178 protein-coding genes and 4 pseudogenes (1 of these 182 running past the window's edge) are annotated in these 228,129 nt (G+C 40.8%); 153 read left to right on the top strand and 29 right to left on the bottom strand.

Translation table 11 applies throughout. The annotated features are described in order from the left end of the window. A pseudogene (locus T357_RS21650) lies at nt 1–744 on the top strand (IS200/IS605 family accessory protein TnpB-related protein); the annotation flags it as partial. 237 nt (nt 745–981) lie between these two features. Here T357_RS21650 and mnmA read toward each other — a convergent pair. Then, entirely contained in the window at nt 982–2,040 is a 1,059-nt protein-coding gene (mnmA, locus tag T357_RS0101380) for a tRNA 2-thiouridine(34) synthase MnmA (RefSeq protein WP_031547877.1), read from the bottom strand. 352 nt (nt 2,041–2,392) lie between these two features. Here mnmA and T357_RS0101375 point away from each other — a divergent pair, with 352 nt between their 5' ends. The 10 genes from T357_RS0101375 (at nt 2,393) to T357_RS0101330 (ending at nt 15,420) form a co-directional block, all read left to right on the top strand. Beyond that, the gene (locus tag T357_RS0101375; protein ID WP_044915745.1) at nt 2,393–3,370 is read left to right on the top strand and encodes a sugar ABC transporter substrate-binding protein; all 978 of its coding nucleotides are present in this window, start codon (nt 2,393–2,395) and stop codon (nt 3,368–3,370) included. Continuing rightward, nucleotides 3,348–4,676 carry a sensor histidine kinase gene (locus tag T357_RS21645; protein WP_049962198.1) on the top strand — a complete coding sequence of 443 codons (1,329 nt, stop codon included), beginning with the start codon at nt 3,348–3,350 and terminating at the stop codon, nt 4,674–4,676. The genes T357_RS0101375 and T357_RS21645 overlap by 23 nt, the downstream gene beginning before the upstream one ends. Nucleotides 4,677–4,680: 4 nt before the next feature. Then, nucleotides 4,681–5,367: a response regulator transcription factor gene (locus tag T357_RS0101365; protein WP_031547871.1), complete on the top strand. Its 687-nt coding sequence runs from the start codon at nt 4,681–4,683 to the stop codon at nt 5,365–5,367. Between the two features lie 3 nt (nt 5,368–5,370). Beyond that, a complete protein-coding gene (locus T357_RS0101360; RefSeq protein ID WP_049962197.1) occupies nt 5,371–6,705 on the top strand; it encodes an ABC transporter substrate-binding protein in 1,335 nt (444 codons plus the stop codon). A 210-nt stretch (nt 6,706–6,915) separates the two neighbouring features. Further along, entirely contained in the window at nt 6,916–7,878 is a 963-nt protein-coding gene (locus T357_RS0101355) for an ABC transporter permease (RefSeq protein ID WP_031547868.1), read from the top strand. 188 nt (nt 7,879–8,066) lie between these two features. After that, nucleotides 8,067–9,149, top strand: coding sequence for a substrate-binding domain-containing protein (locus tag T357_RS0101350; RefSeq protein WP_049962196.1), 1,083 nt, complete (start codon nt 8,067–8,069; stop codon nt 9,147–9,149). Nucleotides 9,150–9,259: 110 nt separating this feature from the next. After that, nucleotides 9,260–10,735, top strand: coding sequence for a sugar ABC transporter ATP-binding protein (locus T357_RS0101345; protein ID WP_031547864.1), 1,476 nt, complete (start codon nt 9,260–9,262; stop codon nt 10,733–10,735). Nucleotides 10,736–10,924: 189 nt separating this feature from the next. Further along, entirely contained in the window at nt 10,925–11,731 is an 807-nt protein-coding gene (locus T357_RS0101340; protein WP_031547861.1) for a Cof-type HAD-IIB family hydrolase, read from the top strand. A gap of 354 nt (nt 11,732–12,085) precedes the next feature. Next, nucleotides 12,086–14,134 (top strand): clostripain-related cysteine peptidase, encoded by a 2,049-nt coding sequence (locus T357_RS0101335; RefSeq protein WP_031547859.1) that lies wholly within the window; start codon nt 12,086–12,088, stop codon nt 14,132–14,134. 128 nt (nt 14,135–14,262) lie between these two features. Beyond that, the gene (locus T357_RS0101330) at nt 14,263–15,420 is read left to right on the top strand and encodes a hypothetical protein (protein ID WP_031547857.1); all 1,158 of its coding nucleotides are present in this window, start codon (nt 14,263–14,265) and stop codon (nt 15,418–15,420) included. Nucleotides 15,421–15,573: 153 nt separating this feature from the next. Here the strand turns inward: T357_RS0101330 and T357_RS0101325 are convergent, their stop codons facing one another. Continuing rightward, a complete protein-coding gene (locus T357_RS0101325; RefSeq protein WP_049962195.1) occupies nt 15,574–16,872 on the bottom strand; it encodes a hypothetical protein in 1,299 nt (432 codons plus the stop codon). A gap of 425 nt (nt 16,873–17,297) precedes the next feature. On the opposite strand from T357_RS0101325, the gene T357_RS0101320 reads away from it, so the two are divergent. The 17 genes from T357_RS0101320 to T357_RS0101240 all read left to right on the top strand — a co-directional run bounded on the left by T357_RS0101320 (nt 17,298) and on the right by T357_RS0101240 (nt 49,675). Beyond that, nucleotides 17,298–29,666 (top strand): Cna B-type domain-containing protein, encoded by a 12,369-nt coding sequence (locus tag T357_RS0101320; protein WP_197027285.1) that lies wholly within the window; start codon nt 17,298–17,300, stop codon nt 29,664–29,666. Between the two features lie 210 nt (nt 29,667–29,876). Continuing rightward, complete coding sequence (locus tag T357_RS0101315) at nt 29,877–30,461, top strand: biotin transporter BioY (protein WP_031547852.1); 585 nt, start codon at nt 29,877–29,879, stop codon at nt 30,459–30,461. 27 nt (nt 30,462–30,488) lie between these two features. After that, nucleotides 30,489–32,795, top strand: a complete 2,307-nt coding sequence (cobA, locus tag T357_RS19835) for a uroporphyrinogen-III C-methyltransferase (protein WP_049962194.1) — start codon at nt 30,489–30,491, stop codon at nt 32,793–32,795. Nucleotides 32,796–32,911: 116 nt separating this feature from the next. Continuing rightward, complete coding sequence (gene nirJ2 / locus T357_RS0101305; RefSeq protein WP_031547849.1) at nt 32,912–33,922, top strand: putative heme d1 biosynthesis radical SAM protein NirJ2; 1,011 nt, start codon at nt 32,912–32,914, stop codon at nt 33,920–33,922. Beyond that, on the top strand, nt 33,915–35,096 hold the full coding sequence (locus T357_RS0101300; protein WP_031547847.1) for a radical SAM/SPASM domain-containing protein: 1,182 nt from the start codon (nt 33,915–33,917) through the stop codon (nt 35,094–35,096). The genes nirJ2 and T357_RS0101300 overlap by 8 nt, the downstream gene beginning before the upstream one ends. 117 nt (nt 35,097–35,213) lie before the next feature. Continuing rightward, nucleotides 35,214–36,284: a siroheme decarboxylase subunit alpha gene (ahbA, locus tag T357_RS0101295; RefSeq protein ID WP_031547845.1), complete on the top strand. Its 1,071-nt coding sequence runs from the start codon at nt 35,214–35,216 to the stop codon at nt 36,282–36,284. Nucleotides 36,285–36,318: 34 nt separating this feature from the next. Further along, complete coding sequence (locus T357_RS0101290) at nt 36,319–36,918, top strand: precorrin-2 dehydrogenase/sirohydrochlorin ferrochelatase family protein (RefSeq protein ID WP_081827994.1); 600 nt, start codon at nt 36,319–36,321, stop codon at nt 36,916–36,918. A gap of 244 nt (nt 36,919–37,162) precedes the next feature. Next, a complete protein-coding gene (locus tag T357_RS0101285) occupies nt 37,163–38,422 on the top strand; it encodes an ammonia-forming cytochrome c nitrite reductase subunit c552 (protein WP_049962193.1) in 1,260 nt (419 codons plus the stop codon). Nucleotides 38,423–38,625: 203 nt separating this feature from the next. Next, nucleotides 38,626–39,954, top strand: coding sequence for a cytochrome c biogenesis ResB family protein (locus T357_RS0101280; protein ID WP_031547839.1), 1,329 nt, complete (start codon nt 38,626–38,628; stop codon nt 39,952–39,954). Continuing rightward, complete coding sequence (gene ccsB / locus T357_RS0101275) at nt 39,944–40,774, top strand: c-type cytochrome biogenesis protein CcsB (RefSeq protein WP_031547836.1); 831 nt, start codon at nt 39,944–39,946, stop codon at nt 40,772–40,774. The genes T357_RS0101280 and ccsB overlap by 11 nt, the downstream gene beginning before the upstream one ends. 218 nt (nt 40,775–40,992) lie before the next feature. After that, a complete protein-coding gene (fumC, locus tag T357_RS0101270) occupies nt 40,993–42,357 on the top strand; it encodes a class II fumarate hydratase (protein ID WP_031547834.1) in 1,365 nt (454 codons plus the stop codon). Between the two features lie 73 nt (nt 42,358–42,430). After that, on the top strand, nt 42,431–43,603 hold the full coding sequence (locus tag T357_RS0101265) for an NAD(P)-dependent malic enzyme (protein WP_031547832.1): 1,173 nt from the start codon (nt 42,431–42,433) through the stop codon (nt 43,601–43,603). Nucleotides 43,604–43,721: 118 nt separating this feature from the next. Further along, nucleotides 43,722–44,591, top strand: a complete 870-nt coding sequence (locus tag T357_RS0101260; protein WP_031547830.1) for a phosphotransferase family protein — start codon at nt 43,722–43,724, stop codon at nt 44,589–44,591. Nucleotides 44,592–44,733: 142 nt separating this feature from the next. Then, nucleotides 44,734–45,888 carry a BMP family lipoprotein gene (locus T357_RS0101255; protein WP_031547828.1) on the top strand — a complete coding sequence of 385 codons (1,155 nt, stop codon included), beginning with the start codon at nt 44,734–44,736 and terminating at the stop codon, nt 45,886–45,888. Nucleotides 45,889–46,044: 156 nt separating this feature from the next. Continuing rightward, nucleotides 46,045–47,592 (top strand): ABC transporter ATP-binding protein, encoded by a 1,548-nt coding sequence (locus tag T357_RS0101250; RefSeq protein ID WP_031547826.1) that lies wholly within the window; start codon nt 46,045–46,047, stop codon nt 47,590–47,592. Then, complete coding sequence (locus tag T357_RS0101245) at nt 47,589–48,716, top strand: ABC transporter permease (RefSeq protein WP_031547824.1); 1,128 nt, start codon at nt 47,589–47,591, stop codon at nt 48,714–48,716. Before T357_RS0101250 ends, T357_RS0101245 begins: the two co-directional genes overlap by 4 nt. After that, nucleotides 48,713–49,675: an ABC transporter permease gene (locus T357_RS0101240; RefSeq protein WP_031547822.1), complete on the top strand. Its 963-nt coding sequence runs from the start codon at nt 48,713–48,715 to the stop codon at nt 49,673–49,675. Before T357_RS0101245 ends, T357_RS0101240 begins: the two co-directional genes overlap by 4 nt. Nucleotides 49,676–49,940: 265 nt before the next feature. On the opposite strand, the gene T357_RS0101235 is transcribed toward T357_RS0101240, so the two are convergent. Further along, on the bottom strand, nt 49,941–50,489 hold the full coding sequence (locus T357_RS0101235; protein ID WP_031547820.1) for a histidine phosphatase family protein: 549 nt from the start codon (nt 50,487–50,489) through the stop codon (nt 49,941–49,943). 252 nt (nt 50,490–50,741) lie between these two features. Between T357_RS0101235 and T357_RS19830 the strand changes: the two genes are divergently transcribed. From T357_RS19830 to T357_RS0101220, 3 genes are read left to right on the top strand one after another with little or no spacing between them, the layout of a single operon-like run. Next, nucleotides 50,742–51,581, top strand: coding sequence for an SH3 domain-containing protein (locus T357_RS19830; RefSeq protein ID WP_049962192.1), 840 nt, complete (start codon nt 50,742–50,744; stop codon nt 51,579–51,581). Between the two features lie 41 nt (nt 51,582–51,622). Further along, nucleotides 51,623–52,921: an STAS domain-containing protein gene (locus T357_RS19825; protein WP_049962191.1), complete on the top strand. Its 1,299-nt coding sequence runs from the start codon at nt 51,623–51,625 to the stop codon at nt 52,919–52,921. 35 nt (nt 52,922–52,956) lie between these two features. Next, the gene (locus T357_RS0101220; RefSeq protein WP_031547813.1) at nt 52,957–54,198 is read left to right on the top strand and encodes a metallophosphoesterase family protein; all 1,242 of its coding nucleotides are present in this window, start codon (nt 52,957–52,959) and stop codon (nt 54,196–54,198) included. Between the two features lie 35 nt (nt 54,199–54,233). Here the strand turns inward: T357_RS0101220 and treR are convergent, their stop codons facing one another. Beyond that, a complete protein-coding gene (gene treR / locus T357_RS0101215; protein ID WP_031547811.1) occupies nt 54,234–54,959 on the bottom strand; it encodes a trehalose operon repressor in 726 nt (241 codons plus the stop codon). A 267-nt stretch (nt 54,960–55,226) separates the two neighbouring features. Here treR and treP point away from each other — a divergent pair. The 9 genes and pseudogenes from treP to T357_RS0101170 all read left to right on the top strand — a co-directional run. Continuing rightward, a pseudogene (gene treP / locus T357_RS0101210) lies at nt 55,227–56,627 on the top strand (PTS system trehalose-specific EIIBC component); the annotation flags it as partial. Between the two features lie 218 nt (nt 56,628–56,845). Further along, a complete protein-coding gene (gene treC, locus T357_RS0101205) occupies nt 56,846–58,480 on the top strand; it encodes an alpha,alpha-phosphotrehalase (protein WP_031547807.1) in 1,635 nt (544 codons plus the stop codon). 217 nt (nt 58,481–58,697) lie between these two features. Beyond that, entirely contained in the window at nt 58,698–59,198 is a 501-nt protein-coding gene (locus T357_RS0101200) for a hypothetical protein (RefSeq protein ID WP_031547805.1), read from the top strand. 1 nt (nt 59,199) lies between these two features. Continuing rightward, a complete protein-coding gene (locus tag T357_RS0101195; protein ID WP_031547803.1) occupies nt 59,200–60,375 on the top strand; it encodes a DUF6765 family protein in 1,176 nt (391 codons plus the stop codon). Between the two features lie 46 nt (nt 60,376–60,421). After that, a complete protein-coding gene (locus tag T357_RS0101190; RefSeq protein ID WP_081827991.1) occupies nt 60,422–60,958 on the top strand; it encodes a DUF308 domain-containing protein in 537 nt (178 codons plus the stop codon). A gap of 146 nt (nt 60,959–61,104) precedes the next feature. Then, a complete protein-coding gene (locus tag T357_RS0101185; RefSeq protein ID WP_031547799.1) occupies nt 61,105–62,118 on the top strand; it encodes a Gfo/Idh/MocA family protein in 1,014 nt (337 codons plus the stop codon). Beyond that, nucleotides 62,115–62,735, top strand: a complete 621-nt coding sequence (locus T357_RS0101180; protein ID WP_031547797.1) for an HAD-IA family hydrolase — start codon at nt 62,115–62,117, stop codon at nt 62,733–62,735. The genes T357_RS0101185 and T357_RS0101180 overlap by 4 nt, the downstream gene beginning before the upstream one ends. 4 nt (nt 62,736–62,739) lie before the next feature. Beyond that, nucleotides 62,740–63,894: an MFS transporter gene (locus T357_RS0101175; RefSeq protein WP_031547795.1), complete on the top strand. Its 1,155-nt coding sequence runs from the start codon at nt 62,740–62,742 to the stop codon at nt 63,892–63,894. Between the two features lie 433 nt (nt 63,895–64,327). Beyond that, nucleotides 64,328–64,882, top strand: a complete 555-nt coding sequence (locus T357_RS0101170; RefSeq protein WP_031547788.1) for a hypothetical protein — start codon at nt 64,328–64,330, stop codon at nt 64,880–64,882. Between the two features lie 53 nt (nt 64,883–64,935). Here T357_RS0101170 and T357_RS0101165 read toward each other — a convergent pair whose 3' ends face one another. Beyond that, complete coding sequence (locus T357_RS0101165; protein WP_155991179.1) at nt 64,936–65,781, bottom strand: hypothetical protein; 846 nt, start codon at nt 65,779–65,781, stop codon at nt 64,936–64,938. Between the two features lie 373 nt (nt 65,782–66,154). On the opposite strand from T357_RS0101165, the gene T357_RS0101160 reads away from it, so the two are divergent. Beyond that, nucleotides 66,155–67,357 carry a GGDEF domain-containing protein gene (locus T357_RS0101160; protein WP_031547781.1) on the top strand — a complete coding sequence of 401 codons (1,203 nt, stop codon included), beginning with the start codon at nt 66,155–66,157 and terminating at the stop codon, nt 67,355–67,357. A gap of 258 nt (nt 67,358–67,615) precedes the next feature. On the opposite strand, the gene T357_RS0101155 is transcribed toward T357_RS0101160, so the two are convergent. Continuing rightward, nucleotides 67,616–67,831, bottom strand: a complete 216-nt coding sequence (locus T357_RS0101155; RefSeq protein WP_031547778.1) for a hypothetical protein — start codon at nt 67,829–67,831, stop codon at nt 67,616–67,618. 896 nt (nt 67,832–68,727) lie between these two features. On the opposite strand from T357_RS0101155, the gene grpE reads away from it, so the two are divergent. From grpE to T357_RS0101120, 7 genes are all read left to right on the top strand, one after another. Further along, the gene (gene grpE / locus T357_RS0101150; RefSeq protein ID WP_031547776.1) at nt 68,728–69,291 is read left to right on the top strand and encodes a nucleotide exchange factor GrpE; all 564 of its coding nucleotides are present in this window, start codon (nt 68,728–68,730) and stop codon (nt 69,289–69,291) included. Nucleotides 69,292–69,311: 20 nt separating this feature from the next. Then, nucleotides 69,312–70,967 (top strand): Hsp70 family protein, encoded by a 1,656-nt coding sequence (locus T357_RS0101145; RefSeq protein WP_031547771.1) that lies wholly within the window; start codon nt 69,312–69,314, stop codon nt 70,965–70,967. 12 nt (nt 70,968–70,979) lie between these two features. Then, nucleotides 70,980–71,405 carry a hypothetical protein gene (locus tag T357_RS0101140; protein ID WP_031547769.1) on the top strand — a complete coding sequence of 142 codons (426 nt, stop codon included), beginning with the start codon at nt 70,980–70,982 and terminating at the stop codon, nt 71,403–71,405. Between the two features lie 8 nt (nt 71,406–71,413). Beyond that, the gene (locus tag T357_RS0101135; RefSeq protein WP_031547767.1) at nt 71,414–73,453 is read left to right on the top strand and encodes an SH3 domain-containing protein; all 2,040 of its coding nucleotides are present in this window, start codon (nt 71,414–71,416) and stop codon (nt 73,451–73,453) included. 74 nt (nt 73,454–73,527) lie between these two features. Continuing rightward, the gene (locus tag T357_RS0101130; protein WP_031547765.1) at nt 73,528–75,477 is read left to right on the top strand and encodes a hypothetical protein; all 1,950 of its coding nucleotides are present in this window, start codon (nt 73,528–73,530) and stop codon (nt 75,475–75,477) included. A 218-nt stretch (nt 75,478–75,695) separates the two neighbouring features. Further along, the gene (locus T357_RS0101125; protein WP_155991175.1) at nt 75,696–76,763 is read left to right on the top strand and encodes a hypothetical protein; all 1,068 of its coding nucleotides are present in this window, start codon (nt 75,696–75,698) and stop codon (nt 76,761–76,763) included. A gap of 44 nt (nt 76,764–76,807) precedes the next feature. Further along, a complete protein-coding gene (locus tag T357_RS0101120; RefSeq protein WP_031547761.1) occupies nt 76,808–80,992 on the top strand; it encodes a protein kinase domain-containing protein in 4,185 nt (1,394 codons plus the stop codon). 124 nt (nt 80,993–81,116) lie between these two features. Here the strand turns inward: T357_RS0101120 and T357_RS0101115 are convergent, their stop codons facing one another. Further along, on the bottom strand, nt 81,117–82,577 hold the full coding sequence (locus T357_RS0101115) for a hypothetical protein (protein ID WP_031547755.1): 1,461 nt from the start codon (nt 82,575–82,577) through the stop codon (nt 81,117–81,119). A 275-nt stretch (nt 82,578–82,852) separates the two neighbouring features. Here T357_RS0101115 and T357_RS0101110 point away from each other — a divergent pair, with 275 nt between their 5' ends. From T357_RS0101110 to T357_RS0101080, 7 genes are all read left to right on the top strand, one after another. Continuing rightward, the gene (locus T357_RS0101110; protein ID WP_031547753.1) at nt 82,853–83,092 is read left to right on the top strand and encodes a hypothetical protein; all 240 of its coding nucleotides are present in this window, start codon (nt 82,853–82,855) and stop codon (nt 83,090–83,092) included. Between the two features lie 163 nt (nt 83,093–83,255). Further along, nucleotides 83,256–84,269 carry a hypothetical protein gene (locus T357_RS0101105; RefSeq protein ID WP_031547751.1) on the top strand — a complete coding sequence of 338 codons (1,014 nt, stop codon included), beginning with the start codon at nt 83,256–83,258 and terminating at the stop codon, nt 84,267–84,269. Between the two features lie 343 nt (nt 84,270–84,612). Then, nucleotides 84,613–85,206, top strand: a complete 594-nt coding sequence (locus T357_RS21640) for a hypothetical protein (RefSeq protein ID WP_049962190.1) — start codon at nt 84,613–84,615, stop codon at nt 85,204–85,206. A gap of 20 nt (nt 85,207–85,226) precedes the next feature. Then, a complete protein-coding gene (locus T357_RS19815; RefSeq protein ID WP_049962189.1) occupies nt 85,227–85,913 on the top strand; it encodes a hypothetical protein in 687 nt (228 codons plus the stop codon). A 311-nt stretch (nt 85,914–86,224) separates the two neighbouring features. Continuing rightward, entirely contained in the window at nt 86,225–87,196 is a 972-nt protein-coding gene (locus T357_RS0101090; protein ID WP_031547745.1) for a tetratricopeptide repeat protein, read from the top strand. A gap of 19 nt (nt 87,197–87,215) precedes the next feature. Then, a complete protein-coding gene (locus T357_RS19810) occupies nt 87,216–87,911 on the top strand; it encodes a hypothetical protein (RefSeq protein WP_049962188.1) in 696 nt (231 codons plus the stop codon). Between the two features lie 112 nt (nt 87,912–88,023). After that, nucleotides 88,024–89,271 carry an HAD family hydrolase gene (locus T357_RS0101080; RefSeq protein WP_049962187.1) on the top strand — a complete coding sequence of 416 codons (1,248 nt, stop codon included), beginning with the start codon at nt 88,024–88,026 and terminating at the stop codon, nt 89,269–89,271. Between the two features lie 97 nt (nt 89,272–89,368). Here T357_RS0101080 and T357_RS21635 read toward each other — a convergent pair whose 3' ends face one another. After that, a complete protein-coding gene (locus T357_RS21635) occupies nt 89,369–90,076 on the bottom strand; it encodes a hypothetical protein (protein WP_031547738.1) in 708 nt (235 codons plus the stop codon). A gap of 256 nt (nt 90,077–90,332) precedes the next feature. Here T357_RS21635 and T357_RS0101065 point away from each other — a divergent pair, with 256 nt between their 5' ends. Genes T357_RS0101065 through nagA form a run of 3 tightly spaced genes read left to right on the top strand, consistent with a single transcriptional unit; the run spans nt 90,333 to nt 94,744 of the window. Continuing rightward, nucleotides 90,333–92,231 (top strand): leucine-rich repeat domain-containing protein, encoded by a 1,899-nt coding sequence (locus T357_RS0101065; RefSeq protein WP_081827990.1) that lies wholly within the window; start codon nt 90,333–90,335, stop codon nt 92,229–92,231. A 45-nt stretch (nt 92,232–92,276) separates the two neighbouring features. Then, a complete protein-coding gene (locus T357_RS0101060; RefSeq protein WP_049962186.1) occupies nt 92,277–93,587 on the top strand; it encodes a CapA family protein in 1,311 nt (436 codons plus the stop codon). Next, nucleotides 93,584–94,744, top strand: coding sequence for an N-acetylglucosamine-6-phosphate deacetylase (gene nagA, locus T357_RS0101055; protein WP_031547731.1), 1,161 nt, complete (start codon nt 93,584–93,586; stop codon nt 94,742–94,744). The genes T357_RS0101060 and nagA overlap by 4 nt, the downstream gene beginning before the upstream one ends. Nucleotides 94,745–94,776: 32 nt before the next feature. Here nagA and T357_RS0101050 read toward each other — a convergent pair whose 3' ends face one another. The 6 genes from T357_RS0101050 to T357_RS0101025 all read right to left on the bottom strand — a co-directional run bounded on the left by T357_RS0101050 (nt 94,777) and on the right by T357_RS0101025 (nt 102,012). Next, nucleotides 94,777–95,472 (bottom strand): response regulator, encoded by a 696-nt coding sequence (locus T357_RS0101050; RefSeq protein WP_031547728.1) that lies wholly within the window; start codon nt 95,470–95,472, stop codon nt 94,777–94,779. Between the two features lie 104 nt (nt 95,473–95,576). Then, the gene (locus T357_RS0101045; RefSeq protein WP_049962185.1) at nt 95,577–97,589 is read right to left on the bottom strand and encodes an ATP-binding protein; all 2,013 of its coding nucleotides are present in this window, start codon (nt 97,587–97,589) and stop codon (nt 95,577–95,579) included. 77 nt (nt 97,590–97,666) lie between these two features. Beyond that, nucleotides 97,667–98,314 carry a potassium channel family protein gene (locus T357_RS0101040; RefSeq protein WP_031547724.1) on the bottom strand — a complete coding sequence of 216 codons (648 nt, stop codon included), beginning with the start codon at nt 98,312–98,314 and terminating at the stop codon, nt 97,667–97,669. A gap of 159 nt (nt 98,315–98,473) precedes the next feature. Then, nucleotides 98,474–99,847 carry a TrkH family potassium uptake protein gene (locus T357_RS0101035; protein WP_442944856.1) on the bottom strand — a complete coding sequence of 458 codons (1,374 nt, stop codon included), beginning with the start codon at nt 99,845–99,847 and terminating at the stop codon, nt 98,474–98,476. A gap of 277 nt (nt 99,848–100,124) precedes the next feature. Further along, nucleotides 100,125–100,988 (bottom strand): TrmH family RNA methyltransferase, encoded by an 864-nt coding sequence (locus tag T357_RS0101030; protein ID WP_044915736.1) that lies wholly within the window; start codon nt 100,986–100,988, stop codon nt 100,125–100,127. A 118-nt stretch (nt 100,989–101,106) separates the two neighbouring features. Continuing rightward, on the bottom strand, nt 101,107–102,012 hold the full coding sequence (locus tag T357_RS0101025; protein WP_031547718.1) for a LysR family transcriptional regulator: 906 nt from the start codon (nt 102,010–102,012) through the stop codon (nt 101,107–101,109). A 264-nt stretch (nt 102,013–102,276) separates the two neighbouring features. Between T357_RS0101025 and T357_RS0101020 the strand changes: the two genes are divergently transcribed. Together T357_RS0101020 and T357_RS0101015 are read left to right on the top strand one after the other, a co-directional pair. Beyond that, complete coding sequence (locus T357_RS0101020; protein WP_031547716.1) at nt 102,277–103,566, top strand: SLC13 family permease; 1,290 nt, start codon at nt 102,277–102,279, stop codon at nt 103,564–103,566. A 36-nt stretch (nt 103,567–103,602) separates the two neighbouring features. Further along, on the top strand, nt 103,603–104,526 hold the full coding sequence (locus tag T357_RS0101015) for an alpha/beta hydrolase (protein ID WP_044915734.1): 924 nt from the start codon (nt 103,603–103,605) through the stop codon (nt 104,524–104,526). A gap of 70 nt (nt 104,527–104,596) precedes the next feature. Here T357_RS0101015 and T357_RS22290 read toward each other — a convergent pair whose 3' ends face one another. Then, nucleotides 104,597–104,794, bottom strand: a complete 198-nt coding sequence (locus T357_RS22290; RefSeq protein ID WP_197027284.1) for a diguanylate cyclase domain-containing protein — start codon at nt 104,792–104,794, stop codon at nt 104,597–104,599. A gap of 290 nt (nt 104,795–105,084) precedes the next feature. Here T357_RS22290 and T357_RS0101010 point away from each other — a divergent pair, with 290 nt between their 5' ends. The 12 genes from T357_RS0101010 to T357_RS0100950 all read left to right on the top strand — a co-directional run bounded on the left by T357_RS0101010 (nt 105,085) and on the right by T357_RS0100950 (nt 119,525). Next, nucleotides 105,085–105,378, top strand: coding sequence for a diguanylate cyclase domain-containing protein (locus T357_RS0101010; protein WP_031547712.1), 294 nt, complete (start codon nt 105,085–105,087; stop codon nt 105,376–105,378). A 2-nt stretch (nt 105,379–105,380) separates the two neighbouring features. Next, nucleotides 105,381–106,145 carry a hypothetical protein gene (locus T357_RS19805; protein WP_049962184.1) on the top strand — a complete coding sequence of 255 codons (765 nt, stop codon included), beginning with the start codon at nt 105,381–105,383 and terminating at the stop codon, nt 106,143–106,145. A 277-nt stretch (nt 106,146–106,422) separates the two neighbouring features. Continuing rightward, nucleotides 106,423–107,751, top strand: coding sequence for a sugar ABC transporter substrate-binding protein (locus tag T357_RS0101000; RefSeq protein WP_031547708.1), 1,329 nt, complete (start codon nt 106,423–106,425; stop codon nt 107,749–107,751). A gap of 91 nt (nt 107,752–107,842) precedes the next feature. Continuing rightward, the gene (locus T357_RS0100995) at nt 107,843–108,715 is read left to right on the top strand and encodes a carbohydrate ABC transporter permease (RefSeq protein WP_044915808.1); all 873 of its coding nucleotides are present in this window, start codon (nt 107,843–107,845) and stop codon (nt 108,713–108,715) included. 10 nt (nt 108,716–108,725) lie between these two features. Beyond that, nucleotides 108,726–109,571, top strand: a complete 846-nt coding sequence (locus tag T357_RS0100990) for a carbohydrate ABC transporter permease (RefSeq protein WP_031547704.1) — start codon at nt 108,726–108,728, stop codon at nt 109,569–109,571. Between the two features lie 190 nt (nt 109,572–109,761). Further along, the gene (locus T357_RS0100985; RefSeq protein ID WP_031547702.1) at nt 109,762–110,748 is read left to right on the top strand and encodes a LacI family DNA-binding transcriptional regulator; all 987 of its coding nucleotides are present in this window, start codon (nt 109,762–109,764) and stop codon (nt 110,746–110,748) included. A 15-nt stretch (nt 110,749–110,763) separates the two neighbouring features. Next, nucleotides 110,764–112,179, top strand: a complete 1,416-nt coding sequence (locus T357_RS0100980; protein ID WP_031547700.1) for a glycoside hydrolase family 32 protein — start codon at nt 110,764–110,766, stop codon at nt 112,177–112,179. Between the two features lie 196 nt (nt 112,180–112,375). Beyond that, nucleotides 112,376–113,881: a bifunctional metallophosphatase/5'-nucleotidase gene (locus T357_RS0100975; protein WP_031547698.1), complete on the top strand. Its 1,506-nt coding sequence runs from the start codon at nt 112,376–112,378 to the stop codon at nt 113,879–113,881. An 81-nt stretch (nt 113,882–113,962) separates the two neighbouring features. Next, nucleotides 113,963–115,471: a bifunctional metallophosphatase/5'-nucleotidase gene (locus tag T357_RS0100970; RefSeq protein WP_044915731.1), complete on the top strand. Its 1,509-nt coding sequence runs from the start codon at nt 113,963–113,965 to the stop codon at nt 115,469–115,471. A gap of 429 nt (nt 115,472–115,900) precedes the next feature. Continuing rightward, nucleotides 115,901–116,446, top strand: coding sequence for a DUF4298 domain-containing protein (locus T357_RS21630; RefSeq protein ID WP_242840039.1), 546 nt, complete (start codon nt 115,901–115,903; stop codon nt 116,444–116,446). A gap of 216 nt (nt 116,447–116,662) precedes the next feature. Next, nucleotides 116,663–117,850 (top strand): FprA family A-type flavoprotein, encoded by a 1,188-nt coding sequence (locus T357_RS0100955; RefSeq protein ID WP_031547692.1) that lies wholly within the window; start codon nt 116,663–116,665, stop codon nt 117,848–117,850. Between the two features lie 94 nt (nt 117,851–117,944). Beyond that, nucleotides 117,945–119,525, top strand: a complete 1,581-nt coding sequence (locus T357_RS0100950) for a glucose-6-phosphate isomerase (RefSeq protein WP_031547690.1) — start codon at nt 117,945–117,947, stop codon at nt 119,523–119,525. A gap of 207 nt (nt 119,526–119,732) precedes the next feature. On the opposite strand, the gene sdaAA is transcribed toward T357_RS0100950, so the two are convergent. The 3 genes from sdaAA to T357_RS0100935 form a co-directional block, all read right to left on the bottom strand. After that, nucleotides 119,733–120,611, bottom strand: coding sequence for an L-serine ammonia-lyase, iron-sulfur-dependent, subunit alpha (gene sdaAA, locus T357_RS0100945; RefSeq protein ID WP_031547688.1), 879 nt, complete (start codon nt 120,609–120,611; stop codon nt 119,733–119,735). 136 nt (nt 120,612–120,747) lie between these two features. Continuing rightward, nucleotides 120,748–121,416: an L-serine ammonia-lyase, iron-sulfur-dependent subunit beta gene (sdaAB, locus tag T357_RS0100940; RefSeq protein ID WP_031547685.1), complete on the bottom strand. Its 669-nt coding sequence runs from the start codon at nt 121,414–121,416 to the stop codon at nt 120,748–120,750. 305 nt (nt 121,417–121,721) lie between these two features. Continuing rightward, nucleotides 121,722–122,963: a dicarboxylate/amino acid:cation symporter gene (locus T357_RS0100935; protein ID WP_031547683.1), complete on the bottom strand. Its 1,242-nt coding sequence runs from the start codon at nt 122,961–122,963 to the stop codon at nt 121,722–121,724. 336 nt (nt 122,964–123,299) lie between these two features. Here T357_RS0100935 and fliD point away from each other — a divergent pair, with 336 nt between their 5' ends. Then, nucleotides 123,300–124,340, top strand: coding sequence for a flagellar filament capping protein FliD (gene fliD / locus T357_RS0100930; RefSeq protein WP_031547681.1), 1,041 nt, complete (start codon nt 123,300–123,302; stop codon nt 124,338–124,340). Nucleotides 124,341–124,438: 98 nt separating this feature from the next. On the opposite strand, the gene T357_RS0100925 is transcribed toward fliD, so the two are convergent. Continuing rightward, nucleotides 124,439–125,146: a hypothetical protein gene (locus T357_RS0100925; protein ID WP_031547680.1), complete on the bottom strand. Its 708-nt coding sequence runs from the start codon at nt 125,144–125,146 to the stop codon at nt 124,439–124,441. Nucleotides 125,147–125,297: 151 nt separating this feature from the next. On the opposite strand from T357_RS0100925, the gene T357_RS0100920 reads away from it, so the two are divergent. The 6 genes from T357_RS0100920 to T357_RS18885 all read left to right on the top strand — a co-directional run bounded on the left by T357_RS0100920 (nt 125,298) and on the right by T357_RS18885 (nt 134,445). Further along, nucleotides 125,298–127,421 carry an ATP-dependent helicase gene (locus tag T357_RS0100920; RefSeq protein WP_242840038.1) on the top strand — a complete coding sequence of 708 codons (2,124 nt, stop codon included), beginning with the start codon at nt 125,298–125,300 and terminating at the stop codon, nt 127,419–127,421. 109 nt (nt 127,422–127,530) lie between these two features. Next, entirely contained in the window at nt 127,531–128,943 is a 1,413-nt protein-coding gene (locus T357_RS0100915) for an alanine/glycine:cation symporter family protein (RefSeq protein WP_031547676.1), read from the top strand. A gap of 124 nt (nt 128,944–129,067) precedes the next feature. Beyond that, the gene (locus T357_RS0100910) at nt 129,068–129,988 is read left to right on the top strand and encodes a hypothetical protein (protein ID WP_031547675.1); all 921 of its coding nucleotides are present in this window, start codon (nt 129,068–129,070) and stop codon (nt 129,986–129,988) included. A gap of 15 nt (nt 129,989–130,003) precedes the next feature. Beyond that, on the top strand, nt 130,004–130,411 hold the full coding sequence (locus T357_RS19800; protein WP_049962183.1) for a NusG domain II-containing protein: 408 nt from the start codon (nt 130,004–130,006) through the stop codon (nt 130,409–130,411). Between the two features lie 338 nt (nt 130,412–130,749). Continuing rightward, nucleotides 130,750–133,335 (top strand): FAD-dependent oxidoreductase, encoded by a 2,586-nt coding sequence (locus T357_RS0100900; RefSeq protein ID WP_049962182.1) that lies wholly within the window; start codon nt 130,750–130,752, stop codon nt 133,333–133,335. Between the two features lie 408 nt (nt 133,336–133,743). Next, entirely contained in the window at nt 133,744–134,445 is a 702-nt protein-coding gene (locus T357_RS18885) for a zinc ribbon domain-containing protein (protein ID WP_049962181.1), read from the top strand. A gap of 206 nt (nt 134,446–134,651) precedes the next feature. Here the strand turns inward: T357_RS18885 and T357_RS0100890 are convergent, their stop codons facing one another. Then, the gene (locus tag T357_RS0100890) at nt 134,652–135,719 is read right to left on the bottom strand and encodes an anthrax toxin lethal factor-related metalloendopeptidase (protein ID WP_031547668.1); all 1,068 of its coding nucleotides are present in this window, start codon (nt 135,717–135,719) and stop codon (nt 134,652–134,654) included. Between the two features lie 216 nt (nt 135,720–135,935). Beyond that, nucleotides 135,936–136,715: an HD domain-containing protein gene (locus T357_RS0100885; protein WP_031547667.1), complete on the bottom strand. Its 780-nt coding sequence runs from the start codon at nt 136,713–136,715 to the stop codon at nt 135,936–135,938. 279 nt (nt 136,716–136,994) lie between these two features. Here T357_RS0100885 and T357_RS0100880 point away from each other — a divergent pair, with 279 nt between their 5' ends. The 5 genes from T357_RS0100880 (at nt 136,995) to T357_RS0100860 (ending at nt 142,875) form a co-directional block, all read left to right on the top strand. Further along, complete coding sequence (locus T357_RS0100880) at nt 136,995–137,576, top strand: flavodoxin family protein (RefSeq protein ID WP_031547665.1); 582 nt, start codon at nt 136,995–136,997, stop codon at nt 137,574–137,576. Between the two features lie 112 nt (nt 137,577–137,688). Then, the gene (locus tag T357_RS0100875; RefSeq protein WP_031547663.1) at nt 137,689–139,038 is read left to right on the top strand and encodes an MATE family efflux transporter; all 1,350 of its coding nucleotides are present in this window, start codon (nt 137,689–137,691) and stop codon (nt 139,036–139,038) included. Nucleotides 139,039–139,184: 146 nt separating this feature from the next. Then, nucleotides 139,185–139,973 carry an SDR family NAD(P)-dependent oxidoreductase gene (locus T357_RS0100870; protein WP_031547662.1) on the top strand — a complete coding sequence of 263 codons (789 nt, stop codon included), beginning with the start codon at nt 139,185–139,187 and terminating at the stop codon, nt 139,971–139,973. A gap of 324 nt (nt 139,974–140,297) precedes the next feature. Next, complete coding sequence (locus T357_RS19795) at nt 140,298–140,951, top strand: Na+/H+ antiporter NhaC family protein (RefSeq protein ID WP_031547660.1); 654 nt, start codon at nt 140,298–140,300, stop codon at nt 140,949–140,951. Nucleotides 140,952–141,300: 349 nt separating this feature from the next. Beyond that, on the top strand, nt 141,301–142,875 hold the full coding sequence (locus T357_RS0100860) for an ATP-binding protein (protein WP_031547658.1): 1,575 nt from the start codon (nt 141,301–141,303) through the stop codon (nt 142,873–142,875). Nucleotides 142,876–142,997: 122 nt separating this feature from the next. Here the strand turns inward: T357_RS0100860 and T357_RS0100855 are convergent, their stop codons facing one another. Beyond that, entirely contained in the window at nt 142,998–144,080 is a 1,083-nt protein-coding gene (locus T357_RS0100855) for a prephenate dehydratase (RefSeq protein WP_031547655.1), read from the bottom strand. A gap of 250 nt (nt 144,081–144,330) precedes the next feature. Between T357_RS0100855 and T357_RS0100850 the strand changes: the two genes are divergently transcribed. From T357_RS0100850 to T357_RS0100840, 3 genes are all read left to right on the top strand, one after another. Further along, nucleotides 144,331–145,287 (top strand): FKBP-type peptidyl-prolyl cis-trans isomerase, encoded by a 957-nt coding sequence (locus T357_RS0100850; protein ID WP_031547653.1) that lies wholly within the window; start codon nt 144,331–144,333, stop codon nt 145,285–145,287. A gap of 234 nt (nt 145,288–145,521) precedes the next feature. Continuing rightward, nucleotides 145,522–145,893, top strand: coding sequence for a hypothetical protein (locus T357_RS0100845; protein ID WP_049962180.1), 372 nt, complete (start codon nt 145,522–145,524; stop codon nt 145,891–145,893). 91 nt (nt 145,894–145,984) lie between these two features. Further along, the gene (locus tag T357_RS0100840) at nt 145,985–147,331 is read left to right on the top strand and encodes an anti-sigma-I factor RsgI family protein (protein ID WP_031547649.1); all 1,347 of its coding nucleotides are present in this window, start codon (nt 145,985–145,987) and stop codon (nt 147,329–147,331) included. 142 nt (nt 147,332–147,473) lie between these two features. On the opposite strand, the gene T357_RS0100835 is transcribed toward T357_RS0100840, so the two are convergent. After that, nucleotides 147,474–148,601, bottom strand: a complete 1,128-nt coding sequence (locus T357_RS0100835) for a GGDEF domain-containing protein (protein WP_031547647.1) — start codon at nt 148,599–148,601, stop codon at nt 147,474–147,476. 219 nt (nt 148,602–148,820) lie between these two features. Next, nucleotides 148,821–149,564: a MurR/RpiR family transcriptional regulator gene (locus T357_RS0100830; RefSeq protein WP_031547645.1), complete on the bottom strand. Its 744-nt coding sequence runs from the start codon at nt 149,562–149,564 to the stop codon at nt 148,821–148,823. Between the two features lie 150 nt (nt 149,565–149,714). On the opposite strand from T357_RS0100830, the gene T357_RS0100825 reads away from it, so the two are divergent. The 22 genes from T357_RS0100825 to T357_RS0100710 all read left to right on the top strand — a co-directional run bounded on the left by T357_RS0100825 (nt 149,715) and on the right by T357_RS0100710 (nt 177,259). Next, nucleotides 149,715–151,730: a flavocytochrome c gene (locus T357_RS0100825; protein ID WP_044915725.1), complete on the top strand. Its 2,016-nt coding sequence runs from the start codon at nt 149,715–149,717 to the stop codon at nt 151,728–151,730. A gap of 270 nt (nt 151,731–152,000) precedes the next feature. Beyond that, nucleotides 152,001–154,229 (top strand): EAL domain-containing protein, encoded by a 2,229-nt coding sequence (locus T357_RS0100820; RefSeq protein ID WP_044915722.1) that lies wholly within the window; start codon nt 152,001–152,003, stop codon nt 154,227–154,229. A 141-nt stretch (nt 154,230–154,370) separates the two neighbouring features. Further along, nucleotides 154,371–154,619: a hypothetical protein gene (locus T357_RS0100815; RefSeq protein WP_031547639.1), complete on the top strand. Its 249-nt coding sequence runs from the start codon at nt 154,371–154,373 to the stop codon at nt 154,617–154,619. Between the two features lie 61 nt (nt 154,620–154,680). Next, the gene (locus tag T357_RS0100810; protein ID WP_031547637.1) at nt 154,681–155,457 is read left to right on the top strand and encodes a prolipoprotein diacylglyceryl transferase; all 777 of its coding nucleotides are present in this window, start codon (nt 154,681–154,683) and stop codon (nt 155,455–155,457) included. 72 nt (nt 155,458–155,529) lie between these two features. Next, complete coding sequence (locus T357_RS19790) at nt 155,530–156,066, top strand: zinc ribbon domain-containing protein (protein ID WP_049962179.1); 537 nt, start codon at nt 155,530–155,532, stop codon at nt 156,064–156,066. Between the two features lie 115 nt (nt 156,067–156,181). After that, complete coding sequence (locus T357_RS0100795; protein WP_031547635.1) at nt 156,182–156,439, top strand: TIGR03905 family TSCPD domain-containing protein; 258 nt, start codon at nt 156,182–156,184, stop codon at nt 156,437–156,439. A 388-nt stretch (nt 156,440–156,827) separates the two neighbouring features. Further along, nucleotides 156,828–157,148, top strand: coding sequence for a zinc finger Ran-binding domain-containing protein (locus T357_RS0100790; RefSeq protein WP_155991172.1), 321 nt, complete (start codon nt 156,828–156,830; stop codon nt 157,146–157,148). 12 nt (nt 157,149–157,160) lie between these two features. Beyond that, nucleotides 157,161–157,907, top strand: a complete 747-nt coding sequence (locus tag T357_RS18870; RefSeq protein ID WP_044915719.1) for a coiled-coil domain-containing protein — start codon at nt 157,161–157,163, stop codon at nt 157,905–157,907. A gap of 54 nt (nt 157,908–157,961) precedes the next feature. After that, nucleotides 157,962–158,519, top strand: coding sequence for a hypothetical protein (locus T357_RS0100780; RefSeq protein WP_031547631.1), 558 nt, complete (start codon nt 157,962–157,964; stop codon nt 158,517–158,519). A 39-nt stretch (nt 158,520–158,558) separates the two neighbouring features. Then, the gene (locus T357_RS0100775; RefSeq protein ID WP_031547630.1) at nt 158,559–159,245 is read left to right on the top strand and encodes a vWA domain-containing protein; all 687 of its coding nucleotides are present in this window, start codon (nt 158,559–158,561) and stop codon (nt 159,243–159,245) included. A 23-nt stretch (nt 159,246–159,268) separates the two neighbouring features. Further along, nucleotides 159,269–160,246 (top strand): hypothetical protein, encoded by a 978-nt coding sequence (locus T357_RS0100770; RefSeq protein ID WP_031547628.1) that lies wholly within the window; start codon nt 159,269–159,271, stop codon nt 160,244–160,246. A gap of 1 nt (nt 160,247) precedes the next feature. Then, entirely contained in the window at nt 160,248–161,213 is a 966-nt protein-coding gene (locus T357_RS0100765) for a protein kinase domain-containing protein (protein WP_031547626.1), read from the top strand. 529 nt (nt 161,214–161,742) lie between these two features. Then, nucleotides 161,743–162,819: a hypothetical protein gene (locus tag T357_RS0100760; RefSeq protein ID WP_031547624.1), complete on the top strand. Its 1,077-nt coding sequence runs from the start codon at nt 161,743–161,745 to the stop codon at nt 162,817–162,819. 43 nt (nt 162,820–162,862) lie between these two features. Next, a complete protein-coding gene (locus T357_RS0100755) occupies nt 162,863–163,141 on the top strand; it encodes a DUF4176 domain-containing protein (RefSeq protein ID WP_031547622.1) in 279 nt (92 codons plus the stop codon). Between the two features lie 73 nt (nt 163,142–163,214). Further along, the gene (locus T357_RS19785; protein ID WP_049962178.1) at nt 163,215–165,197 is read left to right on the top strand and encodes a serine/threonine-protein kinase; all 1,983 of its coding nucleotides are present in this window, start codon (nt 163,215–163,217) and stop codon (nt 165,195–165,197) included. 305 nt (nt 165,198–165,502) lie between these two features. Further along, nucleotides 165,503–166,981, top strand: a complete 1,479-nt coding sequence (locus tag T357_RS19780; protein WP_031547618.1) for a leucine-rich repeat domain-containing protein — start codon at nt 165,503–165,505, stop codon at nt 166,979–166,981. Then, on the top strand, nt 166,981–169,125 hold the full coding sequence (locus T357_RS0100735) for a vWA domain-containing protein (RefSeq protein WP_031547616.1): 2,145 nt from the start codon (nt 166,981–166,983) through the stop codon (nt 169,123–169,125). The genes T357_RS19780 and T357_RS0100735 overlap by 1 nt, the downstream gene beginning before the upstream one ends. After that, a complete protein-coding gene (locus T357_RS0100730; RefSeq protein WP_031547614.1) occupies nt 169,122–169,697 on the top strand; it encodes an Asp23/Gls24 family envelope stress response protein in 576 nt (191 codons plus the stop codon). Before T357_RS0100735 ends, T357_RS0100730 begins: the two co-directional genes overlap by 4 nt. Next, nucleotides 169,694–171,277, top strand: a complete 1,584-nt coding sequence (locus T357_RS0100725) for a leucine-rich repeat domain-containing protein (RefSeq protein ID WP_031547612.1) — start codon at nt 169,694–169,696, stop codon at nt 171,275–171,277. The genes T357_RS0100730 and T357_RS0100725 overlap by 4 nt, the downstream gene beginning before the upstream one ends. A 416-nt stretch (nt 171,278–171,693) precedes the next feature. Then, complete coding sequence (locus T357_RS0100720; protein ID WP_031547610.1) at nt 171,694–173,157, top strand: zinc ribbon domain-containing protein; 1,464 nt, start codon at nt 171,694–171,696, stop codon at nt 173,155–173,157. A 299-nt stretch (nt 173,158–173,456) separates the two neighbouring features. After that, a complete protein-coding gene (locus T357_RS19775) occupies nt 173,457–175,706 on the top strand; it encodes a VWA domain-containing protein (RefSeq protein WP_049962177.1) in 2,250 nt (749 codons plus the stop codon). A 17-nt stretch (nt 175,707–175,723) separates the two neighbouring features. Continuing rightward, a complete protein-coding gene (locus tag T357_RS0100710) occupies nt 175,724–177,259 on the top strand; it encodes a glycoside hydrolase family 3 protein (RefSeq protein WP_049962176.1) in 1,536 nt (511 codons plus the stop codon). Between the two features lie 130 nt (nt 177,260–177,389). Here the strand turns inward: T357_RS0100710 and T357_RS0100705 are convergent, their stop codons facing one another. After that, nucleotides 177,390–177,962 carry a zinc ribbon domain-containing protein gene (locus T357_RS0100705; protein WP_031547604.1) on the bottom strand — a complete coding sequence of 191 codons (573 nt, stop codon included), beginning with the start codon at nt 177,960–177,962 and terminating at the stop codon, nt 177,390–177,392. Nucleotides 177,963–178,298: 336 nt separating this feature from the next. Between T357_RS0100705 and T357_RS0100700 the strand changes: the two genes are divergently transcribed. From T357_RS0100700 to T357_RS22285, 15 genes and pseudogenes are all read left to right on the top strand, one after another. Then, a complete protein-coding gene (locus tag T357_RS0100700; protein WP_155991169.1) occupies nt 178,299–178,517 on the top strand; it encodes a hypothetical protein in 219 nt (72 codons plus the stop codon). A 512-nt stretch (nt 178,518–179,029) separates the two neighbouring features. Continuing rightward, nucleotides 179,030–180,154, top strand: a complete 1,125-nt coding sequence (locus T357_RS0100695; protein ID WP_031547600.1) for a hypothetical protein — start codon at nt 179,030–179,032, stop codon at nt 180,152–180,154. A gap of 16 nt (nt 180,155–180,170) precedes the next feature. Further along, nucleotides 180,171–180,998: a hypothetical protein gene (locus T357_RS0100690; RefSeq protein WP_031547598.1), complete on the top strand. Its 828-nt coding sequence runs from the start codon at nt 180,171–180,173 to the stop codon at nt 180,996–180,998. 26 nt (nt 180,999–181,024) lie between these two features. Next, nucleotides 181,025–181,564 (top strand): hypothetical protein, encoded by a 540-nt coding sequence (locus tag T357_RS0100685; RefSeq protein ID WP_031547596.1) that lies wholly within the window; start codon nt 181,025–181,027, stop codon nt 181,562–181,564. A gap of 141 nt (nt 181,565–181,705) precedes the next feature. Further along, nucleotides 181,706–183,247 (top strand): tetratricopeptide repeat protein, encoded by a 1,542-nt coding sequence (locus T357_RS0100680; RefSeq protein ID WP_031547594.1) that lies wholly within the window; start codon nt 181,706–181,708, stop codon nt 183,245–183,247. 460 nt (nt 183,248–183,707) lie between these two features. Continuing rightward, nucleotides 183,708–184,232 carry a PH domain-containing protein gene (locus tag T357_RS0100670; protein WP_031547590.1) on the top strand — a complete coding sequence of 175 codons (525 nt, stop codon included), beginning with the start codon at nt 183,708–183,710 and terminating at the stop codon, nt 184,230–184,232. Between the two features lie 104 nt (nt 184,233–184,336). Next, the gene (locus T357_RS19770; protein WP_049962175.1) at nt 184,337–185,680 is read left to right on the top strand and encodes a DUF4358 domain-containing protein; all 1,344 of its coding nucleotides are present in this window, start codon (nt 184,337–184,339) and stop codon (nt 185,678–185,680) included. A 263-nt stretch (nt 185,681–185,943) separates the two neighbouring features. Further along, nucleotides 185,944–186,219, top strand: coding sequence for a helix-turn-helix domain-containing protein (locus T357_RS0100655; RefSeq protein WP_031547588.1), 276 nt, complete (start codon nt 185,944–185,946; stop codon nt 186,217–186,219). An 8-nt stretch (nt 186,220–186,227) separates the two neighbouring features. Next, nucleotides 186,228–186,623: a HipA domain-containing protein gene (locus tag T357_RS0100650; protein ID WP_031547586.1), complete on the top strand. Its 396-nt coding sequence runs from the start codon at nt 186,228–186,230 to the stop codon at nt 186,621–186,623. Between the two features lie 150 nt (nt 186,624–186,773). After that, the gene (locus T357_RS0100645; RefSeq protein WP_031547584.1) at nt 186,774–188,426 is read left to right on the top strand and encodes an AAA family ATPase; all 1,653 of its coding nucleotides are present in this window, start codon (nt 186,774–186,776) and stop codon (nt 188,424–188,426) included. A gap of 249 nt (nt 188,427–188,675) precedes the next feature. Then, a complete protein-coding gene (locus T357_RS19765; RefSeq protein WP_049962174.1) occupies nt 188,676–190,187 on the top strand; it encodes a tetratricopeptide repeat protein in 1,512 nt (503 codons plus the stop codon). Between the two features lie 16 nt (nt 190,188–190,203). After that, nucleotides 190,204–191,274 (top strand): tetratricopeptide repeat protein, encoded by a 1,071-nt coding sequence (locus tag T357_RS0100635; RefSeq protein WP_031547580.1) that lies wholly within the window; start codon nt 190,204–190,206, stop codon nt 191,272–191,274. Nucleotides 191,275–191,738: 464 nt separating this feature from the next. Then, nucleotides 191,739–193,397: a tetratricopeptide repeat protein gene (locus T357_RS19760; RefSeq protein ID WP_031547578.1), complete on the top strand. Its 1,659-nt coding sequence runs from the start codon at nt 191,739–191,741 to the stop codon at nt 193,395–193,397. Nucleotides 193,398–193,682: 285 nt separating this feature from the next. Further along, nucleotides 193,683–195,170 carry a tetratricopeptide repeat protein gene (locus T357_RS19755; protein WP_049962173.1) on the top strand — a complete coding sequence of 496 codons (1,488 nt, stop codon included), beginning with the start codon at nt 193,683–193,685 and terminating at the stop codon, nt 195,168–195,170. A 304-nt stretch (nt 195,171–195,474) separates the two neighbouring features. Continuing rightward, nucleotides 195,475–195,537 (top strand): annotated as a pseudogene (locus tag T357_RS22285) (zinc-ribbon domain-containing protein); the annotation flags it as partial. Between the two features lie 103 nt (nt 195,538–195,640). On the opposite strand, the gene T357_RS21625 reads toward T357_RS22285, so the two are convergent. Next, nucleotides 195,641–196,078 (bottom strand): hypothetical protein, encoded by a 438-nt coding sequence (locus T357_RS21625; protein ID WP_242840036.1) that lies wholly within the window; start codon nt 196,076–196,078, stop codon nt 195,641–195,643. 92 nt (nt 196,079–196,170) lie between these two features. Between T357_RS21625 and T357_RS0100620 the strand changes: the two genes are divergently transcribed. From T357_RS0100620 to T357_RS22100, 12 genes and pseudogenes are all read left to right on the top strand, one after another. Beyond that, nucleotides 196,171–198,090, top strand: coding sequence for a VWA domain-containing protein (locus T357_RS0100620; protein ID WP_242840035.1), 1,920 nt, complete (start codon nt 196,171–196,173; stop codon nt 198,088–198,090). A 210-nt stretch (nt 198,091–198,300) separates the two neighbouring features. Then, entirely contained in the window at nt 198,301–199,788 is a 1,488-nt protein-coding gene (locus T357_RS0100615; RefSeq protein ID WP_031547573.1) for a tetratricopeptide repeat protein, read from the top strand. A gap of 69 nt (nt 199,789–199,857) precedes the next feature. Next, entirely contained in the window at nt 199,858–201,009 is a 1,152-nt protein-coding gene (locus T357_RS0100610; RefSeq protein WP_081827979.1) for a tetratricopeptide repeat protein, read from the top strand. A 196-nt stretch (nt 201,010–201,205) separates the two neighbouring features. Next, nucleotides 201,206–201,454, top strand: coding sequence for a type II toxin-antitoxin system Phd/YefM family antitoxin (locus T357_RS0100605; protein ID WP_031547570.1), 249 nt, complete (start codon nt 201,206–201,208; stop codon nt 201,452–201,454). After that, complete coding sequence (locus tag T357_RS0100600; protein ID WP_031547569.1) at nt 201,438–201,845, top strand: type II toxin-antitoxin system VapC family toxin; 408 nt, start codon at nt 201,438–201,440, stop codon at nt 201,843–201,845. Before T357_RS0100605 ends, T357_RS0100600 begins: the two co-directional genes overlap by 17 nt. Before the next feature lie 132 nt (nt 201,846–201,977). After that, nucleotides 201,978–202,616 carry a hypothetical protein gene (locus tag T357_RS21065; protein WP_155991166.1) on the top strand — a complete coding sequence of 213 codons (639 nt, stop codon included), beginning with the start codon at nt 201,978–201,980 and terminating at the stop codon, nt 202,614–202,616. 129 nt (nt 202,617–202,745) lie between these two features. Then, complete coding sequence (locus tag T357_RS0100590) at nt 202,746–203,903, top strand: tetratricopeptide repeat protein (RefSeq protein WP_031547567.1); 1,158 nt, start codon at nt 202,746–202,748, stop codon at nt 203,901–203,903. 72 nt (nt 203,904–203,975) lie between these two features. After that, nucleotides 203,976–205,067, top strand: coding sequence for a tetratricopeptide repeat protein (locus tag T357_RS0100585; protein WP_081827978.1), 1,092 nt, complete (start codon nt 203,976–203,978; stop codon nt 205,065–205,067). Between the two features lie 237 nt (nt 205,068–205,304). After that, entirely contained in the window at nt 205,305–205,604 is a 300-nt protein-coding gene (locus T357_RS0100580) for a WXG100 family type VII secretion target (protein ID WP_031547564.1), read from the top strand. Nucleotides 205,605–205,665: 61 nt separating this feature from the next. Next, a complete protein-coding gene (locus T357_RS18845) occupies nt 205,666–205,980 on the top strand; it encodes a WXG100 family type VII secretion target (RefSeq protein WP_044915712.1) in 315 nt (104 codons plus the stop codon). A 236-nt stretch (nt 205,981–206,216) separates the two neighbouring features. Then, a complete protein-coding gene (locus T357_RS0100570; RefSeq protein WP_031547562.1) occupies nt 206,217–207,182 on the top strand; it encodes a tetratricopeptide repeat protein in 966 nt (321 codons plus the stop codon). A 99-nt stretch (nt 207,183–207,281) separates the two neighbouring features. Next, nucleotides 207,282–207,389, top strand: a pseudogene (locus T357_RS22100) (YggS family pyridoxal phosphate-dependent enzyme); the annotation flags it as partial. Between the two features lie 273 nt (nt 207,390–207,662). Here the strand turns inward: T357_RS22100 and T357_RS0100560 are convergent. Continuing rightward, the gene (locus T357_RS0100560; RefSeq protein WP_049962172.1) at nt 207,663–208,592 is read right to left on the bottom strand and encodes a hypothetical protein; all 930 of its coding nucleotides are present in this window, start codon (nt 208,590–208,592) and stop codon (nt 207,663–207,665) included. 573 nt (nt 208,593–209,165) lie between these two features. On the opposite strand from T357_RS0100560, the gene T357_RS0100555 reads away from it, so the two are divergent. From T357_RS0100555 to T357_RS0100500, 10 genes are all read left to right on the top strand, one after another. Then, nucleotides 209,166–209,465 (top strand): WXG100 family type VII secretion target, encoded by a 300-nt coding sequence (locus tag T357_RS0100555; RefSeq protein WP_031547556.1) that lies wholly within the window; start codon nt 209,166–209,168, stop codon nt 209,463–209,465. 59 nt (nt 209,466–209,524) lie between these two features. Beyond that, nucleotides 209,525–209,839 carry a WXG100 family type VII secretion target gene (locus T357_RS0100550; protein WP_031547554.1) on the top strand — a complete coding sequence of 105 codons (315 nt, stop codon included), beginning with the start codon at nt 209,525–209,527 and terminating at the stop codon, nt 209,837–209,839. A 202-nt stretch (nt 209,840–210,041) separates the two neighbouring features. Then, nucleotides 210,042–211,499: a hypothetical protein gene (locus T357_RS0100545; RefSeq protein ID WP_031547552.1), complete on the top strand. Its 1,458-nt coding sequence runs from the start codon at nt 210,042–210,044 to the stop codon at nt 211,497–211,499. Between the two features lie 362 nt (nt 211,500–211,861). After that, nucleotides 211,862–213,409, top strand: coding sequence for a tetratricopeptide repeat protein (locus T357_RS19750; protein WP_049962171.1), 1,548 nt, complete (start codon nt 211,862–211,864; stop codon nt 213,407–213,409). A gap of 162 nt (nt 213,410–213,571) precedes the next feature. Beyond that, a complete protein-coding gene (locus T357_RS0100525) occupies nt 213,572–214,903 on the top strand; it encodes a hypothetical protein (protein ID WP_031547548.1) in 1,332 nt (443 codons plus the stop codon). A gap of 208 nt (nt 214,904–215,111) precedes the next feature. After that, entirely contained in the window at nt 215,112–215,411 is a 300-nt protein-coding gene (locus T357_RS0100520) for a WXG100 family type VII secretion target (RefSeq protein WP_031547546.1), read from the top strand. Nucleotides 215,412–215,544: 133 nt separating this feature from the next. Further along, entirely contained in the window at nt 215,545–215,859 is a 315-nt protein-coding gene (locus tag T357_RS18840; RefSeq protein ID WP_044915709.1) for a WXG100 family type VII secretion target, read from the top strand. 115 nt (nt 215,860–215,974) lie between these two features. Further along, nucleotides 215,975–217,447, top strand: a complete 1,473-nt coding sequence (locus tag T357_RS19745; RefSeq protein ID WP_049962170.1) for a tetratricopeptide repeat protein — start codon at nt 215,975–215,977, stop codon at nt 217,445–217,447. 142 nt (nt 217,448–217,589) lie between these two features. Further along, nucleotides 217,590–218,564: a tetratricopeptide repeat protein gene (locus T357_RS0100505; protein ID WP_031547542.1), complete on the top strand. Its 975-nt coding sequence runs from the start codon at nt 217,590–217,592 to the stop codon at nt 218,562–218,564. 98 nt (nt 218,565–218,662) lie between these two features. Next, complete coding sequence (locus tag T357_RS0100500; protein WP_155991163.1) at nt 218,663–220,000, top strand: hypothetical protein; 1,338 nt, start codon at nt 218,663–218,665, stop codon at nt 219,998–220,000. Nucleotides 220,001–220,057: 57 nt separating this feature from the next. Here T357_RS0100500 and T357_RS0100495 read toward each other — a convergent pair whose 3' ends face one another. Next, entirely contained in the window at nt 220,058–221,257 is a 1,200-nt protein-coding gene (locus T357_RS0100495) for a HipA domain-containing protein (protein WP_031547538.1), read from the bottom strand. Nucleotides 221,258–221,260: 3 nt separating this feature from the next. Beyond that, nucleotides 221,261–221,665: a helix-turn-helix domain-containing protein gene (locus T357_RS0100490; protein WP_031547536.1), complete on the bottom strand. Its 405-nt coding sequence runs from the start codon at nt 221,663–221,665 to the stop codon at nt 221,261–221,263. 374 nt (nt 221,666–222,039) lie between these two features. Between T357_RS0100490 and T357_RS0100485 the strand changes: the two genes are divergently transcribed. The 7 genes from T357_RS0100485 to T357_RS0100455 form a co-directional block, all read left to right on the top strand. Next, the gene (locus T357_RS0100485; protein WP_031547533.1) at nt 222,040–222,339 is read left to right on the top strand and encodes a WXG100 family type VII secretion target; all 300 of its coding nucleotides are present in this window, start codon (nt 222,040–222,042) and stop codon (nt 222,337–222,339) included. A 204-nt stretch (nt 222,340–222,543) separates the two neighbouring features. Then, the gene (locus T357_RS0100480) at nt 222,544–222,858 is read left to right on the top strand and encodes a WXG100 family type VII secretion target (protein ID WP_031547531.1); all 315 of its coding nucleotides are present in this window, start codon (nt 222,544–222,546) and stop codon (nt 222,856–222,858) included. Between the two features lie 187 nt (nt 222,859–223,045). Beyond that, nucleotides 223,046–224,296 (top strand): hypothetical protein, encoded by a 1,251-nt coding sequence (locus tag T357_RS0100475; protein ID WP_031547529.1) that lies wholly within the window; start codon nt 223,046–223,048, stop codon nt 224,294–224,296. Nucleotides 224,297–224,591: 295 nt separating this feature from the next. Beyond that, nucleotides 224,592–225,332 carry a hypothetical protein gene (locus T357_RS0100470; protein ID WP_031547527.1) on the top strand — a complete coding sequence of 247 codons (741 nt, stop codon included), beginning with the start codon at nt 224,592–224,594 and terminating at the stop codon, nt 225,330–225,332. Beyond that, nucleotides 225,329–226,204 carry a hypothetical protein gene (locus T357_RS0100465; protein WP_031547525.1) on the top strand — a complete coding sequence of 292 codons (876 nt, stop codon included), beginning with the start codon at nt 225,329–225,331 and terminating at the stop codon, nt 226,202–226,204. Before T357_RS0100470 ends, T357_RS0100465 begins: the two co-directional genes overlap by 4 nt. Continuing rightward, entirely contained in the window at nt 226,192–226,629 is a 438-nt protein-coding gene (locus T357_RS0100460) for a hypothetical protein (protein WP_031547523.1), read from the top strand. The genes T357_RS0100465 and T357_RS0100460 overlap by 13 nt, the downstream gene beginning before the upstream one ends. A gap of 196 nt (nt 226,630–226,825) precedes the next feature. Beyond that, nucleotides 226,826–228,129, top strand: partial view of an RHS repeat-associated core domain-containing protein gene (locus tag T357_RS0100455; RefSeq protein WP_031547521.1) — the start only. It continues 3,547 nt past the right edge of the window; only the first 1,304 of its 4,851 coding nucleotides appear in the window; the start codon lies at nt 226,826–226,828; the stop codon falls past the right edge of the window.

Genomic DNA, 228,129 nt, shown 5'->3' with positions numbered 1-228,129 from the left:
GCTTCAAATATATGGACACAGCGTATCCTTGCTGTTGATCTTGGGATGAACCACGCTGCAACCGCGTCTGTAATGCAGTCAGATGGCACGGTCCTTGGAAGGGAATCATTATCTCTTTCAAGAGAATACGACTGTCTTTGGACTGCTGTTAACAGGCTTAAAGGGATGCAACAGCGTGGTAATCGCAAGTGTCCGCACCAGTGGGCTGTCATCAAGGGCATCAACAAAGATATCTCTGTTAAAACAGCTCAATGGATTGTGGATAAAGCTGTTCTGTACGGATGCGATACTATCGTGTTTGAGCATCTTGATCTCGGGCGTAAAGGTTCCGGTTCCAAAAAACAGAAGATTGCTCTCTGGAAATCGCGTTATGTGCAGGCAGTCGTGGCAAATAAAGCGCATCGCAATCTTATAAGGATCAGCCACATCAATGCCTGTGGAACTTCCAGACTGGCATTCGATGGCTCCGGATATGTAGAGCGACGTAACAGGATGACTACCGATCCCATGCTTAAGAGCTACTCCATGTGTAAATTCAGTTCGGGCAAGTATTATAACTGTGACCTTAACGCAACATATAATATCGGATCAAGATACTTTGTCCGTGAGATCTTAAAATCCCTGACCGTGAGCGAAGGGTTGGCACTGCAGGCAAAAGTCCCTGCGGCTGCCAAGAGAAGCCAATGCACCTTATCTACGTTAATTAGTCTTAATGCGGAATTATGCAACCTGAGTGTCGCGTGATCTCTGAGTTTAGACTGTATAGTAGAAAGGAATTCTGTCTCCCTAAAGGAGACAATATAAAAGATTCTCGGGAAAACCCAGAAACTCTTTTGTGTTAAATTTGGAAGCACGCGACTTTAGTCGTGTGAGGCTTCACTAGAAACCTGAAGAAGTAGTCATTACCTTTTGCGGATGCGAACAGGAAGACAGGGTTGTCAGTAAAGGTTTGAAATGATAATGGATGATGATTTGTTTTTGTCAGCAGATTACTCCTCCGCCTATCACGCAGCTATTTTCATCATAGAACACCGCGGCCTGTCCCGGAGCGGCAGCCCTCACGGGAGAGTCAAAATGTACCTTTATATGGTTATCATCCATCCGCTCAATGTACGCTCCCTGACCGGGATGATGATAGCGGACTTTAACATTACAATGAAGCTTCCCGGTAAGCTCAGGAATACTCATAAGGTTAATGTCTCCGCATATTATCTCATCACTGAAAAGCGAATCTTCACTTCCGATAACAACCTCGTTCCTGTCGGCTCTTATAGCCTTTACATAAGCGGGATATCCAAGCGCGATACCAAGTCCCTTTCTCTGGCCGACGGTATAGTGGATGATGCCTTTATGAACTCCAAGTACATTTCCTTCTTCATCAACGAAATTTCCGGCTCCCGGCATTGGAGCATCCGAGTACTCTGCTATATAGTCAGTGTAATTAGTACCCTCACTGACAAAACAGATTTCCTGGGAATCCGGTTTTTTCGCAACCGGAAGACCGGCCTCCTGGGCGATATTCCTGACCTCATCCTTAGTGAGCTTTCCGAGTGGCATCAGCGTCGCCCGGATCTGATCCTGGGTAAGTGAGTACAGCATATATGTCTGATCCTTTTTTGCATGCAGCGCCTGCTTAAAAGTGAACCTTCCGTTTTCAAGCTTCACCACCTCGGCATAATGTCCGGTGGCTATATAATCCGCCTCCATTACCTTTGCCACATAAAGCATCTTGTCCCATTTTACGTATCTGTTGCATCTGGTGCATGGATTCGGGGTTCTGCCTGAGATGTAGTCATTGACAAAAGGTTTTGTAACGTTTTTCTCAAATTCCGCAATGCAGTTGAAAGGATAATATTTAATTCCAAGCTTCCAAGCTACCCTTCTTGCATCATCAATCTCGCAGCATCTGCTTTCTTTTCCATCCTTTGACTGCCAAGTACGGAGGGTCACTCCTATAACCTCATGTCCTTCCTGCTTCAGCAGATATGCCGCAACTGCACTGTCCACTCCTCCGGACATGCCTACAATAACCTTAGCCATATACAATCCTTTCTGACTCCGGATCAGAATCATTTCCTCCGGAACGACGAATGTTGTGTAGCACATTATCCCATGGGTTTTGGCCAATGTAAAATGTTTTTACGAAAACAACAGGGTATCCGCCGGGGACGGTTCTCGCGGTTGAGAACCGTCCCCGGTGTATTTCTTTTGAAATCATTGGGTGATTCATTGTGTTAAAAGATTGACGGAGCAGAGGATTCAAGTTACTATTACCCCAATTGAATGTAACAGTTCAGTCGGTGGGCCAGGGGGGACGGGGTTGGTGGTCCATTTTCCTAAAATGGACCACCAACCCCGTCCCCCTGGTTCACCGACTGAATAAGGTGGGGATATGAAAAAAACAAAATATAGACAATTGTATTATACAATTTTGACGGTAGTGTACCTTGTGCTTTTTTCAGTCGGTATTCTGATAATGCTCAGGTCCATAGACATTTCCAAGAATCAGAAGGAAGGCTCCAGACTGATCGGTGCAAGCTATATGAGCATGAGCAATGAATTCTTCAGGATAATCCATGAGCAGGTAAGAGTAAGGGTTGAGGCAGAGGGTGACAGAGTGATCCTGCGGGATCCGGGAATGGATGTTCAGCGGCAGAAGGAGCAGATAAGGGAAATGATGAAAATGGGCATCGATGCTCTGATCCTGACGCCGGTTGACCCTGACGGACTGGTGGATGTCCTTATAGAAGCCAGGGCAAAAGGCATCAATGTGATCGTAGTAGATTCAAATGTAAGTACTGAAAATCTGGTTAACTGTACTATTGTTTCCGACAACTATAATGCCGGATGCCTGGATGGGGAATACATGCTGAAAACACAAAAAGAAGGAAAGATTGTGGTTATGGCCCACAACAGTGCAGTTTCGGGAAGACAGCGTGTAGCCGGATTCCTAAACACCGTTTCTAAAAATCCTGCATACACCCTGGAGTGTCAGATTGACTGCAATGGCCAATATGAAAAGGCTCTTTCCGAGATGAGGGATTATCTCGATAAGGAACGCGAATTCGATACGGTATTCTGCTTAAATGATCCCGCTGCGGAAGGTGTTGTAGCTGCTCTGAAGGAGAAGGGACTTGCGGGAGATGTTAATGTATACGGAGTTGATGCTTCTCCGGATGCGAAGGCTTTGATAGCAGCAGGAATGATGAAGGCTTCCGTTGTTCAGTTTCCCACCAAAATAGGCGAAACTGCGGCAGAGGTTTTATATGATCTGATCGCCGGAAACAAAATAGAAACAAAAATTACAGTACCTGTAGACATTGTGACACAGGATAACATTAATCAATATGAAAAAGACAGATGGCAATAATGCAAAAATAATAAAAGATTACCGACTGCCGGATTTGCTGATAAATCTTATGATGCATCTGAATTTCTGGATGCTGCTTTTTATTATGTTTATCATGTCCCATGCATTGTGGGGGTATATACATGAAGGCTCGGCGCTGTCATTCCTCATGAACTCAAAGCTCATTCCGGACCGCCCCTTTGAACCGATTCTTTCGGCCGGACTGCTCTATGCTTCTTTACTTTTGCTGCTTACTACCGAAACAGATCAGGGGATACAGTTTTTATTTAAACTTTTGACGGAGACATTTATAGTTATCATACTCTCCAGGATTATGAGCTTTAGCTACATGGGAATGTTTCTCATGATCATCGCAAATCTCATAAGAAGACCTACCGGCAAATGGAACCGTAACATAACCTTTGTACTTGTTGGCATATGTTATTTTCTGCTGGAAAGTCAGATTTTGTCTATCTGGATTCCGGTGACCTCTCTTTCGGATTATCTGAGCTATTACAGAAGTGATTATGCGAAGATTATTCAGGGAATGATCAATGTGGGAAAGCTTCTAAATGTATTCCTGTTCATGTGCTATATGTTTTTCATGGTCAGAATCCAGATGAGTGAAAATGAACGTATTTTGTCCCTGAACGAGCAGTTAAGGGAGGCAAATGTCAAGCTCGAAGAGTATTCAGTAAAGTCAGCCCTGATGGCACAGACCAGTGAGAGAAACCGCCTGGCAAGAGAGATTCACGATACCATAGGGCATTCTCTGACAGGAATCGTAACAGGAATAGAAGCCTGTATCATGCTGTTTGATACCAATGGGGAACTGGTAAAGGAGCAGCTCAAAGCTATTTCGGAAGTGGCTCACAGAGGTATGGAGGATGCACGAAGATCCGTAAGAGCCCTGAAGCCGGATGGTCTGGAAAATATGTCCCTTGACCTTGCGATCGAGCAGATGATAGATGAAATGCGTCGATCCACGGGAATTCATTTTCACTATGACTGCTCTGTGAAGCTAAGAGATAATTTCGGAGATGATGAAGCGGAGGCGATATACCGAACGGTTCAGGAGGGCATCACCAATTCTGTAAGGCACGGAAAGCCTCAGGATATCTGGGTTACGATCAGCAAAGCAGATGGAAAGCTAAACATTATCATCAGGGATAACGGCGCAGGTTGTCCTGACTTTGAAAAGGGTTTTGGTCTCAGCCATATGGAGGAGCGTCTGGAGATGCTTGGCGGAAAAATAATATGCGATGGAAACAACGGATTTTTGCTTCAGGCGGAGATACCGATTCGCTGGGGAACGGAGGTAGATTAGACCGATGATCAAAATATTGATTGCCGATGATCAGGAGCTGATGCGTCAGAGCCTTAAAATGATACTTAGTGGTGTAGAAGACTTTGAGGTTACGGATGCTGTATCCAACGGCACGGATGTTATCAGAAGTGTGAGAGAAAACAAGCCGGATGTGATCCTTATGGATGTGCGGATGCCCAAAATGGACGGAGTGGTGTGCACCAAGATAATCAAGGAAAATACACCCGATATCAAGATAATCATACTTACCACCTTCGATGATGATGAGTATGTTTTCAATGCCATAAAAAACGGTGCCAGCGGGTATCTGCTGAAGGGAGTTTCCTTTGAGAAGCTCATAGAAGCGATCCGAAAAGTATACAGCGGGACAGCCATAATAAATGACGACATAACCAATAAGGTGCTTAAGCTCTTTTCGGAAATGGCAAAATCAAAGGATTCTGTTGAAGTGCCGGAACAGAGCCTGGAGGAGATAAAGGATAGTGAATGGGCAATCATCGAAGGAATAGTTGAAGGTCTTTCCAATAAGGAAATCGCCACAAAGCTCAATTTCTCCGAAGGAACCATAAGAAATAATCTGAGTAATATATTAAACAAACTTGGTCTCAAGAACAGGACGCAGCTCGCGATCTGGGCGGTACAGTCCGATGCGATCAGTCGGATGAACAGCAAAAATAAAGAACGGAACTAAAAGATGAGTATGTGGGATAACAGAAAAACCAAATATTGGCTTTCCCTTTTTCTTCTGATCTTTGTTATTTTGCTGAGGACTGACTGGTGGAGAACACTTCCTTTTCATCATAAAAATGTTTTGACGGTGGGCGTATTTTCTGACAGCTATTGGAATCAGCAAAACGGAAATCAGCACAAGTTTATCGACAGTATGATCAGAAAATATGAGGAGCGGAATCCCAATATCAGGGTTGTTTATGAGAAGGGAATCCTGAAAGAAGATTATTCCGAGTGGCTGGCAGAACAGATCATACAGGGAACAGCACCGGATGTTTTCATAGTACTTCCGGATGATTCCAATATGCTCTCCGATATAGGAGCCTTGAAAAATCTGGACAGTATAATAGAAAGAGATGCGGCCTTTGATCCCGGGAAATATTATGAGGCAGCATATGCAGGAGGAGAATCAGATGGCATAAGGTATTCACTTCCTGTTGAGTGTGCTCCCGACCTTATGTTTGTAAATCGCACAATACTGGAGAATGAGGGTATAGATCTTCCGGATGCAAGCTGGACCTGGGACGATTTCTACGATATCTGCAAAAAAGTCACAAAAGACACTGACGGCAACGGAACCATCGATCAGGCAGGTGTAGTTGATTATTCGTGGGAGGAAGCCTTTGCCTCCAATAATGTGACACTCTTTGACAAAGAACGAATGGAGAGTAATTTTACGGATGAGAAAGTATATAATGCGCTTATGTTCCTTGATCAGCTGGATGTTCTGAATCGAGGTACCGGAAGCGCGGATATTTCTTTTGAACGTGGCAATGTTGCCTTTCAGCCAATGAACTTTTCAAGCTACAGAACATATTTGAGCAATCCGGTTCATGCAAGCCGTTATGCGGATTTTGACTGGGATTATCTCACCATGCCGGCGGGACCGGATGGTGACAATGCGTCTCTTCTTGAGCTCATCTCAGTTGCCATGTATTCGGGAACGCCTATGGAAGACGAAGCCTGGGAATTTATGAAAATGCTTACCTGTGATGAAGAAGTCCAGGCTGAGATATTTAAATTTTCGGAAGGGATATCTGTTTGCAGGGATGTGACAGAGGCTGAACTCATAAAAGAAAATGAGATAAGACTGGGAGGTATTGCTTCCCCCAACATCGAAGCCCTGGAATATACTATGCAGAAGGCTTTTTTCACTCAGCGTTTCTCCGGCTTTAATGAAGCTGTAAGTGCAGTTGATGCTGCTGTTAATGAAATCCTGAAAAGTGATGCCAATATCCGTATGGAGCAGGTGATTCAGGCAAGAAACATTAACAATTTCCTGAAAACCATCAATAACTGAAAATGACAAATGGTAAAGGTCCACCGACTGAACTGTTATGACGAATGTAATTTTTCAAGTGACATTTGTCATCATAATAAGTGATATTTGTTTTTGTATTGTAATGACGTTTGGTACTTATACCGGCGTCATTTTTTTTATATCCTAAAACCGTCAAATATACAGAACGTGACAGAGAAAAAGATTTACTGTACTAAGGAGAGAAATGATATGAGCTTCGCAAAAAAAGAGAATTCATCAAAAAAATGGATTTCTGAGATGGGGACGTTGTGGGCACTTATTGTATTGTGTATTGTTGGAGCACTTGTAAGTCCGAGCTTTTTAAAGGGAGCAAACATTATAAATGTCATGAGACAGATTTCCATAAACGGAATCATTGCTCTCGGAATGACTTTTGTATGTCTGACAGGAGGCGTTGATCTTTCGGTAGGATCTCAGGTTGCGGTATACGGAATCATGATCGCGCAGATGCTTAAGAACAATGTGAATCCTTTGATCGCAATACCGGTTACACTGGTAGTTGCCATACTGATCGGATTTCTGAACGGTCTCGGTATCTCAAAAGGAAAGCTTGCTCCGTTCATCATGACACTTGGATCCATGACAGCGCTGAGAGGATTGGCAAAATACATTTCCAACGGTTCACCTCAGAACTGGAGAGCCACAGGAATCGACATCAAGTTTATCGGACAGGGATATGTCGGATTCATTCCCGTACCTGTTATCATCTTCCTGGTGATGTTCCTCATAGGATTATACATCCTTCGATACACCTGGTTTGGAAGAAGCGTATATGCTATCGGTGATAACCGCGAGGCAGCACGACTTAACGGTATAAATGTTGAGAAGACACAGCTTATATGTTTTATCATCACAGCTTTTGTAAGCTTCATGTCAGCACTTGTTCTGACTTCCAAGCTTTCCTCCTGCGACCCTACAGCAGGTGAAGGCTACGAGCTGGATGCCCTTTCAATGTGTTACATCGGCGGAATATCCACCATGGGTGGTGTCGGTAAGATTACCGGAACACTTATAGGTGCATGTCTCCTCACAGTTTTGTCAAACATCATGAACCTGGTTGGTATCAATTCCTACATGCAGAATATCGTACAGGGTCTCATAGTAATCTTTGCCGTATTGATCGGTGGAATTTCAGCAAGAAAGAAGAAGTAAACAGAGAAAAAAGTATTTCAGGACTATTTGTGCCGCTGACAGAACGACAGCGGTATGGAGATTAACAGGATTTTGCTTTCGGGATGAGGATGGGACATTTCAGAACCGGACCCGATGTGAAATAAACCCGACGAATCAATTCGTCAAAAATTTTAATGTATCTTTTTTAAAGGATTAAGGAGGAAATAATGAAAAAGAGAGTATTGTCAGCATTATTAACTGGAGTTATGGTAGCATCTTTATGTGCTTGTGGATCATCTCAGTCACCGGCACCGGCTGAGTCTAAGGCTGAGACAACTGCGGCAAAGGAAGCTGCGGCTGAAACAAAGAAAGAGGAAGCTAAGGAAGCTGCAACAGAAGCAGCATCAACAGAACAGGCTGCAACAGGTGAACCAAGCGGAGACGAAGAGTTTACAATCGGTTATGCACAGAGAGCTACCGATGCTGCATATACAATCGCAATCAAGGAAAGAAACCAGGCCTATGCAAAGGATCATTATCCTAACCTTAAGTGGGTTGAGACAGATGCACAGGGCGATGTTGCAACACAGGCTGCCAACATTGAGGATCTTATTTCCAGAGGTGTTGATCTCATCATGGTATCCCCTCTTACATCAGACGGTTTGACAGATGCTGTTAAAGAGGCAATGGATGCAGGTATCCCGGTTGTAACAATGGACCGTGAAGTAGATACACCTGTTACCGTAAAGGTTGTAGCCGACAACAAGGAAATGGGCGTTATGGCTGCAGACAAGCTTGCTGAGATGATGGGCGGCAAGGGCAATATCATCGAAGTATGCGGAACTACAGGTTCATCAGCTGCTATCGATCGTCAGGCAGGCTTTGAAGAGACATTAGCATCAAAGTATCCTGATATGAAGATCGTAGATTCACAGGATTGTGATTTCAATTCCGCTAAGGCTGCATCATATATGGAAGACATGCTTCAGAAGTATGGTGAAGGCGAAATCCAGGCAATTTACTGCCACAACGATCCGATGGCAGAAGCTGTTGCTGAGACTGTAGTTGCTGCAGGACGTGATGGTGAAGGCATCCTTATCACAGGTATGGACGGTGAAGAGGCTGCATTCCAGATGGTAGAGAACGGACAGATGGCATTCACAATCATCTATCCTACAATGTCTCCGGAAGCTATGATCGCTGCATATAATGTTCTTACAAACCAGCCACAGGATGAAGTTGTAAACTGCATACCTACACTTGTAGGAAAAGACAACGTTGCTGAGCACCTCGGAACAGGTCTTCAGTAATTAAAGCAGCAGCACATTGCACACTGATGTGTGTCAATGTGCTGTCGATTACAGGCAGGTGCCAGATACTATTGATACCTGGCTCATAAAATGTGAAGGAAGAGAACGCCATGTTAAAAATGAATCATATTTCAAAATCTTTCCCGGGTGTCAAGGCACTGGATGATCTCTCAATCGAACTCTGTGACGGAGATATATTAGGGTTAGTTGGAGAAAATGGTGCCGGAAAATCCACGCTGATGAAGATACTGTCAGGAGCCTATACTCTTGATGAGGGAGAGATTATCATTGACGGTGAAAAGATAGAGCATCCGACTCCTGCTCTTATGATCGAAAAGGGAGTGGCTGTTATATATCAGGAACTCATGCTCCTGCCTCATTTTACCGTGGCGGAAAATATCTATCAGAACAGATATCCCACAGATAAATTCGGAAAAATAGACTTTGCGAAGATGAAGACAGATGCCAAGGAGGTTCTTGACCGTGTGAATCTTCCCGTTGATCCGGGCGAGCAGGTAGGAAACTTAAGCGTAGCTAAGAGGCAGATGGTTGAGATCGCGAAAGCTTTGTCCAAGAATGCCAAGATAATAGTTCTTGACGAGCCTACTGCGGTTCTTGCGGATGAGGAACTGAAAACACTTTTTGAACTGGTAAAGTCACTTTCAAAGCAGGGAATATCATTTGTCTACATCTCTCACCGCTTAAAGGAAATCTTCGAACTCTGCAATAAGATAACCATCATGAAGGATGGTAAGCTTGTTGAGAACGGTATAACGAAGGATTACGATACCGATAAGCTTGTTGAAAAGATGGTTGGTCGTGAGATGGGCGATATCTATCCTCCAAGAAATGTGAAAATCGGAGATGTGGTCCTTAAGGTTGAAGGTCTCAGCAGGAAGGGTGTGTTGGATAATGTTTCCCTGGAACTTCATAAGGGAGAGGTTCTCGGTCTTGCGGGACTTGCCGGTGCAGGCAGAACTGAGACCCTGAGAGCGATTATCGGTGCGGACAAGATTGATGGGGGCAAGATCACACTTTTCGGTAAGGAATGTAAATTTGACAACATTAAACAGGCACTGGAGGCAGGATTCGGTATCGTTCCTGAGGAAAGAAAAGTTGAAGGACTTCAGCTTAATAACAGCCTTGTATTTAATATATCTCTTCCGGCATTGCCGCTATACAGCAATAAGTTCGGAAAGATCATCAGAAAGCTGGAAAGAGCTGCCGCTGATAAGTATATAGAGCTTTTCAATATCAGAACCCCGGGAAGAGATGCCAATGTAAAAAATCTCTCCGGCGGAAACCAGCAAAAGGTGGTTCTCGGTAAGTGGATCGCTGCAGACTGCAAGATACTTCTTGTAGATGAGCCTACGAGAGGCGTTGATGTAGGATCCAAGCGTGAAATCTATACCATTCTTAATTCACTTTTGGAGCAGGGACTGTCCATCATCATGGTCAGCTCAGAACTTCCTGAGCTTATAGGAACCTGCGACAGGATCTGCGTTATGAATGAGGGGAGGATCACAGGTGAGCTGCAAAAGGATGAGTTCTCTGAAGAGACAATAATGAGATACGCTACTATGTAGTAATACACAGGGCTATGGGAGCGATGGTATAATTGTTCCCGTAGCTCTGTTTTTATGGAGTCCATTAGATCGAAACCTGCAGGTAAGAGATAAACGACGAAACCGGGTTTTTATAGAGCCGGTTAGATCTGTATCTGTGTGCCGGATGTAAAGGACTAAAACAGCATTAACATGAGATGGGGAGAATATATGGGAAGTACAAAATACAGAGTTATTTTTACAGACATTGACGGAACGCTTTTGAATTCTGATCACAGAATATCAGAGAAGACTGTTACGGCACTTAAAACCTGGACAGATTCCGGAAGGGAGCTGGTTCTGGCTTCCTCAAGAGGCATATCCGGAATAGAACCCATCATCCGAAGATATGATCTCAGTTGTTCGGTAATTGCTCTCGGAGGCTCCGTTATCAGGGACGAAGATGGAAGAGTACTATATGAAGCGGGCATGATCATTGAAACCGTAAAAGAAATATTGAAGCGGGTACGACTTGAAAACCTACCCGCAGCCTGGAGCGCATATTCTGTTGAAAAATGGATTGCAAACAGTAAAGACGATCCCGGAATCCTTAATGAGGCGTCAATAGTTGAAGCATCGCCTACAGGTTATGACCTTTCGTTGTTTAGTGATGACGAAAAAATAGGAAAGGTGCTGCTGTTTTGCAAGCCCGGTACCATAGATATGGTCGAAGAAAGTCTGAAAGGTAGTTTCCCTGAACTTTCCATTGCAAAGTCATCTGACATCCTGCTGGAAATAAATCCGAAGGGAATAACCAAGGCAAGTGCAGTGCATGAGTACTGCAGGATAAAGGGAATTGCACTGGAAAACACAATTGCTTTCGGAGATAACTATAACGATCTTCATATGCTGGAAACAGTCGGAAGACCGGTCATCATGGGAAATGCCCCCGCAGATCTGCGTAGCAGATTTGACATGATTACTTTGGATAATGACCATGATGGGATTGCGACGGCATTGGAAAAAATAATGTGTTGAAGAAACCATGGGGTACGGTATAGAGGTAGCCCCGGCCTGTCAGATATAACAGAGGTTTAAAATTGAAAAATATTGAATTAATGGATAAAGCCGGTTTTTGAGTTAGAGAACCGGCTTTGTTATATCGGATTGGATGTGAAGCGTGATGCTATAATAAATTTCACAAACGCAAAACAAAATCCACCAAAATTATAATGCTGAAAAAATATTTGTTTTAGTTTAAAGTAATGTAAAGGTTTCAGAACGTGATCGTGAAAATATGTACGAAAATACATTTCGTTAAACACCTTTTGGCCGGCGCCAAAAACCGTAGGTATATTAAACACCGGATTTTAAAGAGTAGGAGCTTTCATTATGATCAGGAAAATCGGGAAAGCGGGACTTGTATTGTTTGCCGCTTCCATGCTTATATTTTCAGGCTGTAACAAGTCCGCAGAATCCGTTTACTCTTCCGCAGAAACCGGTCAGACGGAAGATATGTCAAGAGGTCTTAAGGGAAAGAAGAGCTCTGAAGAAAGCTCCGGTGATAAGAAGCTGAAATTGTCAGATCGGGAGATAGAGGTATATGACGGGCACCTGGATACAGTTGTTCTCATCTACATGGTGGGCTCAAATCTGGAATCACAGAATCATTTGGCAACAAAGGATATCCATGAGATCCAGGCAGCCATCAAGGATGCGGGTGCAGTGGATTCGGGTGTGAAAATCCTGGTGGAGACAGGGGGATGTAAACAGTGGAGCGATGACTTTGACATAGCTTCCGACAAAATCCAGCGTTTCGAAATAGGTGCTGATGATCTGATTCCGAAGGACGAACTGGAACTCGCCAATATGTCAAAGCCGGAGACATTGGCCGACTTTATGTACTGGGGTGTCAATGCTTATCCCGCAGATCGTTATGACATCATTTTGTGGAATCATGGCGGCGGATCGATGCTTGGTTTCGGAGCAGATGAACAGTTTTCAGGTTACATGATGAGACTTCAGCAGATGCAGAAAGCCTTTGAAGCGGTAGGCCGGCATTTTGATTTTGTCGGTTTTGATGCCTGCCTCATGGGGACTGTGGAAACCGCATATATGCTGTCTCCTTATGCAGATTATCTTATAGCATCAGAGGAAATGGAGCCGGGAAACGGATGGTATTACACGGACTGGGTCAAAATGCTGCTTAAGGATCCCGGGCTTTCTCCGGAGAAGTTTGGCAAACAGATAGTTGATGATTTTGCATCTTCCAATGAAGAAAGCGGAGACAACTACACACTTTCCCTGCTGGATCTGAGCAAATTCGGAAAGGTGTACGATGAACTTATAGATTTTTCAAAAAATTCGGAAACAGCAGTGGAAAACCGGGAGTACAGCCGGATAGCAAAAGCAAGAAGTGATGCCAGAGGCTTCGGCGACGGTAATTATGAGCAGGTGGATATCATTGATTTTTTGGAGAAGACTGAGCTTTCGGGTAAGGAGGAACTGAAGAAAGCAGTTTCTGATGCGGTTATCTATCAGAAGTCCAATATAAAGGGCGCAAATGGATTGGCCATGTACTTTCCGGATAAAAACCTTGAGAAGTTCGATCAGATGATCACGGTTTTCGATGCATTGAATTATGATCCGGCGTACAAAGAAAGTCTTTCCAGCTTCTGTACTATCATGGCACAGGCAGATGATGAAACAAAAGAAGGAAACGGCTATACCAAAAAGGATTGGTACCGTAATGATATTGCAAGGCTCTATGAAGAGGAGACAGATACCAAAATACCGGAATTAATTCCCTACAGGGAAGTTGACGGAAACTATGTGATAGATATTACCCATGAACAGTTGGATACCATGACGTTTTGCGGACTTGAGGTGTGGCTGGATACCGGCGAAGGTTATATGGAAATGGGAATTGACATATGGAAAGAAAACACAGGCGACGGCAACATTATCGCAAGCTATGACAATTCCTGGGTAACACTTAATGATGTTTTCGTTCCGTATTATATGCAGGATTTGGGAATGAGGACAGACGGAAGTGCTTATGACTATGGATATATTCCTGCCATTCTCAATGATGATGACTACATTTGGATCCGCGTGGAATTTGTTCAGCCGGAAGAGGGAGATGGTTGGGCAACGGTTCAGGGATACTGGATAGTGGAAGAAATGGACGAAGAAGGAGGGGACGGAATACGAAATCTCAAACAGCTTAAAGCAGGAGATACGCTGGATTACGTATCATTCTTTCACAGTTACGATGGTGAAAAAACCCCATGTATGATGGGAGAAAGGGTCACTGTTCCTGAGGAAGGGTTAACTGTCGGGTATATGCTCATGGAGGACCCTTCAACCATTATTCACTTTATTTTGGAAGATGTTTATAAGAACACCTACTATACAGACTGGATACGTGTAGATCCTTGAGAAATATATTGTATCTAATTCAGGTGTTGTTTAGGCAGAAAGGTAATGGAAGACATTTGAGCCTGTCCCTAAAATGCCGCCTGAAAAAAAATAAAATCATTTCAATGTAATGAAAAAAGGAGGAAGTAATGAAAAAGAGATTTAAGAAAGGTTTTATCGGTGCACTGGGTGTGATCGCAGCTTTCAGCATTGCTGCCTGCGGTGCTAATGAGGTGCCTGTGGCAGGAGCTACTGATGAGTTTGTCACCGAAGTGGCAGAAACCACGGAAGAAGCCGGTACTGAGGCGGCAGAAACTGAAGAGTCTAAGTCCAATGAAAAAGAAGACACCAGGAGTCAGGAGGATGATGAACAGGAAGACTTCAATATAGATTTTGACTCTGTGTCGGATACTAAATCCGGAGAAAAAATGGATGAGAACTCTGAAGATCCCATAGTACGTGCTGCATTGGACAGAGAAGAGCGGAGTTATTCCGTTGATGATTTGGCCGGTAACTGGAAGTATGAAAAAGAAGACAGCATATATCTTGCATTGTATGATACGGGAAAATATGAGATTTATGACATCAAGAGCGGTGATGTGACTTCCGATGGCTCATTTAAGGTTGACGGAAACACTCTGGAGTTGACCGAAGACGGTGGTGATCCACAAAAGATCACTATATCAAGTAATGTTCGTCTTGTAGACGATGAAGGAGATCTTCTGACTCCATATATCCCGGAAAGTGAGAAATCAACTGACGCATCAGGTGATAATAAGATAACCAGAGCCTACGGAAGATATGATGATGATCTTACATTCTCTTATAATGATGAGGATGGAAGATGGATGATGAAATCTGCTTCAAGAGGCTGCAATATAAAATATCCCGCAGATTTTTATGCAGATGCCATTGATGATTTCTTATACGTATATGACGGAGATGAGGGATATGTAACTGCCAGAGATCTGACTGCGGCATATTATGATTATTATGGAGATGATGAAGATTTTGTAAATGATTATTCCTACTTAAGTCTCCTTGATGATTTTGAGTACTTCTATGGAGAGGTGACCAATGTAGACAATACTACTACAAAGCTTAACCCCACAGACAAGCATTTTTCCGAATGTTATGCAAATCTTATGAATGATTACTACGATATTCAGTGTGCGTCCACCATCTTCCGCTCGACATTCAAGGACGGAACCGAAAGTCTCATTTTGATCAATAAGTTCTACAGATTCGGCGATAAGGATGAGAAGGAAAGAATCAAGCCGGTAACAGCCGGAGGCTACAGAAAATAACATTTATAGAAATAACATTAAATCTTATGACATTAAAAGACCGGTTCCCGTGATTGAGAACCGGTCTTGTTCATTTATGACAGTACAGTAATATGCGTTTGCAAAACGCAGCCCCGGCAGGAATTTTCCTCCCGGGGCTGATTATCGTTGGTTTTACTTCTTGTTCTGCGGCTTTTCTGTTTTTTCTGTTTTGTAATACAGGAAGCGGTCAACATTGGCGGCAAATTTCAGGGAACTATCCTTCAGGTAGCCCGCTGCGGTACGCTTAGGAGCGATGGTGTTCATTGCACTCTTCAGGCCGTTTGCGTACAGCCATCCGATGAGGAGGGCGATTACTGCTGGAATAAGTACTCCTGTAAGTGTTATACCGTTTGATGATATGAGGAACGATAGTGCGAAGAATATGATGAATGATATCAGGCTGGCAATACCCAGATACTTATAGTATTTATTCATATCTATGGGGAGACTTCCCACCAGCTTGCCGCTCTGGCCGTTAATGCCGAAGGTATATGATTTGCCTTCATATTTTGTGGTCATCATCCATACCGGAAGCATGGCATATTCTGCTTTTGCATCAGTCAGGTTTATGCTCTCGCTTTTCTGTGATACTTCCGTATATCCGTTTACAGCTTCCCTCATTTTATTCCTGAAGGTATTCTGGACCCTTTCGTTGGCTCTTGGCTGAGCATCACTTTCCATTACATCATAGCGGTCAGCAAGATATCCGGAGAAGTATGCGGGATCATATGCTGTTGCTTTTCCGAAGTCAAAGGGTTCCAGTGAATCCATGGTGGCATCATCCATTTGGGATGCAGCATCTACAGGGATTCTATGGAAATCCATATCTCCGGATCTTGTAATATGGTAGTGATCCTTTCTCACATATTTAAAATTAGCATCTTCCCAGCTTTTTGCCTTTACTCCGTCAAAGGAAACAGAACCGGAGGCATGGCAGCTGTAGAGCCAGAAAGGTACGTAAATACCCGTAATCTTTTCTATACGATTTCCGGCTGTAAAGGAATCCGGCAGGAGTTTTTTGCCTCTTGTGAATTCCTTAAGTTTTTCGCTTGCCTGTTTTTTACCTACGGCAAAGGGAATCATCAGATCCGGACGGTACAGACCTTCGAAGGATTGAGGTATGATGGAAGGATTTCCGCAATACGGACATTCTGTTGCGGCAGTATTTTCGTCAGCAACCATCTCGGCTCCGCAGGACTGGCATCTGTAACCCTGTACCTTTCCGTTTTCATCACTTATTATCTGCTGATCCGGTGTGTCCCATACCATATTATTGCCGCCGGCATCATCCTTCAGAGATTCCTCCGCAGCTTTTATCTGTTCCATGCTGAACTGTGAGCCGCAATACTCACAAGCCATTTCCTGTACCTCTCCATTGTAGACCAGTTTCGCTGCACAGCAGGGACACTTAAAGTTCATTACATTACCCATATACACTCCCCTTGTAAATAAAGATTTCGTATTAAATTATCACGACGTTAAAAAACCTGTTTATACAATATTGTAATATTTTTTCTCCGAATAAGGAATGATTTTAATATAAAAAACGGTCATAACTGAAGATGTCTTAAGCCACCGGGGACGGTTCTCGCCGGTGAGAACCGTCCCCGGTGGCTTTCTAAAAATGTTTAGTAAATCGGTTTACCATTATTTTGTTTTACTAAATAACACAAAATCTTAAATAAATCCAAGCGGCATTTAAATTTAATAAAAATTTCTAAGTTTGTTTAAAAGTTTTTAATAATTAGCATTAAATTTAATCTAATTTGTAATATTTTTAATGTTAAAATGAATCGACATATTGGAGAAATATGTCATATGGGGCAAAGAATCATATAACAAATGGGGAAAGTAGTATGAATAAGTTAACGAAGCAATTACTATCATTGGTATTGTGCGTACTTATGGTTGTTGATTCCGGATTAAGTGCCGGGGTCACGGGCTATGCGATGGAAAGCCCGTCTGCCGTACGTTCCATATCGCATTATGCAGTAAAGGCATTGGCCGACCTGCCGGAAGATGTGGCGTATCAGGTTGTTGAGTTTGGCACACCTGAGTCAAGTCTCGATCTGCCAAAGACCATATTTGCACTGGCCTGTGATGCAGATGCGGATGCAGAGACAGACGAGGATGATGATGCAGACATAAGTATAGAATATGCATCAGCAAGCGAAGTCAATGAAGCGGCAGATTCAGATACAGAAAAAGCATCCATAAGCGAGATTGATGATGAGTCGGTTTCAACCCTCGATGAGGCAACAAAATCAGTTATAAGCAAGAATATTGACTTTATAACGGATGAACAGCGGGAAGAGGTTAAGAAACTGTTGTCCTCTAAGGATAAACCATCTATCAAAAATATAGAAAAGGAAACAGGTCTTGACCTCGACGGATACTCTGTTATAAAGCTTCCTCTTTCATGGGAGAATGATGCAAGCTTCGGAGGGGAATATGATCCTGATGAGCCGGGCATATATAGATTTACTTCTGAAGTAGAAGACGAGGATAAGTATGTCCTGTTTGATTCTTCACTTCCGACAATAAGCGTAGAGGTTTTGGAAGAGGCGGCCGTAGAGTTTTCGGCTGCATGGTCAGACGACGATGTGGAAATCGTGGTTGCGGCTCCCGCAGGAGTATTCCCCAATGGCAGCAGCCTTAAGGTAGAGAAGATTTCTAAGGACAGAGACAACTTAAAGATAGATGAAGCGGTAGAAAAGGCGCTGGATGATGACAAGGTTATCGATAGCACATTGTCTTATGATATCAAGGTTGTTGATGCTGAAGGAAAGGAACTTGATCCTGTTACAGAAGGTGACAGAAAAGTAAACATTACCTTCAAGTCAAAGAAGATCCTTGATGCGGCTGAGTCAGAAGACAAGTACATTTCCGTTTATCACTTCAAGGATATTGATAAAGAAGATGTCGAAAAGGCAGCTAAAGCTGATGACGATAAAGAATCATTTATAGAAAACATTTTTGAAGCATGGGATGATCTCGTAAGTGGTGCCGATCAGGAAGAGAAACTTGAGGCACCTGAGCTTGTTAAGGCTGAGGAACCCGAGAATGTATCTGTAGATGAAGAGAGACAGGATGCACCTGAATCGGATGACAGTATCAATGTATCCGTAGACGGAGAACTCAGTGTAAACACAGAGGACTTTTCTGTATATACAATCGCATTTTATTCTGATAAAGCGAAGGTTAAGGGATACTATACAGATCTTTCCAGTGAATCCTTTAGTTCCAGAGATGGAGATACTCTCACAGTAGAGCTTACAGGTGCAGAGGATTCAAATGTTGCTGCAAATTATGATGCTGCTGAAACAGAGGATGAATTCAAGACATTTATAGAACAGATTTCCTCTGACCCGTCAGCACTTGAAGAATTCTATAATGAACATAAAACCGGTTCTGTCATCGATGGTATTCCGGCTGAAACTGCTCTTGGACTTATATCAGATTCCGACAGTATGTCTTTTGCTGTTACAAAGGTTACAAGAGACGGAGTTACTTATCGTGCTACATCAAGCGAGGTATCGGCAGTTTCCGGAGAGACTGATGGAACACTTACGCATAAGAGCGTGAGCTGGGCTCTCGATGATACTTTCTATGTAAAGCAGACAACGAAAGATCTCACCGGAGAGGTTACATATGAGCTTACCGGTTTTGGAAGTAATGGCGGTAAGGCAACTATCGTTATCACCGATGAGGATGGTGAAACACGTGAGATCGTTGTTACATCAGAGAACGATGATAAGAAGGAATTCAATGTTAACGCAAGCGATGTGTCATTCACTATCGCCGCAACAGACATCCTGTCAATCAATCCTAAGGAGTACCAGAATAAGGACTATACCATGGTTTCCGAAACCGGAGAGATTTCAGGACAGGTTCTTTCCAATAAACAGGATGCGCCTACATCTTTTGAGATTACTAATGTAAAAACCTACGCATATAGTGTGGGACAGGAGATAAAGAAGGGCGGAGAAACATTTGAGGCCGCTGACGATGATGCTATTACTTATTCATTAAAGGATCTTAAAGCCGGAGATGAAGTAATCGTCAGAACAGAAGGCGGGGAAGATACACCGTACACTGCCGGCTCTGAAGGAACATTGGATATCACGGTTTCTGCAAATGTTGCAAGCTTCAGTGTTATCACAAAGAGCAAAGATGCAAAGATTTCTGCAGTAACTCCAAACAAAGCAGTAAACAATATCGTACTTGCTGCGAAGATTACAGATGAAAACAATCTTAAAGCAGACAATCAATTTAAGATTGATTATATCGTCCCCAATTTAACTGTAGAAATATATGATGAAAAGGATACTGAAAAGAAGAATCCTATCACTGCATATACTGCAAATTCGAGAGATCCCAAGACGCTTACGGATATTTCGAAGCTCTTTACAGTAAGCGGATACAGATACAGAAGTGCGAGCCTCAGAGTAGGGGATACTGATTATACAAATATCAAACAGCTCAGCGATTTCCAGTACAAAACAAGCAAGGGAACATTTGACCTTACTGAAGACGCTGTACTTACACTTACCTATGCGGAATATATAGAATATCCTGTATATCTCAAGCTTGAGAATGTACCGGTATCTTCCGATAAGAACAATCCTACTTATTTAACATTTAAAATACTGGATCGTGACGCAGCCGCAGGAAGGGCTGTCAGCGTAAGTGGTCTGCCCAGTGGATCATCATATAAAGATGATACATTAACGATCAAACTGGATGCCAATAAGAAAGAGTATAGTTTTACTGTTAAGTCAGATGACGAGACATTAAGAATGTACCTTGATGTAACCGGTGATACCAAATATCAGGTGATATCCGGTATAGGTGAAACTAATGCTATCGATCTCTTAAGAAAACAGGAGAATTCAAATAAGAAAGAAAACATATTCTTCATTGAAGGAAGAAGTACAAACCAGTCTGTCAAGAAGTATTGGGAAGACGGCGGAAAGACTCCTGAAGAAAAGAACAAATTTGTGGGCAACAAGGATGTGGATGTAAGCAGCTACATGTATCTTGAGTACTCCTTAGGCCCTGATTATACGGAGTGGAAAAAACTTGATGCTGATGCCATGAAGGAACTTGGTTATTCTGAGGCTAATGTTCCTTTACCGGTGTATGCCAATATCGTTAAAACTCAGACATCATATGTATATAATTTCAAAGATGTTCTTTTTGATAAGAAGGTAGATGTAATACGTGAAAAGAACGATACCGGCGCCATTGTGCGTAACGAGACAGTTGAGACAAATATCAGGTATCGTCTTGCTGAAGAGGATGAGTTAAAGAAGCATTATTTCAGTAAGTATGAGAATGAGAATGGTGACGAAGATCCAAACGGTAGTGTTCTTCGAAACTATGAGATCCAGACATTCACTGCAACCATACAGTGGAACGATATAGATAAACTTGGCAGTGACAGACCATCTATCGAAAACTGGAAGCAGTATGTTTCTCTTTATAAGATTGTAAAGGGTGATGCCGATCATCCTGCTACAATGTCTGTTATTTGGAAGGATAAGGAAGAAAAAGACTATCTGGTTTCAGACTATGAGGAATGTGCAGCTACAGTTACAGATAACGGAGATAATACCTGGACTGTAACGGTTAAGGGATATGCTTACGATAAGGGTGACTATAATGTTCACTATTATCTGACTCAGGAAAAGATTACCGGACTTGAGCCAACTACAGGTGAAGAAGGCAATGCTATAACCAATCGTCGTTATGAACCAACATATAATAATGTGGGAAATGCCTCCAATAAAACCAATGGTGTATATAATGGCGGAACTCTCGTTAACATACTTGCCGGTGATACAGACTATGTGATGTATAAGCTGTGGAAGGATGAAGCAACAAAGGATATTGTCGAAGCAAGACCTAAGGCAAGCATCCTTGTCTACAGATATGCAAGAACCAGCGAAGACAGATGGACCTACAGATCTCCTATCCAGGATCAGGTTTATGTTCCTATAGTAAAGAATATAGATAACGGTGAGAACAAGCTCTATGAGCTGACGATTCCAGGCAGCGGTGCACTTTCAGCTTATAACGGTGACGGTGTTCAGCTTATCTATATAGGAAAGGAACATACAGAAGGCGGTTCCAACAGCTATGTAAGAAGCCTCATCAGAAGACCTGATAGTGAGGATCCAAACGATACCACTCTTCATGGCGGACAATTCATACTTAACGGCGAGAAGCTCGTAAATCTCATAACTGATAAAGTAACTGTTAAGGCAACCAAAACCTGGACTGCAACTGCAAGACAGGATATTGATGCAGAGGTTGAGCTCAATGTTTACAGCCGTGACAGAGATGGAAAGGTAGAGCCGGCATCAACATCAGTTCTTACAGGATTCTCTTCCGAGCAGAAGTCAAAGAGTCATAGCTGGACTTTGGATAAGTACGATAAAGAGGGAAGAAGACTTTACTACTATGTAGATGAAGGCTATGTCTCAACCAAGGTGGCAGATGAGAATGATCAGGAGGGATTCAAGGCTGCCGAGAAGATAAAAATTGAAGATGGCCCATTATATTATCTGACAGCTGATGGATACAGATATGTACAGGAAATGGAAACCGAGGTTAATACCGACGGTAATGTAAATGTCGATATCACAAACAGACTTGTCGGTAATGCACAGGTCAAGATCACCAAGAGATTCCCTGAAGGAATTTCACTTGGTGATATCGAAAGAAAAGAAGCAACAGTTAGTTTTGATGTTTTCCGGGATAACGAAAAGATAGGTGTTATCAGTAAAACCTACAAGGTAGGCAGCATAATCAGGAGCTATGACGGCGAAGGTAATCTGGTTTCAAAGGAAATAACTGATCTTAGCCAGTTACAGCAGGATTTTACTGATGTAATTATCGTTGACAGATTCGAAAGTCCCATGGAAATTCCAGAGGAGGCTGTTGAAGGCGATAACAAAACTCTCATAAATTATTACAGAGATAAAAAGCTGCTTCCAAGATATGATCTTCAGGGCGCTGAATATACATACTCTGTTTTCGAACATGAGGATGCCATGGATCGCGGATATAATCCGACATATGAGAATATAATCTCAGAGGAGGTTTATAGCGGTACAAGTGACACTGATATCATTCCGTATATTGCAGACAGAGATAAATATCTTGTTGACGAGATCAGAATCAGCAACAATCTCGGTAAAGGTGAGTATATAACTGTCTATAAGGAGTGGCTTGATGGAGAGGAATCTCAGAAAAGGCAGAAGGTAACCTTTGAACTTCAGTATAAGGCAGCCGGAGAAAGCACATGGAATTCAGTTGGTACACCGTCATATATAGCACCGAATGATGAGGTATATTCAAAATATTCATTTATGAAGATACCTTCAGAGGTTCATGATCAGTTTGTTGCCTGGAGAGATAATGATTACAGCCCTACTGCTACATCAGGTGATTTCCGTGTTATAGAAACCTATATGGGAGATAATCCGGTTCACTACTATACAGGTGCTGGCAGAACCATCGTTGATGATTTCTCTAACAAGGATTACTACCTTGGACATTTCTGGAATAAGTATGAAGGTAAAGAGGAGACTTTCTCAGAGCTTCAGAAAAAGCAGTATGAAGATGATGATTACGGTTTCGTACAGGGTGATTTCTATGATTACGATGTACTGATCTGTAACAGTGAAAGTGCGAAGGACGAGTCCGGAACCAACAGATACATTAACTACCAGTACAACGAGGACGGTAATGTAATAGGTAACAGAAACTTTGACTTTGCAATTTCCAATGTAAGAGTCGGTGTTATATACATTGACATCAAAAAAGAATGGGTTGACGGTCGTATGAAAGATATTTCCAGACCGGATTCCTTAAAGCTGAAGGTACAGGTTGGAAATGAATTAGTTGATCTAACATTGGATGAGTCCAATGATTGGTCAGCTAAGCTTGGCCCATATCGTAAGTACGATGATGAGGGTAAGCTTATAGATTATAAGCCACATCTTGTGAAGAATTCTGAGGATAAGTACGAGGAATTCATTTACAGGACAGGAAGAGAGGATGCGGCAAAGAAGTATAAAGACGCTTATGTAATGAGCGGAAATACTGCTGAATTCGAGCTTGGAAAAGATCACCATACAGGTGACAGGTATTCATTTGCCATCAAGAATACTCTCTCAGCAACTATTACTCCTGTAGTGAATAAGTTCTGGGATGACTACGATGACAGAGATAATGACAGACCGGACATCTATTCCCATCTCTATCGTAAATACACAGATGAGAATAAAGTAGATCATGTTGAGCTTCTCGATACGAAGAGCTACATCGATTACGATTGGGATACAACAAGTTTTGATAAGAAAGCTCATAACTGGTGGCAGGTTAAATACAATCCTCAATCAAGATTTACAGAGGAATTCTATGAGTATGAATACTATATCAGTGAGTCCTATGCTTCCGAGAATACCAACGAGTATGCGGAGATAGGTGCATTTGAAGGAGCGCCTAAATATACAGATGTCACAAAACAGATAGCTACTTTCTCGACTATTGATAAGGATCTTCAGAAGTTGGAGTATAAGGAAAATGGTAAGGATGTAGTTATAGTTGCGGCTAAGGTTGCTCTTAATGAAGATGATGCCGGTACACTTGTTAACAGACCGAGAAACAAGCGTACAGTTAGCGGTGTTAAGATTTATGAAAACCTTCCGGATGGTTACAGCAATAAGAATCTTCCGGATGTAGAACTCGAACTCTGGAGAAGACCTTACGGAGAACCGGAGGGAAGTCCAAAGGAAGAAAAGGTTCCTGAGTATGACATAATAAGGGATCTTATGGGTCAGGAGGATCTCGAGGCTACCGACAACAATCTCGTAGCTATACTTGAGGGAGCAAATGAACTCTATAAGAGAAACTTCACATTCTACAAGGGTAACAAAACCGAAAATGATGAAAACAAGGTTCAGGCATATGTACCGAAGTATGATAATACAGGACGTCCTTACACATATTTTGTAAAGGAAGCGGATACGTATTCCATACTTGACGCAAAGAAAGGAGAAAAGGAAACAGCAGAAAGAATAAAGGTTCTGCATGCAGCCTATGACTTTGAGGTAACGGAAAATGATACTTTGACAAATGGTATCAAGGCGGTCAATAAGTACAAGGAGACCAAGAACTATTCAGTCAAGTTCTGTAAGAAGTGGGATGGATTCAAACCCGAAAATGAATATGACGAGAAGTATCTGGATCCTGTCCATGGCAATGATATGCCTAAGATCACCATTCGTCTTTACAGATATCTCCAGAATGCAGATGGCAATATCATTAACGGCACCGGTAAGATACTTGATGAGCAGGAGCTGACATATAAGATTGACAAGAACGATCCTGATAAGTCGGGATACGCATATGCTGAGTGGAATGATCTGGTGTACTACGCACCAAACCTTAATCCCTATAAGTATGTGATTTCTGAAAAGGTTGAGGAGACATCCGATGGCGGCAAAGTACCTTACACCAGAGCTTATGATGTATACAATGCTTCTGTAGCCGTTGACGAGGATGGTAATTACATTCTTGAGAATGGTCATGCAAAACTTGAAGCGAAAGAAAACCTGAAGACCGGAGCTTCATCAAAAATTACTTTTGATGAAACCAGGTCTGCGAAGGCAACAACAAGTACTATTGAAGAAAGAAAGGTAGTCCGTCATGACAGCAGCTGGGATGGATATGATGTCGCAGTAGATGGCAGCTATGACATTGACAGCGGTAAGGGTAGCGGTGCTGCAGGTATCATCAATACCTATAGAAAGGACCGTGAGCCACTTAAGGTCTTAAAGATTTGGAATATCAAAGACAGCGGATACGATGGAATCAGTATCCTTCCTAAGGAGATAAACTTCAATCTTTACAGACTGTATCACAACAATAGTACGGCAGAATCTAACAGAACACTGATCAAAAAGGACAAGGATAAGTATTCATTTACCCTTAATGAGGCTAACAATTGGACTGCTACGATAAGTGAACTGTTGAAGTATGAACCAACAAGAGGTTACTACTACAGATACTATGTTGAAGAGGTTATACCTAAAGATTGGGTTAAGGATTTTATGCCTGAAAACCTGTTCAATAAAATTAAATCCAAAATTATCAACCCTCAAGATAAAACATACAAGAGTTATATCCCGTTTGTGGTTGAAACAAGGGATGGCAAATTCTGGTACGGAGGTGCAGGTGTAAAGGGTACGCCGGATGGAGTAGTATATCTTGACGGCGGTGTGGATGGAACTAATCCGCCTGAAGGAGAAGTTGTTGATAAAGAAACCGGAAAAGTAGTTACAGTTACAGGCCGAAAGAATGTATTTAAAACTATAGACCTTCATGCGGTCAAGAAGTTTAAGTCAGGTAAGGGTAATGAGGAGATTTCCGGAGAAAAGCTTTTGGAGTTGTATAACAAGAAAGCTTTACCTGAGTCCATCACATATCGGATTTACTATCAGATTCAGTATAATGAAAAAGAGGATAAGAACCGGATGCCGGATGACTGGAAGGAATGGAAACTTCTTGAACAGAAGGATCCAGAAACCAACGTAAAGACACCGGTAACTATGTATTCAGAATTCCAAAAAACTTTGGATGAGAATGGAAAGGAGATAGGAAAATACAGTACTGCTGAGAAGAAAGAACTTTATCCTACTGCATTTATTATTGATAAAACAGATAAGTTAGACGATGGTACTTATCGTGAGATAAAATATCGTGCTGTAGAGTATTCGGTAACATATCCTGATGGAACAATTGTTGATCGGGAAGATGATATTGATTCTTTCATTTCAAATGAATCAATAAGAAAAGAAGTTGATCCTGAAACTAATAAAGAAGTAATAAAGACTGAGGGAACCGGTTTCGGCGAATTCAGTAAGGTAGAATCAGTTTGTGATGTAATCGTGGATATCAAGGATAAAGAAGGAAATATCGTTGAGAACAATCCTTATTACTCCGAAACAACCGTAATCAACACACTTGATCTTACAAGACTTGATGTTACTAAGGCTTGGAAGGATGAAGTACGTGGATTCGACTCTAAGGTTGATCACATTGTGTTCGAGCTTCAGAGAAGAATTGGTAATGGCGACTGGTCAGATGTGAAGAGCGAGGGCAAGGTACTTAGCGCAGAACTCTCACATGCTGACGCAGCAGCGGGCAAAACTGTATCCTTCGAATACTTACCAACCAAGGATCCGAATGGTAATGAATATTCTTACAGAGCGGTTGAGAAGAAGATCGTTCTTAAGGATGGAACAGAAACTAAACCTTCAACAGTAATCAAGGTTGAGGTTACAGAAAATGCAAATGATTCCGGCAACCAGGAAGGTGGTACAACGGCTTATGAGTATAAGTCTGAGAACACCGATCCTGAGAAGTCTGAAGGCATTTATACAAAGGTACTTAAGACAGATTTCACCAACAGACTTAGATTAGGAAGCATTTCCGTATCTAAGATCTGGGATGATATGGATGATAAGTACGAACTCCGTACAGACATCAACGTTAGACTTACAGCATCTGTAGACATGAAGGACAAGTCCGGTGAGAAATCTATATCGGAAGAGATCAAGACACTTAACGCCGCTAATGGTTATAAGGAATCATGGTCAGAACTTCCTATATACGATGCAGACGGCACTGCTATCAACTACACTGTTAAGGAATACGCTGTTGTTGAAGGTAAGGAAGTCGAATTCCGTTCATACGATGCCACTAACCTGGTTAAGGTGGACGGAGGCATTGCCAAGGATGGCGATACAACGGAAAGATTTGCTATAGCAACCGACTCTACAATTGTTGAGTTTACAAACAAGCTTGCAACCACCTCCTTCATCGTAAAGAAGGCTTGGGATACAGAAGACACAGATCCTACTAACGCAAATGAAGAGTACGAGAGACGTGTTTATGTAGAACTTGAGTATTCATACGATGGTGAGACCTGGTATCCAAGAAATGCAAGGAACGGACAGAACATAGCTACTATGTCTGAAGTTCTCAGCAAGGACAATGATTACACTCATGAATGGAATGATCTTCCTTTAAGAAATAATAAGGGAGATAGATACATTTATAGAGCGAAGGAAACAAATATCGTAATTTACAAGAACGGACAGGAGGTTAAGAAGCTCACAGTCAACGAAAATAAGAATACTGTCGGAGGCTACAACTACAACTTAGGCAAGACAGAACAGGCTGAAGACAGACTTCAGAAAGCTACACTCAGCAATATCCTGAAGAAGGGTGATTATGCTATCACCAAGATCTGGGATGATGATGAGAACCGTGATGGTTTACGTCCTGATGAGGTTACATTCCATCTGGAGCGTAAGGCTAAGGACGGTGAATGGACACAGTTACCATCCAAGTTTGACAGAAAGATTACAAATCAGACTGAGGCCGGTGAGGGTAAGTGGTCTATAGCAACATGGTCACAGCTTCCTGTAGAAGATGCCAAGGGTGATGCATACAGCTACAGAGCAGTAGAAGATGAAGTTTCACATTATGAGATGAGGGCAATTAAATCAGAGACATTTATCGAAAGAATAGTCGATGGTTTTGTTGATCTGGTTCGTAACATAGCAACATGGGTACTTGATCTTTTAGGCTTTGCAGATGAAGTTCTCGAGGCAGAGCCTGCAGACGTAGGAATCAATCTTACCGAAGGGGAGATGTCCATAAGTACTTACTCCAATATCCACAGAATCAGTACAGTAGATATCGATGCTGTAAAGAAGTGGGATGATATGGATGATAAGTATGGCGACAGACCAAAGGAAATCAAGGTTACACTGTATGCTACTTATACAAATGAAGATGGCATCGAAGTGACTGAAGAAGTCACGAATCTGGAACTTGCATATGACGAGGACAAGAAGATAACCAATCCTGAAACACTCAAAGCCTCAAACGGCTGGAAGGCTTCATGGACAGGACTCCCTGCTTATAAGAGGGGACTTGTAGGAAGCAGAATCACCTACAGCGTTGAAGAAACAGAGGTTAAGGGTTACGAAGGAGATATCACTCTTGCAACCGAGTCTTCCATCGAGAAGAACGAGGCGGAGAAGTGGGAGTTCAGCATTAAGAACACACTTGACCCTGTAGATATCGTCGTACGTAAGAACTGGGACAATGAATTTGCCGGAATCGGAGATGGTGTAACAGGAGCCGAGGTTGTACTCCAGAGAAAGACCGGAGCAGCTGACTGGGCAAATGTTTACGTAACTGTTGATGGTAAAGAATCACTGATGACTCATGTGATCAACAAGACAGATTCAAGCTGGACCGTAAAGGATCTTCCTAAGTATGACAAGGACGGCAATGAGTACAGCTACCGTGCAGTGGAGACCAGAATCATTCTCTCTGACGGAAGCAAGGTTAATGTTAAGGACGATGGTCTCGTAAAGGGAACAGTCGGTGCTTATGTTTACACATCAACAACCGAAAAGACCGAAACAGGTTTCCGCACGGACATTACAAACCGTATGGATACCGGATCACTCAGAGTTTCAAAGGTTTGGGATGATGAAAATAACAGCAAAAACAGACGTCCTGCAGAAATCAAGGTAAATCTCAAGACACTTACCGTTACAGGCGGAAAGGAAAATGAGATAAACATTGATGGAATATCAAAGACAGTAACATTGTCAGCAGCCAATAACTGGTCAGATGCAGCTGTCTGGGCTGATGTTCCGGTATATACAGCAGATGGAAAGCGTATCTACTATGTCCTTTCCGAGGAGGGTGTAAGCGGCTACGATGCTTCATATTCATCCGTGACCTATGGTCAGGTTGCTGTGACCGGAAACGGAATCGAGGCATCAAGAGTTTATCTTGAAAACGGACAGACCTCAGAGGTTGAGTTCACCAACCGACTGAGAACCGGCGGAGGAAAAGGCGGAAACGTATCTTCTTCACGTGATCCGGGTTCACCTTCAGACGGAAGCGTTAAAGGTGCCGACAGAGAAACTCCTGATGAAGGAAGTGTTCTCGGTGCCGACAGAGATATGCCGGAGGAGCCAAGAGTTCTCGGAGCAGCCAGACGTCCGGGAACCGGAGATATGTCTCATATGACAATCTACGGAATCACAGCAGTCTTCTCACTTGCGATACTGGGCGCATGGCTTAGTGTCTACAAGAAAAAGAAAAAACAAAATGCGGAGTAATCCGTAAGATGTAAAAGGTCATGGGCAGTCGCTCATGACCTTTTTCTATTTAATTAATATATGCCGGTAACCCACCGGGGACGGTTCTCGCCGGCGAGAACCGTCCCTGATGGATTACTGCGATAGAAATAAGAACTTATACATGATATAATCTATCTATCATTTTGTGGAATTAGGAATTTTATTTTAGGGAAAAGAAGGGGAAAGGAAATGACAAAGAATCTGAATATAACTAAATCGACATCACTTGTCTTATGTGGTCTTTTCACAGCACTCATGGCTGTAGGAGCATTTATAAAGATCATGCTCCCAATCGGAATATGGCAGGTGACATTTTCGCTACAGATATTTTTTGCTGTTATGGCAGGGATGTTCCTCGGCAGCAAAAATGGTTTCTATAGTGTGCTTGCTTATGTGCTGGTAGGGCTTATGGGAGTTCCGGTTTTTGCACATGGTGGCGGTATCCAGTATATGATGAAGCCGACCTTCGGATTTATAATCGGATTCATAGCCGCAGCCTGGATCAGCGGTCTCGTTACTGAAAGCAAGAGTGGAAAAGGTATGAGAAAGCTTATACTGGCGGCATTTCTTGGTGAGATGGCTTACTACTTCTTCGGGCTTCTATACTATTTCATAATGTATAACTATGTTCTCACAAACGGAAAATCCATCGGCGTAATTGCCCTGATAGAGGTGTGGTTTCTGAGCACTGTCATTCCGGACTTTATAATCTGTGCTCTGGCCGCAGTAACCTATAATCGTGTTTATCCACTCGTTAAAAACTATATCGGTTAAAATCATTTCGACTGATAACATGACATTATGAAAAAACTGATCATTGCGACAAGAGGAAGCAAGCTTGCCCTGGCTCAGACAGACATAGTTTGTGAGCTTCTTAAGAAACAAAATATAGATTATGAGATCAAGGTGGTTCACTCCAAAGGGGATCATAATCAGAAGGATGCATTATCCAAAATAGGCGGGAATGGGCTTTTCATTCGTTCTCTTGAGACGGAACTTATAGATGGTAATGCTGACATTGCTGTTCACAGCGCAAAGGATCTTCCCTACGATCTGGAAGAGGGGCTAGTGATAGGCGGCGTGCCAAAGAGAGGTGACGCAAGGGATTGCCTTGTGACTCTAAAGGGCGCGGAACCTGAACAACCTATGGTCATAGGCACCGGAAGCCCCAGAAGGATAAGTGAATTAAAACAACTTTATCCCGAGGCGGTTTTCGAAAACCTTCGTGGTAATGTTGACACGAGACTCAGAAAATTAAGTGAGGGTCAGTACACGGCCATAGTTGTTGCGGCAGCAGCGCTGGACAGACTGGATCTGGATCTACAGGAATATGACATTAGAAGGCTTGATATCAGGGAGTGCATCCCTGCCGTTTGCCAGGGGATGATTGCCGTTGAATGTAGGGAAAAGGATAAAGAGATCGTGGAGCTTCTTGACAGAATATCAGATTCGGTAACGAAGCTTCGATTCGGGATAGAAAGATATCTTTTCAGCAGAATGAAAGCAGATTGCACTCTTCCTATAGGAGCATATGCTGAAATAAACGGAAAAGAGGTACGGATTTCCGCAATGTTCAGGGGCAGAAGATGTGAGCGGACATGTAAGGTTAAGGACCATATGATCATCTGTGAGGATATGGCAAAGGAATTAATCGGAAACTGTACGGGAAAAGTTACTCTGGTGGGAGCAGGTTGCGGAGAAGGACTTATAACCTTGAAGGGGCTTGAAGCTATAAGTGAGGCTGATGTCATAGTCTACGATGATCTTCTGGCCGGGGAAGTTCTTTCCCGGATACCACAGAAAGCAAAACGAATATATGTTGGGAAAAGATCGGGAAAGCACAGTCTTCCTCAGGAGAAGATAAACCGCATACTGATCCGGGAAGCGCAGGAAGGAAATAATGTTGTCCGCCTTAAGGGTGGGGACAGTTTCGTTTTCGGAAGAGGCGGCGAGGAGATCCTTGCCCTCATGGAAGAAAACATCCGCCATGAGGTCATTCCCGGTGTGACATCCTGTGTTGCTGTTCCTGAAAGATTCGGAATTCCTGTCACCCATCGGGGCGTTGCCAGATCCTTTACTGTGGTCACCGGCCATACAATGGAAGATGGCGAAATAAAGGTGGCTTGGAAGAATCTTGCAAAAAATCCCGGCACACTTGTATTTCTTATGGGGATAAAGAATCTGAGAGAGATATGCGGGAAACTGATTGAGTTTGGAAAGCCGGAGGATACTCCGGTAAGCGTATTGGCCAAAGCATACAGCAGTGAGGAGCAGCGTCTGGACGGTAAGCTTTCTGATATAGCGGATGTGTGCGAAGGAAAGGCATTGACCCCGGGGATCATAGTTATAGGTCCGGTTGCGGGAATGGATCTAAGGTCTGATGCAGAAAAAAAGACCATTACTGTTACCGGTACTGAAAGATTTGTGAATATCCAGTGTAAGGCACTTGAGAATCTTGAAGCAAAGCTTGTTCCCATGACCACAATGGAAGTCAGGTTTTTATTTGATAAGATGCCAAAAAACTTTGAAGACTACAGTTGGATAGTTTTCACCAGCAGAAACGGGATCGAGGCATTCTTCTCATATCTAATGGAAAGTCAGATAGATTTGCGTTCAATCATGAAGCTGAAATTCGCCTGCATTGGTTCAGGGACGGATGAAGACCTTCGGGCCCATGGATTCCACACGGATTTTGTACCGTCGGAATATACTGCGGAGGTGCTTGGCCGTGAGCTTGCGGAGCATCTCGGAAAGAATGATCGATGCCTTCTTCTGAGAGCAGAGATAAGTTCAGAGGCTCTTTCGGAGGAACTTGAAAAGGGCGGAATAGATTTTGAAGATGTACCGATATACAGAACACTGATATCTGATAAGCTTGCCGGAGATATTAAAAAGAAAGTGGATTCTGATTACGTGATATTTGGAAGCGGAAGAGGTGTTGAAGCATTTTTTACTTTTTGTTCACTTTCGGATGGAACTGTGCCGGTTTGTATAGGGCCAAGCACTGCGAAAAAACTTAAGGAACACTATGACGGAGACTTCCTGATGGCAGGGGAATATACTGCAGGGGGAATAAGTGAAGTCATATTGAAAGATATGAAACATTAGCCATGCAGACCGGAAGAAGTGTGTCAAAACTTCACGGTGAAATATACATTTGTTGAAGAGCCGATCAGAATTTTATCTTAGTGAAATATGATAAGCGGCTCAAAAAGGAGATTAACGTGATCGTTTCATGGATGACAACCAATAGTTGTAATCTTAAATGTAAGCATTGTTATCAGGATGCCGGTGACAAAAAGGCTGAAGAGCTGACAACCGATGAGGCTAAGAAGCTCATTGACGGAATACAAAGAGCCGGTTTCAGGATAATGATATTCAGCGGCGGGGAAGCTTTGACCAGGCCGGATATATTTGAGCTTGTGGGCTATGCTAAGGAAAAGGGACTTCGTCCGGTATTCGGTACTAACGGCACACTGCTTACGGAAGGTGTGGTTGAAAAACTAAAGAATGCCGGAGCCGGTGCAATGGGCATAAGCCTTGATAGCCTTGATCCCAAAAAACATAATGAATTTCGTGGGAATGACAGAGCCTATGAAAAAACCATGGAGGGTATAGAGAACTGTAGGAAGCTTGGTCTTCCGTTCCAGCTTCATGTAACAGTTATGGACTGGAACAGGGACGAGATACTCGACATCATTGATTTTGGTGTAAAGGTTGGAGCTGTCGCAGTTTACATCTTTTTCCTTATTCCTGTTGGAAGAGGAAAAATGATAGAGGACCATCAGGTGCAGGTAGAAGCTTACGAGCAGCTGCTTAAGGATATCATGCTAAAGCAGAATGAGGTTCCCATAACCATAAAGCCGACCTGTGCACCGCAGTTCATGAGAGTCGCAAAGCAACTGGATGTAAAGGTAAGTCCGAGATTTTCCAGGGGCTGTCTTGCGGGACTCACCTACTGCATCGTAAGTCCGGTGGGGAAGGTGCGTCCATGCGCGTACATGCTTGAGGAGGCCGGAGACATTAGAGAAAAAGAATTTGATTATATCTGGAAAAACAGCGACCTGTTTAGGAAACTGAGAACCAAGGATTACAAGGGAAGCTGTGAAAACTGTGGATACAAAGATTCCTGCGGTGGCTGCAGAGCCAGAGCCGCATACTACAACAACGGAGACATCCTTGCGGAGGATCCTTACTGTGCCTACGGAAGGATAAAGGAGAAGTCCAATGCTTAGTCTTACCAGGATGCTGACTGACGGTACTTATTTTGGCGATGAGCTTCGCTATAAAAAGGGGGCTGCCGAACAACGTAACGGAGTTTCAGAGGGCAAAGGTCCGGTGGTGGTCTGGAATTATACCAGAAGCTGTAATCTAAAATGCAGACACTGCTATGCGGGTTCGGAAAACAAAAAATATGAAGGAGAGCTTACTACGGAACAGGCTCTCAAGGTTATAGATGACCTTGCGGATTTTCATGTACCGGTGATCCTTTTTTCGGGAGGAGAACCTTTATCAAGAATAGATTTTTTTACTCTTGCGGAGCATGCCGCAAAGAGAGGCATCAGGCCGACACTTTCGACCAATGGCACGCTTATCGATCGGGAAACTGCGCAGAAGATAAAAGACATCGGAGTCGGATATGTAGGCATCAGCCTGGATGGACTTGAGAAGACCAATGATTTCTTCAGGGGAGTTGACGGCGCGTATAAAAGGGCCATGGAGGGCATCAGAAACTGTCGGGCCGTCGGGCAGCGTGTCGGACTAAGATTCACTATAAATAAAGAGAATTACAGTGAAGTCGGGGATGTGCTTGACGTTTTGGAGAAAGAGGATGTTGACCGTATCTGTTTCTATCATCTCGTATATTCCGGCAGAGGGTCGGCTATACGTGATGAGGATCTGACTGCTGAAGAGACCAGAGCGGTTCTTGATCTTATTTTCGAGAGGACACTGGATTTTCACAGGAGAGGTCTCAAAAAGGAAGTTCTGATGGTGGACAATCATGCTGACGGACCTTACCTTTATCTCAAGTTCAGGGATAAGGATCCGGAGCGAGCAAAGTATATCCTGTCGATGCTTAAGATGAATGGCGGCAATAGATCCGGCATGGCTTTCGGAAACATTGACTATCTAGGTAATGTTCATCCCGATCAGTTTTCGCCTCAGCATACCTTCGGTAATGTTCTGGAAAAGCCCTTTGGGGAGATTTGGACTTCAACCGAAAATCCAGTACAGGCAGGGCTTAAGGACAGACACGGGCTGTTGCCGGAAACCTGTAAAGCCTGCTGCTGGCTGAACTGCTGTAACGGTAATTTTAGAACCAGAGCGGAAGCCGTAAGCGGAGATTTCTGGGGAATGGATCCGGCTTGCTATCTTACGGCGGAGGAAAGAAAGGTTTTTACGGATTGACATATTTTCACGTATGTGTGTGATATGTAATAGGTAGAATTCAGTGAGTGAGCATAATTGATCCGAATCGTTGGGGCTGATACTGATATTTAAAAAGAATTGGTAGAGGAATTATTAATGATTTTTGATGATTCAGACAAAGCTATACTTCAACAAATCCAAAATGGTATCAGTCTGACGGAAAAGCCTTTCCTGCTGATCGCAGACAGTGTGGGATTAACGGAAGAAGCAGTCCTCGAAAGAATCAACAGTATGAAGGAGTCGGGGATCATTCGAAGGATATCAGGATTCTTTGATGCCGGGTCTCTTGGATATCAGTCTGCGCTTTGCGGAGCTGTGGTGCAGGAAGAAAACATTGAACTATACAAAGAACTTTTGGACAGGTATCCTTGTATCACTCATAACTACCTGAGAGACCATCGAATAAATGGGTGGTTTACAGTATCGACAAAAGATGAAGCAGACAGAACCCGTATTCTTTCTGAGATACGGGAAAGCGGATTAGTGGAAAAGATCTATGTCTTTAAAAAGACTAAGATGTTCAAGCTTAAGGTGTTGTTTGATCTCGATGGTAAAGAGGAGATACAAATTACAGACCCGCAGATAAGTGTCAGAATCGATTCTGTGAAAAAGAGTGCACTTATGACCGACATCACAGGAGACTCGAATCTTACGGAGGTGGGTAAAGATGTGGGAGAACATCTTCCGAAGGTTACCCCTGAGAAAATCCGCCTGATTCGTGAGCTTCAGGAACAGTTCCCTATATGTTCAAGACCTTTTGAAGTCATAGGTGAAAAAATCGGCATGGAAGAACAGGATGTGCTCCGCATGACCGGGAAGCTTAATGAGGAAAAAAGGTTGAAGAGGATATCCGCAGCACTAAGCCATCATAAAGTCGGCTACAGTATAAACTCTATGGTGGTTTGGGATATAAGGGAAGAGGACATAGACCGGCTCCCGGATAAGCTTCTTTCCTGTCAGAATCTGTCCCACTGCTACCTAAGGGAAAAGGACCCGGATTTTGATTATAACTTTTACACCATGCTTCATGCAAAAACCGAGGATGAGTACCATGGCATAATGGATATGTTAAAGGAAAACATTCTCCATAAAAAATATGTGGAGCTAAGGACTGTAAGGGAACTGAAGAAAATCGGGATGAAGTATTTTACCGAGGGAACGATCTAAAGACATATTATTGCAGCTTAACCGGCAGCAATAGATGAAAAGATTTACGACAGGAGAGAAAACCGGAATGGCATATTTCCCTATAATGATCAATCTGGAGAACAGAGCGGTTCTCATAATCGGAGGCGGAGCAACTGCACTTCGGAAAGCAGAAACCATGTTGTCCTACGGGGCTAAAGTTTTTGTGATAGCTAAGGAATTTAAACATGAATTTCCTAAAGCTGCGGTTCTGAAAGAAAAGGAGTTTGAAGATGAGGATCTTTTGTTAAAATCAAGGGATTATTTTCTGGTGATTGTTGCCACCGGGGATGGGGAGGTCAATGCTCACATTTCCGAACTATGCAAAAAAGAACGAATACTTGTAAATGCTGTAGATGAGGAAGAAAAGTGCAGTTTTATTTTTCCGGCAATCTACCGGCAGGGAGATGTTGTGGTCTCAGCCAGCAGCAGCGGAAAAAGTCCACTCGTCACACAATACCTTAGGGATAGGATTTCAAAGTGTCTGCCTGAAAATATCGGCGAGATAAATGACGAAATGGGCAAACTCAGAAACCGGATCCGGCAGGAGATTCACAGCCAGAAGGAAAGAAAAGAAATATATAAGAAGGCCCTGGAAGAAATGCTAAAGGAATAACAGTTCAGCTTGGAAATGGTAAGCTGGCACAGGTCATAGCTTAACCGGACCAAACTTTAACGGAGTGCAATAAAAATAAATTTCGGTGTCGATAGGTATGGAAAAAATCATTCCTTTGGTTTAAACTGTAAATAAGTGTAGGTATCCGCTTTTTTTGGTGCGCACAAAAATGATCGTGTTTTTTCTTGTTGAGTATTATTGATTTCTTGAAGATATAGTAGGCTTAGGAAAGTTGAGGTCTATCATGAAAAAGCTATTAAAAGATTACTGGTTGGTAGTCATGGCAGTTCCCTTTCTGTTGTTCGGGCTAATTGTAAACCTGTACAAGATGAGTATTCCGAAGCAGGAGGTTGCCAAAACTGAACAGGAGGCGGCAGCAATGACGCCGAAAGCTTCGAATCCGGACGGAGTCATTTCTGCAGATGAGTGGGCAAAGGTCTTTCCGGATATCGTTGAGTCCATCAAACTGAACAGCAAGCATGATTATCAGACTGACTATCTCGTAGAGGATCCTTATCTGGTTGAACTGTATGAGGGTTACGGTTTCGCAAAGGACTATAAGAGTGCCAGAGGCCATTACTACGATCTTGATGATGTTCATGAAACAGCAAGACCTCATGCAAAGGCCAACTGTCTTACCTGTAAGACTGTTAACTTCACCAAGCTGGTCAATGATATAGGTGTTGATGCTTATACCAAGGATTTTGAAGAGGTTTTTGCCTCCCTGAATGAAGGCATCAGCTGCTATAACTGTCATGGTAATAACGAAGCCATGGGACAGCTTACAGTGACCCATCAGTATATGGCAGACGCGCTTGGTGATAATGTTGGCTCCATCCATGCAGCGAATGTTGCCTGCGGTCAGTGCCATACAGAATACTATTTCAAGCCGGAGATCCTTGAATGTACAGTTCCTTACAGCAGTCTCGATACCATGGGACCTGAACCGGAGCTTAAGTACTATAAGGAAATCGGCTTCACCGACTGGACACAGGAATCTACAGGCGCCAAGATGCTCAAGGCTCAGCATCCCGAATTCGAGACATTCCTTTTAGGAAAGCATGGAAAGATGCTTAGCTGTGCTGACTGTCATATGGAAACAGTTACAAGAGCTGATGGAAGTACCTATAAATCACATGAGCTTGTTAGTCCATTGGAGAGTAAGACCCTTCTTGAGAGTTGTGCTCAGTGCCATGGAAGTACAGATATGGTTGAATTCGTTCACGGCATCCAGGAGAAGGTTCATGCCCGTGAGGATGAGGTCGGGGACAAGCTTGTAGAGCTTAAGAAGGCTCTCGTTGAAGCAAATCAGAGCGGCAAGTGGACAGAGGATGAATTAAACGAAGTTCGTGAGATTTACAGTGATGCCGAGTGGTACTTTGACTGGGATTACGTTGAGAATGCAGAGGGCGCACACAACAGTGAGCTTGCTTATAAGTGTCTGGATACCTCAGAGGAAATGATTAATCAGGCAATGGAGAAGATACAGGCTCACAATGTATGATGGATTTCCAAGAGAAATGCTTATAGCGCCTTATTGATAGACTTAAACTAATATTCAGTGCATATCTAAAGAGAGGAGGATTTTTCCTCCTCTCTTATTGTATAATTAGAGCATAAGTCTTGCATCAGGCTATATTGCATTCTGATAGTTCGTAAGCGAAGCAATGCGTAGGACTTATGTATGCAAAAATTTGGGGATGGGATATGAACGGTTTTAAAAAATTCTACAAATTCATTTCGTCCATGAAGCTTGCCCTGGTCTTACTGGGACTTTTGATCATCGGATGTGTCATAGGTTCTGTGATACCACAAGGTCAGATCATGAAGTTATACCAGCAGCAATATGGCGACAGAACAGCGGGGCTGATAATGGCACTGAGTCTTGACGATGTTTTTCACAGCTGGTGGTTCGTGGCATTTACTGTCATCCTGTGCCTCAATCTCTTTACCTGCTCCATATTAAGGACACCGGCACTTATAAAAAGGTGGAAGAGCTTCGGAGATTTTCCGGATGAAAACAGCATTTCAAATAATGTCTTAGTAGAGAGCAGTCCGCAATATATCGGAAGACTTTCAAAAGACCCGGAGGCATTTCTGAAAAGTCTGGGTTTTTCGAGGCAATCCGGAACAAAGCAATCTGAAACAAAGCAAACCGAAACAAAGCAGAGTTATATAGTTGGAATCAGACATAAGGCAGGACTTTTAGGCCCGCTTATCACTCACATAGGAGTGCTTCTTTTAATACTGGGATTTTCTTTTGGGCAGATGACTAAAGTGGAGTATACCGTTTATGGCCTTCCGGGAGATGCAAAACAGATTGGAGATACGGATTATATTCTTCAGATTGATGATTTTAACATCGGTCTGAGAGCTGATGATACGGTGGAACAGTACACCTCGGATATCACAGTTCGAAATGCAGCAACGGGTGCAAAGGAAAGTGCCAGTGTTTCTGTCAATGCTCCTGCATCATTGTTTGGAATGAAGTTCTTTCAGAATTCCACTGGATGGGCTGCAGACATGCACATACTTGAAAACGGCGAGCTTCTCCAGGAAGAAGCGGTAGAAGCAGGGAATTATGTGACTGTATCTGATAAAACGGATCTGCAGATCGGATTCATGGCATTTTATCCCGACTATCATTACGACAGAGAAAAGGGTCCCTTGACCCTGAGCTCCAAACTCAATAATCCTGCATATCTGTATATTGTTTATTTCCAGGGTTCGGTACTTGGGATGAACACACTTATGGAAGGTGAAGAGCTGACCATAGACGAATATACCGTGACATTTGACAACCCGAGAAACTATACGCTTATCCAGATCAAAAAGGACAGTTTCACTTATTTTGTACTTTTGGGTGGTGTGGTTCTTCTTTTTGGATTATTCCTTTCTCTGTATGTTCAGCCGGAGAAAATATGGTTGAAACAGGAGGGTGATAGATATTTGGTCTTTGGAAGCGGCGGTAAGAGCGGAATTCTTTTTGCTGACAGAGTTAAGGCGAAGTTGAAAGGAAATAACTATGAAAAGTGAAACACTTTTTAATTTAGAAAACAACTTGTTTACGGTGGCCATGCTTTTATATTTTGTCAGCATGATCCTCTTTTTTGTTTTCTTTGTGTTCAAAAACCTTAAGGTCACAAAGTTAGGAAACGGAACTTTGATTACAGGCTTCCTTCTCCATACTGTTGTGATGCTTATAAGAGGTATAAATGCAGGAAGACTTCCCCTCACCAACCAGTATGAGTTTGCGTCTGCATTTGCCTGGGGTTTATGCTTTGTGTCCATCATTTTTATATACAAATACAAGTTTCAGGCATTGGCTACCTTCTCCGTTCCTGTGATATTTCTGATGATAGGTTATGCCGCAATGCAGAGTAAAGAGGTACATGAGCTCATGCCATCACTCAGGAGCAATTGGCTGGGATTCCACGTATCCACTGCCATCATAGCCTATGGTGCCTTTGGAGTTTCCTTTGCCATTTCTATCATGTATCTCCTTCGTACAAGATCAGTTGCCAATGCTTTTTTTGAGCAACTCGTGCCCTCCGGTGAGAAGCTTGACCTCATAAGCTACAGAGCTGTAAGTCTAGGCGTTTTATTCCTTAGTTTCTGCATGATCTCCGGAGCTATCTGGGCAGAAAATGCCTGGGGAAGCTACTGGTCCTGGGATCCGAAGGAAACCTGGTCTTTGGTTACCTGGTTTATCTATTTTATCTATCTTCATCTGAGACTCAGAAGCGGATGGAAAGAGAAACGGGCTGCCTGGTTTTCCATCATAGGCTTTATATGCGTAATATTTACATATATCGGTGTGAATACCCTGCTTCCGGGAGTACACAGCTACGCCTAGAGCATAACCCACCGGGGACGGTTCTCGACGGCGAGAACCGTCCCCAGTGGGTTCTTATCGTGCAGGTTCTCTGCAGAAAGCTACCCACAAAATGATTAGATGTCGACTTTGACGCTCACATCATGTTATGATGTGAGTGTTGTTTTTCGGGATTTGACTATGGAACACAAAATCAGATTTCGAATTTCGCATGGAAGTAAAAAAATGAGGTGGCAAATATGGAATACAGGATCGAGCATGACACAATGGGAGAAGTAAAGGTTCCGGCGGATCATTTCTGGGGAGCCCAGACTGAGCGTTCTCTTGAGAACTTCCGTATAGGTACAGAAACTATACCGAGAGAGGTTATTTTTGCATTTGCAGTGCTTAAGTCTGCGGCAGCAGGTGCTAATCTGAAGCTTGGAAAGCTTGCTAAGGATAAAGCGGAAGCTATCATAGGAGCCTGCGAAGATATCATGGATAACAAATATCCGGAGGAGTTTCCACTTAAGGTATGGCAGACAGGTTCCGGCACCCAGTCCAACATGAACATGAATGAAGTCATAGCCCATGTTGCGGTGCATGATCATCCGGAGGTAAGCATTCATCCAAATGACCATGTAAATATGTCCCAGTCTTCCAATGACACTTTCCCCACCGCCATGAACATGGCTGCAGTTATCGCCATACACGAGAATCTGATTCCGGCTGTGGACACCCTTATAGAAACCTTCAAGCGTCTTGAAAAGGAAAATGAAGACATCATTAAGATCGGCCGCACACATCTTCAGGATGCGGTACCCCTCAGGTTCAGCCAGGAAATTTCAGGCTGGAGAGGAATGCTTGAGGAGTCAAAGTCTCAGATCCTAGAGGCTTCAGCACATCTCAGAAAGCTTGCCATAGGCGGAACTGCCGTAGGAACAGGTCTTAACTGTCCCGAGGGTTTTGACAGGATATGCTGTGAAGAGATTTCATCTATAACCGGACAGGAATTCAAGCCAAGCGAGAACAAGTTCCATGCACTAACTTCAAAGGACGGATATGTTTACGTAAGCGGTGCTTTAAAGGGACTTGCCGCAAACCTTATGAAGATTGCCAATGATGTAAGATGGCTTGCCAACGGACCCCGCTGCGGTCTCGGCGAGATAAGCATTCCCGAGAACGAGCCGGGAAGCTCCATCATGCCGGGCAAGGTTAACCCTACACAGTGTGAGGCCATGACCATGGTTGCCATCCAGGTTATGGGTAATGATGCCACCATAGGCATCGGTGCATCCCAGGGTAACTTCGAGCTTAATGTCTTCATGCCGGTGCTCGCCTATAACATGATGCAGTCCATCAGGCTCCTTGCAGATGGTATAGTTTCTTTTGACAAGAACTGTACGTCAGGCATAAAGGCAAAGAAGGATAAGATGGAGGAGAACCTCAGAAATTCCCTTATGTTGGTAACCTGCTTAAGCCCTGTTATCGGTTATGAGAATGCAGCAAAATGCGCACATAAGGCATTTGAAGAGAACACAACACTTCGTGAAGCTGTTCTTTCTCTCGGTTTCTTAACCGGAGAGCAATATGACGAAACGGTTAGGCCGGAGAAGATGGTTTGAAAATAATAGCCGGGAAGGCATGGTTTCAAGTTAATACAGACTATTCTAATACAAATTAAAAGGAGAAAAAGTTATGGATTACGCAAAGGTATCATTGGAGAAGCATTATGAGTGGAAGGGCAAGATAGAGGTTGTTTCAAGAGCGGCAGTTGATTCTTCCGAAGCACTTTCTATCGCATATACACCGGGCGTTGCTCAGCCTTGTCTTGAGATCCAGAAGGATGTTAACAAGTCTTATGAGCTTACCAGAAGATGGAATACGGTTGCCGTAGTTACAGACGGAACCGCAGTTCTGGGTCTTGGTGACATCGGACCTGAGGCAGGAATGCCGGTTATGGAAGGAAAGTGCGTACTTTTCAAGGCATTCGGTGATGTTGATGCCATCCCTCTCTGCGTTCGTTCCAAGGATCCTGATGAGATTGTTCATACTATAGAGATGCTCCTCGGTTCCTTCGGCGGAATCAACCTTGAGGATATTTCTGCTCCGAGATGCTTCGAGATCGAGAAGAAACTTAAGGAAGTTTCAGATATACCTATCTTTCATGATGACCAGCACGGAACGGCGGTTATCACTCTTGCAGGTCTTATGAATGCCCTTAAGGTAGTAGGAAAGAAGATCGAGGATATCAAGATCGTTACTTCCGGTGCAGGCGCTGCCGGAATCGCCATCATTAAGCTTCTTATGGCTATGGGTCTCAAGAACGTTATCATGACAGACCGTAAGGGTGCCATCTATGAAGGAAGAGAAGATCTCAATCCTATCAAGCAGGAGATGGCAAAGATCACAAACTTTAACCACGAGAAGGGAACTCTTGCAGATGTTATCAAGGGAGCTGACTGCTTCATCGGTGTTTCCGCTCCGGGAACTCTTACTCCCGATATGGTTCGCACCATGGCTAAGGATCCTATCATCTTTGCATGTGCCAACCCTACACCGGAGATTTTCCCTGATGAGGCAAAGGCAGCAGGCGCAGCAGTAGTTTCAACAGGCCGTTCAGACTTCCCTAACCAGATCAACAACGTTCTCTGCTTCCCGGGAATCTTCCGTGGAGCCCTGGATGTTCGCGCATCTGACATCAACGATGAGATGAAGATCGCAGCAGCAAAGGCTATCGCAAGCCTTGTATCTGATGAGGAGCTCAATGCTGACTACATCCTTCCGAAGGCATTTGACCCACGTGTAAAGGATGCCGTAGCCAAGGCAACAGCAGAGGCTGCAAGAAAGTCAGGAGTGGCTAGAATCTAAAGTTACATATTCAATAATTTAAGCTTATGCGGTCCCGGCTGTTGCCGGGGCCTTTTTTTGCAAAGTCATTATACAAGTACTGATTGACGCCGACTAAACCATATAGAGGAGAGCTGAAATGGAAATTAAGCAGAATTTAAGACAGATAAATATCGATGGTGCTCCAAAGATTGGTGAAGGTGCCCACGGTGAGGTTTACCGGATTGCGGAGGATACCATCGTAAAAGTATATCGTCCCTTCGTGCTCATGGAGGACATCCGGAAGGAGAAGGAACTGGCAAGATGGGCCTTTGTAAAAGGCGTACCCACGGCGATTTCCTATGACATTGTCAGGGTGGGCGACAGCTATGGCGTTGTCTACGAGCTTCTGGATACCTGTTCTGCTGCGGACTATGTAAACGAATCCCCAGAAAATCTTGAGGACTTTGTTAAAAAATCCGTTGATCTTATGCACCAGATCCATTCTATAGAGGTTGCACCGGGCGAGCTGCCTGACATGAAGGAACAGACCTATGGCTGGATCGAGAAATGCAGGCAGTACATGCCTTCAAAAGTATGTGACAGGGTAAAAGAGCTGTTGGATCGTATTCCGGATTCTCATACTCTTTTACATGCTGACTTTCATCTAAAAAATATTATGGTATCCAAGAGCGAACTGATGCTTATTGATATGGATACAATGAGTGCCGGAGACCCTGTTTTTGAACTTGCAACAATCTGTAATTCCTACATGGAATTCCCATCGATTTCCCCGGAAGCTGCATATTTTTTGGGAATTGATGTGGCAACTGCCAATCGTATCTGGAACAGGACTTTGGAAATATATATGGAAGGGTCAGATCCTGCTACCGTAAAAGAAACAGCAGAGAGAGCCAGGATATTTGGATGCATCAGAATCCTTGATTACATTGACAGACATAAGGATGCTCCGGACAGGGAAAAATGCATTAAAACCTGTATCAGGGACATAGAGGAGCTATGTAAATGAATTTGATATAAAGGCTTAGGAATACGATTGGTTTGCAGTGGAGAACCTTATCAGGGATATTCAAAATGGTAGTATTTTTTTGTCATACAGAGTATAATTTTCTTGTATCCCCTTATTAATAATATTTAGAAAGTGATGTGCTATGAAAAAAAGAATTATTTCAGTATTTTTGAGTATTGTAATGGCAGCAACTTTTACAGGCTGCGGTGGAGGTGCAAAACCGGCTAATGATAACGTAAACAAAACAGAGGGAACAGGACTTAAGATCGCGATAGTAACTTCTCTGACCGGTGTAGACGATGGTTCATTTCACCAGGAAAACTACAATGGAATCCTTAGTTTTATTGATGCACATCCCGGTTCAACGGTAACCCCGGTTCAGGAAAAGTCAGGAGCTATAGATGCTGCTGTAAAAGCTGTTGGAGATATTGTCGTGGATTATGATGTAATGGTATGCGACGGTTACCAGTTCGCGGGAATCGGCGAGATTGCTGCAGACAATCCCGATAAAAAATTCATTCTGGTCGATACTTTTCCTTCAGATGCGGATGGAAAGGAAGTCGAGCTTGATAATGTTTATGCCATGACATTTAAGGAGCAGGAAGCAGGCTTCCTTGCAGGAATGGCTGCGGCATTATCTACCGTTACCAAGAAGGTTGCAGTTGTAAATGGAATAGCAGTTTCGTCAAACGTAAATTATCAGTATGGATTTATGTGCGGAGTTAATTATGCAAATAAGCATTATGGAACAGATGTTGAGATAGTTGAACTGGCTTCATATGCAGGTACCGATATGACAGGAGCTAATGTAGGCGGTAACTACGTAGGTTCTTTCGGCGATCCTGCAAATGGCAAGGTTGTTGGCGATGCCCTTATCAAAGAAGGCTGTGATATCATATTCGTTGCTGCAGGAGGTTCAGGAACAGGAGTTCTCACAGCCATTAAAGAAAGCTCTGCAAAGGATTATATGATAGGCTGTGATACTGACCAGTATGATGATGGTGTGAATGGCAATGATAATGTAATTCTCACTTCGGCTCTTAAAGTAATGGGAGTTAATGACAAGAGGGTTCTTGAGACAATTTCGGACGGTTCCTTCAAAGGCGGTAATTACATCCTTGGCGCAGATACGGATTCTGTAGGATACGTAAGTGACTCCTCCAGATGTCAGCTTTCGGCCGATACCATTGAGAAGATAAATAAAGCTTATGAACTCATTAAAAACGGAACCATCGTTCCCTCCGATAATTTTAATGGTATGACTCCTGACAATTTCACAGGACTGGATGCTGAGTAACCGGACAGATGGGGCTCCCACAGGTCGTCGTTCTGCAAAGCAGACATCTGCCTTTCGGTTAGACTGATAAACCAATAGGGCCGATGATATCGGACGCTGACAAAATAGTCCGCGTCCGATTTTTCATTACAGCTACTGATATAGGAGTGAAGTTTTATGGATTCCGAATATATAATTGAGATGAAACATATAACAAAACGTTTTCCCGGACTCGTTGCAAATGACGATGTATCCATAAGCATCAAAAAAGGGGAGATATATGCTCTTCTGGGAGAAAACGGAGCCGGCAAATCTACACTCATGAGTGTTCTGTTTGGTATGTACGAACCTGATGAGGGGGAGATATTTATACGCGGTGAAAAAGTCAATATAGTTTCTCCGCGTCACGCAACAAAGCTTGGTATAGGCATGGTACATCAGCATTTCAGACTTGTATCAAACTATACCGTTGCAGAGAATATCATCCTTGGAGCCGAACCTCAGGATAAGCTTATGGGCTTCATTCCCCATGTGAATATTAAAAAAGCAAATCAGGACATAGCAGAGCTTTCTGATAAATATGGGCTTAAGGTTAATCCGACGGCAGTTATCAGTGATCTTAATGTTTCTACCCAGCAGAGGGTGGAGATTCTCAAGATGCTGTACCGTGATGCGGAAATACTTATATTTGATGAGCCCACAGCAGTGCTTACACCTCAGGAAATAAAATTTCTTCTTGATATAATCAGAGGACTTCGTGACGGCGGAAAGACCATCATCATTATCACTCATAAGCTTGAAGAGATTAAGTCCATAGCTGACAGATGTGCCATCCTTAACAGAGGAAAGCTGATCGATGTTTTGAATGTTCCGGAAGCTTCTACCGAAGAGCTGGCAAGACTTATGGTAGGCAGAGATATTTCCTTTACTTCGGAAAAGAGCGAAGCAAAACCCGGAGAGGTAGTATTCAAGGTTGAGGGACTCACTGTATGTAACGAGGTGGGCTATGAGGCAGTCAAGGACGTTTCCTTCGAGATTCACTCGGGAGAGATATTTGCTCTGGCTGGAGTTTCCGGAAATGGTCAAAATGAACTGGCGGATGCAATAGCCGGTTTAATAAAGACAAAAAGCGGAAGAATAATCCTTAACGGAAAAGAATTAAGTTCTTATTCCATAAGAAAACGAACAGAAGAGGGTGTAGCTTATATTCCGGAGGACAGACACAATGTAGGCCTTGTTCTTGGTTATGATCTTAAGAATAATCTTTCACTTAAAGAGTATTATCGTCCAAAAATGTCACATAATTCACGCCTTGATTTAAAGGCCATGACAGAAAACGGAGAGAGGCTTATTAAGGATTATGACATAAGAAGCAGCAAGGGAATCAATACCATCGTCCGGACCATGTCGGGAGGCAATCAGCAGAAGGCGATCATAGCCAGAGAGCTGGAACTGCAAACCCCTCTTATCATATTCATGCAGCCCACAAGAGGTCTTGATATAGGTGCCATTTCAAACATCCATAAGCAGATGATCGCCGAAAGAGACAGAGGGGCAGCTGTACTACTCATATCACTTGAGCTGGATGAGGTAATGGATTGTGCCGATACAATCGGAGTCATATTTGACGGAAGAATAAACCGCATTGCGAAAGCTTCAGAGCTTACTATAGATGAAGTAGGAAGATTTATGATGGGTGTTGGGAATCGAGGTGAGAGCGCATGAAAAAAATACTTATAAAACTTCTTGGCGGAGAGAAGCTGCAAATGGTCAGAATATCCCTGTTTTCAATCATTATAAGTCTTTTTGTTGGAGCAATAATATTCATAGCCATGGGAAAGAATCCATTTTCAGCATATGGTAATCTGCTTCAGGGCTCAGGGCTTCTTATGAAGCAAAAGTATGCCGGACGGCAGAATATGTTTACCGATTTCATGAGTTTCCTTGACACTCTTACACCCATGATATTTGCAGCTCTGGCTGTGGCTGTTGCCCTAAAAGCCGGACTGTTTAATATCGGTGTTTCCGGAATGATGCTGACAGCAGGATTCATCGCAACTTTAACTGTTGGATATTCCTCACTTCCTGCCTTCCTGGCTAAACCACTGGTGCTTATAATAGGTGCGGTTTCCGGTGCGCTGGTAGGAGCTCTGATAGGATGGCTTAAGTACAGGTTTAATATAAATGAAGTGGTTTCGTCCATTATGATAAATTATACGCTTATGTATATATTTACATTTTTCATAAACACCTTTTTCCTGGAACCGACTTCAAGACAAAGCATAGTGATCGCCGATGAAGCAAGACTTACACTTGTTAATGTCAAAGCCTTTGGTCTTAAATTTTGTATACCCCTTGCCTTTCCCCTTGCCATTATAGTCGCAATCCTCGTCCGGTATTTGATCAACAGAACAACCACCGGATTTGAGATACAGGCTGTAGGCCTTGGGAAAAAGGCTGCAAACTATGCAGGAATCAGTATTTCAAAGAATATGATGCTTGCCATGATCATCTCCGGCGCCCTTGCCGGACTTGCCGGTGTCACCTATTTTTGTGGTTACAATGCCTCCATTCGTCCGGGAGTGGTCCCGGGCATGGGTTTCAATGCCATTGCCGTTGCACTCCTTGGATGCTGTGACCCCATAGGATGTATATTTGCATCCTTCCTGATAACCGCAATATCCAATGGATCCATATATATGAGCTCACAGCAGGGAGTCGAAATAGAAATAGCTGACCTTATAACTTCAGTGATACTGATATTTGCTGCCTGCTCGGAATTCCTCAGGATGTATATCGAAAAGATAAGCATGGAGCAAAATGACAAAAAGGATGTGAAGAGAGTATGATAGATAACATTATTATAGACGGTCTTGCTTTTGCACTTCCCATGTTCATAATGGCAATAGGCGGAATATTCAGTGAAAAGAGCGGCATAACCAACCTTGCTCTGGAGGGTCTTCAGGGTTTCGGAGCTTTCTTCGGAGCCTTTACCGCAGTTCTGTTAATGCAGCAGTTCGGAGGTTCTTCCCAGGTGCCTTATTACATTTCCTTTATTGCTGCAGCATTGGGCGGCATGCTGTTTTCGCTGGTCCATGTGCTTCTCTGTATAAAGTTTAAAGCCAATCAGGTCATCAGTGGTGTAGTAGTAAATATTCTTGCGGTAGCACTTACAAGCTTCCTGACAAAGCGTTTGAATGAAAGTCTATTTGGCAAGGCTTCCAATAAGTTTGTCCTTGGAACAAGTATCAGGTTTTCCGTTCCCGGCATTTCCGGCATTCCGGTTATCGGAGCTTTTTTCAGAAATGTATATCCCTTTGAAGTGATCATTATAATTATTGCCGTAATTATGTGGTACGTGATGTATAAAACCCCCTTTGGAATGCATTTAAGAGCCTGCGGTGATAATCCTCATGCAGCAGATGCAGCCGGAATCGATGTTAACCGCATAAGGCTGATCTCCGTAATCATCTCCGGTGGCCTTTCTGCAATTGCAGGTATGAGCTATGCCTATTCAATAACAGCAAACTTTTCACCGGATATTTATCTTGGCTTCGGATATCTTTCCATCGCAGCCCTGATATTCGGCAACTGGTCCATACTTCCGACCCTTGAAGCCTGTCTCATTTTCGGTTTTGCCAGAAGCGGCGGCCAGGCATTGATCCGACAATTAGGCATGCCCTCAACCTACAATGACATCGTAAGGATAATTCCATACGTTGTGACTCTTCTGCTCCTGGTATTCTTCAGTAAGCATAACAACAGCCCCCGTGCACTGGGAGAGATATACGACAAGGGTAAACGATAAGATTTATGTATAGAGATGGAATGAGGTACTGTTTAAATAACTGAAGCTTCCCACACAAAAAAGAGAACATCGAGGCTCTACTCAGCTCTCTTTGTTCTCTTCGTTCAGTTAATACTATAAGAGCTATCAAGGACGAAGACCCGTCCCTGGTGGCTCTGATTCTTTTATTTGTATAGCCTAAGTCCGTTTAGATACTTATCGTCATCATACATTCCGAAAATATCAAGATCATCATTTGAGTATAATACCTATTGTACCATAAGAATTAAAAAACAAATTCCTTCAGTTCAGCGTTTTTGATTCCGTAGGCTGCAAATTCTTCGTTTGTCATGTCTCTGAAGTAGGACATGATGAATCTTGAGATGCCGTTATGGGCAACAAGTAAATATACCTTGTCAGGCTCCTTCTTGATATCATCCAGAAGATTGTAGATTCTCTGGGCCATTCGGAACATGGATTCCCCGCCTTCATAGCTGTCAATGAAGTTTTGTTTTGCAAGCTTGAAGTCGCCACCGTCTCTCGGAGTTGATTCCCACTTACCAAAGTTCTGCTCTATAAGTCTTTGTTCCACCCGCATGGGGATGCCCGTTATCTTTGATATTTCTTCTGCCGTATCATAGGCCCTTGATAAAGGTGAAGTCAGTATCTCGTCGATATGAATCTTTCCGTTGTCAATGTCTTCCTTAATCTTCATAGCGGCCTCTTTTGCCTGTTCATGACCTTTATCTGTCAGCGGGCTGTCTGTGGCTCCGCAGATTTTATTTTCTACATTCCATACTGTCTGTCCGTGACGAACAAAATATAACTTTCCCATGCTGCACTCCTTTTTGATCCCATATTTGTTTAATCCATCTTATACCATAAACTCCATGAAGAAAACCTTACACTATGTTCACTCCATTTATATAATCCATAATTCAAGTCGACCTAACTATATATATCGCCTGAAGATTTATGGGTTTCCGGCGGCATATCAGTAAAAAATCATGTTCATCCGGTATCGGTCGATATAGAATTGTAAATGACGATGTACCGGCCTTGACATTTTGAAAGCGGGGTGCGACTTATGTTTTTTCGCAAACTGATCTTAGCTTTGATCGTATCCATATTCGTGATATCAGGTACTGTTTCGTACACCTACGAGATAGATTATTCACCGTACTATATAACATCGGACTATTGTGTTTCCCCGGGATACCTTCTCTACGTTGTTAATTGTGAGGTAAGCGTATCACTGAGATATTCTCCGGCTATGAATGCGGATGTTATAACTCAGGTTCCGCTATACTCACCCGTTCAGTATCTTGGTAATGCCAGAAACGGTTATCTTTATGTTGATTACAATGGGATGATAGGTTACATTCTTGCGGCATACCTGGATTACAGGGAACCGCATACTGAAGTCGGACATTTTGGGACCATTGCCAATGTCAATGAATCTGCAAGTCTTCGCAGTCTTCCCACAGCTGCTTCTCCGGCATACACACAGATGCCGAAAGGAGCCACGGTTACGGAAATATCTGACATAAATGATGGCTTTTATAAAGTTACCTATAACGGCATGAAGGGATATGTCATGAAATCCCTGGTTCAGCTTTATACTGATTCGTCACAGAAGGTTTACGGCACCTACTATAACCAGAGCCTTATGGAGTTTATAGACATTACTCCAAACGATCCCACTTCCATAACGGTGGAGTTTTATGATTATACGCCCACAGGAGAACGGAACCCGTCATATATGAAGGTGAATTATGTGATGGTAAATAACAATACATGGAGCTCTGTCGCAGCCGATTATGGTAAGTTCAGCCTGGATGCCGGAGCACAGGTCATATGTTATGACGGTTTAAATACCATAGCATTTGTACCTTACGGATATTCACCGGTTTATTACTACAGGTGAAAAACCGGGAAGCAAAAACATATATTTATAAAGGAGCTTTTATGTCAAACGAAAAAGAATTAAATATCGCAGTGAATCCAACATCCAACACAGCCATCACGACACTGATTCTGCTGGCCAATGCAGGATATGATAAAGCATTAGCCATACTTGAAAAAATGGGTGTTGAAAAAGAAAAGATCTTTCATGATGTTGACAAGGAGGATATGATAAACCGTCCGTCGGATATCGTGAGAGAGCTTCGTTATGTGGCATTGAACAGAACTATTGAGGAGTGCGGATACGGGACGCTGCTGGATCTGCCCTGCGGTTATACGCCCAAGGTGTTTGAATTCACCGAAAAGGGTATGAATTATATCGGTTGTGACCTTCCTGCGGTTATCAATGATTTTGCTCCGATAATCTATTCCATGACTGATGAGGATCAGAAAAAGAAGATTGATTTTCAGATTGTTGACGTAACAAATTATGAAAGCCTGAAGGCTGCGGCAGATAAAGCCGATGGTCCTGTTTGCATAGCGACAGAGGGACTTACAGTTTATCTGACCCCGGATGAAAAGCTTCTGCTCAGAAAAAACATCCGCCGTATTCTTTCCGAAAAGGGCGGCTGCTGGCTGAGTGCGGACGTAGAGACAATGGAATACTACATGGCTGTTTTCAGGGCGGTTGCAGGTGATGATAAAGCATATGACCTGCTGGCTGCCGCAAGAAGAGGTTTCAGCGGCCAGTCTGATACAAGTATCCATAAAAATGCATCCGACGTTTTTGCCGGAAAGGTAAAAGAAAGAGCCGGATTTTCAAAAGTGGATTATGAAAAGATCGAAGCCCTTGCCAAAGCTGAAGGTCTTTTGGTGGAAAAGATTCCATACTATCGGGATGATTTTGAGCTGCATCTTTTTGACAGTATGTCATCTGATGAGATTGAAAAGCTTCGTGAAAACATGAAGCATGTAAATATCTGGAAATACACTCTGGATCCTGAATATAAGGAAAAGGAGAGCAGCGGAAGCTCCGGCGCTGTTCAGTCAGATAAAGATCTCCCGTTTAAGGTTGAAAGTGAACTTAAGGATGGTGTGCTTAATGTAAACATTCAGGGACGAATGGATACCATCACAGCTCCGGAGCTTTTAAAGAAGTTTAAGGAGTCTGAAGGAAAGATCACTGCAATAAATGTGGATGTAAGCCACATGCCTTATGTTTCATCCGCAGGTCTGCGTGTCCTTTTGATGATGTATAAGTCATTGGAGGATAAGGATAAGTTTGAAATGACGGGTGTAAGTAAGGAGGTAAGGGAAATTTTTGAAACCACCGGCTTTGACCAGTTCTTTATGAAGGATTGAGAAGCTGAAGAACTGATATGTCAGGAGTAAGGCTTATGAGAACACTTTCAGAATCACTGTTAATTATCTTTTTGACCGTTATTCTTACGGGGTGTTCTTCCTTTGCAAAAAAATCTCCGGAAGGGTCTTATGCTACCAATGTTTCTGACGGGATAGTGGTCACGGACTCTGTGAAAGCTGACCCCGTATGGTCTGATCCGGAGGTACTTCACACGCTTATCATTTCGGATATCCATTATACTGAGAGGGAGAGTGCGGATCACCTTAATGTTCCGGGTATCGCTCTTTCAAAGGAGTTTACAGATGCCATAGTGGAAGAAGTGATCGCGAAAAATCCCGATGTATTCATCGTGACAGGTGATAATACAAACAGCGGGGCATCAGAGGATGTGATCGGGCTTACAGCCAGGCTTAAAAGGATAAAGGATGCAGGAATTCCGCTTGTTATCACCACCGGTAATCACGATTTTGACCTTATGGATGAAAAAGAATATGAGAAGGCCTATTTCGGGCTTCTTGATCCGGTTGACAGAGATCCGGCGTCACTAAGTTACACCTATATATCAAAGGATGTGGTGTTTCTTGCCATGGATGACAAAGCCTTATCCCGTGGCGCACAGAGCGAATTTTCTCCTGAAACCATGAGCTGGCTGCGGGAGATGCTGGAAAAATATAAAGGGAAAAGAATCATCTTCCTTTCACATCACAATGTTTTGTATAACTCCTCCGGAAAAGAAACCGCCACCAATATCATCCATAACGATGACCTGGCTGAGACATTGATAAAAGGCGGAGTAAAGCTCTGTATAACAGGACATATGCATTCCCAGTATATCCTGGAGAAGGACGGTCTTTGGGAAGTGCTGAGTGGCATGCCCTTTTCAGGGAAACATCTTATGGGGAATCTGGCAGTAGGAAAGGACAGGATCCTTTACTATGCGGAGCCTCTGGAGCTTGATGCTTATGGAAAAGATGTGTCAGAAAAGCTTCGCCCTTTGGAAGAGGAACGGGATCTCTATATGGACAAGGTTTTCTCGGAGCTTTTAGACAGTGAAGGTCTGAAGGGGCAGAAAAAGGACGGGGTCAAGGAACTGATATTCCGGTTTTTTGATTACTATGAAGAAGGTTCCCTGGCTGATCACCGCCCGGAGATAATGGAGGATCCGAACTATAAAGCCATGCTGGACGCATTGTGGGATCACAATTACGGCCCATGGATGAAGGAGATGGCAGAAAACACGAAATACAGCGGAAGGCAACTGGAAATCAACCTGTGAAAACATCCATCAGGATGTTTTCACAAGCAAATTGCTTATCGTACCCGTCTTGTGGCATTGTCCTGGAAACTGAAATAGTCCGGTCTGTGACGGGACTGGGTATACTCGAACATGATACCGTCGCTGTTGTAGGTCTGGCTGGTTACTACGGCAAGACAGTTGTAATCCCCAAGCTCCAGATATTTCTCATCAATCTCCGTCATCTTCTCAACGGTAAATACACGCTTACTGGTGATGATAGACATGTTGAGAGTGTTTTCGATATAGTCATAGATTGAGCTCTCGGCGATTTCTTTTGTCAGGTTGGGAACCAGATCTTTCAGGAAATAATTGTGATTAAGAATAAGAGCCTTATTATCAAGGTAATGAACACGCTGGAGATAATACAGGTTTGAACCGGGTTCAAAACCTGTCCGGCGTGCTATATTTTTATCAGCCACCAGCTCTGTCAGATATATCACCCTGGTTTTGGGTTTTTTACCGTTTCTTAGTGCCGATTCACGAAAGCTTTCGATATTACCGATGGCAAAAGAGTTCTGCTGTGTCGGCTGGTAGATATTACGCACGCCCTTTCCCTGCATCGTTTGTACATATCCATCCGTAACAAGGTTACCTATAGCGCGTCTTATGGTATTTCTCGAGCAGTCGTAGTGCTCTATCAACTGGTGTTCTGAAGGAAGCAGTTCCTGGAATTCATATTCCCCGGTTTCGATTTTATTCTTTAAATCCTGATATATATCAGAATATCTGGACTTTGGCATATCAATATTACTCCTCGCTTGTTTAAACATCTCGAATTATTATAGCTTATTATACAATCACAGTAAACATTCATGACACCTGTATTTCTTATTAATTCAATAGCACAGTAACAGTTCAGCCGGCTCTTCATGTGCTATGTCTGAACTGTTACTTAGTCAGAAAACTTGTTTAAACAACCTGCGGAATTTTTGTTGACATGTTTAAACAAGTGTGTTATAAATTTCTCAGAACTTGTTCAAACAAGATGATTTTAAACGGAGGTCGTTATGGGTAAGTATGCGGAGGACGCAAAGGAGCTTTTAAAGCTCGTAGGTGGAAAAGAGAATATTGCAGCGGTATCACATTGTGTTACCAGAATGAGATTTGTTCTTAATGATCCGGCAAAGGCAGATGTTCCGGGTATAGAGCAGCTCAAATCGGTAAAGGGAAGCTTTACACAGTCAGGACAGTTTCAGGTGATCATCGGAACAACGGTGGGGGATTTTTACAATGATTTCATCGCGGTATCAGGCATCGAAGGTGTGTCAAAGGATGCGGTTAAGAGTGCTGCAAAGCAGAATCAGAATGCACTTCAGAGAATGATAACAGCTCTGGCAGAGGTATTTGCACCACTCATCCCGGCCATCATCACAGGAGGTCTGATCCTCGGTTTCAGAAACTGCATTGACAGTCTGTACCTTTTCGAAAACGGAACCAAAACCTTATGTGACATCAGTGTATTCTGGGCGGGAATAGACAGTTTCCTGTGGCTTATTGGTGAAGCGGTATTTCATATGCTTCCTGTTGGTATCTGCTGGTCAGTTACAAAGAAAATGGGAACCACACAGATTCTCGGTATCATTCTGGGTCTCACACTTGTATCAGGACAGCTTTTAAATGCCTATGCTGTTGCAGGCGCTACTGAGATTCCGGCATGGAATTTCGGTTTCTTCAAAGTAAACATGATAGGCTATCAGGCTCAGGTTATACCGGCAATGCTTGCGGCATTTACATTGGCATACCTTGAAAAATTCTTCAGAAAGATCACTCCTGCGGTTGTTTCAATGATAGTTGTTCCATTCTGCAGTCTGCTTTTATCGGTTATTGCAGCACACTTTGTTCTGGGACCTATCGGCTGGAAGATCGGCTCAGCAATTTCAGCGGTTGTGTATGCAGGTATCACAGGCTCAATGAAGGTTATCTTTGGCGGAATCTTCGGTTTCATTTATGCACCACTGGTTATCACCGGACTTCATCATATGTCCAATGCCATCGACCTTCAGCTCATCGCTGACTATGGCGGAACCATGCTTTGGCCGATGATCGCTCTTTCAAATATCGCACAGGGTTCAGCAGTCCTTGGAATGATCTTCTTACAGAAGAAGGATCCGGAGGCTCAGGAGGTTAATGTTCCTTCATGCATCTCCTGCTATCTCGGCGTAACAGAGCCTGCTATGTTCGGAGTAAACTTAAAGCATGTTTATCCTTTCGTATGCGGAATGATCGGTTCGGCATGTGCCGCTGTAATCTGCGTGGCAACAGGAACAACAGCCAACGCCATCGGTGTAGGCGGCCTTCCCGGAATCCTTTCAATCCAGCCTCAGCACATGGCAAGCTTCGCAATCTGTACACTTGTTGCTGTAGCAGTTCCGTTCCTTCTCACTGTTGCGGTAGGTAAAAAAAGAGGAACCGTAAAGGTTATGAAGCCGGCGGTAAGCGTTTGAAACAGGTATAAGAGTTTGAAAGTAAGCATTGAAATCTGAAATGTGGGTCGGCAGCAGTCAGGATTAATCTGGCAGCTGTCTGATCCTCCAAATGAGTTTGACAGTAAACTTTTGAGATTATTTGGAGGGTGAGATTCGAGTTCGGATTAATTCGGCTCGTGCCTGACCCATGGAGGAAAGTTATGAAGAATTTTAGTAAGAGTACGATTTATCAGATATATCCGAAGTCTTTCTGTGACAGCAACGGCGACGGAGTCGGTGACATAAGGGGAATCATCGAAAAGCTTGATTACATCCGTAGTCTCGGGGTGGATTATATCTGGAGTACACCTTTCTTTAAATCACCCATGAATGACAATGGGTACGATATAGAGGATTATCTTGACATTAATCCTATGTTTGGAAATATGGAGGATGTAACTGAGCTTATTACGGAAGCCGGAAAACGAGGATTGGGGATCATATTTGATATGGTCTTCAACCACACCTCTACAGAACACGAGTGGTTTAAACGTGCCCTCGCCGGTGAAGAGAAGTATATGAACTACTATATTTTCCGTGATGGTAATGCTGACGAACCACCTACGAACTGGCAGTCAAAGTTCGGCGGCAGTGCCTGGGAATATGTTCCTTCTCTCGGAAAATGGTATCTTCATCTTTTTGATGTAACACAGGCAGATCTTAACTGGGATAATCCGGAAGTAAGGAACGAGTTAAAGAAGGTCATCCTTTTCTGGAAGGACAAGGGAGTCAGGGGATTCAGATTTGACGTAGTAAATCTCATATCAAAGCCGGAGATATTCCGGGATGATGAGGAAGGTGACGGACGAAGATTCTATACTGACGGACCACATGTACATGAATATCTGAAGGAGCTTGTGGCGGATACGGGTATAGAGGACATGCTGACGGTAGGGGAAATGTCTTCAACTTGCATCGATCACTGCATCAGATACACGGATCCCGGAGAAAAGGAACTCTCCATGTGCTTCAACTTTCATCATTTGAAAATAGATTACAAGGATGGAGAAAAATGGGAGCTTCAGAGGCCGGATTACGATAAGCTGAAGGATATATTCCGTGAGTGGCAGCTCAGGATGCAGGAAAAAAACGGATGGAATGCTGTTTTCTGGTGCAATCACGACCAGCCGAGAGTAGTCTCAAGACTTGGGGATGAACATAAATATTGGAAAGAGTCAGCAAAGATGCTTGCCTGCAGCATACATATGCTTCGCGGAACACCTTATATATATCAGGGTGAAGAAATCGGCATGATGAATCCGCATTTCGATAAAATAGAGGATTATCGGGATGTGGAGAGCATTAACTACTATAAGATACTTCGGGAAAGTGGAAAAAGCAAAGAAGAGGCACTTCATATTTTAGGAGAACGTTCAAGAGATAATTCCAGGACGCCCATGCAGTGGGATAACACTAAGTATGCGGGCTTTTCCGAGGCGGAACCCTGGATAAGTCTTCCGGAGGATCGTGAGGGTGTTAATGTTTACGACCAGGAAGCGGATGAAGATTCTGTTCTTAACTTTTACAGAAAGCTTGTAAAGCTCAGGAAGGAATATGAGGTCATCCGGGACGGCAGTATCGAATTTATCTTCGATTCTGTAAAAGAGATTCTGGCCTATAAGAGAGTCGGAGAGGATGGAGACATCCTAGTGCTCAACAATATGTCAAAAGATGAAGTGAGTCTGCCTCAAAGTATAGATATGACAGGCAGGAAAATCCTGCTCTCAAACTATGACGAAAGCCGGATTTCAGGTATTGATGTCTTAAGACCATATGAGTGTATTGTGATTCAGTAAATGTTTTTTATTCAAAAAAGGAGGGGCTGTTCTGTTTTCGGAACAGCTCCTCCGGCTTTGTTATTTGAGAGAATTTTGTAACCTGTAGCTTTTGAAGCTTTGTCACAGGACTTGAAACCATATTAAGCCCATTTATATAATTCATTAATCCAGTCGATTTTTAATTAGAATCAGTTAGTCAGAAAACTTCCTGATTCTAGGAGGTATAAGATACACCATGGATGAAGAAACAAAAGTAAAGTTAAGAAGATACCGAAAAAATATAGAGCTGAACGGGAAGGCAATGCTCCTGGTGGGGTGTTGGACAGTGTTGAAGTATTTCATGATCATATGCTTTGGTGACAAAACCATCATGGATTTAATGCGTGTCACTGAAGAAGAACTGGAAGAGTATGGGGCTTTTTTAACCGTGACCTTTTTTCTGATCATGGGGATCATAGTCCTTATGTATGTATATCTGGGAAGAAGAGCCATAAGATATGCCAGTGGAAAGAGTAAAAGGCTTTTCTTTTTAGTATTTGCGGCATTGTTTTTTATTCTGACAGTACTCGGGCTTCCGGGATACTTTATTGAAATCAAAGAGGATCTTACACAGATAGATACTATATTGGCAGCGTTGTTTGTAGACATTACCACCTGCTTTGCACTGGGGGATATGATATATGCTGCGATTCAGATAAAGAGGCTTTCCAAAGGCACAGTTTTGAGTGAGGTGTGATATGCAGGAAGATTTTCATTATTATGCAACCTACTGTGCTGCGTTCCTTGCAGGTTTCGATCATGAAGAATGTTTAGATATCTGCTACAGTGCCCAGTTCGTGGATCTTTGTTCAAGGACACTTCTTTTAAAGATCGGCGCACCTCAGAATGCGGCAACCACGCAATTACAGCTTGAGATGATGGATGCAAGTACAGACGTATTGGGTCTTCAGGATATAACCAGAATCTGGGCATCCTTCCATTTTCTGCCCAGGGATCTTTATGCGGAAAAAGCAAAGCGGACCAAAAGGTACATGGACAGGTACAGACTGATCTGCGGCCCCAACGGGGAGCTTTTGAAAAAGACTGTGGAGCTTGCCAAGGGGCATGGACTTCAGCATGCGGGTATAGCCATGCATGTTCTGGCAGACACCTGGGCTCACAGTAATTTTGCGGGGACTCCGACTCTTGTGATCAACAATACAGATGAGCATTTCTATGAGTTTCGTGAGGCAGCAGGAGGCGAGGCAAATGGTAATGCCAGTACGGATTTAGATTCTGATTCAGAGGGAACCTGGGTAAAAGTCAGGTTCAGACATAGTCCCTCGGAGCCTGATGATGTTGAAAAGGGATTGTATTCCAACAGTCTTTTCCAGGGGAATGAAGTGTCCATCATGAACCTGGGACATGGAAGAGCAGGACATTTTCCTGATTATTCTTTTGCAAAGTATAAGTATCTTCCTGCCTGGGGAGACTATCATGAGCTTATAAAAGATAACCCCTCTGATTACCGTAAGGCCTTTTCCCAGATGGTATATGCCATGAAATTCCTGAAAGGAAGCATTGACCTATTTGAAACGGAACGGTATGAGGAAGAGGTACTGGAAAAGTACGGAGAAAGGATCGACAGGATCCTGAGGAAGCGTCAGATCAATGCCTGCTCCGACTGGAAGGAGTTTGGAGAGGAGCTTTCAGGGCAGGAGATCCCTGATTTTGACGTTGAAAAATACCAGGATGAGTACATTAAAGCCGATAAGGGCGAAAAAGAAAATACCTTTATAGGAAGATTCATAAAAGGCGCCCTGGCTCAAAAGGGTATGGTTACAGGTGAGATATTTAAATCCGGAAATATGATTGCAGGATTCTCGAAGACTATTCAACAGGGAAAAGGTCTACTGCGGTTTTTTAACAAATAAAAGTCAGAAATAAACGGCGAAAGCATGCGTTTATAGAGGTGATTTTATGACGAAGTTTCAAAGGCTGAAAAGAATATTGTTTGGAATCCTAATGATCTTAGTGGCCGGAGTCATGGTGGAATTTGCCAATGATGCCTATATGGTCATTCTGGTCTTCATAGGATGGGGCTTTATGGTCTCCGGGATTGGTTCGATGTTTTATTATTTTACCATGGCCAGGTTTATGGTGGGAGGCAGAAGAGCCCTTTATATCGGTGTGATACTGATGGATTTCGGTATCATTACCATGTCTCTAAGTGATGTGCCGGGAATGTATGTGCTGTTGTATCTTGCCATATTGCATGCCTTCGCCGGAGTGATCGAGATACTCCGGGCCCGTGAGACCATGAAAAACGGATCGAAGCATTTTAAGCTGAAGCTAAGCCATGGGATCATAGATGTACTTTTAGCTATTTGCTGTATCGTATTTATAAAGAATACGAAGATTGCCGTGTTTATCTACAGTTTCGGACTTTTATATTCGGGAATAATGTATGTGATATCCGGTTTCAGAAGAACCGCGATGCTGCAATATATTCCGTAAAAAAGGTAGTAAGTACTCTCACCGGAAAGAGTACTTACTATTTTTTTGAAGTTGATATATACCTTTTAACTACTGATGTTTTGCTGATGTTTTTGATATAATTAAGTAGTACTGAATGGTTCGTGAATTTATAAAAGGAGAAGTATATGCGGCTTGGAATACTGGGAACAGGAATGATCGTCAAAGATATGCTGACCGGGATAAAAGACCTTGATTTTGATGCTGTCTATATTCTCGGTACGGAAGAAACCCGGGAGGAAACTGAGGAACTTAGGGAAAAGTATTCTTTGGACAAAAGCTTTTATGATTACGATGAGCTTTTAATGAGCGATATTGATACAGTATATGTTGCTTTACCGAATCATCTTCACTATTCCTTTGCAAAGAAAGCCCTGGTGGCTCATAAAAATGTGATAGTAGAAAAGCCTGCCACGGCAAATCTATTTGAACTTATGGATCTTAAGGAGATGTCAGAGAAGGAAGATCTGATTCTTATAGAAGCTTCTACCGTGAATTATTTTCCTGTAGTACTGGAATTGAGAAAGCATATGGATAAGGTCGGAAATATCCATATTGCATCCATAAATTTTTCACAGTATTCCTCCAGATATGACAAGTTCATGAATGGAGAGGTGCTTCCTGTTTTTGATCCGAAAAAGGCAGGCGGATCTCTTATGGATCTTAATGTTTACAATATTAACTTTATGGTGGGTCTTTTCGGTAAGCCGGTATTTATACATTATTTCGCAAATGTGGATCGCGGCATAGACACAAGCGGAATACTTGTCATGGATTACGGGACCTTCAAGGCTTCCTGTATAGCCGCAAAGGACTGTAAATCTCCGGCACATGTCATGCTGCAGGGTGATAAGGGATATATTTATTCCAATGACACCATGAATAAGGCAAGTAAATTCACCATTGTTTTAAACGACGGAACCACTACCGAGCTTGAATTCAATAACGGAAAGCACAGGCTGTTTTATGAATTCAGCGAATTTATCCGTATGGTGAATGAACATGATACAGCTTCGGCTTCAAAGATGCTCGCCATAAGTGTGACTATATCGGAGATCATGGAGGAAGCCCGCTGGAAGGAACGTATTATTTTCGGAAATGATAAGCTTATAGCGACCGGTTTGCAGGGAGGCATCGAATGAAAAGGATAACTGAATATAAGAACATCGTGTTTGATATGGGCGGCGTACTGGTGGATTATACGGCGGATAATGCCACAAAGCATTTTACCGATGATCCTGAGATCATAAAGGAAATCCACAATGTGATGTTTTACTCCCAGGAGTGGCTTGCTCTTGATCTTGGGTCCATGACCGACGAAAAGGACATCTCCAGAATACTTCCGAGACTTTCTTCCGATAAAGTAAGGGAGATTGCAAAAACAACCTTTGAACACTGGCATGAGTACAACAATGTTGCCCGTGAAGGTATGGCTGAAATAGTGGAAGCCCTGAAAAAGCGTGGTCAGAAAGTATATATCCTTTCAAATGTCAGCAGACGTCTGACAGATACTTACAAGGACGTGGTACCTGCTCCGGAGTCCTATGACGGTGCATTCTTCTCCGGTGAAGTACTGGCTCTGAAACCGCAGCCTATCATTTATCAGATGTTTTTTGAGCGTTTTTCCCTGAATCCGTCGGAATGCTTTTTCATTGATGATTTAGAGGATAATGTTAATGCCTCCATAAAAAGCGGTATGGATGCATGGTGCTTCGATACCGCAGATAATGAAGACCTGAAGAGAATTCTGGAGATTTGAGATCATGCCGGATGAGAGAAAAGAGAATATAAGATATTCTGCTTTGGTCGGACTTCATACCATGACCATGTGTGTGGGATTCAATTTCGTTACTTATTATCTGTCAGGTTCAGGGTTAAAGGAAAGTTACATAGGAACTGTTGTGTCTGTAAGCTGCCTTTTGGCGGTGATCATACAGCAGATCAGCGGCAGGCTGGTGGATTCCGGGAAAGCAGACGGAAAAAAACTGCTGAAGACCATAGCGCTTTTGGAAGCAATAAGCGGATTTCTGCTGTTTTTCGTGAAGCCGGTTTTTATTTCAGCCGTGCTTTTCGGAATTCTTCTGGCAGTCACTCTCATTATGGCTCCATTGATAAATTCCTTCAGCTTTTATTACAAGAGTTCGGGAATCTCAGTAAACTACGGAATAGCCCGTGGAGTCGGATCCCTGTGTTTTTCCGGTATATCCATGCTTCTTGGATATATGACAGTACATTCGGGAAGAGAGGTTGTTCCCCTTACATATGGATTAATCGGGTTATCCATATTCTTTACTGCGGTTTCCATGCCGGTTCTAAATGTAAATAGAGCAGTAGAGTCGGAACCGGAGAAAAAGAAACCTATGCGGTTTTCGGATTATCCGGGATTTATATGGATGCTCGTTGGACTTAGTCTGGTAATGCTTTTTCATAACATGGTGATGACTTACTTCATCCATGTTATAGAGCGTATCGGAGGTGACAGCGGAAATCTGGGAATGGCCATAGGAATTGCTGCCATAGTGGAGATTCCTGTACTCTTTCTTTACACAAAGGTAAAGGGTAACCGTCCTTCATCCGTTTTTCTTACTATTTCGGGAATGGCATTTCTTGCAAAAGCAGTACTTTTCATCTTCGCAAGAACCATCCTGATGATATATCTCATACAGTGTCTCCAGTGTCTGGCTTACGGTCTTATGGCTGCCTCCAGAGTCTATTATGTAGATGAGTTAATGGGCGAAAAATATGAAGCTACAGGGCAGGCATATATCTCTGCCACGGAGACCCTGGGACTGGTCCTTGGAAGTGCCATAGGAGGAATCATAATGCAGAACTACGGAACAGGGTTACTGCTCACCTCCGGAGCTGTGTTCTGTGCCATTGGAGCAGCGCTCATGTTGATATCCAATATTCGAAGATGATCTACTGTCCGCAGTGCTACGGTATGTAGCCGAAAAATGGCGGAAGGTTTTTGTTTGATCAAAAATGAATCAACAAAAAAGTAGTGCAACAAAAGTGATCTTTTGTTGCACTACTTTTTTATTTTAACAAGGCGTTAGTCGGAAAAAGGGTAGGTAAGCAGTTTAGTAAATACGTAAAGGACCATTTTAATACTCCTCGGTAAAGCTGGTGACACGTAAGGTAGCAGACAAAAACAATCTGCGTGTCTAAACAGGCCTGCTTTGGGCGTGACCAAAGAATAGACTTTCTACAGTTTTTGGGGAAAGACATTATTCATAAAGTACTAATATATAGTTACAGACGATAAATCAAATAACACAGAGTAGATTTTTCGTTCCTGTCATAGCTTGTTGTAATCCCAAAATGAAATGTTTTTAAGTTTAGGAGGAAAAAATGGATATTATAAAATGGATTGGAATTGCTGTATTAATGTTGATTATTGATGGGTTTATGAAAGACTATTTAGTAGTAGTTGCGGGTATTTTTATCTTTGTTCTTTTTTCTTGTTATGGTTTGACAGAATATGGTAATAGTACAGATATTTTGAGGTGTATGGGTATTGGATTCATCATTGCTTTCATAGTTACAATTGTCCTGGCTAGGTTTATAGCAAATAAAGATATAGATAGAATAAATGATAAAAGGGCAGATGCCTGGGATATTTATCGTCGTATAGCAATAATTGTTACTTCCGGGTTAGGATTAGTAATGCCTTTTTTAGTAAGTTCGTTAGGGTTGATTGCTAAATTGATATGGGCAATTAACACCGAAGGTTTACATCGTTTTTATCCTGATACTATTGATGGTTACGATACAAGTGGAGAACCGGTTACAGGAGATTATTATGCCACTATGTGCGGTACTCCTGATTGTGTACATATGGAAAGAATTTCCGTATGCAAAAATTGCTCAAGAAGACATACGAATGGTTGTTACGGATGGCGATAGGTTACAATAAAAAATAAGCAGGGGAAAGAACTTCCCCTGCTTGATTCTAATTATCAGAAGCTTCCGCCCATATTTTCAAATGTGTCTATAACAACTACACAGTCCTCAGTCACTCTCTGCATAACAAGCTTCATGATGTTTTCAGGAAGTGCAACACATCCGCCTGTATATGGTTTCAGAGGTCCGAAGCAGTGAAGGAATATAGCTGAGCCTCTTCCCGGTGTACCCTCTTCGTTGAAGCTGATATTGAGGCAGTACTGGTACTGATACTCGTAATCCGTAATATGTTCGCTGTTATCCTTGACAAGATCAGGATAGTCCTTTATGTCTACCATTTCGTTATAATGCATACCTTCACGGTCGTCACCGGACCACCAGGTATCATCGGTTACCTTAACGTATGGAATCTGACATCCCGGATCATCTGCGATTCCAAAGGCTTTATTGAAGTGGTATGTGCCGATAGGAGTCTGAGCGCATCCCTCCTTGTGATCTTCATCAGGGCAGAGACCGTTAAGCCCTACAAAACCCGGAGTTGAAAGAATCTGTACCCAGTTTCCATCCTTATCTCTCTCATGCATTGAAACAGTGGCTGTTGTCTTATCCATGCCCATTCCGGCAACAACAAAAAGCTGTTTTGTATTCTCGTCTTTTGCAGCAGGCAGGTTCGTTACCCATTCAGGAGAAGCCTGTTCTTTCTGGATGGATGCGTGGATTTCAACAGAGGTCTTTGCATCCAGAGCAACCGAAGCAGAGCTTCCATCTTCTACAGCAGTGGTCTTTTCATTGGTTTCTGCAGCAGTGGTTTCTGAAGTGCCTGCAGTCGGAATTTCACTGGCTCCGCAGCCCGCAAGAATCAGACACAGAGCAGATGCTAAAAGAATAGATTTTTTCATCATGATAATCCCCCTTATAAAACTAATGATTTTGTATTTCGTCATTCTTTCCGTGATGTGAACTCACACTGCCTCAGCACAAGCATAAATTATGATTCAATCACAGGATGAGATGCCCGATGTAAGTATTTTACCACATTTGATGCAGATACTATTGATTTATGTAATAAAACTATTTAAAAATCTTTCAATACTAAACGGAAACTTTAAGGTTTACGTACATATGTTATATATAGAGGCCATTAAGCGATATAATCATTATCAACAGTTTGGAAGCTGTAATTATCAGCTATTTTGCCATCTGTGGGGTTCGTAAGCTGAGGGAGATTCATTGCCGGCCCTATAGTAACTGATGATTGACTAAGGAATAGTAAAAATGAATGACAATATAGTATTTATAGAATTAAATGTGCTGTGTGTAACCATATTGGCTCTTGTCCTTATGAAGGTCGTTTCCGGTCTCAGTAAGAGCAACAGGGTTGATGTTTCTTTCGCGAGGGTTATCATAGCGCATATTTTTATGACGATTTTTTACTGTGTAACGGGGCTCCTGAGTGATATGGGAGCGCATACTCTTAATGGGATCAATCTGATCCTTATTTCCAGGACGTTATGTGATATAGGGGTATATCTGTCTGTTTACAGTTGGATCTCATTTATAATGAAAACAGAGAAGCCATTCTTCGAGAAAGACAAGAAGGGAGTGCTTATCTGGGCAATGCCTTTTGCCGGGCTGACAGCATTATCCCTCTACTCGCCATTCACAAGGATGTTTTTTTACATCGATGGCAGCGGCATGCTTCATAACGGGGATCTGGCTTTGTTCCAAAAAGTAGTAGTATATATGACGGCTTTGCTGGCGTCATCTACATGTTTTACCAGTTCCAGAAAGTATGATGACAGCGATAAAAGAAAGCTGGTTGCAAGTATAGCGCTGTATCCGGTTCTTCCTTTTATAGCGGCTGTTGCTGAGCTTTATACGTCCGGATGTTTCGTACCTGCAGCGTCAATGCTTATGCTCCTGATGATCTTTTTCAACAATCAGGAAATGATGATCTATAAGGATCATCTTACCGGTCTTAACAACAGATCAAGGCTGCTCAGATACCTGGAAGACCGAATGGAAAACGGAAGAAACGGGCTTTATGCCATTATGATGGATGTAAACCATTTTAAGGAGATAAACGATCATTACGGTCATGTTGAAGGCGACAAGGTACTGGCTTATGTAGCAGATTCCTTAAAGGCTGTTATGGACAAGGTTCCGAGGAAGGCATTCCTGGCAAGATACGGTGGGGATGAGTTCATACTGATCATCAATATGGACTCGGAAGGAGACATTAAAAACCTGGTCAAGGCAATAAAGAGGAAGGTGGGAAATTTTGGACCCGGATTGAAGAAGATTCCCATATCCATTGCCTGCGGTTATGTAAAATACGATAAGAAATATTGCGATATAGACAGCTTTATAGAGGCTGCCGATGAGGCAATGTACAGGGATAAATATAAGAACAGAAATGACAATGCTAATATGATGCCGGAGCAGGCTTTACCGGCTGATTTTAATCGTGTGAGTTGAGAGGTTTAGGGCGATTCGTGAGAATCCACCGGGATTCCGGCCAAGGTAGATGAAGAGAGTTGTGGGGATCCATAACTCTCTTTTTTTGTATTGCAGGGCCGCTGATAGTAATGTGTCTGTTTCATATATATAGTTTCCCGCGTGCGGGCAGGAAAAAACTTCGCTCCCTGATTCCTGAAAAGCAGAAAAAGAAACACCTGAGTACAATAGGGGTGGACTCAGGTGTTCTTTTGATGGGACACTATTTAAATAGATGATCTAATAGTTTGCAGCACGTTTCATGGACTTCTGAACTCTGCGGTTCTTTTTTGAACCTTTTACCATCGTGAAAGACTTTGAAGCCAGTCTTTTACGACGTACTCTTTCAACAGGGTCGGACTCTGGAACAAAAAGAGAAAGAACTGCATCAAGAATGTAATAACCTATTGATGCAATTGCAAAAAACAGAATAAGATTCATAAATAAATATTCCATATTGCCCTCCCTGCAAAAATATAATTTTCATATTATCTTCATCGCCAACTATAAAAAGAATATAAGTCATTTATGAAATATGTATAAATCTTGTATGAAAAAAGAAAGAATTAGGGGTAATAACACAATAGATAGTAGTAATGCAGTTTTTTCAGGGAAATCAATGAAATAACCAACAGGATATGGTATGTAGAAGCCTGATTGTTAGAATTGCACAATTAATCAGTCGAAAATTGTGCAAATTTAAGAACACGATTGACAGACAAAAAACATGATGTTAGTATACGACACCGTTACAAGTCGTTGCAGACGACATAAGGAATTATTACATTGAGATAGTTGAGTTATATTGCTGATCACAGACAATTTGTTTGACATCGCAGGAAATACCCTGCGGTGAGCAGGATGTGATTTAAGAGCTCATGTGTCATGCATACCGTATAATGCCAGTATACGTTCCTGAACAAAAAAGCACTGCTATAAGAAATAAGTACTTGATCATATCTCCACTGCCAGGGAGATAAAACCTCCATAGTATTACGTTTCTTTTCTACCCCTTTCATATATATTCTTTCTGTTTATACGTTTTTCGGAAAGAATTATGACTTAGATCTTTAGTGGTGAAAAAAAGGAAATAGTTATCGATCCGGTTAACTATTGTATGTATGATGAGCTGTTAAAGCACTGCTGACAATTACTGTTTTTATAAAAAGAGGAGCTTATGTATCGAGGGATTTCAGTATCCTTTGATGCATAAGCTCTTCTTTTTGATGGGCCATGGGGACGGGCTGAACTGTTACGGATTGTTCAGTTACGCAACACTTATGAAATCATTTCAGGTGCACTTAATTTTGTAAATTATGTTAAGATAGAGGAAAAATGTCATAGGAGGTACTATGGAAGACCAAGAAAACAAATCCGGTGATAATGAGAATGAATCATCAGGTTTAACAGACTTGAAAGAACCCAATATTGAGGAGCTGACTGAAATTGTTCTGAACACAAGAGAACAGGGGCAGATGTTGGAAAGCTTTATTAAAAACCAAATAGAAGTTAAAGATGATATGATCAACAGACTTCATAAAGAACTTGATTATTATAAGCAGGATTCGGCTGACAGATTTGTAGATCAGCTTATGAAAGCAGTTATCAAGGTGAGAAAAGATATGCTGCGTTTGGTGACATCAGAAAACTGGGAGAGCATGTCCGCTGATGATATAAGAAGAGAATATCAGTACAGCCTGGAGGATATAACAGATTTGTTGGAACAACAGAATGTTGATCCTTATTCTTCAAACCCGGGGGATGATTTTGATCCATCCATCCACCAGGCAAAGATTGAAGTAACTGATGATGAATCACAGGATAAGAAAATTAAAGCAAGTCTCTCGGAAGGATACAGAAAAGGGAAAAAGGTTCTTATACCTGAAAGAGTTTTGGTATATCAATATAAAGCATAAAACAGAGGAGATTAATAGTAATGAGTTACGTATTTGGAATTGATTTAGGAACAACATATTCATGCATTTCATATATCGATGAGTATGGAAAGGCTGTAGTTCTCAAAAACAGTGATGGGGATCATACAACTCCTTCTGTTGTTATGGTGGAGTCGGAAAACAATATTATTGTAGGTACAGAAGCAAAAAGATCCATCGAGATGGAGCCGGATAAGACAGTTCAGTTCATTAAGCGTAAGATGGGTAAAGAGAACGATACAGTTGTTCTCAATGGAACTACATACCATGCCCCTGAGATTTCGTCAATGATTCTGAAGAAGATTGTAAATGACGCAAACGAAGAACTCAGGCAGACCGGAGTGCTGAAAGATGGAGAGTCTGTTAAGGATGTAGTTATTACATGCCCGGCTTATTTCGGTATGAATGAAAGGCAGGCAACCAAAGCTGCCGGTGAACTGGCAGGATTGAATGTTCTTAACATCATAAACGAGCCGACAGCTGCCGCAATCAGTTACGGAGTTTCCGGCAATGATAAGAACGAAACTGTCCTTGTATATGACCTTGGTGGAGGAACCTTCGATATTACGGTTATGAGTATTGCGGGAAGTGACATTTCGGTTGTATGTACAGGCGGTGACGATCAGCTTGGCGGTAAGGACTGGGATGAAGCTCTCATGGATTATGTAATACAGCGCTATGAGGAAGAAAATGGTGAGGATCTTTCTGAGGATCCTGAGACTATCGCGTCCTTATATGTAGACGTTGAAACCTGGAAGAAAGCATTAACCTCCAGAGAAAAGGTTAATATTTCCGTGAACGGGCCGGCAGGAAGATTCCGAGAAGAGTTAACACGTGAGAAGTATGAGGAATTAACAAGTGATCTTCTGAACAGAACAAAGAATCTCCTTGATGACGTTCTGAAAACAGCTGAAAAACAGGGATATCCTATTAACAAGATAGACAAGGTTCTCCTGGTAGGAGGTTCATCCAAGATGCCTCAGGTGGCCGCTATGATTGAAAAAGATTATGGGGTTACGCCGGTTCTTGCTGATCCTGATGAGGCCGTAGCAAAAGGTGCCGCAATCTATGCAAATAACGAGAAGGCTTATAATGATTTCGTAGCTGTTGAAGCAGCAAAGTCAGGAAAGACTGTAGATGAACTTAAGGAAGATAATCTTGTTACGGGAGAACTTGATCAGAAGTATGCCAGATTCGGTGGTGCCGGAGTCGGTGAAATGAGGATCAATATCACAAATGTGTTGTCCAGAACTTATGGAATCGCCGCACTTGACGAAAATGATGCCCTTAAAATCTTCAATATGCTTATGATCAATGATAAGCTGCCTGCAACAAAAACGGAAACTTTTTATACAGTAAGCAATAACCAGTCTGCTTTGAGTCTGAAGATTTATGAAAGCAGAAGTACAGATAATGTTATGGATATTGAAGATAGGGAACCCATAACGGTTATCGACATGAAATTCAACAGAGGGGTTCCACAGGGAACACCGGTTATCCAGACTCTGGCACTTGACAATTCAGGTATTCTCCATATAGTTGCGGAGGAACAGCTGTACCATTCAAGACTTGATACTACTTTCCAGCTTTCCAACCAGATGACAGATGACGAAATGAGAAGCGCATCCATGAGAATGAATTCTGCAACAATCGAATAAGGAGGAAAAGAGTTGGTAGCATTTGGGATTTTCTGGTGCGCTGCTTTTGCAATACTCTTTTTTATACTCGGCGTTATTTTTAAGGCATTGGCTTCGGCGTTCAATGCCTTATTAACTACGCTTGTAAATCTTATTGCTTTAGGAGTATTGGTTGGATTGGTTGAACTTGCAATATATATGCTGTGTTCGACAATACAGGGCATCATAACTGAAGGATTTTTCGCTGTTCTTGGCTCATTTCTTATGTTCGCTGTTGCATTGGTGATCTTTATCGTCCTTGTAGGTGGATTAGGATTTATGATTTTTGGGCTCATGGTTAGCCTGGTTTCTTTATTGGCAGGAGCTGTTTCATCCATTTTGGATTGGATCGCAGAAACATGTGAAAAACAGTATGCAAGAATGTTAAAATCGTTAATCAATCGCATAGATAAATTGTAGGGGGAACGATGGCTGATATACAGAATAAAATCCTGGATAAATATGGCTTCGATATTTCCCAGGATAATATTTTTAAACTCTATAAGATTGAAAGTCCTGATATTTCTTCTCAGGATCTAGAAGTAAAGATTCAGGATACAAGGAAAAGATGGACAACAAGCATCAACGGAGCCAATGAAAGAAATGCAGAAAGAGATAGAGCCCGTTTGAATAAAGCTGATAAATATGAAGCTGTGCTGAAAGATGCAAAACTACGTAAGGAGGTTTTTGGTTATTATAATAAATCCTCCGGTGCCGGTGGTGGTGGAGCCTCGTCATCAGGTGGTTCTACAGAATTTGCAAAAGAATATTTCGAGTTGGTTGCCACAACCAAAAAAATAAAGAAAGAGGATGTAGACTTCTTTTTTGACTATTATCAATCCGAAAGAAAAAACAGGAAGGCTATAATCGAAATGCTCAGCAAGGAAATGAGAGTTCTTGGTCTGGGCAAAGAAGAAAACTACGGCAACGAAGGAGCGGCTGATGACATCGAAGGTAATAAGAAAAATGATGCAGATCCGTTGATTGTCAACCTTTTTGAAAAAGCGACCATACTGAAGATCAGAAAAGCTTTTGATAAGTTCCGTGAATCCGGCAAAAGTGATGAGATATGTCAGCGTTATCCTGGAATCCGGGATAATTTATTTGATTTCCTGGGCATGGAAGAAATAGGCAGTATTGAACAGTACACGGAAATCATGAATTCAAAATCAAATGAAGTCTATACCTTAAGGCAAGACAGAGGCACTGAGTATGTTCCACTGGTAGACTTATTTAATCTTTTGAAGACGATCGGTAGTTATCGAGATGTAAAAGATAACTTTTTAGAATTTAAACTTTTGATAAAGTATCCCAATCTCACTCCCTATATGTTTGCTTTTTATGACATGAAACCTAAAACTGTAAAGGGAATTGTAAATGTCGCAAAAAGGGAATATTCCTTCAGAGATGATACTGATTTTATCCTTAATTACTATAATCTCATTCATAAAAACTTTAGGATTAATGATAGCGGAATTAGTTCTATCCTTAATAGAGCTGAGAAGAAAGCCAAGCAAAATAAGATCCTGAAAGGTATAGACGAGAAACTCGGACTGAACAGAAAGAAAAAAGTACCTTTGGGAGCAATGATCATTCATTGGCTTTTATACTGGCCGATATTTGCGGTTTACTTTGTGTTCGAAGTGGCTAAGGCAGTTTTTACAGAATTACATCGGTTTGCCATGCCTTTAGCTGTGATATTGTTCCTGTTGGAAAGCTGGCTTTTACCAAAGATTGGTTTTGATAACTTACTCATACTCAGAAAGCTCTTTTTCAAGAAGCAATGGCTTGAATACCTTGGCGGTTACGGGATGGTTGGAAGAACAGCTACAGAAACTGTACAAAACTCACTCATTTTAATAACATTGCTGGCTTCATTATATTTGCTGTTGCCGTTTTGTGTTTCAGTGTTCATCTCGGAATTTGCAAGTGACTTTAACAAGCGATTCGACTGGGGAGGTCATGAAAGAACATTTCAGAATATTTTCATGAAATTGGAGAAAAAGACAGAGAACCAGTATAACTCACAGAAAAACCTCTTCTTCAAAAATAAGATGGGTAAAGTTTTCATGAACATGGTATGTCTCATTTCACTGATTGCCATAATTATCTTTACCCCTGTCGGCTTAAGAAAGTTGAGTAAAACTACCGGATACTTCTATAAGGAACCAGAGGTAACAGAAAGAGACTTTTCTTATCGCGATGAAAGTGAGGAAGAAACTGAAACATCAACCGAGATTGAAAAACCTGTAGGAGAAACCATGATCATAACTGTAAAATCCGGAAATATAAGATCAGGTCCGGGAACGGATTATGATGTAGTGAAAAGTGGTGTACAAGGTGAGAAATTTATTTCAACCGGGAACCAGGAGGTGACATCATCAGGAAGTATATGGTACGAAATATATATTGATGATGACATGAGTATGACGGGATGGGCGAGTCAAAAGATAATTGATTTCGAATAATGCTGTCTTTAGACATATTTTCTGAGGAGTGTTGAAGTGGATTTGAAATATAAAAAACGGGTAAGGGTTAATAAATGAGTGAACGGTGGCAAAAAATATTTAAAGGGATTGTTTGGCTTGTTATAATTTGCATTTTTGCAGTAAAGGTTGGTAATCTCGCATCAGCATTTATTAAGTTTGAAAATTTGATAACTGAAGGACCGGTTGAAAAAGAAACCTGGGATTCCAAGCTTATGGATTGCTTTGGTGAAAAAAATATATCAGATGATGGATATCGATACCGTGTCGGGAGTCTGGTTACCGGAGAGTATGCGGCTATAACTGCAATGAATGCAATAGGAGATAAGAAGCTGTCACAATTAACAGATGAAGATCTGGATACTCAGGCCAAAATTGATCTGGCAGTGAAATACGGTCTTCTGGAAGAGAAAGACCTTAAAGGGTTTATTACGAAGAAAAAAGGTAACGAAATCATGGTTAAGGCCATGGACTTGTATAGTAATCCGGATTATTATCCGGATTACTTCAAGGTAAAAACCAAGTCGGAAATCGTAGATGCAGACAAATGGAACATATCAGATTATGATGCCGAATCACAGACTATGACTGCAGGCATCGAAGGGAACATTCCTGAACCGGGAACAGTCATTAAGTTTACAAATGAATATGGAGTTTCACAGGCCGGATATATTCAGGAATTAAATGACGATGGAGCAGGGGGATACAGCATCCGCCTGGAAAAAGTTCAGAATGTATCTGAAATATATGATTCGATTTCATTTTCCGGTGCATCAGATTTTAATTACTTATTGGGAAATAAAGGCCTCGAATCTGATGTCATTAAGAAGTGTGATATCGAGTTTAATGTTGTATTGCCCGAAGATCGGTTGGTTTCAAGCGAAGACAATAAAGCAGTGGGAAAAGTCACCACATATATTACTCTGACTTCCGGCGATATGAATAAGAAATACAAGTATTCAATAGATGATGCAGGAATTGAGCATTTTGAAGCGACATCAGAAGAATCAACGGATTTTTCTTCTTATGATTCTGACGAAGAAAATGAAAGCATAAATCCGGGTTCTGATGGCCGGAGGCTCAAAGCTGATATAAAATTGACCGACTTTGGATTAAGTATCAGCGGGTATTATGATTTTTTAAATCCCGTTAATGACGAAAATTATGCAGAAGTAATGGCTTTTGCAAAAAACATAAGCATGAATTCCGAAGCGGAAATAAATTCGGGAGGTATGTACAAGGTTGGTTGTATTCCAATTCCTGTTTCATCCGCTGATGGTGTGATAAGTGTTTATCTGAATATTTATCTGCTTATGGAGGCTGATGGCGAACTAAGCTTACAGTATGAAATAAACGACTCTCATATAGGTATGACTGTTTCAGATAACGTTAAAAAAAGAAAAACAATGTATGCATGGAACGCAGGAGATGTAAATGTTAATGCCCGTAAGGATTTAGACGGAGGCTTTATGGGTGATGCCAGAGTCAGGATTCTTGATGCTGATAATCTGACTGAGTTAGGTGCAAATATTAGAGCAAACGGCACATTTTGGCCTGAGGAATTTTATTACGGATACACAATTAAAGATGAATATCTGGATGTCCCTAAATGTGATACTCTTCATGTACAGGCACCTTTGGTATCGATTTTATTAGGCTCGAAACAGAATTCATTACTTGGCGCCAATGAAAATGGTCAGAATGTTTTCGTATTAACCGAATTAGAAACCGGTTATTCTGAGCGATTGAGTAGTTCATCGGATGTAAAGAGAGTCAGATATCATGTGGAGTATGATGATGACACTGAACATATGATAGCTCTTCAAAATGAGGAAGGATATGAAGACGTATGTACTCACATTAGAAGAAAGACAGATAGTGAAAAACATGCTCAAGGTATATACGATGATTATTACGATTATTCCAATTCATCTAAATTCAGAGATAAGGAATCTGAAAGCAGGAAATGGCTAATGTTGATTCTTGATGAATACTTTGGCGGATAGTCACGGATTATTCATATTTCGTTGTTAATTTATGAGTGCGGAGATCGACTATTAACTGTTTCTAAAAATAGAGGAGCTTATGCATCAAGGGATTTCAATATCCTTTGATGCATAAGCTCCTCTTTGTGTATGGAAATGTTGCATGGTATAATTCAATTGTTTGTTCAGTTTCTATAGGGAATGTTCTGAAGGTAAATGAAACTGAATCAGGGGGGCTTATGAAAAAGAGAATTATAGCAGGGGCTTTGGCAGGAATAGTATGTATCACACTATTTTCCGGTTGTGGAAATAAAACAGAAACACAAGCAGGAAAAGAGGTTAAAACTAAAGAGATTAAGATTGCAGAATCATCTGAGGTGTCGGAGAGTGACATTAATGAAAAATCTTCAAATGATGAGGGAGATGTTATTCATTTGGATTTTTCAGATTCCAATTTTGGGGAGAATATAAATTCAGATGATTCTGAGGATATTAAAAAAGAAGTTTCAAGTGAAGGTGTAACAGAGGCGGTAACTGAAGAATCAAAGTCAGATGAAACCATAGAAGAACAGGTGATTTTTGATCAGGGAGGACTCAGGATCACCGCTAAAGGGCTTGAAAAATCGGGATGGAATGGACCATGCCTTAATGTTTTGATTGAGAATGAATCAGATGAAGATGTTCTCATTATGGCAAAAAGTCTATCTATTAACGGTTATATGGTGAGTGTTAAAGACAGTCCCTATGTTCTGAAAGGTCAAAAAACATATTCTGCAATCACTTTTTCGGATAAAGAAATGGAAAAATTGGGTATCAGTTCCATAGCAGATATTGAATTTAACCTGAATGTGCTTAACCCGTCAACCTATCTTGAAATATTTGATCCATCACTTGTCAGGATAAAAACTTCACTTGCGGATAGTTATGATTATGAGTTTGATGATACAGGAAAAGTTGCTTTTGATGAAGATGGAGTAAAAATTGTCATAAAAGGATTGGGTGAAGAAGATAGTGCTATTTTTGGAAAAGAGTTTATTAAAGTATATATAGAAAATACAACCGAAAAGAACCTGACTACTCAACTACGTAATACCACCATCAATGGAATAAAGATTGATCCTACTTTTTCAACTGAGGTCACACCGGGAAAACACTCAATTAGCGCGATATATTTTTTAAGTACTGATTTGTATGATAATAATATTAATGAAATCAAGGAAGCTGAATTTCGTTTCCATATATATGAAACAAATAATTTATTTAGTGACAACATTATAGAAAGCAAAATGATTAAAATTACATTCTAAGGTATTCTGAAGAAGGAAAAATGTAAATTGGGGGGGAAATCAGAGTGTTGGAACGTAAAGCTTTAGATATAGGTACTCTTATAAGATTTAATTCAGGTCGTATATATAAAGTGACCGGTGATCCCATTGGTTATGGCGGCGGAGGAATCATATATCCGGTCATAGAAATGATTGAACAAAACAGTGAATATGTAAGCAAAGAGTTTCAGTATGCTTTAAAAGAATGTTTTCCATATTCACCTCTCATTATACGTTCAGATAGCGGTGAGATAATTTGTAATACAGAAGATGATAAAGCCATAGAGTATCTTGAATCGGCGAAAAAGAATCTGCTTTCTGAAAATTCAAAATCTGCAGCGATTTATAAAACCTCTTCAAGGATCGTTCCGTCGATTGACGCATCTATGAGAGTTGATATATGTTTTTCCGATGGTGAATGGCACAGAATCAATAACTGCATGACGGTTATGGAATCATTGGATAACAAGGGCTATTCATTGGCAACATATCTGGAAGAATATAGGCGTATTGATCTTTTTAAGGCTCTTCATATAACTCAGCAGATATTATTTGCGCTTAGAGAGATACATGAAGCATCATATCTGCATCTTGATATACAGGCCGGTAATATAATTATACAGGGATCTATAGATGATGGATCCGATCTCATCAATATAATTGATTTTGGTTCATCTTTAAAGCTTGATGAAAATGAAAAAACAGTTTCCGTTGACAAAGAACATATATTTTCAACTCCGGGTTTCCGGGCTCCGGAACTGTTTTTGACAGAAGGCAATATTATAAAATTAACTCAGGCAACCGACCTATATTCTGTCGGTTGTTTATTGCTGTATATGTTGACCGGAAATGTTTATGATCAGACAGAATTGCTGAGTGTCAACGACGGCAAATATCTTACCGTCAGAAAATTAAGGCTTATAAAATGTCCTAAACACCTTCAGGATCAGCTGCAATATATTATTGCGCGATTTCTTGAGAAAGAACCAGATAAGAGATATCAGAAAGCTGATGAAGCTCTTAAAGATGTTACGGCTCTTAAGGAAGCGGTGGTTCCCAGAAATGCCGGTTTAAAAGCCGTGTATTATGATGCATTTATCTGTTATAAACATAATGAAATCGATAGTGCTGCTGCAAAAAAACTGCAGGAAGAACTGGAGCATTTCGTTGCTTCCAAAGATGTATCCAAGGATAGGAGACCCTTTAAACGAGTCTTTATTGATGATGGTGAATTGTCTGCGGGTTCTTTGGAAGAAAACATTGATTATGCTCTGAAAAATTCCAAATATCTTATAGTTGTCTGCAGTAAAGAAACACCTAAAAGTATATGGGTGAATAAAGAAATTGATACGTTTTTAGAAACTCATGATCGTTCGCACATATTGCCGGTTTTAATAGATGGAGAACCAGAGGAATCTTTTCCAGTAAAGATTCAGAAATATCATGATAAAAATACCGGAATAGAATATGATGAGCTTTATGCCCCGAATGCTAAAGGAGACAGTCTAAATTCAATTCTAAAAATAATAAAAAAGGATACAGTCTATAGAATTGCTGCTCCTATGTTGAATACAACATATGATACATTGAAAAACAGACAGCAGCGATATATACAGAAATTGGTTATTAAAGCAAGTCTGTTGGTTATTTGTACGCTTTCTTTATTTCTGTTTTATGCGTTTAAACAAAATACGGAAATAAAAAATGAAAGAAGACAATCAGCTATACATAACGATCAATATCTTTCCAAGCTGGCACAGGAACAGTACGAAGCGGGAGAAATAGATAAAGCAATTGAGACAGCTTTGGAGGCACTTGATAAAGATGGTATAGAAAAACCTGATAATGCTCTGGCATTGAATGTTTTGAGTAAATCATTGAATTTATATCAACAAAATGAAGAGAATTATCAAGTGACAAAAAAATATTCAGAGGAAGATTATATCTATGATTTTATAATAGATAATAAAAACGAATACTTATTTATGAATACGAACAGTGGAATAGACATTTGGAATTCCAAAAGTGGAGAAAAAGTAAATACAGTTCCGTCAAGCCCAAATTCAAATATTGTACAATATGATGATGAACATATCATCTTTAATGAAATCAATAAGATATGTTTTTATAATTTTAAAACTTCCAAATATGATTGGACTTACGAAGCATTTTCCTTGTCGGATGTAATTAATAATAGTCCTTTGGCCAGCTTCTTAAAATATACAATCAATTTGAATCATAATAGTGTTGTTTGTTTTACTGCCAATGAAGTTGTGGAGTTGGATATTGAGACAGGAAAAAAGATTAATTCAATTCAGTATAAAACCGATGGAGTATACATTTATGGAAATGATATTGCTATCAGCCCTGAAGGTTCGAAGGTGGCTGTTAATCTTATCTTCCAAAATCAGGTCCCTGATTATGCTGCATTTTCCAATCAGACAGACTACGATAAATATTATTCTGAAAATGTAAATACAAGTATACTGGTAGTTGATTTAAATGATTCAAATTACGATGTAAAAAATCCTCAAATAGGAGTGTTGTCACATATCAGACTTTTAGATCAGAATACTGTAATATTATCTAAGCCTGATGGATCAAGTACTACAGCTGTTTTTTCTAATCACGAAGTTAATGTAAGTTCTACTGATAAGAGTTATGAAGTATATGGATATAATCTTGATTTAAATCAGGTGTTATGGAACAGCTCTTTTTCTTATGCACAATTATCAGATGATCAGCAACTCTTAACTGTTCGGTATGACAATAATCTGTTACTGCTGTCTTTTGGTAATGAAATCAGGCTTTTAAACTATGGTACAGGAGAAATCATTAATCAATGGATAATGACAGATAATGTTATTTCCATGGATCCGACCGGTACTCCGAATCGGTTAATCGTTTTTACATCTGATGGAAAACAACAAACTATATCATTGTATGAAAAGAATGTACATAGTGATAAGAGTTTGCCGGAGGGGATTAAAAAAATACGTTATAATAACGATGTATTTTATGTTATACAAAATGATAATAATAAGGTGGTAAGGAGAATTGAGAATTGCTTCGATAAAATGATTACTCCGATAAAAATGGAAGATATTGATAATACATATTCTCCGGAATTAAGTAATGGATTGATTATACAAGAAAGCTATAAAAATAATGGAAAAATAAAATTATATGAGTTATTCAACGAAAAGCAATATACAATTGAAGCTCCAAATGGTTATATATATTATCCGTATATAAAGCATTCTGATGAAAATGCTTATCTGTTTAGCCTTAATAAATCAAATGGATCCATATTTAAATTTAATTTAAGAAACGGGGAAAAGAGCAATATCGTAATAGATTCCGAAACCTCAAAACCAATGGAGCAGGTCGTTAATGTAAACGGTAAGTATATTTTTTCAATTACGCACTACAAAAACAATAAATATATTTATGAATTTTATATGTGGGATCCTGATTTAGAAAAAATAATGATGATCAGCAGTTTAGAAACGGATATAGACTGGGAAAACTATAAGGATGTTTCTTTTGCTGTTGATAATAATGGTGAAAATATGCTTATCATAAGTCGTGATGTAACAAAAAATAAAGAACAAGACAGTTATGACCTGTATCTTTTAAATGTTAATACATCAAAAATGGATCATATCTTAAATCTTGATGAAAAAATTATTTTAAATAAAAGTTTTAAGTGGAATGAAAAAGGAACTATGTTTTCTGTGTTAAAAGAAGGTACTATTGATATTTACTTAAATGACGGACAAAAAAAGCAATCAATAGAAGTAAAGGATATTTATGAAAAACTCGTTGATTTAGAGTTTAGCTATGATGATCATTTACTAATGGCACTTACAACAGATAAGATCCTTTACAGATTTGATATAGAAACAGGAGAGAATTTAGGTACTTATGATTTAAGTGAATACCTGACTCAAAGTATTTGGGAGAATAGTGACTGTGAATGGACTCATATTGATGATTCCAATACAGTTCTGAAAATCGGTTCTGATGTAATAATATTAAATGTACTGGACTCTGATTATGGAGTGATTGGTAATATTAAGCATTGTAATGGGTATGATAAAACGAACGATGTATTTATTGTGAATAATATTAATAATGAGTTAGGCAAATTTAAAAGATATTCTATTGACGATATAATAGAAAAAGCAAAGGAGCGTATAAACAAATAAACCGGGAAGCGTGCAGATGTGATCGTTTAGCAATTAAAGATTCCAGGAATAAATGAAATTGAAACCCGGATTGTTTATGTTAAACAATCCGGGTTTCATAATATATTGTCATAATAACTAATATTTAATTGTTCTTAAGGCTATTACATATTACAGAATATGAAAAGCCTGGAGACTGAGTTCCATCTACATGAGCGCTGATAATAGATCTCATCATTACCTGCTCCATTGGATGAGGTGGATAAAAACCGGTTAAATATGATTTTTCCAGAACTACATTTGCGGTTTCCATTAAGGCGGCGATCGTTTCACAAATGTCTTCAGGATCTTTTAAAGACCATTCATTATCCCAGCATAAACAGAATCCGTTCCATAATAGAATAAGTATATCCTGTTTGTTGACATAAGTTTTTCCCATTAGCAAAGATTCCAGTAGGGAACCTGTTCCTTTTCCATCGAGGTGTACATCTTTTAGCTGGGCTCTGCCGGTAAATGAAGCACCAACCCAGCGCCATGCCTGTTGCCTGTCGTCTGTGTCTGTGAATATTTCTTTTATTGTTGTCATTGCTGCACCGGAAATATTTGCACATTTGTCCGGAGATATCTGACTTCCATCATACAATAAATCCCGCTGATCTTCTGATGGTTTGTAAGTACGGTTTGCTATTTTTATCATGTTATCAGCAAATTCATCTGAGGACGGAATATTATGTGTTGTAGTGCAAATGTTATAAATATATACAAAAATGTCTCTGTATATGGCTGTGGCTGTTCCGGAAGGCTTGTCTAAATATGCTGAATTGTCAACTAACCATTCGATAAAACAATCATCTATCTTCTCAGGTGAGTTTTTCTTCCAATAATCGATTTTCTCCTTTAAATCTGGTTCGATATGTTCAGTGAATCCATCAGGTTTATCGTCAGGAGCTGAATCAGTAATTGTATTTTTCTTCGATTGTTTATATCGTTCTTTTAATTCTATGGCCTTTCGGCAACTGTCATTATTGATGAAAACATAGGCATCTATGATATCATCAGACAATTTGAAATTAAAACTCTCATCTAAAACAAAAACTCTGTTCAGGAACCATGACATTTCCAAAAGATCTAATCCGAGATAATGTCCCAGTCTCAAAGCCTCTTCTTTTGTGATCAATGTCAGAGAACGAGTCCTTTTTAATGCTATATCAATTAGTTTTGAACATGATTCTTTATCTGATGAATCTAAAATACGATCAGATGCCACTTCGTTTAGATATTCAGCAAAATGACTCAGATTGAATCTGGTAAATGCCTCTGCCTGCTTCACTGTGGGCGCACATAATTCGTAGGTTTTATCTCCTGCTTTATAATTTACAACCTCACCGAGTTCTTCATTGCCAAGCAATCTGGCATAAAAAATACGCATTAAGGCAAATTTCGATGATATTGCATACTCGCTTGAAAAATCTTCGAGAAGTTTTTTCCAGGCTTCTGCACCGGCGTCAGGAGACATGTTTTCTATATCACGAGTGGTATCAATCATTTCTTCTACTTTTTTTGGAAATAAATAGGAATAAGTGATTCCTTCTGTATATAATCCCATGGTTATGATCTCCCCTTATTTTTATTGTGGTTTTTTCGATTTTTAAGATTTATATGGCTTTATTATACACTTCTTTTGAAACCGATACTATAGAGAATACAGATCATTGAGGAATGATTAAAAGGAAAGTACAGATTTCCGGAAAACTCGAAAAATAATGCATGCTACTATATGAACATAACAATTGTTACAGAACCGGTTTCCAAAATATAAAAATATCATGATGTTCTAATTAATACGAATAGGAGGTGGTAAAAATCTTTAAAAGAAAATATATGGATCCTTCAAGCATTAATCTTACAAGTGAACAACTGGAATGTACTGATGGCTATATAAAAAAGGCAATCGATATTTACGAGAAAACAGACCATCTCAAAACTGCGACTACAAAAGATTTCAATAATATTTACATTAATTTATCCAATGCTGTCTGCTCGATACTAAAATCAAACCTGAAATTCGACTTAAAGGTAAGCGCAATTGAAAACATAAACAAAGTCAAGCAGTACTATTGATTAAAACTCACATTTAAGAATGGTTGTTTATCACTTTATATTAATGCAAAACTTAAAAAAACAGATTTCGCGAAAACTGTAACATAAATAATGATTATGCTGTTTAACAGTTATTTAAAACTATCAGTAAACAATAATATCAAGAAGAAATGGAGAAAATGATATGAAAAAAGTTATAGCAAGAATTTTTTTGGTCCTTTCGATTGTGCTTAGCTGTTTCATCGGACCTGAAATGGTTGCGATGGCCGGGCAGAGTGGATGGGTGAAAAATGCAGATGGAGCCTGGACGTACATGAATAAGAATGGAAAACTTGCCAAGGGCTATTGCAGAAATGTTGATGGAGATAATAAGTATTATTTCTTCTGGTGCCCGGGTTATCATGATGAAGACGGAAATACACATGAAACATATACGCTTGCATGGAATAAACTGATCATTAAGGATAGTACCGGAGAACCAATGTATTATGCTTCAGAAGAAGGTCCGTTACTCGAAAATTATGAAATAACATATAATGGCTATATATATAAGTCAAACAAAAAAGGTGTGCTTAAGAAGAAAGGCAAGGCATCTGACGGGAATGATTATGCAGAAGACAGATCCGGAAGTTCATCATCAAGTGGGCAGACAAGCAGTAGTGGTACCGGAGACATTTCATCAATCTATCTTCATCAGGAAACCAATAATGACTGTACAGCGACTGCTGTTGCAATGATGCTGAGATCAAGAGCAATCCGCAGGTGTGAAGATCCAAATGGCATCTCCCTTTCAGGACTTAAGAATAACTATTGGAGTTCGTACGGGATGGCATGGAGTGGAACGTATGGTAATATTTCATTCACTTCTGATGACGCTTCAATTAAGAACAATAGTGTAGGAAGTGGTGTCGGAAATATGCGTTATAATAATCTGGCTAGTACTCTTTCAGCGCATCCTGAAGGTGTAGTTTTATACCTTTATGACAGTTCAAATGGTAATAAATCTCATGCTGTATTTGTTACAAGAATCTCTAACGGAACAATATATTGTCTCGACCCCGCCGGACCCGGCTATGAAATTCCTATATCAGATTGCTCGACATACAATTACAACTTTGGTCTCAGCTCTCAGGATAGTATCCTTCGTTTAGACAATACTGGAGATGGCAGAAGCTTTCTCTGGTACTGCACAAGCTAAGCAATATACATGCAATCGGATGGAGATCTGATCTTCAAAATAGAATAATAACCATAATAGTGACAATTGTTCGGGCTGCGATCGAAGCAGCCCGAATATTTGATTTTGAGAATTAAATCTATAAAAATAGATCTGCCAGGAGCAACAGGTAAAAAAATATATATAGATAGTGATTTTTTGAATTCAAACGTTGGTGGCCAGAAACTACAGATTCCCGGAAAACCGAAATGAAATAAAGGTGTATAGTAAACATATCAAGTAAAAAACATTATTAATTCTACTCGGAGTTGATTATTAGGTCTATAATATAGATCATGTGGGTAGTAAAACTAAGGAGGAAGTTATGAAGAAACGCTTATTTATCGCTACATTGGTTATTTCTGTTCTGGCATCATTTGCTGCAAATGCAGGAACATGGAAAAAGAACAACACTGGGTGGTGGTATGATTACGGAAACGGAACTTATCCTGCTTCAACCTGGGACTGGATTGATGGAAACAACGACGGTGTGGCGGAATGTTATTATTTTAATAAAAAGGGTTATCTGCTTGTTGATACAGTATCACCTGATGGCTATGAAGTTAATAGTAACGGCGCCTGGGTTGATAATGGAAGAGTTCAAACAAAGAATGTTGCCCGTACAACAAATACAAATTCAAACACAACCAGAAGATTAACTGATGAGCAGGCAGAAAGGGCATTCCAGAATTATTTGTATGCATACTTGGGTGATTTACATGGTACAAATAGTTATTGGGATAACGAAACAAGTGGTGAAAATCCGATCGTTATTAGGTTCAAAGCCCCTACAGGTGCTCAATCTTATTATTATATTGATCGTTATTCAGGATATACCTATGTAACAAGATATGATGTTGCCGAAGGTATAGAGACATTAACAGACAGAAGTTTTAATCTTTGGGATTATTTATATTGATAATTAAGCAGGAGAAGCGTATGAAAAAACTATTATTCACAACATTTATAATCTCTGTTTTGATGGCATTTATGGCTAATGCAGGCGTATGGAAAAAGGACAGCATTGGATGGTGGTATGATTACGGAAACGGAACCTATCCTGCTTCCTGTTGGCAGTGGATAGATTCTGATTCAGATTATATAGCGGAGTGTTATTATTTTAATGATAAAGGGTATCTGGTCACGAGCTCGATAACTCCGGATGGATCTGTTGTAGACAGAAACGGTGCATGGATATCTATAGTTAATCGAGAGGTTCCAAATGATGGTTATGTTGAGACTAAAGTTGTTGCTCCGAATGGCTTATCAGGGAATTTACAGACAGGTACATACTATTTTACTTCAGGTACAGAGTACATTGCTCTTTTGAATCAACCGTCTTATAAACAAAGAATAACTTATGCATATGATTCGATAAGAATTTCGTATTATGGAGGTAGCATGGTCTATGAGTTATTCATGGACGGACATAAAATCATGCGTGGAGATTTGATACAAAAATCATATGGAATATACGATATGATTAATAGTACCCTTGTCGATAATAATTATTTTTTTGAAAATCCTGTTGAAATATCCGTGATTTCTGATAGCAAAATTGTAATTCATTCATGTAACTCTCCGGATGGTGTATCGGATGATTACTATGTAATGGTAAAAAGATAATTAAAAATATCTCGTCATATTACATTAAGGACAATCATCTCAGGCTAATTTAGTTTAAATCAGGCTGTCAATCGGCAGCCTGATTTGTTTTATTTTATAGGTCGAGACCACTTACCACGCACTGCATCAAAAATATTATCAGATTGAGTTATGCTGCAGTCTAATGTATTAAAAAATTATTCTGGGATGTTACTTTTAAGGGCTCTTATCATGGTATAATTCAGTTGTTTGTTCAGTTAATATTTGGAATGAATTGAAGGGATATATAAAACTGAATTAGATTAGTGGGAAAGAAAATAATAGGGGATCATATGGAAAAGAAATCAAATCCAATTATAATCATTTCTGTTTTGACAGGAATCCTTCTGGTAGCGCTTGCCGGGATGCTGGTATATTTTAATCTTCCGACGCAGCGTATCAGGCGAATGCTTAAGACTGCCAACAAGCACATTGCAGAAGAAAACTATGACGAAGCAATACTTACTTTGCGGAAGATGCTGGAGATAGATCCGAAAAATGAAAATCTATACGTCCTTCTTGCCAACACATATGAAAAAAGCGGTGACATCGATAAAGAGGTAGAATTCCTTCAGGAAGCTGTAAATCTGTTGCCGGAAAACCAAAAGATATCCGGGGTTCTTTCGAATGTAAACCCTGAGGTTACTTTGTCTAAGAGTTCCGGAACCTATACCGACCCTGTGACACTTTCCATGTCTTCATCAGAAGGAAGCGAGATTTTCTATAAAGTATCCGGAGGTGATAATGAAACCCAATATTCATCCCCCATTAACTTAGATAAAAATGGAGAATATACCATCGAGTACTATGCTGTAGGCAAAAGCGGATATGAGGGTGAACACAAGACCGCTACCTACGTGATAAATCTTGATGAGAGTGAATATAATATTATTGAGCGGATGGAAGAGACTGACGGAGCGACGCCTGTTGATGCCGTAGATCCTGACAAAATGACCGTAGAAAAGGACGGCAGTGAACAAAGAAAAATAACGGATGAGCAGGCAGAAAAGGCATTTGAAAATTATATGTATGAATATATGCCTCATTTAAAAGAAGAATATTATCAAGATGCAACTTGGTACTGGGATTTAGTAGATAGTGATGAAAATGAAATCGTTTTCAAGTTCAGATCATATACAGCTGCTCAATTTTATTATTATATTGATCGTAATTCGGGATATACCTATGCGACAAGCCTTGATGTTGCAGAAGGCACACAATCATTAACAGATATAAGTTTTAATATTTGGGATTATGTATACTGATATTTTAAAAAGGAGTTGTATGAAAAAAATATTATTCATAACATTTGTAATCTCTGTTATGGCATCGTTTATAGCTAATGCAGGAGCATGGAAAAAGGACAACCATGGATGGAGGTATGATTATGGAAATGGTACCTATCCTGTTTCCTGTTGGGAGTGGCTGGATGTTGATTCGGATTATGTAGCAGAGTGCTATTATTTTAATGATAAAGGATATCTGGTCACAAGCTCAGTGACTCCGGATGGGTCTGTTGTCGATAGAAACGGAGCATGGATATCCTCTACTCATTCGGACTATCCAAATGACGGTTATGTTGAGACTAAAGTTGTTGCTCCTAATGGCTTATCCGAAAATATACAGACCGGTTCATATTTTTTTACATCAGGTACGGAATACCTTGCTTTTTGCGGTCAGCCATCCAGTAAAGAAAAAATAACATATGGTTTTGATTTAATAAGAATAACACATACATATAACGGAGATGGCTTGTTCTATATGATATTCATGAACAAAGATCAAGTCATCAGTGGTTATTTGACACAAAAATCATATGGTACATACAGAATGGATGAAACATTCGTCAAGGAATATTATTATCCTGATGGTCCTGGTCCGGTTGAAATATATGTTATTTCTGATCGTAAAATTATTATTCATACACATAACGATCCTGATGGCGTATCTGATGGCTACTATATAATGGAAAAAAGGTGATTAAAAAAGCTAAAGTATCAACTTTTAGCGCCTCTATCATGCTATAATTCAGTTATCGATTTCAATACAGGGAATCAACAATTCAAGTTCACTGATCATCAGGGGGTTAACATTGGAACGAGAAAACAGTACATCTATAGTATGGAAATATATAGCCATAGTGCTCATCGCGGTAACGATAGCTCTGACAGTTGCCATGGTCACACTTATAAACAGCAAGCTTAAGTCCCGTACGGTGGCCGAAGAAACACCGGCAAATACAATAGAAGAAACAATGGCAGAAGTGGTGGAGACCATTGGTGAAACAGTTCCCGAAACAGAAGCACCGGTTGAGCTTTCTGCAGCAGAAATGGCGGTTGAAACCGGCAACAGTATGCTTAGCTACTGGACAGATTCAGCTCTGACGAAGCAGCAGCTTATATCCTATATGTCTGACATTACAGACGAGAGCAGTCCGAATTTCATACCGGTAGATCGACGTATAGCGGTTTTTGACTTTGACGGAACATTATTCTGCGAGACAGATCCGAACTACTTTTGGTACAACCTGCTGGTTTATCGTGTTTTTGAGGACGATTGTTACAGGGCGAAAAAGTTTGAAAAAGCTACCGCTCAGAAGATAGTTGATCTTAACGAAAAAGGTAAAAAAGCAAATAACCTTCCTATGGACATTGCCAAGAGTATAGCGTCTTCATTTGCCGGCATGACTTTGGAAGAATTTGATGCCTATATTCAGAATTACAAGCAGCTCCCCATGCCGAGTTACAACGGGCTTCTCCGTGGAGACGCCTGGTATCTCCCCATGCTTCAGATAGTTGAGTATCTTCAGGCCAATGATTTCACCGTTTATGTTGTGAGCGGATCCGACAGATTTATAGTTCGAAGCATTGTGAAGAATTCTCCTCTTAATGTTCCCATGCGTCAGATAATCGGTACTGACGAAAGCGTTGTTGCCACCGGACAGGAGGATGAGGATGGTTTGAGCTATACATTTACCGGTAAGGACAAAATTGTTCTTGGAGGTCAATTCCTGAGAGGGAATGTTAACATGAACAAAACAACTGCCATCATTCAGGAGATAGGAGTGCAGCCGGTACTTTCTTTTGGCAATACCATGAGCGATGCCAGCATGGCTATGTACACCATTACCGAAAATCCGTACAAGAGCCTTGCCTTTATGCTTTGCTGTGATGATCTGGATCGCGAAAACGGTAACCTTGATAAGGCCAATGCCATGTACCAGAGCTGTGCCGAAAATAACTGGATTCCGGTTTCCATGAAGAATGACTGGACAACTATTTATGGCGACAGTGTTACAAAGAAAGTCGGGGTAGATGAAGCCCTGGCTCCTGCGGCATAAAAACGAGAGAGCGGGGATGAAACCGTCAAAAAGTTTCATCCTCGCTCTTTTTATATTGTTCATTTGGTAATCCGCTTCGTTCCCGGTGGATTACGAGTTATTCAAAGGCATGAACCGACAGCTTTGTGATATAGCCATTGGCATCGAAAGAAGTAGCACAACCAATGGTGCACAGTGAAATATATCCACCTTCATAGAGTGAACCGTACTGCTGTACAACCTGCTCGGCGGTTATAGTGATTGTAGCGCCGGTATTATAGTCATATTTATTAACCGTAGCGTTCTTTCTTACGTAAATTGGGCCTGTAACCAGAGTGTAATAGCCATGCTCACCATACTCATCATAGTAAGCTCCCAATACATCACAGTTAGGTATCTCATAGTAGGTACCCCTGTCGTAAAAGGCCGTATCGTTGCTTTGGATGATCTGTACCGGGGTTCCGCCATAACTCCAGGTTATTTCGTCAGTGTTGATCATATCAGCTACCAGGGGACTGTTGTAAATATACTGTCCTATGGTATTCACGGGCTCTTGTGTGGTTCCGGTGTTTACAGAGGGTCTTCCGTCCCATTTACCACTGGCGTCAACATAGTATCCGTCGGGAGTCCATGAACTCGTGTACATGATTCCGTCGCTTCCTAAATAGTAGTTCCCTACCCACTGGTTTTTTGCATTGGACCCGTCATCCTGCTGATAGTACCAGTCTGAGCCATACTGCAGCCATTGTCCGGCAAAAGAAGTTGCTGATAATGCAGCTGCCACAAGCGCAGTCGCGGCAATTGTTTTCATTATTTTTCTGAACATTAGATACCTCCCATCATATTCAAATATTTAGTTACTTCCCATTATAGTCAATCGGCAAAATACTGACAAATATTAAGGCAGATGCCTGAAATGTCCCTAAGAGAGAAAGATCTTGGATAGAAATCCTCTGCGGTGAACAGGACACGGATAAATGTATATATAATAAGATGTGAGATATGTGTTAAATACTGAGATTATGGTAGAATATTTCTTATAGATAACCGGTGTTTCATGTTTAAGGAAGGAACAATGTGGGATGAAACGAGTATGGATTATTTTAGTGGGGTTAATGATGTTGTTTGGATTATTCGGATGCAGATCGGAGGCCATGGGTGGTGAAAAGACCAAGGGGGAAACAGGCACCTGCGGTGAGAATATAACCTGGACTTACGATAAATCAACCAAAACTCTGACTTTCTCAGGTACCGGAGAGATGGATGCGGAGAAGTTCATGTGGTCGGATTATAAGATTAAAAAGCTTGTCATCGGCGAAGGAATTACGTCCATCGTGAGAAACGCATTTTATTCGAACCAAAACCTTACCGGTGAACTGGTGCTGCCAAGTACCTTGAAAACCATAGGCGAGTTCGCATTTTACGGTTGTGAGGGACTGACAGGTGTTCTTACGATTCCGGATTCTGTGGAGATAGTGGGCGACTATGCCTTTACGCGCTGCAAGGGATTTACAGGTATCAAACTGTCGAAGTCTTTGAAGACGATCGGAGCGGAAGCATTTGCAGACTTCGAAAATGCTGAAGGCACTCTGGAACTGCCGGAGGGTCTAGAAACCATAGGAAGATGTGCTTTTATAAGAGCCCGAAAACTGAGAGGAGATCTGATCATTCCGGATTCTGTGACTTCCATGGGAGACTGGGTTTTCAGCGAGTGCGGCTTTGACGGGAAACTGAAGCTGCCTGCAAATCTTGAAAAGATTGAGTACTCCTGCTTTAACCATTGCGAGAATTTCACCGGTGATCTTGTGATTCCGAACAGTGTTAAAGATATCGATTTCCACGCGTTCTGTGGATGCGGCTTTGATGGAACATTAACTTTGCCTAAGGGACTTGAGCATATAGGAAACGGTGGACTATCCTATATGAAAAGACTTAAAGGTTCGGTGGTGCTTCCCGACAGCCTGAAGCTTATGGAGAACAATGCCTTTGAAGGAGATGAGTGCATCACTTCGCTTAAGCTTCCGAAAAATCTGGAATACATCTGTTCCGGATGCTTCAGGGGATGCAATAGTCTTACCGGTGAGCTTGAGCTGCCCGAATCATTGCTGGTTATCGGTGACCATGCTTTTGGTGGGACTGCTTTTACCGGTGCTTTGAAGCTTCCTTCAGGACTTATTTCCATAGGTCAGGCTGCATTTTCAGCCTGCAATGGCTTTACTTCCATAGCAGGATTCCCTGAAACACTCACACATATCAAGGATAGCGCATTTTCCGTTTGTGAAGGATTAACGGGAGAACTGGTATTCCCGGACGGCCTTGCTTATGTTGGTAAGTATGCATTTACAGGATGTGCGGGCATCACAAAGGTTACCTTCGGAAACGGTATTAGCAGTGTAGGACCTGATGCCTTTGGAAAGTGCGAAGGGCTCAAGTCTGCTGAATTTACCGGTGCCATAGCCGATTACTACGGACAGGATGAGAAGCATCCGAGCTTCCCTGAGGGATGTGTGGTTAATGCTCCGGCATCTGCAGTGAAGCGTATGGACACCTGGAAGGAAAACGCGTCGAAGGCAGAGCCGGGTAAAGAGAGCAGCACCTCAGCCTCATCTGATTTTGGAGAGGAAAGAGAAGTGCCGTATTACTGGACTTCAGCGCTTACAGGCGATGAGTATGTCGGCGAAGGACGTCTTGCCGACGTTGTACTGCTTTTCGATGATGATATTTTAAGTGTAAAGATCAACGGACGCGAACTGCTTACCGTAAATTACGAAGCTGATATGAATGCGGATCCGGAGGACCGCATCGTGACCACGAAGGGTTTCTTCTGCCGTGATGGTTGGATAGAGAAGCTTTCATACGATACCGGATTTTACAGTGATGACATCCTGACAGGAACTCTAACGAAGGCAGACGGTTCAACGGAAGAAGTTCATTTCCACACCGGATCGGAGGAGAGTCTGTATATCCGACTTGAAGCATAAGTTTACCAAGACTGAAAGCTCTTGAGTTTGAAGGGAGTTGAATTGATGATAAAAAAAAGAAAAGGCTCTGCGTACTATACAAAGATGAAAGGGGGCTGGATCAATGTAAGTGTGGTGCTTCTTTTATCTCTTGCAGTTCTTTCAATCAATGTCAGTAGTATGGCTGCATCCTCTTCAGGTTCCAGGGTAGTGGGGCATGGATGGGAGCCGGAAACAAATGACTCGGGAACCGGTTTGGAGTCTGCTGGGACTCCGGGTGGTCCCGGTGCGACAGTGTCGGGATCTGCCGGTACAGAGACAGCCAAGTCAGAAGGAAAACTGACACTGATCGCCGCAGGAGATAACCTGATCCACAAAACCATCGTGGACAAGGCCTGGCATCCTGAGCTGGGGACCCATGATTTTCATTCCCTGTACACACCGATTCTCGATACCATACAGTCCCGGGATCTGGCTGTGATCAACCAGGAGACCATATTCATCTCCGACAATTCACTGATCAGTGATTACCCCACCTTCGGAACCCCGCAGATCATGGGGGAGGCACTGGTGGATACCGGATTTGACATTGTTCTTTCTGCCACAAACCACACCTGGGATAAGGGTGTTCGCGGAGTGAATGATACGTTGAATTACTGGAAGACATTCCATCCGGAAATCAAGCTTTTGGGAATTCATGACTCGCCTGAGGCTTTCAATACTATTGATTACGTGGAGAAGAATGGCATACGTCTTGCAATGTTCAATTACACCTATGGGCTGAATGGCTTTAGCGTACCCAATTCCATGTACTATATGGTGAACCTGTTGGGACAGAAGGAAAAGTTCCTGAATGATGTAAGGATTGCAGAGAATGAAGCGGACATGACAGTTTGTTTCCTGCATATCGGGGAAGAATATGTACATCAGCCAACGGCCTTCCAGCAGTCTTATGTGCACTCCCTCATTGATGCCGGCGCGGACCTTGTCATCTGTGCGCATCCTCATGTAGTGGAACCAGCAGGGTACGTTACCACTGTTGCAGGAAACACGGGCCTGGTTTTCTGGTCCTGCGGAAATCTGATTTCGGCGCAGTCCAAAGTTCCGAGAATCCTCGGCGGTCTTGCTGATGTGACCATCGAAAAAGATGATAACGGTACCAGGATAAGTTCCTGGGATTTCATCCCTACAGTCACACATTTTTCCGGAATGGACGTGAGGGTATTTCTTCTGAAGGACTATAACGACTGGCTCGCAGCAAAGAATCACGCGAACTATAATGACGGACCTCTTACTACCGCGAGGCTGTGGAACCTGTGGACCGGTGTTACCGGCCTGCCAAGAGTAGAAGAGCAGGAATCGGAGGCAAATTCTTGATATATAAAAATCTGAGAGTTTTTACGGAGAATGGTGTATTCCGTCCGGGTGCCATAGAAGTATGTGAAGATATCATTGCCAATGTTTTCTTCGGAGATGATGTGCCGCCAACCGTATCCGGTGAAAACCTCGACTGTGAGGGCGCATATTGTTTCCCGGGTATGACAGACCTTCACTTTCACGGTGCCATGAATTGTGATGCAGGTGATGCCACAATAGAAGCTCTTCAGACCATGGCGAGATATGAAGCTTCAATCGGAGTAACCTCCATCTGCCCCGCAACCATGATAGAACCGGTGGCAACATTGGAACAGATACTGAGTAACGCTGCGGATTTTCGTGATGATCAGCTCCGACATCCTGAAAAGCACACAGGAGAGGCGGAGCTTTGCGGTATAAATATGGAGGGGCCTTTTATCAGCATCGAAAAAAAGGGTGCCCAGAATGAAGCGAATATCCGGCCCTGCGATGCAGAACTTTTCAGGAGATTTCAAAAGGCCGGCAGAGGTATAGTGAAATTCATCGGGCTCGCGCCGGAGATGAAGGATCCGACGGAGTTTATAGAGACTGTCAGGAGTGAGGTTATTGTAGCCATTGCCCACACAAATGCCGACTATGATACCGCTCTTAAGGCCATGAAAGCCGGTGCAAAACACCTTGTCCATATGTATAATGCCATGCCGGAAATGACCCACAGAAACCCCGGAGTAATCGGCGCAGCCTTTGACTGTAAAGATGTTAATGCTGAGCTCATTTGCGACGGCATTCACATACACCCTTCGGTTATCCGTTCAACTTTCAAAATGTTTGGAAGGGACAGGATAATCTTGATTTCAGACAGTCTGAGAGCCACAGGAATGGGAGACGGGACCTATTTACTGGGTGGCCTTCAGTTAAAGGTGGAAGGCAAACATGCCCGGATGATGAGAGACGGCGCAATCGCAGGATCCGTAACACCGCTCCCTGATTGTGTAAGGATACTGGTGAAAGAGATGGGAATTCCGTTGGAAGATGCCATATATTGCGCAACCGTAACTCCTGCAAAGGAGCTTGGTATAGATGACAGGAAAGGATTTATCAAATCCGGGAGACAAGCGGATATCGTATTTTGGAACGAAGATCTTTCACAGAGATTTGTATTAAAGGATGGAAATTAAACTTCGTACTGACCCTTTTTCCAACTAACACTTTACAACTGATTCATCCTGTATCCGATTCCCACATGAGTCTGGATATAGACCGGGTCGGTTGTATTTTTTTCTATTTTTTTCCTGAGGTTCCCCATGGATACGCGGAGGGAAGCCATACTGCTGCTCCAGTTGTTGCCCCAGATCTCAGTTGTGAGATAGCTGTGGGTCACGACCTTTCCGACATTTTTTGCGAGAATGTTTAACAGCTTAAATTCTATGGGAGTCAGCATCTTTTCGACACCGTCAACCTCGATGGTGTTTGAAACATAATCTATCTTAAGTCCCCCATTTATGAAGATACTGCTGCTGCCGGAGATGTCGGACTGTCTCTGCAGCCTCCTTTGAACCACACGGATACGGGCAAGTAGCTCATCAACAGAAAAAGGCTTGGTCAGGTAGTCGTCGGCCCCGGCGTCCAGGGCACTTATCTTGTCCGCTTCATCCTGCCGGGCACTGACAACGATGATAGGCATCTCGCTCCAGGTACGTATCTTTTTGATAATGTCTATGCCGTCCATATCTGGAAGACCCAGGTCAAGAAGCATAACCTCCGGATTGTGGGAAGTTACCTGAAGTATTGCAGACTGCCCATTCTCCGCAGTCAGATAATTATAGTTATGAGCTTTTAAAGTGGTGGTGATGAGGTTTCTTACAGGTGCATCATCCTCAACTGCCAAAATAGTGAATCGGTTCAAAATTTTCTCCTTTATTCAAATGGTGTTATGCCAACCAGGCAAAGCTTCATAAAAGATTACTCTGAAGAATATTTAGGCAGGTAATTATCATTTCGGATAATCCATCAGTATTCCAGTTCCAGATCTGCCAGCGGCAGAGTAAATGTAAATACTGTACCCGACGGTTTATTGTCTGAAACAGAAATATGTCCTTCATGGTATTCTACGATCATTTTGCAAAGATATAAACCGAGGCCGAGACTTCGGCTGGAATCCGCAACGGTTTTCTGACCGGTGTAGAACATCTCAAAAATGCGGGCTTTATCGGAATCCGGTATTCCCGGACCGTTATCTGCTACGGAAACCGAGGCGACATTTTCTGTTGTGGTGAGCTGTACTGTTATTTCAGAGCCCACCGGAGTATATTTTATAGCATTATTAACAAGATTTGTAACCACCTGTTCTATGAGATGTACATCCACATTCACAAGAACTGTTGTATCCGCAGGGATAAATACTATACTGTGCTCCGACTGCTTTCTGTCAATGTGCCTCAGAGCTTCGTTTATGAGGTCCTCCAACAACTCTGTTGATCTGTTGGTTGTGATGCCGCGGTTAATGCCATTGTTAATACGTGTTATGGAGAGAAGGTTTTCCACAAGCTCTTTCAGCCACTCCGCATCATCATATATATCTGTATAAAGCTGTCTTTTTACATCTTCATCGTTAATGCTTCCGGACATAAGGTTGCTGGCATTTCCTGAAATAGAAGTAAGGGGAGTTCTGAGATCATGGGATAAGGACCGCAGAAGATTGGCTTGCATCTGCTCATTCTCAGCCTTATGTTTTGCTGCTTCCTTTTCTCTGCGGTTGGCATCATTTTCAAGGGCCAGGGCGCATTCACCAAGTATTGAAAAAAGGACATTATCCGAAAAAATGTCACTTTTACGATCCTCACCCGCTATTCCAACAACTGCGTAAACATTTTTATTTACCCTTGCTGCAAAGTAGGTGCATTTGGCTTCTGCGAATTCTTTTGTACCGAAACCGGCGGCATGGTTCTGATTCATAACATATTCTGCAACAGTCCGTTCAAAAACACTGTTGTACACAGTATCGGTGTTACTGTCCTTTGTGTGGTAGATGCGGCAGGATCCAAGCTCAAGAATGCCGTTAATCTTTTCTACCGGATAAACTACCACATCCGAATCCAGAAGTTTGATAATCTGCTCAGCTGCGATTCTGAGAATCTCCTTTTTCTCCTCCGCCTTATCCAGAAGCTGACTCAGATCCAGAAGAAGCCTTGTTCTGTAGGCTGTATCCTCATATTGTTTTGAGGTTTTACGAAGCCTTGAGGCAAGGGAACCCGCCAGGAAAGAGGATAAAAACATGATTATGAAGGTGATGGTATAGCTCGAGTCATAGGCAAGCAATGTATATTTCGGCGCAGTGAAAAAGAAATTGAAAACAAGTACACCCAGGAATGAGGACAAGAGACTGTAGGCGAGGCTTGTGACAAAGGTCGACAGCACCATGGTGGTCAATATGTATAAGGTTATGATATTGGCAACAGAAATACCCAGACGTGTAAAAATGAGTCCTATAACGGTGGCTATGGTCAGGGCGAGGAGACATTCCCCCAGCTCCAGCAGAGAATGCCTATATCCCGGTTCCTGCTTCTCCCGAAAGCCTTTATGAACCGCCCTGTTGTCCGGAATGATGTGAATCTCCATATCGGGGATCTCATCCACCAGTTTTTCCACGATGGTCTTTCCGAAAAAAACTTTATGCTGGTCATTGGACGGCTTTCCTATAACGATAGCGGTAACGTTATTGAAACGGGCGAAATCTGAAATCTGATAAGCTATGTCGGTGCCCGTCACAACCACTTCCTTGGCACCCAGGGAAACAGCAAGAGATTTATTACGCTGGAGGGTTACCTTACTCTTTTCCGGAAGAGTAGCGAACCCCGGAGTTTCAACAAAAATAGCCGTGAGATCCGCCCGTTCGGCTTTGGCAAGATTTGCTGCAATGCGAATAACCCGTTCGTTACTGGGGCTTGAGGATAAACACACCAGGACGTGGCGGGGTATCAGGGTTTCTGCTTCAGTTGGATGATTAATGATGTCCTGATACATGATGAATTAGTTTTCTCAATAATATTAAATGCAGGGCTTTAGGTAAAAAATTATCTTCTATACGTTTCAAAAACCTATTACAGATGGAAGCATTTCTGTATATCCTGATTCCTGCCCACCACCAGCATGGTCTCACCGGATTTAAAAACCGTATCCGGGGTGGTTTCAAGTGTGAATTCATTTCCTCTTTTAAAGCCCAGTATATTGATCTTATATTTCTTTCTTATGTCAAGCTTTCCTATGGACATACCTACCCATGCGTCAGGAATCTTCAATTCAAACATAGAGTAGTTTTCATTAAGCTCAAAATAATCAGAGATCATGTCGGAACTGTAACGTATGGCAGTCCAGTCGGCAATCTGCTTTTCGGGATAGACCACGTGGTCCGCTCCGTTCCTGAGGAGGAATTTTGCATGTACATCTCTTGAGGCTCTGGAAACAACCTCCTTTGCTCCCAGCTCCTTCAGAAGGCATGTGGTCTCCAGGGAGCTTTGAAAATCGTCACCGATTGCGACTATACAAAGATCGTAATTGGAGATCCCGAGAGATCTTAAAAAATCCTCCCTTGTACTGTCTCCTATTATACCACTTGTGACGAAGGGAAGAACTGCATTTACACAGTCTTCTTTTTTGTCTACTGCCATAACTTCCTGCTTCAGTTTGGTGAGCTCCATACAGATATGACGGCCGAATCTTCCGAGACCTATAACAAGAACAGTTTTCATTTTTATTACCTCCTGTGGCTTAACACCGAAAATGTCTGTGCTCCAAACAGACGTTGCATGGAGCACAGACCCGATAAGCACATCCCCATTTACCCCCAGCTTTGCCGGAATGGAAAGTGCGGATGAGAAGAAAGGGCGCGCTACCCGTCTTCCCGTTTATTATCCTATAGTAATGTTTCCTTCAGGCACCCGTCCGCCGCCTGTGGAATTGTCTCTGGTGGCGGCGAAGATAACCGTAAGGCCACCAACCCGTCCCAGAAACATTAACACTATGATGATGATTTTTGAAATAGATGATAGCTTCGTGGTTATGCCCATGGTGAGTCCTACTGTGCCGATGGCAGAGGCGGTTTCAAAGAGACATTCCCGAAGGGGAAGCTCGTCAAATGCTGAGATAAGGACTGCTCCGGTCAGGAAGAGGATCAGGTACATCATAAGTATGGATGAAGCCATCCTGATGGTTTTGTGGGGAATCCGTCTTCCGGAAAGAACCACGTCATCATATCGGAAAAAGGTTGCATGGGCAGCGGCCAAAATAACTCCAAAGGTTGTGATCTTGAAGCCTCCGGCAGTTGATCCGGAAGCACCGCCCGTAAGCATCAGCATGATGGTGAGGAGAATGTTTCCGTCTGAAAAAGTGCTGTAATCCGTAGTGTTGAAGCCTGCGGTTCTGGGTGTCACGCTTTGGAAAAGGGAGGTAAGAACACGCTCTCCAAGAGGAAGTGACTTGTATTCAGTGAAAAAGAAGATGACTGCAGGCATAAGTATCAGAAACAGTGTCAGCTTAAGAATGGCTTTTGTCTGCATGGAATACATCTTTACATTAAGCTTATGTTTATATATATCCTGCCATGTGAAGAAACCTATGCCTCCGATTATGATGAGAGACATGATGGTGAAATTTACGAGAGGATCCGCTGCATAGGCAGTTAAGGAAGAGTAAGGTATCTCACGTCCCATGAGATCGAAACCTGCGTTGCAGAATGCGGAAATGGAGTGGAATAAGGCATACCAAATACCTTTTACGATGCCGAAATCCCTGATCATCACGGGAGCTAAAAGCAGGGTGCCGATAAACTCGAACAATATCATGCCTTTTATGATGAAACCGGTCATCTTGACGATGCCTCCGATGCATGGTGCTGATATGGATTCCTGCATCAGGCTACGCTGACGGAGACCGATCTTTTTTCCTGACATAACAAAGAGTGCTATGGCGACGGTAACTACACCCATGCCGCCCACCTGGATGAGAGATATTAATATGAACTGTCCAAAAGGAGTCCAGGTTCTCACAGTGTCGGTAACCACAAGACCGGTAACACAGGTGGCCGAAGTAGCAGTGAAAAGAGCGTCCAAAAATGAGATATGTATCCCGTTGGAAGCACCGTAAGATGCGAAAGGAAGCATGAGAAACAGTGCGCCCATAAGGATCACCAGCATAAATCCGTAAAGAATAAGCTGGAATGATGTAAAGTGAAGCTTTTGCCGTATAAATCCAAGGATTCTTTCCCGGATAGAAACCGGAGCCATGCCTGATGAGAAGTCTGATGTGTATTGCCCGGCTGCACCAAAGATGTAAGCCTCTTTTGTACGATATCTGTTAAAATACGTCCCGTTTACTCCCGTTTCGGGATAATTGGCATAAGCTCTATATGAATCTTTCTCTATTTTATGTAACCAGTTGTCCCCGTACATGAGATCACCTTCTTGTAACTATGCGAGTCTTTTCTACACTTATATAGTCTCATTTTTCGTATAAGTTATGTGTAAATATGTACGAGCCGGGTATAAGTTTTGTATAAGGATTTTAAAGTGTCAGCTGCCAGAAGATCACTGCACTTGATGCTGCGACATTAAGGGAATCCACACCGTGGGACATTGGGATTTTGATGACATAGTCACTGGATTTAAGGGTTTCTTCCATCAGACCATCGCCCTCGTTTCCGAAAATGATGGCGAGCTTTGGCTCTTCAAGCAGTGGAGGATAGTTAATGTTTACGGACCGGTCCACAAGAGCCATAGCGGCAGTCTTGAATCCAAGTTCTTTAAGAAGATTCATTCCGGCATCCGGCCAGTCACCGGGGTTCCCTTTATCGGAAGGTATATAGGTCCAGGGAATCTGAAATACGGTTCCCATGCTGACTCTGGCGGCACGCCTGTACAAGGGATCGCTGCAGCCGGAAGTAAGCAATACGGCATCGACATTCAGCGCGGCAGCAGATCTGAAGATAGCCCCGACATTAGTCGGATTGACAACATTTTCCAGTATCGCTATGCGGCGCATATCCTTGCAGAGTTCCGTTACATCCGGAAGTACCCGTCTCTTCATAGCACAGAGGACTCCGCGGGTAAGTTTGAAGCCGGTAATCTGAGAAAGAAGATTCATTTCGCCGATATATACGGGGAGCTCATCTGAATTATCAGCAGTCAATGCTCTGAGCTTTTCCATGAGTTCGGAAGTCTCTTTTCCCTCAAGGGTTTTCCCTTCAACAAGCAGAGAAATCGGTTCATATCCGGCATCCAGAGCCCGGAAGATGACTTTGGGACTTTCGGCGATGAAAATCCCTAGATCCGGTTCATTGTAGTGGAGCAATTGTCCCTCGTTATATTGAGAAAAAATTGCGAGATTTTCATTATCAAGACCGGTAATTGTGATATATTTCAAGTTCATAATAATCTCCATTCCTTCGTATTTTGCAGGTGACATAAATAGTAATGAAAAGTATTTTCACACTATCAGTCCTTTGGCTTTGAAGTATTTTATTTAAGCAGCTGATATGATTCATCTGTTATTCCTTCACGGCTTCCAGAATAATATCTATGAGGTCTTTCATGGATTTGGACATGGCCAGATCAGAACGATAAACCAGCTGGATGTTTTCCTCTATTGGCTGTGCCTCTTTTATGGAAAGATAGCATAAATCCTTCCCAACGAAGTCGTAGGATAATGTAATGGCAATGCCAAATCCAACACGTACTGCATTGAAAAGACTGCGTATGTCACTGACCTCCATTGAAATATAGGCTTCGGGTAAATACTGATTCAATAATTTATCGGAGAAAGAACCTGAATGGGTTGTCGTATCTGTAGAAACAAAGGTTTCTTCTGCACAGTCCGAAAGGGAAACAACCGGGAAAGGGTATCCTTCGATATTTTCTGCTTTATTTATAAGAGAAGAATCCGTCGGGACCAAAAGTGAGAGGTAGCATGATTTTACAGGTATATACTTAAATCCCGGAGCAGGATCCAGATTTGTGACGAGTGCAAGATCCAGAAGTCCGTTCTCAAGATACATTTTAAGGTGACGACTTGAATCAGCATGATTTTTCAAGGTTATCCCGGGATGTTCTTTCAAGAACCTTGGAAATACTTTTGTGTACAGAAAATGTTCACGTCCCATTCCGAACCCAAACCGTACTTCCTTCTGGCGAAGATCAGCGTCCTGGTTTAATTTGTGCATGAGATCCTGATCAAGTTTCAGAATAACTCTTCCGGTTTCCACATATTCTCTTCCGGCATCTGTCAGAAGAAATTTGTGACCTGAACGAAGGAAAAGAGGAAGACCGATCTCGTCCTCTATTCGTTGAAGATATTTGGTTAATGCTGACTGCGTTATATATAATGCGGCAGCAGCCTTTGTTATGCTCTGATTTTCAGCTATCTTAATTACGTATTCATAGTCACGGACGTTCATAAGACTCTCCATTGTCGCATTTCAGTCGGGGGCGTAACCTGCAGTAAAAAATACAGGCACATTCCCTCTTATGATTAAATATTCCATTTTGGAATGTATACATGAAATATATGCGTTTGTGTAATATTCTTTGTTCATATATAGTATGCGACAGATGATAAAAAAGCAATGCATGCGACAGGATTTTTAAGAAATCCGGACGCGCGCAGTCAGTACAGATGAAAAACGCATCATATCTGACTGACATCAAGAAGGAGGGACCTTATGAGTCTGTTAACGATCTGTTTCATTATTTTCGTACTCACCATCATAGGCTATTGCAGTGGTAAGTACAGCCTTGCGGTCATAGCATTAACATCAATGATGCTTATGACCCTGACAGGATGCCTTGAGGCAAAAAAAGCACTTAGTTACTTCGCCAATTCCAATGTTATCATGGTTGGAGGCATGTGTGTTGTAGCTGCTGGTTTTAATAAAACCCAGTTCTGCATCAATCTTGCAAAGAGTATTTCAAATCTTTCCAAGGGAAGCATAACCAAAATGGTACTTGGTTATGTTGTGATCGGAGTTATCCTTTCCCAGTTCATTCAGAGCCCGGTTGTAGTATTTTCAATCGTTGCACCGATGCTTATGGCAACAGCAACCGAAATGGGAGTTCCTACAACAAAGGTACTTTTCCCTGTAGGTATAGCAATTATCTCAACCTGCTGTATTCTTCCCGTTGGTGCCGGAGCGACAGTTGCAGCTGAGCTTAACGGTTACCTTGAGTCTTATGGCTATACTGACTTTATGGTTAGCCTTGCAGATCCTATGAAGGCAAGACTTCCCATGCTCATTCTTTCCATCGTTTATTTCGGTATCTTCTGTATCAAGGGTCTTCCTTCAGAGTCACCTGTAGAGGTTCAGGATATGGCGCTTAAGAAGATGGGAGAGTCAACACTCACAAAGTTCCAGGAGTACGCATCGATTTTAATTTTCTTCGGTGATGCGCTTGCTCTTATGTTCAGTGATCAGCTTGGTCTCGACAGCTGGGCAATAACAGTTATCGGCGCACTTCTCATGATACTTACAAATGTACTTAATCCTAAGGAAGCCGGAAAGTCACTTCCACTTGGAATCCTTTTTCTTATCGTTGGTTCCAATGCAATCGCCGGAGCACTTTCAGCCACAGGCGCAGGTGAGTTCATCGGAAGCATTATCTCAGGATTTGTAGCCAGCCTCGGAAACAGCAATTACCTTTTAGGATTTATTTTCTTTGTACTTCCGTTTATTCTTACACAGTTTATGTCAAACAGAGGAACAATGCTTATATTCCACCCAATAGCCATCGCAACCTGTGCGGCCATGGGAGGAAATCCGGTAGGACTTATGATCCTTATTCAGGCAGCCTGCCTTACAGCATTTATGACACCGATGTCAACTTCAGCTACACCTTATATCATGGGACTCGGCGGATATGACATTCCGTATATGATAAAACATGGTGCATTATTTGCAGCTTTGGGATGTGTTATTTCGGTATTATGGACAATGACAGTGTTCCCTGTTATCTGATGATCAGATAAAAGCATTAACAGAGGAGAGAAACTAATGAGTGAGAATAACGATGCATTAAGCAAATTAAGAGAAGGAGCTCATGGTCTTGAACCGGACCGGGAACTTATTAAAGAGTTTCCTTTGAAAAGAACCTATGAAAAAATGATTCCCCGTGAAGGTGAAGAGGCTGTAAAGGTTTATATTTATGAACCCGAGGGCATGGAGTCCAAAGGACCTGTTCTCATAAGACTTCACGGAGGTGGTTTTGTAAAACCTTACCGCGGTCAGGACGTGAACTATTCACATGTTGTTGCTTACAACACAAAATGTCTGCTTATAGACGTGGATTACAAACCGGCTCCTGAGAAGGCATATCCTTATGCTGTTAATGAAGGTTATGCTGTAGTGAAGTACGTATACGAGCATGCTGAGGAGTTTGACATTGATCCTGAACGTATCATCCTGAGCGGTGCCAGCGCAGGAGCGAACATGGCAACCGTTATTACTCTTATGAATCATGAAAAAGAGTTAAAGGGAGAAAATCCTGATTTCAAGATCTGCCGCACCTGTCTGGCATATCCCCCGCTTGATCTTGCCGCGGATCCTGTATCTAAGCTTGGACCTGATGCAACTCCGGAATCCATCGAACTTCAGAAGAGAGGTCTTCTTTATAATGAATGGTATGCCGGTGGAGAAGACAGAACTAACTGGAGAGTTTCGCCGGTATATGCCAAGCAGGAACTGCTTGTAGGGCTTAACCCGTTCCTTGTCTGCACCGGAGGAACCGACAGTCTGGGACCTGAGGGAGAGAAGTTTGCGGCAATGCTTATTCAGGCAGGAGTATCTGTGACATGCAAGCGTCTTCTCGGCACAAGACACGGTTTCCTTACACGTCGTGTGGGTATCTTCGGAGAAGCCGAAAAGCTATACTTCGATATGGTAGAAGAAGTAAAACATCCTAAACACTGGAAGTATTAAACAAGATATTGATCTTCCGTTAAAAGAAATGACATTTAAACAGGCAGCCTTTAGTGCTTCTGCAATGATCTTAAGCATTATCACCTTGTAAATGTCCATAAGTATCGTTGATCTGCTTGAAGTGATTGACATATATGAGATAAAGTCGGATCTTATCTTGGTCTTCATGGCTCTTTGAAAGGTTATTAAACGTGTGCGTAAGCTGCTTACGGTTATTGAGCCCTGTCAGGGGATCAAGAGGAAGACATCGTTGCGTTAGGTTATCCAAAATGTTAAGAGGGATATATAAATAATCAGAAGAAACAAAGACGTTTCATCCTGTCGGGATGGGGCGTCTTTTTGTATTTATACGAAAGGAGAAACCATGGCTTCTTTTGACAGAGTAAAAAGCGGAATCCAGGAGATGGATTAGGCACTTGATAATATTCGTATGGGCGATAAGTACGCACCGTTTTCTATACTCACAGAAGAGAAACCTTTGATATAATAATCATTGAAACTTGTACATTTACGATCATATATTTGCAAGTCATTAATCGTTAATACATTGCCCGGGTGATGTATAATGCTGAACGAATATGCAATTCTATACCTGGAAATAAATATATTTTCAATTGTGCTCATAGGAAGTTTGTCATTCTTGAGGCAGAGAACAAAAATGAAGAAACTGAAGACCTTAAGGAGAGGATCAGAAATAAACTTAAGGAGCTGACCGAAAGAAAAAATGTACCCTTTGAACTCAGTGTCAGCATAGGATCTGCCTGTTCAGAGAACGGCGAAAGCCTAAGGGATCTGATATTAAAAGCTGATGAAGCTATGTATATTGCAAAGAAAAAGTTCCATAAAAGGTAATCATGAAAGATCAGAATGATTTCTTGTACGGCAATATCACAAAAGTCGTATTGATGCATTATATCCGTCTGTTTTACAGATCGGTTCTGTTCATAACAATGCTTACAGCATATGTTTATGACCGGCTGCACGGGATAAACGCTTTTTCCGATTTAACAGAAACTTACCCTGTTATAACACGGGTATTTATGGTGGTTTTCCTGGCAGAAATGTTCTTCCGGCATTTCCCATCAAAACTTGACAGTCCGGGATGCCAAAAGCAGTTTGCAGTGAACTATCAAAAAATAGATAATCAAAAGATCCACATTGAAGATAATCACTCTACGTTTAAGGTGTTTATAATCTGGATTCTTTTCAATATGGTCTTTGGTGCACTGAAACTTTCAGGCATTCTTGATGATGGAATAATGCTGCTCATTTGCAGCGCTTATTCCCTTTGTGATATCATATGTATCCTGTTTTTCTGTCCCATCCAATCCTGGTTTCTCAAAAATAAATGCTGCTGCACCTGCAGGATATATAATTGGGACTATGCCATGATGTTTACACCTCTTTTCTTTGTGAAGCCCTGCTGTCTTCATATACTGCTTGCCATGTCTCTTACACTTCTGATCAGATGGGAGCTTACATGCCACAGACATCCGGAACGCTTTTCAAAGAACTCCAACGCTTACCTTAATTGCGAAAATTGTTCCGAAAAGCTTTGTGCTCACAAGAAGCAGCTTCGTAAACTATGGAATAATATTGATAACTCAGCTAATGCTTAAAAAACACCACCGGGGACGGTTCTCGACGTCGAGAACCGTCCCCGGTGGTTTTCCGTTATCATAATGTTCGACTACTTAGTATGGAGCATTTTGCCTAATTTCTTCCCTTATATTTGTCACAATGTTATAGAATTACACTTTCCTATTGACGAGAGAAAGCTAAAGCGGTAATATGCATTCAAGAGAAGTGGAAAGGTTTCCACATTATTTTTTGGAAATACATGGAAACCTTTCCACAAACAAAAAAGGAATCATTTAATTATGAGAAAAACGGAGGATAAAAAACATGAAGAGAAGACTTATGTCTGCAATTTTGGCTGTATCAATGACTGCATCTTTAGCTGCCTGCGGTTCGTCATCGACACCTGATGGCACCGCAGCAAGCCAGTCACCATCAACTTCCGGAGGTTCTTCTTCGGACGCAATACAGATCAAGATCTGGAGTCCTACTGATGAAGTGGGAGTTGAGAACTGGTGGACAGAAAAAATGGCTCAGTGGAACAGCGAGCATCCTGAAATCCAGGTATCAAGAGAGGCCATCGACAGAGCTGATTCCTATGCATATGAGAACAAGATCACCACAGCAACTACTTCAAATGATCTTCCGGATATCCTTTTCGTAGACGGACCGACAGTTTCTTATTATGCCGCTAACCAGACCATAATACCTATTGATGAGGTCTATACTGATGAGGATAAGAAGGATTTTATGCCGAGTTCCGTTCAGCAGAATACTTACGATAACCATATGTATGCTATAGGACCGACAGAGTCGTCGGTTGCGCTCTACTACAACAAAGATTATCTGGATGCTGCCGGAATCCCGTATCCTTCAGACAGCAACATTGAAGAAGCCTGGACCTGGACAGAGTTCTACGAGAATGCAAAGAAGCTTACAACTTCTGACTACGTTGGAACAAACATTATCATGGACAAGGGCGAAGGTCTGATTTATGCACTGGAGCCATTCTTCCTCGAGAACGGGGCTTCCTTCGTAAGTGATGACGGTTCAAAGGCTGAGGGTTATGTAAACAGCGAAGCAATGGTTGAGACCATGAATTATCTCAACAAATTTATAAAGGAAGGTATAGCTAATATTGACCCCGTCAAGGATGAGTTCTTAAACGGAAAAGCAGCTACAATGCTCGGAGGTTCATGGAATATAGCTGATCTCGAAAAGTCAGATCTTAACTGGGGTGTTTCCTACTATCCTGTATCCGATGACCATAAGGCAGCTTCACCAACCGGCGACTGGACAGCAGCAGTTACAAAGGACTGCAAAAATCCCGAGGCAGCAATGGAAGTTCTCAAATGGTTCTTTAACACTGAAAATGTAGCAGATTATGCATCAGCCATCGCAAAGCCTGCTTCAAGAACTTCTTCCTATGAGAAGATGGAAGGCTGGGACAACGGTGTAAGAGCATTGTTCCTCTGGCAGCTTCAGAACACAGGTGTTGCCCGTCCAAGTACTCCTTCCTACTCAGTACTTTCACAGGGATTCGCAACAGCAATCCTTAACGTATTCTCAGGAACAGATGCAAAGTCTGAACTTGATACGGTTGCTGCAGATTTCGAGGAAGACTATGAAACCTATTACGGAAACTAATGATAAACACTCTTTTTCTCCTTGCGGAAGGCTTTCATCAGAAAGCCTTCTGCGTAAAACCGGACAAAAGAAATTAAAGAGAGAGATTGGTATGAAAACGAATAAATCCTCTATTGCCGGTATCACAATGTCTGCTCCGGTAATCATTATGCTTACGGCTTTTTTGATCATTCCCATCATGGGGACAATTTACTTTTCCTTTTTTAAATATCAGGTAATGCGTCCTGATGCAAAAACCTTCAACGGGATAAATAATTACTTAAAGCTGCTTACAGATGAGAATTTCTATATAGCCCTTAAAAATACCGTTTATTTCTCTATTCTGGTTGTTCCTTTCCAGTGTACACTGGCTCTGGTATTAGCTTTGCTGGTACGTTCAAAGATGAAGGGTGTTGCCATATTCAGAACCATGTATTTCAGCCCTCAGGTTACATCAATGGTAGTCATTGCCATCCTTTGGGTTATTCTTTACAACTCCAATGCCAATACCGGTCTTATAAATGCCGCACTTTCCCGCATAGGCCTGGGACCGTTTGATTTCTTAAATAATCCGAAAATAGCAATGAACTCCATCGTCTTCATGTCAGCCTGGCAGGGTGCAGGATATCAGATGATGATCTTCCTTGCGGGACTCAATGCCATCCCATCGGAGCAGTATGAAGCAGCCTCAGTTGACGGGGCAAATCCCGTGGATCAGTTCCTTTACGTGACTCTTCCTGGACTTAAGAACACCATCAAATACGTTCTCATGATAACCATAATCCAGGCTATGAAGCTCTTCACTCAGCCATACATCATGACAAAGGGTGGTCCTCAGAACAAGACCAAGACTATGGTTTACTACATTTACGAACAAGGCTTTCAGAAGGGTAATTTCGGCTATGCCTGCTGCATTGCAGCTATATTCTTTTTCATAGTTGTAATTCTGTCACTGGTGGTTAAAAAGCTGACAAGAACCAAGTAAGGAGTTAAAGATGAAAAGTCAAAAGAACAACAGAATGCTGGCACGTTTTATGTTTTATGCCGGTAATGCCCTGGTAGGTTTAATATTTGTATCACCACTGTTGTGGATGATAGCAGCATCCTTTAAACCTGAGATTGAAATATTCGCGAACATCAACTCCATAACTACTTTTATTCCGCTTCATTTCACCTTGGGAAATTATACCGAAGTTTTCAGCAGACTGAACATTCCTCAGATACTCGGAAATACCTTCGGATATATATTCATCGTGCTTCTGGGAGACCTTTTCTTCGGTTCCATGTGCGGCTATGCCCTTGCAAAATTAAAATTCAAGGGACGGGGACTTTTGCTCACCCTGGTGATTGCGCTAATGTCTATGCCCGTGGAAGCGATACTTCTGCCTTTATACATCGAAATGGCACATTTGGGATGGGTCAATACCATGGCTGGTCTGGCTCTTCCCTTTATGATAAACTGCTTCTCAATCTATATGTTTTACTCATATTTTCTGGATATCCCGGATGCCCTTATAGAAGCTGCGGCAATAGATGGATGCGGACACATCAGAACATATTTCCAGATTGTGATGCCTCTGGCGAAAACTGTTTTTGCAACGGTTTTTATCCTTGATTTTGTAGCAAGATGGAATGACTTCATGTGGCCTTTCCTTATCACAACCGGTGAAGCAAAAAGAACCGTTCAGCTTGCTGTACAGGCCTTCTTCGGAACACAGCCTATTCATTACGGAGCCATCATGGCAGCATTGACACTTGCATCATTACCCATGCTTTTAATATACATTTTCATGCAGAAGTATTATGTTGAAGGTATCGCCGGAACCGGAATTAAGGGATGATTAAAGGAAGGTCTTACGTTATAATCTGATATAATTGTCATGAAGCACGAAAGGACGATTTATCGTCCCGGAAGTGTGGATTGTTAAAGAAAACAGAGTGTCGGAATATATGTTTATTATATCCCGGATGTAATTGATGCAGTTCATGACAACCACTTTGTTTTATGAAATGTTTTATGGAGTCAGTTTAATGGCAGGAATACAGGATGTTGCAAAAAAAGCGGGAGTCGGTATCGGAACCGTTTCCCGTGTATTAAATAAAAACGGCTATGTTTCGGAGGAAACCCGAAAGAAAGTCGAAAAAGCGATTGAGGATCTGAATTATACCCCTAATGAGATTGCCCGAAACCTTATACAGAACAGAACAAATATCATAGCCATAATAGTTCCCGATGTGGCATATCCCTATTTTGCGGAATTGACTTCAGAGATTGAGAAATGTCTCAGGGAGCATGGCTACAAGGCAATGATCTGTAACACCAGCGAAGAGAGATCCAATGAACAGGCGTATCTCGATATGCTGAGCCGCAATATGGTGGACGGCATACTTACAGCAACCCATTCGCTGAATATTGAGAACTATATAAAAACCCATAAACCTATAGTGTCCTTCGATACCATAGAAGTTGATGGGGAGATCCCGGTGATAACAGTGGATCACAAAAGGGGCGGAGAGCTGGCTGCACAGGAGCTTTTGAATGCGGGATGCCGGAAGATACTTCAGTTTCGTAACAGGGAAATGCCGGAGCATTTCACCTTCTTTGACCGTCATGAGGGATTTGAGAAAACTGTAAAAGAGGGCGGTTCTGAATGTATCAATGAATATGTAAACTGGAATGACTTTAACCTGAAGCATTGTGAGAGTGTTATCGAGGAATGCATTAGGAAATATCCTGATGTCGACGGATTTTTTTCAACGGACTCTGCGGTTCTCAGCTACATGAAAATAGCACAGCTTAAAGGTTATAAAATACCGCAGGATATAAAATTTGTGGCTTATGACGGTACCTCTATAGTTTATTCTGCATATCCTACCGTAACGGTTGTTGCTCAGCCCATAAAGGAGCTTGCGTGTTCTGGAGTAGAACTTCTGCTGGATATAATCAACGGAAAGAAACCTGACAAATACCGCATAACACACAAGGTAAAGCTTATAAAGGGAATGACTACATCATGAAAGGAATCAAACACCTTGGATACATTAGATAAAGCACGTGATTATGAAGAGAGACACAGTCGGGAAATAAGCCCTGAGGATCGGCCTGTTTACCACCTGACTGCAAAGGTCGGATGGTTAAATGACCCCAACGGGTTTTCATATTACAAAGGAAAGTATCATCTTTTCTATCAATACAATCCCTACAGCACAAGTTGGGACAGCATGCATTGGGGTCATTGGACTTCCAAAGATCTTATTCACTGGGATTATGAGAAAGCGGCTCTTGCGCCGGATACGGATTATGAAACAGGCTGCTTCTCAGGCAGTGCCATCACGGATAAGGACGGACGGCATCTTCTGATCTATACAGCTCACAACGAGCATGGAAAAGGCGAAGAGCTTTTCCGGGAAGAAACACAGTGCCTTGCTTTCGGTGACGGTGAGAATTACGAAAAATACGAAGCTAATCCGATATTGACGTATAGGGATATGCCTGAAGGAGCATATAAGGCAGATTTCAGAGATCCTAAAATCTGGTTTGAAGACGGAAGGTATTATTGTGTCATAGCCGCAAGATTGAAAAACGGACTGGGTGCAGTTCTTAGATATGAATCCGAAGACATCCTTCATTGGAGATATAAGGATACTCTCAAGGCTAATGACGGAAGCTGGGGAAGAATGTGGGAGTGCCCGGACTATTTCACCCTTGATGGGGAAAAAGTCCTTTCTATCTCTGTCATGAACATGAAAAAGACAGAGGACTGCTACAGAAACGGAAACTGTGTCATGGCTTTCGTAGGAGATTCCGAAAAAGCACAGCCTCTTGATGTCGGTCTCGATTACTATGCGCCACAAAGCATGGAGACAGCTGACGGAAGAAGAATAGTCATCGGCTGGATGCAGACTCCCGATTCCGGAAACTGCATCCCTGAATCACAAAAGTGGTTCGGTCAAATGAGCTTCCCGAGAGAGATGACCGTGAAAAACGGACACATCTTCCAGCAGCCCATAAGGGAGATAGAGACCCTGTATACAGGTACTGTTGAAAGATCGGTTACCGCACCTGATAATACAGTGATCGAAGGCATCTCCGGAAGATGTGTGGATATGACAGCAGGAGCAAAAGATGCATCATATTTCGAAATGAAATTCGTTGTAAAAGATGATATCAACGTAAGCCTCTCCTACGACAAAAAATCAGGATACCTGATCCTTGATCGCAGCAGCAGCGGACGTTCCGCCGCAATCTGCGATTATCGCAAAGTGAAGATAGGAACTTATGATGATTTCAAGCTCCGTCTCCTCCTGGACCGTTACTCCTTCGAAATCTTCATCAACGACGGAGAGCACGTTTTAAGCGGTACTCTCTACGAAACTCCACAGGATGCCGAAGGTATGGTTTTTAGTTCCGACGGAAAGGTTGATGTTAAACTCAATACAATCAGTTAATGCTTAAAAAAGGCGATGGTGAAAACCATTGCTTTTTTTAAATTTCAAGGAAAATAATTCTTTTTTAAGATTCGTTCCACGTATACTAATGGTATAATTTAATTATTATGAGCGAAAAAATGGAAGAATCAGTAAGGTAAAAAGGGTTATCAGACCGATCGGCCGGTCTTGAAGCTTAAGGGAAACAGGAGGTTTTATGAGTAATTTGAAGAAATTGACATTATTGCATTCAAACGACATGCATGGTGATTTTCTTGCTGAGCATGTGGATGAGAATCTGGTTGGCGGAGTATCCATGCTGTCAGGCTATCTCAGCAAGGTTCGTCAGGAAGAGAAAAATGTTCTCTACTGTATTGCCGGAGATATGTTCAGAGGTTCCATCATAGATTCGGAGTATCTGGGACTGTCCACCATACAGATCATGAATATGCTGGCTCCTGACATAGTAACCCTCGGAAATCATGAGGTTGATTACGGAATTGCCCATCTCTTATTTCTTGAAAAATGCGCAGAGTTCCCTATTATAAATGCAAATCTTCATGTCAAGACCAATAACACCAGGCTTTTTGATCCCTGCAAGGTGATCGAAGTGGGAGGCATGAAGGTGCTCTTTATAGGTATACTTACAGAGGCGGTATTAAACGATTGTAAGAAAGATGGTCTCATCGGTACCTTCATAACCGTAGAAGAAGCGGCTCAGGAGGTTGGAAGGATCTGTAATACTTACAATGCCCTGGATGTAGACTTTACTGTACTGCTGACTCATATAGGATTTGAGGAAGATAAGAAGCTGGCAGAGATTCTGGATCCCACATGGGGTGTAGATGTTATCATAGGCGGACATTCCCATACTTTTTTGGATGAGCCTGCCGTGGTTAACGGAATACCTATAGTTCAGGCGGGCACAGGAACAGACCAGATCGGACGTTTTGATATCATGGTTGATACTGATGAAAATAAGATAGACAGCTTCACATGGAAGCCAGTTGCCATTAATTCTGATAATTGTCCGAGAGATGAAGCCCTGGAGGTTTTCATAAAAAACTATAAGGATCAGACTGACGCTAAATATGGCCGTGTACTGACAAAGTTAACAAGAGAGCTTACCAACCCGTCCCGTTATATGGAAACAGAAGTAGGAAACCTTTTTGCAGATATACTTCAGTCATCTCTTGGTGTAGACCTTTTCCTTATCGGATCCGGTTCTATACGTACTAAAAAGCTTGGACCTGTTGTAACTAAGGGAGACCTGATGGAAACCTTCCCTTATGATGACCAGGTGATACTTACCTACTGGACCGGAAAACAGCTTAAGCATGGTATCATGCGAATGCTGAGAGACGAAGCATTCTTTGGTGAGCATACAGAGTTTTATCAGGTTTCAAGGGATCTTTCCATAGAGTACGATATGGTGACTCACTCATTCTTAAAGTTTGACTATGAGGGAAAACCTGTTGAGGATGATCAGATATTCACCATAGGTTTACAGGAATATCACTTCAATAACCTTAAGGACTCCTTCGACCTGGAGATTTCGGAGATTGATGAAAATCACAGACATCGTTCTATCGCAACTTCCTGTGCCCAGGTTATAGAGGAGATCCTTCAGATGGGTCAGCACCAGGATGCAAAGGTTGAGGGAAGACTTAACCTTCATTTAACAGAGGAAGCAAAACAGGCATTGATTGAAAAGGGAAGATAAAGAAAACGAAGTAAATGAGGGATATGTCATCAGCCTATATAATGATTTGTGGGCTGATGTTCTGAGTAAGGAAGGGAATTTATGAAGAATTTGAAAAAATTAACATTATTGCATTCAAACGACATGCATGGAGATTTCCTCGCAGAGCAAGTGGACGAGAACCTGGTTGGAGGAGTTTCCATGCTGTCAGGATATATCAGCAAGGTACGAAACGAGGAGGAGAATGTTCTCTACTGCATCGCAGGAGACATGTTCAGAGGTTCAGTCATTGACTCGGAGTATCACGGTTTGTCAACCATACAGATCATGAATATGCTTTCCCCTGATGTAGTAACCCTGGGAAATCATGAGGTAGACTACGGAGTTGCACACCTTCTTTTTCTGGAAAAATGTGCAGAATTTCCCATCATTAATGCAAACCTTCATATCAAGACTAATCATGCGAGACTCTTTGAGCCGTGCAAGGTACTGGAAGTTGGCGGTATGAAGATTCTGTTCATCGGAATACTTACTGAGGTTGCCCTCATGCAGTGTAAGTCGGATCAGCTCATCGGTACTTTTATCACCCTTGAGGATGCGGCAGAGGAAATCGGAAAAATCTGTGATTCTTACAATGCCATAGACATTGACTTTACAGTTCTGCTGACTCATATAGGTTTCGAGGAGGACAAAAAACTTGCAGAGATGCTGGATCCGGCATGGGGTGTAGACGTTATAATAGGCGGTCATTCTCATACTTTCCTTAAGGAACCGGCTATGGTCAATGGAATTCCTATCGTTCAGGCCGGAACAGGTACTGATCAAATCGGACGCTTTGACATCCTGGTTGATACCGATGAAAACAAGATTGACAGCTTCACATGGAGGCCAATCCCCATCAATGAAAAAACCTGCCCGAGAGATCCGGATATCGAAGGACTGATACTTAATTACAAGAATGCAACGGATGAAAAATATGGACGTATCCTTACAAAGTTTGTAAAGAAACTTACCCATCCATCGAGAATTCAGGAGACGGAGCTTGGGGATCTTTATTCGGATATTTTGAAGGATGCCCTGGGACTTGATATCTTCCTTCTGGGTTCCGGATCCATCCGTACCGAGGAATTGGGACCTGTTGTTACCAAGGGTGATTTTGATGAGAATTATCCATACAACAAGCCAATCCATGCTACCTACTGGACCGGAAAGCAGCTGAAGTATGGACTTCTAAGGATGCTGAGAGACGAGGCCCTTGAGGGAGAACATACCGAATTTTATCAGCTTTCAAGAGGGCTTGAAGTCGAGTACGACCAGAAGACCCACTCATTCCTTAAATTCAATTTTGAAGGTGAGCCTATAGATGAGGAACGGATCTTTACTGTGGGACTTGAGGAATTCCATTTCAGAAACACTCTTGACGGCTTTGATTTAAGTATAGAAGATCTTGAGAAGAATCATGCTTCCAGAGAGGTTGCAACCGGAAGTGCAAAGATACTTGAAGAGTACCTGCAAAAAGGTCAGCACCAGAATGCAAAAGGCACCGGAAGACTGATAATACATTTAAATGACGGCACCACCACCGGAGCCGCTGAACAGGTAAGTGAATAATAGCCCACCGGTTTAACCACCGGGGACGGTTCCAATGCCATTTAGATAATGGGACCCCCCCTTGCCAAATTATATCTATTTAGATCAGAGGTGAAATACCCTCTGATTTTTTATGCCTTAAATACAGCCCCTTTTTGTATAAGAAATATTCAATCCGGTGGATTATCAGGAAAATCCACAGGTTCTCCCCGGAGGTCTGTTACCTTTTCTACTCTCCTGGCTTCTTCATTTACCATGTCCTCGTATCCTGTCAGTGCAGCGAACGGAGCAAACTGAGCGGCACGATCATATAGATAAAGTTTATCTTATAAAAAAAGAATCCCGGTTTTGTGATATTATTAATAAAGATGCATTTGACCGGAATACAATCGAATAATAAGTGCTTAACAGGTTAATTTCCCGGATGGAGAAAATGAGGGGATTATGGCTATGAACAAACAAAATATGGCTAACGGACAGCTCTCACAGGTGGATAAGACATACAGTCAGTTAAAGACTTCAGAGAAGGAAAAGATAGGTAACTGGATGTATGAGGCATACAAGAAACAGGCAGAAGAGAAACTATCCGATGATGAAGCCCTTCAATATGTCTTTGGAAAAATCGAAGCAGAACAGATACTGATTCCTTACACAGAGATAGAAAAGAAGTACAGTGAAAAGAAAAAGCAGTACAGGGATCGTCTTGCAGCCGAGAATATTCCAAAGCACCTTTATGAGATGGAAGATATTCTTGACAGGGCGATACAGAGGATGGACGCCCTTGAAAAGAAGATGGCAGAGTATGAAGAATTTCAGACTGAGATTCAGGTACTGGAAAAGTATTATACAAGCCGACAGTGGAAGGATGACTACGCCATGGATGAAAAGGGTAAGCTTCCCGAGAGACTGAAACGGGGGATTCTTTCAGAGGACGGCATCTATAATATGCTGGAGCGCAATAAGGAACTGTTGGCAAGAATAAAGGAAAAACAATAAGGATAGTTTATATTTGTCTGAACCATATAACCTCAGGAGGTTAAAAATACTGTAAAAAAAGTGAATTACAGTTGATTAAAATAATGTCCAATAAGTTTTTCATGGTTTATAATGGTGGTTAGATATGACTAAAAATTGGCAGTTGGGATGGTGCCTTACAAGAATTTAATTTGGTAGTATGCATCCCTGAAAAAAATTTACTTAGGAGGAATCGTTATGTATAACGTGAGAGAAGTGCAGAAGAATATATGGTGGTTGGGGGCTTCTGACAGAAGGCTGGAGCTTTTTGAAAATGTTTATCCCGTGCCGGAAGGCATGTCCTATAACAATTATGTAATTCTTGACGACAAAACCTGTCTTATGGATGGAATAGATGATGCTGTTTCACGTCAGTTCCTGGATAATCTCGACCATGTCCTCGCAGGCAGAACCCTTGATTACATGGTAGTTCAGCATATGGAGCCGGATCATTGTTCCTGTATACCGGAACTCCTTTTGAGATACCCTGAGATGAAGATCGTGGCATCTCAGAAAGCCATACAGATGATCGACCAGTTCTATCACATCAAAGTTGACGGCATCGCAGTAAAGGAAAAGGATACACTTGAACTTGGCCATCATACACTTAATTTCTTCACGGCACCTATGGTTCACTGGCCGGAGGTTATCGTGACTTTCGAAGCTGCTACAGGGACACTGTTCTCGGCAGATGCTTTCGGAGCCTTCGGAGCCATGAGCGGAAACATTTTTGCCGATGAAGTGGACTGGGATCAGGACTGGAAGTCTGAAGCCAGAAGATATTATGTCAATATCGTAGGAAAATACGGTGTTCAGACCAATGCACTTCTTAAGAAGGCTGCAGCCCTTGATATCAAGATGATCCTCCCTCTCCACGGACATCTCTGGAGAAGCGATTTCGGAAAGATAATTGAGCTCTATACAAAGTGGGCAACCTACACTCCTGAGAAGAATTCAGTAGCTATTTTCTATGGTTCCGTTTATGGAAATACTGCCAATGCTGCCGATATTCTCGCTATGGATCTTGCGGAGCTCGGGGTTAAGGATGTAAAGGTATTTGATGTTTCAAAAACACATTATTCATACCTTCTTTCCACAGCATTTGAGTATTCAACACTTGTATTTGCAAGTGCAACCTACAATGCAGAGATATTTGATCATATGCACACCTTCCTTACAGACATTAAGAACCATAATCTGTCCGGAAGAAAGGTTGGACTCATCGAAAACGGAAGCTGGGCATCGATGGCAGGGAAGAAGATGACAGAGATCCTTGGCACCATGAAGGACATGACCATCCTGGAGCCTTCCGTTAAGCTGACATCCTCTGTGGATGATGCATCCAGGGCACAGCTGAAGGAACTTGCAACAGCACTTGCGAAATGACCAAATAAAAGCGATAATGTAGCTGTTGGATTTTTTATAAAAAAACCAGACAAATTTAATCCATGAAGGTACATGGTTAAGGAGGAATCTGAACATGACAAACTGGAACAATCTTGATACTTTAAAGTCTTATCAGGAACTTAAAAATGTTAAGCACATTGATCTTGTGGAGGCTATGTCCGGTGCAAAGGGTGCTGAGAGAGTCGGCAAGTATTCTGTACCGATGGCAGCAGGTCTTACTTACAATTATGCTTCCAAAGAGGTTGATGACGATGTATTAAAGGCTCTCGCAGCCCTTGCTGATGAGGCCCAGCTTACCGAAAAGTATCAGGCTCTTTATGAGGGAGAAGTTATCAATACAGGCGAGAAGAGAATGGTTCTTCATCAGCTCACCAGAGGTCAGCTTGGAAAAGACGTTGTTGCAGACGGAGTAAACAAGCGTGAGTTTTATGTTAACGAGCAGAAGAGAATCGCTGAGTTTGCAAACAAGGTGCATTCAGGTGAAATTGCCAATGCAAAAGGCGAGAAGTTTACAACAGTAGTTCAGATCGGTATCGGCGGAAGTGATCTTGGTCCCCGCGCTATGTACCTCGCACTTGAGAACTGGGCAAAGAAGCACAACACCTTCAAGATGGAAGCTAAGTTCATCAGCAACGTTGATCCTGATGATGCAACAGCTGTACTTAATTCCATTGATGTTGCTCATTCACTTTTCATTCTGGTTTCAAAGTCAGGAACAACACTTGAGACACTTACAAACCAGTCCTTCGTTATGGATGCACTTAAGAAGGCCGGCCTTGATGCTTCAAAGCACATGATCGCTGTTACTTCAGAGACATCACCGCTTGCTCACAGTGATGATTTCATTACAGCCTTCTACATGGATGACTATATCGGCGGACGTTACTCCAGTACCTCCGGAGTAGGCGGAGCAGTTCTTTCACTTGCTTTCGGACCTGAAGTATTCGCAGACTTTCTTGATGGTGCGGCAGCAGAAGACAAGCTCTCAACAAACAAGGATGCTTTAAAGAATCCAGCAATGCTTGATGCACTTATCGGCTTCTATGAGAGAAACGTACTTGGATACCCTTGCACAGCGGTTCTTCCATACTCTCAGGCACTGAGCCGTTTCCCTGCACACCTTCAGCAGCTTGACATGGAGTCTAACGGTAAGAGCGTTAACCGTTTCGGTGAGCCTATCGATTATGTAACAGGTCCTGTTATCTTCGGTGAGCCGGGAACAAACGGACAGCACAGCTTCTATCAGCTTCTTCACCAGGGAACAGATATCGTACCTCTTCAGTTTATCGGATTCCGCAACAACCAGTGCGAGAATGACGTAGATATCCAGGGCAGCACCAGCCAGCAGAAGCTTTGTGCCAATGTTGCAGCCCAGATCGTAGCATTTGCATGCGGAAAGTCTGACGAGAACAAGAACAAGAACTTCCAGGGCGGCCGTCCATCAAGTATCATCATCGGAGATCAGCTTGATCCTAAGGCTCTCGGTGCACTTCTTGCTCACTTCGAGAACAAGGTAATGTTCCAGGGATTTATCTGGAATATCAACAGCTTTGACCAGGAAGGCGTTCAGCTTGGAAAGACCCTTGCAAAGAAGGTTCTTGCCCACGAGACAGAGGGCGCACTTGCAGAGTACAGCAAGCTTTTGAATATCTGATATTAGTGCTACAGGTCTTTTTCCACGTGTTCATGATCAAGAGCGGGATATAGATTTAATAAGACTCGTTGACATTATTTATGAAAAAGTCGGACAGGAACGGAAGCTTTCCGTTTTTGTTCGACTTTTTATATCTTTACGAAGAAGTTTTCATAGGGTAAAAAAAGAGCAGGAGATAAAAATCTCCTGCCCGATATAATCATTCTGTTATTCACCGAAAACCTGCGCCCGGTATTTCTTTCCTGTGGGAGTAGCTGCAAGTCCGCCGGTGGCGGTTTCTTTCAGGTCTCTTGACATTGCATCTCCAACCTCGCGCATGGCATCGATACACTCGTCTGCAGGTATCTTTGCTTCGATTCCCGCAAGAGCCATATCCGCAGAAGAGAAGGCAATGACAACACCGGAAGCATTTCTCTTGATACACGGTATCTCGACGAGACCGGCTACGGGATCACATACCAGACCTTCCTGGTTTACGATGGCGATGGCGAGAGCGTCGGCGCACATCTGAGGTGTTCCGCCCATGAGCTCAACAAGAGCTGCCGCTGCCATTCCTGAGGCACTGCCGCACTCTGCCTGACAACCGCCCTGTGCACCTGCGATGGAAGCCTTCTGGGCAATGATCATACCGAAGGCCGCTGCTGTGAAAATAGACATTACTATATCTTTCTTTGGCATCTGCCTTTCTTTATATGCTGTGATAAGACAACCCGGAAGTATTCCGCAGCTTCCGGCAGTAGGAGTTGCCACGATCTTACCCATGGCAGCGTTGCAATTGGAAACCGCAAGGGCACGGGATACGGCCCTTGACATCGGCTTACCCATGAGACCGCCGTCCTTTTCGGCATACTTCTTCATGAGATATCCTTCGTCTCCGGTGAGCCCGGAGGTTGATCTGCGCCCTTCCTGTTCTCCCCATTCTGCGGATTCGCACATGGTGTCGAAGCATTTTTCCATCTGTTCGAAAAGCTCATCTTCGGACTTGCCCATTTTCTTTGCCTGGTCTTTGATGCAGATATCACTGATGCGGCATTTGTTCTGAACTGCCAGGTCCACCAGCTCTTTTACTGAATTATATGTAAGCATTAAATATCTCCTCTGTGAAACGCGTTTTATATTGCTGTTTATTTCTGACGTGCAGATTTAATCGGTTCCTTGATAAGGTGCATCCTTTTGCTGTTTAATCTTAAATTTGGTGTAGGCCTATCGATTATCTGACATTTTAAATCGCGTGAATAAGTAATGCATTATCGATATTATCCATTTTTTTGAGGTCTGCTATCAGCTGCTCAGGAGGGAGTTCATCCAGCTCAAGAGTCATAAGGGCATCACCGCCCGGTTCCTTCCGGCTTAAGTGGAAACCGCTGATGTTAAGGTCACCGTAACGCCAGTACATAAGATTTGTAACATTGGCGATGACACCGGGTTTATCCTGATGGAGAACAAACAGAGTGTTGTTTTCCCCGCTGAAACTTACTTCCATGCCGTCTATATTGTCTATTCTAATGTTTCCGCCTCCGATGCTGGCACCTTCGACCACACCGGTTTTTCCACTTGCACAGGTGAAGGAAATTCTCGCGGTATTGGGATGAGCTCCCGGAATATCTTCAGCTATGAACTCATATTTAAGTCCACGCTCATTTGCTATATCCATGGCATTTCTGATCTCTTCAGACCAGCTCTTGTAGCCCATGATGCCTGCAAGGATGGCTCTGTCTGTGCCATGACCCTTATAGGTACGGGCAAATGAACCTGATAACTGGATTTTAACTTCTGTAAGGGTATCATTATCAACTATTTTGTTGACCACTGCGCCGATTCGGCAGGCACCCGCAGTGTGTGAACTGGAAGGACCGATCATAATGGGTCCTATGATGTTGAAAATATTCATTTTTATCCGATAACTTTCTTTAATATACTTGAGACTATTCTGCGTAGCTCTACAGAAATTCCTTTAAAAAGATAAATCAGTGTTCCCGTTATTAAGGAAACACTGATTTTAGTTTGCGCGATATGGTCTTCAAGCGAATATTTATATTCATTTGAAGGCCAACGTGACATCGAGTAGGGGTGCCTTCTTCCCCTACTCGATTATCGCATAGCCGCCGAAGGGTAAATATCATAAAATGCTGATTGGCACTTAGTTATCAGCGAACACCGATGGACGGTTTGCATGGGAACAGAGTTCCAGGTTTTTTAAACTGTCTTGGCGGTAGCCGGTTCAGCCTTAGCCTCAGCATCCTTTAAGATGAACTTCTTATAGATCTGATCAACCACAACGCCGATGGCATTATCACCTGAAACGTTGCATGCTGTTCCGAAAGAATCCTGTGTGATGTAAAGAGCTACCATAAGTGCACAGATAGGACCGTTAGGGTCACCTGCAGTTGTTCCGAATACCATGTAAAGGAATGGAAGAGCAGTCATGATAGATCCGCCCGGAGCTCCCGGTGAAGCAACCATTGCTACGCCAAGGGTCATGATGAAAGGAATAACTGTTGCAAGGCTGATAGGAAGATCATTCATGAGACATACTGCTGTAGCGCAGGCTGTGATGGTAATCATGGATCCGCACATATGGATGTTGGCACAAAGAGGTACAACGAAGTTTCTGATCTGAGAGCAAACGCCGTCAGCTTTTGCACACTCAAGGTTTACAGGGATGGTTGCAGCTGAAGACTGTGTTCCGATAGCTGTTGTATAACCCGGAATCTGGTTCTTAATAAGTGTTAACGGATTCTTGTGAGCAATACTTCCTGCAAGTGTGAACTGCATAAAAATATAAATAAGGTGCATAGCTATAACTACCACAAACACCTTCCAAAGAATGCTGAGGATAGTAAATGTCTTGCCTGAGTATGTAAGGTCTACAAAGGTACCGCAGATGTAAAGCGGAAGAAGAGGGATGATAGCTGTGTGAAGAACAGAATCAATAATAGCTGAAAAATCCTTCATTCCGTTGTAAAGAGAAGTACCGATGGTCTTACCGCGAAGAGTTGACATGCAGAGACCAAGGATAAAAGCAAGCACAACTGCTGACAGTGTATCGATGACTGCCGGAAGTGAAATAGTGAAGTAGGAACCTACACTTACATCAGCTGTTGCCTGGATCTTCTCAAGAGCATCAGGAGTCATGAAGTGAGGGAAAAGTGTGTCGGAAACTATGAATGAGAGGCTTCCGGCAATGAGTGTACTTGAATATGCAATAAGTACTGTGACTACAAGGAGCTTTCCTGCACCCTGTGAAAGATCTGCGATACCCATAGTAACGTAGGCAAGGATCATGAGAGGAATGACGAATTTCAGGAAAACACTGAAGTTAGTTGATAATGTAACTACAAGTTTGCAGAACCATAATGGTGTAAACTGTCCGATCAAAATACCCAGAATGATTGCAATGATGAGCTTTGGAACAAGCCCTAATTTGAATTGTTTCATAGTAAAATCCCCTTTAAACTATCCGTGAATTTATCACATAAATTTCGACTCAGTAATGAGAAGACGTGCACCTTTCTTCTCATTCGTTTGGTGTATAGCTATAATAACTCCGTAGAATACATTTGTTAAATTTATAGAATTAAATTTATATATAAACGAAATTTATGTATAAAATGCCGATGAAAAATAAAAAATTATTTTCATGTCGCCGATTTTTGCGGGTTGTGTTATCATAAAAGTAGGAAAGTCTGTAATGATACAGACGAATAGTTCGTGATCGGAACACTGCAGTACATAAGGATATGTACTGATAATATTGATGAAAGGAGGCAAAAGATGTCAATAAGTGCTTTAGGCGGTGTAAGTTCTTTTGATTTTTACAATTCCTCAAGCATACAAAGCATGTATGATCTGATGAGATACCAGTACAGTATCAATTCATCACTTGCTTCGAGAAATGCATCCAGGGTTTCGTCTTATCTTGGAACTCAGGGCTTGAGTACATCTACCTCCGGTGTCGATAATACCACGGCTTTTCTCAGCCTTTACAAAAGTGACCTGACGGGTATGGAGAAGGCGGCTGACAGGCTTAGCTACTACAAACCGGGAAATGTCTTCTCTGAGTTTACGCTTGGATCCTCAGACGAAGGTGTTGCAGAGATATCCACAAAGTCTCTCAGTAGGGCAAAGGAATTTACAGTTGATGTTCAGAATCTGGCAACAGATACTGAACCGGCGAGGTATTCCATTACCGAGAATGGCAAAACGACCCAATATACCTCAAAGTCCAATACTATCAGCTTAAGTAATGCTGATGCGACTATGACTCTGAAGGGTACGGGAACAACCAGTATTTACACCGGTGTCGATGAAGACAACATTGTGTCCGCCATGAAGGATATGGTGAAAAAGTATAACGATACCATGGAGACACTTTCTGTAGGTAAGAGTCTGGGCAGCGGCGTTTACAGTCAGATTTCGGATATGTCAAAGAAGATTTCCAACGGAACGGTTCTTAGTATGGTTGGATTGTCCTATGACAAGAACGGTAATCTGAGTCTGGATGAGGCCAGACTGAAATCTGCTCTTGAAAACGATTATGATACTACCCGCGAAATAATCGGAGGTCAGTATGGAATCGCAACAAATCTGAGTCAGAAAGCCGATGAAGCATTATCGAAGTCCGTAACCAGTATTATGGGCAGAAGCCTGCTTGGTAATGAAACCGGTCTTCTCGGAAGTGGCGGAAGTATCTTTGGTCAGTCAGCAGACCTTGGACAGGATTATCTGAATTTGATGTTTGATTATTCAAAGAAGACACCTTACGCTTATAACAATCTCTATGCTGTAGGGTCTATGCTGAATCTTCTTGGATGATCATGTTCATGTACGCGAAACAGCGCCGGGGCAAAAGCTTCGGCGCTGTTTTTATATGGAAGTCCACAGGGATTTTTGATCAGTGGAGTCATGCCTGATTATTTTTTAAAAATATCTTTGATTTGATCTAAAAGTGATTTTTTAGGTGGATTTATAATATCTTCTGTACGGGCTTCAATAAGAGAACCCATGGTAGAATTTGCAGCTTTAACTTCATTCACTACTGCTGACAGAACAACGGGGTACTCTCCGGAAGTTTTGTCATACATCCAGATGTCGGTAGGAACAACGGTTCTTCTGAATGACACAAAACTGGGATTATCTATTCTCACCTCCCAGGTTTCATCCGCACCGGCGAAATTCACAACTATCTGCAGACTCTTTTCTTTCTCGTTTTCCGATTTTACGGTGAAATTAACAAACGGAGTTACATAATCTGCCCGCATTGCATCGGCATCAACAGCGTACTTTGGTGTGTAGGCACTGTATTTGTCTTCGGAACTCTTCATAAGATAACCATATGTAGACCACACATTTGTGTTTTTATTTTTGTTGCAAATGGTGATGGTTTTTTTCTTATGACTTGGCTGGTACAGTACGCCCAGAGTGTCATCAAGATAAAGATAGGAAGTTCCCGAAGTGTCATCCATTCTCATAACCAGAGGATTGCTGATCCTGTCCTGCATGATGGCATGGAGTTCTGCCTCAAGAGATTCGTATTCCGGTTCTTTTTTGCCGCAGCCGGTAAATAGGAGAAACATACATATGATTATAGCGGCTACATAAATGGATTTATATTTTGACATCGGTGATACCTCTCTGACTTGTAGAAAATGCAAATTTTGGGGCATATTCCCTGCATTTTCCAGGTTGAAGAAACTAACGTTTCTATATTATCATTCGTCCAAAAACTTTTATTCATAAGAGTATCGGATACCTTTAGCTTGAGATTCCTGTGTGTCGTATGTTATATTCTGTCCTATGAATTTTTACGATTACATTATGGAACATGATATACGACTTACTGAGCAGCAGCGTGCCGCGGTTAATGCCGTCGATGGTGCGGTGCTGCTTCTTGCTGTGCCCGGATCCGGTAAGACAACAGTTCTTGTCGCGAGACTCGGGTACATGATTTATGTGAAGCATATAGATCCGGGCAGTATACTTACACTTACCTATACTGTTGCGGCGACAAGGGATATGGCGGAGAGATTCAGAAGTCTTTTTGGAGATAAATATACGGAGAGTCTTGAGTTCAGGACCATCAACGGAGTATGTGCCAGAATCATTAACTTTTATGGTAGACGTATCGGGAAGCAGGCATTTACACTGGTCACTGATGAAAAAATTACCACAGAAATGCTTGGCCGGATATTTCAGCAGGTGGAGAAGACTTATGCAACTGAAAGCGACCTTAAGACTGTAAGAACGCTTATTACCTATATCAAAAACATGATGCTGGACAAGGAGGAGATTAAGAGTCTCGATGAAACAGAAGACATAAAGATTTCCGCAATTTATACAATGTATCAGGAGGAAATGCGTAGCCGGGGACTTATGGATTATGATGACCAGATGGTCTATGCCCTTATGATCCTTAAACGAAGTCCGGAGACACTTTCATATATACAGGAAAAATATAAATACATATGTGTTGACGAGGCTCAGGATACTTCTAAAATACAGCATGCCATCATTGGCCTGATTGCATCAGGAAAAGGAAATATTTTCATGGTGGGGGATGAGGATCAGAGCATTTACGGTTTCAGAGCGGCTTATCCTGAAGCACTTCTCAATTTTGAAAAGGAACATCCGGGAGCCAGGGTGCTTCTGATGGAAGAGAATTTCAGATCCAAAAAGCAGATAGTCTATAAGGCGCAGCACTTCATTTCCCAAAATGTTCTGAGACACGAAAAGAGCATGTTTACTCACAGGTCTGCGGGTGGAGATTTCAGAACAATAAGTCTTAAGAGCAGGAATGCGGGATACAGTTACCTTTTGAAGGTTGCATCTGATTGTAAGGTTGAAACAGCGGTTCTTTATAGGGACAATGAAAGTGCGCTTCCGCTTGTGGATCTCCTTGAAAGAAATGGAGTGCCCTACAGAATCAAAAACATGGATCTGAGTTTCTTTACCCACAGAACGATAATAGATATATCAAACATTATCAGATTTTCTCTGGACCCCATGGATACAGAGCTTTTTCTTCAGATTTATTATAAAATGAAAACTTATCTGTCAAAGGCTCTTGCAGAGCAGGCTTGTTACGAGAGCAGAAAGCATAAACTTCCTGTGATAGATGCGGCCCTCAGATATTGTAATCTTCCCAAAGGAACGGAGAGCAGTCTTCAGGAGCTGAAGGACCATTTAAAGAATCTTCCAAAGGATAAGGCGGATCAGGCTGTCGGGCGCATAACGAGGCAGATGGGTTACAACAACTATCTTGAGCGAAATAAGATGAACGAAGGCAAAATAGCGATTCTCAGGAGTCTTTCGTATCAGGAAAACAGTCCAAATGGACTTCTCGAAAGGTTAGACGCATTACACCTGCTTCTTCAGGATAAGGATAATGATCCGGCCTGTAAGTTTGTGCTTTCCACTATTCACAGCAGTAAGGGACTCGAATATGACACCGTTTACCTGATGGACGTAATGGATGGGGTGTTCCCTCAGGAGGTTCCGGATATTGCCTGGAAGAGTAGTTCTCTAAGGAAGTCTGCAAGCGGTGATGATCTTCAGGAACTTGAAACCTTTGAGGAGGAACGCAGACTATTCTACGTGGGAATTACCAGGGCGAAAAATGCGCTTTATCTTTTCGAGTATAAAAATGAGGATACTACCTTTATTAATGAACTCCTGGACAGAGGTATCGACCCGGATAAAAGAAGTAAAGCCGGTTCAGCAAGAGCTTTTTCCGGTGGGTACTTTTCCGGCGGTAATTATCTTAAGGATAATGTTTACGGTTCAAATCATACCGACGGGATTTATGGGGGCAATAGAGCATCTGGAAATTTTGCACCTAAAGTAAAGCTATACGGTGGAAGAGACTTTGCAGGCAAAAAAATTTATAAAGAGCATTAAAACTGTTTAACGGAATACTCACAGACTTTACACTGTTACACTTTGACTTCCTAAAGCGCCGGTGTATAATGTTAGAGGTCAAATAACGTAAAGGAATGGGTATCATAAAATGCAGTTATTTCAATTTGTCTACAATTTTCTTTGGGGAGATCTGGTAAAGATCCCGCTTCCGGGAGGATCTTCTCTCGGTCTGTCGCTGCTGGTTATTCTGCTTATACCTGCAGGTATTTACTGCATGGTCATCACCGGATTTCTGCCCATAAGGCTGTTTCCCGAGATGATCAGAGTATCGATGGAGAAAAACGTTGATAAAGATAAAAAGGGCGGTGTATCCGGTCTAGAGGCGCTTATAGTTTCTACTGCCACACGTGTTGGTATGGGAAATCTCGTGGGAGTGGTTGCGGCTGTTTCCGCCGGTGGCGCCGGAGCTATCTTCTGGATGTGGCTCGCTGCCATTATTGGTTCTGCCACTGCATTTGTTGAGGCAACCCTTGCCCAGATATATAAGGAGGAGGATCCGCTTTACGGCGGATACAGAGGCGGTCCTGCCTATTATATTCATCATATGCTTGCGGGTAAAAAGAAGAAGAGTGTAGTTGCTGTTCTTTTTGCCCTTTCGGCACTTCTCTGCTGGTGCGGCATAAGTCAGGTTGTGGGAAACTCAGTTTCTTCTGCTCTTGATAATGCTTTCCACGTGCCTCCTCTGGCTACCGCAGTGGTTCTCTGCATACCGGGAGCATTTATAGTTTTAAGGAAGAATGTTACTGTCAAGGTTCTGAACATTATCGTTCCCATCATGGCGGGATTTTATATCTTCCTTACACTTTTTGCCATCATCAATAATATTTCAGAGCTTCCCGGGGTTTTCAGCCGTATATTTACTGAAGCCTTCGGATTGAGACAGGCTCTGGCAGGCGGTTTCGGAGCAGTTCTTATGAACGGTGTAAAGAGAGGGCTTTTCTCCAATGAGGCAGGTTCCGGTTCTGCGCCCTGTGCAGCAGCAAGTGCGGATGTGGATCATCCTGTAAAGTCGGGACTTCTCCAGGCTCTTGGCGTATTTATCGATACCATCATCATATGCAGCTGCACTGCTTTCGTGATCCTTCTGGTTCCGGAGAACATCACAAGTGGACTTAACGGTATGGATCTTCTTCAGGAAGCCATGAGATATCATTTTGGTAATGCCGGTGTGGTTTTCATCGCTGTTACTCTTTGGCTGTTCTGCTTCTCCACATTTTTGGGAATACTTTTCTATGCCCGTTCAAATGTGGCTTATGTTTTTGGTGATAACTGGACTTCACAGACCATATATAAGGCGATTGCTCTTGTAAATCTTTTCATCGGATGTCTTGCGGCCTATACATTTGTATGGGATCTCGGAGATGTAGGCATTGGCCTTATGACCGTCTTCAATATGATTGCGCTTATACCGATGTCAAAGCACGCTGTCAGGGCGCTCAGGGATTACGAAGAAAAGAAGAGTCTTGAAGTTGCAGAACAGCCACAGAGGGCAGCCGGTTAACCGGGTCGCTTCGACAAAAATAAAGAATAATTACAATGGGCAGCCTTGCGAGGCTGCCTTATTTGTATTTCGAAAAAATCCGGTTGCCTCTCGCTTTTTTTAAAAATTCCGCTACAATATAGCAATGAGTGTTTTTCAAAGTATTAAAGATGAGTTTAGGATTCCGGGGGCATTTGAGAACTGGAGTTTTTACAGGAAGAGTCTTACGGATATAGTTCTCTGCGTAGAAAAAAATCCGGAAGAAGGATATCCAAAAGGAAACGATCCTGACAATAAGCGTTCCGGCAGTATCGCGATTCTCGGAGCCGGGCCTTGCAATGATATAGATCTGGGAAGAATCAGTCAGAGATTTAAAAGCATTGATCTATTTGATGTGGATGAAGATGGGCTCGGGGTAGCTGTAAGAAGATATGGACTTGAGCGTACATCGGGAGTTGGCGCGATAAACGTGAGCCTGACGGGTATTACCGAGGCAGCAACGGAAAGTTTTTTTAATAGGCTTTATATGTATCTGGTTGAAAATGGAAGGACGGTTACGGAGGAAGATTTCATTAACAGATCCATATCCGAGCTTAGGCTGCTGGAAGAGAAGCTATACAAAAGTGTAAAAGATTTTTCAGAGATACTTCCAAAGGGCAAGTATGATCTTATAGTTGCGGCAGGGCTTCACAGTCAACTCTGGAGTATACTGTCATACAGCTGGCATGTTCTTGCCGGTAATGTTTCCGAGCAGATACTTGGCGGCAGACCCATAGATCCTGAACCCTTTCACGATCATATAAAAGAACTGGATGATGCTTTCGTGCCGGTTCTTAATGAAGCTATATTGGAATCTGCAAAACAGCGGGTGGTTCTCGCTTCGGAGTATGATCCTCAAAATCCGGTTGAAGGTGCCTGGCAATGTATAAAAGATGTACGTGAGAGGTATACTTCAGAAACCATTGAACTCAGGGAAACTACTCTCAGGTGGCCATTTTTTCCGGAACAGAAAAAGGAATACACCATGCTGGTCCAGGACATTGCAAAATTAAGTAGTTATACATAATGGGAGGATAAATATATGAATAAGAGAAATATTATTTTACTTGGTATAATTGCGGCTGTCATTGCAATAGGTTTTGGCGCGATGGCATATATTCATTACAACTCAAAGCCTAAGTATGAGGTTGTAGTGCAGTACGTAGACAGAGAGATCTTCAGGGCACCGCTTAACAAGGACGCTCTTTATATGATAAAAGACGGAGAGGTTTCGGAAGTCCCGGCGGATACAACATTGGCATCAATGGGTGATGAGGGACTGGAGACAAAACACTATATCAACATGATGCAGGTTAAGGATGATTCTGTTCAGGTTATAGAATCAAACTGCGAGAATCAGGTGTGTATCGCCATCGGTACTTTGACTAGCGACACATATGATTTCCCTATAACATGTCTTCCCCACGGACTTATCATAACGATTCAGTGATCTTTGATATGCTCTCAGGGTTAAAACCGTTGGCTTTCTCGCCTGCTTATCTGTAATCTCTTGATGTTATTATTTGTTCGGGTTATCGGCGGGGATAAGTATCAACGATGATTTAGTACGAAAATAGTACAGTAAAAGAAAATAATTTTTTGTATATAATAGCCATGAATTTAGGGATAATTCTCAAATTCATGGCTATTTTTTGGATATCATGGTTAATGATATATCATTCACAAAAAGTTGTACTATTGTAACCGCTTTCAAATTGATATTCACTGTTAATTATGATTAAATATATTAGTATTTTAGTATATATTCTATACTCTAGGAGGAGAAGAATGAAAAGAATTTTTAAGGGCGCAATGGCCATAGGGCTTGTTGCATCAATGACAGCATGTACTGCTCAGCAACCGCCTGCAACAACCACAGCGGCTGCAACAGAAGCAGCAACAGAAGCAGCAACAGAAGCGGCTGCCGGAGGAAGCTTTGTTGCCGGTACTTATTCAGGTTCCGAGCAGGGCTTCGGAGGAAGTGTGACAGTCACTATCACAACAACAGATAGTGAGATCACAGACGTAAAGGTCGAAGGAGATAAGGAAACACCTGAGGTAGGCGGAGCTGCTCTCGAAGAGCTCGCTAATCAGATCAAGACTGCTCAGTCAGCAGAGATCGATGGTGTTTCAGGGGCTACAGTAACATCTACAGCCGCTAAGACTGCAGCTGCAGCAGCTATTGAAGCAGCCAAGAAGGGAGAGCAGCCTGCAGCTAACGATGCAGAGCTTGCATTCACAGCCGGAACTTACACAGGTAAGGGAACAGGTTACAATGGCGAAGTTACTGTTGATGTAACTTTCGATGACAAGAGCGTAACAGCTATCGAAGTTAAGGAGTCAAAGGAAACAGATCAGGTTGGTACTCCTGCATTCGATATCGTTATCAATGATATCATTGCAGCAAACGGAACAGGCGTTGACAGTGTTTCCGGTGCTACATTCTCATCAAGAGCTATCAAGGAAGCTGTTAATGATGCAGCTGACCAGGCAGGTGTAACAAACAAGGATGCATTTACAAACAATGCACTTGAAGTAAAGGCACAGGATACTATCGAAGAGACCTATGATGTTGTAGTAGTTGGTGCAGGTGGAGCAGGTATCTCTGCAGCAGCTCAGGCAGCTCAGGACGGCAACACAGTTCTTGTTATCGAGAAGAATGCTCAGGTCGGTGGTAACACACTTGTATCCGGTGGTCAGTATCAGTCTGTAATGCCTTATCTCGTATGGGATGAGAAGGATCCTGATGCAACTACAGGCAAGGGCTTCGACGGAAATGAGTATAACAAGGTTAAGTCAGTTAAGGGATGTATCGATGAGTTGAAGGTTATCCTTAACTGGTCTGAGGACGAGTTCGACGCTGATTACTACAATGATCACGAGTATGTAGCCGGTGATATCGAAGAGCTTTCAAAGCACGGTGTAGTTAAGGATTATCTTCCTACACTCCAGGCTCTTAAGAAAGAGATCCAGGCATATCTTGACTGGGCACAGCCTAAGCTTGATGCAGGAACACCTGAGTCTGATCTTACACTTTTCTCAACTCTGAACCTTCATATCTTCCAGACATACTATGGCGGACTTCGTCAGAGTGCTGACAAGTCATCATGGATCTATGGTGATGTTGATCTCGTAACTCAGTTCATCACAGACGGTCAGGATATCAAGCCATGGCTTGAGTCAATGGGTTCAACCTTCGTTGAGGATACACAGCCTACACTTATCGGTGCTCTTTGGTACAGAGAGAATCAGTTCATCGGCGCTAATGTTGATGCTGATGGCGATGGAAAGACAGAAGAGTACGGCGGAAGATGGGGAACATACTTCATGGCTCCTATGACCGCATTCAAGAATGCTAACGAAGCAAACAAGATCATGACACGTACAACAGCTGAAGAGCTTATCGTTGAAGACGGTCGTGTAACAGGCGTTAAGGCTACAATGTATGATGGAACTCCTGTAGTTGCTCATGCAACAAAGGGTGTTATCCTTTCAACCGGTGGTTTCGCCGCAAATATCGCTAAGGTTGTTGAGACCAACGAGTACTGGTCAAGTGAATATCTCAACGATAAGCTTGAGACAACAAACCGTTCATCACTTCAGGGTGATGGTATCAAGATGGCTGAGGCAGCAGGTGCCGATACAACAGGTGAAGGCTTCACACAGCTTATGCCTATCTCTTGGGTAGATGATGGAGATCTTGCATTCGGTGGCGGAGATTATGCTATCTACATTAACCCTACAACAGGTAACCGTTTCGTAGATGAGACTTCTGAGCGTGACGTTCTTTCTCTTGGCGAGTTCAAGAACGGTATCGAGTGGAAGGGCCACAAGGGCGTATTCATCGAGATTGCTAATGCAGCAGTTCCTATCCCTGGACCATATCCATACAAGGATGAGGACGTTGAAGGCAGACAGTATGTAAGAACTATCGGCGAGCTCGCTGATCTCTTCAAGGAGATTGGTTTCGATACCGATGCTGATGCTGTGATCGAGACAATCAAGGATTACGATCAGGCTATCATGAGCGGAACACAGCCTAAGGATGTTACAAAGAAGCAGTTCTCAGCTCTTATCGGTGATGCAGAGAAGAACGATGATGGATCATACAAGACTGATACATACAACCTTGATGATGCTAAGCTTCGTGTACGTCTTCTTGCTCCTTCAACTCACCACACAATGGGTGGTATCAAGGTTGACGTTGATCGTCATGTTCTTGATAAGGACGGCAATGTTATCCCTGGTCTCTACGCAGCAGGTGAGGTAACCGGAGGTATCCATGGTGGTAACCGTCTCGGCGGTAACGCTATCACAGAAATCTTCGTATCAGGACGTACAGCTGCTAAGGCTGCAACAGCTGATAACAAGTAATATTATCGGATATAGGTAGTCCGGAGCCGGCGGGCATCCGTTTATATGCGAGGCGCTTGCGGCGGAAAAATCTAAAACAAGCCCCCTAAGAACCACTAGGCCCTCGCCAATGTCAGATATTTTCTTTATGAAAAATCTGACTTGGCGAGGGTGCTAAGGAAAAAGAGATCCAAGTGGTTCTAAGGGGGCTTATTTTGATTTTTCTCGTCCTCGCTTAACGCATATAAACGGATGCCCGCCGGCTCTGTCCGGTTCTTGGCTCCGGCAGATCTTAGTAATTTAGGTAATATCTGAATAAATAAGTAAGGTGTATTATCTTTATGTTTCATGTAGTACAATAAGTAGGTTATAAAGCAGATATTTAGTTATATATATACTTTTGGAATTAAGCAACAAATGAGGTTTGAAATGAATTGTCCTAAATGCGGAGCTGATATAGATGCACATACAAGTAACTGCCCTAAGTGCGGTAATCCCATAATACGTATAAAGCCCATGAGGGTATGCACCAATTGCGGCAGTGACGTGCCGGATGAGGCGGATAAGTGTCCGGGATGCGGAAGAACTATTAAGAGAAGAAAACATCAGACAGCGGGAGGATTTGGTTCGACAAATACGTCAGGTGCCGGTGGGTTCAGTACTTCGGATGCGTCAGGCACAGGAGCATTTGACGGAGGAGTACACAATGCTAAGGGTACAGTCGGAGGTTTTACAGCAGAACTAAAGAAGGAAAGGTATGCCTGGCTTCAGGCGATTGTTCCCGGAATGCTGGCATTGGCATACCACTGGCTGGTGTTGAGAGACAATATGGAATTCAATCTGGCTAACACATTTCTGATTTTTGAGGCCCTGGTGTTTATCTTCGGCTATATGGATATAAAAGATCTCGAGAAAAGACCGGAGATGATGGGAGGACTAGTATATAGCAATAGGTTTGTATATATGACTTATTTTCTGCCGATCCTCAGCCTTTGGGAGAGAAAACAGCTTCCGGGGATGAATAGAAGGGCGATGTATCCGCTGGTGCACATAGTGTTGGTTACGATTCTCGTTTTCAGTGTGATGATCAGCATGAATTCTGTTGGGACTGAGATGCGTAGTGTTATTTGATCTTAGTTTAAGATGAGTCCACCGGGGACGGTTTTCGCCGGCGAGAATCGTCCCCGGTGGATTATGATTTTTCACAACTCAGCTCAACGCATTCAAATGGATGTCCGACCACTCGGACCTGCATATGCCTTGGTTGGAAGGTTATCTAACAGCCATTAAACAGAAAGAGCAAGGGTGAATGCCCTTGCTCTTTTGAATTAGAAAAATCAATATGAACTTTGATATGTAGTAACTACCGAAACCAATGTGCCGTAAGGGGTGGACTTTACGGTTGTTGTCGTGACAGACCCGTCAGCATTCACTATGGTTGAGGTGCCTTCTCCCTGTGAAGCGGCAGACACGGCATTTTCAACTGTTTCGTTTGTTCTGGCTGCACCTTCCTCTGTTTCGATGTTGGCATTGGTATAGCCGGTGTAGGAGGTTCCGTTAGAGGACACGCCTGACACCTGAGTGACGTTTCCGATAGCTCTGGCACTCTGGACTTCGGCAGTTGTCGGATCCTGATATGATGTCTGGCCCGAAGCATTGGCAGAAGAACCGTTATTAATATAAAGGCCTGAAACTGTGGCTCCGCCGGTGATTTCGTCAATGGTGGCGGGAATAGTTACTGTCAGGGCGATGTTTTCTGCGGATGCCGGATAGAGCTCAGTGAAATCCTTCACCAGTTTGTCGATGTAATTGTAGGTATAAGGCGCATAAGCCATGAGAGTGTCCGGGTCTGTGCAGTAGAGACCGAATGCGCCGGCGAAATATTCATTGGCATCGGTCTTTTCGTAAGAGGACACGGGAGAGGACTTTACTTCATATTCAAATATCCTCTTGAACTCATCTGTATCGGAAATAAATCTGTCCCCTTCCTCAGTGACCAGGAATTTAATGCCTTTGTATACAACCACTTTCATTTTGGCGTTCTGATCTGCCATGCAAATGTCGTCGAAGTAGTGCCCCATCTCGTGGGTGATGGCCTCGGCCCCACCATAGTCCTGATTTGTAAGTATGATCTTTGCTTCCTGACCTTCTTGACCGGAATAGGCGCCCAGAACACTGTCCACAAGCGGATTGGTATCAAAGAAATAAATCACATTTCCGCTTGCCTCATAAGCCTGCCGTATGGACGCAGGGATCATATTGTACTGATTGGTGACTGCCTGTATCTGGGTTGGATTTACCGAAGAGCCAAAATCCGAAAGGGGAATGGCCGCAAAGGAAGTCAGGGCTCCGCTAAGAGTGATGCCGACCGCAGCCAGGGCTGTAGGTAGTATTTTTTTTATCAATAGTTATCCTCCGTTAGTGTCTTAAGTGAAAATAATTATAAAACGAATACCATTATTTAAAGGTATTAAGTATATGTTAATTGACTATCGGCAATTAACAATAAAATATATAAATCAAAAATGTGACGTTTTTATGTCGTTTGAAAAATGGAGCCTTAATATCTGAATCTGTATATCAGATATTAAGGCTCCAAAAAATAGCGTTAATAGAGGGAATCAGATACTCTCTATGTGTCTGTCTATGTATTTGTTTATGGTCTCTTTTATCATTTTGAATTTCTCTCTGGTGTCTACAACATCACTCTTGAAATCCAGCATCTCATCAAGATAGCCCTGCTGACGGACCTCAATGAAGCTCTGTCTGTAAACCAGTCCGTATACAAAACCGATATGCCCTATGATATAGTCGGCAGGTGTCTTTGAGTGATTTCTGTCAACATTATGTTCTGAGACTATGTCTTCGAAAACATCCTGAGATATGGTCGAAGCTCTGAAATCAGCTTCAGGAATGTCATATATTTCTGCTCTCGGTGTGATGCAGTTGACCTTGATAATGTCTACCTTATCCGCATCTCTCAGGAGATTAACAAAAAGAAGCTCCCGATCACTTAGATCATCCGGCAGGATGTAGATATTGTGAAGACGAATGACTTTTTCCAGGAGCTCGTCTTCCGAAGAATCCTCCGTGAACAATCTGATATTTCCGTCTATGAACAAGACCTCTGCACTAAGTTCTGCGTGATTGCAGGAGATTTTATCTAAAAATGTATGATATCTCCTTAACTGCTCAAATCTGCCTATGTCATGAAGCATACCGGAAAGCCAGGCTATGTCACGGTCTTCCTGAGACAGATTAAGTGAGTCGGATATTTTGTCGCAAAGTTCTGCTACTCTGTAGGTGTGATCTATCTTGAGTTTTACCTTCACATCCGTAACATCATAGGCTGATGTATAACGGTCAAAAGCTGAAAGCACGTGTTCTCTGTTTATAAGCATTATATATTCCTCTTAAATAAAATTTATACGATATGATGTATCACAGTTTAGGCGAAAACAAGGATTAGTCAAGAGGCAAAGGGTGCGACAAATGATAAACACTGCTTAATTATGGCTGAAAATAAAGATTAAGCGGTGTTGGACGATTTGTTTTATTAACTCAAACTTGTATAATAGGGTTTAAAATGCAGATTGTATTTTAGAATAGAAAACGATCAGATATGCATTCGCATGTAGTAAGTAAACAGCGAAAACATGCTTATAAACAGGAGGTATTTCATGAAAGTATTAATGATCAACGGAAGCAGAAATGCAGCGGGATGTACATTTACAGCATTATCAGAGATTGCAAAGGAGCTTAATGCGGAAGGCATCGACACAGAGATTTTCCATGTGGGCAAGGATGCCGTGGATGGCAAGGTTAATGAGATGGTCCAGGTGGCAATTGAAAAGATGAAGGAGTCAGAAGGACTTATCATCGGTTCTCCTGTTTACTATGCATCACCGTCAGGTGAGGTGATTGCGTTCCTTGACCGTTTCTTCGGGGCAGGATCACAGGTTCTCAGACACAAGCCGGCAGCAGCCATCGCTTCAGCCCGCCGTGCAGGTACCACAGCAACACTGGATGTACTGAATAAATATCTTCAGTATTCGGAGATGCCTCTCGTTACAACCAATTACTGGCCAATGGTTCACGGAAATGTACCTTCAGAGGTCATGCAGGATAAGGAGGGCATACAGACCATGCACGTACTCGGAAAGAACATGGCCTGGATTCTCAAGTGTATAGAGGCCGGAAAGAAGGCAGGAGTTGAGGAGCCCGAAAAGGTTGATAAGATAAAGACGAATTTTATAAGATAAATTTCAATCGGGGACGGTTAAAACCCTCCCCGATTAATGGTTTGTTGCCGTACACTCGTGACTAGGCTTTAGTCGTAAGTATAGTATTAAATGGGTCTTGGAAGCACACAAAATGGGAAACAGATCAAACACAACGAAAAATCTAACAAAAGTCCCTCTTTGGAGCGGAATATTGATGTTCAGCCTTCCGCTTATAGCATCTAATTTGCTGCAGATCCTTTTCAATATCTCTGATATTGCAGTTGTCGGAAGATTTGCGGGACCGATTGCACTAGGTGCTGTGGGATCCACAACCACGCTGGTGACACTATATACAACCTTTATTATCGGCATTGCAAACGGTGTAAATGTTACCGTGGCTTATACGATAGGCAAAGGCAAAAATGAAGCGGTGAAAAGAGCAGTGTTCACAGCATTCGCCCTATGTCTAATGATAGGTCTTTTTACGATGCTGTTCAGTGAAGTGACAAAGATATGGGTTTTATCATTGCTCAAAACCAAGTCATCTTTACTACCCGGGGCGATGAAGTATCTGAGCATATATTTTCTCGGTATTCCGGCACTTGCAATCTTTAACTTCGGTAATGCTACATACAGCGCAGCCGGTAATACCCGTAAGCCTTTGATGTTACTTACTATATCAGGTTTCATTAATATTCTGCTTAATCTTTACTTTGTAATAGTCATGAACCTGGATGTGGTGGGTGTTGCACTTGCAAGTGTGATCTCACAGTATTTTTCTGCCTTCTGCATTTTGTTTTCCATCATTCGTGAGAAAGCAATGATCGGCTTAGACATAAGTTTTGCGAATTTTGACAGGAAGATTGCAATGCGTATTCTTCCCATAAGTTTGACCTCAGGTTTAGCTAATGCTATTTTCCAAATTGCTAATCTTTTTGTTCAGTACGGAGTAAATACCTTCGATGCAATTACAGTTGCCGGAGCAGCCGCAGCGCAGAATGCAGACGGGCTTGATTATGATGTAATGGCTGCATTTTACACAGCCGGAGCAAGCTTCATCGGACAAAATTATGGTGCAGGTCTAATGGATCGTGTCAAAAAAACTTATCACATAAGTCTTTTCTATAGTTTTGTAATAGGAAATATCATTGGTTTAAGCCTGTATATATTTGGAGTTCCGTTCCTAAGGATATTCACTACTGATCAGGCGGTTGTCGAAACCGGAATGTACCGTCTTTCCATAATGGCTTTATCCTATGGCTTTTCCGCGTTTATGGATGATTCCATTGCGGCATCTCGAGGTCTTGGAAAGAGCTTCATCCCAACTGTTATAGTTATTCTTGGTTCCTGTGTGTTCCGTATTATTTGGATTTTTACTGTATTTGCATATTTTAAAACAGTAACGTCACTTTACCTTCTGTATATTTTTTCATGGACTATCACAGGAATAGCAGAAATGATATATTTCAACAGGATTTACAGGGAAGCCTGCAAATCCTAAAGATTAAAAATCAAATGTAATGACGGAGTAGGATTCATGTAACCCAAACCATAATTAAATCAACACCAAAAGAATCTAAATTGTACATTGTGTATGGTTATGCTAAACTAACTACTAAAAGAAACGTTTGAAAGGAGAAACGAATAATGGATCTTAAATTAAAAGATAAGGTAGTCATGATAACCGGTTCAACAGGCGGCGTAGGTGAATCTTTGGTAAGAGCTTTTGCTGCAGAGGGTTGCAAACTTGCAATTTCTTCTACAAAGCAGGAGAAGCTCGACAAACTGGTTCCAACACTCGACATTGCTCCGGATCATCTTCTCACATTTGTTGTTGATGTTTCAAAAGAAGATCAGATAAAGGATATGGTTGAAAAGACCGTAGAACATTTTGGTTCTCTTGATGTCCAGGTAAATAATGCCGGATACGAAGGAAAGAGCATCCCTGTAGATGAGCAGACAGTAGACAACATGATGGCTGTATACAACATAAATGTATTCGGATCTCTGTTTGGAATGAAATATGCCCTTCAGCAGATGAAGAAGCAGAAGCACGGCGCTATTGTTAATATCTCTTCACAAGGATCTATTACAGGTGCTGCCACTATGTCAGCATATGTTTCTTCTAAGCATGCCGTTTTCGGTATATCAAAGTGCGCGGCTCTTGAAGTTGCCGAAATGGGAATCCATATTAACTGCATAGGACCCGGACCTATCGACACCCCTATGATGACAAAGCTTGAAAAGCAGGCACTTGGTGAGAATGTATCGAAGGAAGAAGCTATGAAGATCTTTGCTGCCGCATATCCTGATAAGCGCTATGCAAAACCTGAAGAAGTTGCAGATCTCGCTCTGTTCCTTGCATCAGATATTTCAAGCCATATCACCGGTTCACTCGTCACAATGGACGGCGGTCAGGCAGCTTTAGGAAGATAATAATCGTATTATTGATAAGACTAATAAATATCAAAAGCCTTACGAAGAGTCATTCATCTTCGTAAGGCTTTTATCATTGGTTTATCATATTGTTTTCAGCCAATAGTCTCATAGATCATATCCATGAATCCGCTGAAATTATCATCATAGTGAAGCTGCGTGATCCTGGAAAGATAACCGTCATTATCGTAAGTAAACAGATAATCTAATGGCTGATTGGAACCTCTACCAATATGAACAGAAATAATGTATATTTTACCATATATTTAACTTTCAATGTCATTAAGCCTTGGGAATAACTCAAACTGATGGAGATGTGACCTTATGGAATATATAGTGCTAGGACTATTCTGCATAAGTCTTTTGCTTTGTATATCGCTGAATATTTCAATAATCTGTGCTCTTTTGGCAGGGCTTATTCTGTTCATGCTTTACGGAAGACATAAAGGATTTTCCTGGAAGTCTCTAATATCCATGGCTATCAATGGGATCAAAACCGTTAGTAATATATTGATCACTTTTATCCTTATAGGTGTGATGACTGCACTCTGGAGGGCTTCAGGAACCATTCCTTTTATTGTCTCTAAGGCCTCAACCCTTATAAGACCATCCATTTTTCTTCTTATGACTTTCCTTCTTAATAGCGGGCTCTCGGTTCTTACCGGAACGTCCTTTGGTACTTCGGCAACAATGGGCGTGATCTGTGCCTCAATTGGTTCAGCTATAATTGCATGCAACCAGACCCTTACAATCCTTCTCTGTAATCAGCTTTGCAGCGGACTATATAAAGAAAAGGATAAACTCGCTGTTGATCTGGAAGATACAGCAGTCGTTATCGCACCATTAATTCCATGGTCAATAGCCGGAGCTGTTCCTTTGGCCACAGTAGGTGCACCTTCAACAGCAATATTTGCTTCATTCTATCTCTTGTTACTTCCTATTTACAGGTTACGTTCGGCAAGGTATGAGAAAAGCTAAACAAAAGAATAACTTTTTCAAATTCTGGCTCCCTTTGGCGGAGCCAGAATTTTTTTACAAAAAATCTCGAAAAAAAACTAATAACAAAAGAACCCCTCACCTACAACCTCTTATTTTAAAAAGAGATATTATTTTATGATTTAATCCTTTTCCAAAACATTGGTGCCAGAGACTCTTACATATGCTACGATATAAACAGGTTTAGACAAAAGAGTTTACCGTTTATATCGTAGCTTTTCGCTATTTATATATTTGACAGGTAAGCATAGGTCGGGATGATCCGGAATCAGCGGATAATAATGTTTATATGCATGAGAACAGAGATAGTAGATTGAATGGGGGCAATACTATGGAAGAGAGAAAGCTGCCTGTAGGGATTCAGAGCTTCGAAAAAATAATTGAGAATCAGAACATCTATGTGGATAAGACAGAGTATATTTATAAGCTGGTTCATACGGATGTGCCCTATTTTCTAAGCCGGCCGAGACGATTTGGTAAGAGTTTGCTGTTATCTACATTGAGGGCTTACTGGGAGGGGAAGAAGGAACTGTTCCGTGGACTTGCCATAGAGAGACTGGAGCAGGAAGATCCAAATGCATGGCAGACCTACCCGGTGTTTTATTTTGATTTCAATAGGGCGAACTATCAGGAAAATGGGGCACTGAATTCTGTCTTGAAAGTAAATATTGAAGAGTGGGAAAAACAGTATGGAAAAACAACTGAAGATGCACCTCTTGGAACGAGATTTGGACAACTGCTTAGGGCAGCTTCAGAACAGACCGGGAAACGCTGTGTGGTACTGGTGGATGAGTATGATAAACCACTGCTTGAAACCATGGAGAATAGGGAATTGGTGGAAAACAACAAAGCTGTGTTTAAGGGCTTCTTCAGTTCCCTGAAAAGCGAGGATGCCTATATACGTTTTATCTTTATCACCGGAGTCACTAAGTTCAGCAAGGTGAGCATTTTCAGTGATCTTAACCAGCTTCGGGATATATCCATGAGCATGGACTATGCGGAAATCTGCGGTATCACAGAGCAGGAAATGACAGATACCTTTATGCCGGAGATTGATGCACTGGCCGAAGAGCAGGATATGAGCCGCAGTGAGTGTCTTATAAAACTCAAGAAAGAGTATGATGGTTATCATTTCCATCAAAAGGGAGAGGGATTATATAACCCCTTCAGCCTGCTCTGTGCATATGCGGACAGAGAATTTGGCGCATACTGGTTTGAGACTGGAACCCCCACGTTTCTTGTAGAAAGGTTAAAGAAGTTACAGTTTGACCCGAGACGTTTTACAGATAATTCCATATTTGCAACAAAGAGTGAGTTAATGGATTACCGGGATGATAATCTGGATATAATTCCTCTGCTGTATCAGACGGGGTATCTGACTGTCACAGAGTATGATGCCCGAAAATCAGCATACATCCTGGGATTTCCTAACGAGGAAGTTAAGTATGGGCTTTTAAAGAGCTTATTTCCTGTTTATGCCGGGAATGTAGGAGCAACAACCGGAAACGATATACTTACATTGGTTAAATATGCCGAGGATGGTGAGGTTGAAGGTATACGTAAGGTGTTTAAGGCTCTGTTTGCCGGAATTCCTTATACAACAAAAGCGGACCCGTTTGAGCATGATTTTCAGTCCGTGTTTTATATCACCTTTACTCTCCTCGGGCAGTATGTTGAATGTGAGCAGCATACATATACAGGAAGGATCGACTGTATCCTAAGAACAAAGCAGTTTATCTATATTTTTGAGTTTAAGCGTGACGAGAGTGCGGATGCGGCACTTAAGCAGATCGAAGATATGCATTATGCTGACCCCTACGCTGCGGACAGCCGAAAGCTGTATAAGATTGGGGTGAACTTCAGCTCTGAGACCAGGCAGATGACAGAATGGAAGGTTGAGGGATAGAATAATATCATGTTTTAGATGTGGTGCTGTAAAGAGACATATAATGTAGAGGACGTTGACCGGGGAGGTTAACGTCCTTTCTGTTCATAGATGTAAATGAATTTGTGGGATTTAATCCGACATTATTTCACCTGAAACTCCCCGAGAAACCTGAATTCAAAGGGATGGTTTCCTGTCAGCTTTTCATAATCCTCATAACTTAAGTCTGAGCATTCAATAAGATAATCATATTCTCCAAGCTCTGTTTTTTTCGGTCTGTCATGGATGGTGACGAGCTTTGCGCCTGCCTTTTCAAGATCAGACATGAGTCCCGGAAGATACTCTGCTTTTCCGGAAGCTATAAATGCTGCTCTGTCATTTTCCTCAGTGGAGGGGTCTTCCTTTGAAAGAACATAGAACCTTGTTTTATTGCTGTCATTATTCTGTATACCTGCTGCCAGGACATCAAGTCCGTATACCTCAGCACAGGCGGCAGAAGCGATGGCAGCATTTGCGGCATTACCTTCTTCTGCAACAAGTCTTGCGCCCTCGGCAGTGCTGGAAACCTCGATTATCTCGGCATCCGGGAGATTTTCCTTAAGCCAGTTCTTCCCCTGAGCGATTCCCTGTTTGTGAGAGTAAACCTTTTCTATATTTCCGACTTCTGCCCCGGGCATAACCAGGAGATTTTGATTGATGGGTAATTCCACCTCGCCGACAACGGAAACTATTTTCTGATTGATAACGATGTCAACGTAGTCTGTTACGGCTCCGCCGATGGTGTTTTCCTGAGGAATAACCGCATAGTTACTTTTCCCATTGATCAATGCTTCTACCGCATCGGAAACTGTTTTATACGGGGTGTAAGTTCCTTCTTTTTCAAAAAATACACCGCAGGCTTCCTGAGTATAGGTTCCCTCGGGTCCGAGATAACTTATGATTGCGGAATCATATTCACTTCCGGTTGCTGCTTCGGTCTCCGATACAGACTCCTGTGTGACTTCGGTTTCGGTCTCTGATACAGATTTCTGTGCGGCTTCGGATTGAACCTCCGATGTAGACTCCTGTGCGGGTTCCTCAACTGTTTTCTCTATGACCGGTGTATTGATTTGTTCACATCCGGTCTGAAACACCGTCAAGGACATCAGAAGCAGCAAAACAGAAATATTTTTATTGATCAGGTGCATAACGTATTCTCCTCTGTAAGGTCTCATTTTCTGTGCCATTTCACAGCAATTCATCCTCCCAGCAGAACTGTTACCATTTTTTATTTAATTTCTGAAGTAATGATGCTGTATCAGATTCTGCTTTCAATTATTTGATATATAATTTATACTTTAAAGGTTGTTTGAATGCAATAGTTCAGCCTGTGGACCATAGGGAAGTTAATAATGATACATTTTGGAAAAATGGACCATTATTAACTTCCCCATGGTCCATCGGAAAATTATTTAGAATCAGAAAAAGAGGTAATCAATGAAGATAGCAGTAACTTATGAAAATGGTCAGGTGTTCCAGCATTTTGGAAAGACCAAAGAGTTTAAGCTCTATACGGTAGAGGATGGAAAGGTTGTTTCAAGTGAAATTCTTGGATCCGGCACAGCAGGACATGAGGCTCTTGCCGGTGTACTGAAGGATGCAGAGGTTGATACATTAATCTGCGGTGGACTCGGCGGCGGTGCACAGGCAGCCCTTGCAGAAATGGGAATCAAGGTTATTTCGGGAGCAGCCGGAAATACAGATGAAGCTGTTGAGGAGTACCTTGCAGGAAATCTGGTTTCCCAGGGTGTAAACTGTGACCATCATGGAGAAGATCACCATCACGGTGAAGGTCATCATTGCGGACATCATGATCATAATGAAGAGAGTGAAGAAGCAAGTGGCTGCGGCTGTGGACACCACGATGAAGAAGGCTGTGACTGTGGAGATGATTGTGAAGGCGATTGCGGTGGATGTGGCGGCGGATGCTGCGGCGGCAGTCGTGAAATGAGCATCATTTACGAGGGTAAGAATGCCGGTAAGTCAGTAAGCGTTCACTACACAGGAACCCTTGACGACGGAAGCAAGTTTGATTCATCTTATGACCGCAACCAGCCATTATCTTTTATTGCCGGTGTCGGCATGATGATCCCTGGATTTGACATGGCAGTAGTGGATATGGAAGTTGGAGAAAGCAGAAGCATTCACATCGAGCCTGCAGATGCATACGGCGAGTACAACGAAAAGAAGTTAGTCACCATAAATGTTTCGGAAATTCCCGGAGCTGAGAGCCTTGAGATCGGACAGGATGTAATGCTCATGAACGAAATGGGAATGCGTTTCCCGGTTACAGTAAAAGAGAAGACTCCAGAGACTGTTACATTCGACGGTAACCATAGACTTGCGGGAAAAGCGCTGAATTTCGACATTACACTGTTGGAAGTGGCTGAATAATGATTAATGAAAAAGAATACTATTGTATTCACCCGCGGCGGATAATGATCTGCCGCGGGCTTTTTTTCTCAAAATTTTAATAGTAATTTATTATCGATTACACATGCGTTAACTCGTTACATATTGAAAGTATTGTAATGTATTTCAGTTGACGGGTATATATTGTATACTTGTAGTAGTTTTGTTAATGAATCTGAACATACGGGGGCGTGACCTGCAAGTCACACGGGAATTATGACGGACGAAAACATTGAAACAAAAGAAAATGAAAAGTTGATAAAGAATGAGATAGAAAAGGTTCAGGCGCTGCTGGAGCCCTATGGCTTTTCTTTTTTTGAGCTTGCTGCCTGTTCTCCGAAGGGAGCCAAGGCTAAGGGGGCTGTCGCCGATTCGGTGGCAGTACTGGTTGAAAATCCAGCCTTCTTTTCCATGATGAGATCAAATCTCGAGCTTCCAATGAAGGAGCTTGTAAAATACAGTGGAGCGCCAAGGAAGATTATCGAGAAACACAGGAAATATATCATTGCGGCGGCGGAGATACTGAACGGAGAGTTTCCGGAGCTTGGAGAATATTTTTCATATATCAGTAAAGTTATCAGGAAATAACCGATAATACTATAAATCTGTTTCGGGAAAATACGGATTGGATATATGAATGAAATGTTTAAATGACATAGAAAACAGGAAGTGATGATACATGAAAGCAGTAGTTCTGGAAGTTAAAAACGGTAAGGCGGCGGTTCTCAAGAAGAACGGTGACATTATCAGAATAAAACAGAATGAGTTACAGGCGGGGGATACCATCGATATTGTCGGGACCACCCGCGGTACAGGAGCCGGACCGATTGCGGCAGAGATATTGAAACGTCTCGTGGCAGCAGCATTTATGGTGGTGGTTCTGACCTTTGTGGTCTGGTATACCTACAACGCGGCATTTGCGGTTTCCTATGTGTCTGTGGATGTAAATCCATCACTGGAGTTCTCATTAAACCGTTTTAACCGAGTTATAAAGGTTTATTCGGTAAACGACGAAGCCATCACCTTGGAAAAAGAACTGGAAACAAAACATCTTATAGGTAATACTCTGGGGCAGGCGCTCAAAAAGACAGTCGAGGTTATGGAGGAGCAGGGGCTTTTTGCTGATTCAAAAAACAATGCGACATCAGGAACGGGCAAAGGTGATACAGCAGGGAAAGAAGCGACCAAAGATAAAATATCCGGGAACGGGAAAAATACATCGACAGCATGTATCCTTCTCAATGTCTCGGGATCGGAACCTGAAAGAACCGGGCTGCTTGTAGATGAGATAAAAGAAAGTCTCAATGAAATTTCAGGAATGACCAATGTGACTACCAATTCGGACAGCAACGGAACCGGCAGCAGTTATTATCTGATAAACACAGCTGACCTCACAGAACATAACATGGCATCCAATCTTTCTATATCAACAGGAAGGTATCAGGCGATACGTACCGTAGAGGCAAGAAATTCCATTATAGCATCACATAGGAAGGATACCGCTGCTGTTGAAAAAAGAGCCTCAGAGATACAGATTGATAAGAGTCTGGCTGAACGCTATAAGGAGGCATCTGTTGAAGATCTTATGAAGGGTGTCGGTGCCGTAAAGGGTACGTACAAAGCTCCTGAATTAAAGAAAGATGATGGCAAGGTATCTATCAGTAACCTTGACATCCAGTATGAGACTCATGAATCTGTTGAAGGCTTTGAGCCGGAGACGGTTCCCGAAATGTATGATGTAAACGGAAACCTCATTACAGGTGACTGGGCTGAGATGGAAACATTACCGGAACAGTCTTTCGGTGAAGATCCGATAGAAGCTGCGGTAGAGATAAATGAAGGATATAATGCAGATTCAGAAGGCAATGACGTTCCCGCAGGTTCTGCAGGAAATGAAAATGCCTATGAGTTCGGTCCTTCAAGAGGAGATACTTCTGTCACTGTTCCTGAAACAACAGTTGACCAGGGAACTATATCCCCGGGACCCCAGGTTCCCGTTGGTCCGTGGATGCAGATTCCATATTAAACGGGATAAAACTATTTCATAAAAAAAATGGGCCGCCGGTCGAATCCGGCGGATTGGATTTGCAAGTAAAACTCAGCCGGGTATAGGTAAGCCGGAGTCAATTGGCTCAGGTCTGTCTATACCCGGCTGAGTTGTTACCGGTTCATACTGGATTTCTTACGTTTTCTATCCCTTTTATCGCGGTTTTGTTTTCATACATCAGGACATCCGCACGGTTAACGGCATCGAATACATCCTCCGAAGCATTTTTTGTGATTATACCGTAAGCAAAAGACATATTAAATTTGCCGTATTTTTCATCGGTATCCTTGCGCTTTTGAAGTTCTTCCAAAATGGATTTGCATTTTGTTAAGTCTTGTCCAAGAAATACAAACTCATCACCGCCGGTTCGGTATAATCGTCCATAAGGTTCCAGTGCATCAGCTATGGTGCAGGCATTGGCCCTGAGATACTGGTCTCCGCTGTCGTGACCGAAACTGTCGTTTACAACCTTCAGATTATTGAGGTCTATGCTTGCGACCACCATATCTTCCTTGCCTGAGTTTTCAAGGGCAAAGTTTTTATAGGCTGTACGGTTTGGCAAACCTGTAACCGGATCACGTTTCAGGTCGAGGTTCAGGAACATGTAGTAAGTAAAGTTAAGACCTATAGCCATCAATATAGGTATGATCTCGCCCTGATAGGAAAAATCATAAAATATCACACCGGTAATGATCAAAGCCAGAAGCTGCTGCGCAGTGAGACGTTCGGTTCTTGTTGTACGGTATTTACCTACGATTATGGAAAGGATTGTTGGTGAATAGATGATCAGGCACAGAATAGGGCGTAACCACCAGAGAGGTCCTTCTATATATTCACCTTCAGGGGTTACGCTGAAATATACCGGATATATTAAATTCAGGAACATTTCCACAGCATAGATAACAGCCAGTAAGCCAACGAGCCTGCCCTTGGTGGAATTGAAAAACCTGACCTTAGTGCACTTTATAAAAAGGAATGGCATGATCATCACGCCCAAATAGATCAAAGTATAACACCATTCAAGAAACTGTTTATGTCCCTGACCATAAACACAATGTACAACGTTGGTTATGATCGATAAGATAATGATCTCAATTGAGCATAAGATGATTCCGCTTTTTATGGTTTTTTGTATTGTATGATCAGACTTCAGCTGGATCAGTAAAAACACAATGGTCAGGATGGCAATCCAACAATTGAAGTTTAAATAACTGACGGCATATTCTATTGTTTCTCTTAAATTTGCCATGCTTTACACTCCAAAAGGAAAAATTTTTTCATAAACAAACATGTCATTATCGGCTTTCCTGAATATGAGCCATTTAAAATACAATGATACCAATATTGCAGAGATTATCTTTTGGAGAGAATCAAACCCCATGCAATAGAGCGTGGAAAATTATTGGATTTTCATAGTTTAATTGACTTTTCAAAGTTGTCGAGAGCCAGGCGTTAAGATCTGGCTCTTTTATTTTTGCCTCAAAATATATGTCAGCATTTCCACGAATGCTATCATGACTGTCTGCTGGTCAACGGCCATGTAATTGTTGGAGATGTTCGGTAAGAGAAGTATATTTGAAATAGGGGTATGTTTGGTTCTTTCTATATTACAGGTTACAAGCCAGAGCTTATCTGTTATGGAAGAGATTTCCTCAATTATGCGCTGGTAGCTTTTCATATCGTGATAGACGCTGAAAATGATAACTGTTGTGTCTGAATCTACCAGCTTTTCGGAATGCTCATAGCTCAGAAGATCTGAGGCAACAAGGCAGGGGATGCCAAGGTCTGTGAGATTCATCCGGAATTTATCGCAAACTATCTTATTTCTGTATCGTCCAAAACACATAACTTTATCAGATGAAAGTATGTCAGTTGAAAGCTTGTTTAGTCCATCACCACATGCCTCCGGTATAGACATTATGGCATCGGAAAAGGAGCTTGCGATTTTTTGAAGAGGATTGTCGGAAGCTGACTGTGCACTTTCGGAACGGAGCCAGGCATCCATTTCATATTTGAAATCCTTATAGCCGTTAAAACCCAGTCGTTTGCAAAATCTCAGCATGGCTGAAGTAGAGACGTCGGCAAAACCCGCTATCTGTGTGATGGTGAAGGTGTGTATGAGGTCAGGATTTTTAATGATCATCTGATAGAGTTTCTGTTCATTCGAGGTGTAGGAATCCTTAAATTGATGCATTTTTTCTATGATATTCATTAATCTGCTCCTGCATTTATAAAAAAAACATAACGTTGTCAATAATATATCAAAAACCCGTTGCATTATCTATAGCCGGATGATAATATTGCCACAGAAAACCGTATCTAATTGACAAAATTGTCAAAATGAACTGAGAGGTAAAAAATTATGAAAAAACTAGAACTGGGTAGGAAGATTACTTCAGTGGTTATGGCAGGTGCCATGACAGCAACAGCACTTGCAGGTTGTGCGGGAAACACACCTACTGCAACAACTGCAGCACCGGCAGAAACAACTGCAGCTGCAACAGAAGCAGCAACAGAAGCTCCGGCAGCAGAGGGAGGAGCGGTTTCAGGAACATTTACAGGATCAGCACCTGGAATCCACGGTGACAGCAACCCTGTAACAGTAACATTGACACTTGAAGACGGAAAGATCGCTGACGTTAAGATCGAAGGTCCGGGAGAGACAGACGGTATCGGATCAAAGCCTATCGCAGATTTCCCTGAGAAGATGATCGCAGGAAACACAATTCAGGTTGATGCTGTTTCCGGTGCAACCATCACATCAGATGCTATCGTTAAGGCAGCTACAGCAGCTCTTGCAGAGGCAGGACTTAAGCCTGAAGACCTTGATTCAATAGAAATCGATGCAGCAGTTGAGCCTCAAGAGGATATGACCATCGAAACAGATATAGTTGTAGTTGGTATGGGTGGCGCAGGTATGACAGCAGCCATCACAGCAGCTGACGCAGGTAAGAAGGTAGTTATCCTTGAGTCACAGGTAATGGGCGGTGGAAACACTGTTCGTTCAACAGGTGGCCTCAATGCTGCAGGCACAGAATACCAGAGCAAGAATGAGTTTACAGAGGGTGACGGTGTTGAGAAGACTCTCAAGACAGCTGCTACGGATTGGGCTGATAACAAGACTATCACAGAGCTTGCTGCAACAGTTCAGCAGCAGTGGGATGCTTACCAGGCTTCACCTGAAGGATATTTCGATTCTCCTGAGCTTATGGCTCTCGATACAATCATCGGCGGACACGGAATCAACGATCCTGAGCTTGTTGATACACTTACAAAGAATTCAGCAGGTGCTATCACATGGCTTAAGGAGCACAACGCAGAGCTTTCATCTGTTGGTGCTGCCGGCGGTGCTTCAGTTAAGCGTATCCACAGACCTGTAGATGCAGAAGGCAAGACACTTTCAGTCGGAGCATTCATCGTACCTGCTCTTACAAAGAACGTTGAGGAGAGAGACGGTATCGAGGTTTACTACAATACAACAGCTAACAAGATCATCATGGAAGACGGCAAGGCAGTTGGTGTCGTTGCAGAAGGTGAGACCGGAAATGAGATCACTGTAAATGCCAAGGCTGTAGTTCTTGCAACCGGTGGTTTCGGTGCAAACCAGGAGATGGTTGAAGAGCTTAAACCTGATCTCAAGGGCTTCTGCTCAACCAATGCTGACGGTGCTCTTGGCCAGGGTATCAAGATGGCACAGGCTGAAGATGTTAATGCTGACGTAGTTGATCTTGATCAGATCCAGATCCATCCTACAGTTCATATTGATGAGGGCGGCAATGCACACCTTATCACAGAGGGTGTTCGTGGTGACGGTGCTATCCTTGTAAACAACGAAGGAAAACGTTTCTACGATGAAGTTGCAACAAGAGATAAGGTTTCTGCAGCTGAGATCGAGCAGACAAACGGTACAGCATGGCTTATCCTTGATCAGAAGATGATCGATGGTTCTAAGGTATATAAGGGCTACCTTGATTCCGGTTACGGCTATACAGGTGAGACTTATGAGGAGCTTGCAGAGGCTATCGGTATCCCTGCAGATGCATTCAAGGAGACAATGGAAGGCTGGGCTAAGATCTGGGCTGACAAGAAGGATGAAGAGTTCGGACGTACATCATTCTCTAATGAGAACGACCTTGCAACAGCACCTTACTATGCAATCCTTGTAACTCCCGGTATCCATCACACAATGGGTGGTCTTAAGATCAATACTAATTCAGAAGTTATCAACAAGTCAGGCGAAGTTATCCCTGGTCTTTTCGCAGCCGGTGAGGTTACCGGAGGCGTTCACGGCGGAAACCGTCTTGGCGGAACTGCTGTAACTGATATCATCGTATTTGGTCAGATCGCAGGAAATAGCGCTGTAGATTACGTTGGATAAAACTATAATAATATAAAGTGGTTTGACACTTTTGAAGGCGGTCGGGTTATCCCGGCCGCCTTTTTATATCCCATCGGGAATTCCACCGGGGACGGTTCTCGCTGGCGAGAACCGTCCCCGGTGGAGCGGATGTGAATATGCTGCTGGAAAATTGTTTTCCAAATGTAAGTATATCGGCCCTTTTGCTGTTCCTGATGCAAATGATTTATATAAAATTATCTTAGGTCGATAATTCATATATAGGGCAATGAAAAAGGAAGGTATGCTGATTTGAGAACGAATAGAAACCATAATCTGATACTGGCTTCAATTGCGTGTCTTTTTGTTGTCTTTTGTTTTACCTTTGGAGCTTTAGCAGACCAGACCACAGTTAACAAAGAGGTTCTAACGGTGTGTGTACCTGTTGATCGATGTCCGTTATTCTATCTCGATGATAATAAAGAGGTGATAGGTATCGGTGCTGATCTTATGAGGGCGGCAGCGGATAAAGCAGGATTCGAGGTTGAGTTCAGGGTTATGAAGGAAAAGACTCTTAAGGATGCCCTGGACAATGAGGAGTATGACATTCTTATGCCCTTCGGCAGCGCCATAAAAAGTTCTTCGGGTCAGAGCAGCATAGTTTCTGACAACCTGATGCAGACCCCCTTCACTATAGTCACAGTAAATCACCGAAATATTACATCTTTAAATAAAATTAAGGTGGGAATGCTTAAATCCCTGGGTGGTGTGGCTGAAACCATAAGCCAGATGTATCCCGGAATGGAGATCAATCTCTATGAAAAGATAGATGACTGTGTTAAAGCCCTTCGTAAAGGTGAAGTTGATGCTCTTCTTCACAATTCCTATGTATGGAGTTACGTTCTTCAGAAGCCTTCTTACAAAGACCTTTCTGCGCAGACATCAACCATATTCTCCATGGATTTCAGAGTGGGTACGAGGAATACTGCTGAGGGCTACGACATTATAAAACGACTTAATCAGGGAATTGACGGACTTCCGGATACCGTCAGACAGGGAATAATACTTGACTATACTTCCCGTAAGTTATATAAATACGACTTTTTTGATTATATCAATGAGTATGGCGTAGTCCTGCTCCTTGGTTTATTACTGTTTATATCATTACTCATTATCACACAGCAGAAATATCGTTCCTTTAAATTACAGCAGGAACAGAAAATGCGTGAGCTTATCGATCATGATCCCCTTACGGGAGTGCTCAGCATCAATGGTTTCAGAAAAAAGGTTGTGGAACTTCTGAGGGAAAATCCTGACACTAAGTATATTCTTTCCTACAACAATATAAGAGATTTCAAGTACATAAATGACCGCTTCGGTAAAGAAGCAGGTGATGAGCTTCTGACCTTCTGGGCTAAAAAATCCATGGAGGTAATGGAAGATGATGAAGCTATAGGTCGAATGGAAGGAGACCACTTTGTTGTTCTGAGACACGCAGGTGGAAATACGCAGCTTAAGAAAGATGAAAATGATGTAATCAATCATATAAGAGATTTCTTTATAAACAGAAATCATGATAATAAGGTCAGAATCTGCAGCGGAATTTATGTGCTTACACCTGAAGATTACAGGAATCCCGATGTTGATCATATGATTGATTTTGCGAGAGTAGCTGAGAAAAAGGTCAAAGAGAACCTTAAAGAGAGCTATGGCTTCTATAATCCCGATCAGTGGGAAAAGGGAATGAGATCTGCGGACATCATCGGAAATCTTCCGTTAGCAATCGGCTCCGGTGAGATACAGGTATGGTATCAGCCTCAGGTTAACTTTGAAACCGGAAAAATCATAGGAGCAGAGGCTCTGTGCCGATGGAATCATTCCAAGCTCGGCTGGATAAGCCCCGGGGAGTTTATTCCTGTTCTGGAAGAGTCCGGGCTGGTTTACGATCTTGACTGCTTTGTATGGGAAAAGGTGTGTCAGGATCTTAAGCGATGGAATCAGCAGGGAATCCACAGAACTGTATCTGTAAACATCTCAAGAAGTGATATAAAGGAACAAGTTGATATTCCAAATCACTTTAAAGAGCTGATAACAACCTACGGTCTTACTCCTGATCAGATTCATATAGAAATAACCGAGACTGCCTATGCAGAGGACTCCGCTCTTATCATTGATGCATCAAGGCGATTAAGGGAATATGGTTTTGAAGTTGAAATGGACGATTTCGGTAGCGGATATTCAGCGCTTCGTATGCTGAAGGAAATCCCTGTTGACCGTATAAAACTTGATTTCCGTTTTCTTACTGCAAACGGTGACCCGGAAAAAGGAAGGATTATCGTTTCCTATATGATAAAGATGGTCAATGACCTCGGCATGAAGCTTATCTCTGAAGGTGTAGAAGATTTATCTCAGGCAAAGTTCCTTCAGGAAAATGGATGTTCAGAAATGCAGGGATACTATTTCTGTAAGCCGCTTCCGGTGGAGGATTTTGAAAAGTTCAGTGAAGAGACGATAACCGGGTTGTTGAAAAAAGAAGGTTAAGTGCGTGAACTTAGACAGCTATAAAAAAATTTATTAAGAATTTTTATGGATTTAAATATTGATGATTTCTATTTAATCTACTAAAATTGTCTCTGAATATTTTTTTTATATTATAAATCACCTAAAGGAGGATAATTTTTTATGGGTGTAGCATCATTGGTATTAGGTATTATTGCAATCATTTTTAATTTTATTCCAATTCCGGGTATGGGCTGGTTATCAACTATTCTGGCAATCATTGGAATTATTCTTGGTGCATTGGGAAGAAAAGATCCTGCAAAAGCCGGTATTTCAACAGCCGGTATGGTTTGCTCTATAATAGGATTAGTTATATCCCTTATTTTCTATATAGCATGTGCAGCATGTGTTGGAGCTCTGGCTTACGCATAAGGATATATTGTAATAAGAAAGAGACCCCTGCCTTTGTGCGGGGGTTTTTAATAAGGAGAAAATGCATTTATACACAAACTTCTTTGGTTTGAAAATCCCATCATACGGATTATGTATTGCAGCGGGGCTTGTTCTGGCCAATATTGTTGCAGTAATTATTATAAAAAGAAATAAGCTTGATTTTAATGACTTCATTATTCTCGAGGCATATTGTTTATTAGGGGCATTTACAGGTGCTAAGGCGCTGTATCTCATTGTGTCGCGAGAATATATAGATTGGAGCAGGATATCGGACTTTAATTATTTTAATGAACTGATACTCGGAGGATTTGTATTTTACGGTGGTTTTATCGGCGGTTTTCTCTTTGCCTACATTGCAGGCATAGCTCATAAGATTGCTGCAGGCACCTATATCAGAAAGCTTATTTTTTTGATTCCTTTTATGCATGCCTTTGGGCGAATAGGTTGTTTTATGGCAGGGTGCTGCTACGGAATTCCCTATCATGGGGTTGGAGCAGTTGTATTCCCTGAAGGTTCTTATGCTCCTGCCGGGGTAGAACTTTTTCCTATTCAGCTGGTTGAAGCTGCAGCACTGATGATCATTGCTCTTATCATTTTTACAGTTCAGATCAGAACGGATCTTAACTGTACAATCGAGATGTATCTTTTTTTATATGGTGTTGTAAGATTCTTTCTTGAATTTCTGAGATATGACAGTTTAAGGGGACACCTTTCGGAACTGTCTACATCACAATGGATCAGTATATTAATGATCGTTTCCGCGATCATATCTTATAAAATACAATTCAGTTCGAAGGCCGTAAGAGCTGAGAATTAAGCAGCCGGTCATATTTATTTTTGAGATATAAACGGTGAATACCGTGAGTTAATAGATTAGAAGGAGGATGTTATGTTTTGTTCTAAATGCGGAGCGTATATAGATGATAATGTCAAATTTTGCCCAAATTGCGGCAATGTAATCGGTCAGGGCAGCTCCGATATAAATGGTTCGGGCAGTCCCAATGTAAACGGTTCGGGCAGTTCTAATGTAAATGGTTCGTACAGTTCCAATGTAAACGGTTCGGGCAGTTCTAATGTAAATGGTTCGTACAGTTCTAATGTAAACGGCGAGGTTGTTAACAATAGGAATCATGATTACAACACGGAAAATTACGGGAAGATGTCAATCAAGGCCACAAGTGTCGTTGCATACATGACCTGGATAGGATTCCTTGTATCATATTTTGCCGGAGACAGGGAAGGCGCAAAGTTTTATATGAATCAGGCTTTGGTTTTCCATGTGTTCAGAATGTTTTGCCTGATCCCGTTTGTCGGATGGTTATGGGCGATTTTTATATTGATATGTTTTATTCTCGGTGTGATCTGGGCCGCCGATCAGGTACCAAATGAATTGCCGTTGATAGGCAGAATAAGGTTGATCCAATAACTTTTTGATGAATTCAGCCGGATGTTGGCTCCGGAAATGAGACCAATGAATGGATAAAACATTATAATAATAATGAACGGACAAATGAGTAGTCTGTTCCAAAAGGAGATATATCGTGACACATTTTCAGTACAAAACAAGCGGAACCTGCAGCAGACTTATAGATTTCGAGCTGGATGATGAAAAGAAGGTAAGAAATGTTTCTTTTGTGGGAGGCTGCAACGGAAACCTGAAAGCCATCTCCCGTCTTTGCGAAGGCAAGCCTGCAAGTGAGATTGCAGAAATCCTTAAAGGTGTAGACTGCGGAGGAAAAGGAACCTCCTGCGGAGACCAGCTTTCAAGAGCGCTGGAGGAAGCACTTGAGCAGGTGTGATATTTTGAAATTGAAGAAGTATTGATTCGACAAAGTGGGGGTGTACAGTGCATGAGCATTGTGCACCCCGCTTTTTTGCGTTTATTTAAATGTATTTTTTTAGAAAATTAGATATCTAAAGAAAGTCTATATTATTACGACATAGTGACAAATAATGTGGCAAGATGTATAATTTATAAGTGTGTTTTAGTCTGTAAATAGTGAAAAATGTAGAGTTAGTAATCTGTGAATGAGTCGGTTTAGTTTTATTATTATGACTATTGACAGTATTTATCGACAAACATAAAACAAATCAATCCTAGAATAATCCGGAGGAATACTTGAAAAATTTCAAGTTTACTTTCGGATTATGTTTTGGCTGATGAATAGAGTAATGAGGGGTAAAGGTATGGGCTTATTTGATTTTTTAAAAACAAGAAAACCAAATCCGGATTATGAGTACGAAGCCGGTTATTCGGAACAGAATCAAACCAGTGCATTTAAAGGAGATTTGGCCTACTTTAGCGAATATTCAAATGATACGGGTACGGTCTATCAAAACACCGAATCGGGATATAGCAGTGGCGAAATACATGGTATTGACAGTGCGGACAGTGAAGTATATATGACCTTTGAAAATAATGCAAATTCCTTTTGGAATTGCCCTGAATGCGGCACTCGTAACGATTTGAAGATGACGGGGTGTGTTGTTTGCGGTTTAAAGAAATAGTGGAGGCGGTATATGTTTTGTAAGTGGTGCGGAAAAAAAATAACTAACAATGGAGCAGCGTGCCCACATTGTGGTCGGGAACAAATTCCGTTAGTGAATGGAAATGGATTTTGGGATTTATGTGATTCCAAGCCGACTGAAACAAATGGAATCAAGCCGACTGAAATAAAAGGAATCAAACCGACTGAAACAAATGGAATCAAGCCGATTGAAACAAGTAAAATCAAGCCGGTTCAAACAAATGTAATAAGTCCAAGGAAAAAAGAATATATAAAAGTGGAGCATAATTTGGATAAAAAGAATATGAAAGATAATAGGAGTACCGGTCCATTACCTGTGTTAACGATGATACTGGCATTGATATCGTTGATTGTTTCCATATCATGTTTTGCCGGTCTGAACAGGATAAAGGATCTGCAGGAGGATATTGATGGATTAAGAAAAAAAATCACTTCCCAGTCGCCTGAACAGACTTTTGAAATCAGCGGATCAGAGGAACGTTTAGATGGCAGGAATTCCGATATCGATGAGCTTGAAGAAGTCATTAATAGAAAATTCTCTGAGCTTAATGAGCGTCAGGAAAAATTAGAACATGAAATTGCAGAATTAAAAGCAAAAAGCATTTCCGATGGCGATAATATCGGTAACAAACAGAATGTAAAAAAACCTGAGTCGCCGGATAAGACTAATGACAGAAATTACGGAATGGCTACAGATTCAATGGTGCATAATAATAATGTAAATAAAAACCGTAGTTAATTTCTATCAGAAAAGATGAATCTGATGGAGATGAATAATCTATAGGGGGGGATTATGAGTAAAAAAATAAAAGGCGGAAAATTGACTATCGTTGCATATACGGGTCTGATCATAGCTGTTTTATCAGCATTTACAACTATTGTGGCTTACACCAATAGAGACGGGGTTCATAAATCGTTCAACATAATTGATTTTCTTAAAGATGCAAATGGTTTTGGCTCTTTCGTATTTAATGAGTACACGGGTAAAGGAATTGTTGTCTTTGCCCCCTGGCAGTTGTATGTTTTGATTGCTTTAGGTACAGCAGCAATTATTTGTTCTCTTGTTGGACTTATGAAACTTTCCAGGCAGACAGATAATCTGGCATCGTATACATTAACAATTCTGGGCCTTATAGGAACCATGGCTCCGGCTGTGGTTTTATTCATTGAAATATTTATGCTGAAAACAAAGTATCTGGGAGAAATATCATGTGGTATTTATCCGATAGTTTCACCTATTGCAATGATTGTATGTATTGCAGCAGCTGTAAAAATGCGCAGAAGGAATAATCAGTTTAGAAAAAAATTCAAAGAAGCAGAAGGACTGATTTATAGAGGTGGAAATCTATAATATATATGAACTAAAAAATGATTTAAATGGAGGTTTATTATGGGAAGCAATTACAAGATTAAGTACAACGTTGATATGGTTTTCTGCATCGACGTAACAGGAAGTATGGATCATATTATAAAGATCGTACAAAACAACGCTTTGAATCTGTATCAGGACGTTAAGAACTGTATGGAGCAGAAAGGAAAGCATATCGATACACTGAGAGTCAGGATTATTGCATTCAGAGATTATTTGGCTGACAACGAGGATGCTATGCTTGTAACTGATTTCTTCAGACTTCCGGAAGATGCCGAAAAATTGAAGAAATGTGTTGGCAGTCTGGTAGCCAAGGGAGGCGGAGATGATCCAGAGGACGGATTGGAAGCATTGGCATACGCGATAAGATCTAAATGGAATACAGAAAATGCTAAAAAGCGCCACGTTATAGTTTTGTGGACAGATGATGATGCACATGAACTTGGATTCGGAAAAGATTCTGAATACTATCCGAAGGGAATGGCTTCCGATATACGCGAGTTGACCTCCTGGTGGGGAGATGCCGGAGACCCCGGATATATGGATCAGGAAGCAAAGCGTCTTGTACTTTTTGCACCGGATATGCAGGGCTGGAAACAGGTTTCAGACAATTGGGACAAAGTTCTTCATTATCCTTCCGAAGCAGGTGACGGCTTAAAGGATGCGGAGTATGGCCAGATTATTTCTGTTATATCCCAGACAATTTAAGATTTTATAGAGGTAGCATTACCGTGGATGATAATTTGTTTACTGCAGCAGGTTCAAAGGATTTCCTGGAGTTATTGGGAACGCACTTTCTGATCTGTAATGAAAAAATTCTGACCAGGGGTGAGGACTGTGGTTTTGAAGCATATACAGTGGAAGCAGGGATAATGGGCGCTTTTGATGGGTGTGGCGGACTGGGTTCAAAGACATGTTCTGCTATTTCCGGAAAAACCGAGGCATATCTTGCTTCCAGAGCAGTGGGAAATGCCGTACGTATGTGGTTTGATGCATGTGCTTCATTTGGATATAAATGGGATTCGGATTTGCTTAAGAAATATATCATTTCCAATCTTACAGTGTGTCAAAAGAACTCGGGAGAAGAAGTTTCAAAATTAAGGGGAACGATGGTCAGATCTTTCCCATCTACAATCGCTGCAGTTGCTTTTAGTATTGATAAAGAAGGGCTGAAATCAGAACATATTTGGGCAGGGGATTCAAGGACATATATTTTGGATTATTATGGACTGGCTCAAATCAGCGAAGATGATATCAAAGGCGAAGATGCAATGAGTAACCTGACCAGAGACGGTGCTCTTACAAATGTACTCTCTGCTGATGAAAAATTCATACTTCATACCCGTACGTTTCCGATAAAGCACCCTTGCATGGTTATTGCTGCCTCTGATGGATGTTTCGGGTATGTTTCATCACCTATGGAATTTGAACTTATGCTTTTGGAGTCTTTGATTAAAGCGCCTAATGTTGATATATGGCAAAAATCATTGAACGAGGAAATTTCAAAGAGATCCGGTGATGATCAGACAATTGCGATTGCGGCTTTTGGCTTTGATGACTTTGTTTCGGTTCAGGAATATTTTAGAAACCGGTATGAAGCAGTATCAGACATTGTCCGGAGATTTAATGCTGCGGAACCGGATAAAGGCATATCATTTTGGGAAAGCTATAAGCCTAATTATTACCGGTATGCTGTAAGAGAAGAGTAATATGGATTGTATTAACATTAATAATTATTATCTGGATGGACCTTTGACTTGTGACAATAGTGGTTTTTCCAAGTGGGGGATTGGATTACGGGCAAATAAGAAATATTTTATAAAAGAATTTTTGGCCCCGGTCTATCCCTCAGAGGATGCCATGTTTACCGAAGAAAAAAAACAAGAGAGGATCAGAATATGCAATTCATTTGTTAAGGAGAAGGAAGAACTGTATTCTGCCATCCGTGATGCTGATGATGGACACATTGCAGTTGTGGAACAATTCTTCAGGGTTGGATCAAAGTACTATATATCAACAAAAGCATATGTTGACAGGCAAATGTCGATTTCGGATTTGCAGGAATGTATGTTTACGGACAGGCTTCGGGTTTGTTGTGCTGTTGCACACTCAATGGCTAGGATTCATGAGAAGAGAATAATACATTCGGATATCAAGCCGGATAATATACTGATCATTAACAACAGGTATATTCCAAGACCATATATCATCGATTTCGACTGCAGTTTTTTTGAATACAACAGTCCAAAATTGGGTGAAGAACTTAATGGTGACATGGTATATCTGTCACCGGAAGGATTCCTTCACATTGCAGAGATAGAATCGAATCTTAGCTGCAAAATGGATGTTTTTGCATTAGGACTTGTGTTCCACCAATATCTCACCGGTGAAATGCCGGATTTTGATCATAACGAGTATCAGTACGCATACGAAGCTGTGTTAGATGACCATCCATTGGATGTTGGAAAGATCAATAATGATTATTGCAAGGTTATGATTCAGAAAATGCTTGCTAAGAAACCCGAAGACAGACCGGATATGAGAGCGGTTTTTAATACTTTAAATGCGGTGTTTCTTTCATTGCTTGGCAGATCGCTGCCTGAAAAAATAGAAGAAAAGAGAGTAGAAAAACAGGAAGAGGAATATGAGTTTCTGCAATATGCAGGAGATTTATAAAGGGGGATTATTATGGAAAAGGAGCAGAAGTACCAGTCAGAAAAGAAGAGACTGCAAAGAAGATGACCGTAGAAGTTTCTAAAACAAAAGAATTGCCATCAACTCACGATGATGATACAGATGATCAGATTTGGCATCGAGCTTCAGATTTATTATAAAAGGGCCTCCAAAGTTCATGAAGGCATTCCCGAGCGTATTGAGGGGCAGACTTAATTGTGTCTGCCTCTTTTATTGTGAATGGATTATGGCGATGATATAATTTTAGCAGGTTATTTTGAAGTCGGTTTTCAATATGGGAGAAGCAATATGGAAACTTGAAGGGTGGAAGTTGACAGAATAGTGAAACATAAGAGGATGCAGTCAGATCAGTCTGAAATGTTCCTTTTGTCAGAAAAATATGCTGTTCATCAGCTTTTTCACTGAAGAAAAGATTACGTAGTAGTATATAAACATAAAATGAAGGAAACAGATAAAGCAAATCTATGTTTACGTAGTATTATATTAATCTTAATGTTTTAGCAGGTGTTAAATGAGCGAGTTTAAAATCAGGATTAAAGATGCCGAAAATGCAAGGCAAATTCTAGGGAGTTCTTCAGTAAAGATTAACAAATTACGTTTTGAAATAAGAAATGTAAAACGGAACATCAGATGGGAAGTTCAAAATAGGGATGATATTGACTATAGGATATCATCTTTGATTGAAGATATAGATGCAAATTATAGTAGGCTTATAAAGAGGGGCTCTATATTACAACAGGCAATAGATGAATATATCAGTACTGAAAATGGATTAATTGGTTATAATGGATTAGATGATTTTGTTAGATCAACATTAATAGAAATGCTTAAAACTGTAGGCCCGTTTGAAAAGGCAGCAGATATGGTGATGAATACCTGGTGCCTGGCTACAGGAGCATCCGAGTTTGATTCAGATTATATAAGCACAATGGCAACTGATCTTTTGGGAATAGTTGGCAGCGTTTATCCCGTGATAAAATCAAATCCTGGATGGGTCAAGACATTATGTAGTCCTGTGGCCGATTTTGTCGCGGATTCAGCAGACGATGTAATTGAGGCATCGACAGAGGACTTAATAGAAGAATTTGTAATAAAGAATGCCTCCGAATCGTATATAAGCAAATCCGCTGGAGCAGTTTGTAATTGGCTTACCGCAATTGTTGGAAGCGGAATTAAGAATGCCGAAGAAATGCAGATTGAAGGTTACGGTTTTTTGAGATATCTTGAAGAGACAATTGGCGAAGCCGGATTGGCAGTAGCGGAGAATATATTAGTCACTTCAGCCATAGGCGCTGCTGCAATTGCTGTCGGAGTCACTGCTCCTGGTTGGGTGATCGGCGCAGCAGCAGCAGGTGCGATTATTGTGATAGATACCGGTCTGAACGGAATTGTTAATTTTGCAACGGATGGAGCTGAAACTGATTGGAAGGATGCAGTTGTAGATATCTTTATTGACTATCATGATGATCCTATAGCAGGAATGAATGCCGTCTTGTCAGCCGGAGAGAATTTTTTGAGCAAAACCTGTGATAATGTCATGGATTTAAAAGAAACCGTTTGCGAATGGGGTATAGCTCAATTCGCTTAAAAATAGATATTAATAATTTTATATAATAAAGGAGATTATATTTATGAAGAACAATGTAAGAGAGCTGCTGCCTATAGGTTCAGTTGTTATTTTAAAAGAGGCAAAAAAGAAAGTGATGGTTTTTGGTGTTAAACAGGGAGATAAGGCTACAGGAAAAGAATATGACTATATAGGCGTAGTTTATCCTGAAGGATCCATGGGTGAGGGAACTCAGTTCTTCTTTGATCATGAAGCAATTGATAAGGTATTCTTCAAAGGATTTGACGATGAAGAAAGAACTAAATTTATTGATAAGTTAGCTAATTATTATGACAATAAATAATAAATTATAAAAATCAATCCGGGGAAGAATTACTAAGGGGCTGTATATATACAGCCTCTTATATGGTGTGTTTATGGATAAAATCTTATTGGGAAGATACAAAATAATAAAAGAAATTGGCCGGGGCGGAATGAGCGATGTTTATCTGGCAGAGAATATAACATTGCATAACTACTGGGCGATTAAGGCTGTTCATAAATTAAATAGAGGAAAAATCGAGCTTCTTTCCGAACCTAACATTCTCAAGAATCTGAATCATTTCGCATTGCCCAGAATTGTTGATATCACAGAAGACAATGAAAATCTGTATATCATCATGGATTATGTTGAGGGAATCAACCTTAGGAACCTTATTGAGAAGGAAGGCTGTATCAAAGAAAAGCAGATCCTTCAGTGGGGTGTTGAATTATGCGATGTTCTTGGGTATCTGCATGGGCAGAAACCGCCTATCATCTATCGTGATATGAAGCCGGGAAATCTGATCGTTGACAGAGATAACCATCTTAAACTGATTGATTTTGGCATCGCCATACCGGCTGATGATGCCGGCCAGGGTGCGATTTTCCTGACCAAAGGATATGCAGCTCCTGAGCAGACCAATGTTCACTCACAAAAAGACAGCCGGGTAGATATATATGCTCTGGGCGCAACATTGTTCGCCATGGCAACAGGCAAAAGTCCCGCACAGTACGGTGTTCCGCTGCCTATGGCAAATTCCATAAATCCTGATCTAACAGACGGGTTCAGTACAATTATTCAGATATGTACGAGTGTTGACCCAAAAACACGATTCCAAAATGTTGACCAGTTAAAGCATGCCTTAACTCATGTCGATACATATAATCAGAGTTACCGTAAGCAAAAAAGAAAACAAAGAAGCAGAGCAGTGGCATCCATAGTCGGAGCGGTTCTGTCAATGGCTGTACTGTTCCTGGGAATAAATATCCATTTCCGGGAAAAACAGGAAGCCTATAATGCTTTGCTCACAGATGCGGCAGAGGCTGCGGCAAAAAGTGATTTCACAAATGCCGAATTGCTTTTTCAGAAATCCATCGATATGGAACCAAAATTAATTGAAGGTTATTTAGGTGTTGCAAGCACATATCAAAAGGAACAGCAATATGATAAGTGTCTGGATTACATTAACAATACGGTCATGACATTATTCCCAGACTCCATCATGGATGCAAGGCTTAATTATATAATCGGACAGACATATGAAGGAAAAGGAAAAAATCAGGCTGCATTAAAGTACTATGAAGCAGCTGCAAATTATGATACTGGAAATTCTGGATATCTGCAGGATTATATCATTTCTTTAATAAATGATGACCAGATCGAAAAAGCAAAAGAGCTGATACCAAGATGGGAAACAATAAGTGATTCCTCGGATTTGGAAAACTACATTGACGTAAGAACTGCCATAGATACAGGGAACGCAGATGATATGTTTAATGCACTGGATAACTGCATTGCCAAAAATGATAATGAATCCATATCCGTAAAAGCTATCATTGATGTTTCTCAGGAACTACAGGATCAGGGGGACAAAACTGCAGATGTCAGCTTCTACACTAAAGCTATAGAAATGCTTGATTACTATAGTAAAAACATCCGGATTGAATTGTATCCTGAAATTCCGGAACAAAAAGGAAAAGCTGCGTATAAGGCAGCAATGGAAACCGGTGATAATGCATACTACGAGGAGGCTGCTGACAGTTTCCTGAAGGTTTTGGATCTCGGGTACAAAAAAGCTTATCTGTACAGAAACATTGCCATGATCAGACAGCAACAAAAGGATTATAAGGCAGGTGAAGACATTCTCGATATCATGGAAAAACAGTATCCGGATGACTATCAATCATGGTACCAGAGAACAATGCTTCGTATAGCGGAACAAAGTGAACTGCCTGCTGAACAGAGAGACTATTCAGGTGTTCAGGATGCCTGGGATCATGTAAAGTCCATGACGGAAGGTACAGATACTGAAGGTGAAGTGAGTTCGCTTCGAGGATTGATAAAAGATCTTGAATCCCAGGGGCTTGTTCGGGAATGATGCAACAAACATGGAGTCTTAATTTATTTAAAAGAATTTGTGGATCAGATATGTATCCGTATGCGGGATATTAAGGCTTAAAAAAGCAAAACTTATATATGAGCGGATTAGGTCCACATCTGAGTGTCAGATATCTAGGCTCAAAAACAGCGATAATTTAGGAGGATTACTTTCATGGGAATGATTCTTATCTGCGTCGGAACCGTAGGATTGATATGCAGTATAGTGGGATTTATCATTAATATCTGGAAATATCGGCACTGAGAAAAGTGTCCGGTGTTAATAAATAAGAGGGAGAAGAGTATATGCAACAGAGAGCAGCTGCAAAAGTGTCAGCGACATTGATTTTTATCGGTGCTGTGGTGCTTGGATGTGGAGTAATGTTTAGTCTGAAAAACGGACCTGTAAGTTACGGTAATCCGCCTGAAAAAACAGTACAGGACTACATCGGCGAAGGACAAAAATATTTAGACAGGGGAGATTATAACGAAGCTATCGTATCATACGATAAGGTTTTGGAAATTGAAAATGATAACCTGGATGCCATAGTGGGACTCGCAAAAGTTTACCAGAACAATCTGTCCTATGAAGATTCCGAGAACAGTTATAAACGCGCACTCGAGCTGGATGGAGAAAATCCGGAAATAGTACTGAGTCTTTTCCGGTTATATATCATGGAAAACAAGCATGAAGAAGCAAAACATTTACTTGAGGAAAAGCTGTCCTTACAGGATCCTGAAATAACAAAAATGTATGAAAAGACTAAGGTTTCGGAACCTAAGTTCAGTCTGCCCTCAGGAAGCTATGACAGCTATCAAAAACTTACATATTCTGAGAAGCCAGATGATTGTATCATATACTATACAACTGATGGATCAGAGCCGACTGTCAGTGGTGGTAAAGTTATGAATGAAGATGGCGTGGTTATTTCCGACCCTGAGATTCATGTAAAGGCTAAGGCATTTAATGGATTCGGTTACGGAAGTGATACGGTTTCGCTCGATTATATAGTAACAGTTCCGGTTCAGAAGGTATCAATTTCAGACTATAAAATAAGGAACATACTATCACAGGCTATATCAGGAAAGAATAACAATAATTCAGATATTTATAACTATGAGCTTGCAAAGATAGATAGTCTGTATCTCATTGGCGATGAAAGCTGGGATTATAAGTCCTGGAGCAGTGCATTGTTTTCAAATAGAGGATACATATTACAGAATGAAAAAAATAGTATAAATAAGGAAGGATCCTACAGCAATCTTTCATTTTTGCAGTATTGCACTAATTTAAATGAACTTGCGATTGCATGGCAGAAGAATGTTGACCTTGTTCAGATAGCTGCGTTACCGAATTTAAAGAGGCTGTCTTTGGTTCATGACAATTTGACCGATATTACTCCTTTATCACAGTGTACAGGGTTAAAACAACTTGCTCTTGGATGGAATGATCTGGAAGATATTTCACCCCTGGCAGGTCTTACTGAACTTGAAACATTGGGATTATGGGATAACAAGATAAAGGATATTACTCCTGTCAGTGGATTGAAAAACCTTAATATGCTTGATTTTTCAACCAATCAGGTGTCGGATGCTGCCTCTCTTTCGGGTCTGTCAAATCTTAGAGAACTTTGGATGTATGAAAATCAGATAAGTGATCTGAGCTTTACGGATTCTATGGAAGAACTGAATGTACTGATGGCTTCAGATAATCCAATTGCTGATTATGGGAACATAGTAAATCGTGCCCATGATTTTAATCGTATAGATCTTAAGGAGGAGTAATGGAACAGTATATTTTTGCGATCCTTCTTGGGGCTGCGGCTATCCTAGCATTGCTGAGTCTTTTTAAGAAGTGGACCTATTCAATATATTACTGCATAACAGCTCTTTTTATAGCTGCATGTGTATTTGGAATTAGTAAAAGTAAAAATTCAGCACTAAGTTATACCGAAGCTGATGATTTACGTCAGAATATATATGTTGCAGCAAGCCTGCTGGAATCAGACAGGGTAGCTGACGCGTATAATGCTTCCATGGCAGCGGGCGAAAACTCATCAAATAATCCTGATGTGCTGCTGTTACAGGCATTAACAATGAACTTAACGGGAGATTATAAAAACAGCAATGCAGTACTCACAGAGTTAAATGACGAAAAATATAAAGAAAAAACAGATCTGATTAGCCTTGATAATTCTGACAAAGCTGCTGTTTCTTCTGATGATTATAAAAGTATCGCCGGTGAAATAATAAGTGGCTTAAACGTAAGTGATGAAGAGAAAACAAAGTGGGAAATGTTACGTGATCTTCGATATGAGCCGGATTTGGGAGATGATGATTCTGATCATGATACATCATCTCTTTCCGGAAGAGATCTTCTGATGGCTGATGTCAAATCAGCCGAGAAATCTCATGACTGGAGCAGCGCTTATCAGATCACAAAGGATATGGCTGCAGAAGGAAACTTCAAAGCACAGATCATGATGTCCGAGATGTTTGTCAAGGACTACGTTCCGCATGATTTTGCAAAGGAAGATATAGAGATAGATTCTATTTTAAAGAAGATAACGGATCTTCAGGTAGAACTTGATGAATTATCACTCTCAGCGGAAAGCAGCAGTGATTCTGAGGAAAAGGAACTGAAAAACAAAGAATACGAATTGAAGAAAACTGAATATGAAATGACAAAGAAAGAACTGGAATTTGCTCAGGAAAACAGAGGCGTTAATTATCTCAGAAACATAACTCCCGATGCAAACGGAACTTACGCATATCATATTCAGCTTGCCAGACTTTTATCTCATGCCGGACGTGATGACGAATTCAAAAATGAACTTGATAATGTCTTTTTATCGAACAACTTTAACCGGGATTACTGGCTAGGTACAGAATGTATGATTCTCGCAGATAAATATCATGAATACTTTAACGATTATGCAAAAAAAGATGAATTCGAAAGTTCTGTAAAGATGCTCCTTCAGGCATTGACAGGAAACCTGACAAGCAATGATGAGGTCTTTAAGGATGCTTTGGAAAAATATCTGAAGGATTTATACACAGGAGTCCGTATCACTGACATTAAGACTATAAATTATCCTGAAATACATGCAGTAATTTCATACGCGAGAGATAGTGAACTGACAAAAGAGGATATCAGGGTAACAGACACAGGAGATGCACAGAGTGATTTCACGTTGAGTAAGCGAGAAAACGCCGAGGAGTTATCAGTCTCTATCGTACTTGACCGTTCGGGTTCCATGGAAGGACAAAAATTAGTTACAGCTAAGAATGCAATTAAACGATTTGTTGAATCAATAGATACAGGCATCAATTTAAGTTTCGTTGTATTTGACAGCGATGCCGTCATAGTTACTCCATTGACTGATTCAAAAGATATTATTTCATCTTCAGTTAACAGTATTTATACCCAGGGTGGAACAAATATAGGAAGCGGAATTAACAGAGCACTACAAACATTACAGGGAGTATCGGGCAGACATGTGATTGTTCTTCTTTCAGATGGATATAATTCTAATGAGGATGCGCTGTTGGATAAATCTATAGATCAGGCCATCATGGATAATACTGAAATCTTTACGATCGGTATGGAGGGTGCAGACGAGAAAACCTTATCAGATATTGCCAACAGAACCGGAGGAATATACTCCAGTGCAACAAGACCGGGAGAACTGGAACAGGTTTATGCTTTTATACAAAAGGATATCACCAATACTTATGATCTCAATTTCACAGTGAAGGAAAATGGTGATTCCGACAGATATGTAACAGTGGAGATGATAAATGTTCCTTCTTATGATACTGAAGAGTACTATATAGGTCTTCCAAAGGTTATTGATTCATCGGTATTTGATGATGTTGCATCAAATTATTATCGTGAAGTCGGTGGAAATGGAGGTAACAGAAGATGAAACTACTAAATCGTGTTTTTTCATTTTTATTGATTTCATGTGCATTAGCATTTTTGTTCTACTTACTGTCTGCTGAAAACTTCAGCGCTGATATTGCATTTGTTAGACCCAGTTACTATCAGGCTGAATCTTCGACAAACTATTTCCCTGTTGGAGGGGTGGCTGCGTTTATAGGAATTGTAAGCTGTCTCTTTGCATGGTTCAAAGTTCGCCATAAAGACGGATTGGATAAAGAAGAACTATATGAGCAGACTCTCAGACAGAAAACCATCACCAATGATATCACAAGCACTTTGGGAGAACAGCAGGCTGCAACAAGTAAATATATGGAAACAGTCGGAGATAATAGTGAAATCAGCTTGCAGAGTAATGAGACAGGTGCAGTATATGATGACGATGAAACAGTTGCATTGAATAACGAATCTGATGATATAACAGTAGCTGTGAACGATGAACATGATGATGAAACAGTACCTGTGAATGATGATCCAACAGTAGCTGTAAACGATGAGTCTGATGATTTAACAGTACCTGCGGACAGTGAAATAGGAAACAAGGAGGAAGTATTATGACGGACAGCATAATGAAATACAAGCGTGCGCTTAATATCAAATCTTTTAATCCGGTTTTATATACTGTTATGGGCCTGTTAATGATGGCGATTCTGACATCCTGCAATGTCAGTAAAGAACCCGCATCGGTTGCTGATACCGGTTACGGTCAGACTTCAGAGCATACTGATAAAGGAAACGAGCTGTTGAATTCCGGGGATATTGATGGTGCAGCTGTCGAGTTCAGGGAAGCAATGAAGCTTAATCCAAAAGATACCATGGCAAGACTTGGTGCTGCAAAGGTACAGATCAAAAGAGAGTCTTATGATCTTGCCAAAGACAGTCTGGAAACTGCCATATTGATAGAACCGGATAACAGGGAATTGTATGAAACCTACAAAGAACTGTGTGTTCTGAGTGGTGATATAGACTATGGCCAGGATTTGTCAGATTTGGCCAGAACCAACAAACAGCAATGGTTTATAGATGAGTATGTTCCTGAAGCACCTGTTGCAAACATTAAAAGCGGCAGTTATAACCAAATTCAGGAATTGGATTTCCAAAACATTGATGGCGCTGAAATAGTTTTAGATATAGAAAATGATTATAATAAGCTTTCGGATGTCAGGTATAAAAAACCGTACACATTAAGAAGAGGTGAAACAAATATTTCGGCTTACAGTGTAAAGAATGGAATTCCATCCGAATCTGTTGAGTATGAGTTTTCGATTGATTATGATCCGATAGAAGTTGAGTTCGAGGATGCAGCTTTTGAAAAGGCGATCAGAGAACATTTAGGATTTGATGACGAAGAAGAAATCTACGATATCGATCTTGAAACGATTATAGAACTTGATGATGTGAACGGTTATGAATATAAGGTTCATTCTCTTAATGATCTGAAGTGGATGACTAATCTTGAAGTATTGAGGCTTTTTGATCAGCATGAGATAACAGACTGGGAGGGATTGCTGGACACAAATATAATAGAGTTGGATTTGCTGGACTGCAATATTAGTGATGTTTCCTTTTTGAGCGATAACATTATGTTGGAAGGCCTTAATCTGGAAAATAATAATATTTCGGATATTTCTTCATTGGCGAAACTTACAAATCTTACATATATAGATATTCATGGAAATCCTGTGACAGATATTAGTCCGTTGAGTCAATTGGAGTATCTTGATGACATTGGATTAGATGGAAATCAAAGTTCAGGTTTGGAGCAATTCAAAAATTTCAATAATATAAGGTATTTACGTATTACCAATGGAGTAATGTTTGACGTTAATTTATTAAAAAATATGAAAAAACTATATTATTTGAGATTAGATAGTTGTGGATTAACAGATATTTCATTTCTTTCCGGATTAAGTGAATTGAAATATTTATATCTTAATAATAATGATATTACAGATTTAACATCGCTTTCGGGATTGGAAAAGCTAAAAACTCTGTATCTTTCTAACAATAAAAATCTTTCAGATATTTCGCCTGTTTGTGGAATAATAAGTCTGGAAAGAATAGGTATTAACGGTACTAGTGTTCCTGGGAATTTGGATCTGACATTTGCAAATCCCAACTGTGAGATAAAACGATAAACAATCAACTTTTTATAATAATCGGGAGTCTGTTTACAGAGACTCCCGGTTATTTTTGAATCTTCATAATAATTTAGGAGTTTCCGAGCGGATTGAGGGGTAGACTTAAGTGTCTGCCCATTTTATTGGTGGGGTCTGACATTATATCTTGAAAAAGATGCATCTGAACACATTACATTTGGTTTTATAGGAAATGTCGGTTAAAATGCATTTCGTCACCATATTATGCATTCTGTCAGACTACGATGCATATGACTTTGTCAGATGATATTATGTGTCCATGCGAATAAAAAATGCTAATTACACCAAATACCCGAAAAATGTTTTTTATCACAAATATTTTATAGAAATGATGAAAAAAAATAAAAGTTGGGTATAATGGGTAAGGTAAAAATTGATTATTGGGAGGAAAAACAATGTTTTGTAGAAAATGTGGCGCAGAAAATGCAGACGGAAATAAGTTCTGCAACAAATGCGGACAACCACTTAGCGGTGAGACAAATGGAGTACCTAAGATGGCTCCGGGGTCTCAGATTAATGTAAACAGCGAAAAAGTAAAAGAAGAAGCCACCAAAGTGGTAAATAAAGTAAAGTCACTGCCTAAGAAGACATTAGGTATGATTTGCGGTGGGGCAGTTCTGTTGATTGTTGTACTTGCTATTATGATTAATAATGCAAATACAATAAATCTTGATAAGTATCTGACATTGAAATCAGATGGATTTGATGGATATGGAAAAGTTAAAGTTTCAATCGATTGGGATGCGATTGATGAAAAGTATGGCTCCAAGCTTAAGTTTACCGGCGCTGCAAAGAAAGAGCTTGATGATAAGTATTTAGACAGGTATGACGCTATTGATCTTGTACGAAGCGCTGTAAGTGTAAGTATTGATGATAATTACAGTCTGTCCAATGGAGATGAAGTTTCATATAAATGGAATATAGAAGATGAATTATCAGAGTATGTAAATTGCAAACTTAAGTATAAGGACGGCAAATATAAAGTTTCAGAACTTAAAGAAATCGGATCTTTTGACGCATTTAAGGATCTGACCGTTGAGTTTTCAGGAACTGCACCTAATGGATATGCAAACCTTAATTACGTTGGCTCAGAGCTTAGCTACTATGATTTTGATTGTGATAAGACAAGCGGTTTAAGCAACGGAGATACAATTACTGTAACCATTGATTCAAGCAAGATTGAGTACTGTGCAAAGAATTATGGCAAGGTTCCTGAGAGTACTGAAAAGACCTATACAGTTGCAAATCTTGAAAGCTATCTTTCCAAGCTTAATGAACTCAACAAAGATTCTCTTGCTAAGATGCAGGCCCAGGCTGAAGATGTATTTAATGCTGATGTGGCAAATAACTGGGGCGATGATGAAGTACTTGAATCATTGACATATATCGGAGACTATTTACTTACATCAAAGAATGGCAATGGTAATAATAAGCTTTACCTTGTATATAAGGCACAGGTTCATGACACTTATTCCAATGATGAAGCTACTTATGATAAGATCAATGATGTTTACTGGTATATCTGCTTCCGCGATATTAAGATTGGTGCAGACGGAAAGGCAATCGTAGACCTTACATATTATGATACACCTTATGATCGAGTTACTATTGACACCGGTCTTAGTGCAGGATGGTGGAGCAATAAGGGTTGGTACTATTACGGTTATAGTACACTGGATGAACTCTATAAGAATGCTGTTTCAAAGAATGTTGACTCATATAATCATGAGGATAGCGTTGATGAAAGCCTGGCACCAAAGACAGTTGATACAGGAGATGGTATCACATTAAACGAATCTGACGCTGCAGATGAATCAGAATCTGCAGATGAAACAGAAGCTGAATCTACAGGTGCGTAAATCCAATTAAAAAGACTTTAGATGTATCAAAAAGTCTGAAATATAGTTAAAGAACCTCCTGCCCATATCCTATAAAAGGGATATTGGGCAGGAGGTTTTTGTATTCATCGGATTATTTAATGATTGGTTTTTGTCGATGAAGAGTAAGTGTGGAGTATGGTTTATAACGCTAATCCGTGTATTGATTCTCATGTAAAATTGACACGGGTCAGTGTTAAGTGTAAATCAATACATGGTAGTGAAACAGCGGATATACCATGGCTAATTAAAAACCGATTGCAGGAAGCAGAGGTGATTTTATGTATTGCATGAAATGTGGCTCGGAAATCAAGGAAGATCAAAGCTTTTGCATGAAATGCGGAGCAAAAGTAGAAAAGATAAGATATGAGTCGACACCATCAGATGTAGATTCATCAGCCCGGGATTCATCAAAAGATGATCCCACAGATGATGTTCAGCGTGGATCCGGATCAGAGTCAGGTTTAACAGAAGGTAATGCAGAAGCCCTTCGAGCAAGACCGACAGAAGGTATTGCGGATGCCCTTCGTCCAAATCCAACAGAGGGTAATGCAGAAGTCCTTCGGCCAGGGCCAACAGAAGGTAATGTAGATGCCTTTCAATCAGGGCCTGTTTATGAAGAACCGGGAATTTATCAACAACCGGGAAATTATGTACAACCTGGAATCTACGAAGAACCAGGATTCAACGAATATCCTGATGACATGGAAGAGCCTGAGCCTGCATCTGTAAAACCGAAAAAATCCGGGAATAAAGCATTGATCGCATTGTCTGTGATTCTCGTTTTATCTATGCTGATGGTAGGTGGTTTGCTGGTTTATCGGCAGATGCCCATGGTGCGCTACCAAAGGAACATCAAGGTGGCTCAAAAGTACATGCTTGAAGGGGATTATGAACAGGCGATACTGGCGATAAAAGAGGCCATAGACATTGAACCTAAAAAAATGGATGCGTATCTTCTTCTTGCGGATGCATTTAAAGAGATAGGAGAGGAAGAAAATGCTATCAACACAGTTGAAATAGCTTTGAATTATTTCCCTGAAAACAAACGTCTTACAGAATATCTTTCTGAACTGGAATTAAGTGTAGAGACTTCAGAAGATGTAGAGGATTCTGATGACGAAGAAGATTCCGGTAATATCAGGAAAGGATCCGATACTAAAAAATCCGGTACGGTTACAACTGATGATAAAACCGCAGTCTCCGCAGCATCCGAAATAGACTACGATCGTTTACAAAAAGAGATAGCACAGCTCATGCAGGGAAATATGGTCTATATTTCATCAGATGTTTCCCAGTATCCTTTAGTGCGTGTATATTTCCAGATTAATGATGCAAATGGCAATGTTCAGACATTATTATCGCCTACCGCCGCGATTCGTGAGTCGATTTCCGGCGGAGCTTTTATCGAGCGTGAGATCAAAAAGATAGAGAAGCTTGAGGGCAACCAGGGAATAAGCATTGATATCGTTGCGGATAAGTCAGGATCCATGGACAGTGACATTAATCAGGTGAAGTCTGTAATGAGTCAGTTCGTAAACAGTCTTGATTATACAAACGGCGACCGTGCCGAGCTTCTCGCTTTCGAAGACAGCGTTATGTATATGTGTTCCTATACCAATAATCCGGTATATCTCAACAATGGAATTCTCGGTATGTCTGCATACGGCGGAACGGCGCTTTACGATGCCATTTATGAGGCCGTAACCAATTCCTCCGGACAGGCAGGTGCGCATTGCGTAATTGCATTTACCGACGGACAGGATAACAGAAGCGTTTTTAATTATCAGCAGGTGGTTGACTATGCAAGGGCAGTATCGGTGCCAATCTATATCATCGGCGCCGGTAGTGTGGATACGCAGACATTAACATATATAGCGGATCAGACAGGAGGAAGGTACTGGAATATCAATGATCTCTATGATATGACGGAGATTCTGAACGAGATTTATTCCGAGCAAAAGGATATGTATTGCCTTGAATATATTTCACAGGCAGATGCAGACCGTTATGCTCCGAGAAGTATCGAAAGCGTAGTTTGTGATAAGGACTCGAACTACGGTGCAAGTACAACCACAAGCTTTACACCCGCCAGAGTCATTGATTATGGCAATCACTCAAGCCGTTACGAAGTTGTGTTACAGGATATTTCCTGGGCCGATGCCAATGCTGCCGCAATCAGAAAGGGTGGACATCTTGTAACTATCACTTCACAGGATGAGATGAACCAGGTTTCGGCTTTGTGTGAAAATGCTGGAATCAAGTACTGTTGGATGGGCGGATACACCATGCTGGATTCATCAGGATGCTATGGACACTGGATCACAGGTGAGGACTTCAATCAGTACCAGGCATGGTATCCGGGAGAGCCTTCACGTAACGATCTGGACGGAACGGAAGAGAAGTATCTGATGCTTTGGAACATAAAGGGTGTCTGGAGCTGGAATGACGAAAGAATCCATCCTGCGGGCGACCTTGATTTACAGTATTACAGAGGAAAAACTGGTTACGTAATAGAGTATGAGCAGTAAACGGGATAGGGTTATCGATGATGAAGCTTAGTAAGATAAGAAAAAAAGCTGCGCTAATGCTTTTGGCCGTTTGCTTGGTTGGCTGCGCGCGTCCGGCAAAGTCTCCGATGAAAGAGGCTTCCAAGGAAACGGTACAGGAAAAAGGCATAGAGCAAGAGAATGAATCGGGATCCGTTAATGAGAAGAGTGGGTCTGAATCTGGTAATGAAGAGGAAACTATTCCCGGAGAATCGCAGATTGGAGTAATTGTTGGTGATAAAGTAGTAGGTGACGATGAGAGTGGTGAATTGTCACAGGTATCCGAGACTGCAGAGGTTCATTCGGGGGAAGTCAAAACTGATGTATATGCTGATTCCCGGGTAAATGAGGTTGAGGCTGGTGATTTTGGTGGTTCTCGTGATGGGGAAAAAGCTGATGCTCCTGCCTACTCTAGTGAGGGAAAAGTCGAGATTGTTGCCAGTGCTGATTCTCGAGTGAAACAAAACGATGCTGATGCCTCTGCCGATCCCTGGGTAGAAGCTCGACTTTCCGGGATGACACTGGAGGAAAAGGTTGCTCAATTGTTCTTTGTCACTCCCGAATCACTGACCGGAGTCGGACAGGTTATACAAACGGGGGATACTTCACGGAAAACATTTTCCGAGTATCCAGTGGGAGGAATCATATATTTTGCCTGGAACTTACAGACACCTGAACAGGCAAAGCAGATGATCGGAGGAATGGCTGAGTATGCTCTTTCTGAAACGGGAATTCCTGTGTTTCTTGCAGTGGATGAGGAAGGCGGAAGAGTTACAAGATTTGAGAAAAATCCGGAGTTTGGGATAGAAGATATTCCTGCCATGAAAAAAATCGGTGATACAAAAGATCCGGAAGAAGCGTACAAGGTGGGTGCGACCATAGGTGAGTATCTGAATGAATACGGTATCAACCTGGACCTTGCGCCTGATGCTGATGTGCTTGTGGACGCTAATAATACTGCAATCGGGGATCGTTCCTTTGGCTCGGATCCATATCTTGTTTCGGCGATGGCATTGGCCTATGCAGAAGGATTAAAGAGTCATGATGTTCTGGCATGTTATAAGCATTATCCCGGTCATGGCGGAACAAAGGAAGATACGCATGATGATTACGCTTATTCCTATAAAACGCTGGCTGAACTTATGAATGATGAACTGATTCCCTTTTCTGATGCCGCAGAAAATGACATTCCGCTTATCATGGTTTCGCATATTTCGCTTCCTGAGATTCACGGAGATGATACGCCGGCGTCATTGTCAAAATATATGATCACAGATGTTTTGCGTAATCAGCTTGGGTACGACGGTTTGATAATAACCGATGCGCTGGATATGGGTGCCATTGCGAATCATTATTCACATCCTGAAGCGTGCCTGAAAGCTCTTCTTGCAGGAAATGACATGCTCCTCATGTCCGGTGATTTCCGCCCGGGCTACGATGCGATACTCGAAGCCGTAAAAAGAGGAGAGATAACCGAGGAGAGGATCGATGAATCGGTGAGACGGATACTCAGGACGAAAAAGATGATAGCATGACAAACCGGTTCTTGTGGCGTGGCAAAAAATACCGATAAATAAGTGTTTTATACACAAATAATAGAAAGCAAAAAAAGGTTTAAAGTCGGATGCGACTTTGAACCTTTTCTGTATATCATAGAATATTGATTTATTTAAGCTTATTTCCGCAGACAGGGCAGAACATAGCATCGGGCTCCAATTTCGTACCGCATTTGGGGCATACCATCGGTGCTGCATCCGGAGCAGGTGTCTCAAACTTAACAGGAGTCGAAGAAACCGAAGTAAATTGCGTAGTGGGGAAAGAGTCAGCATTGGGTTTTATACCCTTCGGCCAGGGAGTTTTGTTGTTGAGTTCCATGACATTGCGTGCAATCAGGATCAGTATCATCAGGAATTCGTACATAAGTCGAAGAATGATCGGTATCAGGATCATCATGCATAAACCTCCCAGAAAGCTTGATTTAAACATGACAAATATGCCGATCAATATATAGAACAGGCAACTGAAAACATATAAGGCTCGCATGATTGCTTCCAGCCAGAGTTTTTTGACCTTGAAAAACTCATGGACAAAACGCAGCACGGGCGGTAGGGAATCGTACTTACTGTCCGGAAGGATAAAGGTATAGAGCAGAATTGTTCCGACCAGCGCCAAGATAATGACTAGAGCAATACCTCCAGCTACGTTTACATTAGGATTAAAAAAACCATAATTATACATAATTTAACCTCCATCATTTAGATAATCTGATTCTATCATATAAAAGAGAGAATAACATCTGTTACTTTATAATAGCAGATAGATCCGAAAAACGAAGATCTGTACGTTCTTCTTGAAGACACATATGATAAAAATGGTGAAATAGATAAAGAGGTAGAGTTCCTTCAGGAAGCTGTGACATTGATGCCGGAAAATCAAAAGATAGCAGATGTTCTGTCAGATGTATTCCCGTAGATCCCCATTTCTGAAGAAGAAGGAATATATAAAGATCCAATAATACTTACACTCGATGTGTCGGAGGACTGTAAGATATATTACATAATTACCGAGACGGGTGTGGATGGTGCAAATTCTGCCGGTAATTCAGGAACCTGTAACATAGAGAATGAATATAACGAACCCATACCCCTTGAAAATAACGGAAAGTACAGCATCGAATATTATGTGGTGAGTAAAAACGGATATGAAGGTGAACACAAAAATGGAACCTACATTATAGAGCTTGATACAAATTCTAACGGTTCTGTACACAGTATTGGATTGTGTGGTGGTTAGGATGTAATCATGTTGCCTATAAAAAGAGGGGTAATCTCATTTATGTTGATTCATTTACATGGGAACAAGCAGTAGAAAAAGCCCCACAATACTTTAATGATCCAGATATGTTGACTTCTATCGATGATATTAAACCATACGGTTCTTCATATGGAAATAATTCTTCAAGCTGGGGCACGTGGGAAGGAAAATATTCTACTTCGGAAATCATAGATATAATCCGAAATATGTAAAAATAGTTCTTATTACAAAGCGTATTATTTAAGTTATTATTCAAGCTCCGACTAATCATAGCGATAAAGTTTGCCAGACTCCTTTTGCGTTTTATTGCATAAGTGGTTGTTTATCGTTATCGTAAATATAATGAATAGGTCGAGAGAGTGTCATTTCATCCGAATTTACGTGCATTCGGTCAGGAAATATGCAATTATAGACATATAGAATATATAATCCTGGTTAGATACATATAAAGCGTTTGACCCGATTGAGGAACAGGAAGGAAAGGTTATTTCATGTCCGAGTTTTATGTGAAATTTAGTGGAATAAGGGATACAGGAGAAAAACTGGATGGATTGGCCGTTGAACTTGAAAAGTGCGCTGACAGTGTCCGTCATGTAAGTAACAGATTGGACGGAGAGCAGTGGGAGATCGTCTGCGCAAAGCTCCAACGGATGCAAGACCGGTTTCTGCAGGAAGGTCGTACTGCAAGAAATTGCGGAAACGTGCTGAAAGAGATCGTATTAACATACGAAACGACAGAAAAAAATCTGACAGGTGAAGTGGGACTACCCACATTATCCATGAAAGAGTCCACTCAAAGGGGCGAATCAATTCTTGAGAAATTTTTTAACAGTATTAAAAACTGGATCGCGAGCGTAAAAGAATATTACGCCAATCGCCCGAACCCATATACCGTAGAACCCTATGAGGTTGATAATATTGTCTTTGACACAGACGGTGAGAAAGGGAAATACGGAGGAGATCAAGGGGCTTTGATGTATAGAGACACAGAGCAGAAGCAGTGGATATATAACAATATCCTGAAGAAGAATATTCCAGATCTCGAACTTAGTTCCGATGAACTGGATGAATTTTACAGCAATATGAACAATACAGGATGTGCCTATGTGGCACTTTTGAATACTGTGTTTACACATTTCCAGGGCAGGGAAGAGGAATTCGAGAAAACCTTCGGATATCCTATGTTCGATAAGAACGGAAATCTGAATTATGACATTATGTTTGCGGATATTTATACGACGAAACACAGCGATGGGAAGACATTTAAAGGATTAACACCAAAAGAGGGAGAAGAGTTGATCGAAGGATACCTTAAGAATCACGGAGTGAAGTGTGATGCTAAGGTGACAAATTCTGTAAGTCCTAAGAACATTGACACTCTCTTATATGAGGGGAAACAGGTGATCATCCATTATTATTGTGGGAATATTTATCCGGTAGGTAGTGAAAAAGGGCATACGATCACGGCCCATGACATGGTGATCACAGGAGTTACGGAAGATGGAAAGTACATTGTATCTTCATGGGGTGATAAGTATTACCTGGATCCAAATGAAAAATTGAATACCGTGAAAGGAAAGACGCACTTCAGCTATTCGATCGTTACATATAGCTGATCATGGGAGGAACGGCATGAGAAAAAGCATTTTTCTTCTGACAACAGCATGTATATGTCTTTGGCTGTCATGTTGTTCATCCGGGGATTCCTGGTCTATGTCGGAAAGTTTTATGGATAACAATGAAGATACAGTTGTGAATGAGAATAAAGAAATGATGCCGGAAGAATTGAAGAGTCGTCTGAGTAAAACAGCTCATATTACAGTCAGTGATATTTTTTCGCAAATGTATGAACCGGAGCTTCATGCAGAATTAAACGATGAAGAGGTGAAGGAATTCATTTCTTTGGGGGATTCCCTGGAATTGTCTAAAGGGGATCTTCGGATGGAGCGTTTCTATAAGCTGACTATGACGGACAAATCTGGAAATGTCATTGATGACTGGGTGGTGGATGCAGCAGGACATATAGTAAATATGGAGGGATATATTGTAAAGGGGAAAGACCTGGAAGAATGGCGTAATAAGATCGAGAGAGAGCATGAAATCACGTACAGTCTTCTAAGCCGTGCCCCCGGACAGGAGTATTTTTCCCTTCTTTCAATGGCAGAATCCGGACATCTGTCTAAAAATACTGAAGACCCTGCTAAAGGAAGAATTGAGTATGATCTTTCGGAGAAAGAGATCCGTGAACTCATGGCTCTTGAATACGAGATTGTTGCCGATTCGGAGAGGACTATTGATCCTGATATTTATTACATGTTGAATATATATGACAAAAACGGAGCCGGGCTCTATTCTTTTTCCGCAGACCGTGAAGGAAGGTATTTCTGCAATCAGTATCCGATCAGTGGCAAGGGTGTGGAGGATTTCTTCCGTAAACTTGAAAAAGAGAACGAATTGTAAAAAGCTTTAAAGAAGGGATACAGACCATGACGAAAGAAGAATTAGATCAGATTTATGTGGCATTGGCGGAGGAAGTCCTTGCTGAAAAATTCTCTCTCCGGAGACTGGACGAGAGGTTTGCAGAAAATGCCCTGAAATTTTATCCGAAAGGAAAAAAGTCGGAAGACAGGATGAAGTTTTTTTCTCTGTATAATAGGGCTCATACAGAACGTCTTTCTGACGAGGATAGAGTACTTTTGGAAAACTGGGGTGAAAAGAATACAACAGAAGAAAAGGAAGTGGAAAAGCTCATTGATATGATCGAGAGGACATGGAAAAATGTCCTTGCAACCAGGTATAGCCCTGAGGAGATCACTTATATGCACAGATCCATCCCTGAGGCTTCGTCACTTCCTGAAAACGCTCTCGTCTTCGTTTTCTCCGATACATTCCCGGAAGGTGCAGCCGATGATATCGACTGGGAGACGGAAAAACAAAAAGAAGCAGTTTTTTATGCGGTTAAAGAGCAGTACGAAAATCTGGTTAATGAGAAAAACGATACCCGCATCTATCTGATGAAAGGCTAAAATAGCCGGGAAGCGATAAAAGTATATAAGATATAATACGAGGTGAATAAATAAGAAAACTCCGGGGCTGGACTGATATGACAGTCACCGGGGTATTTTTTTAAAAATTAAGCCTTATAAAAATATTCAGGAGGGGTACGTATGGAAAAGAAATCAAGTCCAATTATAATCATCTCTATTGTGACGGGAATCCTTTTGGTTTCACTTGTCGGCATACTGGTATATTTCAATCTTCCAGCACAGCGTATCAGGCGAATGCTTAAAACTGCCAATAAATACATAGCGGAAGAGAACTATGAAGAAGCAATACTGACTTTGCAGAAGATGTTGGAGATAGATCCAAAAAATGAAGATATTTACGTTCTTCTTGCAGACACATACGAGAAAAACGGCGATATAGATAAAGAAGTAGAATTCCTTCAGGAAGCTGTGACATTGATGCCGGAAAACCGGAAGATATCTGAAGTTCTAACAGATGTATATCCTGAGGTCACTATCTCCGAATCCGAAGGAACATATAAAGATCCGATAAGACTTACGCTCGATGCGTCGGAGGACAGTAAGATATATTACATAATTACCGGGACGGGTGTGGATGGTGCAAATTCTGCCGGTAATTCAGGAACCGGTAACAAAGAGAATGAATATAACGAACCCATACCCCTTGAAAATAACGGAAAGTACAGCATCGAATATTATGCGGTAAGTAAAAACGGATACGAAGGTGAACACAAGACTGCCACATATGTTATTGAACTAGATACAAATAAATACCATTTCAACGAGTGGGTAGATGAGGCAGATGGAAGACATTTCTATGACGCCGATGGCATATCTGTTACCGGTTGGAAGAAGATAGGTGAATTATGGTATCTCTTTGACAAAACAGGAGTGATGCTCACCGGACTTCAGGAAGACGACGGGAAGAACTATTATCTCGGAACTGATGGCACTATGCTAGTTGATACCGTGACACCTGATGGGAAGAAGGTCGGCAAGGACGGAAAAAAGATAGATGAGGCTTGGAAGCAAGCTTATATAGATGTGATAAATGGAGGAGATTTTAAATTATATGATTCATATTATAAAGAATACTCTATAAAGTCTTTACAGGAATTAAAAAGCAGTGGGTTTATTAAGTCAATTAATGAATCGAATATGTTTTCGGAAAATTGGTTCTATGCATATATAGATAAAGATGATATTCCTGAATTAATATATACCACTCTTGATACATACAATTCTCTGTGCTATATACTATTTACTTATTCTAATGGTTCTGTGCAGAGTATTGGATTTTATAATGACTTTCCTGGATGTCAACATCTTTCCTATAAAAACAGAGGCAATTTGATTTATGCTGATATGGAAGGCGCTTCAGAAATTTGTGGTCTTTATTCCTATAGGATTGGCTCTAAAGGTTTTGAAGTTGTTCATGAAATAGAAGCTATATTTTCGGGTAGTGCTGACGTCTCAGATGAATTTATTATTGATGGTACTTCTGTTACTTATGAACAAATAGGAGAAAAAGCTTCACAATACTTCAATGAACCTGATATGTTAACTTCAATTGATAATAGTAGTCCATGGTGTGGTTCATATGGAAATAATTCTTCAAGCTGGGGCACTTGGGAAGGCAATTACTCATCCTCGGAAATCATAGATATAATCCGTAATATGTAAAACAGGCCTTATTGCAAGGCAGATCATTTAAGTAATTATTCAAACTCCGACTAATCATAGCGATATGTTTTAGCCGGAGTTCTTTGTTTTTAAAAACAGGTTCTTGATGCCATTTATCAGCAAATAATACATTTTGTCAGATTACGATCTTTATGGTAGGCGCAAATGCTAATATGTGTTCATACAAAAGAAAGCAAACAAACAAACAATACAAAACAAAAAAAACAACACATATTTTTTAATCAAGGAGGAAATATTAATGTCTACTATTTTAGGTTTCATCCCTACGGTATTATTTATTCTGGTAGTTACATTCTCGAAAAGTCATACGGTTCAGCACGATAAAGAGGAAATAATGGTCGCTCGTATCCATTGGGGAATACTTATTCCATCATGGTTTCTATCATCTTTATTTTTGTTCTCTGTAGGTTCGATCATAGAAAAAATGTGAGGTGGGAAAATGAGTATTTTCGGTTTTGGAGTAATGATAATATTTATATTGGTAATTATAGGTTTTTCCCAGAGTTGGATATATTACTTAACTACCGAATTATCGGTTTCATCCAACCGGTTGGTAGGAAAAAAAGGATTATTTAATGTTAAACGTATTGATTTTCCTATAGAACAGATCACATCTGTTGCAATAAGAACAAACTTGTTGGGACTGATATTTAATTATGCAACTATAGTTATAAGTGTAGCAGGAAAAACCATTTATTTCAAAGGTGTAGAAAATGCAGCTGAGTTCCAGCGCTATTGCCTGGATCTCTTAAAGATAAATGAGTATAAGAAAATTCATGATCAGGCAGAAGCAATGTCTATGGCGGTTTCTGCAGCAATGAAAAATACACAGCCCCAGGTAAGCACTCCGGAATGTTCAAGTATTGAAGATAAGATCAAAAAGCTGACAGATCTGAGTAATCTCAGACAGCAGGGAATTATTTCGGATGAAGAGTTTGGAAAGCTGAAGATGGAGATTCTGTAAAGACTAAAAACGCTGAAGATCTAAACGATTTTTGGCGTTTTTCTTTTTTGAAAGATGTATTATATTTGAAAGGTACATATTTTAAAAAGTGTTTAGGGGTACGTATGGAAAAGAAATCAAGTCCGATTATTAGCATATCTGTTGTAACAGTGATCCTTCTGGCTGCGCTTGTGGGGATACTGGTATATTTCAATCTTCCGGCACAGCGCATCAGGCGAATGCTTAAAACTACAAACAAGTACATCGCAGAAGAAAACTATGACGAAGCAATTCTGACATTAAAGAAAATGCTTGTGATAGATCCGAAAAACGAATATCTGTACGTCATGCTTGCAAACACATATGAAAAAAATGGCGATATAGATAAAGAGATAGAATTTCTTCAGGAAGCTGTGACATTGATGCCGGATAATCAAAATCTGGCTGAGATTTTTTCAGATGTTAACCCTGAGGTCACCATCTCCGAAGCCGAAGTAACATATAAGGAACCGGTAAGCAAAAATGGCTACGAGGGTGAACATAAAAAAGATACCAATGTAATAAGATTTGATGAGAGCAAACACCATTTAAATGAATGGGTAAATGAAACTGATGGCGCCATGATAGTTGAGACCGTTACATCTGCTGAAGAGACTAAGATTCGGACATCAGGTGCAGAGCCAAGTGCTATTTACAGACAGGTTTTAGGTCTTCTTTCATGTGGTATGATTTCAGTTGATGCAAACTATATCAAAAATTATTACGGAATCGATGCATCACAGCTTGAGGGTTATGTATTCGCTATGTCTGAGGATGTAACACATGTAGACACAGTTGCCATCCTTAAGGCAAAGGATGCTTCAAGCGTGGCAGCACTTGCAGGTCAGCTCAGTGCAGTTCAGCAGCAGAAGGCACAGGAGCTTCAGGATTACCTGCCTGATCAGTATCAGATTGTTGCAGCAAGCTCAGTTAAGACTTACGGTAACTATGTTTACCTTGTAATGGCTCCCAATGCAGCAGCTATCGAGCGGACTATCGTTGATACCTTGACACCTACTGTGGAGACCAGAGTTCATACATCAGACGTAGATCCAGGTGCTATTTACAGCCAGGTTATAAATACAGGACTTCTTCCGGGTATGATCACAGTTGATGCAAACTATATTGAAAACTATTACGGAATCGATGCATCACAGCTTGATGGATATGTTTTCGCCATACCTGAGGATGTAACACATGCAGACACAGTTGCCATCCTTAAGGCAAAGAATGCTACAAACGTGCCGGCACTTGCAGAACAGCTTAGTGCAGTTCAGCAGCAGAAGGCTCAGGAACTTCAGGAATATATGCCTGATCAGTATCAGATTGTTGCAGCAAGCTCAGTTAAGACTTACGGTAACTATGTTTACCTTGTGATGTCTCCCTATGCAGCAGCTATCGAGCAGATTATCGTTTCAAACATCAGTTGATCGTGACATTTCTTAAATAAAGCCGGAGGGCCTCCGTTTTAAAGCCGGGACGCCCTCCGGTTCTTTTTTAATGACGTTTATGCAGTCAACCTGTAGTGAAATTCCGCCAGGGGCGTAGTTGTCGGAGAATCCCAGGGAAAATTACAGATGTGAAATGACAATCAGGCGTCAACATTTTAAATTTCATTATTATAATAGCAATATGATGATAAAAATTTAGATAAATGCTCTAATAATAGCAATATTGAATGAGGTACAATCATATGGATTATTTATGGGATATGCCGTCCGACGTGACCAAGAGATTGGCTTTAAGAATGAAAAATATCAGAAAAAGAAAGAAAATAACACAAAAACAGTTGGCGGGCAGGAGTAATGTTAGTTATGCCACATTGAGAAAATTTGAAAAAACCGGACAGATATCACTGGAATCATTTGTAAAACTGACAATGGAACTGGGAGTAGTAAATGAGATAAACGAATTATTTACCAAATCGGTATATACCAGTATAGAGGAGGTTATAAATGAAAACAGCTAAAAAGCTTGATGTTGGAAGCTGATTTCAGGTCCCCGTGTTGTGATTATGAGACATACCTCAAAATGGTGCGGGTTTTGACAAAAGATAATGACACTGACAAAAAGCAAATGTTTAAAACCATGTGTTTCAATGTCTTAACCCATAACAGAGATGACCACACAAAAAACTTTTCATTCTTTTACACTGACATGAATGGATGGCGCCTTGCACCTGCCTACGATCTGACATACAGCGACACATATTGGGGTGAGCAAACGACCTCTGTAGGATGCAAGGGGAAGAATATCACTAAAAAGGATCTGATCAACTTAGGTGTAGGGGCAGGTTTGTCTCCCATATACTGTGAGGAATGTTATTCTGATATGGTTGAAAAAACAGCTGTATTGAAGTCATATCTTTCCTGAAGTTAAAAAATGGTAGCGTTAGCTCAAAAAAGAGTAAAAGTGTTGGGTGTTCTTGGTTTTCTATAATATAATGATAATGGTATGAGGTAATAGATATAGACTGATTCAATATTGCTTTATGCCTTTAGTATATTTCGAGGAGGTCTTTATATGGGTATATATTTAAATCCCGGAAACAAGAGATTTGATATTGCTTTAAATTCTGAGATATTTGTAGATAAAACAGAAATGTTAGACTATATAAATACCGTTGTAAATACAAATCAACGATATGTATGTGTATCTCGTCCTCGTCGATTCGGAAAAACCATGGCTGCAGATATGCTTTGTGCTTACTATGACAGAACTGCTGACAGTAGACTATTATTTGAAAAATGTAAAATCCATGAATCAACAATCTTCAATCACTCAGAATGGGATAAATATCTAGGTAACTTTGATGTGATCAGACTTGTCATGACGGATTTTTTCAAAAATGGAGTCTCAATAGACAAAGCACTGGAGAAACTGCAGAAACTCGTAGTAAGAGAGTTATCTAAAACATATCCACAAACAGATTTCTTTGATACGGATGATCTGATTCAATCATTACAGGATGTATATGTTGATAATCACACACAGTTTGTGATAGTAATCGATGAATGGGATTCGATCTTTCGTGAATATAAAGATGATAAAGACGGCCCAAAAAAATATCTTGATTTCCTTCGTGATCTGCTGAAAGACAAGGAATATGTGGCACTGGCATATATGACCGGGATACTTCCTATCAAAAAATATGGTAAACATTCTGCTTTAAATATGTTTGATGAGTATTCAATGACACAGCCTTCTCAGCTTGCTCCCTTCATGGGCTTTACTTCAGATGAAGTAAAAAACGAGTGTTTAGAAAGAAATCTAAGATATGATTCCTTTAAGGACTGGTATGATGGATATAGATTATCAAATAAAGTTTCAAAAGGAATGATCTCTGAAAGTGGCTCAGTTGATGATGACAAACACAGGGAATATGAAATATATAGTCCCTATTCAGTAGTTAAAGCTATTCTCAACAAACAGTTTTCAAATTATTGGAATCAGACCGAAACATATGAAGCACTCAGACAGTACATCGACATGAATTATGATGGTCTCAAGGAAGATATTGTTGTATTGATGGACTTCGGTCGTGTAAAGATAGACATTACCGGATATCAGAACGATATGACAACCTTCAATAGTAAGGATGATATTCTGACTATGCTGATTCACTTGGGATATTTGAGTTACGATAGTGAAAGTAAGGAAGTTTTCATTCCAAACAAAGAGGTAATGGATGTTTTCAAATCATCTACGAAATCTCAGGACTGGACTATGACATTCCGCGCATTACAGAACTCAAGGAGCCTTCTGGAAGCGACCTGGAACTGTGATGAAGAAAAAGTGGCAGAGCTCATCGAAGCGGCTCACAATAAAGCCGGGAACAGGACCTACAACAGTGAAGCGGGCCTAAGTTATGCCATCCAGCTTGCGTATTACAGCGCACAGGATTATTACACAATAATTCCTGAACTTGATACAGGAAAGGGGTATGCTGATCTGGTCTTCATCCCAAAGAATCTGGATAAGAAGGCAATGTTGATTGAATTAAAATATGACGAGAATGCGGATTCGGCAATAGCACAGATCCACAGGCAAAAATATCCCGAGAGACTGGAGCATTACAAGGGAAATCTTATTCTTGTTGGAATAAACTATGATAAAGAAATGAAAAATGACCATCCGGAATTCAAACACCATAGCTGTAAGATAGAAAGAGCATGAGTGCATTTTCTATGAACATGTTTTTATACAGTGCCTTAAGATGAATTTTGTCCCTAAACAAAAAAATATCAATTTTAAAGTTCCGGCTAATCATAATATGAGTTAGCCGGAGCTTTTTATTGCATTTCATCTCATAAGATGGTTATTTATCAGAAATTAATAAAACTTCGAGAGACCATCAACTATAATATCATCATAGCTTGGAATAGCTATTGTGTGTTCATAATATAAAAACGCTTAGGGGTACTTATGGAGAAGAAATCAAGTCCGATTATAATCATTTCTATCGTGACAGGAATCATTTTGGCAGCGCTTGTCGGTATACTGGTATATTTCAACCTTCCTGCACAACGCATCAGGCGAATGCTTAAATCTGCAAACAAGTACATAGCTGAGGAAAACTATGATGAAGCGATCCTGACCTTAAAGAAAATGCTGGAGATAGATCCAAAAAACGAAGATCTGTTCATCATGCTTGCCGACACATATGAAAAAAATGGTGAAATAGATAAAGAGGTTGAGTTCCTTCAGGAAGCTGTTACTTTGATGCCTGAAAATCATAAGATATCTGAAGTGCTAACAGATGTATATCCGGAGGTCACCATCTCTGAGGCAGAAGGAACATATAAGGATCCTGTACGACTTGAACTCGATGCACCGGAGGAGAGCAAGATATATTACATTATCACCGGAACAGGAGCGGATGATTCAAACTCAGCTGATAGTTCAGAAACCGGCAACAAAGAAAATGAATATAGTGAACCCATAACTCTTGAAAAAAACGGAAAGTATAGCATCGAATATTATGCGGTAAGTAAAAATGGCTACGAAGGGGAACACAAAAATGGGACTTACATTATAGAGCTTGATGAGAGTAAATACCATTTCAACGAGTGGGTGAATGAAGCCGACGGAAGACATTACTATGACGCCAATGGCAAATCTGTTACCGGATGGAAGAAGATAGGTGAATTATGGTACCTCTTCGACAAATCAGGAGTGATGCTCACCGGCCTCCAGGAAGACGATGGAAAAACCTATTATCTCGGAACAGATGGTGCTATGTTCACCGGATGGCAGGAAATAAACGGAAAGCGGTACTACTTCGATGAAAGCGGAGCCATGCTTAAGAACCAGTGGATCGATGGTACCTATTACGTAGGTAATGATGGCGCCATGCTTGTAGATACCAAAACACCGGATGGAAAGAAAGTAGGAAAGGATGGTAAGAAGGTAGATGAGGCCTGGAAACAGATTTATATTCAAAAAATAAAGGATGTGGAGGCATCTGCTACAGAATATTCATACACTAGCTATAAAATTGGTTTTGTGGATGATGATGATATTCCTGAACTTATATATAGAAGTATTGGTGGAGAATCCGGAGTAATGACATATTATGCAGGTAAATCTAATAGTATCCTTACAAATTGCGATAGCCACCGAGACAATGTCAGCTATATTCCTTATTCGGGACTGATAAATTATGTTCAAAGTATACCTCATGATTTCGACTATATTATATATAGATTAAAATCAGGTCAATTCACAAAGGAACACGAATATGGATCAGATTCTTGGCGCGATCATGGAGTAGAACATCATGTTTTACACTTCGATGATATTGAAGCAGATAGTTTTTATGACGAGGCAGGTCACGAAAACATAGAAGCATTAATAAAAGCTACCTATGACTATGATCTGATAGATACTAATGAATATTCAGCAGAAGAAGCAATAAGAATTATTGAAAACTGGTAAAAGTTAGGAAGGTAAAATGAAGAAAACCTCATTGATTTTTTTAGAACTTATATTTTTATTATGCTTATGTGCCTGCGCATCTAAGGCTCAACGGATTGAGGATCAATTAACCCTTGGAAACAAGTATCTTATAGATATGGATTATGAACAGGCCATTCTCACCTTTGATAAGGTAATAAAGATCGATCCCAAGAATACAGATGCTTATATCGGACTGGGTGAATCCTACTATAAACAGGCAAAGGTATTAACTGACTATACATCAGCTGATCCCTTGTATCTAAACTCATCGGAAAGCTATAAAACTGTTCTTGGGTTGATCAGTGATGGAACAGGAACAACTACAACAGGAAAAACTCTCGAAGAAATAAATTCAGATATTCTTACCATATTAGATGATGTCTATAATACTTGGGCAGATATTGCTTTAGCGGCAGGTGATACAGAACATGCTTCACTGATTTTAGACGAAGGATATGAAATAACAAAGAATGAAGAGTTTTCAAGAAAAGCTCAAACTATCGGATATCTGAGGGATGCCGATAAGCTGATTGATCCCATATTAACAAGTGAAATAACTGAGAGTTCAATGCCGGAAAATGAGAACAAGCTTATAGCCATAGCTGATCTTTATGACGGAAAATATATTTCTACAGAAAATGGAACGGGATTTGGTATATATAATGTAGAGTGTCAATATTTTCTTTATCGTGGAGGATTTAAAAATGGTCTACGTGATGGAAAAGGAACAATTACTTTATTGATGACAGATGAATGGGAAAGAATTTGGCGTGCTGATTGTGATTGGAACCAAGATATTCCTTACGGAATGGCAGAAATATATTCATTTTATTTTGGTGAAGGGAGCTATACCATCAATGGTAATGTTCAGATAAATAATGGATTATATGATGGTGTTCTTGTAATGGATGACGAATATTTCAGCACTAATATGCTTATTGAACAAGGAAAAATACTAAATTATAGTGGGATTGAAAAAGACTCCGGCAATTATTTTGATTACCATAACGAAGATGAAGAAACAATATTTGGTATGCCTGGATATGGAGATGCATTAGCTCCATAATATGATTCTATGTATATTTTTCCCATTCAAGAAACTCTTCCGGATAATAAATCTTCAGTTTACAAAGATGTTTGATTGCATCAGAATTTGGTATATATCCTGTCAGTAGCTTTGTTTGACAGAGATGACTGTGGATGGTAAGATTAAATCGTAAAGAACAAAAGAAAAGGATGTCACCGGCTAAACGGTAGGCTTCCTAATTGTAGCTAAAAGAGATTAGCCGCCTAGTTTGCCAAGACCGGGGCGGCTATTCTCTTGTGTTTCTGCTATTGCGTCTATGTGTTAAATATAAAGCCCCAGCTAATCAAAACATGGTTTAACTGGAGCTTTTTTAGTGCATTTCATCCTATTAATTGGTTGTTTATCAGATTTTAATACATCTTTAAGAGCCCATAATCTATAATGGCATCATGATTTGGAACACTTTATGTGTGTTCATAATATAAAAACGTTCAGGGGTACGTATGGAAAAGAAATCAAATCCGATTATAATCATTTCCGTTGTGACAGGAATCCTTCTGGCAGCACTTGTTGGGATAATGGTATATTTTAACCTACCGGCACAGCGCATCAAGCGAATGCTAAAGACCGCCAATAAATACATAGCGGAAGAGAATTATGACGAAGCAATCCTTACTCTGCAGAAGATGCTAGAGATTGATCCGAAAAATGAAGATCTGTACGTTCTTCTTGCAGACACATACGAGAAAAGTGGCGACATAGATAAAGAAATTGAATTCCTTCAGGAAGCTGTGAATCGGATGCCGGAAAACCAAAAGATAGCTGAGGTTCTATCAGATGTAAATCCGGAGGTCACCATCTCTGAAGCAGAGGGAATTTATAAGGACCCTATAAGACTGACACTCGATGCACCGGAGGACAGTAAGATTTATTACATTATTTCCGGGATAGGCGTTAGTGGTTCAAACTCCGCTAATGATTCCGGAACCTACAACAAAGAGAATGAATACAGTGAACCCATAACCCTTGATAAAAATGGAAAGTACAGCCTTGAGTACTATGCAGTAAGTAAAAACGGCTACGAAGGTGAACATAAAAAGGGAACCTATGTTATAGAGCTTGATGAGAGTAAATGCCATTTCACTGAGTGGGTGGATGAAGCCGACGGAAGACATTACTATGAAGCCGATGGCAAATCTGTTACCGGATGGAAAAAGATAGGTGAATTATGGTACCTTTTCGATAAATTAGGAGTGATGCTCACCGGATTTCAAGAAAATGATGGAAAAACATATTATCTCGGAACAGATGGCACTATGCTCACCGGATGGCAGGAAATAAACGGAAATAAATATTACTTTGATGATAGCGGAGCCATGCTTAAGAATCAGTGGATAGATGACACTTATTACGTGGGAACTGATGGTGCCATGCTTGTGGATACAAAGACACCGGACGGAAAGAAAGTTGATAAGGACGGAAAGAAAATAGATGAGTCTTGGAAGCAGGCGTATATTGATGTGATAAGAGGGGGCAATTATAATAAGTTCGATCCTTTAAGTAAAACTATAGTTTATGAAGATATCAACGCTCATGTATACAGAGGTGAAAATGATGAGTTTTTCTGGAGTTATGCATATCTTAATGGGGATGATATTCCGGAATTAATACGTGCAAAAAGAGGGAAATGGTATGACGAAGTTGCTCATGATTATATTTATGATTATTCTTATGAACTATTTTCCTGCTTTGACGGAATAGTACAAAGTATAGGATTATATGATGACCATATGGGATGTGGTCATTTAACCTATTCTAATGGCGGAAATTTAATATATGCAGATTTTTATAGTGATAACCATAATAACTACGGTACTTATAGTTTTAAGATAGAATCCACAGGGTTCGTTATAATTCATGAAGCCGAAGTAGGCTATTCAAGACTTAGTGCTGACCCTGAGCCTGAATATTCATTTGATGGTATTAGTACTACACATAGTCAATTCGTTCAAATGTCATGGAAGTATTTTAATGAACCCAACATGGTTAAATCAATTGATAATTTTGAGCAAGGTAATTACGGAGATATGTTACCAACCTGGGATGTATGGGAAAGCAAATATACTTCAACAGAAATCATAGATATTATCGAAAATCTTTAACTTACAATTATAGGGGCCTTTGTTTATTGCATAATAGGATAACACCTTCCAAAAGCGAATTTCAAAAAAGATGGTATAAGACGTGAAATATAATCAACAATTATAATTCTCTTAAAGCTCAGGCTAATCGCAACAAGGGTTAGCCTGAGCTTTTTTGCATTTCATCTCATAAATTGGTTGTTTATCAGAATTAAGTGCAACTTTAATATACCATCAACTATAATATCATCATGCTTAAGAACATCTTTTATATATTCATAATTTAAAAAACGTTCAGGGGTACGTATGGAAAAGAAATCAAATCCGATTATAATCATTTTTGTTGTGACTGGAATCCTTCTGGCAGCACTTGTCGGAATGCTTGTGTATTTCAACCTTCCGGCACAGCGCATCAGGCGAATGCTTAAGTCTGCCAATAAATACATCGCGGAAGAAAACTATGACGAAGCAATCTTGACTTTGAAGAAGATGATAGAGATAGATTCGAAAAATGAAGATCTGTACGTTCTTCTTGCAAACACATATGAAAAAAACGGCGACATCGATAAAGAGATAGAATTTCTTCAGGAAGCTGTGACGTTGATGCCGGAAAAACAAAAGATATCTGAGGTTCTCTTAGATGTGTATCCGGAGGTTACATTGTCCGAGAGCTCAGGAACATATACTGATCCGGTGTCTCTTTCCATGTCTTCATCTGAAGGTGGCGAGATTTTCTATAAAATTTCCGGAAGTGATAATGAAAGTAAATACTCATCTCCCGTCAACCTGGGGAAAAATGGAAAGTATAGCATCGAGTACTATGCGGTAAGCAAAAACGGATACGAAGGTGAACATAAGACTGCTACCTACGTAATAAACCTTGATAAGAGTAAGTATCATTTCAATGAATGGGTAGATGAGTTTGACGGAAGACATTACTATGATGAAAATGGCTTGTCAGTTACAGGCTGGCTTAAGCTTAAAGAGAAATGGTATCTGTTCGACGGCAATGGCGTGATGCTCACCGGTTTTCGGGATGACAAAGGAAACACTTATTATCTCACAACGGATGGCATTATGGTTATCGGCTGGCAGGATATAAATGGGAAGAGATACTACTTTAATGAAAATGGAGAAATGCTCAAGAACCAGTGGATTGATGACACCTTCTATGTAGGGGCAGACGGTGCGATGCTTGTGGATACCAAGACACCTGATGGGAAGAAAGTAGGTAAGGATGGAAGGAAGAAAGATGAGGCTTGGAAGCAGGCATATATACTAAAAATAAAAGACGTTGAGGCATCAAATCCAGATCCGGATTGTACACCAAGTTATCAAATTGGTTATGTGGATGAAGATGATATTCCTGAATTAATATATAGGTGTATCTGTTTTCAAGGAGAATCCGGAGTGATGACATATTATGAAGGTAAGACAAGTAATATATTTGATAGAGGCAGTGATTTTTCTGTAGTAAGTGCCGGATATATGTCTCGTTCTGGGACGGTACGACTTAATGCGTATGCTAATGGATGGAGTAAAGATGGGTTATATAGGCTGAAATATGGTAAATTCACTGAGGAACATACGATTTTTGAGGAACATTCACATCTAGGAGAAGTATTTACTATAAACCTTGATGATAATAGTGCTACAGGATATAACGATGATGAAACTAGTTGGGAAGCTTATAACAATATTGCAGCACAAATAAAATCCATCTATGATGAATCACTGGAAGCGACGGATGAGTATAATGCTGAAGAAGCAATAAGAATTATTGAAAACTGGTAAGTGTTAATGGTATTTAGTATTAGGAACCTATAATACGGTATCAGATATAAAGAGAGATACATAAATGAAAAAACTCCGAGGTCAAAGGCGTGAAAAAATAAACAAAAAAGCATAAGTTCATTAATGCCCCGGCTGATAGCAATATGCTTTAGTCGGGAGTTTTTTTGCATTTCATCCCCATAAAATGGTTATTTATCAGATTTTTATACAATTTCAAGATACCATCAACTATAATAGCATCATTGAATTGAACATCTTCCGTGTGTTCATACTGTAAAAAGCTACATTCAAGGAGTAAGCAAAGATGTTTTGTATTAAATGTGGAAAGCAAATAGAAGATTCCCAGCAGTTTTGCATTTATTGCGGAGCAAAACAGCCCGGTTCATTTGATGTTCAGAAGACCGAAGAAGAAAAGAAGATAAATAATGATACTGAAGAGCAGGGATCGGAATTTTTTCATAAACCGGAATCTATCCAGGGACCGGAATCTTCTCAAGGATCGCAATCATCCCGGGAATCAGAATCTTCCCAAGTACAGCAATCATCCCAGGGAGCGGAATCTTCCCAAGTACAGCAATCATCCCTTGGATCAGAATCCTCCCAGGTAAAGCAAGCATCCCCAGGATTTGAATCCTCCCAAGTACAGCAATCATCTCAGGGATCGGAATCCTTCCAGGTTCCAGGAGCTTCTCAAGGATCGGATTCTTCTCAGGGTCAGGGATCTTTCCAGCAACCGAATTCTTTCCAACAGCCGGGATCTTTCCAGCAGTCTGCTCCTTATCAGCAGGCAAACTCATATCAAGAATCTGCTCCCTATCAGCAGTCAAACGCTTATCAACAGTCTGCTCCCTATCAGCAGACAGACTCCTATCAGCAGTCTGCCCCTTACGATCAAACAGAATTCTCATATGATAATCCTGAACCAGCCCAGGCGCAGCTTTTAGATACACCTAACGGCGGTTCTAAAAAACGTTCCCGTCTTGGAGCGGTGGTAGCAGTATTGGTTTCTGCATTAATACTCGTGTTAATACTGGTCGGAGGATTGGTCTGGTGGAATCAGCCAGCCAAGAGAGTAGAACGCTTGATACAGGCCGGACAGAAATATTTGGCTGAAGCAGATTATGACCAGTCGATTCTGAGCTTCCAGAAAGCGATAGAAATTGATCCGAAGAATGCAGATTTGTATTCAGATTTGGCGGGAGCTTACATTCAGAAAGCACAAACTGCTTCCGATGACGAAAAAGTCAAGTTATATAAGCTGGCAAGTAATAGCTATAAGGAAGCATTATACTATGATGAAGATAATACTCAGTTAGTAGCTGATATATCTGACCTGTATGTTGAGTGGTCTGATTTTTATATTGATCAGCAGGATTATGAAGCTGCGATTGATCTTATAGAAAAGGGATTAAAAATAGTTGATGAAGAGGTACTTGAAGACAGACTGAATGAGCTTACAACAAATAGTTATGACTCATCAGCGCCTGTAGACGGTAAAACCACGGATTCCAAACCAACAACCAACAATCAGAGTACTACAAGCAATCATACTATCACAAATAATCAACCGAAAAGTCCGGTTTCACTTTTTGTACGTCAGGTGGAGAATACTTCATTCCCGCAAATTCATTTTTATGCCAGTGTTCTGAACGGTAATAATGAATCTGTCGACAATCTGAAAAGAGATGATTTCAAGATCCAGGAGCTTCAGGCAGACGGTTCTATCCAGGATGTTCAGATCGATGAAGTTTATCAGGTTATCGATTCCAAGGCAGCTTACATCGATTTAGTCATTGACAGAAGCAGCAGTATGAGCGACAGCATGATGCAGCAGGCAAAAAATGCCGCAACCGCTCTCATCCAGAATATGAAAGATGGTAATCAGGTTGAAGTTATTTCATTTGATAGCTATGTTTATCAGGATTATCCCTTCTCTTCGGACCTGAGTTCGGCAATATTCTCCATTGACGCAATCCAGCCATATGGCAGCACAGCATTGATGGATGCCCTATATACTGCTGTGTACAATACTTATAAGGTCGGAGAAGGAGCAAAGTGTGTTATCGCCTTTACCGACGGAGAAGAGAATTCAAGTAACTATACTGTAAATGATGTAGTGAACATATCTCAGAGCACAGGAATTCCGGTATATCTCATTGGAATAGGATCAGGTGTTGATGAATATTCTCTGAGAGATATTGCTCAAAAATGTTCGGGAGAGTACTATTCTGCCTCTGACGTAAATCTGGAGCAGGAGCTTAGTGACATTTATAACAACATATATAAAGATCAGCAGAATAATTACATTTTCAAGTATACGAGTAAGAATGCCTCTGACACCACAGGTGCAAGACAAATCGTTGTAAACATGTCCGATAATTCAGGATATACAGGTTCCTGCCAGAAGGAATTTGTTCCTGTGGCACAGACTGCAATCGATGCAAATTTTGGATTTGATGTAGACAATATCATCCCGGACTCAAGCTACAGAGCATTGACCAATGCAGATCTTGAAGGTCTTTCTCTTGCCAAACTCCGTATCGCAAGAAACGAAATTTTTGCACGCCACGGTCGTCTGTTTAAGGATAATCTGCTGAATCAATGGTTCTACTCGAAGGGTTGGTACCTGCAGATACAGCCTAAGTATTCTCCGAGTGAATTTGACAGATTGAGCCCTTATCCTATCAGCACACTTGAGAATAACAACATTGATTTAATAATTGCCAGGGAAGAATATATCATGAATTACGAAAATATATTCCCTAATGCAGGAAATATTCCATTATCCACCTATGATGTAGCTCTTACAAAGGCAGTTTTGCAGAAGGCACTTACACAGGTTGCCTCTTACCCGCAGACATCCGTAAGAGACCAGAACATTGCATTTATCCAGAATGCTATTGCTAATGCTACGATGTGATGGGGAGTCAATAAACATTGAGTTACGAAATAGCCGCTTAGTTTGAAGACTGGGCGGCTATTTTTTAATGCTTTAGCTTTGACAAATTGGTGCTCTTTACAATTCATCAGCAAATATTGCTGTATATCATATTATAATCATATTTATAGATACAAATGATAATCTGCTTACATACAAAATAAAAAGTCTGAAATCATAAGAGGGGTACGTATGAAAAAGAAATCAAGTCCAATTATAATCATATCCGTTGTGACTGGAATGCTTCTGGCAGCACTTGTCGGCATGCTTGTATATTTCAATCTTCCGGCGCAGCGCATCAGGCGAATGCTTAAGACGGCCAATAAGTACATAGCGGAAGAAAACTATGACGAAGCGATTCTTACTTTGCAGAAGATGTTGGAGATAGATCCAAAAAACGAGGATCTGTACGTCCTTCTTGCTGACACATATGAGAAAAATGGTGATATAGATAAAGAGATAGAATTCCTTCAGGAAGCTGTGACATTGATGCCGGAAAATCAGAAGATATCTGAAGTACTTTTAGATGTGTACCCGGAGGTCACTATCTCTGAGGCAGAAGGAACATATAAGGACCCTATAAGTCTGACACTTAATGCACCTGAGGACAGTAAGATATATTACATAGTTTCCGGGACGGATGTGAATGATGCAAACTCCTCTGATGGTTCAGAAAAAGGCAAAAAAGAAAATGAATATAGCGAGCCAATAACTTTTGAAAAAAATGGTAAGTACAGCATCGAATATTATGCGGTAAGCAAAACCGGCTACGAAGGTGAACACAAAAAAGGAATCTATGTTATAGAGCTTGATACAAGTAAATATCATTTCAATGAGTGGGTGGATGAAGCTGACGGAAGACATTACTATGAAGCCGATGGCAAATCTGTTACCGGTTGGAAGAAGATAGATGAATTATGGTATCTCTTTGACAAAGCAGGAGTGATGCTCACAGGATTTCAAGAGGACAACGGAGATACATATTATCTAGGACCAGATGGCATCATGCTCATCGGATGGCAGGAAATAAACGGGAAGAAATATTACTTCAATGATAGTGGAGCTATGCTCAAGAACCAGTGGATAGATGACACTTATTATGTGGGTTCTGATGGCGCAATACTCGTTGATACCAAGACACCGGACGGGAAGAAAGTCGGCAAGGACGGAAAGAAAGTAGATGAGGCTTGGAAGCAGGCGTATATCGATTTCATAAATGAGAAAGTATATTTGAATGCATATTATGATGTTGATCCCGAAGTCAAAGTTTGGAACTATACATACATAAATGATGACAACATTCCAGAAATAACTCATTCTCTTCCAGATAATTATGGTTTTCATGAGCCCGAGAATTACTTATATTCTTACTTTGAAGGTGAAGTTCAAGGTTTTGGAGGCGGATTATCTTGGATCAAAATAAAGCCCGGAAAAAATATAATTATAAGTAGTATGAAACATGAAGAAGATATTCTTACGATTGGTTCTAAAGGATTTGAATGTATTCATTCCTTTACAAATCAAAGAAGTTATGGGAGAGAAATATATTATGTTGATGGTATAGAAGTCACATTAGATCAATCTGATTCCATATTTTCACAATATGATGATCCTGAGATGAAATATCCCGAGGGTAAATACTCAACAAATGAGATCATCGAAATAATAAAGAACCTGTAATAATGTGTTGTATTACATATATAGCTTAAAGCGTTCACATAAATACTGGATATATAGAAGGGTAATTAAATGAATAAATTGTTGAAGCTATTGATGAATTTATTGTTAGTTGTATGTTTATGTGCCTGTGTATCAAATGACCAGAAAATACAAAAGCAATTGGAGCTCGGAACCAAATTTTTGGTAGATATGGATTATGAGCAGGCGATTCTTGCCTTCAATAAAGTAGTTGAAATCGATCCTAAGAATACCGATGCCTATATGGGTCTTGGTGATGCCTACTACGGAGAAGCAAAAAATGCTGGAGATTATAGTACAGCAGATACATTATATTCAAATGCGACAGATAATTATGAAATGGTTATGAACTTAACTAGTGATGGAACCGGCTCCACAGTTAATGATAAATCGTTAGAGGAAATCAATCAGAATGTAAAGGAAATCCTTAGCGAGCTTTATGTTACATGGTCGGATTTGGCATTAAAAGAAGGCGATAGTGATCATGCTGCCAAGATACTGGAGGATGGATATACAATTCTCGGAAATGAGGAACTTCTGCAAAGATCACAGACAATCAGTGACATTAAGGATGCAGAAAAACTTATTGAAGAATTGGATGTATCTTCCGAAGATTTCGATGTTTCTTTAAGAGATAATAATGATAAAATAATGGCCATAACTGATATGTGTAACGGAAAATATATTTCAACTGAAAATGGTCAGGGCTTCGGTCTTTATAAAGTAGATGGAAACTATTATGTTTTCCGTGGAAGCTTCAAAAATGGTTTACGTGAAGGTCTGGGATTGATCATGTTAATTGGAGATGTCTCTGAAAACTATGTTAAGTGTGAATGGAAAGAAGATGTTCCATTTGGCAGTGCAGAATACTATTATAGATATTATGACGGCTGGGAATATACTACAGAATCAGCAGTATTTCAGCTTGAAAATGGGTTATATGACGGGAAAGGTACAACGTCATTTGGAGGGCTTGAAGAAGAATTTTATACTCTTAATCATGGGATGGTTGAAAATCTTGGTCCGGAGCCATACTATTCGGGATATTCATTTTATTCTGTTGATAATGAAGGTCTTCCATTTTCAGTTATGCAGAATGATGAATTCGGATACACTCGAGGCATGCCGGGGTATGCAGATAGCTTTTTACTGTTTGATCATTATACGTCACCATTATTTTCTGAAGAAGATTTTTCTGAGTAATATGATTAATTATGTTTAAGTAACAACAGAAAAAATAAACCTATATCTGAACAGAAATTGGCTAACAAAGGATATAAAAGAACAAAAGTAATAATATTTTTCTATTGGAGGTCAAACACAGATGTTTCGAAAAGCTTTGCAAAATGGCTAAAATAAGATATATTTAAATTAGCTAAAATGGAAGTGAGGTGATACCATGGCTATAAATACAGCGACGGCTACAGCAACAGAAATGCAGAATAATTTTGGACGCTATCTTGCAATGGTACAGGACGGTGGTGAAGTCATTGTTACAAAAAACGGCAAGGAAGTTGGACGATTCATACCTCGTGCAAAAGCTGTGTCCTATTTGACAGATTCTCTTACAGGGATTCTTAAAAGTGACATGGATATAGATCAGGCAAAAGAAGAAAGGCTTAGAGAAAAGTATGAAGTTGCTGATTGATGGAAACATTCTTCTTGATGTCCTTCAGAAGAGGGAACCCCATTACGAGGACTCATCCAAAATTTGGAAAATGTGCGAAACTGATCTTGTCGAAGGGTATGTCTCTGCTTTGACATTTGCAAATCTTGTTTATATCATGCGAAAGGAACTGGATGCAGAGAAAATCAGTGAAATACTAAAAAAGATGTCGCTGATCTTTTCAGTTGAAGATTTGACCGTATCTGACTTAAGTGCAGCTGCAGAAATGCAGTGGGAAGATTTTGAAGATGCATTGCAGGCAGCTACAGCTAATCGGATACATGCTGAGTGTATTATCACCAGGAATGTTAAGGACTTCAAGAAAAGCAAAGTGATTGCATATACTCCGACAGAGTTTTTGGCAAGACAGTAGAAGCATACAAGGCGGATGATTACCGTTTATCGATTAATTATACTATTTGTCAGATTATAAACTCTTATTCAGATGACTATAGTAATATGTGTTCATACAAAGAAACTATGTAATAGTTATCAGGAGGAAGAAATGAAATTATCCAGATTATATGCAGCAACTATGTTTTTAACCGTTATGTCTTCACTTACTGCACTTGCGGGACAATGGATATACGGCCAATATGGGCAAACAGGGTATCAGAGAGATGATGGAACTTATTCGGTAAATCAGTGGGAATTAATAGATGGCAAATGGTACTACTTTGATGGCGAAGGGTGGATGATGAAGAACTCATGGATTCAAAGTAAGTATTATGTAGGTAATGATGGAGCAATGATAGTCGATGGGCAAACCTGTGATGGATTTCTTGTTGACTCGGAAGGTGTATATATCCCCGGATCCGGAGATTGCGTGGACGGAACATACAGATTTTTAAGAGAAGAAGCTCGCAGCATTTATGATGGGTCTTATGTTCCAGGTGAATCTTGGTTAGGAGATACTATCGAGGTAAAACGAGTGTCAGATAAGATTATAAATGTAACGACTACCGGAGAATATAATTATGGCCAAACAGAATCGTTTCGTTTAGATACATATGGATATGGCTCTGAATCATATACATACTTTGGCTATTGCAGTGGAATATCATTTAAGGATGGCAACCTGATCTTCTGGCCGGAAGAAGGGGACATAGGTGATTACTATATTGGTATTTTCGAGAAAATGTAATTGTTAATTCAATCTGTCATATATTAATTCTGACAACAGATTTTCCTGCCGTCTCTATTGACGGCAGGTTTACTTTTTTGGAAAGTTATTCTGTGTGTGCTCATATTATATAGATGCTTAGGGGTGTTTATGGAAAAGAAATCAAATTCAATTTTGATCATATCAGTATTGACCGGAATCTTTCTCACAGCACTTGTCGGGATGCTGGTTTATTTCAATCTTCCGGCACAGCGTATCAGGAGAATGATTAAGACGGCAAACAAGTTCATCGCTGAAGAGAACTATGACGAAGCAATACTTACCTTGCAGAAGATGATAGAGATAGATCCTAAAAATGAAAATATCTATGTCCTTCTTGCAGACACATATGAAAAAACAGGCGATATAGATAAAGAGATAAGCCTTCTGCAGGGAGCCGTTGATGTGCTTCCGGAGGCAGAGAACTTGTCTGAAGCATTGGAACAGGCATATACGAATGTTAACATATCTGAAAGAGAGGGAACCTATAAGGATCCTGTAAATCTGGTGCTTCGTGCTCCTAAGGACAGTAAGATATATTACAGGGTTACCGATGCCGGAGAAGATGATACAAACTTCGCAGATGATTCGGAAACCGGTAATGAAGAGAATGAGTATACCAAACCCATAAACCTTGAAAAGAACGGAAAGTATAGCATCGAATATTATGCGGTTAGTAAAAACGGATACGAAGGTGATCACAAGACGGCTACATATGTTATAGAACTTGATGAGAGTAAGTATCCTTCTGATGAATCTTGGAAGCAGGCGTATATTGATGTTATAAATGGCGGAGATTTTTTGAATATATTTTGGGGTGATTATGAGTCTGGTTTTGAAGATCCAGATGACGAATCAATTGATCCTGAAGCCAAAGTTTGGAATTATGGGTATGTAAATGATGATGACATTCCTGAAATAACTCATATTGGCCATTATTCGAATTATTTTTTATCTTACTTTGATGGTGAAGTTCAAGGATTTGGAGGTGGAAAAATATGGTTCGAATTCAAACCTAGAACAGAATTTATTATCAGCCACCTACCACGAGAACTGGAAGTCTTTAAGATTGGATCTGATGGTCTTGAATCAATTCAAGGCTTCTATACTGCTAATGGTTCTTTGGGAGAATTCTACTACGTTGATGATACAGAAGTCACAGAGGATCAATATGATTCTGCATTCTCACAATATTATGATCCTGAAATGAAAGAGCCCGAGGGCAAATACTCAACAAAAGAGATCATCGAAATAATAAATAATCTGTAATGGTATGTTGAATTATGTATATAAATTAAAACGTTCACATAAAAAATAGTGGATACATAGAAGGGTAATTAAATGAAAAACTTGTCTAAGCTATTGATGAATTTACTGTTAGTTGTATGTTTATGTGCATGCGTATCAAACGCCCAGAAAATACAAAAGCAATTGGAGCTCGGAAACAAATTTTTGGTTGATCTTGATTATGAACAAGCGATTCTGGCTTTCAATAAAGTAATTGAAATTGATCCCAAGAATACCGATGCATACATGGGCCTTGGTGACGCCTACTACGGAGAGGCAAAAAATGCCGGAGATTATAGTTCCGCCGATACTCTTTATACAAGTGCGACAGAAAATTATGGAATCGTTATCAACCTGACAGGTGATGGAACCGGCACCACAGTTAACGATAAATCGCTGGACGAAATCAATCAGAGCGTGAGGGAAATCCTTAATGAACTTTATGTTACGTGGTCGGATCTGGCATTAAAAGAAGGCGACAGTGATCATGCTGCCAAGATACTTGAGGATGGATATACAATTCTCGGAAATAACGATCTTCTGGAAAGATCACAAACTATCAGCGGCATTAAAGATGCTGAACAACTTATCGGAGAATTGGATGTATCTTCCGAAGATATTGATATTTCGTTAGCAGACAGTGCAGATAAACTTATCGCAATAACAGATATGTGTAACGGGAAATATATTTCCACTGAAAACGGTCAAGGATTTGGTTTGTACAAGGTTGACGGAGAGTATTATTTATTCCGCGGAAGTTTCAAGAATGGTTTACGTGAAGGCCCGGGATTGATCATGATAATAGATGACTATACATGCTATGTGAAATGTGAATGGAAAGATGATGTACCTTTTGGTAGCGCGGAATATTTTGATATTTTAGGCGATGAATCAGTATCCGGTGATTTTCAATTAATAAACGGATTATATGATGGAAAAGGAACAATATCGGTTAGTGATGGGTACTTGATATATTTTAGCATAAATCAAGGTTATCTTGTGAACTTGGGACCTGATCCTGATATGCCGGGCTATTATTGTTATGGAGTTGGCCAGGATGGGGAACCAGTTGCAGTTATGGAACTTGAAGAATTTAAATACACACGAGGTATGCCCAATTATGCAGATATTTTTTTGGCAGATTGATCGGTATTAGAATGAAAAACATATCACAGAATAAAACTCTTAATTCTATGGAGAGTTTTATTTGTTTTTGTTTTGTGCAAAAAGATTTGAAAAAACCGCCTGCTGTCATTCGTCAGTGAATAATGCTTTTTATCAGATTTTAAACCATTAAATATATCTCGATGGTAATATGTGTACATACAAAAGAAAAACAAAACACACAAAAAATAAATTTCAAATTCAAGGAGAAAAGCAATTATGTCAATGTTCAGAGTAAACACAAGCACACTTAAAAGCCAGGCAGAGCAGTTAAGAACCTTAAACGAGTCTTTCAAGACTCAGGTTGAAAATCTTAATGATAAGGAAAATGCTCTTTCAGGTATGTGGGAGGGCGAAGCAAGAAATGCATTTCATAATGCATTCCAGCAGGACAAATCACAGTTCGATGTATTCTATCAGGGAATAAATACCTTCATCTCAACACTTGAAACTGATGCCGGTGAGTACGACAAGGCAGAGGCACAGAACCTAAGCACTGCTCAGACAAGAAAAGCTTAATAACAAAGACAAAATCAGAATTAAACATTAACGAATAAATTATTAAACGGAGGAAATAAACATGGAAGGACAGTTAAAAGTAACACCGGAGGAGCTTCAGAACGCATCATCAGAGTTTGCGGGAATAGATGGTACAATACAAAACACAACATCGGAAATGATGACACTTGTAAGGAATCTTACATCAGCATGGGAAGGTGAGTCATCACAGGCATACATCAATAAATTCAACGAACTTGATGATGATATGCAGAAGATCCACGCAAAGATTCAGGAGCACTCTCAGGATCTTGCAGAAATGGCAACAGTATATACCAATGCCGAAAAGACAACAACCGCAGCAAATCAGGCGGTTTCATCAAATCTGATCAACTGATAATAATCAAAAGTTTAGATATGTCAAAACGCTAAAGATCCAAAGAATTTTTAGCGTTTTTATTTTTATGAAGATATATTATATTTGATATATGCATACTATAAAGAACATTTAGAGGTAAGTATGGAAAAGAAATCTAATTCAGTTTTAATCATATCTGTAGTGATATGTTGAATTACGTATATAACTTAAAACGTTAAAATCAATAATATTGGATACGTAGAGGGGGTAATTAAATGAAAAACTTTTCGAAGCTATTGATAAATTTGCTGTTAGTTTTATGTCTATGCGCCTGCGCATCAAACGCTCAGAAAATTCAAAAGCAATTGGAGCTCGGAAACAAATTTTTAGTTGATCTTGATTATGAGCAGGCGATTCTTGCATTCAATAAAGTAATTGAAATCGATCCCAAAAATACTGAGGCATATTTTGGACTTGGTGATGCTTACTACGGAAAAGCAAAGAATGCCGGAGATTATAGTGCTGCCGATACGCTTTATACAAGTGCGACAGATAATTATGGAATGGTTATGAACTTAACCGCTGACGGAACCGGAACCACAGTTAATGATAAATCTCTTGATGAAATCAATCAGAATGTAAAGGATATCCTTGCAGAGCTATATGTTGCATGGTCGGATCTGGCATTGAAAGAAGGCGACAGTGATCACGCTGCCAAGATATTGGAGGATGGCTATACAGTTATTGGAAATGACGATCTTTTGGAAAAATCACAAACCATCAGCAGCATTAAAGATGTTGCACGGCCTGTTTCAATGGCATATTTTCCAAAGGGAGAGGATACCCCCTTATACACAGTGGTCTTTGAGTATGACGCCGCAGGAAAGCTGGTGTCAGGACATTATCATAATGAACGAAGAAACAGGAATGGAACTTATACCTACTCTTATGAGGAAAATATCCTAAAGACCTCATCTTTTGTATGGAACGATGGAGAATTCGCAGGCACGGCTCCACATATTACGACCTATGAGTGTGATTCTTTTGGAAGGGTAATATCATCTCTTGAAGATAACGAGGACGAGGATTCTAAACAACATACTGAAGTTCAGTTTGAGTATGACGAGGATGGACGACTGATAGGAGGCAGCGTAAGCGGTTATTGTATGTCTAAAGGTTTCGATGGCGAAGAGGATGATTATGCATCCAGCGATGGAAAATATGTATATTATTATGAATAGTCTAATCGCATGCTGCTGCCATTTATCATCGGTAAAGTTTTTGTCCATGAGCTTCATGATAATAAACTCATAGCCGATCAAGATTCTGATTTTAAACTTCCGGTTCTTTCCATGGGCATGACAGGAGATTTTGAGGTAGCAGTGGAAGAAGGTGCCACTATGGTAAGAGTCGGAACCGCCATATTTGGGAACAGAAGGTACAGGTAAGATAAGAATCTAAAGCAATGCATTAACTAAGATAAATTACGATGTTAAGATACTAATTAAAAAGAAGTGCTACCGGTAGACGGTTAGCCCTTATGAATTGGTTAAGATAAACCGCTTAGTTTCTCAGGCTGAGGCGGTTTATTTTTTTAATGTAAAGAACCTTACATCAGCATGTGAAGGTGAGTCATCACATGCATACACTAACAAGTTTTATGAAATTGAGAATGATATGCAGAAGATCCACGCAACGATCGATAAGCATGTTCGGGATCTTTATTCAATTCCGTATTTCAGATACATTTCCTGTCGTTCGTCAGAAGTTGCGTTTAAAGCCTTGTTGAATTCTGTACTTCCGGGATCAAGCTTCTTTAGAAGTTTGGCGAGCATATCTTCGCCCTTGGATTGACCCTCAATGCGGCCTTCATTACGCCCTTCAATGCGTATGTCATCCATTAATTCTTTCCATGCATTACCCATATTGACATGACCTCCTATTGCGTTTCCTGTTGAAATCTTTGCACCGGCATATTCATTTATCATATTAACAGTATTTGTACTGATATTTTCGTATTCACCTGAATTCAGTATATCACGAGTTGCGGTTTTATTATCTGAAATCTGTATGAATTTTAATACGGTACCGAGTTCGCTGTTGAATCTGCCAAAATCACTGATTTCATTTGGAGTTATAAGATTGAGTTTATAGTTATTCACATATTTCAGTAGTTCCTCTGGAATATCACCAAACATATCATAAAGAGACCTGGGGCCGTCCCAGGCGTTGTTATCAAAACTTATACAAAGTGTGATCACCGGCAATAAATGATCTTCTTTTGAAAAACCTGAGATCTTCTCAGCACCATTTAGATCCTTCGCTTTTTCGTGATTCCTCTTTATATCGTCAACTTGAGCCGTATAGTTCAATGCATCGTACAGATAATCCCTCACCGGCATGGCATAATGCACGTCTGCCTGACCTTCAATGCCAAGAAGGACAAGGGTGGTTTGCCCGTAACGTTTGATATTGCAAAGTTTCAAAACATCTCTGAATTTTTGATTTGCAAATATTTTACCTGTTTTATAGATGGCAGATAATTCTGTGATATCTTTCTCTGCCAGATCCGATGGTTTGATCAAGGGCTTTCCATCAAACAAATAATAGTTAAAGGCATCAGCAAAGATTTCGTTCTGCCCAAGATACATTTTGTAAGAACATCTTTCTTTCCCATATATTTACAATTACACCTCCGGAAAAATAATGAGATGCAGCTCATTTCATTATGCAAAAGACAGCCGTTATGTTTAATGAACGTGTTTTGGCGTTTTTATTAAAGGGTGGATTATAATTTGGAATATTTTTATATGATGTACAAATCTAAGATGAAGAATTGGATATTTTAAGATTGAAAAGAACTGCATGTATTTGAGATGTGAGCATCATACCACAACATGATAGATTTGCATATCGTCTAAATTCAGACTATATGATATTTTGAAGATATAAGAATGACGGCTGAGCTGTTACGATACTTCGTGATCGTCAGATAAATATCTAAATAAGGAAATGATTTAGCCCTTCTCTTTTTGGAAGATGTATAATATCTGAGGGGGACATACTATAAAGATTATTTAGATTATATATACCATTCATCAGCGAATAATGCTTTTTATCAGAATTCAAACCCCTAAATAAACACCGATGGTAATATGAGTACATACAAAAGAAAAGCAAAACAAAAACACAAATAAATTTCAAATTCAAGGAGAAAAGCAATTATGTCAATGTTCAGAGTAAACACAAGCACACTTAGAAGTCAGGCAGAACAGTTATCAAGCTTAAATGAGACTTTCAAGACTCAGGTTTCAAACCTTAATGATAAGGAAAATGCCCTTTCAAACATGTGGGAAGGCGAAGCAAGAACTGCTTTCCACAATGCGTTCCAACAGGACAAGGCACAGTTTGATGTTTTCTATCAGGGAATAAAGAACTTTATCACAACACTTGAAAACGATGCTGTTGAGTACGACAAGGCAGAGACACAGAATCTCAGCACTGCTCAGACCAGAAAAGCATAATAACAAAAACAGAATAAGAATTAAACATTATAAATAATCATAAAACGGAGGAAATAAAAATGGAAGGACAGTTAAAAGTAACACCGGAGGAGCTTCAGAACGCATCATCAGAGTTTTCAAATATTGACAATACAGTGTTAAACACCACATCAGAAATGATGACACTTGTAAAGAATCTTACATCCGCATGGGAAGGTGAGTCATCACAGTCATACATCAGTAAGTTCAATGAGCTTGAGGACGATATGCAGAAAATACACGCAAAGATTCAGGAGCATTCTCAGGATCTTGCAGAAATGGCAACAGTATATACCAATGCTGAAAAGACAACAACCGCAGCAAACCAGGCGGTTTCATCAAATCTGATCAACTGATTGTGATTAAAAATTGAGACATTTCAAAACGCTAAAGATCTAAAGGATTTTTAGCGTTTTATTTTTAAGATGATGTATAATATTCGAGGGGTACATGCTATAAAGAACATTTTTAGAAATCAGGGTGGAAGTATGGATGAATACTTCGACCAAATATATTCTATAAAATATGGTCCATTCATAATTGGAGGATAAAGCCGTAATGAATATAACAAAGCATTTGGTGAAAATAATGATAGGCCTGGCAATAAGTGCCTTCCTTATGGGAGGTTGCGGAAAGTCAGAAGATGGTACGGCACGTAGGAAAAGGCATAATACTACAGATGAAGAGAATTCGTCAAAGGATAATAAAAGAGAGAAAGACAGGAAAAGCCGCGTAAATGATCCGGGAGGGAATACTATCCTGTTTCATGGAAAATACTTTGATATAACGAAGATGACCTATGGGGATCTGAAGGAATTGACAGATGCTGAACATATCCAGCTTCCTAACTATACTAAGGACTCAGTATTGGAGCCGTATACATGCATGGAATTTGTTATGACATTACCTGAATCACGCTTACATTTGGAAGGGACTATATGTAATTTGACAGGGGAAACGATTTCTATTCTGGATGGAAGAGTCACACAAATGAAGGAACTTTTCATTGAGGGAATGATGGGTGTGGATTTATCTGCTAACATTCCGGCTGAAGAAATCGATCCATTACTTCAGAAACTTGTTGCCAATGGGTGGACGATTACTCGAGATTACACAGATGTCCACGCAAAAGAAGAATATCGTCCGAGGCTCTTTGTAGAAGGCGTATCACAGTATCATTTCTGGCCATTATCAGATGATTTTAAGAGAAATGAAGCACAAAGAATACAGGATATGGGTCTTGACGGATCATACTGGCTGAAGCCAAAGTACAGTGACATAGAAAGACACATCAGTGCGGAGATGATAGATGATGAACTTGGCTTATGTGAAATGGTTTGCAATAGCAATTTTATTAAATATGAATTTCGGGATGTAGATAATTATCTGGATAATGGTTACTGGCCTGCACAGGATGCGCTTGTTCCATCTGTTCTTACTCCGGACAAATCTGCGCTTGAGATTATAACTAACGAAGATGAAAAAGAGCAGCTTAAAGAACTCGAAGAATTGTTGAAGACCGGAGTGATAAAAATGGGCTCAGATGAAGTTTCAGTACCACTTTGTCCTCTGGACATGTATAGTTATGACGAATCAGCCGTCAATTACTTTTTAAACTCTACTGACATCATCACTGTAGAAGAAGGATATATCTTTGATGCAAGCAAATTTTTGGCTTCATATTATGGATTGAATGAAGAATATCCGTTGTTGTGCAGCAATATTGATCATCGTAAGCTCTACTGGTTGGCAGGAAAAGAAACAGGATATCCTATCGGCACGATTTATCAAGGTAATGGGGACGGTAGGAAATTGCCGGTACCACTGGGACGCCATTTTAATACTAATTGTGAATTGTTGGGAGATAATCCTGAACGAATCGAAAAAGGAGTCTGGCGTTGGAAGATTGGTGATACAGGATATGATCTGGTAGTACTATATGGAGCCAGCGGATTAACCGGACAGAAACCAAATTATGGTGGGTCTGACATATGTGCAATTATAAGAAGACCGTAAAAATATAATATGTGAAACATATTGCACTTGTCGATATAGATAATGATGGAATTTTGGAAATGTCAGTTCTGGCCTATGTGCCTGATGAAATAGGAAGAGGATCATGTTGCAATATCCTTCTGTGTTATTCCGAAAACAGTTTAAAATCCTTTGACATCAATTTCGAAGATGAATACGGAAAAAAGTAGTGCTACCGGTAGCACACTTGGGCTTTGACAAACAAACATTCTGATATTAATTGATGATTAATATAGCAGGGATAAATCAATTTCTGAATAAGGAAATGATTTATCCCTTTTCTTTTTGGGGAAGATGTATAATATTTGCGGGGTACATATTATAAAGAACATTTAGGGGTAAGTATGGAAAAGAAATCGAGTCCAATTATAATCATTCTTGTTTTGACCGGAATCCTTATGGCAGCACTTGCCGGAATGCTTGTATTTTTCAATCTTCCGGCACAGCGCATCAGGCGAATGCTTAAATCTGCAAACAAGTACATCGCCGAAGAAAACTTTAACGAAGCAATCCTGACCTTGCAGAAGATGATTGAAATAGATCCTAAAAACGAAAATCTATACATAATGCTTGCCGACACATATGAAAAAAACGGCGACATTGATAAAGAGGTTGAATTCCTTCGGGAAGCTGTAACCTTGATGCCGGAAAAACAAAAGATATCTGAGGTTCTTTTGGATGTATTTCCGGAAGTCACTTTATCTAAGAGCTCAGGAACCTACACCGATCCTGTAACTCTCTCCATGTCTTCATCGGAAGGAAGCGAGATCTTCTACAAAGTATCCGGAAGTAATAATGAAAGCAAATATTCATCCCCCGTAAGCTTAGATAAAAACGGAAAATATACCATCGAGTACTATGCAGTAAGCAAAAACGGATACGAAGGTGATCACAAGACGGCCACTTACGTAATAAACCTTGATGAGAGTAAATATCATTTCAATGAGTGGGTGGAAGAAGCCGACGGAAGACATTACTATGATGAAAACGGCGTATCAATTACAGGTTGGCTTAAGCTTAAAGGGAAATGGTATCTTTTCGACAGTAATGGCGTTATGCTCATCGGTTTTCAGGAAGACAATGGAAAAACCTATTATCTCGGATCTGATGGCATCATGGTCACCGGCTGGCAGGACATAAACGGAAAAAGATATTACTTCAATGAAAACGGAGCCATGCTCACAAACCAGTGGATCGATGACACCTACTATGTAGGGGCAGATGGAGCCATGCTCGTTGATACTGTAACACCCGACGGTAAGAAAGTAGGTAAGGATGGAAGAAAGATAGATGAGGCATGGAAGAAAGCTTATATAGACTTTATAAATGGAAAATCAACATTAAAATTTTATGATTATGATGATGATTATGAATATCCTTATAGCGTAAACAATATATACGAGTTATACGATTTTTTGGGAGTAGATGCTGGTTCAGCTTGTTGGAGTTACGCACAATTAAACAATGATTCAATCCCGGAACTTATTGTTAGTGTAGAGAACCGCCGTTGTTATATTATTACTTATATAGATGATCGGGTAATATACATTTTCGGTCCTGCAGTTAAATTTAATTACAGTAATAATCTTATTTATTTCTTTGAAGCTTATACAGTTGATTATTCGATTGATAGTTTTATGCTTACGTTAAATGGTTTTGAAAAGGTTCATTCTATTTATGGTGGGTATTATACTGATCGGGACCCTAATAATGATTTTTGGTATAGTGGTATGTATGTAAATGAAGGGGGTAATTATTACTTCGATGATAAACCCGTCACTGAAGTAGAATTTAATGCGTTAAGGCTCAAATATTTCAATGAAGCAGATATGACAAAACCTCAAGGTAAATACAACAGTGCGGAAATGATAGAAATCATAAATAATATGTAGTTATAATGAAATGTATCTTCAGAGTTTTCAGGTATGGATAAGACAGCTTTATATACCAATGCTGAAAAGACAACAACCGCAGCAAATCATGCGGTTTCATCAAATCTGATCAATTGATTATGATTAAAAGTTGATATATTTCAAAACACAAAGGTGGTACTGATGAACAAAGTCAAAATTGCAGGAACTGCAGCGGTTCTTTCTGCATTACTCCTGATGGGATGTGCTAAAAAAACAAAAGCCCCGGCGGATGATCCATTACAGGATCCCAAACCGGGAACAATTGCATGGGGAATGAAATACGGTTCGTCAGATAGAATCACAACCCCCAGCGTTACAAGCAGAATAGACGAAACATCGACAGGAGATACTGTATCAGATAACAAAGAGGTGGTTATACTGGGCACCGGTGCTTCCACGGAACACTGGGATGAAGCAACAGATCCGATTGCTCAAAAGAGTTTGGCGCTGCTTTTGCCTGCAGATGATGAGTATGATTTTAAATGGGCCAATGATCATGAATCATCTGAAATAATTAAATTTATATATGCGAGAGACGCAAAAGCAAATGAAGAGATATTTGGCTATCCCAAACCGACCGAACAGGAATTATATGCGGTTCTTGAATCAAACAATAACATATCTTCAAAATACAAAGAATTTATCCGGGACTTCATACATAAATTTTTAACCTTATATCCCGAAACCGACTTTTCGGTTTTCAAACATAACCTGGAAACACTTGTTGTTGATGAACTGACTGAAAGAGAGATACAAATGAAGGCAATGTCTTTCGGCACCGTTGCCTGCTATTTGAACAATGAAAACACCATCTGCGTCAGACAAGATAATGAAGCCATGGATACAACAACAAATGATTATGTAGTCCTGACCCATGAACTAATGCATGCCTGCAGAATCTGCAGATCAAAGGATATTAACGGAAAACAGGTAAACGTAAAATTCTATGATGATTCAGATATGGGATTGTATGAAGATGAAGCATTGATCACTCAATTTGCATATGAGATGCAGGGATTAGGCAATAAATCAATCTATTACACCTTCCAAACGAATATATACAGGCAGATGCTTGATGGAATGGATTACGACGGCGCTGATTACATGAATCATTCAGTTAACTACTTTATCGAAAAGCTCCAGGAAAAGTTTGATAAAACCGGAGTCGAGATTCCTGCATATCACTTTGTTAATCTCGTGGATGCATATGCAACCATTCATTACAAAGATTACGATGAACCGGCTTATAACAGTTTTGAAGATATGTTTAAAGCAATAACAGTAAATTACACCACAACGCATTTAACCCCTGATATGACTTACGAGGAAACAGAGAAGGAATGGAATGCTTTCTGGGATGACATTTACTTCCATGTTGCTGAATTATCAACCCCGTATCCGGAGCTGAATCAGGAATGTTTCAGACCATATTGGGATGAGCAGGTACAGAAACTCGGAATCAGTCAGCAATAATGAGATTTTTTAAAACGCTAAAGATCGTGAAGATTTTTAGCGTTTTATTTTTCTATAAAATCTTCGGAACGTACAATAGTTACCATTCGTCAGTGGAAAATACATTTTATCAGCATTTCAACCTCTACATAAATGCCCATGGTAATATGTGTACATAACAAAGAAAACAAAAACACAAAACAATATAAACATCCAAGGAGAAAAAATCATGTCAATGTTCAGAGTAAATGCAGGCATACTGAGAAACCAGGCAGAACAGTTATCAACTTTAAACGAGTCCTTCAAGACTCAGATTTCCAACCTTAACGATAAGGAAAATGCTCTGTTAAATATGTGGGAAGGCGAGGCAAGAAATGCTTTTCATACTGCATTCCAGAATGACAAAGCGCAGTTTGATGTATTCTATCAGGGAATAAAGAACTTCATCACAACACTTGAAAATGACGCGGCTGAGTACGAGAAGGCAGAGGCACAGAATCTCAGCACAGCCCAGACAAGAAAAGCATAATGACTAAGACGAAAAACAATTAATCAGAACCAAACATATGTGAATACAGATTACGGATAGCCCTATCAAAGCAATGATAGTACCGGTCGGAAGAATCAGAAATAAAACAAATAATCAAATGGAGGAATAAAAAATGGAAGGACAGTTAAAAGTAACACCGGAGGAGCTCCAGAACGCATCAGGAGAGTTTTCAGCAATTGACAAGACAGTGATGAACACAACACAGGAAATGATGACACTTGTAAAGAACCTTACATCCGCATGGGAAGGTGAGTCATCACAGGCATATATCAGTAAGTTCAATGAACTTGAAGATGATATGCAGAAGATACATGCAAAAATCGATGAGCATGTTCAGGATCTCGCAGAAATGGCAACAGTATATTCCAATGCTGAAAAAGCAACAACATCAGCAAATCAGGCAGTTTCATCAAATCTGATAAGCTGATATAAAAACGAGGTATTAAAACGCTATGGATCCGGAAGATTTTTAGCGTTTTTATTTTTGTAAAGCTGTATAATATCAAAAGGACGCACACTTTAATGAATGTTTAGGAGTACGTATGGAAAAGAAATCAAGCCCAATTTTAATCATCTCTGTTGTGACCGTAATTCTTCTTTTGATTCTTGCAGGAATACTGGTATTTTTCAACCTTCCTGACCAGCGCATCAGGCGAATGCTTAAGACGGCAAACAAGTACATTGCTGAAGAGAACTATGACGAAGCAATCCTGACCTTGCAGAAGATGATAGAGATAGATCCGAAAAACGAAGATCTCTATGTACTTCTTGCCGATACATATGAAAAGAATGGCGATATAGATAAAGAAGTTGAATTCCTTCAGGAAGCAGTGACTATGATATCGGAAAATCAAAAGATATCTGAAGTACTTTCGGATGTATACCCGGATGTCGCTTTATCAGAAAGCTCAGGAACTTATACAGATCCCGTGAGACTCTCAATGTCTTCGACTGAAGGAAGCAAGATTTTCTATAAGATTGTCGGAAGTGACACTTATAGTAAATATTCATCCCCAATCGACTTCGGAAAGAACGGAGAATACTCCATAGAGTATTATGCCGTCAGCAAAAGCGGTTATGAGGGTGAACACAAGACCGCTACCTATGTGATAAAACTCGATGAAAGTAAGTATCATTTCAATGAGTGGACAAATGAAGCCGATGGAAGACATTACTATGATGCTGACGGAAAATCTGTTACAGGATGGCTTCAGATAGGTAGACTGTGGTATCTCTTTGACAAGAACGGTGTAATGCTCACCGGTCTTCAGGATGATAAAGGAAAGACTTATTATCTCGGTACTGATGGTGCTATGCTCACCGGCTGGCAGGAGATAAACGGAAAGAAATATTACTTCGACGAAAGCGGAGCAATGCTTAAGAACCAGTGGATCGATGACACCTATTATGTAGGTGCAGACGGTGCAATGCTCGTTAATACCGTGACACCGGATGGAAAGAAAGTCGGGAAAGATGGAAAGAAGGTAGATGAATCTTGGAAACAGGCGTATATCGATGTGCTAAACGGTGGAATCTATTATTATTATGATGGATTTTTTAACGAAACTCGTCTTGGTGAAAATCCCAATTGTTGCTGGGATTATGTGTTTTTAAATGATGATGAAATACCTGAACTAATTGGTTGTTACAATTCTTATGATTATATTATTCTCACTTATTCAAACAAAAAAATCATAGGAACAGGTGGAGCAGAATGTCGACTGAAATTTAATAAAAACGAGAATCTCCTTTATGAATTAATTGACTTCAGCTTGGATCATTCTAGATATAGTTATCGCATTGATTCTAAGAAAGGTTTTATACTCGTACATTCTTTAGAGAGTGGTGTAGATGAGTATGATTATAGCTATTATGACGGTTATGTTGATGGTATTTCTGTTACCAATGAGCAGCTCGCTGAATCAGAAAGAAAGTATTTCGATGAGTCTGATATGACAACTCCTGAAGGGAAATACACCAGTAATGAGATGATAGAAATCATTAATAACATGTGAATTTTTGAACTACCTCATTATAATTTGTTTGAATAGGAATTCATTTATAAAAAAGAGAACCACTATTGAAACTACATATAACTATTGAACTTGAACACATTCTTTTCTGAATGTATTTATAACCGCATTATGGAGTAAACAAATGAAGAAGATTATTAGAGTTTTTATAAATTTGCTTATTGTCTTAACTCTTTGCTCCTGCGCATCTAAAGCTCAGCAGATAGAAAAGCAATTAACGTTGGGAAATAAATATCTGATCGATCTTGACTATGAACAGGCCATTTTAGCATTCAATAAAGTTATAGAGATCGATCCGAAGATTACAGATGCCTATAACGGACTTGGTGAGGCATATTACAAGCAGGCACAAGCGCAAACAGATTATACAGCTGCAGATCCACTATATATGAACTCATCAGAAAACTATAAGACTGTTCTCGCATTGATCAGTGACGGAACCGGAACAACCACTTCGGAAAAATCTCTTGAAGTGATTAATAACGATGTGTTGGGTGTACTGACAGAACTATATGGCGCCTGGGCTGATATGGCATTAAAGGTCGGAGACACCGATCGCGCTGTAGAGATACTTGAAGAAGGGTACCTCATTCTTCGTGATGAAGAACTACTGAAAAAATCGCAAGCTATCAATGTCATTAAAGAATCGGGTTTTGGCAGCACAGCACGGCCTGTTTCGATGGCATATTTTATAAATGGAGAAGAGAATCCGTTATATACAGTGGTCTTTGAATATGACAGCGCTGGAAATCTGGTGGCGGGACATTATCATAGGGAACTAAGAAATAGGACAAGGACAGGAACCTATACCTACACTTACGAAGGCAACATCTTAAAGACCTCGGAGTTTGTATGGAACGATGGTGAATTTGTGGGTAAGGAGCCAAATATTACCACCTATGAGTGTGATGCCTCCGGAAGAGTACTCTCATCTCTTGAAGAGAGCGAGGATGATTATTCTAAATGTTATACTGAAGTTGAGTTTGAGTATGATGAAAATGGACGTTTGATAGGAGGTATTGTGAGCGGTTATAGTATTGATAAAGAATCGAATGATTATTATCCCACTGATGGGAAATATGTGTATTATTATGAATAGTCGTTTGTATGCTATCCCCATTTTTTGAAGATTATATAGGACTGGACCAAGAGATAACGAGTGCCATGCTCATCGAACTAAAATACAAGGTTAAAAAGATGAAAAAAACAAGAATTGTAGTCGCAGCTGTAGCAATTCTTTCATCGTTCCTCCTGATAGGATGCAGCAAAAAAACAAAAGTACCAACCACTGATGAATTAAAAGATCCAAAACCCGGAACAATTGCATGGGGGATGAAGTACGGATCGTCATCCAGTGCTGTGAGTCTCAGCACGACAAGCGAAACAGATAAAACATCAGCAGAAGATACTGATTCAAATGATCAAAAGGAACAAGTAATACTTGGGACCGGTGCTTCGACGGAATATTGGGATGAAAAAACCGATCCGATTGCACAAAAGTATCTGGCGCTGTTCTTACCGGCTGATGATGAGTATGATTATAAATGGGCTAATGATCATGATTCACCTGAAATGCTTCCATATGTATATGCCAGAGACTCAAAAGCAAATGAAAAAATATTTGGGTTTTCCAAGCCTACTGAAGAGGAATTGTATGCAGTTCTTGAAGCGAACAGTAACATTTCCCCTAAATACAAAGAATTTATCCGGGATTATATCCATAGGTTTTTAACCGTATATCCCGAAGCGGATTTTTCTGTTTTTAAACATAATTTGAAAACACTCATTTTTGATGAACTGACTGAAAGGCAAATACAAATGAAAGCGATGTCCATCGGTACAGTTGCCTGCTATCTGAACAATGAAAACACAATTTGCGTCAGAAAAGAAAACGAAGCCATGGATCCGTCGACTGATGATTATATAGTTCTGACTCACGAATTAATGCATGCCAGCAGGATCTGCAGATCAAAGGATATAAACGGAAAACAGCTGACGATTAAGTTTTATGAAGACCTGGATATGGGATTGTATGAAGATGAAGCTTTGGTCACTCAATTTGCATATGAACTGCAAGGTTTAGGCAACAAGTCGGTCTATTATACATTCCAAACGAATATTTACAGACAGATCTTAGACGGAATGGATTACGACGGCGCCGATTACATGAACCATTCAGTTAACTACTTTATAGAAAAGCTTCAGGAAAAATTTGATAAGATCGGAGTGGAAATTCCCGCATATCACTTTGTTAATCTTGTAGATTCATATGCACTTATTCATCATAAACCTTACAGTGAGCCGGAATACAACAGGTTTGAAGATATGTTTAAAGCAATAACAGTCAATTACACTGCTACGCATTTAACTCCGGACATGACTTACGAGGAAACAGAACAGCAATGGAATGCATTTTGGGATGACATCTATTTCCATGTTGCTGAGTTATCAACTCCTTACCCGGAGCTTAATCAGGAATGCTTCAGACCACATTGGGATGAGCAGGTGCAGAAGCTCGGAATAAGCCGGCAATAATGAGATAAAATATAACGCTAAAGATCCGGAAGATTTTTAGCGTTTTATTTTATGCATTTACCTATAAGTTTTCCACAAGTCTTTGCCATCCTGGAATGACGAAAGCATAGAAATCTTTTTTTTATAAAATTCTTTCAATTTAGGGATGCGGACCTGTCGCTCGTAAAGATCTTTAGTATAGATATTAAAATCCATCTGAGCCTTATTGAGATCCACAGCGTTTCGGTCATGAACATATGAAAGCAACTTGATTTCCCGTTCAACGAAAGAATGTGTTTTGATCTCATCAATCCTGATTTTATACATCTGATCGTAGGGAACATTATAAAACATGGAATTACCGGAATCATATATCGGTGCAAAGCCTAATAACTCCAAAGTATCGGGATTCCGCAATACCGATATATTATTCATATGCCTGTCAGTGTTGGACAGGAGATAATCGGTCATTATTTCGTAGTCCATGAACCTTGTGAAATATTCTTCCGACATACCTAATTTAATGCAGACATCTTTTAGGGGGAAATAGAAGGATTCATTTTGACGTACCTTTACGGTTTGCAGCAATTCCCAGGCACTAATGCTTTCGATGTTTTCACTGCAGTAATCGTATGATAAACAGCCAATTCCTTCTAAGTCCCCCTCAACCTTGAGGAGTGTGAGTGAATATTCGGTAAAATTGTCGAAGCCCTGCTGTTTATGAAGATTGGTTGCGAATAGTTCATTCAGGCTTTGCTGGTAGGACTGTCCATAATTTCCCTTGATCATGTAACGTTTACCGGTGTTGTCAATGCACCATTTCTTTTGAAGTTCACCTTGAGAGGTGGCAAATTTGAACTTGGTTTCTTTTCTGATATCTATGACATGGTCTTTGTTTATGGTCAATTCGCCAAATGTATCAACAAAATCATTTGAAAATAGATTCACATCTTTCCAGGATAAGTCTTCGCCACGAGGTTTGATCCAATAGCAGTCGGATAGACTAAGAGCAAGATTATCAACTAAAGCACTGTTTGTTGAAACATATCCAAGGCGTTGGAGGGCAGACTTGGCACCGGCACGGGTCTTGGGAATGGCTCTGTCCTTCCACCAGTCATGGAATTTCATTTCGTTCATTTGTCCGCCCAAAGGGAAATGTTCCCAGGCGTCCAGGTTTTTTCTGTAATTTTTCAGACTTCCGTCCTCAGATATTTCCATGAGACATACGGGAATATCCTTATGCATTAGGAAGTATTCATTCACATTGTTTCTTGTCATGATTTAACTCCAGATAATGTCTTCGTCCTTGTCCCAACTGCAATCCTGTTCGAACTTCTCTTTAATCTCATAAAATGATTCAAATAGATCCGATACATAAAGCGGCAGATTTTTAGGTTTAACGCTTTCGATATCACATTTGATTTGTATAGAGTTTCCAACTGAATCATACAAAGTACCGGAACTCTCTTCATAGTAGTAAGCCGTGCCGTTTTGGGTAACGATTTCTCTAGTGATGTCTTTCGAGACCGGCAACAGCATGGAAATCATTTTGATGATATATGGTGCAGGCTTTGTCTCTCCCTGTTCCCATTTGCGTAACGTGCTGACAGGGATACCGAAGTGATCAGCAAACTGAGTTTGAGAAAGACCGGTTGTTTTTCTGTATTCTTTGATGTTAATGCTCATTTTAGGGCCTCTTCGCAAAACAAAATAAAGTAAGAAGATAACTAACCAATATGGTTATAATTAAATATATACTAACCTAATTGGATACTCAAATCAACTAAATATTAAAAGGAATCTCTTTAAACTTCCCATATAAATAGTGGGCACTTTTTGGTGTGGGAAGTATGAGGGATTTACAGTAACAGTTAAGTCTATGTACTCAGGAGTACACAGACCGAGTTATACCTGTAAATCAAAAAATATTTACCATTCATCAGCAAAAAACGCTTTTTATCAGAATATCAACCTATACATAGCCGCCGATGATAATATGTGTACATAACAAAGAAAACAAAACCACAAGATAATAAAAACATTCAAGGAGAGAAAAAATCATGTCAATGTTCAGAGTAAACGCAAGCACACTTAGAAGTCATGCAGAGCAGTTATCAACTTTAAACGAGTCCTTCAAGACTCAGATTTCCAACCTTAATGATAAGGAAAATGCTCTTTCAAACATGTGGGAAGGCGAAGCAAGAAATGCTTTTCACAATGCTTTCCAGGCAGACAAAGCACAGTTTGATGTATTCTATCAGGGAATAAAGAACTTCATCACAACACTTGAAAATGACGCAGCTGAGTACGAGAAGGCAGAAGCACAGAATCTCAGCACTGCACAGACAAGAAAAGCATAATAACATTTACAGAATAAGAGAAACCAGACCAGATAAGCTTAATAACAAATATAGAATAAGAGAAACAAGGATTAATACTTGAAACCAATTAGATCTCAATACAGGTACCGGATAATATATACAGAAAATAGCATGGAGAGTACCGGTTAGATCTGAACCAGAATTAAACATTAACGAAATAATAATTAAACGGAGGAAATAAACATGGAAGGACAGTTAAAAGTAACACCGGAGGAGCTTCAGAACGCATCAGCAGAGTTTTCAGGCATTGATAAAACAGTATCAAATACAACACAGGAAATGATGACACTTGTAAGAAATCTTACATCAGCCTGGGAAGGTGAGTCATCACAGGCTTATATCAATAAATTCAACGAACTTGAGGATGATATGCAGAAGATCCATGCGAAGATTGATGAGCATGTTCAGGATCTTTCCGAAATGGCAACAGTATATTCCAATGCTGAAAAGACAACAACTGCAGCAAACCAGGCAGTTTCATCAAATCTGATAAGCTGATCGACAAAAAATGAGATGTTTAAAAACGCTAAGGATCCTAAAGATTTTTGGCGTTTTTTATTTTTGGGAAGATGTATAATATCTAAAGGGCGCAGTATATCAAACGAGTACTTAAACAGGTATGAATGTTTTATCATTCTTAGACTCATATAACAACCCAACATGAAAATCACACAAGAGACCAACTATGAAGACTTGTCCTAATTGCAAATCTAAAGTAAATGATGATACACTGTTTTGTTCTGTCTGCGGATTTTATTTCGAAGAAGGAACTCTTAAAAATAATGCTTCATCCGGCAAAAATCCATTAAAGGGTTTGCTTATAGTCCTGGTAGTCATTCTTATCATTCTGTCCATGGCAGTCGGCGGATTCATCTGGTGGAATCATCCGGCAAAAAGGGTTCAGAGATTATTAGATCTCGGTCAAAAGTATCTTGCTGAGTTGGATTACGACCAATCCATAATCACATTGGAAAAGGCACTAAGAATAGATCCAAAGAATTCTCTGCTTTATTCAAATCTTGCTGAAGTTTATGTTGTTAAGGCTGATCATATTTCAGAAGAAGAAAAACTGAATCTTTATGAAACAGCGAATGAAAACTATGAATATGCCATGTACTACGCTGGAGAAGATGATGCGAGGTTAGTAAAGACAATTAATGAATTCTATCTTAACTGGGCGCAAATCTACATAGATCTTAAAGACTACGAAATGGCCAAAAACATATTGAATCAAGGCTTTGAAATCACTGAGCAGGATGAACTGAAATCTGAACTTGAAGAAGTAGAAAATCAGGAAAAATCGGAAGCTAAAACTGATGAAGGGAATAATCGGAAATCAAATCAACTTCTTTATAATGAGAATGCACGAGCAATTATCATTGATGTGTTTCAGGTTTATCAGCCTAAAAGTTTTGACACAGTATACACTGGCCCAGGGAGGAATGGATCCTATCACACTAATTGCAACTATACATATGATGAGACAGGAACGCTGCCCATTACTGTTGTATTGGATAATAAAACAGAAAGAACTATTAAGTATCAATATGATATTAACGGGTATCCAAATTATATGGAACTTCATGAACTAGCAGATGATTATTCAGAAGAATACTTCTATGATAATGAAGCTAGATTAACTAATTCTGTATATCATAACTTGCATGAACCTCAAGATCCTATTAATTATAAACATGAATATGATGAAGGTGGTATATATCAAGGTGTAACAGTCACTACGCAAGTTCAGTATCCGTTTTCATACAAATATGAATACGACGAAAAGAATCGCATCAAAACTGAGCTTTACGAAGACGAATGGTATAAAATATCTACATCCTATGAATATGACGAACAAAACAGAATAATCAAAGAGACAGAATCAAGTATTCGTGATCAATATCAATACACCACTGTCACAACCTATAATTATTAAATTTGATTACTGGGTGTTATCATTGCAAACTACTTTTTGGGCAAAATAGATAATCATCTGTAGGTTACATGAGGAGTCACCTATTTACCGGAAGGAAATGTTTAAATTAATCCATTCATCCTGTTTTTCCTGCATTTCGTCAGGATACACGCATTAAATTCTAGGGTCATGTATAATTACTATCAGTTAATAAAAGTCTATACATTGCGGCAATATTTTTCTTCGGATAACTTTGAAAAAATGCTCGAGGGCATTGAGTAGTTGCAAATTTAAAACATATATGGAGGATGAGGCAATGAATTCTGTTTTTCTGGACAACGAAACAATATCTTTTCTTGCTGACATTTATGCAAGGAAAGAAATCGATAAAGAAACTATCTTGCGGAATAGTAAAAAGCTAGAAGAAATCTTCAAGACCGAGGGTGATGCCAATAACAATCAGGATGACAACGAATATGAATCATCTGTTAGTATGTCTCAGATATTGATAGAAACCTATATAAGGAGTTCTGTAAGGGTAGTAGTTGAGTTTCATAAAAAACACAAAATTGTAAAAAGAGGCTATTACTTTGATGATGATCTGATTGTCTTGCTAGAAGCGTATCGTGATGGTGGGGAATTCTTATGGCTTCCGACTATAAAAAACCTGATGGGATCTCTGGCATATATGATTAGTGATCAGATTATAGAGTGCGGAAATGAGGAATTCAAAGGAAGTTTGAAGGTTCAGGTCAATGAAGGTAACTACATGGATTGCCTTATTAAAGGTGTCACTGAAGAGAGGTACCAGAATCTATTGAAAGAAGATCGCTCACAGGACGAGTATCTGTGGATCAGGGGTATTTCATCGATAAAAGGGGAGAACTGTTTTGCATATGTGATATTCAAAAACCATTGCGCATTTTATTTTTATCAGGATAATTCAGGATTCTGTTATGGCTGTGCAGACCGCTCCACGATTGTGAATATTATCGGAAAATGGATGTTGTTTCAGCATAGAGAGTTGATAGTACAAATGCAGGAGAAAGAGGTATGAGATTCAATATTCGACCAAATTTAGTAAATAATGCAGCAGCTGATATGAAAAATGTTGATAGGAACTTAAGGAATGTACAGATGGAAATAAGTAATATAAGTCGTCAGATAAATAATGTTTCTGACTCTTATCTTTATATCTCAAAGGTTCTTGAAAAAAAAGCTGACAGTCTGGAAACATTGATCTCGAAATTGTCAACCATGGAGGATGGCATTGAAAAGGCTGTAGAGTTATATCTCAGCTGCGAAAAGAAGCTAATGGGTGATCTACCGAATGCTCTTAAGGCAGAAGAGAATTCTACTAAAAAAAATTCTTTTTTTGAGAATCTTCAAGATTGGTTTCAGACTGGCATATGGGGTAATCGTGAGAAAGCAGATCGCGTTCGCAGGGATAAAGCCATGGCAAAAGAGCTGAAAACCATGATAAAGTCAGATCGTTATTCCCAAAAAAACTGGAAAAAAGCATCTGTTGAAGAAAGAAAACAGATACTGAGGGATTTATTTAATGAAATGCAGGCAATCTATGGAGTTTCCCTCAGTCTGTTAACAATCGAACCTATACCTTCAGATCCAGGATATACTACTAATGGATATTATAGCGATTTCTATAGAGGCGTGTGGATCAATGAGGATTTGTTATCCGATCCGTCACATTATAATAAGATTATGAATACTATGGTGCATGAAATGAGACATGCATATCAACATGAAGTGGTACGTAATCCCAAGAATTTTATGGTTGATGAAGAGACCGTTAAGGAATGGAGTGATAATTTTGAGAATTATAAGACCACAGCTAAAGACGGGTATAGTGCATATCGTGATCAGCCTATAGAAAAGGATGCAAGGCAGTTTGCGTCATGGGTGATATGATGAAGAAAATAATAATTATAGGGGTGATGTTACTTATGGGAATCGGAAGTATTATTGGGATATTATCAACAAAAAAGGCACATATGCCGGTTGAACCTGTAGAGATTGTAGAAAATAACGTAAACCATGAAGAACATTCAACAGAGGAATTAAAGGAAACAGGAATAGAGGGTGAATTCGCATTTTTACAAGAAATAGCCTCCTGTGATGAAACACAGGCAATTAAAATTGCAGCAATATTTGAGGATGTTACAGGTCATAAACTAGATAATGCGGAGGAGGTTTCTGTAAATAAGCAGTATTTGTTGTTAAAAGTAAAAACTGCGGATAAAAATTATTACCTTACCATTGGGAAATCAAAGCTATTGCAAAAAATCAGTGAGGATTCTGAAACAGGAAAAGTCTTGTATCAGATTATTTTTTAAAAATTTCATAGCAATAGTGTTACACTTAGTCGGTTTTTAACATAAATCATGTAACTGATGATACAATGACACATGTCTATCCATAAAGATGTGGGAAGGTTTAAACTAATATTATCGCGATTTATATAATGCTGTTTGCAAAGACTCTATTTTGCAATGTGCTAAGTTTGAGTAAAAATATGCTGGAGGAAGAACTATGTCCAATTTTCATGTTAAAAAGAGTGCGATGGATGCTGCCGGTGGTCAGATGGATAACGTATCAAGAAAGATCATCAGCCTCAAAAATCAAATTGAAGCCGTGGTGCGTAAAATGAATATGAAATCTTCTGGGTATGATAGAGTACGCAGGAATCTGAATGCAGCAGTGTCGGCTCTAAATTCAAAGACTGAAAAAGTTAGATACCTTTCAAAAGCTCTGGAACAAATCACAAACGAATATGTGAATACGGAGAACCGTATAATAGGGAATAGCGAGGCGACCGGAACAACCATTGGGAAGATGTTGGAGAACATCCGAAATCAAATTGAAGATGTAAAAGGATCTTTGGGCATGGATTCTGCGGCTGTTTTTAGTAGTGACCCGGTCAATTTGGGCAACGGTAATTATGTCTATGAAAAGAACTTCTTTGACTATGACACGCCAATGCCGCTGACTTTTAGAATGTTCTATAACGCGTGTGGAAGCATAAATGGTTCTCTTGGCAAAGGCTGGCGTCATTCATTCGAGAAGTTTATCGTTATTGAAAAAGATACCATAAGTTTTATTAATGAAGATGCCTCTGCACAGATTTTTAGAAATGGGGACGAAGGTTATCAGGCAGTTCACGGAGCGGTTGGCTCGCTTGAAAAAATTAAGGATAGATACAAATATACAAATGACGAGCATGAATACTATTTCTTTTCCAATGAAGGAAAGCTCATAAGGGAAGAAACTATTGACGGCTGGTGCATTGATCTTTCATACGATGGAGATAAGGTGAAGCATGTTTCCTGCACTGATGGAATTGGAATTAGCTTTGCTTATGATGAGGACGGGCATCTTGTTGGATTGGAAGATAATACGGGTAGGAAGGTGAAATTCCGCTATGTTGATGGCAATCTTACGGAATTGACCGACCCGAATGGTTACATAACTGCATATGAATATGATGAGAAAAACCGACTGACCCGCATTATTTCTCCGACGGGCGACTTGTCAGTACAGAACACTTATGATGATTTGGGCAGAACGCTTCAGCAAAGGTTTGCTGATGGAGGTACTGTCACATATCAATATGACGATGCAAATCAAAGCATCGTTATGCGGCGCCAAAATGGTTCCGAGGTGGTATATTACCACGATACACTTTATCGAAATACGCGCACAGTCTATCCGGTTGGCGAGGAAAATATTGAGTACAATTCAGAAAACAAACGTGTTTCCTTTACTGATAGGCTGGGCCGAAAAAGCCGTTATGCTTATGATGCAGGTGGACGGCTTGAAGCTTTTACAAATCCGTC

This window comes from Oribacterium sp. FC2011 (genome assembly GCF_000701645.1).
In the GTDB taxonomy this organism is placed as follows: domain Bacteria; phylum Bacillota; class Clostridia; order Lachnospirales; family Lachnospiraceae; genus Oribacterium.
The sequence above is the reverse complement of the archived record's forward strand: the minus strand, read 5'-3'. Positions and strand labels throughout refer to the sequence as shown.

What these genes read in the sequence shown, in the direction of transcription:
- mnmA (WP_031547877.1), bottom strand. Translation starts at nt 2,040, where the DNA reads ATGGCTAAGGTTATTGTAGGCATGTCCGGAGGAGTGGACAGTGCAGTT.
- T357_RS0101375 (WP_044915745.1), top strand. Translation starts at nt 2,393, where the DNA reads ATGAAAAAAACAAAATATAGACAATTGTATTATACAATTTTGACGGTA.
- T357_RS21645 (WP_049962198.1), top strand. Translation starts at nt 3,348, where the DNA reads ATGAAAAAGACAGATGGCAATAATGCAAAAATAATAAAAGATTACCGA.
- T357_RS0101365 (WP_031547871.1), top strand. Translation starts at nt 4,681, where the DNA reads ATGATCAAAATATTGATTGCCGATGATCAGGAGCTGATGCGTCAGAGC.
- T357_RS0101360 (WP_049962197.1), top strand. Translation starts at nt 5,371, where the DNA reads ATGAGTATGTGGGATAACAGAAAAACCAAATATTGGCTTTCCCTTTTT.
- T357_RS0101355 (WP_031547868.1), top strand. Translation starts at nt 6,916, where the DNA reads ATGAGCTTCGCAAAAAAAGAGAATTCATCAAAAAAATGGATTTCTGAG.
- T357_RS0101350 (WP_049962196.1), top strand. Translation starts at nt 8,067, where the DNA reads ATGAAAAAGAGAGTATTGTCAGCATTATTAACTGGAGTTATGGTAGCA.
- T357_RS0101345 (WP_031547864.1), top strand. Translation starts at nt 9,260, where the DNA reads ATGTTAAAAATGAATCATATTTCAAAATCTTTCCCGGGTGTCAAGGCA.
- T357_RS0101340 (WP_031547861.1), top strand. Translation starts at nt 10,925, where the DNA reads ATGGGAAGTACAAAATACAGAGTTATTTTTACAGACATTGACGGAACG.
- T357_RS0101335 (WP_031547859.1), top strand. Translation starts at nt 12,086, where the DNA reads ATGATCAGGAAAATCGGGAAAGCGGGACTTGTATTGTTTGCCGCTTCC.
- T357_RS0101330 (WP_031547857.1), top strand. Translation starts at nt 14,263, where the DNA reads ATGAAAAAGAGATTTAAGAAAGGTTTTATCGGTGCACTGGGTGTGATC.
- T357_RS0101325 (WP_049962195.1), bottom strand. Translation starts at nt 16,872, where the DNA reads ATGGGTAATGTAATGAACTTTAAGTGTCCCTGCTGTGCAGCGAAACTG.
- T357_RS0101320 (WP_197027285.1), top strand. Translation starts at nt 17,298, where the DNA reads ATGAATAAGTTAACGAAGCAATTACTATCATTGGTATTGTGCGTACTT.
- T357_RS0101315 (WP_031547852.1), top strand. Translation starts at nt 29,877, where the DNA reads ATGACAAAGAATCTGAATATAACTAAATCGACATCACTTGTCTTATGT.
- cobA (WP_049962194.1), top strand. Translation starts at nt 30,489, where the DNA reads ATGAAAAAACTGATCATTGCGACAAGAGGAAGCAAGCTTGCCCTGGCT.
- T357_RS0101300 (WP_031547847.1), top strand. Translation starts at nt 33,915, where the DNA reads ATGCTTAGTCTTACCAGGATGCTGACTGACGGTACTTATTTTGGCGAT.
- ahbA (WP_031547845.1), top strand. Translation starts at nt 35,214, where the DNA reads ATGATTTTTGATGATTCAGACAAAGCTATACTTCAACAAATCCAAAAT.
- T357_RS0101290 (WP_081827994.1), top strand. Translation starts at nt 36,319, where the DNA reads ATGAAAAGATTTACGACAGGAGAGAAAACCGGAATGGCATATTTCCCT.
- T357_RS0101285 (WP_049962193.1), top strand. Translation starts at nt 37,163, where the DNA reads ATGAAAAAGCTATTAAAAGATTACTGGTTGGTAGTCATGGCAGTTCCC.
- T357_RS0101280 (WP_031547839.1), top strand. Translation starts at nt 38,626, where the DNA reads ATGAACGGTTTTAAAAAATTCTACAAATTCATTTCGTCCATGAAGCTT.
- ccsB (WP_031547836.1), top strand. Translation starts at nt 39,944, where the DNA reads ATGAAAAGTGAAACACTTTTTAATTTAGAAAACAACTTGTTTACGGTG.
- fumC (WP_031547834.1), top strand. Translation starts at nt 40,993, where the DNA reads ATGGAATACAGGATCGAGCATGACACAATGGGAGAAGTAAAGGTTCCG.
- T357_RS0101265 (WP_031547832.1), top strand. Translation starts at nt 42,431, where the DNA reads ATGGATTACGCAAAGGTATCATTGGAGAAGCATTATGAGTGGAAGGGC.
- T357_RS0101260 (WP_031547830.1), top strand. Translation starts at nt 43,722, where the DNA reads ATGGAAATTAAGCAGAATTTAAGACAGATAAATATCGATGGTGCTCCA.
- T357_RS0101255 (WP_031547828.1), top strand. Translation starts at nt 44,734, where the DNA reads ATGAAAAAAAGAATTATTTCAGTATTTTTGAGTATTGTAATGGCAGCA.
- T357_RS0101250 (WP_031547826.1), top strand. Translation starts at nt 46,045, where the DNA reads ATGGATTCCGAATATATAATTGAGATGAAACATATAACAAAACGTTTT.
- T357_RS0101245 (WP_031547824.1), top strand. Translation starts at nt 47,589, where the DNA reads ATGAAAAAAATACTTATAAAACTTCTTGGCGGAGAGAAGCTGCAAATG.
- T357_RS0101240 (WP_031547822.1), top strand. Translation starts at nt 48,713, where the DNA reads ATGATAGATAACATTATTATAGACGGTCTTGCTTTTGCACTTCCCATG.
- T357_RS0101235 (WP_031547820.1), bottom strand. Translation starts at nt 50,489, where the DNA reads ATGGGAAAGTTATATTTTGTTCGTCACGGACAGACAGTATGGAATGTA.
- T357_RS19830 (WP_049962192.1), top strand. Translation starts at nt 50,742, where the DNA reads ATGTTTTTTCGCAAACTGATCTTAGCTTTGATCGTATCCATATTCGTG.
- T357_RS19825 (WP_049962191.1), top strand. Translation starts at nt 51,623, where the DNA reads ATGTCAAACGAAAAAGAATTAAATATCGCAGTGAATCCAACATCCAAC.
- T357_RS0101220 (WP_031547813.1), top strand. Translation starts at nt 52,957, where the DNA reads ATGAGAACACTTTCAGAATCACTGTTAATTATCTTTTTGACCGTTATT.
- treR (WP_031547811.1), bottom strand. Translation starts at nt 54,959, where the DNA reads ATGCCAAAGTCCAGATATTCTGATATATATCAGGATTTAAAGAATAAA.
- treC (WP_031547807.1), top strand. Translation starts at nt 56,846, where the DNA reads ATGAAGAATTTTAGTAAGAGTACGATTTATCAGATATATCCGAAGTCT.
- T357_RS0101200 (WP_031547805.1), top strand. Translation starts at nt 58,698, where the DNA reads ATGGATGAAGAAACAAAAGTAAAGTTAAGAAGATACCGAAAAAATATA.
- T357_RS0101195 (WP_031547803.1), top strand. Translation starts at nt 59,200, where the DNA reads ATGCAGGAAGATTTTCATTATTATGCAACCTACTGTGCTGCGTTCCTT.
- T357_RS0101190 (WP_081827991.1), top strand. Translation starts at nt 60,422, where the DNA reads ATGACGAAGTTTCAAAGGCTGAAAAGAATATTGTTTGGAATCCTAATG.
- T357_RS0101185 (WP_031547799.1), top strand. Translation starts at nt 61,105, where the DNA reads ATGCGGCTTGGAATACTGGGAACAGGAATGATCGTCAAAGATATGCTG.
- T357_RS0101180 (WP_031547797.1), top strand. Translation starts at nt 62,115, where the DNA reads ATGAAAAGGATAACTGAATATAAGAACATCGTGTTTGATATGGGCGGC.
- T357_RS0101175 (WP_031547795.1), top strand. Translation starts at nt 62,740, where the DNA reads ATGCCGGATGAGAGAAAAGAGAATATAAGATATTCTGCTTTGGTCGGA.
- T357_RS0101170 (WP_031547788.1), top strand. Translation starts at nt 64,328, where the DNA reads ATGGATATTATAAAATGGATTGGAATTGCTGTATTAATGTTGATTATT.
- T357_RS0101165 (WP_155991179.1), bottom strand. Translation starts at nt 65,781, where the DNA reads ATGATGAAAAAATCTATTCTTTTAGCATCTGCTCTGTGTCTGATTCTT.
- T357_RS0101160 (WP_031547781.1), top strand. Translation starts at nt 66,155, where the DNA reads ATGAATGACAATATAGTATTTATAGAATTAAATGTGCTGTGTGTAACC.
- T357_RS0101155 (WP_031547778.1), bottom strand. Translation starts at nt 67,831, where the DNA reads ATGGAATATTTATTTATGAATCTTATTCTGTTTTTTGCAATTGCATCA.
- grpE (WP_031547776.1), top strand. Translation starts at nt 68,728, where the DNA reads ATGGAAGACCAAGAAAACAAATCCGGTGATAATGAGAATGAATCATCA.
- T357_RS0101145 (WP_031547771.1), top strand. Translation starts at nt 69,312, where the DNA reads ATGAGTTACGTATTTGGAATTGATTTAGGAACAACATATTCATGCATT.
- T357_RS0101135 (WP_031547767.1), top strand. Translation starts at nt 71,414, where the DNA reads ATGGCTGATATACAGAATAAAATCCTGGATAAATATGGCTTCGATATT.
- T357_RS0101130 (WP_031547765.1), top strand. Translation starts at nt 73,528, where the DNA reads ATGAGTGAACGGTGGCAAAAAATATTTAAAGGGATTGTTTGGCTTGTT.
- T357_RS0101125 (WP_155991175.1), top strand. Translation starts at nt 75,696, where the DNA reads ATGAAAAAGAGAATTATAGCAGGGGCTTTGGCAGGAATAGTATGTATC.
- T357_RS0101115 (WP_031547755.1), bottom strand. Translation starts at nt 82,577, where the DNA reads ATGGGATTATATACAGAAGGAATCACTTATTCCTATTTATTTCCAAAA.
- T357_RS0101110 (WP_031547753.1), top strand. Translation starts at nt 82,853, where the DNA reads ATGGATCCTTCAAGCATTAATCTTACAAGTGAACAACTGGAATGTACT.
- T357_RS0101105 (WP_031547751.1), top strand. Translation starts at nt 83,256, where the DNA reads ATGAAAAAAGTTATAGCAAGAATTTTTTTGGTCCTTTCGATTGTGCTT.
- T357_RS21640 (WP_049962190.1), top strand. Translation starts at nt 84,613, where the DNA reads ATGAAGAAACGCTTATTTATCGCTACATTGGTTATTTCTGTTCTGGCA.
- T357_RS19815 (WP_049962189.1), top strand. Translation starts at nt 85,227, where the DNA reads ATGAAAAAACTATTATTCACAACATTTATAATCTCTGTTTTGATGGCA.
- T357_RS0101090 (WP_031547745.1), top strand. Translation starts at nt 86,225, where the DNA reads ATGGAAAAGAAATCAAATCCAATTATAATCATTTCTGTTTTGACAGGA.
- T357_RS19810 (WP_049962188.1), top strand. Translation starts at nt 87,216, where the DNA reads ATGAAAAAAATATTATTCATAACATTTGTAATCTCTGTTATGGCATCG.
- T357_RS21635 (WP_031547738.1), bottom strand. Translation starts at nt 90,076, where the DNA reads ATGTTCAGAAAAATAATGAAAACAATTGCCGCGACTGCGCTTGTGGCA.
- T357_RS0101065 (WP_081827990.1), top strand. Translation starts at nt 90,333, where the DNA reads ATGAAACGAGTATGGATTATTTTAGTGGGGTTAATGATGTTGTTTGGA.
- T357_RS0101060 (WP_049962186.1), top strand. Translation starts at nt 92,277, where the DNA reads ATGATAAAAAAAAGAAAAGGCTCTGCGTACTATACAAAGATGAAAGGG.
- T357_RS0101045 (WP_049962185.1), bottom strand. Translation starts at nt 97,589, where the DNA reads ATGTATCAGGACATCATTAATCATCCAACTGAAGCAGAAACCCTGATA.
- T357_RS0101040 (WP_031547724.1), bottom strand. Translation starts at nt 98,314, where the DNA reads ATGAAAACTGTTCTTGTTATAGGTCTCGGAAGATTCGGCCGTCATATC.
- T357_RS0101035 (WP_442944856.1), bottom strand. Translation starts at nt 99,847, where the DNA reads ATGGCTCCGGTTTCTATCCGGGAAAGAATCCTTGGATTTATACGGCAA.
- T357_RS0101030 (WP_044915736.1), bottom strand. Translation starts at nt 100,988, where the DNA reads ATGAACTTGAAATATATCACAATTACCGGTCTTGATAATGAAAATCTC.
- T357_RS0101025 (WP_031547718.1), bottom strand. Translation starts at nt 102,012, where the DNA reads ATGAACGTCCGTGACTATGAATACGTAATTAAGATAGCTGAAAATCAG.
- T357_RS0101020 (WP_031547716.1), top strand. Translation starts at nt 102,277, where the DNA reads ATGAGTCTGTTAACGATCTGTTTCATTATTTTCGTACTCACCATCATA.
- T357_RS0101015 (WP_044915734.1), top strand. Translation starts at nt 103,603, where the DNA reads ATGAGTGAGAATAACGATGCATTAAGCAAATTAAGAGAAGGAGCTCAT.
- T357_RS0101010 (WP_031547712.1), top strand. Translation starts at nt 105,085, where the DNA reads ATGTATAATGCTGAACGAATATGCAATTCTATACCTGGAAATAAATAT.
- T357_RS19805 (WP_049962184.1), top strand. Translation starts at nt 105,381, where the DNA reads ATGAAAGATCAGAATGATTTCTTGTACGGCAATATCACAAAAGTCGTA.
- T357_RS0100995 (WP_044915808.1), top strand. Translation starts at nt 107,843, where the DNA reads ATGAAAACGAATAAATCCTCTATTGCCGGTATCACAATGTCTGCTCCG.
- T357_RS0100990 (WP_031547704.1), top strand. Translation starts at nt 108,726, where the DNA reads ATGAAAAGTCAAAAGAACAACAGAATGCTGGCACGTTTTATGTTTTAT.
- T357_RS0100985 (WP_031547702.1), top strand. Translation starts at nt 109,762, where the DNA reads ATGGCAGGAATACAGGATGTTGCAAAAAAAGCGGGAGTCGGTATCGGA.
- T357_RS0100975 (WP_031547698.1), top strand. Translation starts at nt 112,376, where the DNA reads ATGAGTAATTTGAAGAAATTGACATTATTGCATTCAAACGACATGCAT.
- T357_RS0100970 (WP_044915731.1), top strand. Translation starts at nt 113,963, where the DNA reads ATGAAGAATTTGAAAAAATTAACATTATTGCATTCAAACGACATGCAT.
- T357_RS21630 (WP_242840039.1), top strand. Translation starts at nt 115,901, where the DNA reads ATGAACAAACAAAATATGGCTAACGGACAGCTCTCACAGGTGGATAAG.
- T357_RS0100955 (WP_031547692.1), top strand. Translation starts at nt 116,663, where the DNA reads ATGTATAACGTGAGAGAAGTGCAGAAGAATATATGGTGGTTGGGGGCT.
- T357_RS0100950 (WP_031547690.1), top strand. Translation starts at nt 117,945, where the DNA reads ATGACAAACTGGAACAATCTTGATACTTTAAAGTCTTATCAGGAACTT.
- sdaAA (WP_031547688.1), bottom strand. Translation starts at nt 120,611, where the DNA reads ATGCTTACATATAATTCAGTAAAAGAGCTGGTGGACCTGGCAGTTCAG.
- sdaAB (WP_031547685.1), bottom strand. Translation starts at nt 121,416, where the DNA reads ATGAATATTTTCAACATCATAGGACCCATTATGATCGGTCCTTCCAGT.
- T357_RS0100935 (WP_031547683.1), bottom strand. Translation starts at nt 122,963, where the DNA reads ATGAAACAATTCAAATTAGGGCTTGTTCCAAAGCTCATCATTGCAATC.
- fliD (WP_031547681.1), top strand. Translation starts at nt 123,300, where the DNA reads ATGTCAATAAGTGCTTTAGGCGGTGTAAGTTCTTTTGATTTTTACAAT.
- T357_RS0100925 (WP_031547680.1), bottom strand. Translation starts at nt 125,146, where the DNA reads ATGTCAAAATATAAATCCATTTATGTAGCCGCTATAATCATATGTATG.
- T357_RS0100915 (WP_031547676.1), top strand. Translation starts at nt 127,531, where the DNA reads ATGCAGTTATTTCAATTTGTCTACAATTTTCTTTGGGGAGATCTGGTA.
- T357_RS0100910 (WP_031547675.1), top strand. Translation starts at nt 129,068, where the DNA reads ATGAGTGTTTTTCAAAGTATTAAAGATGAGTTTAGGATTCCGGGGGCA.
- T357_RS19800 (WP_049962183.1), top strand. Translation starts at nt 130,004, where the DNA reads ATGAATAAGAGAAATATTATTTTACTTGGTATAATTGCGGCTGTCATT.
- T357_RS0100900 (WP_049962182.1), top strand. Translation starts at nt 130,750, where the DNA reads ATGAAAAGAATTTTTAAGGGCGCAATGGCCATAGGGCTTGTTGCATCA.
- T357_RS18885 (WP_049962181.1), top strand. Translation starts at nt 133,744, where the DNA reads ATGAATTGTCCTAAATGCGGAGCTGATATAGATGCACATACAAGTAAC.
- T357_RS0100885 (WP_031547667.1), bottom strand. Translation starts at nt 136,715, where the DNA reads ATGCTTATAAACAGAGAACACGTGCTTTCAGCTTTTGACCGTTATACA.
- T357_RS0100880 (WP_031547665.1), top strand. Translation starts at nt 136,995, where the DNA reads ATGAAAGTATTAATGATCAACGGAAGCAGAAATGCAGCGGGATGTACA.
- T357_RS0100875 (WP_031547663.1), top strand. Translation starts at nt 137,689, where the DNA reads ATGGGAAACAGATCAAACACAACGAAAAATCTAACAAAAGTCCCTCTT.
- T357_RS0100870 (WP_031547662.1), top strand. Translation starts at nt 139,185, where the DNA reads ATGGATCTTAAATTAAAAGATAAGGTAGTCATGATAACCGGTTCAACA.
- T357_RS19795 (WP_031547660.1), top strand. Translation starts at nt 140,298, where the DNA reads ATGGAATATATAGTGCTAGGACTATTCTGCATAAGTCTTTTGCTTTGT.
- T357_RS0100860 (WP_031547658.1), top strand. Translation starts at nt 141,301, where the DNA reads ATGGAAGAGAGAAAGCTGCCTGTAGGGATTCAGAGCTTCGAAAAAATA.
- T357_RS0100855 (WP_031547655.1), bottom strand. Translation starts at nt 144,080, where the DNA reads ATGGCACAGAAAATGAGACCTTACAGAGGAGAATACGTTATGCACCTG.
- T357_RS0100850 (WP_031547653.1), top strand. Translation starts at nt 144,331, where the DNA reads ATGAAGATAGCAGTAACTTATGAAAATGGTCAGGTGTTCCAGCATTTT.
- T357_RS0100845 (WP_049962180.1), top strand. Translation starts at nt 145,522, where the DNA reads ATGACGGACGAAAACATTGAAACAAAAGAAAATGAAAAGTTGATAAAG.
- T357_RS0100840 (WP_031547649.1), top strand. Translation starts at nt 145,985, where the DNA reads ATGAAAGCAGTAGTTCTGGAAGTTAAAAACGGTAAGGCGGCGGTTCTC.
- T357_RS0100835 (WP_031547647.1), bottom strand. Translation starts at nt 148,601, where the DNA reads ATGGCAAATTTAAGAGAAACAATAGAATATGCCGTCAGTTATTTAAAC.
- T357_RS0100830 (WP_031547645.1), bottom strand. Translation starts at nt 149,564, where the DNA reads ATGAATATCATAGAAAAAATGCATCAATTTAAGGATTCCTACACCTCG.
- T357_RS0100825 (WP_044915725.1), top strand. Translation starts at nt 149,715, where the DNA reads ATGAAAAAACTAGAACTGGGTAGGAAGATTACTTCAGTGGTTATGGCA.
- T357_RS0100815 (WP_031547639.1), top strand. Translation starts at nt 154,371, where the DNA reads ATGGGTGTAGCATCATTGGTATTAGGTATTATTGCAATCATTTTTAAT.
- T357_RS0100810 (WP_031547637.1), top strand. Translation starts at nt 154,681, where the DNA reads ATGCATTTATACACAAACTTCTTTGGTTTGAAAATCCCATCATACGGA.
- T357_RS19790 (WP_049962179.1), top strand. Translation starts at nt 155,530, where the DNA reads ATGTTTTGTTCTAAATGCGGAGCGTATATAGATGATAATGTCAAATTT.
- T357_RS0100790 (WP_155991172.1), top strand. Translation starts at nt 156,828, where the DNA reads ATGGGCTTATTTGATTTTTTAAAAACAAGAAAACCAAATCCGGATTAT.
- T357_RS18870 (WP_044915719.1), top strand. Translation starts at nt 157,161, where the DNA reads ATGTTTTGTAAGTGGTGCGGAAAAAAAATAACTAACAATGGAGCAGCG.
- T357_RS0100780 (WP_031547631.1), top strand. Translation starts at nt 157,962, where the DNA reads ATGAGTAAAAAAATAAAAGGCGGAAAATTGACTATCGTTGCATATACG.
- T357_RS0100775 (WP_031547630.1), top strand. Translation starts at nt 158,559, where the DNA reads ATGGGAAGCAATTACAAGATTAAGTACAACGTTGATATGGTTTTCTGC.
- T357_RS0100765 (WP_031547626.1), top strand. Translation starts at nt 160,248, where the DNA reads ATGGATTGTATTAACATTAATAATTATTATCTGGATGGACCTTTGACT.
- T357_RS0100760 (WP_031547624.1), top strand. Translation starts at nt 161,743, where the DNA reads ATGAGCGAGTTTAAAATCAGGATTAAAGATGCCGAAAATGCAAGGCAA.
- T357_RS0100755 (WP_031547622.1), top strand. Translation starts at nt 162,863, where the DNA reads ATGAAGAACAATGTAAGAGAGCTGCTGCCTATAGGTTCAGTTGTTATT.
- T357_RS19785 (WP_049962178.1), top strand. Translation starts at nt 163,215, where the DNA reads ATGGATAAAATCTTATTGGGAAGATACAAAATAATAAAAGAAATTGGC.
- T357_RS19780 (WP_031547618.1), top strand. Translation starts at nt 165,503, where the DNA reads ATGCAACAGAGAGCAGCTGCAAAAGTGTCAGCGACATTGATTTTTATC.
- T357_RS0100735 (WP_031547616.1), top strand. Translation starts at nt 166,981, where the DNA reads ATGGAACAGTATATTTTTGCGATCCTTCTTGGGGCTGCGGCTATCCTA.
- T357_RS0100730 (WP_031547614.1), top strand. Translation starts at nt 169,122, where the DNA reads ATGAAACTACTAAATCGTGTTTTTTCATTTTTATTGATTTCATGTGCA.
- T357_RS0100725 (WP_031547612.1), top strand. Translation starts at nt 169,694, where the DNA reads ATGACGGACAGCATAATGAAATACAAGCGTGCGCTTAATATCAAATCT.
- T357_RS0100720 (WP_031547610.1), top strand. Translation starts at nt 171,694, where the DNA reads ATGTTTTGTAGAAAATGTGGCGCAGAAAATGCAGACGGAAATAAGTTC.
- T357_RS19775 (WP_049962177.1), top strand. Translation starts at nt 173,457, where the DNA reads ATGTATTGCATGAAATGTGGCTCGGAAATCAAGGAAGATCAAAGCTTT.
- T357_RS0100710 (WP_049962176.1), top strand. Translation starts at nt 175,724, where the DNA reads ATGATGAAGCTTAGTAAGATAAGAAAAAAAGCTGCGCTAATGCTTTTG.
- T357_RS0100705 (WP_031547604.1), bottom strand. Translation starts at nt 177,962, where the DNA reads ATGTATAATTATGGTTTTTTTAATCCTAATGTAAACGTAGCTGGAGGT.
- T357_RS0100695 (WP_031547600.1), top strand. Translation starts at nt 179,030, where the DNA reads ATGTCCGAGTTTTATGTGAAATTTAGTGGAATAAGGGATACAGGAGAA.
- T357_RS0100690 (WP_031547598.1), top strand. Translation starts at nt 180,171, where the DNA reads ATGAGAAAAAGCATTTTTCTTCTGACAACAGCATGTATATGTCTTTGG.
- T357_RS0100685 (WP_031547596.1), top strand. Translation starts at nt 181,025, where the DNA reads ATGACGAAAGAAGAATTAGATCAGATTTATGTGGCATTGGCGGAGGAA.
- T357_RS0100680 (WP_031547594.1), top strand. Translation starts at nt 181,706, where the DNA reads ATGGAAAAGAAATCAAGTCCAATTATAATCATCTCTATTGTGACGGGA.
- T357_RS0100670 (WP_031547590.1), top strand. Translation starts at nt 183,708, where the DNA reads ATGAGTATTTTCGGTTTTGGAGTAATGATAATATTTATATTGGTAATT.
- T357_RS19770 (WP_049962175.1), top strand. Translation starts at nt 184,337, where the DNA reads ATGGAAAAGAAATCAAGTCCGATTATTAGCATATCTGTTGTAACAGTG.
- T357_RS0100655 (WP_031547588.1), top strand. Translation starts at nt 185,944, where the DNA reads ATGGATTATTTATGGGATATGCCGTCCGACGTGACCAAGAGATTGGCT.
- T357_RS0100650 (WP_031547586.1), top strand. Translation starts at nt 186,228, where the DNA reads ATGTTGGAAGCTGATTTCAGGTCCCCGTGTTGTGATTATGAGACATAC.
- T357_RS0100645 (WP_031547584.1), top strand. Translation starts at nt 186,774, where the DNA reads ATGGGTATATATTTAAATCCCGGAAACAAGAGATTTGATATTGCTTTA.
- T357_RS19765 (WP_049962174.1), top strand. Translation starts at nt 188,676, where the DNA reads ATGGAGAAGAAATCAAGTCCGATTATAATCATTTCTATCGTGACAGGA.
- T357_RS0100635 (WP_031547580.1), top strand. Translation starts at nt 190,204, where the DNA reads ATGAAGAAAACCTCATTGATTTTTTTAGAACTTATATTTTTATTATGC.
- T357_RS19760 (WP_031547578.1), top strand. Translation starts at nt 191,739, where the DNA reads ATGGAAAAGAAATCAAATCCGATTATAATCATTTCCGTTGTGACAGGA.
- T357_RS19755 (WP_049962173.1), top strand. Translation starts at nt 193,683, where the DNA reads ATGGAAAAGAAATCAAATCCGATTATAATCATTTTTGTTGTGACTGGA.
- T357_RS21625 (WP_242840036.1), bottom strand. Translation starts at nt 196,078, where the DNA reads ATGAGAATTCTGTTTGATCGTAAGGGGCAGACTGCTGATAGGAGTCTG.
- T357_RS0100615 (WP_031547573.1), top strand. Translation starts at nt 198,301, where the DNA reads ATGAAAAAGAAATCAAGTCCAATTATAATCATATCCGTTGTGACTGGA.
- T357_RS0100610 (WP_081827979.1), top strand. Translation starts at nt 199,858, where the DNA reads ATGAATAAATTGTTGAAGCTATTGATGAATTTATTGTTAGTTGTATGT.
- T357_RS0100605 (WP_031547570.1), top strand. Translation starts at nt 201,206, where the DNA reads ATGGCTATAAATACAGCGACGGCTACAGCAACAGAAATGCAGAATAAT.
- T357_RS0100600 (WP_031547569.1), top strand. Translation starts at nt 201,438, where the DNA reads ATGAAGTTGCTGATTGATGGAAACATTCTTCTTGATGTCCTTCAGAAG.
- T357_RS21065 (WP_155991166.1), top strand. Translation starts at nt 201,978, where the DNA reads ATGAAATTATCCAGATTATATGCAGCAACTATGTTTTTAACCGTTATG.
- T357_RS0100590 (WP_031547567.1), top strand. Translation starts at nt 202,746, where the DNA reads ATGGAAAAGAAATCAAATTCAATTTTGATCATATCAGTATTGACCGGA.
- T357_RS0100585 (WP_081827978.1), top strand. Translation starts at nt 203,976, where the DNA reads ATGAAAAACTTGTCTAAGCTATTGATGAATTTACTGTTAGTTGTATGT.
- T357_RS0100580 (WP_031547564.1), top strand. Translation starts at nt 205,305, where the DNA reads ATGTCAATGTTCAGAGTAAACACAAGCACACTTAAAAGCCAGGCAGAG.
- T357_RS18845 (WP_044915712.1), top strand. Translation starts at nt 205,666, where the DNA reads ATGGAAGGACAGTTAAAAGTAACACCGGAGGAGCTTCAGAACGCATCA.
- T357_RS0100570 (WP_031547562.1), top strand. Translation starts at nt 206,217, where the DNA reads ATGAAAAACTTTTCGAAGCTATTGATAAATTTGCTGTTAGTTTTATGT.
- T357_RS0100560 (WP_049962172.1), bottom strand. Translation starts at nt 208,592, where the DNA reads ATGTATCTTGGGCAGAACGAAATCTTTGCTGATGCCTTTAACTATTAT.
- T357_RS0100555 (WP_031547556.1), top strand. Translation starts at nt 209,166, where the DNA reads ATGTCAATGTTCAGAGTAAACACAAGCACACTTAGAAGTCAGGCAGAA.
- T357_RS0100550 (WP_031547554.1), top strand. Translation starts at nt 209,525, where the DNA reads ATGGAAGGACAGTTAAAAGTAACACCGGAGGAGCTTCAGAACGCATCA.
- T357_RS0100545 (WP_031547552.1), top strand. Translation starts at nt 210,042, where the DNA reads ATGAATATAACAAAGCATTTGGTGAAAATAATGATAGGCCTGGCAATA.
- T357_RS19750 (WP_049962171.1), top strand. Translation starts at nt 211,862, where the DNA reads ATGGAAAAGAAATCGAGTCCAATTATAATCATTCTTGTTTTGACCGGA.
- T357_RS0100525 (WP_031547548.1), top strand. Translation starts at nt 213,572, where the DNA reads ATGAACAAAGTCAAAATTGCAGGAACTGCAGCGGTTCTTTCTGCATTA.
- T357_RS0100520 (WP_031547546.1), top strand. Translation starts at nt 215,112, where the DNA reads ATGTCAATGTTCAGAGTAAATGCAGGCATACTGAGAAACCAGGCAGAA.
- T357_RS18840 (WP_044915709.1), top strand. Translation starts at nt 215,545, where the DNA reads ATGGAAGGACAGTTAAAAGTAACACCGGAGGAGCTCCAGAACGCATCA.
- T357_RS19745 (WP_049962170.1), top strand. Translation starts at nt 215,975, where the DNA reads ATGGAAAAGAAATCAAGCCCAATTTTAATCATCTCTGTTGTGACCGTA.
- T357_RS0100505 (WP_031547542.1), top strand. Translation starts at nt 217,590, where the DNA reads ATGAAGAAGATTATTAGAGTTTTTATAAATTTGCTTATTGTCTTAACT.
- T357_RS0100500 (WP_155991163.1), top strand. Translation starts at nt 218,663, where the DNA reads ATGAAAAAAACAAGAATTGTAGTCGCAGCTGTAGCAATTCTTTCATCG.
- T357_RS0100495 (WP_031547538.1), bottom strand. Translation starts at nt 221,257, where the DNA reads ATGACAAGAAACAATGTGAATGAATACTTCCTAATGCATAAGGATATT.
- T357_RS0100490 (WP_031547536.1), bottom strand. Translation starts at nt 221,665, where the DNA reads ATGAGCATTAACATCAAAGAATACAGAAAAACAACCGGTCTTTCTCAA.
- T357_RS0100485 (WP_031547533.1), top strand. Translation starts at nt 222,040, where the DNA reads ATGTCAATGTTCAGAGTAAACGCAAGCACACTTAGAAGTCATGCAGAG.
- T357_RS0100480 (WP_031547531.1), top strand. Translation starts at nt 222,544, where the DNA reads ATGGAAGGACAGTTAAAAGTAACACCGGAGGAGCTTCAGAACGCATCA.
- T357_RS0100475 (WP_031547529.1), top strand. Translation starts at nt 223,046, where the DNA reads ATGAAGACTTGTCCTAATTGCAAATCTAAAGTAAATGATGATACACTG.
- T357_RS0100470 (WP_031547527.1), top strand. Translation starts at nt 224,592, where the DNA reads ATGAATTCTGTTTTTCTGGACAACGAAACAATATCTTTTCTTGCTGAC.
- T357_RS0100465 (WP_031547525.1), top strand. Translation starts at nt 225,329, where the DNA reads ATGAGATTCAATATTCGACCAAATTTAGTAAATAATGCAGCAGCTGAT.
- T357_RS0100460 (WP_031547523.1), top strand. Translation starts at nt 226,192, where the DNA reads ATGGGTGATATGATGAAGAAAATAATAATTATAGGGGTGATGTTACTT.